At 33.0% G+C, this 230,686-nt stretch carries 189 protein-coding genes, 1 tRNA gene and 2 pseudogenes (1 of these 192 running past the window's edge); 27 read left to right on the top strand and 165 right to left on the bottom strand.

The window, feature by feature from the left end:
* Nucleotides 1–199: 199 nt before the first annotated feature.
* Nucleotides 200–433 (top strand): HPr family phosphocarrier protein, encoded by a 234-nt coding sequence (locus BN4220_RS13955; protein WP_066717536.1) that lies wholly within the window; start codon nucleotides 200–202, stop codon nucleotides 431–433.
* 119 nt (nucleotides 434–552) lie between these two features.
* On the opposite strand, the gene thiI is transcribed toward BN4220_RS13955, so the two are convergent.
* From thiI to BN4220_RS13890, 13 genes are all read right to left on the bottom strand, one after another.
* On the bottom strand, nucleotides 553–1,728 hold the full coding sequence (gene thiI, locus BN4220_RS13950) for a tRNA uracil 4-sulfurtransferase ThiI (RefSeq protein WP_066717535.1): 1,176 nt from the start codon (nucleotides 1,726–1,728) through the stop codon (nucleotides 553–555).
* Between the two features lie 171 nt (nucleotides 1,729–1,899).
* Nucleotides 1,900–3,087, bottom strand: a complete 1,188-nt coding sequence (locus tag BN4220_RS13945) for a cysteine desulfurase family protein (protein WP_066717532.1) — start codon at nucleotides 3,085–3,087, stop codon at nucleotides 1,900–1,902.
* Nucleotides 3,088–3,477: 390 nt separating this feature from the next.
* On the bottom strand, nucleotides 3,478–4,224 hold the full coding sequence (locus BN4220_RS13940; RefSeq protein WP_066717529.1) for a 16S rRNA (uracil(1498)-N(3))-methyltransferase: 747 nt from the start codon (nucleotides 4,222–4,224) through the stop codon (nucleotides 3,478–3,480).
* Between the two features lie 308 nt (nucleotides 4,225–4,532).
* Nucleotides 4,533–5,558, bottom strand: coding sequence for an alpha/beta hydrolase (locus BN4220_RS13935; RefSeq protein WP_066717527.1), 1,026 nt, complete (start codon nucleotides 5,556–5,558; stop codon nucleotides 4,533–4,535).
* A gap of 165 nt (nucleotides 5,559–5,723) precedes the next feature.
* Entirely contained in the window at nucleotides 5,724–6,299 is a 576-nt protein-coding gene (locus BN4220_RS13930; protein ID WP_066717523.1) for a 4Fe-4S binding protein, read from the bottom strand.
* Nucleotides 6,289–6,522, bottom strand: coding sequence for a 4Fe-4S dicluster domain-containing protein (locus BN4220_RS13925; RefSeq protein ID WP_066717521.1), 234 nt, complete (start codon nucleotides 6,520–6,522; stop codon nucleotides 6,289–6,291). Before BN4220_RS13925 ends, BN4220_RS13930 begins: the two co-directional genes overlap by 11 nt.
* 283 nt (nucleotides 6,523–6,805) lie before the next feature.
* Nucleotides 6,806–7,804 carry a 50S ribosomal protein L11 methyltransferase gene (gene prmA / locus BN4220_RS13920; protein WP_066717519.1) on the bottom strand — a complete coding sequence of 333 codons (999 nt, stop codon included), beginning with the start codon at nucleotides 7,802–7,804 and terminating at the stop codon, nucleotides 6,806–6,808.
* Nucleotides 7,805–7,833: 29 nt separating this feature from the next.
* Nucleotides 7,834–8,976 carry a molecular chaperone DnaJ gene (gene dnaJ / locus BN4220_RS13915; protein ID WP_066717516.1) on the bottom strand — a complete coding sequence of 381 codons (1,143 nt, stop codon included), beginning with the start codon at nucleotides 8,974–8,976 and terminating at the stop codon, nucleotides 7,834–7,836.
* A gap of 597 nt (nucleotides 8,977–9,573) precedes the next feature.
* Nucleotides 9,574–11,430 carry a molecular chaperone DnaK gene (gene dnaK, locus BN4220_RS13910; RefSeq protein WP_066717514.1) on the bottom strand — a complete coding sequence of 619 codons (1,857 nt, stop codon included), beginning with the start codon at nucleotides 11,428–11,430 and terminating at the stop codon, nucleotides 9,574–9,576.
* A gap of 76 nt (nucleotides 11,431–11,506) precedes the next feature.
* Nucleotides 11,507–12,154 (bottom strand): nucleotide exchange factor GrpE, encoded by a 648-nt coding sequence (gene grpE / locus BN4220_RS13905; protein ID WP_347477101.1) that lies wholly within the window; start codon nucleotides 12,152–12,154, stop codon nucleotides 11,507–11,509.
* 35 nt (nucleotides 12,155–12,189) lie between these two features.
* Nucleotides 12,190–13,224 (bottom strand): heat-inducible transcriptional repressor HrcA, encoded by a 1,035-nt coding sequence (gene hrcA / locus BN4220_RS13900; protein WP_066717511.1) that lies wholly within the window; start codon nucleotides 13,222–13,224, stop codon nucleotides 12,190–12,192.
* Between the two features lie 493 nt (nucleotides 13,225–13,717).
* The gene (locus BN4220_RS13895; RefSeq protein WP_066717508.1) at nucleotides 13,718–14,413 is read right to left on the bottom strand and encodes a hypothetical protein; all 696 of its coding nucleotides are present in this window, start codon (nucleotides 14,411–14,413) and stop codon (nucleotides 13,718–13,720) included.
* Entirely contained in the window at nucleotides 14,400–15,806 is a 1,407-nt protein-coding gene (locus BN4220_RS13890; RefSeq protein WP_066717505.1) for an AAA family ATPase, read from the bottom strand. The genes BN4220_RS13895 and BN4220_RS13890 overlap by 14 nt, the downstream gene beginning before the upstream one ends.
* Before the next feature lie 300 nt (nucleotides 15,807–16,106).
* Between BN4220_RS13890 and BN4220_RS13885 the strand changes: the two genes are divergently transcribed.
* Nucleotides 16,107–17,288: a MerR family transcriptional regulator gene (locus BN4220_RS13885; RefSeq protein ID WP_066717499.1), complete on the top strand. Its 1,182-nt coding sequence runs from the start codon at nucleotides 16,107–16,109 to the stop codon at nucleotides 17,286–17,288.
* 136 nt (nucleotides 17,289–17,424) lie between these two features.
* Here BN4220_RS13885 and BN4220_RS13880 read toward each other — a convergent pair whose 3' ends face one another.
* The gene (locus tag BN4220_RS13880; RefSeq protein WP_066717496.1) at nucleotides 17,425–18,117 is read right to left on the bottom strand and encodes a hypothetical protein; all 693 of its coding nucleotides are present in this window, start codon (nucleotides 18,115–18,117) and stop codon (nucleotides 17,425–17,427) included.
* Nucleotides 18,107–19,537, bottom strand: a complete 1,431-nt coding sequence (locus tag BN4220_RS13875; RefSeq protein WP_066717493.1) for an AAA family ATPase — start codon at nucleotides 19,535–19,537, stop codon at nucleotides 18,107–18,109. Before BN4220_RS13875 ends, BN4220_RS13880 begins: the two co-directional genes overlap by 11 nt.
* A gap of 629 nt (nucleotides 19,538–20,166) precedes the next feature.
* Between BN4220_RS13875 and rfbA the strand changes: the two genes are divergently transcribed.
* Together rfbA and rfbB are read left to right on the top strand one after the other, a co-directional pair.
* Complete coding sequence (rfbA, locus tag BN4220_RS13870; protein WP_066717491.1) at nucleotides 20,167–21,063, top strand: glucose-1-phosphate thymidylyltransferase RfbA; 897 nt, start codon at nucleotides 20,167–20,169, stop codon at nucleotides 21,061–21,063.
* Nucleotides 21,064–21,226: 163 nt separating this feature from the next.
* Nucleotides 21,227–22,246 carry a dTDP-glucose 4,6-dehydratase gene (rfbB, locus tag BN4220_RS13865; protein WP_066717489.1) on the top strand — a complete coding sequence of 340 codons (1,020 nt, stop codon included), beginning with the start codon at nucleotides 21,227–21,229 and terminating at the stop codon, nucleotides 22,244–22,246.
* A 134-nt stretch (nucleotides 22,247–22,380) separates the two neighbouring features.
* On the opposite strand, the gene BN4220_RS13860 is transcribed toward rfbB, so the two are convergent.
* Nucleotides 22,381–23,775, bottom strand: a complete 1,395-nt coding sequence (locus tag BN4220_RS13860) for an MATE family efflux transporter (protein WP_066720984.1) — start codon at nucleotides 23,773–23,775, stop codon at nucleotides 22,381–22,383.
* Nucleotides 23,776–24,088: 313 nt separating this feature from the next.
* Between BN4220_RS13860 and BN4220_RS13855 the strand changes: the two genes are divergently transcribed.
* On the top strand, nucleotides 24,089–24,652 hold the full coding sequence (locus tag BN4220_RS13855) for an acetate uptake transporter (RefSeq protein WP_066717486.1): 564 nt from the start codon (nucleotides 24,089–24,091) through the stop codon (nucleotides 24,650–24,652).
* A 134-nt stretch (nucleotides 24,653–24,786) separates the two neighbouring features.
* On the opposite strand, the gene BN4220_RS13850 is transcribed toward BN4220_RS13855, so the two are convergent.
* The 24 genes from BN4220_RS13850 to gpr form a co-directional block, all read right to left on the bottom strand.
* Entirely contained in the window at nucleotides 24,787–25,326 is a 540-nt protein-coding gene (locus tag BN4220_RS13850) for a VanZ family protein (RefSeq protein ID WP_066717485.1), read from the bottom strand.
* A gap of 364 nt (nucleotides 25,327–25,690) precedes the next feature.
* Nucleotides 25,691–26,932: a nucleotide sugar dehydrogenase gene (locus tag BN4220_RS13845; protein ID WP_066717481.1), complete on the bottom strand. Its 1,242-nt coding sequence runs from the start codon at nucleotides 26,930–26,932 to the stop codon at nucleotides 25,691–25,693.
* A gap of 1,191 nt (nucleotides 26,933–28,123) precedes the next feature.
* Nucleotides 28,124–29,569 carry a flippase gene (locus tag BN4220_RS13840; RefSeq protein WP_066717478.1) on the bottom strand — a complete coding sequence of 482 codons (1,446 nt, stop codon included), beginning with the start codon at nucleotides 29,567–29,569 and terminating at the stop codon, nucleotides 28,124–28,126.
* A gap of 346 nt (nucleotides 29,570–29,915) precedes the next feature.
* A complete protein-coding gene (locus tag BN4220_RS13835) occupies nucleotides 29,916–31,247 on the bottom strand; it encodes an O-antigen ligase family protein (RefSeq protein WP_066717475.1) in 1,332 nt (443 codons plus the stop codon).
* A gap of 35 nt (nucleotides 31,248–31,282) precedes the next feature.
* A complete protein-coding gene (locus BN4220_RS13830; RefSeq protein WP_066717472.1) occupies nucleotides 31,283–32,191 on the bottom strand; it encodes a hypothetical protein in 909 nt (302 codons plus the stop codon).
* Entirely contained in the window at nucleotides 32,185–33,117 is a 933-nt protein-coding gene (locus BN4220_RS13825) for a DUF6625 family protein (RefSeq protein ID WP_066717468.1), read from the bottom strand. The genes BN4220_RS13830 and BN4220_RS13825 overlap by 7 nt, the downstream gene beginning before the upstream one ends.
* Nucleotides 33,118–33,144: 27 nt before the next feature.
* Nucleotides 33,145–34,287, bottom strand: a complete 1,143-nt coding sequence (locus tag BN4220_RS13820; protein ID WP_066717460.1) for a glycosyltransferase family 4 protein — start codon at nucleotides 34,285–34,287, stop codon at nucleotides 33,145–33,147.
* Between the two features lie 17 nt (nucleotides 34,288–34,304).
* On the bottom strand, nucleotides 34,305–35,534 hold the full coding sequence (locus tag BN4220_RS13815) for a glycosyltransferase family 2 protein (protein WP_066717455.1): 1,230 nt from the start codon (nucleotides 35,532–35,534) through the stop codon (nucleotides 34,305–34,307).
* Between the two features lie 615 nt (nucleotides 35,535–36,149).
* On the bottom strand, nucleotides 36,150–37,328 hold the full coding sequence (locus BN4220_RS13810; protein ID WP_066717452.1) for a radical SAM protein: 1,179 nt from the start codon (nucleotides 37,326–37,328) through the stop codon (nucleotides 36,150–36,152).
* Nucleotides 37,329–37,347: 19 nt separating this feature from the next.
* A complete protein-coding gene (locus BN4220_RS13805; RefSeq protein ID WP_066717451.1) occupies nucleotides 37,348–38,553 on the bottom strand; it encodes a glycosyltransferase in 1,206 nt (401 codons plus the stop codon).
* 18 nt (nucleotides 38,554–38,571) lie between these two features.
* Nucleotides 38,572–39,822 carry a nucleotide sugar dehydrogenase gene (locus tag BN4220_RS13800; RefSeq protein WP_066717450.1) on the bottom strand — a complete coding sequence of 417 codons (1,251 nt, stop codon included), beginning with the start codon at nucleotides 39,820–39,822 and terminating at the stop codon, nucleotides 38,572–38,574.
* Between the two features lie 104 nt (nucleotides 39,823–39,926).
* Complete coding sequence (locus BN4220_RS13795; RefSeq protein WP_066720981.1) at nucleotides 39,927–41,009, bottom strand: glycosyltransferase family 4 protein; 1,083 nt, start codon at nucleotides 41,007–41,009, stop codon at nucleotides 39,927–39,929.
* A 506-nt stretch (nucleotides 41,010–41,515) separates the two neighbouring features.
* A complete protein-coding gene (locus BN4220_RS13790; protein WP_082812314.1) occupies nucleotides 41,516–42,274 on the bottom strand; it encodes a sugar transferase in 759 nt (252 codons plus the stop codon).
* A gap of 46 nt (nucleotides 42,275–42,320) precedes the next feature.
* Nucleotides 42,321–43,031, bottom strand: coding sequence for a polysaccharide biosynthesis tyrosine autokinase (locus tag BN4220_RS13785; protein WP_066717449.1), 711 nt, complete (start codon nucleotides 43,029–43,031; stop codon nucleotides 42,321–42,323).
* Between the two features lie 2 nt (nucleotides 43,032–43,033).
* On the bottom strand, nucleotides 43,034–43,795 hold the full coding sequence (locus BN4220_RS13780; protein WP_066717448.1) for a YveK family protein: 762 nt from the start codon (nucleotides 43,793–43,795) through the stop codon (nucleotides 43,034–43,036).
* 24 nt (nucleotides 43,796–43,819) lie between these two features.
* On the bottom strand, nucleotides 43,820–44,554 hold the full coding sequence (locus tag BN4220_RS13775; protein WP_066717444.1) for a CpsB/CapC family capsule biosynthesis tyrosine phosphatase: 735 nt from the start codon (nucleotides 44,552–44,554) through the stop codon (nucleotides 43,820–43,822).
* A gap of 18 nt (nucleotides 44,555–44,572) precedes the next feature.
* On the bottom strand, nucleotides 44,573–45,433 hold the full coding sequence (locus tag BN4220_RS13770; protein WP_066717442.1) for a hypothetical protein: 861 nt from the start codon (nucleotides 45,431–45,433) through the stop codon (nucleotides 44,573–44,575).
* A 51-nt stretch (nucleotides 45,434–45,484) separates the two neighbouring features.
* Nucleotides 45,485–46,105: a class D sortase gene (locus tag BN4220_RS13765; RefSeq protein WP_066717441.1), complete on the bottom strand. Its 621-nt coding sequence runs from the start codon at nucleotides 46,103–46,105 to the stop codon at nucleotides 45,485–45,487.
* Nucleotides 46,089–46,868 (bottom strand): hypothetical protein, encoded by a 780-nt coding sequence (locus BN4220_RS13760; RefSeq protein ID WP_066717439.1) that lies wholly within the window; start codon nucleotides 46,866–46,868, stop codon nucleotides 46,089–46,091. Before BN4220_RS13760 ends, BN4220_RS13765 begins: the two co-directional genes overlap by 17 nt.
* 86 nt (nucleotides 46,869–46,954) lie before the next feature.
* The gene (locus tag BN4220_RS13755) at nucleotides 46,955–48,511 is read right to left on the bottom strand and encodes an Ig-like domain-containing protein (RefSeq protein WP_066717435.1); all 1,557 of its coding nucleotides are present in this window, start codon (nucleotides 48,509–48,511) and stop codon (nucleotides 46,955–46,957) included.
* A gap of 425 nt (nucleotides 48,512–48,936) precedes the next feature.
* Nucleotides 48,937–50,097, bottom strand: coding sequence for a radical SAM family heme chaperone HemW (gene hemW / locus BN4220_RS13750; protein WP_066717431.1), 1,161 nt, complete (start codon nucleotides 50,095–50,097; stop codon nucleotides 48,937–48,939).
* A gap of 173 nt (nucleotides 50,098–50,270) precedes the next feature.
* Nucleotides 50,271–52,082, bottom strand: coding sequence for a translation elongation factor 4 (lepA, locus tag BN4220_RS13745; RefSeq protein ID WP_066717426.1), 1,812 nt, complete (start codon nucleotides 52,080–52,082; stop codon nucleotides 50,271–50,273).
* A gap of 241 nt (nucleotides 52,083–52,323) precedes the next feature.
* Nucleotides 52,324–53,712, bottom strand: coding sequence for a stage II sporulation protein P (locus BN4220_RS13740; RefSeq protein ID WP_066717421.1), 1,389 nt, complete (start codon nucleotides 53,710–53,712; stop codon nucleotides 52,324–52,326).
* A 210-nt stretch (nucleotides 53,713–53,922) separates the two neighbouring features.
* Entirely contained in the window at nucleotides 53,923–54,843 is a 921-nt protein-coding gene (gpr, locus tag BN4220_RS13730) for a GPR endopeptidase (RefSeq protein ID WP_066717416.1), read from the bottom strand.
* A 297-nt stretch (nucleotides 54,844–55,140) separates the two neighbouring features.
* Between gpr and rpsT the strand changes: the two genes are divergently transcribed.
* The gene (gene rpsT / locus BN4220_RS13725; RefSeq protein ID WP_066717414.1) at nucleotides 55,141–55,404 is read left to right on the top strand and encodes a 30S ribosomal protein S20; all 264 of its coding nucleotides are present in this window, start codon (nucleotides 55,141–55,143) and stop codon (nucleotides 55,402–55,404) included.
* A gap of 232 nt (nucleotides 55,405–55,636) precedes the next feature.
* Here rpsT and BN4220_RS13720 read toward each other — a convergent pair whose 3' ends face one another.
* The 11 genes from BN4220_RS13720 to BN4220_RS13670 all read right to left on the bottom strand — a co-directional run bounded on the left by BN4220_RS13720 (nucleotide 55,637) and on the right by BN4220_RS13670 (nucleotide 73,369).
* A complete protein-coding gene (locus tag BN4220_RS13720; RefSeq protein WP_242867797.1) occupies nucleotides 55,637–57,223 on the bottom strand; it encodes an extracellular solute-binding protein in 1,587 nt (528 codons plus the stop codon).
* A 157-nt stretch (nucleotides 57,224–57,380) separates the two neighbouring features.
* On the bottom strand, nucleotides 57,381–58,292 hold the full coding sequence (locus tag BN4220_RS13715; protein ID WP_066717406.1) for a carbohydrate ABC transporter permease: 912 nt from the start codon (nucleotides 58,290–58,292) through the stop codon (nucleotides 57,381–57,383).
* A gap of 9 nt (nucleotides 58,293–58,301) precedes the next feature.
* On the bottom strand, nucleotides 58,302–59,300 hold the full coding sequence (locus BN4220_RS13710) for an ABC transporter permease (protein WP_082812312.1): 999 nt from the start codon (nucleotides 59,298–59,300) through the stop codon (nucleotides 58,302–58,304).
* 219 nt (nucleotides 59,301–59,519) lie between these two features.
* On the bottom strand, nucleotides 59,520–61,709 hold the full coding sequence (locus tag BN4220_RS13705; RefSeq protein WP_066717404.1) for a helix-turn-helix domain-containing protein: 2,190 nt from the start codon (nucleotides 61,707–61,709) through the stop codon (nucleotides 59,520–59,522).
* A gap of 349 nt (nucleotides 61,710–62,058) precedes the next feature.
* On the bottom strand, nucleotides 62,059–64,341 hold the full coding sequence (locus BN4220_RS13700) for a hypothetical protein (RefSeq protein WP_066717402.1): 2,283 nt from the start codon (nucleotides 64,339–64,341) through the stop codon (nucleotides 62,059–62,061).
* A gap of 301 nt (nucleotides 64,342–64,642) precedes the next feature.
* Nucleotides 64,643–66,460 (bottom strand): ABC transporter ATP-binding protein, encoded by a 1,818-nt coding sequence (locus BN4220_RS13695; RefSeq protein ID WP_197467940.1) that lies wholly within the window; start codon nucleotides 66,458–66,460, stop codon nucleotides 64,643–64,645.
* On the bottom strand, nucleotides 66,453–68,261 hold the full coding sequence (locus BN4220_RS13690; protein ID WP_066717397.1) for an ABC transporter ATP-binding protein: 1,809 nt from the start codon (nucleotides 68,259–68,261) through the stop codon (nucleotides 66,453–66,455). The genes BN4220_RS13695 and BN4220_RS13690 overlap by 8 nt, the downstream gene beginning before the upstream one ends.
* A gap of 197 nt (nucleotides 68,262–68,458) precedes the next feature.
* The gene (locus BN4220_RS13685; RefSeq protein ID WP_066717395.1) at nucleotides 68,459–69,553 is read right to left on the bottom strand and encodes an ArsR/SmtB family transcription factor; all 1,095 of its coding nucleotides are present in this window, start codon (nucleotides 69,551–69,553) and stop codon (nucleotides 68,459–68,461) included.
* A gap of 393 nt (nucleotides 69,554–69,946) precedes the next feature.
* Nucleotides 69,947–71,662 carry a hypothetical protein gene (locus tag BN4220_RS13680; RefSeq protein ID WP_066717393.1) on the bottom strand — a complete coding sequence of 572 codons (1,716 nt, stop codon included), beginning with the start codon at nucleotides 71,660–71,662 and terminating at the stop codon, nucleotides 69,947–69,949.
* A 287-nt stretch (nucleotides 71,663–71,949) separates the two neighbouring features.
* A complete protein-coding gene (locus BN4220_RS13675) occupies nucleotides 71,950–72,606 on the bottom strand; it encodes a TlpA family protein disulfide reductase (protein ID WP_066717389.1) in 657 nt (218 codons plus the stop codon).
* A gap of 94 nt (nucleotides 72,607–72,700) precedes the next feature.
* Nucleotides 72,701–73,369, bottom strand: coding sequence for a cytochrome c biogenesis CcdA family protein (locus BN4220_RS13670; RefSeq protein ID WP_066717387.1), 669 nt, complete (start codon nucleotides 73,367–73,369; stop codon nucleotides 72,701–72,703).
* A gap of 344 nt (nucleotides 73,370–73,713) precedes the next feature.
* On the opposite strand from BN4220_RS13670, the gene BN4220_RS13665 reads away from it, so the two are divergent.
* A complete protein-coding gene (locus tag BN4220_RS13665; RefSeq protein ID WP_066717384.1) occupies nucleotides 73,714–74,235 on the top strand; it encodes a GrpB family protein in 522 nt (173 codons plus the stop codon).
* A gap of 268 nt (nucleotides 74,236–74,503) precedes the next feature.
* Here BN4220_RS13665 and BN4220_RS13660 read toward each other — a convergent pair whose 3' ends face one another.
* The 13 genes from BN4220_RS13660 to BN4220_RS13600 all read right to left on the bottom strand — a co-directional run bounded on the left by BN4220_RS13660 (nucleotide 74,504) and on the right by BN4220_RS13600 (nucleotide 90,820).
* Complete coding sequence (locus BN4220_RS13660) at nucleotides 74,504–76,105, bottom strand: xylulokinase (protein WP_066717381.1); 1,602 nt, start codon at nucleotides 76,103–76,105, stop codon at nucleotides 74,504–74,506.
* Between the two features lie 23 nt (nucleotides 76,106–76,128).
* Nucleotides 76,129–77,148, bottom strand: coding sequence for an ABC transporter permease subunit (locus BN4220_RS13655; RefSeq protein ID WP_066717378.1), 1,020 nt, complete (start codon nucleotides 77,146–77,148; stop codon nucleotides 76,129–76,131).
* Entirely contained in the window at nucleotides 77,149–78,204 is a 1,056-nt protein-coding gene (locus BN4220_RS13650) for an ABC transporter permease (protein ID WP_066717371.1), read from the bottom strand.
* On the bottom strand, nucleotides 78,197–79,717 hold the full coding sequence (locus BN4220_RS13645) for a sugar ABC transporter ATP-binding protein (protein ID WP_066717367.1): 1,521 nt from the start codon (nucleotides 79,715–79,717) through the stop codon (nucleotides 78,197–78,199). The genes BN4220_RS13650 and BN4220_RS13645 overlap by 8 nt, the downstream gene beginning before the upstream one ends.
* Nucleotides 79,718–79,916: 199 nt before the next feature.
* Nucleotides 79,917–80,930 carry an ABC transporter substrate-binding protein gene (locus BN4220_RS13640; RefSeq protein WP_066717364.1) on the bottom strand — a complete coding sequence of 338 codons (1,014 nt, stop codon included), beginning with the start codon at nucleotides 80,928–80,930 and terminating at the stop codon, nucleotides 79,917–79,919.
* 489 nt (nucleotides 80,931–81,419) lie between these two features.
* Nucleotides 81,420–82,856 (bottom strand): sensor histidine kinase, encoded by a 1,437-nt coding sequence (locus BN4220_RS13635; protein ID WP_066717361.1) that lies wholly within the window; start codon nucleotides 82,854–82,856, stop codon nucleotides 81,420–81,422.
* Between the two features lie 45 nt (nucleotides 82,857–82,901).
* Nucleotides 82,902–84,515 carry a response regulator transcription factor gene (locus BN4220_RS13630; RefSeq protein WP_066717359.1) on the bottom strand — a complete coding sequence of 538 codons (1,614 nt, stop codon included), beginning with the start codon at nucleotides 84,513–84,515 and terminating at the stop codon, nucleotides 82,902–82,904.
* A 163-nt stretch (nucleotides 84,516–84,678) separates the two neighbouring features.
* On the bottom strand, nucleotides 84,679–85,464 hold the full coding sequence (locus tag BN4220_RS13625; protein WP_066717357.1) for a PHP-associated domain-containing protein: 786 nt from the start codon (nucleotides 85,462–85,464) through the stop codon (nucleotides 84,679–84,681).
* A 36-nt stretch (nucleotides 85,465–85,500) separates the two neighbouring features.
* Entirely contained in the window at nucleotides 85,501–86,328 is an 828-nt protein-coding gene (locus tag BN4220_RS13620) for an energy-coupling factor transporter transmembrane component T family protein (protein WP_066717354.1), read from the bottom strand.
* Nucleotides 86,318–88,126: an ABC transporter ATP-binding protein gene (locus tag BN4220_RS20520; RefSeq protein ID WP_066717352.1), complete on the bottom strand. Its 1,809-nt coding sequence runs from the start codon at nucleotides 88,124–88,126 to the stop codon at nucleotides 86,318–86,320. The genes BN4220_RS13620 and BN4220_RS20520 overlap by 11 nt, the downstream gene beginning before the upstream one ends.
* Before the next feature lie 118 nt (nucleotides 88,127–88,244).
* On the bottom strand, nucleotides 88,245–89,096 hold the full coding sequence (locus tag BN4220_RS13610; RefSeq protein WP_066717350.1) for a cell division protein FtsQ: 852 nt from the start codon (nucleotides 89,094–89,096) through the stop codon (nucleotides 88,245–88,247).
* A gap of 320 nt (nucleotides 89,097–89,416) precedes the next feature.
* Entirely contained in the window at nucleotides 89,417–90,097 is a 681-nt protein-coding gene (locus tag BN4220_RS13605) for a TIGR00266 family protein (RefSeq protein WP_066717347.1), read from the bottom strand.
* A gap of 201 nt (nucleotides 90,098–90,298) precedes the next feature.
* Nucleotides 90,299–90,820, bottom strand: coding sequence for a nitroreductase (locus tag BN4220_RS13600; protein WP_066717345.1), 522 nt, complete (start codon nucleotides 90,818–90,820; stop codon nucleotides 90,299–90,301).
* A 226-nt stretch (nucleotides 90,821–91,046) separates the two neighbouring features.
* On the opposite strand from BN4220_RS13600, the gene BN4220_RS13595 reads away from it, so the two are divergent.
* On the top strand, nucleotides 91,047–91,535 hold the full coding sequence (locus BN4220_RS13595; RefSeq protein ID WP_066717340.1) for an acyl-CoA thioesterase: 489 nt from the start codon (nucleotides 91,047–91,049) through the stop codon (nucleotides 91,533–91,535).
* 134 nt (nucleotides 91,536–91,669) lie between these two features.
* Here the strand turns inward: BN4220_RS13595 and BN4220_RS13590 are convergent, their stop codons facing one another.
* From BN4220_RS13590 to BN4220_RS13505, 19 genes are all read right to left on the bottom strand, one after another.
* Nucleotides 91,670–92,134: a GNAT family N-acetyltransferase gene (locus tag BN4220_RS13590; protein ID WP_066717335.1), complete on the bottom strand. Its 465-nt coding sequence runs from the start codon at nucleotides 92,132–92,134 to the stop codon at nucleotides 91,670–91,672.
* Between the two features lie 377 nt (nucleotides 92,135–92,511).
* Nucleotides 92,512–93,003: a hypothetical protein gene (locus BN4220_RS13585; protein ID WP_066717332.1), complete on the bottom strand. Its 492-nt coding sequence runs from the start codon at nucleotides 93,001–93,003 to the stop codon at nucleotides 92,512–92,514.
* Between the two features lie 512 nt (nucleotides 93,004–93,515).
* Complete coding sequence (locus BN4220_RS13580; protein ID WP_066717324.1) at nucleotides 93,516–93,728, bottom strand: hypothetical protein; 213 nt, start codon at nucleotides 93,726–93,728, stop codon at nucleotides 93,516–93,518.
* Nucleotides 93,729–94,165: 437 nt separating this feature from the next.
* Complete coding sequence (locus BN4220_RS13575) at nucleotides 94,166–95,002, bottom strand: N-acetylmuramoyl-L-alanine amidase family protein (protein WP_066717321.1); 837 nt, start codon at nucleotides 95,000–95,002, stop codon at nucleotides 94,166–94,168.
* Between the two features lie 199 nt (nucleotides 95,003–95,201).
* The gene (locus BN4220_RS13570) at nucleotides 95,202–97,040 is read right to left on the bottom strand and encodes a trypsin-like peptidase domain-containing protein (RefSeq protein WP_066717318.1); all 1,839 of its coding nucleotides are present in this window, start codon (nucleotides 97,038–97,040) and stop codon (nucleotides 95,202–95,204) included.
* A gap of 241 nt (nucleotides 97,041–97,281) precedes the next feature.
* Nucleotides 97,282–98,640, bottom strand: coding sequence for a DEAD/DEAH box helicase (locus tag BN4220_RS13565; RefSeq protein ID WP_066717315.1), 1,359 nt, complete (start codon nucleotides 98,638–98,640; stop codon nucleotides 97,282–97,284).
* 207 nt (nucleotides 98,641–98,847) lie between these two features.
* The gene (pdaA, locus tag BN4220_RS13560; protein WP_347477099.1) at nucleotides 98,848–99,570 is read right to left on the bottom strand and encodes a delta-lactam-biosynthetic de-N-acetylase; all 723 of its coding nucleotides are present in this window, start codon (nucleotides 99,568–99,570) and stop codon (nucleotides 98,848–98,850) included.
* A 221-nt stretch (nucleotides 99,571–99,791) separates the two neighbouring features.
* A complete protein-coding gene (locus tag BN4220_RS20640) occupies nucleotides 99,792–99,917 on the bottom strand; it encodes a hypothetical protein (RefSeq protein ID WP_278280732.1) in 126 nt (41 codons plus the stop codon).
* 58 nt (nucleotides 99,918–99,975) lie between these two features.
* Nucleotides 99,976–100,302 carry an MmcQ/YjbR family DNA-binding protein gene (locus tag BN4220_RS13555; protein WP_066717311.1) on the bottom strand — a complete coding sequence of 109 codons (327 nt, stop codon included), beginning with the start codon at nucleotides 100,300–100,302 and terminating at the stop codon, nucleotides 99,976–99,978.
* An 8-nt stretch (nucleotides 100,303–100,310) separates the two neighbouring features.
* Entirely contained in the window at nucleotides 100,311–100,514 is a 204-nt protein-coding gene (locus BN4220_RS13550) for a hypothetical protein (protein ID WP_066717308.1), read from the bottom strand.
* 217 nt (nucleotides 100,515–100,731) lie between these two features.
* On the bottom strand, nucleotides 100,732–101,523 hold the full coding sequence (locus BN4220_RS13545) for an ABC transporter permease (RefSeq protein WP_066717305.1): 792 nt from the start codon (nucleotides 101,521–101,523) through the stop codon (nucleotides 100,732–100,734).
* Nucleotides 101,524–101,533: 10 nt separating this feature from the next.
* Nucleotides 101,534–102,346, bottom strand: a complete 813-nt coding sequence (locus BN4220_RS13540) for an ABC transporter permease (RefSeq protein WP_066717303.1) — start codon at nucleotides 102,344–102,346, stop codon at nucleotides 101,534–101,536.
* A gap of 37 nt (nucleotides 102,347–102,383) precedes the next feature.
* Nucleotides 102,384–103,403, bottom strand: coding sequence for an ABC transporter ATP-binding protein (locus BN4220_RS13535; RefSeq protein ID WP_066720971.1), 1,020 nt, complete (start codon nucleotides 103,401–103,403; stop codon nucleotides 102,384–102,386).
* Nucleotides 103,404–103,875: 472 nt separating this feature from the next.
* Nucleotides 103,876–106,065 (bottom strand): hypothetical protein, encoded by a 2,190-nt coding sequence (locus BN4220_RS13530; protein WP_066717301.1) that lies wholly within the window; start codon nucleotides 106,063–106,065, stop codon nucleotides 103,876–103,878.
* A 332-nt stretch (nucleotides 106,066–106,397) separates the two neighbouring features.
* Nucleotides 106,398–106,862, bottom strand: coding sequence for a thioredoxin-dependent thiol peroxidase (gene bcp, locus BN4220_RS13525; protein WP_066717297.1), 465 nt, complete (start codon nucleotides 106,860–106,862; stop codon nucleotides 106,398–106,400).
* A 256-nt stretch (nucleotides 106,863–107,118) separates the two neighbouring features.
* Nucleotides 107,119–108,468 (bottom strand): permease prefix domain 1-containing protein, encoded by a 1,350-nt coding sequence (locus BN4220_RS13520; protein ID WP_066717294.1) that lies wholly within the window; start codon nucleotides 108,466–108,468, stop codon nucleotides 107,119–107,121.
* On the bottom strand, nucleotides 108,455–108,796 hold the full coding sequence (locus BN4220_RS13515) for a PadR family transcriptional regulator (RefSeq protein ID WP_066720969.1): 342 nt from the start codon (nucleotides 108,794–108,796) through the stop codon (nucleotides 108,455–108,457). Before BN4220_RS13515 ends, BN4220_RS13520 begins: the two co-directional genes overlap by 14 nt.
* Before the next feature lie 369 nt (nucleotides 108,797–109,165).
* Entirely contained in the window at nucleotides 109,166–110,308 is a 1,143-nt protein-coding gene (locus BN4220_RS13510) for an alpha/beta hydrolase (protein WP_066717291.1), read from the bottom strand.
* 354 nt (nucleotides 110,309–110,662) lie between these two features.
* Entirely contained in the window at nucleotides 110,663–115,756 is a 5,094-nt protein-coding gene (locus BN4220_RS13505) for a right-handed parallel beta-helix repeat-containing protein (protein ID WP_066717288.1), read from the bottom strand.
* Nucleotides 115,757–116,063: 307 nt separating this feature from the next.
* Here BN4220_RS13505 and BN4220_RS13500 point away from each other — a divergent pair, with 307 nt between their 5' ends.
* Nucleotides 116,064–117,863, top strand: coding sequence for a cellulase family glycosylhydrolase (locus tag BN4220_RS13500; RefSeq protein WP_066717286.1), 1,800 nt, complete (start codon nucleotides 116,064–116,066; stop codon nucleotides 117,861–117,863).
* 237 nt (nucleotides 117,864–118,100) lie between these two features.
* On the opposite strand, the gene BN4220_RS13495 is transcribed toward BN4220_RS13500, so the two are convergent.
* From BN4220_RS13495 to BN4220_RS13480, 4 genes are all read right to left on the bottom strand, one after another.
* Nucleotides 118,101–118,397: a DUF503 domain-containing protein gene (locus tag BN4220_RS13495; protein WP_066717284.1), complete on the bottom strand. Its 297-nt coding sequence runs from the start codon at nucleotides 118,395–118,397 to the stop codon at nucleotides 118,101–118,103.
* Nucleotides 118,398–118,444: 47 nt separating this feature from the next.
* Entirely contained in the window at nucleotides 118,445–118,690 is a 246-nt protein-coding gene (locus BN4220_RS13490) for a hypothetical protein (protein WP_066717282.1), read from the bottom strand.
* 195 nt (nucleotides 118,691–118,885) lie between these two features.
* Nucleotides 118,886–119,536, bottom strand: a complete 651-nt coding sequence (locus BN4220_RS13485) for a hypothetical protein (RefSeq protein WP_148401744.1) — start codon at nucleotides 119,534–119,536, stop codon at nucleotides 118,886–118,888.
* Between the two features lie 419 nt (nucleotides 119,537–119,955).
* The gene (locus BN4220_RS13480; protein WP_066717274.1) at nucleotides 119,956–120,858 is read right to left on the bottom strand and encodes a GGDEF domain-containing protein; all 903 of its coding nucleotides are present in this window, start codon (nucleotides 120,856–120,858) and stop codon (nucleotides 119,956–119,958) included.
* Nucleotides 120,859–121,357: 499 nt separating this feature from the next.
* Between BN4220_RS13480 and BN4220_RS13475 the strand changes: the two genes are divergently transcribed.
* Nucleotides 121,358–122,356, top strand: a complete 999-nt coding sequence (locus tag BN4220_RS13475; protein ID WP_066717271.1) for a C40 family peptidase — start codon at nucleotides 121,358–121,360, stop codon at nucleotides 122,354–122,356.
* 398 nt (nucleotides 122,357–122,754) lie between these two features.
* On the opposite strand, the gene rbr is transcribed toward BN4220_RS13475, so the two are convergent.
* The 29 genes from rbr to BN4220_RS13330 all read right to left on the bottom strand — a co-directional run bounded on the left by rbr (nucleotide 122,755) and on the right by BN4220_RS13330 (nucleotide 158,296).
* Nucleotides 122,755–124,806, bottom strand: a complete 2,052-nt coding sequence (gene rbr, locus BN4220_RS13470; RefSeq protein WP_066717268.1) for a rubrerythrin — start codon at nucleotides 124,804–124,806, stop codon at nucleotides 122,755–122,757.
* A gap of 178 nt (nucleotides 124,807–124,984) precedes the next feature.
* Nucleotides 124,985–126,724, bottom strand: a complete 1,740-nt coding sequence (locus BN4220_RS13465; protein ID WP_082812309.1) for a DEAD/DEAH box helicase — start codon at nucleotides 126,722–126,724, stop codon at nucleotides 124,985–124,987.
* 282 nt (nucleotides 126,725–127,006) lie between these two features.
* On the bottom strand, nucleotides 127,007–129,493 hold the full coding sequence (locus tag BN4220_RS13460) for a leucine-rich repeat protein (RefSeq protein ID WP_066717266.1): 2,487 nt from the start codon (nucleotides 129,491–129,493) through the stop codon (nucleotides 127,007–127,009).
* Between the two features lie 230 nt (nucleotides 129,494–129,723).
* Nucleotides 129,724–131,118 carry a DUF4097 family beta strand repeat-containing protein gene (locus BN4220_RS13455; protein WP_066717262.1) on the bottom strand — a complete coding sequence of 465 codons (1,395 nt, stop codon included), beginning with the start codon at nucleotides 131,116–131,118 and terminating at the stop codon, nucleotides 129,724–129,726.
* Nucleotides 131,119–131,185: 67 nt separating this feature from the next.
* Entirely contained in the window at nucleotides 131,186–132,172 is a 987-nt protein-coding gene (locus BN4220_RS13450) for a hypothetical protein (protein ID WP_066717260.1), read from the bottom strand.
* Between the two features lie 16 nt (nucleotides 132,173–132,188).
* Nucleotides 132,189–132,494, bottom strand: coding sequence for a PadR family transcriptional regulator (locus tag BN4220_RS13445; RefSeq protein WP_066717258.1), 306 nt, complete (start codon nucleotides 132,492–132,494; stop codon nucleotides 132,189–132,191).
* Between the two features lie 577 nt (nucleotides 132,495–133,071).
* A complete protein-coding gene (locus BN4220_RS13440) occupies nucleotides 133,072–133,860 on the bottom strand; it encodes a sugar phosphate isomerase/epimerase family protein (protein WP_066717255.1) in 789 nt (262 codons plus the stop codon).
* Nucleotides 133,861–133,876: 16 nt separating this feature from the next.
* Nucleotides 133,877–135,079 (bottom strand): MerR family transcriptional regulator, encoded by a 1,203-nt coding sequence (locus BN4220_RS13435; protein ID WP_066717252.1) that lies wholly within the window; start codon nucleotides 135,077–135,079, stop codon nucleotides 133,877–133,879.
* A gap of 233 nt (nucleotides 135,080–135,312) precedes the next feature.
* Complete coding sequence (locus BN4220_RS13430; RefSeq protein WP_347477098.1) at nucleotides 135,313–136,644, bottom strand: MATE family efflux transporter; 1,332 nt, start codon at nucleotides 136,642–136,644, stop codon at nucleotides 135,313–135,315.
* Nucleotides 136,645–136,924: 280 nt separating this feature from the next.
* Nucleotides 136,925–137,521 carry a lysine exporter LysO family protein gene (locus BN4220_RS13425; protein WP_066717249.1) on the bottom strand — a complete coding sequence of 199 codons (597 nt, stop codon included), beginning with the start codon at nucleotides 137,519–137,521 and terminating at the stop codon, nucleotides 136,925–136,927.
* A 6-nt stretch (nucleotides 137,522–137,527) separates the two neighbouring features.
* Entirely contained in the window at nucleotides 137,528–137,809 is a 282-nt protein-coding gene (locus BN4220_RS13420) for a LysO family transporter (protein ID WP_066717246.1), read from the bottom strand.
* Between the two features lie 362 nt (nucleotides 137,810–138,171).
* Nucleotides 138,172–138,259 (bottom strand) — tRNA-Ser (locus BN4220_RS13415).
* 33 nt (nucleotides 138,260–138,292) lie between these two features.
* Nucleotides 138,293–139,270, bottom strand: a complete 978-nt coding sequence (holA, locus tag BN4220_RS13410; RefSeq protein WP_066717244.1) for a DNA polymerase III subunit delta — start codon at nucleotides 139,268–139,270, stop codon at nucleotides 138,293–138,295.
* A 133-nt stretch (nucleotides 139,271–139,403) separates the two neighbouring features.
* Nucleotides 139,404–140,270, bottom strand: coding sequence for a phosphatidylserine decarboxylase (locus tag BN4220_RS13405; protein WP_066717242.1), 867 nt, complete (start codon nucleotides 140,268–140,270; stop codon nucleotides 139,404–139,406).
* 363 nt (nucleotides 140,271–140,633) lie between these two features.
* Entirely contained in the window at nucleotides 140,634–141,257 is a 624-nt protein-coding gene (locus BN4220_RS13400; protein ID WP_066717239.1) for a CDP-alcohol phosphatidyltransferase family protein, read from the bottom strand.
* Nucleotides 141,258–141,261: 4 nt separating this feature from the next.
* Nucleotides 141,262–142,305: a lysylphosphatidylglycerol synthase transmembrane domain-containing protein gene (locus BN4220_RS13395; RefSeq protein ID WP_066717236.1), complete on the bottom strand. Its 1,044-nt coding sequence runs from the start codon at nucleotides 142,303–142,305 to the stop codon at nucleotides 141,262–141,264.
* Between the two features lie 412 nt (nucleotides 142,306–142,717).
* A complete protein-coding gene (locus BN4220_RS13390; RefSeq protein WP_242867796.1) occupies nucleotides 142,718–143,656 on the bottom strand; it encodes an aminoglycoside phosphotransferase family protein in 939 nt (312 codons plus the stop codon).
* A gap of 152 nt (nucleotides 143,657–143,808) precedes the next feature.
* Nucleotides 143,809–146,397 carry a DNA internalization-related competence protein ComEC/Rec2 gene (locus tag BN4220_RS13385; protein WP_066717233.1) on the bottom strand — a complete coding sequence of 863 codons (2,589 nt, stop codon included), beginning with the start codon at nucleotides 146,395–146,397 and terminating at the stop codon, nucleotides 143,809–143,811.
* A 183-nt stretch (nucleotides 146,398–146,580) separates the two neighbouring features.
* Nucleotides 146,581–147,495, bottom strand: a complete 915-nt coding sequence (locus tag BN4220_RS13380; protein WP_066717229.1) for a GerMN domain-containing protein — start codon at nucleotides 147,493–147,495, stop codon at nucleotides 146,581–146,583.
* Nucleotides 147,496–147,509: 14 nt separating this feature from the next.
* Nucleotides 147,510–148,907, bottom strand: coding sequence for a sensor histidine kinase (locus BN4220_RS13375; protein ID WP_066717226.1), 1,398 nt, complete (start codon nucleotides 148,905–148,907; stop codon nucleotides 147,510–147,512).
* Nucleotides 148,908–149,032: 125 nt separating this feature from the next.
* Entirely contained in the window at nucleotides 149,033–149,719 is a 687-nt protein-coding gene (locus BN4220_RS13370; RefSeq protein ID WP_066717224.1) for a response regulator transcription factor, read from the bottom strand.
* A 44-nt stretch (nucleotides 149,720–149,763) separates the two neighbouring features.
* Nucleotides 149,764–150,468 carry a helix-hairpin-helix domain-containing protein gene (locus BN4220_RS13365; protein ID WP_066717221.1) on the bottom strand — a complete coding sequence of 235 codons (705 nt, stop codon included), beginning with the start codon at nucleotides 150,466–150,468 and terminating at the stop codon, nucleotides 149,764–149,766.
* A gap of 183 nt (nucleotides 150,469–150,651) precedes the next feature.
* On the bottom strand, nucleotides 150,652–151,086 hold the full coding sequence (locus tag BN4220_RS13360; RefSeq protein WP_066717219.1) for a DMT family transporter: 435 nt from the start codon (nucleotides 151,084–151,086) through the stop codon (nucleotides 150,652–150,654).
* Between the two features lie 645 nt (nucleotides 151,087–151,731).
* Entirely contained in the window at nucleotides 151,732–152,913 is a 1,182-nt protein-coding gene (locus BN4220_RS13355; protein WP_066717216.1) for an aspartate aminotransferase family protein, read from the bottom strand.
* Nucleotides 152,914–153,049: 136 nt separating this feature from the next.
* Nucleotides 153,050–153,970 (bottom strand): acetylglutamate kinase, encoded by a 921-nt coding sequence (gene argB, locus BN4220_RS13350; protein WP_066717213.1) that lies wholly within the window; start codon nucleotides 153,968–153,970, stop codon nucleotides 153,050–153,052.
* 55 nt (nucleotides 153,971–154,025) lie between these two features.
* Nucleotides 154,026–155,246, bottom strand: coding sequence for a bifunctional ornithine acetyltransferase/N-acetylglutamate synthase (gene argJ, locus BN4220_RS13345; RefSeq protein ID WP_066717210.1), 1,221 nt, complete (start codon nucleotides 155,244–155,246; stop codon nucleotides 154,026–154,028).
* Nucleotides 155,247–155,338: 92 nt separating this feature from the next.
* A complete protein-coding gene (gene argC / locus BN4220_RS13340) occupies nucleotides 155,339–156,379 on the bottom strand; it encodes an N-acetyl-gamma-glutamyl-phosphate reductase (protein ID WP_066717207.1) in 1,041 nt (346 codons plus the stop codon).
* A gap of 155 nt (nucleotides 156,380–156,534) precedes the next feature.
* On the bottom strand, nucleotides 156,535–157,134 hold the full coding sequence (locus BN4220_RS13335) for a Maf family protein (RefSeq protein ID WP_066717204.1): 600 nt from the start codon (nucleotides 157,132–157,134) through the stop codon (nucleotides 156,535–156,537).
* 499 nt (nucleotides 157,135–157,633) lie between these two features.
* Nucleotides 157,634–158,296, bottom strand: coding sequence for a phosphatase PAP2 family protein (locus BN4220_RS13330; RefSeq protein WP_066717201.1), 663 nt, complete (start codon nucleotides 158,294–158,296; stop codon nucleotides 157,634–157,636).
* A 597-nt stretch (nucleotides 158,297–158,893) separates the two neighbouring features.
* Between BN4220_RS13330 and BN4220_RS13325 the strand changes: the two genes are divergently transcribed.
* The 6 genes from BN4220_RS13325 (at nucleotide 158,894) to BN4220_RS13300 (ending at nucleotide 163,636) form a co-directional block, all read left to right on the top strand.
* Nucleotides 158,894–160,120 carry an argininosuccinate synthase gene (locus tag BN4220_RS13325; RefSeq protein WP_197467939.1) on the top strand — a complete coding sequence of 409 codons (1,227 nt, stop codon included), beginning with the start codon at nucleotides 158,894–158,896 and terminating at the stop codon, nucleotides 160,118–160,120.
* A gap of 295 nt (nucleotides 160,121–160,415) precedes the next feature.
* Nucleotides 160,416–161,393: an ABC transporter ATP-binding protein gene (locus BN4220_RS13320; RefSeq protein WP_082812308.1), complete on the top strand. Its 978-nt coding sequence runs from the start codon at nucleotides 160,416–160,418 to the stop codon at nucleotides 161,391–161,393.
* The gene (locus BN4220_RS13315) at nucleotides 161,344–162,231 is read left to right on the top strand and encodes an ABC transporter permease (protein ID WP_066717195.1); all 888 of its coding nucleotides are present in this window, start codon (nucleotides 161,344–161,346) and stop codon (nucleotides 162,229–162,231) included. The genes BN4220_RS13320 and BN4220_RS13315 overlap by 50 nt, the downstream gene beginning before the upstream one ends.
* Nucleotides 162,232–162,258: 27 nt before the next feature.
* Complete coding sequence (locus BN4220_RS13310; RefSeq protein ID WP_066717192.1) at nucleotides 162,259–162,696, top strand: LytTR family DNA-binding domain-containing protein; 438 nt, start codon at nucleotides 162,259–162,261, stop codon at nucleotides 162,694–162,696.
* 45 nt (nucleotides 162,697–162,741) lie between these two features.
* On the top strand, nucleotides 162,742–163,185 hold the full coding sequence (locus tag BN4220_RS13305; protein WP_066717190.1) for a DUF3021 family protein: 444 nt from the start codon (nucleotides 162,742–162,744) through the stop codon (nucleotides 163,183–163,185).
* 37 nt (nucleotides 163,186–163,222) lie between these two features.
* Nucleotides 163,223–163,636: an EamA family transporter gene (locus tag BN4220_RS13300; protein ID WP_066720959.1), complete on the top strand. Its 414-nt coding sequence runs from the start codon at nucleotides 163,223–163,225 to the stop codon at nucleotides 163,634–163,636.
* Between the two features lie 167 nt (nucleotides 163,637–163,803).
* Here the strand turns inward: BN4220_RS13300 and BN4220_RS13295 are convergent, their stop codons facing one another.
* Nucleotides 163,804–164,412, bottom strand: a complete 609-nt coding sequence (locus tag BN4220_RS13295; RefSeq protein ID WP_066717189.1) for a hypothetical protein — start codon at nucleotides 164,410–164,412, stop codon at nucleotides 163,804–163,806.
* A 424-nt stretch (nucleotides 164,413–164,836) separates the two neighbouring features.
* On the opposite strand from BN4220_RS13295, the gene BN4220_RS13290 reads away from it, so the two are divergent.
* On the top strand, nucleotides 164,837–167,230 hold the full coding sequence (locus BN4220_RS13290; RefSeq protein WP_066717188.1) for a GH36-type glycosyl hydrolase domain-containing protein: 2,394 nt from the start codon (nucleotides 164,837–164,839) through the stop codon (nucleotides 167,228–167,230).
* Between the two features lie 842 nt (nucleotides 167,231–168,072).
* On the opposite strand, the gene BN4220_RS13285 is transcribed toward BN4220_RS13290, so the two are convergent.
* From BN4220_RS13285 to BN4220_RS13270, 4 genes and pseudogenes are all read right to left on the bottom strand, one after another.
* A complete protein-coding gene (locus tag BN4220_RS13285) occupies nucleotides 168,073–169,146 on the bottom strand; it encodes a sulfate/molybdate ABC transporter ATP-binding protein (protein WP_066717186.1) in 1,074 nt (357 codons plus the stop codon).
* Nucleotides 169,137–169,844 (bottom strand): molybdate ABC transporter permease subunit, encoded by a 708-nt coding sequence (gene modB, locus BN4220_RS13280; RefSeq protein WP_066717183.1) that lies wholly within the window; start codon nucleotides 169,842–169,844, stop codon nucleotides 169,137–169,139. Before modB ends, BN4220_RS13285 begins: the two co-directional genes overlap by 10 nt.
* 42 nt (nucleotides 169,845–169,886) lie before the next feature.
* The gene (gene modA / locus BN4220_RS13275) at nucleotides 169,887–170,759 is read right to left on the bottom strand and encodes a molybdate ABC transporter substrate-binding protein (RefSeq protein ID WP_066717180.1); all 873 of its coding nucleotides are present in this window, start codon (nucleotides 170,757–170,759) and stop codon (nucleotides 169,887–169,889) included.
* 482 nt (nucleotides 170,760–171,241) lie between these two features.
* Nucleotides 171,242–171,750: pseudogene (locus BN4220_RS13270) on the bottom strand (IS30 family transposase); the annotation flags it as partial.
* Between the two features lie 286 nt (nucleotides 171,751–172,036).
* On the opposite strand from BN4220_RS13270, the gene BN4220_RS13265 reads away from it, so the two are divergent.
* Nucleotides 172,037–173,014, top strand: a complete 978-nt coding sequence (locus BN4220_RS13265; protein ID WP_066717177.1) for a substrate-binding domain-containing protein — start codon at nucleotides 172,037–172,039, stop codon at nucleotides 173,012–173,014.
* Nucleotides 173,015–173,104: 90 nt separating this feature from the next.
* On the opposite strand, the gene BN4220_RS13260 is transcribed toward BN4220_RS13265, so the two are convergent.
* The 14 genes from BN4220_RS13260 to BN4220_RS13195 form a co-directional block, all read right to left on the bottom strand.
* The gene (locus BN4220_RS13260; protein ID WP_066717176.1) at nucleotides 173,105–173,419 is read right to left on the bottom strand and encodes a DUF1540 domain-containing protein; all 315 of its coding nucleotides are present in this window, start codon (nucleotides 173,417–173,419) and stop codon (nucleotides 173,105–173,107) included.
* A 70-nt stretch (nucleotides 173,420–173,489) separates the two neighbouring features.
* Nucleotides 173,490–174,326: a MetQ/NlpA family ABC transporter substrate-binding protein gene (locus tag BN4220_RS13255; protein ID WP_066717174.1), complete on the bottom strand. Its 837-nt coding sequence runs from the start codon at nucleotides 174,324–174,326 to the stop codon at nucleotides 173,490–173,492.
* A gap of 50 nt (nucleotides 174,327–174,376) precedes the next feature.
* Complete coding sequence (locus BN4220_RS13250) at nucleotides 174,377–175,042, bottom strand: methionine ABC transporter permease (protein ID WP_066717172.1); 666 nt, start codon at nucleotides 175,040–175,042, stop codon at nucleotides 174,377–174,379.
* The gene (locus BN4220_RS13245) at nucleotides 175,035–176,045 is read right to left on the bottom strand and encodes a methionine ABC transporter ATP-binding protein (protein WP_066717168.1); all 1,011 of its coding nucleotides are present in this window, start codon (nucleotides 176,043–176,045) and stop codon (nucleotides 175,035–175,037) included. The genes BN4220_RS13250 and BN4220_RS13245 overlap by 8 nt, the downstream gene beginning before the upstream one ends.
* Before the next feature lie 442 nt (nucleotides 176,046–176,487).
* Nucleotides 176,488–177,363 (bottom strand): L-serine ammonia-lyase, iron-sulfur-dependent, subunit alpha, encoded by an 876-nt coding sequence (sdaAA, locus tag BN4220_RS13240; RefSeq protein WP_066717165.1) that lies wholly within the window; start codon nucleotides 177,361–177,363, stop codon nucleotides 176,488–176,490.
* Between the two features lie 19 nt (nucleotides 177,364–177,382).
* Nucleotides 177,383–178,042 (bottom strand): L-serine ammonia-lyase, iron-sulfur-dependent subunit beta, encoded by a 660-nt coding sequence (sdaAB, locus tag BN4220_RS13235; RefSeq protein ID WP_066717163.1) that lies wholly within the window; start codon nucleotides 178,040–178,042, stop codon nucleotides 177,383–177,385.
* Nucleotides 178,043–178,054: 12 nt separating this feature from the next.
* A complete protein-coding gene (locus BN4220_RS13230; RefSeq protein ID WP_066717161.1) occupies nucleotides 178,055–179,317 on the bottom strand; it encodes a dicarboxylate/amino acid:cation symporter in 1,263 nt (420 codons plus the stop codon).
* Nucleotides 179,318–179,366: 49 nt separating this feature from the next.
* Nucleotides 179,367–180,221 (bottom strand): dTDP-4-dehydrorhamnose reductase, encoded by an 855-nt coding sequence (gene rfbD / locus BN4220_RS13225; protein ID WP_066717158.1) that lies wholly within the window; start codon nucleotides 180,219–180,221, stop codon nucleotides 179,367–179,369.
* A gap of 226 nt (nucleotides 180,222–180,447) precedes the next feature.
* Nucleotides 180,448–181,563 (bottom strand): Ig-like domain-containing protein, encoded by a 1,116-nt coding sequence (locus BN4220_RS13220; RefSeq protein WP_066717156.1) that lies wholly within the window; start codon nucleotides 181,561–181,563, stop codon nucleotides 180,448–180,450.
* Nucleotides 181,564–181,880: 317 nt separating this feature from the next.
* Nucleotides 181,881–182,714, bottom strand: coding sequence for a tRNA 2-thiocytidine biosynthesis TtcA family protein (locus BN4220_RS13215; RefSeq protein ID WP_066717154.1), 834 nt, complete (start codon nucleotides 182,712–182,714; stop codon nucleotides 181,881–181,883).
* Between the two features lie 54 nt (nucleotides 182,715–182,768).
* Nucleotides 182,769–183,908, bottom strand: coding sequence for a cysteine desulfurase family protein (locus BN4220_RS13210; RefSeq protein WP_066717152.1), 1,140 nt, complete (start codon nucleotides 183,906–183,908; stop codon nucleotides 182,769–182,771).
* 601 nt (nucleotides 183,909–184,509) lie between these two features.
* Nucleotides 184,510–185,781: a glycosyl hydrolase family 18 protein gene (locus tag BN4220_RS13205; RefSeq protein ID WP_066717150.1), complete on the bottom strand. Its 1,272-nt coding sequence runs from the start codon at nucleotides 185,779–185,781 to the stop codon at nucleotides 184,510–184,512.
* 254 nt (nucleotides 185,782–186,035) lie between these two features.
* Nucleotides 186,036–186,374, bottom strand: coding sequence for an arsenate reductase family protein (locus BN4220_RS13200; RefSeq protein ID WP_066717147.1), 339 nt, complete (start codon nucleotides 186,372–186,374; stop codon nucleotides 186,036–186,038).
* A gap of 4 nt (nucleotides 186,375–186,378) precedes the next feature.
* Nucleotides 186,379–187,122, bottom strand: a complete 744-nt coding sequence (locus BN4220_RS13195) for a Crp/Fnr family transcriptional regulator (protein WP_082812306.1) — start codon at nucleotides 187,120–187,122, stop codon at nucleotides 186,379–186,381.
* Between the two features lie 113 nt (nucleotides 187,123–187,235).
* Between BN4220_RS13195 and trxA the strand changes: the two genes are divergently transcribed.
* Nucleotides 187,236–187,550, top strand: coding sequence for a thioredoxin (trxA, locus tag BN4220_RS13190; RefSeq protein WP_066717143.1), 315 nt, complete (start codon nucleotides 187,236–187,238; stop codon nucleotides 187,548–187,550).
* 162 nt (nucleotides 187,551–187,712) lie between these two features.
* Here trxA and BN4220_RS13185 read toward each other — a convergent pair whose 3' ends face one another.
* The 5 genes from BN4220_RS13185 to BN4220_RS13165 all read right to left on the bottom strand — a co-directional run bounded on the left by BN4220_RS13185 (nucleotide 187,713) and on the right by BN4220_RS13165 (nucleotide 193,715).
* Nucleotides 187,713–188,801, bottom strand: a complete 1,089-nt coding sequence (locus BN4220_RS13185) for a competence protein CoiA family protein (RefSeq protein WP_066717139.1) — start codon at nucleotides 188,799–188,801, stop codon at nucleotides 187,713–187,715.
* Between the two features lie 272 nt (nucleotides 188,802–189,073).
* Complete coding sequence (gene secD / locus BN4220_RS13180; protein WP_347477097.1) at nucleotides 189,074–191,251, bottom strand: protein translocase subunit SecD; 2,178 nt, start codon at nucleotides 191,249–191,251, stop codon at nucleotides 189,074–189,076.
* A 39-nt stretch (nucleotides 191,252–191,290) separates the two neighbouring features.
* The gene (locus BN4220_RS13175; RefSeq protein WP_066717130.1) at nucleotides 191,291–191,809 is read right to left on the bottom strand and encodes a hypothetical protein; all 519 of its coding nucleotides are present in this window, start codon (nucleotides 191,807–191,809) and stop codon (nucleotides 191,291–191,293) included.
* Nucleotides 191,810–191,843: 34 nt separating this feature from the next.
* Nucleotides 191,844–192,578 carry a response regulator transcription factor gene (locus tag BN4220_RS13170; protein ID WP_347477096.1) on the bottom strand — a complete coding sequence of 245 codons (735 nt, stop codon included), beginning with the start codon at nucleotides 192,576–192,578 and terminating at the stop codon, nucleotides 191,844–191,846.
* 9 nt (nucleotides 192,579–192,587) lie between these two features.
* Complete coding sequence (locus tag BN4220_RS13165) at nucleotides 192,588–193,715, bottom strand: sensor histidine kinase (RefSeq protein WP_066717126.1); 1,128 nt, start codon at nucleotides 193,713–193,715, stop codon at nucleotides 192,588–192,590.
* A 403-nt stretch (nucleotides 193,716–194,118) separates the two neighbouring features.
* Here BN4220_RS13165 and BN4220_RS19880 point away from each other — a divergent pair, with 403 nt between their 5' ends.
* Together BN4220_RS19880 and BN4220_RS13160 are read left to right on the top strand one after the other, a co-directional pair.
* A complete protein-coding gene (locus BN4220_RS19880) occupies nucleotides 194,119–194,283 on the top strand; it encodes a DUF255 domain-containing protein (protein WP_082812304.1) in 165 nt (54 codons plus the stop codon).
* A 38-nt stretch (nucleotides 194,284–194,321) separates the two neighbouring features.
* Nucleotides 194,322–196,169 carry a thioredoxin domain-containing protein gene (locus BN4220_RS13160; protein ID WP_066717122.1) on the top strand — a complete coding sequence of 616 codons (1,848 nt, stop codon included), beginning with the start codon at nucleotides 194,322–194,324 and terminating at the stop codon, nucleotides 196,167–196,169.
* Nucleotides 196,170–196,357: 188 nt separating this feature from the next.
* On the opposite strand, the gene BN4220_RS13155 is transcribed toward BN4220_RS13160, so the two are convergent.
* The 5 genes from BN4220_RS13155 to BN4220_RS13135 form a co-directional block, all read right to left on the bottom strand.
* Complete coding sequence (locus BN4220_RS13155) at nucleotides 196,358–197,050, bottom strand: GNAT family N-acetyltransferase (protein WP_066717119.1); 693 nt, start codon at nucleotides 197,048–197,050, stop codon at nucleotides 196,358–196,360.
* Between the two features lie 346 nt (nucleotides 197,051–197,396).
* Entirely contained in the window at nucleotides 197,397–197,750 is a 354-nt protein-coding gene (locus BN4220_RS13150) for a hypothetical protein (protein WP_066717116.1), read from the bottom strand.
* 192 nt (nucleotides 197,751–197,942) lie between these two features.
* Complete coding sequence (locus BN4220_RS13145; protein WP_066717113.1) at nucleotides 197,943–198,383, bottom strand: divergent PAP2 family protein; 441 nt, start codon at nucleotides 198,381–198,383, stop codon at nucleotides 197,943–197,945.
* Nucleotides 198,384–199,021: 638 nt separating this feature from the next.
* Entirely contained in the window at nucleotides 199,022–200,194 is a 1,173-nt protein-coding gene (locus BN4220_RS13140) for a YibE/F family protein (RefSeq protein ID WP_082812303.1), read from the bottom strand.
* A 194-nt stretch (nucleotides 200,195–200,388) separates the two neighbouring features.
* Nucleotides 200,389–201,891 (bottom strand): alkaline phosphatase, encoded by a 1,503-nt coding sequence (locus BN4220_RS13135; protein WP_242867795.1) that lies wholly within the window; start codon nucleotides 201,889–201,891, stop codon nucleotides 200,389–200,391.
* Nucleotides 201,892–202,292: 401 nt separating this feature from the next.
* On the opposite strand from BN4220_RS13135, the gene BN4220_RS13130 reads away from it, so the two are divergent.
* The gene (locus BN4220_RS13130) at nucleotides 202,293–203,588 is read left to right on the top strand and encodes an IS110 family transposase (RefSeq protein WP_066717105.1); all 1,296 of its coding nucleotides are present in this window, start codon (nucleotides 202,293–202,295) and stop codon (nucleotides 203,586–203,588) included.
* 882 nt (nucleotides 203,589–204,470) lie between these two features.
* Nucleotides 204,471–204,764, top strand: coding sequence for an IS3 family transposase (locus BN4220_RS13125; protein ID WP_066717102.1), 294 nt, complete (start codon nucleotides 204,471–204,473; stop codon nucleotides 204,762–204,764).
* A gap of 1,185 nt (nucleotides 204,765–205,949) precedes the next feature.
* Here BN4220_RS13125 and BN4220_RS13115 read toward each other — a convergent pair.
* Both BN4220_RS13115 and BN4220_RS19870 read right to left on the bottom strand, forming a co-directional pair.
* Nucleotides 205,950–206,255: a hypothetical protein gene (locus BN4220_RS13115; protein WP_066717098.1), complete on the bottom strand. Its 306-nt coding sequence runs from the start codon at nucleotides 206,253–206,255 to the stop codon at nucleotides 205,950–205,952.
* Between the two features lie 471 nt (nucleotides 206,256–206,726).
* On the bottom strand, nucleotides 206,727–206,948 hold the full coding sequence (locus BN4220_RS19870) for a transposase (protein WP_082812301.1): 222 nt from the start codon (nucleotides 206,946–206,948) through the stop codon (nucleotides 206,727–206,729).
* A gap of 88 nt (nucleotides 206,949–207,036) precedes the next feature.
* Between BN4220_RS19870 and BN4220_RS19865 the strand changes: the two genes are divergently transcribed.
* A protein-coding gene (locus tag BN4220_RS19865) for an IS3 family transposase (RefSeq protein ID WP_148401704.1) occupies nucleotides 207,037–208,178 on the top strand; the annotation gives its coding sequence in 2 pieces (ribosomal slippage) (nucleotides 207,037–207,301 and nucleotides 207,301–208,178; 1,143 coding nt in all).
* Between the two features lie 3 nt (nucleotides 208,179–208,181).
* On the opposite strand, the gene BN4220_RS13095 is transcribed toward BN4220_RS19865, so the two are convergent.
* The 6 genes from BN4220_RS13095 to BN4220_RS13070 form a co-directional block, all read right to left on the bottom strand.
* Nucleotides 208,182–209,180: an IS256 family transposase gene (locus BN4220_RS13095; RefSeq protein WP_066717092.1), complete on the bottom strand. Its 999-nt coding sequence runs from the start codon at nucleotides 209,178–209,180 to the stop codon at nucleotides 208,182–208,184.
* A 100-nt stretch (nucleotides 209,181–209,280) separates the two neighbouring features.
* Nucleotides 209,281–210,042 carry a hypothetical protein gene (locus BN4220_RS13090; RefSeq protein ID WP_066717088.1) on the bottom strand — a complete coding sequence of 254 codons (762 nt, stop codon included), beginning with the start codon at nucleotides 210,040–210,042 and terminating at the stop codon, nucleotides 209,281–209,283.
* Nucleotides 210,027–210,701, bottom strand: a complete 675-nt coding sequence (locus tag BN4220_RS13085) for an ABC transporter ATP-binding protein (RefSeq protein ID WP_066717079.1) — start codon at nucleotides 210,699–210,701, stop codon at nucleotides 210,027–210,029. Before BN4220_RS13085 ends, BN4220_RS13090 begins: the two co-directional genes overlap by 16 nt.
* Nucleotides 210,702–210,708: 7 nt before the next feature.
* Nucleotides 210,709–211,872, bottom strand: coding sequence for an FtsX-like permease family protein (locus BN4220_RS13080; protein WP_066717076.1), 1,164 nt, complete (start codon nucleotides 211,870–211,872; stop codon nucleotides 210,709–210,711).
* A 19-nt stretch (nucleotides 211,873–211,891) separates the two neighbouring features.
* Nucleotides 211,892–213,034, bottom strand: a complete 1,143-nt coding sequence (locus BN4220_RS13075) for an ABC transporter permease (RefSeq protein ID WP_066717073.1) — start codon at nucleotides 213,032–213,034, stop codon at nucleotides 211,892–211,894.
* Nucleotides 213,035–213,038: 4 nt separating this feature from the next.
* Nucleotides 213,039–213,989, bottom strand: a complete 951-nt coding sequence (locus BN4220_RS13070; protein WP_066717065.1) for a 6-bladed beta-propeller — start codon at nucleotides 213,987–213,989, stop codon at nucleotides 213,039–213,041.
* 233 nt (nucleotides 213,990–214,222) lie between these two features.
* Here BN4220_RS13070 and BN4220_RS13065 point away from each other — a divergent pair, with 233 nt between their 5' ends.
* On the top strand, nucleotides 214,223–215,551 hold the full coding sequence (locus BN4220_RS13065) for an IS1380 family transposase (protein WP_066712939.1): 1,329 nt from the start codon (nucleotides 214,223–214,225) through the stop codon (nucleotides 215,549–215,551).
* 210 nt (nucleotides 215,552–215,761) lie between these two features.
* On the opposite strand, the gene BN4220_RS13060 is transcribed toward BN4220_RS13065, so the two are convergent.
* The 6 genes from BN4220_RS13060 to BN4220_RS20120 all read right to left on the bottom strand — a co-directional run bounded on the left by BN4220_RS13060 (nucleotide 215,762) and on the right by BN4220_RS20120 (nucleotide 219,905).
* Nucleotides 215,762–216,049 (bottom strand): hypothetical protein, encoded by a 288-nt coding sequence (locus BN4220_RS13060; protein ID WP_066717062.1) that lies wholly within the window; start codon nucleotides 216,047–216,049, stop codon nucleotides 215,762–215,764.
* A 26-nt stretch (nucleotides 216,050–216,075) separates the two neighbouring features.
* Nucleotides 216,076–216,840, bottom strand: coding sequence for a hypothetical protein (locus BN4220_RS13055; protein ID WP_066717059.1), 765 nt, complete (start codon nucleotides 216,838–216,840; stop codon nucleotides 216,076–216,078).
* 354 nt (nucleotides 216,841–217,194) lie between these two features.
* Entirely contained in the window at nucleotides 217,195–217,740 is a 546-nt protein-coding gene (locus BN4220_RS13050) for a group II intron maturase-specific domain-containing protein (RefSeq protein ID WP_082812418.1), read from the bottom strand.
* A gap of 118 nt (nucleotides 217,741–217,858) precedes the next feature.
* Entirely contained in the window at nucleotides 217,859–219,103 is a 1,245-nt protein-coding gene (gene ltrA / locus BN4220_RS13045) for a group II intron reverse transcriptase/maturase (RefSeq protein WP_066717050.1), read from the bottom strand.
* 513 nt (nucleotides 219,104–219,616) lie between these two features.
* Nucleotides 219,617–219,751 (bottom strand): hypothetical protein, encoded by a 135-nt coding sequence (locus BN4220_RS20295; RefSeq protein ID WP_347477094.1) that lies wholly within the window; start codon nucleotides 219,749–219,751, stop codon nucleotides 219,617–219,619.
* Entirely contained in the window at nucleotides 219,720–219,905 is a 186-nt protein-coding gene (locus BN4220_RS20120) for a hypothetical protein (RefSeq protein ID WP_066717048.1), read from the bottom strand. The genes BN4220_RS20295 and BN4220_RS20120 overlap by 32 nt, the downstream gene beginning before the upstream one ends.
* A 528-nt stretch (nucleotides 219,906–220,433) precedes the next feature.
* Here BN4220_RS20120 and BN4220_RS19860 point away from each other — a divergent pair.
* A pseudogene (locus BN4220_RS19860) lies at nucleotides 220,434–221,890 on the top strand (IS1182 family transposase).
* A 285-nt stretch (nucleotides 221,891–222,175) separates the two neighbouring features.
* On the opposite strand, the gene BN4220_RS13025 reads toward BN4220_RS19860, so the two are convergent.
* Entirely contained in the window at nucleotides 222,176–223,939 is a 1,764-nt protein-coding gene (locus BN4220_RS13025; protein ID WP_066720947.1) for an oleate hydratase, read from the bottom strand.
* 407 nt (nucleotides 223,940–224,346) lie between these two features.
* Here BN4220_RS13025 and BN4220_RS13020 point away from each other — a divergent pair, with 407 nt between their 5' ends.
* A complete protein-coding gene (locus tag BN4220_RS13020; protein WP_066717044.1) occupies nucleotides 224,347–224,607 on the top strand; it encodes a hypothetical protein in 261 nt (86 codons plus the stop codon).
* Between the two features lie 22 nt (nucleotides 224,608–224,629).
* On the opposite strand, the gene dhaS is transcribed toward BN4220_RS13020, so the two are convergent.
* The 5 genes from dhaS to BN4220_RS12995 form a co-directional block, all read right to left on the bottom strand.
* Nucleotides 224,630–225,187 (bottom strand): dihydroxyacetone kinase transcriptional activator DhaS, encoded by a 558-nt coding sequence (gene dhaS, locus BN4220_RS13015; RefSeq protein WP_066717041.1) that lies wholly within the window; start codon nucleotides 225,185–225,187, stop codon nucleotides 224,630–224,632.
* A 335-nt stretch (nucleotides 225,188–225,522) separates the two neighbouring features.
* Nucleotides 225,523–227,073 (bottom strand): glycoside hydrolase family 43 protein, encoded by a 1,551-nt coding sequence (locus BN4220_RS13010; RefSeq protein WP_066717038.1) that lies wholly within the window; start codon nucleotides 227,071–227,073, stop codon nucleotides 225,523–225,525.
* 107 nt (nucleotides 227,074–227,180) lie between these two features.
* Nucleotides 227,181–228,290 (bottom strand): alpha/beta hydrolase, encoded by a 1,110-nt coding sequence (locus tag BN4220_RS13005; protein WP_197467937.1) that lies wholly within the window; start codon nucleotides 228,288–228,290, stop codon nucleotides 227,181–227,183.
* 312 nt (nucleotides 228,291–228,602) lie between these two features.
* Complete coding sequence (locus BN4220_RS13000) at nucleotides 228,603–229,559, bottom strand: endo-1,4-beta-xylanase (protein ID WP_066717029.1); 957 nt, start codon at nucleotides 229,557–229,559, stop codon at nucleotides 228,603–228,605.
* Nucleotides 229,560–229,653: 94 nt separating this feature from the next.
* A protein-coding gene (locus BN4220_RS12995) for a glycosyl hydrolase family 8 (protein WP_197467936.1) crosses the window boundary here: on the bottom strand, nucleotides 229,654–230,686 show its 3' portion. The gene runs 92 nt beyond the window's last position; the window shows 1,033 of its 1,125 coding nt (coding positions 93–1,125); its start codon lies off the right edge, out of view; the stop codon is at nucleotides 229,654–229,656.

Below are 230,686 nucleotides of genomic sequence, written 5' to 3'. Positions count from 1 at the left end.
TTCTCTTAAAATTCAACAAAAAGTGCTGAATTTTCGTGAATCATGTAAATTTGTGTTAACATAATTTATATACTTTGTATATTGACTTTTAATTCACTAAATTGTAGTATATACATGTAAGTGGGTGTCCTATATCTTGTCATTTAAGAAGTATAAAAAGGTACCCCATCTAGAAAAGCAAAATAAGGAGGAATTCCATATGAAAACAGTCAAAATATCATTAAATTCCATTGATAAGGTTAAATCTTTCGTTAACGATGTAACTAGATTTGATGCTGACTTTGATTTAGTGTCTGGCAGATACGTAATTGATGCAAAATCCATTATGGGTATATTCAGTTTAGATTTATCCAAATCTATTGACTTAAATATACATAGTGAAGATGATATCGATAGTATTCTTAACACATTAAAACCTTACATTGTAGAATAGTATTTGTTACTTTGGGGGATACATTTTGTATCCTCTATCTTTTACTTTTCTATAAGTAAAAGCGCTTGTTCTGTCGCTGTTTGTGACATAACAAACGCTTTTTTATTGTCTTAACTCTCTTATTTAACTAAGATAGTTTCTTTTGTTTCTAATGCTTCTTTTAATAAAGCGTCGATGTTTTCACTTAAATTTTCTTCCGATTTTTCAATTACACTAAGAATTGGTCTTGTTGTTGGATGTTTCGCAACAAAGATAGTGCAACAATCTTCGTAAGGTAAAATGGACGTCTCATAAGTTTTAATCTTTTCAGATACATCGATGATTTCTTGCTTATCAAAGCCGATTAATGGACGATATACTGGCATTGTACATACAGCATTTGTAGCCGCTAGGGAATGCATTGTTTGGCTTGCTACTTGTCCGATGCTCTCTCCTGTAATTAAACCAAGACAATTGTTCTTTTCAGCGATTTTTTCAGCAATTTTCATCATGTAACGACGCATAATAATTGTTAATTCCTCATGTGGGCATTTTTCATAGATATAAAGCTGAATATCTGTAAAATTAACAATATGAAGCTTAATTGGTCCTGTATATGCAGAAATAATTCTTGCTAAATCTACAACCTTTTGTTTTGCACGTTCAGAAGTATATGGTGGCGCATGGAAGTATGTTGCTTCTAAGCTAACTCCACGTTTGGAAATCATATATCCAGCAACTGGGCTATCGATACCACCGGATAAGAGTAACATAGCCTTACCATTTGTACCAACTGGCATTCCTCCTGGTCCTGGAATGATATGTGAGTATACATATGCTTTATTTCTAACCTCTACTGTGATTCTTGCCTGTGGGTTATGAACGTCTACTTTCATAGTAGGGAATTTATTTAATAAATAAGAACCCATTTCCACACAGATTTCAGGGGAAGTCATTGGATATTGCTTGTTGGAACGTTTTGCTTCCACCTTAAATGTAATGTTTTTATCTTCATAAAATTGGTCTACATATTCACCAACTTTAGTAGTTATTGTTTCCCAATCTGTTTCATCAATTACTACAACTGGACAGATTCCCCATACACCAAATACTTTTTTAAGTGCTTCTACGGTCTCTTCATAATCATAATCGTCTGGGCATTCAACAAAGATTCGACCAGATTCTTTGCTTACGTGATATTCTCCAAGTTTATCTAGATTGAACTTAATTTGATCACGTAATGCATTTTCAAATACATAGCGATTCTTTCCCTTAATACCAATTTCAGCATATTTTATTAAAAACGCCTTATACATGTTTTCCTCCTAATATGACGCAATCTTTTTTAATCTCTTGCGTAACTGTTTCATTTTATTTTCTTTTGTTGCTTGTGTACAAAGTACACGCAATGAATCCTGCAATCTATCATGGATTTTCCTGTTATTCTTATAGCTATAAATATTTAATGTAATTAAATATTCGAATTATTACTTTCTTGTGTAACGTCTTAATTTTGGCACTACATCCTTTAATACCGTAATGGCATAATCGATTTCTTCCATCGTTGTATTGATAGAAAAGCTAAAACGTAACGTTGATTCTAATAAAGTGCCTTCTAATCCAATTGCTTGTAAGCTTCCGCTAAGGCTTGGATGGTTTGACGCACATGCAGAACCAGCAGATACATAAACGCCTTTATCTTCCAGTGCATGAAGCAATACTTCGCTTCGAATTCCTGCAAAACTTACACTTACAACATGAGGTGCTGTCTTACGGATTCGCTCTTCTAAACTTAGGTCACTTTGATCTGCAAAGATTGCATTTACCGTTGTATCTTCAATACTACTTACTTCTTCTATAAAATGTTGCTTTAACTCATATAGTTTTGCAACTTTTTCATCATGATTTTCATAGATTTCTTTTACTGCTTGTGCTAAGCCAGCGATGGCAGGTACATTTTCAGTTCCTGAACGATAGCCTTTTTGTTGTCCACCACCATGAATAATTGGCTTGATTTTTAATTTGTCTTTGATATATAAAAATCCACTTCCCTTAGGTCCATGAATTTTATGGCCACTTACTGACATCATATCAATGTTTTCACGTTTTGGATATATTTTAAATTTACCAAATCCCTGAATTGCATCTACATGGAATATGATATCCGATTTTTTATTTTTAATTTGCTTTGCAATTGAAGCAATGTCTTGGATTGCACCCACTTCATTATTTACATACATAATAGAGACAATAATTGTCTCATCACAAATTTCATTTAATAAGTATTCCATATCGATTAAACCATTGTGATCAACAGGAATAAAACTAATGCGAAATCCCATATCCTCTAGTGCTAATAAAGGATTATGAACCGATGGATGTTCAAATCTTGTGGTAATAATATGCTTCCCGGCTCTTGCATTTGCTAGTGCAGCTCCAATTAAAGCAAAGTTATTGGACTCTGTTCCACCAGATGTAAATATAATTTCTTTTGGGTCAACTTTAATTGTTTTTGCAATTATATCTTTTGCTTCTTTTATATAGTTTTCAGCTTCTATGCCTTTACGATGCATAGAAGATGGATTTCCATAATTTATTTCTAATGCTTCTACCATAATGTCTTTTACAGAACTAGATACTTTTGTAGTAGCCGCATTATCTAAATAAGCTTCCATTCTATTACCGTACCTTTCATTTCAACCAATGTTTCTGGTTATTTGTGATGCTTGTGTTCTTCGTAGTATTCGTTATGAATACTTGATAAATTCAGAATTTAGATTTTCAATATTACCATGATTAAATTTTTTCATCTCTGTTCCGATTCCTTATTTGGAAGCTACTAATGGTTTATAACTCTGACAAAAGCAGATATAAAAAGTTCAAACTCCTCACTTTGTTTGTCAAACAGTGAACTTTTTATATCTAAATCAAAGTTTTAAACCATAACTAGCTTCACAAATTCGTCATAGTCACGTCGATGTAAAAGTTTTAATCTTGGTAATTAATATACTTTATCGACTGAATTTATCAAGTATCGTTTAGGCTTTGAAACTGCGAGGTTTAAGTTAATTATCTTCCTCAAGTTCATACATAAGGATAGACAATATCGCAAGTCCTGCTGTTTCCGTGCGAAGAATACGCTTTCCAAGCGTAATAGGTGCGATTCCTTCTGAAATAGCATTTTCTATCTCTTCATCTTCAAATCCACCTTCAGGACCAATGAAAATACCAACCGATTGTTTGCCTTTCATTTGCTTTATGAGACTTTTTGTCGCCTCCATCCCCTCTGCATGTTCAAATGGAATGACGGAAGCGTCTAAGCTCTTTGCATATTTTAAGGCTTCTTTATAGCTCATTGGCTCTTTTATCGTTGGGATTAATCCACGCATCGACTGTTTTGCCGCACTTAAAGAGATGGATTGCCAACGTTCCATCTTCTTTTGCTCTTTTTTCTTATCTTCTATTTTAACGATGGTTCTCTTCGTTATCACCGGGATAATTTCATATACGCCAAGTTCTACTGCTTTTTGGATGATTAATTCCATCTTGTCCTTTTTTGGTAGTCCTTGAAATAAATACAATTTTGTCTTAAGTTCCGATGCAGTCTCTTCTTCACCTTGTATCTCAACACGTATACAATCAGAAGACATATCAGCTATTATACAATAAAAATCTTTTCCTTGTCCATTACAAATTACTAGCTTCTCTCCGATACGCATACGTAGTACATTTTTTATATGATTCACATCACTACCTGTGATAAGAATTTCTTTTTCTTTTATATTCTCATTTTCTACATAAAATCGATACATAGACGGAATCCTTTCTCTCATAGCATTATTTTATTCCGACGAATCATTTTTAATCTCAATCATTGATTATAACACCTTAAATGTATTTTGACTATAGCTTTTTATCGAGTAATTGTATCGTTAAAGCAATTTCATGTAATGAACCGAAAAAAGTTTATGTCATATAGAATACCATCAAGCTGGTATATAAATGCATATTTAGATATAACACAATAAAAAGCAGTCAATCATATAGACTAACTGCTTATCATAAATGAATATTAAGTTTTTTAAATGGCTATATGTAATTATTATAATTCATACATAAATCAATCGTTAACTCTCCCATCCTCACTTTTCTCATAGAAGGCGGCATGAAGAGCTTGAGAACGTTTCTCAATCATCTTCTTTGTTATATCAGTATTCAAGAATACATCATAACCATGGAAAACACCTTTTACATCTTCTAGCTGAACTTTTACTCCTGCTCCCATTAAAGATTTTGCATAAGCCACACCCTCATCATGAAGAGAATCAAATTGAGAAGTCTCTATGTAGGCAGGTGGTAACCTCGAAAAATCTTCTGCAAGCATTGGACTTGCATACTCTTTCTTCTTAGTAACACCGTTTCTTAAGTATAAATCCCACATTTTTTTTGATAAAGAAGCGTTCCATAGCGGACTATCTACATACCTTTTCATCGTTTCAGTTTCCATACGTGAGTCAGTTACTGGATAAATAAGCATTTGATAGCATATCTGTATGTCAGTTTCGTCTCTACACCATAAGGTACATGCCCCTGTTAAGGCACCACCTGCACTATCTCCACCTAATGCAATTTTTTTGTTATTCACCCCAAGCTGTTTCGCGTGTTTCCATACATACTGAATGGCACTACAACAATCATCAAAAGGAATTGGAAATGGGTATTCATCAGAGGTTCTATAATGGACAAATACCACCATACATTTTGCTTTTCTAGCATATTCACAAACATGCCTATAAATATATCCCGCATCTTTGAGAAGAAAGCCACCGCCATGAAAATAAATAAGGCAAGGCATGTTCTCATTCATATCTTTTGGTTTATAAATGCATAAAGGTATCTTTTCTTCGCCTTCGGTACTAATATAGTGTATCTCTCTATGAATATCCTTCGGTGTTTTTGGTAACCCACCTTTCGATAATATTTTATTAGCCAATTTGGTGTTGGATAGTGTTAATAATTTTCCTGGTATACTGAACTTATTTAAAAGATAATAACCTTTTGCCAAGGGATATTTCTTATCACGATGATGAAACCACATTCCTAGTGCTCCAGCAATTCCTGCTACTATGATAGCTTTCCGTTTCACTGCGTTTGCTCCTTTCTAGTAATACCTCTGAAATCCCTGTTGTAACACATGAATTTCATACGAAGCGCAATTCTGTTTGAATTATAACATTTTCAAGTAGCTATCACAATAAAAACAACTAACTGCAAGTTTTCATAAAACTATCCTGCTTTCCCAAGCCGAAACTTATCTGTTCTTTAGTTTACAAATCCCCTGTGTCATCGTTCCCATCGGGCAATAAACACACCAGGAACGAGGTTTATATAAGAACATAGTAATCAGACCTAATACGGTAGAGGTTAACATAACACTATAAAATCCAAACGCAAATTGCGCCACCCAAGGAGCAAAGACTGTTCCATGATAAGCAAAATGCCATGGCATTTTAAAGGTCCACAATAATTTTACGACTTCGCTCACCCCGTTTTGCCCTGCGAAAACCAAATAGGTAGTAAACAGCATATTGATAAACATAGTAAGGAAGAAAATCAAGAATCCATAACGAAACCAGTGACTCTTTAAAAAGCCTGGAATATCTTTTTTTCTTGATAGCTTTAATTTGTTCCCAAGTAGATCAAATAACTGCCCTCTTCCGCAGTATTTGTTGCAATAGGATTTGTTACCTTTTACAATTGAAATACCTAGTGGTACAAAAAAGCAAATGAGTCCAATCCACGCAAAAAGGATATTTACAAAGCCTAAAATCAAATAAATCGTAGACAAAATCCATAAATAGTCATACCATTTCTTCTTAGTTTTCATGCGCTTCCTCGCTTTCCACCGATGTTGTAATAATACTGATTACCGAAGCTGGACATGCCTTAGCACATAACCCACAACCAATGCACTTACTCGTATCAATGTCCGCATAAATTCCTTTTGGAACCGTGATTGCGTTTCTTGGACAAACTTTAATACAACTTCCACATGCTACGCATTGTTTTATATTTACAGTTGCGTATCTTTTCCTTTTTTGTACTGTCATAAGTACCTCCACATTGTTTTTCTTTATAGTAACAAATATGAAGTTGGTTATCTGTGACAAAATCACAGAATAGATTAATGTGAAGCATTCTTCAAGTGTAACAAAATCAAATCCAGAGCAATATAGTTCATTCGTTAATTGTAACAGCATGAAATATAAAATCAATTTGGTGCATTTATTTACTAAATACAATCATATATAAACAAAAAAGAGGCTGCCTCAAAATAGTATTTTACACGCATAAAATAGATCTATTTTGAGACAGTCTCTTATATAATTAATTCTATTTTCTAACCTTTGCTACAATAGATACCCAGTCACCCATTTTAGTAACTTCTACTATATCAAAGCCATTTTTATCAAGGGCTTGCTTAACTTCTTCTTCCTTCATATCAATGATACCAGAGCTAATCCATACCCCATCTGGCTTCATGAATTCAGCTACAACATCGGAAAGAGGAATGATTACATCTGCAAGAATGTTAGATACTACAACATCATAACAGTTTTGCCCGATGTTCTTTCTTAAGTTCGCATCATCAATGACATTACCATCTAAAAGTTCGAGTAAACCTTCATTTCTTAGAACCGTATCTGATTCTTCTAATCTCTTAACGTTTAAGTGATTTACTTCTGCATTCTCTACCGAAGCATTGACTGCATTTTCATCGATATCTGTTGCCACTGCAAGTTTAGCTCCAAGTTTCATACCAATGATTGATAAAATACCAGAGCCACAGCCAAGGTCTAATAGGTTATCTCCTGGCTTCATATATTTCTTCATATTTAAAATACAAAGTTTCGTTGTTTCATGTGAACCAGTACCAAATGCAGTTCCTGGATCTATTTCAATCACTAAATCAGTATCTTTTACTTCAGAAAGTGTCTCCCATGTAGGTTTGATCACAATTGTATCATCTACACGGAAAGGCTTGAAGAATTCTTTCCAGTTATTCATCCAGTCTTTATCTTCTGTTTCTGAAGCTTTAATTTCACCAGAACCAATGTTAACAAAGGCAGATAATTCTTCTAAACCTTCTTTTACCTTTAAAATGATTTCGTTCTCATCTTCTTCTACATCAAGATAAAAGTTTACATTGGCAACACCATCATCTGGTCCAAGCTCTGGTAGAATATCAATAAACATACGTTGCTTTTCTTCCTCAGTAATCGGTACCTTGTCTTCTATCTCTATTCCTTGAATACCGATTTCATCTAGCATACTGCTGACAAGATCGACTGCCTCGGTGGTTGTTTCAAGCGTAAGTTTTTTCCACTTCATGTTTTACCCGTACCTTTCAAATTTTTTGCTCATTTTCCGAAGAATTTTTTCTTCTTTCCTTCTTCGTTCTCATCATGCTTTTTATCGGAATCTTTCTTTCCTGTAAAGGATTCATCCAATTTCTTAATTAAGTCTTTTTGTTCACTTGTTAACTTAGTAGGTACCTGTACCACTAATGTTACATAATGGTCACCACGTACATTTTTATTACGTAGCGTTGGAACACCTTTACCACGTAAGCGAACCTTAGTATCTGTTTGAGTTCCTGGTTTTACTTCATATAAAACGTCACCGTCTACTGTACTAATTTTAACATCGCCACCTAATGCAGCCTGAGCAAATGACATTGGAGCAGTTGAATAAATATCATATTCTTGTCTTTGGAAGATTGGGTGTCTTGATACACTTACTTCTACTAATAAGTCACCACGTTCGCCTCCGTTAGTACCAGGTTCTCCTTTACCACGAATACGAATGCTTTGACCATTATCAATACCTGCTGGAATGGATACTTGAATTTTCTTTCGATTGCTTACATATCCAGTACCATAACAGTCGGAACACTTCTCTTTTATGATCTTACCAGTACCTTGACAGTCTGGACAAGTTTGTACGTTTCTAACCATACCAAATAAAGATTGTTGTGTAAATACAACTTGACCTTTACCACCACACTTGCTACAAGTTTCTGGATGGCTTCCTGGTTTTGCACCTGTTCCATGACATGTATTACACTCATCTTTTAATGTTAAATCTAGTTCTTTTTCGCAGCCAAATACTGCTTCTTCAAAAGTAATACGAACTCCTGTACGAAGGTTAGCACCTTTCATAGGACCATTATTCGCACGTCTTGTTCTTCCACCGCCGAATAAATCGCCAAAGATATCTCCAAAGATATCTCCCATATCTCCTGAGAAATCAAATCCGCCTGCGCCGCCGCCTTGTTCAAATGCTGCGTGACCGAATTGATCGTATTGTCTCTTCTTATCCGCATCACTTAACACTGCATATGCTTCGGAAGCTTCTTTAAATTTTGCTTCTGCTTCTTTATCTCCTGGATTTGCATCTGGGTGATATTTTTTAGCGAGCTTACGGTATGCTTTTTTAATATCATCATCTGAGGCACTTTTTGGAACTCCAAGGACCTCATAGTAATCTCTTTTATCTGCCATACTTTCCTCCTACTCTCCATATTAAACTTTTGGGAGTACTATTTTACATGTTTTGAGTGTCAAAGTTTACGCTTTGGAATGAATCATGCTGTACAAATATTCGCCGCTACTCGATTCCGAATTTAAGTATATCTAAGTCGAATGGAGAGTTTTTCTTAGTGTTCGTGACCGATACCAATTCGCCATCCTGGCTCAGTGGCATCTTGATTCGCCGTCCATGGCGAATCATCACTAGTTTTTTCACATTTGACTAAGATATACTAAAATTCTCCATAGATTCGCTCTGAATATTTGTACATCATTATTCATTGGTAAGTTTTTTGATATTCGATTCAATTTTTTAATTTGAATAATTTATTTATTTCTAATCCACAAATAGGCAGTCTATGAAAGACCGCCTATTCATTGCTGCTATGGTACGGACCCATAAGCACTATATTACTGAATATTATAAACTTCGTCAAGATTTTTGTTCTTGGTGAAGTATTACTTCATCAAAAAGTTTTGATCCTTCTTGAAGTTTTACTTCCGTAAGAAGTTTTGATTTTTCTAGACGTTCTTTTTAAGATTAATCATACTTCTTTGAAGTTTTTAATATTACACTTCTTTATAGTCACCATCAACTACATCATCGCCAGCATAGCTTGTATCCTGTGCTCCAGACATATCTGGGCCAGCGCCTGCTGCACCTTGAGCTTGCTCATAAAGCTTGCTAAATAATGCTTGAGAACTGTTCATTAATTTCTCTTTTGCTGCCTTTAAGTCTTCTACTTCTCCATCAGACATTACTTCTGGATTTGCTTTTTCTACTAATTCTTTTAAGTGAGCTAAGTCAGCTTCTACTGCAGATTTTTCAGAAGCATCAAGTTTGTCACCAACTTCTGATAAAGCTTTTTCAGTTTGGAATACGATTGAATCAGCGTCGTTTCTTGTATCTACTGCTTCTTTACGTTTCTTATCCTGAGCTTCGTATTCAGCTGCTTCTTTAACTGCCTTTTCGATATCAGAATCGGACATGTTAGATCCAGCTGTAATTGTGATGTGTTGTTCTTTTCCTGTTCCAAGATCTTTTGCGGATACATTTACGATACCATTTGCATCGATATCAAATGTAACTTCGATTTGTGGAACACCTCTTCTTGCTGGTGGAATTCCATCTAAACGGAATTGTCCAAGAGACTTGTTGTCTTTCGCAAACTGTCTTTCACCTTGAACTACGTTAATATCAACTGCTGTTTGGTTATCAGCTGCTGTAGAGAAGATCTGGCTCTTTCTTGTAGGAATTGTAGTATTTCTTTCAATTAATCTTGTAGCTACACCACCCATTGTTTCGATGGATAAGGATAATGGAGTAACGTCAAGTAATAAGATATCGCCTGCGCCTGCATCACCAGCTAATTTACCACCTTGAACGGATGCACCGATAGCAACACATTCATCTGGGTTTAAGGATTTGCTTGGTTCATGTCCAGTTAATTGTTTAACTTTTTCTTGAACTGCTGGTACACGAGTAGATCCACCAACTAATAATACTTTGCTAAGTTCAGAAGCTGTTAAACCAGCATCTTTTAATGCATTTTGAACTGGAATTGCAGTTCTTTCAACTAAGTCATGAGTTAATTCATCGAATTTAGCACGAGTTAAGTTAAGGTCAAAGTGTTTTGGACCTTCAGCTGTAGCTGTGATAAATGGAAGGTTAACGTTAGTTGTTGTAGAAGCAGATAATTCTTTCTTAGCTTTTTCTGCTGCTTCTTTTAATCTTTGAAGAGCCATCTTATCTGTAGATAAGTCAACACCTTCTGTTTTCTTAAATTCATCAATAAAGTAACGAGTGATTCTTTCATCGAAATCATCACCACCAAGTCTATTATCACCAGATGTAGCTAATACTTCGATAACACCATCACCGATTTCGATAATGGAAACGTCGAATGTACCACCACCTAAGTCATAAACCATGATTTTTTGTTCATGTTCATTATCAAGACCATAAGCTAAAGCTGCTGCTGTTGGCTCGTTGATAATTCTCTTAACATCAAGACCAGCGATCTTACCAGCATCTTTTGTTGCCTGTCTTTGAGCATCGTTAAAGTAAGCAGGTACTGTAATAACAGCTTCTGTTACCTTTTCTCCAAGATAGCTTTCTGCGTCAGCTTTTAATTTTTGAAGAATCATTGCAGAAATTTCTTGTGGAGAGTATTTCTTATCATCAATGCTTACTTTATAATCTGTACCCATATGTCTTTTAATGGATGAGATTGTCTTGTCAGCGTTTGTTACTGCCTGACGTTTTGCTGGTTCACCAACGATTCTTTCTCCTGTTTTAGTAAAAGCAACTACGGATGGAGTTGTTCTAGCGCCTTCTGTGTTTGCGATTACGACTGGTTTTCCACCTTCCATAACGGCAACACATGAGTTAGTTGTACCTAAATCAATACCAATTATTTTTCCCATGTTTTTGTCCTCCTATTTATATTATAACAATTAATCAAAAAATTAATTAAAACCTAATCTTTTGGTATAAACTTATTTAATTCACTACTTTTACCATGCTATGTCTTACAACAGAGTCACGGTACATATAGCCTTTTAAGAATTCTTCAGCTATAATATTTTCACCTAATTCTTCATCTTCTGTATGCATTACTGCATTATGGAAATTAGGATCAAATTCTTTTCCTACTGCTTCAATGGTTTTTACACCCGCAGCTTCTAGGACGTCAAGTAATTGTTTGTATATTTTCTCAATTCCTTGAACAAAAGCGCTTGATTTTTCTTCTTCAGTAACAACGCTTAGTCCTCTTTCAAAATTATCAACAACTGGCAAAATCTTTTCGATAATGTCTTTTGCTCCAACTTCAAACATCTGAGATTTTTCTTTTTCAGAACGTTTTCTAAAGTTATCAAACTCAGCCATAGTACGGATCAAACGGTCGTTTAATTCTTCGATTTTTTCATCCTTTTTATCTTTCTTATCTTTTTTCTTGAAAAAGGATTTTTTATCTTTACCGTTTTCTTCATCTGTGCTTTCTTCTACTTCTTCTGTAGCTTCTTCAGTAACTTCTTCAGTTGTTTCAGAAGTATCATCGCTATTATTTGTACTGTCAGCGATATCTTTTTCTATCATATCTTCCAGTTCATCTTTTTCTAACTCGTTAAAATCTATTGTATCTGACAACTATCTTCACCATTCCTTCCCATCGTAACTACATCTTATTTTTTATCACCTTTAAAAATGTCATCCAATTGGCTCATAAGACTTTGTAAGGTGCTAACAACTTTTTCATAATCCATTCGTTTTGGACCAATAATACCAATTTTTCCATAAACGCCTTCTTCGATTTGGTAAGTAGCTGTAACTACTGCGCAATCTTTCATGGATTCTACTGGTGTTTCATTCCCAATATATACTTGGATGCCTCGGTTTTCACCGTTTTCTGCTTCGCTACTCATGAGATTCGTAAGTTGCTTTTTCTCTTCTATTGTATAAAGCAGCTCGCTGGCTTTTTCTGTATCACTTAATTCAGGATACTTAAGAATATTGGTTGCTCCACTTGTGAAGATTTGTACATCTTCTTCTTCACTAATTGCTTGTGCAACCGCATCGAGTATGTCACTAACAACATTAGTATACCCAGCAGTCTGTGCTTTCATTTTCTGAATTAAGGATAAATTAATCTCCGATAAATCTAAGCCTTGTAAAAATGTGTTCAGCACAATATTAAGTTTTAAAACAATTTCTTTTTCAAGTGGTTCATCCACTGAAATTATTTTATTCTTAACAATATTACCTTCTAAAACAATTACTGCTAGAATCTGTGTACTATCTACATCAGTGATTTGTATGAACTTAACTTTACGGCTACGATACTGTGGTGCAGTAATCATTGTCGTATAATTTGTATTAACTGCTAAAAGCTTTGCTACTTGTTTTAAAAGTGTTTCCATCTTATCTGCTTTTTCAAGTAACATGCCTCGCATCTCTTCTACCTCTGTTGTCTTTTCCGCCATCAGCATATCGACATAGAATCGATATCCCTTATCCGATGGAATTCTTCCAGCAGATGTATGAGGTTGCACTATATATCCAAATTCCTCTAAATCAGCCATTTCATTTCGAATTGTTGCAGAACTTAAATTTAAGTCCGTATCCTTCGAAATAGTTCTTGAACCAACTGGTTCCCCTGTTTCTAGGTAATTGCGAATAATAGCTTGTAAAATTTTTATCTTCCTATCATCTAATTCCATCATACCCTCTTTCTCAGATGATTCATCTGTACTATGAAATGTTTGAGCTAACATATGATGTTGATGTTGTTAGCACTCATTCGATTAGAGTGCTAATATCTTTAAACATAAGATATCACTATCAAATTATTTTGTCAATATGTATTATGGATTTTTTTTAATTTTTTTATTAAAACATATAATTAACACACTTAACCATTTAACCCAAATTATAAACATAGAATTAATAGAATGATATTCATATATTTAACAACTAAAAAAAGTGACTGATGTGATAACTGACACACCAGCCATTATTCATGCAATAATAAAAATGATAATTGGAATAACAAAAAATCTTCTTAATATTAGCTCCTGCAAAATCTGTCTTTAATTTAGCTGTTGCTAATTTTACGAATCAAAACAATAATTTACATTATTTTACCAATCCCATAAACAAATGTCAATAATTGCGATTTCTAATACATAATAATATAAGTAATAGCAATTATGGCTACTCCAAGTCCTGCCCAAAGATCTGATGCATATTGCTATGGCGTTGCAGCGAATTCATCCCTTCCTCAATAAAGTCCCATGTATCTTGATATGAACCCACAACTGCAAGGTTTTCACTGGATATAAAATCAATAAACTCTTCACAACACCCTTCGTATCGATCCGCAAAGGCATCTGACATCTCTTCTTTTTCCTCATCGCTAAAATCTTTAAGCTCATCAAAAAGCACATGCTCTAAATTACAAGAATTAAAATAAATACGATACGGTATCTTTTTTACCTTTCCTGTATTTCTTAATTTAAATAAAATATCTGCTTTTCTATGGTTTCGTTCTAGGGTCGAAGAAACCGAAGGGGCCACCACACGGTCTTCATAATAGGTAATCTCAGGAACTTTCGCCTTTGTCACCTTATCATCGGAGATAAATACACCATCGGTATCTGTAATATGAATGATTTTAAGAAAATCCGAAGTTTTATAACGATATCGTTCCTTCACAGTGTCCAGAACTTTATTAATCTTTAGTAATATCTTGTCCACGCTTACGTAATCATGAAGAGTAATATCACCATGAACGATGAAAAACTGCACTTCCTCATTTACAAAAAACTCTTTCATAATGGTCCCAAGCGCTGCTTCTTCACTCATCCCCTCTACAATAAAGACAATAACCTTCTTCTCATTTTTTATCATATCTCATGCTCCTACCTGCCTTACGGAATGCTCTGGCAATCTTTAAGCTATCTGTTTGCGCATAAATTTCCTCATTATGACCACCAAGGGTAATGCCTCTCAGATAAACGTCACGAAGGTTATTGGAACTTTTAATGTTCTTCATATGAATATAACGATTCACTGGATTCACCGTTGAAAACATGATGCTCTCCTTATCAAGCATTTCAAGGGCTCTTAAATTATGGGAAGTAAAAATCAACTGTCCCCTAGCACTTTTCTTAAAAATATCAAGAAGCTCACCAAGCATGTACTCAAACACTCCAGCATCCAACTCATCAATGACAAGGCAGATGGAGGCATCTGAAAAGGCTTGTATTAATGCATTTAAAATAGAAATAATTTTTATAATTCCCTCGGATTCCATACGAATTGGAATCTTAACGCCTCCCCTGACGGATAGTAGTTCGATTTTTACTCCTTCTCTACCGTTATCAAGCATCTGCATACCATACTCTTTTACTTCCATCTGCAATCCTGGAATGATCGTGCAAAGAACGGTATTGATTTCATTTACAATCACATGAAGCATATCTTTTTGTTCATATGATAGCACCGTGGGCTTATTTAACGAAACTGCAAAATCCCCTTTAAAACCTCCACCTGGCTGATCCGTATCTTCTATTTTAAATGCCATGGGTAGAACAAAATTCGCTGAGATTACGCCGGAATGGGTGTTACGTATGACAAAAAGGTCGGTTAGGGCAAAACGATGTAAGGAGGTAATTAACATAGCGTACTCTTTGAAGGAATGTTCAAAGGGCTTTTTATAGATTTCTAAACTGTTCTCACCAAAGATAAACGAACAATTGCTTTTTTCTGCTATTTTCTTCGCAACAAGCAAGTCCATCTTATATTCCTTGTTCTCTAAGATAAGTTCATCAAAACGCTTCTTCGGTGAAAATACAGTTTTGCTATCACCGTGGTTATAATCCATAAAAACCGTCTTGCTACTTCTACCCTCTGGAGTGATTTTCGTACTTGTTAGCGTTTCACGGGATATCATAGCGCCATGCTTTCCTACCTTTTGTAAACAAATCTTATAGCCAACCTCATACACACTCTCTTCTATATAAATAGAAAACTCTGCGCTAATTTCTGCTTCGTCTTCACTGGCATCCATATAATCAGCAAGTTCTATCGGTAAGTTCTCCCCAATCATAATGCGCTGTATAAAATAAAGTGTATCCACGACTGCTGTCTTACCCGAACCATTCTGCCCGTAAATTCCTAGTACTTCTGCATTCTTATAACTTGGGTGTTTCTTATATGTGTTTGGCATCACGATTTTGCCGTATTTCACGTTCTTTATATTATGAAGACTTAGAGCCTGTAGACGTACAATGGTTTCCATGAGATTCCCTCCTTTTATACATTTATTGTAATTTAAAATGATGTTAATCGCAATAGTTTTTCCTAAAATGGAATTTTTTATACCGATTTTAAATATATCGTTTATTCAACCCAAGTACTTGAGATTGCGGATTTATATTTCAATTATACAGATCAAATTATTTAAGCCATTTGATTTAGATAAACATTTATATAAATCAAATCAATTTAATTTTGGGTTTCTATATTCTATCTATCTTACATTTGCCCAAAATGGAACTTTCCATTATAATGGAACTATCTTAAGAAAGGAAACGATACCATGAAACTACCTGGCTATTATTCTTCTGGTGAATTTGCCCGTATGGCACATATTACGAAGAAGACCATTCGATATTATGATGAGCACAATGTATTAAAACCATCCTATGTCAATCCAAATGGTGCTCGTTTTTATACAGATTCTGACTTTGCACGACTTCAGCAAATATTGCTGTTAAAATATCTTGGCTTTTCACTGGACGATATCAAGGAGATGACCATACACGATACCGACTATCATTTTATGGCAGATTCCTTGAATCTACAGTTAAAACTTGTGGAGGACCGCATTGAACAAATGCAGTTGGTGGCACAGACGATTAAAGATACCACGAAGGCAATTGAAAATGAGCATAGCATCGATTGGAGTCAGATGTTAAACCTAATCCATTTAACTGCGATGGAAAAAAGTCTGAAAAACCAGTACCAGAATGCCTCCAACATATCTGCTCGTATCCAGTTGCATCGACTTTATTCAAAAAATCAACAAGGATGGTTTCCGTGGATCTATGAACAATGCAAGATAAATGATGGAATGAAGGTACTTGAACTCGGATGTGGTGACGGAACACTGTGGAGAGACCACCGAAGCCTGCTTCCAAAAAACGTACACATTACGCTATCGGATGTATCCGAAGGTATGCTTCGTGATACTCGTCGTGCCATTGGAGCTACGGATTCTCGATTTACCTTTAAATCCTTTGATTGCCATCAGATTCCTTATGAGGATCAAAGCTTTGACTTAGTTATCGCCAATCACCTCCTCTTTTATTGTGACGATATCTCTAAGGTGTGCAGCGAAGTAAAGCGTGTTCTAAAACCTGGCGGGACTTTTCTTTGCAGTACCTATGGAAGCCATCATATGAAAGAAGTCAGTCAACTGGTCTCTGATTTTGATGAACGAATTGTATTATCGGCTGGGAAACTTTACGAACGATTCGGAAGAGAAAATGGCAACGAGCTGTTGAAACCATACTTTACGCAGACACAGTGGATACAATATGAAGATTCGCTTTTCGTAACCGAACCTGAGGCACTGATTTCTTACGTTCTCTCCTGTCACGGAAATCAGAATCAGTTTCTCTTAGATCGTTATAAGGAGTTTCGTACCTATGTAAAGAAAAAGACAGCCCAGGGATTTTATATTACGAAGGATGCTGGGATATTTGTTTGTAAGAATTAATTAAGTCAATGAATGAATCTATAGTGCTATAGTATAAATTTAAGAGAATTAAGAAAAAGAACAATCAACAGGAAACCCTTAATTTTCCTACTGATTGTTCTTTTTAATTCACTTATTAAGACTCTTGTATTCATTACTACTTCACACTAATTTCTTTAAAACAGATACCAAAATTCGTATGTCTCTCTAAAGAATGAAGTCCTTCTTTAATATATTTCCAAGATTCCTTAAAATCCTCCGAAACTGAAAAATCCGAATTTGTAATATATTCTATGAACCCAGGTATGTTATTTTTATATCGTTTCGCAAATGCAAAAGCATCATCTTCTTTCTCATCATCAGTGCTATTAAGCTTTCCATAAAGCACATGGTCCAAATTTGATGACATGTAATAAGCGCTATATGGAATCGTCCAAATTTTAGGGCAACAACATATTTTTTCTATATTTTCACGTTTACGAGCATTTCGTAGCATTATCCCTCTAGGATTGGCAGTTCGAATATCTGTCAAACTATAAACTGGCTTTTCCGCACTACTGTCTTCTAAAATATTTTCATCTGGTATATATGCTCCATCCATGTCAATTAAATGAATAATTTCTTTAAAATGAATTTGCTCATAATGGTTCGCCTCTGCATATGCCTTAACAACGTCCCCAATATATGCAACAATATTCGAAGAATTTACCGATAAATCACTTGTGATATCTCCGTGCATAATTTCAATATGAACCATATTACTATCATAAATTCTATTAAGGAGAACGCCAATTGCTGTGTCATCCGATGGACCTTCCACAATAACAAAGACAATCTTCTTACGAGCCAATCAACTCACCTGCCTCTCTAAATACAAGGGCTATTTCTGAGTTGTTGGTTGTATCATATACTTCTTCACTTTGCTCCCCAAGAACAATATCTCTATAATAAAAATCCCTCAGATTATTATTATCTTTAACTTTACTCATCCTAATATATCTGTTAAGAGGATTTGTTGTAGTAAATGCGATAAATCCCCTGTCTATAGTCTCTAAAGGCCTTAAATTATGTGATGTGAAAATGAGTTGACCCTTTCCTTTTTCAGAAATAATACGAAGAATCTCACCCAACAAGTACTCAAAAACACCTGCATCCAACTCATCAATTGCAACTGTAATTGAAGGTTGATTGTATACTACAATTAATAATTGAAGAATAGATACAATCTTTTTAATACCTTCTGATTCATATTGCAAAGGAATCTCTTTCTTGTTTTTGAGAGACATTAGCTGAATTCTGCTGCCAACTTTACCGTTTTCTAGCACCTGCGTTCCTAAATCTCGTATACTGATTGTTAGTCCAGGAATGAGTTGTTCTAAAACAATATTCATATTTGAAATAACTTTTTGTACGACCTCAAAAGCTTCCTGTGGAATAGTAGCTGCTTCATTTAATGGAAGCATAAAATTCCCTACTGCTCCAATACTTTTCTCTTGGTACTTAAAAGAAATTGGCAGAGCATTCATACTAATAAGACCAGAGTTCGTTGTATTAATAACAAATAGTTCATAGTTTCCAAATCTAACAAGAGCCTCTAACAAAGCTTTGTAACGCTGAAATTCAAGTAAATCCTCATCTTTATTTTTATCATTTTGGCTCATAGCCATCATTAGCTTCTTTGAAAACACAAAAGATCTGCTAGTCACAGCTGTCATCTTTTTATCAACCAAAAGGTCAGTAAAAGTATTCTTGTCATTCCCTATAATAATATTGTATTTCGTTTTTGGTAAAAACACTTCATCTGTTTGAGTATTAATTAATGTACTCATACGACACTTAGCTTCCGGTGCCACATAGGAACAACTTAATACCTCATTAAAAATTGTTGTTATATATTTGGAGTTTTCTGAATCTTGAAAAACTAGATTTTGCGTAGACATATCTAATTCTTTTTTTATACTGAATTCATAAATTGCCTCATAAATTGTCTGCAATATTTCAACCTTGAATTCATAACGAACCGTTGCAAATTCAGCATCTACATTGATATAATCTGCAAACTGAACTGGAACCGGTTGACCTGTAAGCGTGAGCTTCAGTAATTGCATTGCATCGATTAATGCTGTCTTTCCAGAACCATTTTGCCCATATAAACCAACAATACTTGCTTTATATGGCTTTCTGCTATTTTCAAAACTTAATTCCCCATGAGTTACATTTTTGAAATTTGTAATTGATATACTTTTTATTCTCACAACTGAGCGATTCATACTTAATACCTCCAATATGATATAATAATATCACAAAACTCAGAAATAAGCAAATCGAATTTAGTTTTTCTCACAAAATGTTCTATTTTTAAATTTCGATATTATTTTCTGATTACATTCATTTTGTCTCATTTTATGATAATCCTACAATCACAAACATCTTCTTTTTTACTTTATTATTTACCACACACATACTTTTATTTATAGAATTTTATATCCACTCATTTATTCAATAAATCTTCAAAAAACTTAATCAAAGAATTTAATGAGTTTAAAATAAGATTGGTTAAACCAATTGCTAGTATTAGATCAAGTCCTTTATTTAAATAATATTTGAATGTTTTTAACATATCTTCACCTCATATGCCAATAGGAAACTATAGAGTTGCCTACCCTATATTTATTTCAATATATTTTGAGTTCAGCTAGGTTATGTAGAAATCAAAAAACGGTGATAAAGATTGGTAAAAATAACAGCTTTTTAAAAAATCTTAACTTTTTTTCAAAAAAGACTTGCATGTGCCCTAAGGGCACCTTTTATAATGTAAGTAACATAATAACTAAAAGATAAAATAACAAATGAAACATAACAAAAAAGAATTTACATAATGAAAAAAGGAGATTTAACAATGAAAGGAATCATTTTAGCTGGAGGCTCAGGTACACGCTTATATCCTCTTACGATGGTAACCTCCAAACAGTTGTTACCAATTTATGATAAGCCGATGATCTATTACCCAATGTCGGTTCTCATGAATGCAGGAATCCGTGATATCTTAATTATTTCTACCCCACAGGATACCCCTCGTTTTAAAGAATTGTTAGGAGACGGGCATCAATTTGGAGTAAATCTAACGTATGCCGTACAACCAAGCCCAGACGGACTTGCCCAAGCATTTATCATTGGAGAAGAATTCATCGGCGATGATACCGTAGCAATGGTACTAGGTGATAATATCTTTGCAGGACATGGACTAAAAGAACGCTTAAAACAAGCAGTAGAAAATGCAGAAACTGGTAAGGGTGCAACGGTATTTGGATATTACGTAGATGATCCAGAACGATTTGGTATTGTAGAATTTAATGAAGAAGGTCGTGCAGTATCCATCGAAGAAAAGCCTGCAAAACCTAAGAGCAATTACTGTGTAACTGGCCTCTATTTTTATGATAATAAGGTTGTAGAATATGCAAAACAGTTAAAACCAAGTGCCAGAGGTGAACTTGAAATCACCGATTTAAACCGTATCTATCTTGAACAAGGAAACTTAAATGTAGAACTTCTTGGTCAGGGATTTACCTGGTTAGATACTGGAACTCACGAGAGCTTAGTCGAAGCAACTAATTTTGTGTGTACAATTGAGACACACCAACATCGTAAAATCGCATGTCTTGAGGAAATTGCATATCTTAATGGTTGGATTACCAAGGAAGACGTCCTTAAGGTATATGAAATACTAAAAAAGAACCAATATGGGCAATATTTAAAAGACGTATTGGAAGGCAAATATATCGATGCACTTCGATAATGAAATGTATAAGAATGAATGAGAATACATGAAGATTAATAAGAATGTAGAATTATGTAGAATTTTGAGTGAAAGATTTTAAATCTTTACTCTACAAGTTTGTGTCGGCGCTGCACCCACAAACTTGATTCGTTTAAAAAGCAGCGCAGAAATGAGGATAATTATGAATATTATTGTAACTGGCGGTGCCGGCTTTATCGGAAGCAACTTTATCTTCCATATGTTAAACAAATACCCAGACTATCGTATCGTATGTCTTGACTGCCTCACTTATGCAGGCAATTTATCCACACTTGAACCAGTGATGGATAATCCAAACTTTCGCTTTGTGAAAATAAGCATTACCGATCGTGATGCAGTTTATAAATTATTTGAAGAAGAACATCCAGATGTAATCGTTAACTTTGCAGCGGAAAGCCATGTAGATCGCTCCATTGACAATCCACAGGTATTCTTAGATACAAACATCATTGGAACTTCTGTACTTATGGATGCTTGTCGCAAATATGGCATTAAACGTTATCACCAAGTATCTACAGACGAAGTCTATGGTGACCTACCACTAGATCGCCCTGACTTATTCTTTACCGAAGAAACACCGATACACACAAGCAGCCCATATAGTTCTTCAAAAGCTGCTGCTGACCTTTTGGTACTGTCCTATCACCGTACTTACGGCTTACCAGTGACTATCAGCCGTTGTTCTAACAACTACGGACCATATCATTTTCCAGAAAAGCTAATTCCACTCATGATTGCCAATGCACTTCATGACAAGCCACTTCCAGTGTATGGTAAGGGTGAAAATGTACGTGACTGGCTTTATGTGGAAGATCACTGTAAAGCCATTGATTTAATTATTCATAATGGTAAGGTTGGCGAAGTGTATAACGTAGGTGGACATAATGAAATGACAAACATCGACATCGTTAAGATCATCTGTAAGGCACTTGGTAAACCAGAAAGTCTTATTACTTATGTTGCTGATCGTAAAGGCCATGATATGCGCTATGCTATTGATCCAACGAAGATTCATAATGAACTTGGTTGGTTACCTGAAACGAAGTTTGAAGATGGAATACAAAAGACAATTCAGTGGTATTTGGATAATAAGGAATGGTGGGAAACAATTATCTCTGGAGAATATCAGAATTATTATGAGAAGATGTATGGAGATAGATAGGCTCCTCATTTTATAGAAGAAAAGCGGCGACTTTGATCTCTAATTTCAAAGTCGCCGCCAATTAAATGCACAAATCCATACAAACCAAGCAATATTAAAATAGGCGAGGTTAACAGTACTTCCCCCTTTTATTCTTAAACCCTCTTCGTTTCTACTATATTCTGTATCCATATACCTTTCTTCACTAAAGTAAATCCTATGAAACATTTAATTAACTCTAAAGACTGGCAAATAAAATAAACCATAACAATATGTAAGTCCGTATATCTTGTTAACAGAAAGGCAGTAGGTATACTCACCACCCATGTAAATACACTGTCAAATAAAAATGTAACGATTGTTTTACCTCCAGATCGAAGAGTAAAATAGGAGGCATGATTAAAGGCATGTAAAGGCATACATAACGCAACAATTTTAATAAAATCCGTTGCAAGACTTCTAACTTCTTCTGTTGTATTATAAATCAATGGGAATACTGGTGCTATTAACATCAAAAGAATTCCAATAAAAATACAGCTTACTACTGAAAAGAATATTAGCTTCGTATCGGTATCCTTCGCTTCTTCCTTTTTATCAGCGCCTAATAACTGTCCAACGATGATAGCTACCGAGCTTCCAAGGGCTATAAATACTATATTAAACACATTAGATATGGTGGATGATATGTTAATACCAGCAACTACTGCTAAGCCTCTGACAGAATAACATTGAGTCATAATTGCCATACCTGCTGACCAAAAGGCTTCGTTTAACATAAGTGGAAATCCTTTTAATACGATTTGATTTATTAAATGCCTTGGAATTCGAAAATGTCGATATACTTCTACAATAAATTTATTCTTTTCCTTATGTCGGTGGGTCCAAATAACTACAATCAAGCATTCAATAATTCTAGAAATTACAGTTGCAATCGCAGCACCCTTTACTCCAAGAGTAGGCGCTCCAAATTTACCGAAGATCAAAATATAATTAAATATAAGGTTAACAAAGACTGCTGTGATACCTGCCTTCATTGGTAGAAGCGTTTCCCCTGTTTCTCTTAAGGTACTTGCATACGCCTGCATGATTGCAAATGGAATCATGCCCAAGAGCATGACTTTTAGATACTCCCTACCATAATAAAGAGTTTGCCCTATATCTCCCACCTCACCGCCATCATGAAGAAACTGGGATATAAGTTGTGGTCCAAAGTTTAAAAAAGCACTGATTCCAATGAGTGCCATTACTCCGCATACAATAAGTTTAAAACGAAAGGCATTTCTAACTCCTTCATGATTTCCATTTCCATAAAACTGCGCTCCAAAAATACCTGCTCCTGAAATAGCACCAAAAATGCATATGTTGAAAACAAACATCAATTGATTTACAATCGCAACACCTGACATCTGTTCTGTTCCAATTTGCCCAACCATTATATTGTCAAGCATACTAACAAAATTGGTTATACCATTCTGTATCATAATCGGTATCGCCACTATAAGTACCATTCTATAAAATTTTTTGTCCCCAATAAATTTGTTTGCCTTCATGTTTTCCTCAGTTCGTTTATTTTTTCTATACATCTTTAAATGTTGATGCAATCCAAGCACATAACAGCTCTTAAATGCAATAAAACCCAATAACAAAAAAAGCATTCGATTTCTATCTGTGAAATAAAAAATCGAACCCATTTAAAAAAGTTTAGTTGTAGATATTATATATCACTAGTGAAGTAAATTACAAGAAAATATTTCCTTTAATTTCATTTGTAGTTTTGGTTGTATTCCTGTCGAAAAGATGGTACTATAGGCGATGTTGTTTCGATTTAAAAAAGAATGAAAGTGAAAGGAAGTTTATTACAAAATGTCGACACAAGGAAATCAATCAAATATTGCAAATCCAGCACCTCTTGGTCTTTTGGGATTTGGAATGACAACATGTTTATTAAATTTACACAATGCAGGAATTATCCCTCTTTCTATTGTTATAGTAGCAATGGGATTTGCACTCGGCGGAGCTGCTCAAATAATCGCTGGTATCATGGAATTCAAGAAAAATAATACCTTCGGTGCAACCGCTTTTACTGCCTATGGATTCTTCTGGTGGTCATTAATTTTAATCTGGATCAATCCTTTCAAAGGAATCGAGTCCGCAGATTCTAAGAGCATGGGATATTATCTAGGATTTTGGTGTATCTTCACTGCATTTATGTTCATTGGAACATTAAAACATAACCGTGCCTCTCAAATTGTATTTGGTTCCCTAACACTATTATTCTTATTACTTGCTGTATCTGATTTTACAGGTTCTGAACAGATACACACTATGGCAGGATATATTGGTATCTTTTGTGGTCTCTCTGCTATTTACAACGCAATGGCACAAATTATCAACCATGAGTTTGGAAAAAACATTATGCCTTTATAATTTTACTTTTCAATCGAGTGTTAACAGTGCATATAATTATATTACTGGTTCTATGTGAAGTCAGTTGCTAAAAGAAAAGAGGCCATCCCAATTATAATCACCAATGGGATGGCCTCTTTTACAAAACATTTTAATTAATCTCTTTCTAATAAGGGAAATCGTTTATAATTATATTCCATTAGCCTCCATAAAAGAAAACCAATCATACACCCTAAAGTATTCATAATAACATCGTCTAATTGACAAAATCCTCGTTTGGTAAGTAACTGAGTCACTTCAATACAGATGCTCAGTAAAAATCCTATGGGAATACAACGCCAAAACGTCCTTATCTTATTAAATACCAATGGTACTAAAAAGCCTAACGGTATAAATAGGAATATATTTTCTATAACATATGAATTTCCTCTTGCATCGCCTGTAATGGTTCCAAAAATCTGCAAATCAATACCATCTCTTGACCCTGGTTCTCTTGAGAGAAATACTATTTGAAAAAGACTGACGAGGTAAACAACTAAAATAAACATTGGGACAATCGTTTTTATCCCAATTGGCTTATTCTTTATAAATTTATTAAACACAATATATAAAACGACTAAAAATGATGCTATAACAATTGAAAGTTTTAAATATTTTAAACTTTCTAATATATCTTCTGCAATTAAATTCCACATAAATGATCTTCTTTCATATTTTAGTGTAGTATCGACGAATTAAATTAATATATTTCCTTGTAGAAATGTCTAGTTTATCTTTCCACAATTTACTTTCAATATATTAATATTCAGATTCTCGGTTACAGTCACGCTTAAATCATGTTTTTATATTTCATGATTTGAAAAACATCGCTAGTCTACACATTTCTCCTATGCCTTTTCAATAATCTCATAGTCCTATTAAAGTTTATCCAAATCTCACTTCTTAATACACAGGGGTACCCTCCAATGTAGATAACAAGTGCTTTACGGTACATATATAATTTACAGGATTTTTACTTAAAATGCAATAATTGTCATAAATAAAATTTTTAGCGTATATTTAATCTCTTCGAAACAAATCTCTTGTATAAACTTTTTCTTCTACATCATCTAATAGTGTATCATATCTATTAGCCACAATAACGTCACATAAAGTCTTAAACTTATCTATATCATTCACCACAATGCTACCAAAGAATGTTTCACCATCGTTTAGTGTAGGCTCATATATAACCACAGTGGCTCCTTTCGCTTTTACTCGTTTCATAATACCTTGTATGGATGACTGACGAAAGTTATCGCTATTCGCCTTCATAGTTAGTCGATAGACTCCAACCGTCACCGGCTTTTCGGCAGCACTGCTGTAGGCGTTATTTTCACCATAAGAGTAATAACAAGCTTTTTGAAGTACGCGATCTGCCATAAAATCTTTTCTTGTTCTGTTTGCTTCAACGATGGCTGTCATGATATTTTGTGGTACATCATTATAATTTGCTAATAATTGACGAGTATCTTTTGGAAGACAATAACCACCGTATCCAAACGAAGGATTATTGTAATGTGTTCCTATTCTTGGATCTAAGCCAATACCTTCGATAATCTGCCTAGTATTTAAACCACGCATTTCTGCATACGTGTCTAGCTCATTTAAATAAGAAACACGCATAGCAAGATATGTATTCGCAAATAACTTCACGGCTTCTGCTTCTGTTAAATCTGTAAATAGCACTGGGATTTCTTTTTTAATCGCACCTTCTTGTAATAATAACGCAAGCTCCTTGGCCTTTTGTTTCAAGCCTTCATCATCCTGGGGTACTCCCACAATGATTCTACTTGGATATAAGTTGTCATATAAAGCGTATCCTTCTCTTAAGAATTCGGGACTGAATAAAATATTTTTTAAACCAAGTTTCTCTCGAATCTCCTTTGTATATCCAACTGGTACGGTTGATTTGATGACCATAATCGCATTAGGGTTTACTTGCATTACTTGATTTATTACGCTTTCAACGGAAGAAGTGTCAAAGTAGTTCTTAATAGGATCATAATTTGTTGGAGTGCAAATAATAACATAGTCTGCATCTTTATATGTGTTATCCCCATCTGTGGTAGCTTTTAAATTCAATTTACGATTTACAAGGAAATCTTCGATTTCTTTATCGGTAATTGGAGATACTTTGTTGTTGATTTTTTCAACCTTCTTTTCTGATATATCAACAGCAATTACTTCATTATTTACTGCTAATAAACATGAAAGGGATAAACCTACATAACCCGTTCCAGCGACGGCAATTCTTGGCATATGAGTTCCTCACAATTATCTTATAATACAACATTCATATTAACAGGTAATACTGTTTTTCCTTTAATCTGTCTATTAAACTGTTATATTCATAATTTTATTTATATTTTATTCGGGAAACTCTATTCTATGATTTTAAAATTAGTGAAGGGAAAGGATATTATTTTCTATTATATTGGATATTTATATTCTAACTACCATAAGGTATTTTTATAATATTGCCATTACCAGGCGAAAGTATGGAATTTTTAAAGTTTAACTAGAAAAAGTCCAATAACCATAATAGCCCATATAAAAACCTGTGCTAACACCAAAAGATGCAAAGAGGAATTCCGCACAGAGAAGTACTTCTTTGAAAAATTATTTAAAAAAATCAATGATGACAAAATCAATTATGGAATAATTTATTAAAAATATTAAACAAAAATAATGATAATACTTTCATCCTATGGTAGTTAAATAGATTACTCTGGTGTTATTTTCCGCAATAAAAAAAACAGCATAAATAACACTACAGCTCCTGAAAGAAACTGTCCAAAAAAGATACTCATATTTTTGCATCTTCAATAGAAACAGTATGTTATTAATTATTCTTAAATAAACAATTCATCTATAAATGGACATGACAGCAGAACGTTCAAGGATTTACATAACAAGATAAATGATATTGGTATAGAAACAATAGTTGCAAACGCAGGATACAAGATACCAGCAATCGCAAAATTATTGATAGATGATGTAATCAACGCTTTGTTTCCAGTATCTTAAAAACATTTTACCATTATAAAAAACCCAATTCTTGTATCAAGATACGAAGCGGAGTTTACTCATCCGCTTGTAAAATGACACCTGACCATATGAAGATAGCCTTTAGGTATCTAGTATCAAAATAGTGATTTTATTCGGCCCATTCAATAATATTGCAATTTCCTTTCCCAACTAACATAATATCCAATATTTTTTGAGTAGTTATCCTAATAGCATACCTATTGCTTATGATTATCAAGACATTTTAAACGATAATACTGTTTCCATAAAATTAACACTTCTATGGCGTATTACTCCCAAAAGCAACTTTATAATTGCGTTGTACATTGAAGTAAATCTATCCCATAGAAGATATATCTAAGTTCCTTTGTTTTAAACAGTCTATATATTTGCTACAAGCTCCACTTTTCTCAATAAGTAGCATTAATTTAATTTATTTCTTAACTTTTTTTGCATATTTATTATTAATGGATCTTTTTCTAATACCAGATAAACTAAACTTAAACCTGAAAAAATTATTGCTCCACCCAAAACTTGAACGATTACAGTAAGAATGTGGCTACCAAAGAGTTTTCCTATTATTCGACAATAAATAAACATAATTTCCCCAAAAAAGATAAATGGAATTAATGTTCTTATATAGCTTATAATTGGTAGTTCCTTTCTAACGCTAATGCTCTGATAAAATGCGGCCGAAAATTGTGCTCCAGCTGTACCTATTACTGCGCCAAGGGCACCTAATTTAGGAATAAATATACTATTCAAAATCAAATTTGTTATTGCTGCATAAATTGTTCCTTTTACAAATATATTATCTCTACACCCTGGCAATAAATATTGGGTTCGCAAAATGTTCTCCCAAGAATAAAACATAATTGCAACTGAAATAACTATTAATGAAGTTCCACATGCTGCAAATTCTTTACCAAAAAATACAATTGCAAATTCTTTACCGATTCCGGCAATTCCAAAAGACATTGCAATAGAGATAAGCATTATGTATTTCATAGACTTCGCCAAGTACATATAAATATTAGTATCATCTTTTTTTCCCATTAAATAAGATATTCTTGGAAGCATGACCGCACCTATAGCTCCGGTAATACTATTACACATGTTTAATATTTTTTCAGTATTTTCATAATAGCCTACTTCAGACCGTGTACTCAAAAGTTCTATCATAATTTTGTCCATTAATGTGTAAATACTTACTGCCACTACAGAAACAAAAAGAATACAATTAGGTTTAAAATGACCTTTTATAATTTCCCAATTTGGTTTTACAAAATTAGTATTTTTTAATAGAAATGGCCAAATTAGCACTTGTCCCGCAAGCGTACTTATAGCATTTATCAAAGTGTATATCCACACATCATTTTGTGTTCGAACCAAAGCAAAAATTAAAATTGTTGTTACCACTTTAATTATTGCATTTCTAATAACCATAAAACGAAATTGTTCCGTTCCGTAAAAAAACCAACTAATTTCAAAAAACGCTGACAACACGTAGGGTATCTGACAGATGGAAATTATGTTGTATGCTTTATATCCAATTTTGACAACATATATTAAATATGCAATAAATATAATAGTTGATATTATAGCTTGAAAATAAAATAAATTCCAGAATGTTTTTGATACATCATCCTTATTTTTTCGTGAAATAGAAATTGTTCTGTTTCCATAATTTGCCATCCCTAGTAATGCAAACAGCCAAAAATACTTTGCTATTGCACTTGTAACTGAATATGTTCCTAGTCCATCAGCTAAAAAGACTCTTGATACATATGGAGTTGTTATAAATGGTACTATTAAAATTAAAATCTGATAAATAACATTATAAAACAGATTCTTTTTTAATCTATTCAAAATTCAAGTCACCTCCATTCGGAAAATTAATATAAATTTATATTAATTTTTCTATTTTATATATTTAGCTAGTCCCCCTACCATACTATATGTAACAACTGCCCATCTCCAAAACACCCTTTATATAGTAGTATCTCTCCCATAATCTATGAATCATAATCAATACAAAGGTTATTATCAACTATAACATCTTTTTCAAGCTCTCTCTGCTTAATTATGAGAAAGCAAACCCATCCTCCATACTCGTATGCAGGGCTCTGCCCTAGTGGATGAAATACAATTTAATTGTCCTTCATTTTCAGCATCTAGTTAGATGTTACCACTTTTATTCAGAGATGCTTTTATATCAGTTTTCTTGTATTGAATCTATTTTCATACTATTGCTTAAAGGAAAATTCCTCACATCAAATATTCTTGATAGCGCTAATATAATCCATAAGATGTAATTCAATGAGCCTGGATCTGCAAAAGAATTTGACATTCCACCAATCACTAGATAACTTATTAACATCCCATTTATAATGCGTCTAATATCTAGATTCTGATATTTTTTTATCATACTTTTTTTATAAAAAGATAACATAGAAACAACCCAGAGGGTAAACCCTAGTAACCCATTTTCCAAAAGAATTGAAAAATACGATATTTCAAAATTTCCAATCCCAAATTTTGAGGTTACTTTTGTAACATTATTGTATCCTACACCAAGTAACAAATTCTTTAGTGAAATCTTTAAGAAACTACTTAAAGCAATTAAGCGGACTGAAATTGAGCTTCCAGTAATATCTCGTGCGAACAATTGTGAATATACTGATTGAAAATCAACAAAAAAGAATCCTATTATTGCAGCACTAATAAAAATAACAGTATCTTTTATTTTTTTCTGTATTAATAAATGTATTGCTGTATAGACTATAAATACTAGCAATGCACTTCTGGCATTCGTGGTTATAATTGCGCACGTCAATAATAACCACTGTAAAGTACGTCCCTTCTTCGTCTTTCTTCGCTCATCATGATACAAATATACAACTGCTAAGTTATAATACAATCCATTAGTCAATGGATGCCCTAAACATGCTGTACATCTAAATGGAACTCCCCACTTCACCGAATTATAAATATTAGGATACCAGCCTACAGTTGACAAATAATATGAATGAAAGAACAAACTTCTTCCAACAACATATTCTGCACACGCAATTCCAGCATTCACCAATATGCACAAATATATTACCTTCAAAAGCTTTGCCACATATTCTTTACGCAAATAAGATGCAACAAATAATGCTGCCATAAATGGTAATAAAAAGTTATCTAACATTTTATTGCTAAAAGCACCTATTCCATCTACCATCATACGCAAAATAATCATTCCACTAAAACATCCAATACAAACAATCAAATCATTTTTGCTTATATTCTTAATACTAAAACGCTTTTTGCTCGCTGTCACTAACCACATAATCACTATGTCATATCCTACAAGACTTAAATTTAATGCTCCTGAGGTACTATAGGGTTTACCACTTAGAATCCCCATTGCATCAGTGGGCACGAAAAATAAAAGGATTACCATTAATACAGTACTTTGATAATATTTATGTTTATAAATAAAATATATATTGATAAAAAGTAGCAGTATTAAGACATAGATTAGCTGCAATGATATTGCCAATTTATCCACCTCCCGGCCAAATATATTCAAGCTAATTAGCTAAATTTTTTAAAATCTAATCCATAATATTCAAAGAATTTTTTTAATGCCTCATCATTTGCATTAGTTGTATCTACATTGTAAGATTTCAAACTTATGCGCTGAGTTCCTTTAATAGTAAACCACTCTTTTGAGTTCTTATCAACTTTCACAACAGAATAATTATTAATTATACCAATAACCTTTAACCAAATATCATCAGTTGTCGGAGCAAGCTTCATAATCATTGTATCGTTAAATTCAACATTTGAAAAATAATATGGTGGATATAACACTCCCCCAACTCCTACTGGCATTAAATTCAGCGATGGTCCTTTTACATTTTTTGCCATCCCATTCCATTTTCTATATGGCAAAATTGTTCCTTTATCAAACAGCATTTCATGCGCTCTAAAGCAAACAACACATTCTGGATATTCTCTATACGTATTATATAATTTTTCTATCCAGTATTCTGGATACAATACATCATCATCAGCAGTTATTATTATGGAATCTTTATAATCTTGCGCCGTATAAAAAATTTTTTTATACGATCTCAAATCTTTACAGAATCTAATATCCAATCCATATTGTTTTAAATTTTTTATTTCATTAGGCACATCTCTTTCTCTATTTGGAAACTGTTCCTCAGCTAGCCATAAAATAATAATATCTGCTCTTTTTGTCTGTCGAATAAGCGAGTTTAAACAATAATAAACCTCTTTTAAGCGTAACGGATATGTTGTTAATGACACTACAATCTTAATTTTCTTTTTTTCAGTTACAGTCTTCTGTATTCGATTATATTTGCAATATACCGGATATGTATAATTAGCCAATCTTCCAATGATGCGGTTTTTCAATATTTGTTTTTTATTAGAAATAGCCCATGGCGTCACTAATCCATATAGTTTATCTAGCATATCGGTCTCCTGCCTAAATTCATTTTTGTTTTACTTTTTTTCCAATAATAGTTAAATAGAAATTTCATTTTATTTAGTATGCAAAATACCTTTTTTATTTCTCCAATGTTATCAACTACATATCCAGGTGCTACAAAGAAAAAGTGTTTTTTGTTTTTTGAAAGCATTATCAATGGTCTCTTTTGAAAATGTACATAAATTGTTTCCTTCTTTACTCCATTACTGCAAGCGAATAACTGCCCACTATCAAATTCAAAAATTAAGTCTTTACTCAATCTTTCCCATCTATTTACTTTAAAATAATTTTTTGAAATATCCAAATCAGCCATATCTGGTTCGTCATATTGCTCAATATTATTTGCAGAAATAATCTGAGACAAGCCTCCTCCACAATGTCCAGCCCATTCATCAAAGCAACAGCCTGTTTCTTGCATGAACACATCTTTATAAAATTGAAATTCACAACGAGGTAAATTACGATACCACCCATTAACTTCTGCCTCATTTTTATATAAACAACAATGACCACGTGTATATATACGATTATATTTTTGCAAAATTTCTTCCGTTATAAAATTCCTAATATTCCCAAAAAATAAATCAATATCACAATGTCCCCAAAAATCATAACCTTTTAAATATTCAGAAAATATTTCACCATATGCAGGTTTAAAATCACAAAATTTGTAAGGTTTTTCTAAGTTGATTTCAAAATCAAAGTTCTTTTGAAATAACTCTTTTAGAAACTCAAATGTCACATAATGTATCTTAGTATTCTTCGGATAATCATATACTGTTTTATCATCTGTGAATATTAAAAAATCGATTGTTGGATTATAACGGCATGTTTCCAACCACAACTGAAAATAATTCGGTAACTGTTTTCCCTTGCAAATATATGGCACAATAAAAGCTATCGTTTTCAAATTCTCTCCTCCAAAATCCATACATATTTACATCTGTTTTAAAACTTCGATAATATGTTTTGTCATCACTTCCCATGTAAAATTTTTCTCGATTGTTCTATGTGCTTCCATTGAGATATTTCTTCGTTTCTCTGCATTATTGATAATTAAATTAATTTTCTTTGCCCATATTAGTGCATCTTCATTCTTCAATATAATACCATTACTGTCTGTTATCATCGTGCTAGAACCACCGTTGTATGTGGTAAAAACTGGTAATCCAAAATACATCGCCTCTAACAAGACCATCCCATAAATTTCATATTGTGTTGGAAATAAGAAAAAATCAGCGCGGTTATAAACACATTTTAAATATGCTTGTTCTACTTTTTTTATAAGTAACACATTTTTTTCTAGCCCTTTGTTAACAATATATTCCTGGCATTTTCTTTCATATTCATCTGAACCCTTCCCGATAATCAACAACTTGTAATAAGGGGCGATCCTTTTCAATTCTTTCATGCAATCAAGCATAAATAATATATTCCTTCGTTCTTCGAGAACTCCTATATATAATCCCAAAATACCATTATTCTTGAATTTTTCTATCACAGAGATAATTTCATCCATTTTTTTTCTATCAATATTACCATTTGTCAAACTATCAGTATTCAGCCCTACTCCAACAACATCTATGTTTGTAAAACCTTTTTGAGTCAAAAAATCTTTAGCTAACCCACTTTTCGTCATAATATGTATGCTATTCTTATCAATAAAACTATAAAACAACTTGTCTATTATTTTGGTCTTTCTCACATAATTTTTAGTGTATTTTGAAGGGTACGGGCCTTGATAAATAATGCATTTTGCAGGTATCTTCTTTATCGCCCACAAAGATGTAATTGCATTATAACTATCAAAAATAATCTTATCATATTGAGAAACCAACTTCTTCAATGATGGCATAATTCCATCACGAAAAATTGAATATCCCCTAAGCCAAAATACCTTAACACAAACGTTATCTTCAAATGTTAGAACCTGTTCTTTGTCTTTATTTTTACCATTGTAATATACAATATCACATATATGTCCCTGTTTGACCAATCCCTTTGCCATTCCAATTTCTTGTAAATTGTATGTCTTCAAATTTACTATCTGGGCAAACGAACGAACAATTAATATCTTCATTTACAATTCTCCTTTAATTAGAGTCTTCTGTAGCTATAGTTTTTATTTATAATCACATGACTGCTTTTATAAACCATGCTACACTTTTTCCATAATTCAAAATTTACCTTCAAAAAACTTTCATCAAGTCTTCTTAACACAATATCTTGAAAATAAATATCTTTATCTTCAAGATTCTCCCTATATTGTTTAATATTATCACACGCTATGATAAAACTTGATTTCTGTATGTATTCCGGAAAAGTTTGAATTCTGTAATAAAGGTGAGTGCTACATTGTAACAGTAAATATGCATAATAATCTATCGTATTTTCAAGTCCCAATCTTTTTGATACATCTAAAGAATAAAGAATGCTCCAAACAGCATCCAATAGTCTAATATCACCCTTCAATTTATCTATCGTATTATTACCGTGAATTCGATAGTGATATATAGTATCGTTAGAGATTGCCATTACTTTGCATTTCCGAAATATTATATTAGATATAATTGTATCTTCAAACATCATTCCCTCAGGGAACTGTACATAATCCCACAATTCTCTTTTGTAGATTTTCCCCCAAGGTGTACCATCAATCTCAACATATTCAAAAAAATCACGTCGAATATTTGTTTTGTACTTATATCTAAATAATTTTTCTGAATTACTATTGCATTTTTCATAACTACTTTGAACTATATCTGCATTGGTTATATTTGCTACATTAAGTAGTTCCTCAATATAATTATTTGAAACAAAGTCATCTGAATCAACAAATGTAATATATTTACCTCGTACCAATGGCAACGCAGTATTTCTTGCTCCTGAGTGTCCTTTATTCTTTTGAGTTATAATAACAAATTTTGTATCTGATTTATATTTCTCCAATATTTTTCTTGAATTATCAGTTGATCCATCGTCTACACATATTATTTCAAATGTATAGTTTGTTTTTTGATTCGCTAATGATTGCAAACATATATCTAAATATTTTTCAACATTATATATTGGAACAATCACAGACAAATCAATATACTCTTGGCACTGTGCTAAATCTCTTAGCATTACTGGCCATGATGCTTTTCTGATGCTACTAATATTATTTTGAGCTTCAATAACTCCTACTTCAGAACTAATAGTGGTATGCTTACAATCATACGATAAGAGCTTTATTTTTTTTGCAAAAATAGATATATCTACATATACCGCATACACTTTATAAAACAATCTATACTTTTTAGCAGTTTTCTTTATTTTTTCAATCATTTTTATATTTCCACTTATCTATTCTATAATTTATTTATGTTCCTACTATTATAAATTTCAATTTCTTTCCATGTTCTAATCTATATGTGATTTAGTAATGTTGCTGAACACTTTTTTTGACTGCTTGTCCCAAACGAAGAATGTACAATCAATATATAGCACTCCACCTAGTAAAAGTTCCATAGTGATAACAGGTACATTCTTAGCAGATATATAATTTAAAACTTTACCACATACATCCAAAATTCCAATATAATTTAACCATATATAGACATAGACTTTTTACCCGAGAGTTTACCTATATTCGATTTCGTATAAAACGATAGCTATAACACGCAAAATACGGCATTATAAAGCCAATATTTTCAGACGTAATAGGAATGTAAAAAAGTCATATTTAAAACATTACTAATTATGTATAATATCCGTGAACAAATCAAAATGTTTTTCTTCGACTTTGCAATTCTATAAAATATAGCATACACACATACTCACAAGAATACTATTCCAAATAACAACAACCAACATAAATCTAATTCACAGTAAAAATTAACGACTCTATATACTTTGAGAAGCAGTCTAGTACTCAACTTTGCATCTTAATAATTCTATAAATTACTTATTTTTCAACTGTAATGTTATATCTGCGTCAACAATTTCTTCACCAGTCTTATACTTAAGTTGCTCTTTTGACGCTTCACTTAGACCATTATTAACTATACAATTCATATCACATGTACTGCACTTATCTAATTGTTCTTTCGTTACCTTTCCGTCTCGATAATCACGAACAATCGGGAGTTCATACATGCTGTACTTTTTCTTTTTCCAGAAGAACAGGAACTTATGCTTAAAAACCCACCACGCTGGTTTCCAAATGTACTTATGCATCGCTGGAGAAACAGAGCCAATCATCCAACAATCACGATCACAGCGACGTACTTTTGCTCGAACATTTTCTGCCTCAGGACTAGTCCAAAGCTCGTTCCAAGACTGAGTCTTCAGGTTACCCATAACTTCCTTGTCTTTGGTTCCGTTACAAGGCATAACATCACCATAAGGATCAATGAAGAAAGTATCAAAGCTCATGTCGCAAGGAAGTAAACGTTTCTGACCGTAGATATAGTTGATAAGACCATGATTGAAATACGCACGAAACCATTTTTTCGGACTGTTGGATCTCAGTAATTCATTGACCAAGTTTTCAAAGTTCTGTGCAACCATAGGGCGGTCATGAATGATGTTCTTAGCCTCTACAAAATAGAAACTGTTGTGTAAGGATGCCGTAGCAAATTCCATTTCCATTTCAGCAGAAAGTTTGTATAACGGAACAAGGTCAGATGCATTCGTGTCCTGAACAGTCATGCCGAAGCCGACATCATTCATACCCATTTCGCGGAGCTTTTTCAATGTGCCATAGCCACGCTGGAAACCATTATCTAGCCCACGTATTTCATTGTTTGTCTTTTCCAGACCTTCAATAGAAATACGGATACCAATCTGGGGAAATTCTTTACAGAGATCCACAATACGATCCGTAAAGAAGCCATTTGTGGAAATAACAATACGTTCACTCTTCTTGTAGAGTTCACGAACAATTTCCTTCAAATCAGTACGGATGAACGGCTCACCACCGGTTATATTGGTAAAATACATCGGTGGCAATTTTTTAATCGTTTCGATAGAGATCTCTTCTTCCGGCCTAGACGGAGCTTTATATCTGTTACACATAGAGCAACGTGCGTTGCAACGATAAGTCACAATAACAGTACCATTTAATTTTTTTTCAGCCATTTTTCTTTACCTCTTCCCTTTATTTGCCTTGATAAATCTTTATTAGTTTTACGCAATAATCCGAAATCGTATCAAGGTTTATTCCAGAACAATTCATACTATATTCGTTCAGCTTTTCTTTATCGGACCACAGACTATCTACTTTATTCTTTAAGTCAACCTTGTCTCCACTTATAAACAATTCTCCAGTTTTACCAACAGAAATAAGCTCTGGGATACCTCCAATATTGGCTCCTAACACAGGTGTTCCGTACATCTGACTTTCCATCACTGAAAATGGACAATTTTCATACCATTCAGAAGGATAAATAGACAACCTAGCTTCCCGAATCAAATTTTCCAATGCCTCACCCTTCTGAAATCCAACATTTTTAATGTTTTTCACACCATTAATACTCTCCTCTAGCGGGCCAGTACCAGCAAATACAAACTGTATCTCTGGCAACTCTTTACAGACATCTATTAATGTGCCGATTCCTTTTTCCTCTGAAAAACGTCCAAAGTAAAGAACATAATCTTTCTTCTCTGTCTTTTCTCGTTCAACACGATCCACAAAGTTATGCATAGCTACTGTTTTAGTTTTAAACAACGGATTACTATCCATTTTGCTTTTCATAAACTCAGAGCAGCAAATCATGGTATCAATATATTTATAGACACCATTAAATTTCCAAAAATATGCTTCCATAGTTCCAATCGCACTTTTAGCCGTGGAGCCGTGTATACATTTACCCTTTATGCAGTTCAGAAAATGTCCACCCAAGCATTTTTCACAATTCTGGTGTCTGTTTGGATTGTTAAGCATATGATTCGGGCATACCAAATTGTAGTCATGTGCAGTGAATACAATTCTACAAGCATGGTCTGACTGATCCTTCCATTTCTGGATTTCTAAAATTATGGAAGGCGTAAGCTGATAAGTAAAATTGTTCAGATGAACAACATCAGGTTGAAAATCATCAAGAACCTTACGAATTTTTTTCCGTGCTTCCAAAGAATATATTGTCTTCAATGGATATGTCATCTTTACCAGCTTACTTCTAGTGTGAAAGTCCATATCTGACGTATATGCATTCACATGATTTCCTACGCAACGGCCTTCATGCTCCATTCCAAAATATTGTACTTCATGACCTTGCGAAATCAAATATTCCCCTAATTTGAATATGTACGTTTCCGAACCTCCATTTGGATACAGAAACTTGTTTACCATTAAAATTTTCATACTTTCTGCTCCCCACTGTTAATCTCTACGGAAAATATCTCTAGTATATACCTTATCTCTAACATCATCTAGACAATTATCATAACGATTAGCAATAATTGCATCACAACGTTTTTTAAATATTTCAAGACTGTTTATAACTTCACTTTCAAAAAAGGTTGTTCTATTTTCAAGTGTAGGTTCATAAATGACTACCGTTACCCCTTTTGCCTTGATTCGCTTCATGACACCCTGAATAGAGCTATGGCGGAAGTTATCACTATCACTCTTCATAGTCAAGCGATATACACCAACAACTGTAGGCTTTTCCATACTCTTGCTATACTGATTATCATCTTCGTAGCTATAGTAACCAGCTAGCTTCAATACACGCTCAGCAATAAAATCTTTTCTTGTTCTGTTACTTTCCACAATAGCTTCGATAAGATTCTCTGGAACATCCTGATAGTTGGCCAAAAGCTGCTTAGTGTCTTTTGGTAGGCAATATCCACCATATCCAAAGCTAGGATTGTTATAATGCATACCAATTCGTGGATCAAGGCAAACTCCCTGAATAATTTGTTGTGTATTTAAACCTTTCATTTCTGCATAAGTATCAAGTTCATTAAAGTAAGACACTCTTAAAGCCAAATAGGTATTTGCAAATAACTTAACTGCTTCCGCCTCTGTAAAACCCATAAAAAGTGTATCTACATTTTCCTTAATAGCTCCTTCTTGGAGCAAATCAGCAAATATATGAGCTGCTTTAACTAAATATTCATCTTCCATATCAGTACCAACAATAATACGGCTAGGATACAGGTTATCATACAACGCTTTGGATTCTCTTAAAAACTCGGGACTGAACAAAATGTTTTTACTTCCAGTCTTTTCACGAATAGAAGCTGTGTAGCCTACAGGAATAGTGGACTTAATAACCATGATAGCATTAGGATTGTACTGCATAACCAATTTGATAACATACTCCACAGACGATGTATCAAAATAATTTTTCTGGATATCGTGATTGGTTGGTACCGCTATCACGACATAATCAGCATTAGTATATGCTTCTTTAGCATCCAGTGTTGCGATAAGATTCAATTCTTTCTCATTTAAATATTTTTCAATATAATCATCCTGAATTGGTGATTTTTTGTTATTAATCATCTCAACTTTCTCAGGAATAATGTCTACCGCATACACTTGATGATGCTGAGCCAACAGACACCCCAGACTCAGCCCAACATATCCAGTACCCGCAACGGCAATTTTAAACTTTCTTTCCATAATCAATTTTCAACCTCCGATTTAAACATTTTCCTTTTGCTGACTCTTACATGCTTAGAGTGAATAGCCAATATCCTGAATAATTCTGTTTTCCATCAAAATATTCATTTCCTGTATAACTTCAGTGTCTGTTTCACGACATCATCCCAATTATACTTTTCGCAAATGGAATCTGCCGCCTTTTCTTTATACTTCTGTACAGTTTGCTCGTTATTGCACAGTTCCTGCAGTTTATCTTTTAAATCAGACACATCGCTTTTTTTGAAGACTACAGCCTTGTCCTCAACTACTTCTGTACACTCTGCAATATCAGACACCAGACAGCAATTTCCATAACTCATCGCTTCCAAAAGGCTTAACGGCATTCCTTCTAAATCAGATGGAAGAATATATACATAGGCGTTACTGTAAAGTTCTTCAAGGAGTTTTCCTCGAACAAATCCGGTAAAAAGTATCCTATGGTCATCTTTAGCCATCGCTTTCAATTCATTAACAAAAATATCTGTGTCAGAAGACCCCCCAGCTATTACCAACTTTTTATTCGTATTTACTTGTTTAAAGGCTTCAATGAGATATTTCAATCCCTTTTCTGGTACCAATCTTCCTAAAAAAAGAAAATAACCATCCTTTTCAAGACCAAAGTTCTGTCGTATTATATTTGCTTCTCTAATAGTCGGACGGTTTACTCCATTTGGAACAAACTTCGTCTCACGTCCATAAGTATTTATAAAATAATCCTGAACACCTTGACTGAGCACAATAATTTCATCCGCATACTTCACGGCACATTTTTCGCTCATCATTATATATGTACTTGCAAGTCGTCCCCACTTCGCACGTTGATGATCCAATCCATGGATTGTACAAATGCATTTTTTTCCAAATAATTTCGGAAGCCACAACATTGCACAAGATCCTTCTGCATGGAAGTGAACTACATCATAATTTCCAAACGCAGCTTTAATCGTTGCAAGCACTGATGAACTCATCGCTGCAAATCCACGGCGATTTATAGTCGGAACTGTTTTAAGTGTTATGCCGTTATACTCCTTTAAGTTTTTAGCTGCACCCTGCCGTCCACCTCGGTTAAAACATGTCACGCTGCACCCAAGTTGAACCATACGGGTACTTAGTTCTTCTACAACTACTTCAATACCACCCTGCCCTATAGCAGGGCAGAATTTCATTCCTAAAACTGCAACCCGGAGACAATCGGTATTTGTTGTTTTTTGTTTTCTCTTTTCATTTATAGAACTTTCATCCACAATTTTCTGCCTCCCCCTGTTAATCTATTTGACAGAAGTCACCATTTACTCTTCTTTCCAAAACACTAGTATTCCGCCCTAGGTGTGACATAAGCCCGTGTAGATTACAATTTTCGTAATCCAACACAGGCTAAGTCGATACTCCTAATTCAGTTTCCATGCTCTTTTTATGGTTTAAATTGAGCAATTAGAATACTTTCAGCCTATTCCTTTTCATGTCAACCACATCTTTTCATGAAAACTAGCGAAGAGGCTTAACTCAAGCAATGAAAACTGACAAATCATTGGTCTTTCATGGTTGATCCTATTATACTTCTAGCCCCAGTTCCAGCTACTAAAGTTTTATATTAAAATTACTCCCCTGTAATTTAAATTCCTTATTAATTATTCAGTTTTGCATATATGACTGAATTCCTTAACTTACAGATTTACTCTGCTCCATCCATCCTAAGAACAGCTTTCACCGTTTTAAGTATAATCTTAACATCTGTCTTAAAACTCATCTGATTTATATACTTAATATCCATATCGACCCATTCATCAAACCCTACATTACTTCTACCACCACACTGCCAGAAGCATGTAAGTCCCCCTTTGACCATAAGTCTTTGTCTTTGATATTCCGTATATTCCACCACTTCTCTAGGTAGTGGTGGTCTTGGACCAACTATACTCATATCTCCCTTGATGATATTCACCAACTGTGGTAATTCATCAAGGGATGTTTTTCTTAAAAACTTCCCGATTTTTGTAATTCTCGGATCATTCTTCATCTTAAAGGCAGGCCCATCCATCTCATTTTGCGCTTTTAGCTGTTCTAGTATAGCCTCTGCATCCACACACATCGAACGAAACTTATAGAATCTAAATTCTCTACCATCTTTACCCACGCGTGTTTGTGAGAAGATAGGGCTGCCCTTTGGATCATCTATAAAGATTGCGATTGCTATTATCAACATAACTGGTGATAACACAACAAGTGCTAAAGTTGATAATACGACATCAAAGCCTCGTTTTACCACAAGAAACCTCTTCTTACTCGCAATCATATTTTCTGTTATAATAGATGATTTTATCGGGAACTGTATTACCTTTGCATCTCTTTGTACGATTTCATTTGCTTCACATATGTATTCTGATGAATTTAAACGATAAGTATCGTCTTTAAACGCTTGTGTTACATCCATTCCCGCACTCCCTCTCATTATGGAGGTATCTTGCCAATGTTGCTAATTAATCCAGTCCATACTCACCATAATGTCCATAATATTTTCCATAATAATTACCATAGTATTTACCGTATTTTCCTCTCGTATCGGTTGAGACTTTATTAAGTACAGCGCCAAGTATTCTACAATTACTCTTCTCCAATTGTTTTTTTACATCTAAAACAAACTTACGACTGATTGCATTATTTTCAATTACAATAATGGCTCCATCCGCAACCCTTGCAACGACTGCACTGTCAATAATGACACCTAACGGTGGGGTATCAATAAATACATAGTCATACTCTTCTTTAGCCCATTTTACAAGGTCTGTAAAATATTGATTTCCTAATAACTCTGCTGGATTTGGTGGTACATGTCCAGAGAAGATAACGTTTAGATTTTCGTGATTTGTTTCACATAATACTTCATCTAAACTTTTTTGACCTGATAGATATTCAGATAATCCAAAGACTTCTTGATTTACTCGGTAACGTCCAATTAATACAGATTTTCTAAGGTCTGCATCAATTAACAATACCTTTTTGCCCATTTGTGCAAAACTATCTGCCAAGTTAAAAGTTACTCGGCTCTTTCCTTCATTTTGCGTACAACTTGTAGAAAGTATTACCTTAATATCATTGCCACAAAATTGTATATTCGTACGTAATGATTTATATGACTCATTGGAGCGATAATCCAATTCTTCAAACTTAGTTAACTCAATTTTTTGCATAATTATCTCTCCTCCTTAGTCATTTTCTTACTCTTACGTTGTCTTCTTTTCTTTTCTTGTTCTAATTCTTTTTTAGTCATTTCTAATGGAATGATACCAATTGTATTAAGTCCAATGTACTTTTCAATATCCTCTGGAGATTTAATTGTATCATCAAGTAAGTGTCTAACAGTGATGATTGCACAACATATAAATGCTGCTACTAATCCTCCAATTGCTATATTACGTTTTACATGAGGTCCCGTTTTTTGCGTAGCTACGACACCTTCTTCAACGACTCTTGGTTCTTTGATATCCATAATCTCAGAGATACGCTTTGATGAAACACTGGCAATTTCATCTACAATTTGTTTTGCCATGTAAGCATCTTCATACTCTATGGATATTTCAAGGATACGTGTATCACTTGGATTGTTTATTGTCATGATACCAAGTAGATCCTGGTATTCCATAGGTAAATTTAAGTTATCGATTACCTGTTCCATTACTGGTCTACTTTTAATTAAAACCATATAATCTTTTGTTAACTGAGAACCTAATTGCAAATCACTTAATGATAACGAGGTTAGTGATGTTTCTTTATTAACTATGTACAAGCTGCTTGTAGACGTATATGTTGGTTTCAGAAAATAAAGATTAACGACTCCTGTAAGTACTGCTACTAATAATGTTGTAACAATAATTACACCAATCTTATTCATTAGAACATAAAATAGTTCTAGTAAGTCAATTTCAATTTCGTCTTGTTGTTGATTTGTTTCCATTTGTCCTCCTAATTGCCTATTTTATTATAATACTTGGTTGTTTATAATATAGCTTGGATGATTTATCGTTAACCGGCAAAGTTCGTAGTCATCCTTTCTTTTTTCAAATCGATTTATGCAATCTCCTAGCATTGGCGGTCTTTCCGTTTCATTATGACAATCACTTGCTATAAAGTGCACATATCCATTTTTTACAAGATGTTTACACCAAGAAGAGAACTTATTGAATGGTCCACCCATTAGGCTTTTCCCATTCATTTGTATGTAGCAACCTAACTCAATTAAATCGTTAATATAATTTTCTTTTTTACGAAGTGCACTATAACGTTCTACATGTGCAATTATTGGTAAATATCCCGCTTGAATAAATTGTTGCATTCCTCGGTATATTGTTTTATAGCTGACCTCATAGCCAAACTCTATTAAGACATAACGACTTCCTGCTAATGTAAGAGCACTCCCATCTTTTACTGCTTCCAGGCAGCCCTCTTGATACATAATCTCATTTCCTAGGTAAAGGTTTATATCAAGACCTAAAGCTTCAATTTCTTGCTGCACTTTTTTATATGCAACGGTAAGGTCTTCTTTTGTCACCTTTTTTCCTAATTGAAAATGAGGTGTTGCAATGATACTTCTTACTCCCTGTTCATACGCAATTTGTAGCATTTTAGACGTCATATCAATATCTTTTGCTCCATCGTCAACTCCGGGAAGAATATGCGTATGTATATCGATATACCCTGATTTTAATTCGTTCATATTTACCCCTTGTACTCATTAATTATTATTGTTTTTCGCAATCAATTGGTTTCTCATTTGTCGAATCATTAGAGATATGAACACTGCTAAGAGTATTCCAGCACTAAAAATTAAAAAAAATGGTACTACGCTATCTCTATAATATAATTCTAGAAACGCTTGATACCTAACATTGTCTGAATGAATCAATTGATCTTTTAACTTAAGTAAATAAACACCGAATACCAATGTTACAATATCTGAACCAATTACCGCATATAATATATAGCGCAATGCTCTATGTTTATATTTGGTCGTTACAAATAGTGTGAACGCAATGACAGCGACACATAGTAATTCGATTGGCAATGCAATTTTAAGAAAGCTTATGTATTTTTCTTTATATACCGCAATATCTTTTATAAATGGAAAATCAATACTATCTTTATATAGTGTTGCTATTTCTGTTGCACATAAATCAATATTTTGGCTTTCTTCTAAGGTTACATTTCCATGTTTTTCTTTAATTTCTTCATTCCACAGTCTTACAACGTTATCTAGTTCCATATCAATGGCAATATCAATTGCCTTTGTATCCGCATTCTTGGATGCATAAGTTAAGTAATTATTGGATTTGATATGATAGTTTGCTAACGTAATATTCTCGGAAATGACATTCTCTGATAGGCCAAAGCTACTAGCGATTGCTTTTGCCTGTTGTATAAAATCTTCATATCCACTATGATAATAATTCATTTTTTTCAGATCATTGTTAATTACATTATTGTTTAATCCTCCTAGTAGCAATGCTACAGAAAGAAAGATTAATGTGATTAAAAATGACAAGAAAAATGACACAAAAATACTTAATTTAGAACGTATTTCTTTATATGTTTTCATATTCTATATACCCTTCTTTTAGAGAATAACTCTTATTTCACCCTTTATTAACTAAAATAAGCGCTTACAGTAAACAAGATATCGCTCTGTTCTATCCTTTGATATCTCACCAAAAGGATAACAAGTATATAGAATAAGCCTATCTTCACTTGTTAATATTTCGTCGGTTATAGAATCTGCATCTACAATTTCAATGCCCTCAACTTGAAATTGATATTCTTTTTGATTCGTTCTTATTAAAACAATATCTTCTTCTTTGATATCTTCTAGTGATGCAAAATACGTGGTATCATGCCCCCCAAGTAATATAGCACCTTGATTCCATGGAAATACTCCATTTGCATACTGTCCGATACCATTTTTAAATTCCGCTCCAGAATCCCCGTAGTATACTTCTGCTTTTAACCCAATTCTCTCACAAAGTAACATAGCGTAACTAGTTCCTAAATCAGGATTAATCTCCTCTTTTACAGTTCCATCCCCCTGATTCGGTTGATTCATAACGTAGGTAGTTATGTCATTTGGTGTATTTTGTTTTATCATAGCAAAAGCTGTTTCTTTGTACGTTTTTATTAATGGTGCTCCTAATACAAAAATACATAATAAGGACAGGATGCTATACAACAAAGGAATTATTATATAACTTACTATTCTTTTATTTTTTCGTTTCATTAGACACCTCAATATAATTAATTACATACATGCTTAGTATTCCAAACAACATTAATATCAGAAATCCAGCTGCAAGATATGGTATTGTTTTAATCGAATATCCAGTGTTTTTTAATGGAGTTGTAACTTTCTCATTCTTATCTTCTTGATTTAATTCTCCATCTAAGTTGCCACCATTTGAATCATTCGATGAATTATTTTCATTTGGAACTGAATTTCCTTGGTTACTTGTCTCTGTTTCCTTACCGCTTGTTTCTGTTTCTTGTTTTACTTCTGTCTCACTACTATTGGTACCTGTCTCCGTAGTATTTGCATCTGTTTCTGTACCATTCGTTTCTGTTTCGGTGGTATTGGTTTCTGTTTCAGTTCCTTTTGAAGGCTCTACAGTCTCCTGCGTGGATTCGTCTGTAGTTGGAATTTCAGTTGCGATTGGAGCTTTTGTTGGCTCATTTATTAAAACAAGATAACCACTCTCTACTCCCGTTGCCACATTATTGTTAATCTCACCAATTATCATTTCAACATCGCCAGCTGTTAGATCGATGTCATCTTGCATAAGTTTATCTCTTAACTTTGCTTTATAGGATGAATTAACTTTGTAAGATAATCCATCTTGCTCAAATGTTCGATTCACATATTCTAATAATCTTGATTCTTCTGAATTTAAGTTGCCTGCATGAACTTCATTGATTTGACCAAATGAAATACAGGTGAATAGAAGGATAATTCCAGATAAAATCTTGAGCAAACGACTAAGATACATAGATAATTCCTTTCTGATAAGCTCCACTTCGTTATAATGGGACTGCTACAGTTTGTAACAGTCCCAGTTACAATGTTTAATTAATATTAATATCCTACATAGAAGGAAACTTTACTTAAGTTTGCAGGTGCATCTGTAGATTGAATCTTCAATACATTTGTACCTTCTTTACTTAAAGTATAAGTATTCTTTCCATCTTTTTTCTGTAATGTAACACTTGAATCTTCTTTGTTAAGAGTTACTACATAAGTAACGCCATCAAATGTCACATCTTTAGTTAATCCTTTACCTTCTACTTTAATAGTAGATCCGTTAACTGTATAACCTGTAGTTTCAAAGGATTCAAGACCTTCCCATAAATCAATATAATGGGATTCTTTGTCTAGTAAGGATGCTACATAGTTAATCACTTTTCCACTAACTGTGTAGTCTTTAACGCCTTCAACCTTAACTACTGCAGATACTAATTTGTCAAAAGATACCGGTAAAGTATATGTAGCTGTTGAGCCACTTACAGAAGCAGTAACTGTTTTATAAGCAGTTGTTGAACCACTGTTACCGCCTGAAGAAGAACCGCTGCCAGTACCTGGTGTAGTTGTAGGTGCTGGTGTTGGTGTTACATCTGTAGCTACAGAAGTAGTTTCTCCAGCTTTAACTTCTGTCTTAACTCCATTCGCATTAGTAACTGTAACTACTCCAGCTGTATTATTAGTAACTTTAAGAGTTGCATCCTCATTAAGGTTATTAGTAATAGTAGAGCCTTCAGCACCAGCTGCTAAAGTAACTTCAACAGAACCAGTTTTACCAAGAATGCTAAGATCTGTCTTTGCATTTAAGTTTACTGTACCAAGTGTGCTATTTGCTACAAGGTTAAGTGCATTATTAGCACCGCTTACTGTTAATGCTTGAACTGGTCCATTAGCGATTAATTTTAATGTACCGTTATCAGCTTTTACGTTAAGTGCTTTTACGGAAGCCTTATCAGTAACAACAAGTCTTGTATTCTTATCGAATAAATGGATTGTGTTACCTTTTGCGTTTTCATAGTATGTATTATCTTTAACATCGTAAACGCTTACACTTTTGAAAACACCATTGTTTACAAGGTCTCCATAAGGTAAATTTGCAACAAGGTATTTGTTGTCGAAATTACCTGCTGGTGTAGTAATCTTAACTGCCTTTTTCGTGCTAATTTTTACTGTACCACTGCTTGGGGAAGTAATTAAAGTCTTTGCCCAAGAATTTGTAGTTGCATAGTTACTAACTACCTTAACTACTACAGAATCTTTTACGTTTGCTTTGTCACTGTTCTTAGTTGCTTTTGTTGCTTTTGAAATTACTGTTACTGTAGCTGTTCCGGATTTGATAGCTTTCATTTTACCAGTGTAAAGATTAACCTGTACTACAGATGGATCACTAGATACATATCTTAAGTAATCTGTAGAGTTTGCTGGTGTAATCTTTGGTGCAAATGTATAGTATCCACCTTTTAAAACAGTAATTTGAGAGCCGTCATAAATACTAATTGTTTTTGTTCTAGTAGTAGCGGCCTCAGCTTTTGTGCTCCACCCAAAAGCGATGGATGTAACGAATACAGCCACTGCTAAAAGTAGAGACAGTTTCTTCATGAAACCTTTCTTCATTTCTTTTCCTCCTATTCTTTAACTTTTTGATAATTTTGTCTTTTAGTTAATTGATTAACAATATCATTCTAACATTTTTGACAAAATTATTATTAAGACCACTTTTTTACTTTCCATAAATGTATAAATTCCAAGTTTTTAATACATAAAATGTATTTTTTCTAAGAATTTTATCCATAAAAAGTAAAATAAGCACCCTTAAGCATCATCTACTTTAATATAAATTTTGGATAATGTCAATATAATCCATGGAACATTTTATGCAAAATTCCTTATTTTTCATGGATTTTATTTTCTATGGAATTTAATATTGTTTTTTGATACCATTTTTTACATATTGTGAAATACAAAAAAACCATAAATTCTACAAAGGAATTTATGGTTGTATATTCATTATTTTGTATGTTATTATCTTTATTTTCCTATTATTCGTCCTCATCCAATAAAAACTCAGTAAATACTTGGTTGCTTAAGTCAAATCCTAACTCTGTTAAGTATATTTTTTCCTTATCAACTTCAATTAAATTTTCATCCGATAATTTACTGATTTCATTTTGATATATGTCCTCTATTTTTTCATGGAATATATTGTTGAATTCTGACTTTTTTATTCCCTCCACAAGTCTTAATCCAAGAAACATAAATTCTTCAATTTCTTCCTTTTTTGTCAATCGCTGTATATCCTTGCGTAAGCCCAGTGGATTCCTACATCCTTCCAAATAGTTCGTTAATTCATTATCAATATGATAGCGTTCACCATTTATTAAGGAAGAAGCACCCAATCCAATTCCTAGATATTCTCTTCTCTTCCAATATCCAACATTATGCCTACAAGCATATCCCTCTTTCGCATAATTTGAAATCTCATATCTTTCATAGCCAGCAGCCTTTAATAATCGTTTCGTTTCATGATACATAAGGCGATCCACTTCTTCGCTTGGAATTAAATCTTTATATTTTCCATCTTCTCCATACATTTTATAAAAAGGGGTATCCTCTTCTAGGATTAAACTATAGGCTGAAATATGTTCTGGATTTATTTGTATGATTTCATTTAGAGTTTTACAGTAACTTTCTAATGTCTGACCTGGTAAAGCTGACATGATATCAACATTTATATTGTTAAATCCAAGTTCTCTCGCTAGATGAAAGTTATTTAAAAACTCCTCATAGGTATGAATTCTTCCTAGCTTCTTTAACTCTTCATTATCCGTTGACTGTAATCCGAAACTCAATCGATTGATTCCTAAGCTTTTATAGGTAGATAATTTTTGTTTTGTTACTGTGCCTGGATTGCATTCAATGGTTATTTCAGCCTCTTGTTTTATCTCAAATACGTTACGTATCGAAGTTATAATTTGAGTTATTTGTGTTTCTTCTAATATAGAAGGAGTACCACCACCAAAGAAGATGCTATCTACAAGGTATTCCTTTGACATTTCCTGATATGATTCGATTTCCATACATAATGCATTTACGTATTCTATGATTTCTTCGTCCTTTGCTGGACCTGATAAAAAATCACAATAGGCACATTTTTTTACACAGAATGGTATGTGTATATATAACATTAGTTCTTTCTTCAACTTATCTTCACCTTTCCCTTATTATCTAGCACTGTCTGCTTGCTCATCTAGCATAGTTGTAATTGCATTATCCCTTGATGCAATTATAGGCGCACCGTTTATAAACAATAGCAACAGGGTTGCCGCAAAATAGTGTTTCATGAACAAATGCTATTTTGTGACAACCCCATTTTTTAATTCTCGTCTAATTTTAATACACTCATGAATGCCTTTTGTGGAATTTCTACATTTCCAATCTGGCGCATTCTCTTCTTACCTTCTTTTTGTTTCTCTAAAAGTTTTCTCTTACGAGAGATATCGCCACCGTAACATTTTGCAAGTACGTCTTTACGCATTGCTTTTACAGTTTCTCTAGCAATAACTTTACTTCCAATTGCTGCTTGAATTGGAACTTCAAACATATGTCTTGGAATTTCATCTTTTAATTTTTCACACATTCTTCTTCCACGTTCATAAGCGGATTCGCCATGTACGATGAAGGAAAGTGCATCGACTTCTTCCTTATTAATGAGAATGTCTAATTTAACTAGCTCTGAAGGCACATAACCTTTCATTTCATAGTCAAAGGAAGCATATCCTCTGGATCTTGATTTAAGTGCATCAAAGAAATCATAGATAATTTCATTCAGTGGAAGGTCATATTTTAAAAGAGCTCTTGTCTCTTCCATATATTCCATTCCAAGATAGATACCTCTTCTTTCTTGGCAAAGGTTCATGATAGCTCCAACAAATTCTGTTGTTACCATAATTTCTGCGCTTACCATCGGTTCTTCCATATGTTCGATCTCGGATGGATCTGGAAGGTTAGATGGATTTGTTATTTCAAGCATTTCACCATTTGTTTTAAATACTTTATAGATAACGCCTGGTGCAGTGGTTACGATATCAAGATTATATTCACGTTCTAGACGTTCTTGGATAATTTCAAGATGCAATAATCCTAAGAAGCCACAACGGAAACCAAATCCTAATGCAACGGAAGTCTCTGCTTCAAACTGCAAAGCAGCATCGTTTAATTGAAGCTTTTCTAATGCATCACGTAAGTCTGGATACTTTGCTCCATCCGCTGGATACATTCCGCAGTAAACCATAGGATTTACTTTTTTATATCCTGGTAAGGCTTGCTTACATGGATTCTGAGCATCGGTTACGGTATCACCTACTCTTGTATCCTTTACATTCTTTAAAGATGCAGTAATGTAACCAACCATACCTGCAGTAAGCTCTTCACATGGAATGAATTGGCCTGGTCCAAAGATACCAAGTTCAACAACATCTGCTGTTGCTCCTGTCGCCATCATTTTAATTTCAGTTCCTTTACGAACGGTTCCTTCCATGATTCTACAAAAGATAATAACACCCTTATAGGAATCATAAATAGAGTCAAAGATTAATGCTTGTAGTGGTGCGTTCTTATCACCCTTTGGAGCAGGAATTTTGGCTACGATTTGTTCTAATACGTCTTCAATATTAAGTCCGTTTTTCGCAGAAATTAAAGGTGCATCTTGTGCTTCTAAACCAATTACATCTTCGATTTCATTAATTACACGTTCTGGATCTGCACTTGGTAAGTCGATTTTATTGATAACTGGTACAATATCCAAGTTATGATCAAGTGCTAAATATACATTTGCTAATGTCTGTGCTTCAATTCCCTGTGCAGCATCTACAACTAAGATAGCTCCTTCACAGGCTGCTAAACTTCTTGATACTTCGTAGTTAAAATCCACATGTCCTGGTGTATCGATTAAGTTAAAGATATATTCTTCGCCATCTTTTGCTTTATATACGGTACGAACGGTTTGTGCTTTGATTGTGATTCCACGTTCTCTTTCTAATTCCATGTTATCAAGAACTTGTGACTGCATCTCTCTACTAGTTAGTAAGCCAGTCTTTTCAATGATACGGTCTGCAAGTGTTGATTTCCCGTGATCTATATGCGCAATGATACAAAAATTTCTAATTTTGCTTTGGTCAATTGACATTGTATTCCTCCCAAGTACTTCCTAAATTCAATGGATGTATTATATCATACCAAATGTTTCATGGCAAGGTACTTCTATTCTAGTGTTTTAAAGGTAGATTGATATGTTAAGTATATGGATCTCTATGGAATAATTTTGGTTTATTATTTGATTTATTATTCCGTTTATTATTTGGTTTCTTATTTGCTTAATTATTTGATTTATTATACTATTTATTATAAGGAATGTTTCTATAATATTATTAACGATTGGTAAGTACTTGATTTAATACCGCTGCAAATGGTTCCATAGCATTGTAAGCTTCTTGCACCGTATTTTGATCGGTTCCTAGTTCTACTAATAAAGTTCGTTCTGCTAGATGCTGATTATAGCGATAATTTTTTAAGAATATACGATGCATTAAGCCAGGAAACAACGAACGTCCTACTAGATTCATTTGCAAACTGAAGGCTAAGTTTGATTCAAGGTTGACATTTTGTAAACGTTCAATTGGTCCATTTTGATTTCTGCATAACCCATTAAATAACATGATCTTTGCGGTAGGTTTATCATTTATGGTAGTAACTCTTTTTGGAGCACTATCCCTATGTAAGTCAATAATTACTTGAATACTTGGATTTTCCTCAAGAATTTTCTCTATGTTAGGAAGTGCCGTACTATAAGCATAATTCCGATTACCAACTCCATCCTTCATATCATATGCTGTTTTATCATGATATACAACATAACCATATTTTTCTTCTAAAAGTTTTGCTAAGTAATTTCCTGGTCCCACTACGGTATCCTCTTGCACACCTTCTCGACTGTCAATATATGTTTCTGACGCATGGGTGTGATAAATTAAAATCTGAGGAGCTGCATTATTTTTCTTAATTGTTAAGTTCATACCCAATAGTTTGTCGGTATCAAATAGGCTACTAGTAGGTTTGGTAGATTCATCCACAATATAATAATTTTGTATGAGATAATCTAATTGTTTTAACTTATCTAATGAATATTGACTCTTTATTAAATTACTTACGGAAACTGCAAAATCATTCGTATTATCAATTACAAAATTATTTACATAAGAAGAAGTATCATAATTCTCGATATGACTAACCTTTCCTTCTTTAAATACGATTTCTAATCGTTTCCCATTGGATTTTTCATCAGTTGTATATTCATTTTCTTCCATCACTTTATTTGCTAAATCATTTCCAACACTTACATAATGTTCAGTATCTTCATCGAAATTCTCTAAAACACTTGGATCATCACTTAAATCTTCTGAGTACCAAATTCCATCTGGTGAAAGTATCTCCATGTTGTTTTCTTTTATATACGTACTATTTGAGTTCTGATGTGCTGCATAGTAATTAATCGCAAAGCGGTCTGCAAAATTCGTAATCACATTACTGTCGTTTGTTTCATTCGTTACTACATATTTGTAATACGAATTTTTATCTGCCATTGAATTCACGTAGATGGACTGCATTGCATAAACTCCTGCCTTCTTAAAGGCATAAGTGATTTCATCTGATGCAAAAACAACCAATCCTTTAATCAAAATACAGATTGTAACAAAGAGCATAATACAAAATGTAATTCGATAAAGGAGAAGTTCTCTTCTACGATAAAATCGTCTCATAATTCCCCTCATTCCGCCGCTCATGACGGCACATATTTTAATGAAAGAAACCGCAATCGGTTTCTTTTAGAATGTAAGTGAATGTATATTCACTTGTGATTTTCTTTTCGTGAAAAGATTTTCCTTTCAGTGAAATTGTTTCCTTATTGCGAAAAGCCTTCCTTTCAGTGAAAATGTTTTCTTTCAATGAAAGGTTTTCACTTTCACTTTTTATCCTTTTCCACAAAAACATGAATTGAGTGCTTCTGAAATCGTATAGCTAATACATTTCATAGACTCATCAATATCTTTAGGTGTTACAAACATATTATGAACCGTTTGTTGATCGGTTACTTCTAAGATAAATTTTTGGATTTCATCTGGTGTAAAATCTTGCTTACTTAATGCTTGCTCTAAAGAATCCCTTACAATTGTAAATGCATCCACTACGGTTGGTACCCCTAATGCCACTACTTTTGTTCCAAGGCTTTCTTCGTTTAGAGCCTGTCTGTTATTACCTATGCCTGCACCAGGGCTTATTCCAGTATCAGTAATCTGCACCGTTGTATTCAAACGTTCCACACTTCTTGCTGCAAGTGCATCGATTGCAATAACTACACCTGGTTTTGTCTCTTTGATAAGCCCCTTTAAAATCTCTACAACCTCCATTCCTGTTTGTGCCATAACTCCTGGTGCTAGTGCACTAACCGATTGTAGGTGATTTTTCTCACCAAATTCTTTTCCGTATTCACGGATTAAATGTCTTGTTACAAATAAATTATCTACAACCCAAGGGCCCAAGGCATCTGGTGTTACCTCTCGATTGCCAAGGCCTACTATAAGCACTCCTTGTTGATAGGAGTCCCCTACCAATTGCATAATATAGGAACTAATTTCTTCACTGATGGAAGAATGATATTCATCATCTTTTTCTTGTAGTTTCCTTGCTTCTATTGTAATATACGTACCAATTGGTTTTTGCATTGCTTTGGCACCTTGTTCATCTTTGATTTCAACGGTTGTGATTTTAACTTCCTTTTCCTCAATATATTTCTCATCTAAAATGACGCCTTTGATTTCCACATCGTCATCTTCAAAGCTTTCTCTTACCTCTAATGCTAAGTCCGTTCTTACTTGATTTGTATTTTTCATAAGTTACTCCTTCTTTCTATTTTATGCAGACCTTTATGACTTCATTCCAACCGATTCTTTACTCTATTTTTTTCCAAATAAAAACATAAATATTAGTTTATCCATATAATTATAAAACTTTATAAAAATTTACTTTTATGAGTATATCTTTCGCAAATAAATTTAAAATATGTATTGACAAGTTGTAATGATTATAATAAAATATGGTAGTATGTTTTCTACAGAACGTCCGTGTCCGGATCTGTTTAAAACAATCATGCGATTATAATAATAGAATGCATTTTGGAGGTGTACAGATTGGCTAATATTAAATCTGCAAAAAAAAGAATCAAAGTTATCGAAACTAAAACATTAAGAAATAAAGCAATCAAATCTAAGGTAAAAACTTTAGTAAAGAAAGTGGAATCTGCTGTGGCTGCCAGCGATAAAGCTCTTGCTACTACAAGTTTAAAAGATGCTGTTGTTGCTATCGATAAGGCTTGTGCTAAAGGAATTTACCACAAGAACACAGCTGCTAGAAAAATTTCTAGATTAACAAAAGCTGTTAACAACATTGCTTAATAAATAGATCCATTTTAAAGACTGTTTTAAGTTTTTCTTCGAATTTTCGAGTCAAAACTTGAAACAGTCTTTTTTATGTGCTCATATGTCAAGATTTAGAGTATGATTATACTCAATCATACTCCATTGCTGGATATATACCTTAAAAGAGTAGTTAGAAAATGTCAGTTCTCATCTTCTAACTACTCTTTATTTCTCTAGCGTAAATTTATATTATTCTTCTCGTAAACCCTTATTTAGAAGCTTCTAAAAAACGATCATATTGTGCTTGTCTAATTTTTAATATTTCACCTAAGTTCATAGAATCGAGTGTTGAAAGATAATTATCAAAATTATCTAAACTCTCAGTACCTGTTATAAATTCAACATTCTTCTCTGCTGCATATGTAGTAATATCAACAAGATATTGAGAAATTACTTCTGCTTCTTCTGGTGTAGCATAGATAAATGGCCATGGTGCTTTCACGTATTGCATTAATTCTTTATCAACTTTTACATGCCATTCAGGTAATAACACATCGGTTCCTTCAACGGATTGTTGAGATGGGTAACAAACAGGGTTTACACCATATGCTTGGAACCACATATTATCTTTCGCTTGCTCTGTATATTCTCTAGTACCATCTGCTGCTACTGTATATGTTTCTCCTTCAATACCCCAAACATATAAATCTTGACATTCTTCTCCCATTGAGTAGTCTAAAAACTTCACTGCTAAAATAATATTATCACTATCTGCTGTTACACCAAAAATATTACTAATTGCATTTCTACCAACATAGTAGCCCTCATATTCTCCAGATAAAGGAGCTACACCACAAAAGATAGGTGTTGTACCATCATATTCTGGATACTGTGCACTATAAAGATTTGACATCTGCCAGCTAAAATCAAATGTTACACCTGTAAGATCTTGTGCACAACGTTCTGTAATTTGATCTCTTGTTAAAGATGTAAATTCAACTTCAAGTAAACCTTCTTCATATAAACTGTTTAAGAATTCAAGGTACGCTTTGTAGTTTTCTGACTCAGCATATGCATAATGAACGGTACCATCTTCATCTGCATAGAAACCACTTACTAAATCAAGGCCAAATGCTGGACCAAACATATATGGTAAGTATTCACTTGTAACACTCATAGGGATTTCATCGTTTGGATCACCATTTCCATTCATATCATTATCACGGAATAGGCGAAGCATTTCTACGAAATCATCCAAAGTAGTTGGTTGCTCAATTCCTAATTTTTCAATCCAAGGTAAATTATACATCATACAAGGTTGATAATTATCAGTTACTACGGTAAGAGGTACATAATAAATATGTCCGTCTTGCGCAGTTAAACTTGATTTGATAATTGGATTCTCATTTAAAAACTTTTCAAAGTTAGGCATATACTCCATATACTCATCCAATTTTACAAATAAACCAGAATTGATGTATGTCATATTCGGATCGAGATCTGGAAGAAGTACAATATCTGCTAAATCTTTTCCAGCTGCTAACATTGGACTTACTGTATCTACATAGTTCGTTGGTGAAATTAAAGTCCAGTCTACATTGACGCCAGCACGTTTTTGCACCTCTTTTACAATGGTTGCTTCTTTTAAATCTACTGTTGTGTACCAAGAGTTCGTGGCCAAGATACTTACCGTTGCATTTTCTGTATCAGTAATCGGTGCTGATCCAGTGTAATTAAACTCTTTTTCTGCTTCATTAGCATTTGTACTATTATCTGACTTTTTACAGCCACTAAACATACTTCCTATTAATGTAACCATTAGTAACATTGTAGCTAATTTTTTTATTTTTCTCATAATACTTCTCCTTTTTATGTATAATCTAGGTCCAGTCATATAACTTCCTAAACTTTAATTTTAAGTGACCCCTCTTTTGTAGAATTCTGCTTAAGAAGATATATGACATGGGACCCGCCATAATAAAATGAAATAGCGCTAGCTCTATCTCATATTATTAACCCTTCACTGCACCAAGCATCGTTCCCTTTACTAAATACTTCTGAATGAACGGACAAAGTAAGATGATTGGTATTGTAGCTATTACGATGCACACATAACGTATTTGAATGGTTGATTGTGCAATCGCATCCTGTGCTACTCCTCCACCGGCATTTTGCATAATTTCCGTGGAAGCCATTAATAAGATACGTCTTAAAAATAATTGTAGGGGTTGTAACTTTTCTTTTCCTAAGTATAGTAAACCACTAAAGAAATCATTATAACGTGCAACCGCGTAATAAAGTGTTAACACTGCAAGGGTTGGTTTTATTAGCGGAATCGCAATTTTGGTTAACATCGTAAAATCATTCGCCCCTTCTAAGGAAGCATTTTCAAATAACTCTTCTGATATACTCTCAAAGGCTGAACGACAAATCATGACATTATATGCGCTAACCAAAACTGGTAATATCATTGCAAGTCTTGAGTTGTATAAACCAATCCCTGTTACAACCATATAGGTTGGTATTAATCCGCCTGAAAAATACATTGTAAATGCTAACATAAAATTCAGTTTTCTTCTTAAGAAAAACCTTTTTCTTGAAAGCGGATATGCTGCAAGACAGGTGAATATAATGTTGGCAAAGGTTCCAGTAACTGTGTAAATGATTGTATTATAGTAAGAGGTCCATAGCTCTTTATACTGCATTACCATTTTATAGGCAGAAATATCAAAATCCACTGGGAATAATTTTACCAACCCTTTATTCACTGCTGTTCCTGAACTTAAAGATACACTTGTTACATATACAAATGGATACAAGGTTACTATAACTGCTATAAACACTAGCAGATACACACAGATGTCAAAAAACTTATCCCCTATCGTTTCATTGCGAAACTCTTTTAAAAACTTTTTACTAGTCATATCTGCCTCCTACCAAACTGATGTATCAGAAATTTTTCTACTTAGACGATTTGCAGCAAATACGATAATAAAGCCAATGAGGGAGTTAAACAATCCTACTGCAGTTGCATAACTGTAATTCTGGCTCTCAATACCTTGACGGTATACATAAGTAGAAATAACGTCTGCGGTTTCATAAATTCCAGAGTTATACAATAAGTATACTTTTTCAAAACCTACATTAAGTAAATTTCCTAAAGACATAATCAGTAATAAGATTATCGTAGGTTTAATACTTGGTAAGACAAGATGCCATATGATTTGAAGTTTATTTCCTCCATCTACTTTCATTGCCTCATATAATTCAGGTGAAATACCCATAATTGCTGCAACGAATATAATAGAATTGAATCCAAAGGTCTGCCAAGATCCAGAAATTACATAGATGGCTCTAAAGTATTGCTTCTCTCCCATAAAATTAATTGGATCTTTTCCAAGGGCTTGAATGAATTGATTAATGATACCGTTAGATGGCGATAAAAAGTTTGTTATCATACCACATACAACAACCGTTGATATAAAATATGGTAAGTATGTAATTACCTGTGACCCTCTTTGTATCCATTTCTTCTTAATTTGAGTAATACATAATGCAAATATAATCGGAATTGGAAATCCAAAGATCAAAGAATAAAATGATAGTAAAAATGTATTTCTAATTAAACGAAAAAAATACGGTGATTCAAAAAATTGCTTAAACCATTTCAATCCAACAAAATCTCCGGTATACAACCCTAAAAAGCCTTTTCCGGGAGTAAATTTCTGAAATGCCATTACGATTCCAGTCATTGGCACATAACAAAATATAATATAGTAGATAATAACCGGCAAAAACATAAGCAACAAATATTTGTCTCTTTTTATATTTTTCTTAAATATTGCACTTTTTTCTTGCCTCGTTAATTTTCTAGATACATGTTTATTTTTACTCCCCCTCTCTTTTTCTGCATGTTTGTTATTGAACTTCATCCACAACACCGCCTTCTCACTCCCCAATTTTGTTTGTACATTTTGGATATCTTTTTGTTATTTATTACACTTTTATTGTACTATTTATACATTTTATTGTATAGATTCATTTTTTTCCTTCATTATTTTTGATTTATTCGGGAAAATTTTGAGACTATTTTACAAAAGCATCAAAAAAGGAACGAAGGTAAATTACAACCTCCATTCCATTTTTGATGCTTACTCATTCCTATAATCACTTGGATTCATGCCTGTAATTGATTTAAAGTTACGTCTAAACGTTAATAGATTCGAATAGCCACATAATTCTGCTATTTGTTCTAATGACAATTTTCCTTCATCCAAAAGTCTTTTTGAGTATGCAATTCGTTTCTCTTGGATGTATTGTAAATAGGTTACTCCTAGATTCTGTTTGCAACATTGTGTAATATATTTATTACTCACACCAAATTTTTCTGTTATTGTAGCAAGTGAAATATCAGGATTTCTATAATTCTCATCAATATATTCGATAATTTCTTTTCCTAATTTTTCAACATCTTTTTTATCATTGGTAATTAACTGCAGCTGATTACATATTGTTTCATATACCGCATAATAATACTGAAAACTTTCTTCTAAGGTAGAAGCAAATTTTATTTTATCTATATTAATATGGGTAATATTATGAGAATTGATTCCCTTTAATACTTTTAACGTGGATATATGCAATTCATCGATTAGGCATTGAATTGCTGTGACTGAGCAATCATATTCCGCCATATTTTTTTCGTATATTTCATCCAATAGTTGCTTCGCTTCCACTAGATTTTGTTCTCTTAATATTTTATCTAAACGTTTTACAAAATCTTTTGGGAAATAGTATTCTTGCTTACCTTTCGTATTTTCTTCCTCATAAAAGTATACACTGCCTCTACCACCAACTAGCATTCCATCCAAAGCCTTGATTGCGTTATTGCAGGCTTCCTGTAAAAGACTGATATCATCTCTTACTTGATCTACTCCCATAGTTATTACATAATCTTTATTATCTATAATACTTACTACTTTTTCATGAATTTGATAAAATAATTCATCTTTTAGATCTGCAGTATCACTGTTTACAACCATATAGATATGATTCATATCTTTTATATAACAATATACTTGCATCTCTTCTGTATAGAATATTTTACACGTTGATTGTATTAGATTTGCTATATTGGCTAAGTCATTTGATTTTATATAATCCGTTCCAACGTAAGCAATGTTAAACACAGAAATACTAAAATATGGGCGTTTTAGGTCAATGTATTCTTCTTGCCAAAGTACACTTAACTTCTCATCTTGAACATTTCCAGTTAGGATTCCATGTAACATCCCTTGTTCTGCATAAGGTGCAATGGTTATCATTTTCTCCCGGTATCCATTGCGTTCACCAATTAAGCCTTCAATCCCTTTAATAATATTATCAAGTTCATCCTTTTCATCATTTTCCATTTCGTTATTCATTATTTTTTCGATGCTTCCAATTGGTAGATAATATTTATTTGCAAAATAGTACGCTAAAATAGCAAATAGGATACATCCACTAAATCCTAATAATATCATAAGAGTTAGTCCAAGATTTCCTGTAAAATCAAATTCATTTTCATCGATAATGAGTTCATATGTCACTCCATAATTTACCTTGGAGTTTTGTTGAATTGTAATTCCTGTTACGTCTGATGTTTCAAAAATGGTTTTATCATTTAATATTAATCGAAAGCTTGTACTTTCATTCATTATTGATTCTAAATTATCCATTAATCCTTCATAGTCAAATAGTACACAAATAAGTCCTTTGCTTCGGCTTAATAGATTTGTTTGATATGTATAATCTTCACAAAATATTAGATACTCCTTGGTAAATGTGAGTATCTCAATATCATTAATATGTAGTAAATTCTTAACTGAGTCTTTTTTGATTATGCTTCCTTGCTCTAATGTATTTTCAAATGGTTCTTTCATCCAAACAATTCCAGAGCTTGCATTCACTCTCTTGCTATCGTTAAGAAATAACATAACTTCAGTTACATTTAAATTTCTTGATGAAGTTTTTGCAGTAGTAATTGCATTTTTTACTTGATAAGCAGTATAAGAATCCGTATATTCATTCTCGCTACCCACGTCCATACACATTTTCTTGATATATGTATTACTATTCAATCTAGATGTAATTGTTTTTGCCGTGGACAATTGGTCATCCCAAAATCTAGAGATTTCGTTTGCCATAACTTCATAATATGCATTCTTTCTTTCCTTATTCAATACCGCCGTTTCATAAATAGCCATTACAGAATATATACAAAAACATAAAGAGATAATTATAAGATAAGAAAAAAAGAGTCTTTTAAAAACCTTGCTTTTAAAATAATTGTTTTGAAACATGACTTTCTCCCAACTGTCTTATTCATATGTATTTTTTATTATTATAACAATATTTTCATTATTATAACAAATTTTTTATTTTCTCACAACAACTTAAATTTTTCAGAAATGTGCAACATTTTATAAGCAGGTTAAAATATGCACTTAAAAGCTTAGGAAAATAACTCTCATAAAGGAACTGTAGAGAAAGTCCCATACTTTCATCTGGAACTTTCTCTACAGCTATTATCTATACTCTACGCTCTTTTTCTTTTATAATTAATCTTTCCTGTTTTACGTTAAAATTATTTTTTTTATTTTTCATATTATTTGCTTTAAAATTATTCTTTCGTATTTTTACTTTATAAAATTACTCTTTGTGCTTTTTACTTTCAATAAATAGTTTTAGAAACTCTTCTACAATATTATCATTACTTCCCTCTCCTGTTAATGTAGCTCCCATGGTACTACTACGAACCTTAGCTAATAATTCATTAAACTTTGGAATTAAAGTTTCTGGAACTTTTGCAGTTGCTACAGCTGCGGTGTCAAGTGCTTTATTAAATGCTGCTGCCCCCAATGTTTTTGTAACATTAGAACTACCAATTGATTTAGCTATATCGAATAGACTTGTTTTATCAGTCTTTGTCTCCTTCTCCATATTTTTTTCCTCCATTTTTGGATTCTCCTCGACTTTTGCCTCATGCTCTACTGTTAAATCTTTCTCATTATTTATATCTTCCTCTATTTTTACATCTTCTTCTGCTTTTATATCTTCCTCTGCTTTTATATCTTCTTCTGCTTTTATATCTTCCTCTATTTCTTTATATTCATCTGTTTTTGTGTCTTTCTCTACTTTTGTATCTTTCCGTCCTTCTGCTGCTTCTGATTGTGCTGGTTTTACCGTTGCTCTTTTAGCTTTTTCTTTTTCTAATAACTCCGATAGATTTAAACTTTCTACTATCTTTGACAAATTTGTTGACTCCATTATTTTACTTAAACCTGATTTCTCCAAAATTGTTTGCATTCCTTCCTCTTTAAATATATTTGACATCTCATCACCTTTAAATAGCTTTGACATCTCATCATTTTCAAATAGCTTCGATACATCATTACCTTCAAATAACTTCGATATCTCATCACTTTCAAATATTTTCGGCATTTCATTACCTTCAAATATCTTTGACATCTCATCATTTTTAAATAACTTTGACATCTCATTACCTTCAAATAACTTCGATACATCATTATCTTCAAATAACTTCGATACGTCATTATCTTCAAATAGCTTCGATACATCATTCTCTTCAAATAACTTCGACACATCATTTTCTTCAAATAGCTTCGACATATCATTTTTCTCAAATAACTTTGACACATCATTTTCTTCAAATAACTTCGATACGTCATTATCTTCAAATAGCTTCGATACATCATTTTCTTTAAATATCTTCGACATTTCATCACTTCCAAATGGATTTGACATCTCATCACTTCCAAAAAGATTCGATATCTCGTCGGACTCAAATGCTTTTGATATCTCATCAATATCAAATTCTTGTTCTATATCGTCCGTGTTAAACATACTTGAAAAATCATCCGTATCTAAACTAGTTGCTGAAACACCCGATTCACACTCGTTTGTTTTTACTTTGTCATCACAAGGTAAATTTATGTTTGCAAATACAAGTGCTATAGTTGGTGCATAAGTCGGTGCAATTGTTGGAGCTAGCGTTGGGGCTAATGTTGATTCAAGAGTAGGTGCATAGGTCTTTTCACATGTTTTTTCTAAAGTTGGCGCATAAGTCTTTTCACATGTCTCCTCTAAGGTTGGTGCGTAGGTCTTTTCATGTGTCTTCTCTAAGGTTGGCGCATAGGTTTTTTCAAGTGTCTTCTCTGTAGTTGGTGCATAAGTCTTTTCACATGTTTTCTCTAAAGTTGGTGCGTAGGTCTTTTCTAATGTCTTCTCTAAAGTTGGCGCGTAAGTCTTTTCTAATGTCTTCTCTAAGGTTGGTGCGTAGGTCTTATCTAAGGTTGGTGAATAGGTCTTTGCTAGAGTTGGTGCAAATGTCCTTTCAAGAGTTGGTGCGAATGTTGGTGCATAGGTTTCTTCTTCGGTTGGCGCTAACGTAGGTGCGTAGGTTTCTTCTTCCGTTGGCGCTAATGTTGGCGCAAATGTCAATTCAAGAGTCGGTGCTAACGTTGGTGCTAGGGTTGCTTCAAAGGTTGGTGCTAGTGTTGGGGCAAATGTTCCTTCTAAAGTTGGCGCTAGGGTTGGCGCAAATGTTCCTTCTAGGGTTGGCGCTAGCGTTGGTGCCAAGGATGCTTCAAAGGTTGGTGCTAACGTTGGCGCGAATGTTGGGGCAAATGTTGGATCGGTCGGTGGATCCGATGGGGGATCGGAAGGCTTTTCACAATGATGATCATGATCATGGTCTTTGCAGTCATTATGATCTGGTTTACAGTCATTATGATCTGGCTCACAATCATTATGATCTGGCTTACAGTCATTATGATCTTCCTCACAATCGCATTCATCTTTATGACAATCCCATGGATGCTCTCTATCTGAGTGGCATTTGCATCTACATGGACGGCATCTGCAAAAGCAAAAACATGGAAAACAACAACATCTGTTAAATCGGCATCTCATATTACTACCTCCCATATACTATCAATTAATTACTATGAATAATTTTACTCTTATTTTTTATTCGTAAAACTTCTTTACAATGCTAATATATGTCGATTTTTGTATATGTGTGACGGATGTTGTTAAAATATTAAAGATACAACCTATCCTGCAATCCTTATATAAAATAAATAATTCATATATATATTTTTAATTTTTTGCAAAGAAAAAGGATCATCTTAATGACAATCCTTTTCCAAAACCCTATTTTATTTAATTTTATGTGTACAAGTTATTCAAGATATTCAAGTTAAATTACTTATTATCCAATCTGATAATTTACTGCTTGTGACTGGAATAATTGATAGTATAAACTATCTTTTTTCTGCATTAGATTCTTATGAGTATCAAAGTCCGAAATACTTCCTTTATCAATAATTAGAATCTTATCGCAAAATACACTACTAGACATGCGGTGAGAGATATAAATTGCTGTCTTATCTCCTACTAATTGATTAAAATGCTCATAAATTTCTGCTTCCGCTAACGGGTCAAGGGCACTCGTTGGCTCATCTAATATAATAAGTCCAGCGTCTTTATAAAGTGCTCTAGCAATCGCTATTTTTTGTCCTTCACCACCAGACATCTCAATACCAGACTCATCATATGCTTTACCGAACATAGATTCAATACCATTTGGAAGTTTCTCAACTTTCCCCCTCATATCAATGGAATCTAGTAATTCAAGCACCCTTTGACTCTCTGTAGTTGTCTCACTACAATTAGCAATTTTAGAATCTGCATTCTTGTTACAGCTGACATTCTCACGGATTGAGAAAGCAAATAATTTATAGTCTTGAAAAATTGCAGCAATTCCTTTCATATATGATTCATGCTCATAATCAAAGATATCATGACCATTGATATAAATCTTACCTTCATCTGGATGATACAAACGACAAATCAATTTAATCAACGTAGTTTTTCCAGCGCCATTTAAACCAACAATTGAAATTTTTTCGCCTTTTTTAATTTCAAAGCTAATATCATTTAAAACTTTATGCTCACTATTTGGATAGGAAAAAGATACATGCTCAAAACGTATTGTTTCAATTTCACCAGAAAACACCTCAGTTCCTGTGATACTTTCTTCATCCGGAAGTGACATGAATTCCATAAAAGGATCCAGATAACTAAGCAATTGCATCACTGTTATCACATTCTTACCAATATCCATAATTGCCTTTGAAAAATTAACTGCAGATGAAACGTACATCGTAAAAGATCCAATACCGATTCGTTTACCAAACACATTGGTAATTACGCGAAGTCCAACATATCCATATATAATTGCAGCCTGTAAATCATTGACGATTCCAAATAACCCAAGTATCCTTCCTTGCTTTATATGAAACTCATTAAACCATGAATTGATTTCTTCATTGTATTCTATAACACGATCCGTTAGCATGTTATTCATTCCATATAAACGAATATCTTTTTGTATTTTATCGTCGTACGCTAAGCCAACATAATAACCATACTTACGATTTACTGGAATGATACTATTGAAAAATTTCACTTGATAATTATTAAAATTTTTCTGTATTAATAAAATAATTACAATTGTCAATAGTAACAGCAAGATTAAAATAGGACTTAATGTAAAAATAATAGCAGTCAAACCTATGATTGTAATAGCATTTTGCAATGTGGTTGCTATACTTTTAATCAGTTCTCCCATCGCGCCCTGATTCACACAAGCAAATACCGCACGTTCTTTTAAATCCAAGTAATATGGGTTTTCCAAATATGAAAATTCAACTTTCATAATTTTTTCTGCCATTGCCTGACTTAATTTCTCTTGCATATAGATTTGCTTGATATCCATAACTCTTTTTAATACCATGTTGAATAAAGTAATAATAGCATTGACTGCTACTACGAGAATCGTTAACTTGAATAATTCTACCTTATCACCTCTACCTAATAATTCATCGATTAGAAGTTTTGGTATTATTACATTGACAAAAATTTGTCCACTAGAAGCAATTGTACTTAAAAATAATAATATGATATACGATGGAGATATTTGAAATGAAAGCTTTATAAACATTTTAAGACTTTTCCATTTATTCATTTGCATAGGCTCCTTCCGTATAATATTTTCCTTGTACACTAAACATATGATAATAATCTCCCTCTAATTTCATAAGCTCATCATGGTTTCCATATTCTTTTAATCCAGTACCATCAAATAAAGCAATTTTATCACAAAACTTAGTACTAGCTAATCGATGCGATATATAAACAGAGGTTTTTCCTTTTACAAGTTCGCTAAAATTCTCATAGATTTCAGCCTCTGCAAGTGCATCTAGAGCTGCTGTCGGCTCATCCATAATTACCATATTGCCACCTTTATATAAAGCTCTTGCAATTGATAGCTTTTGACTTTCTCCTCCAGATAACTCAGCACCATCTTCTTCGATGATTTTTAACATCATCTGTTCCATTCCTTTTGGAAGCTTTTCTATCTTTTCCTTTAATCCCACACGTTGTAGTGCATCGTTTACACGTTCTTCATCAATATCAACCGATGAACATGCTACGTTTTCTTTCACCGTAAATGCTAGTATATTTACATCTTGGAAAACAACCGAAAACATGGAGAACAATTGTTTTTTATCAAACTCTTTAATTGGAATTCCGTTGATTCGTATTTCACCTTCCGTAACATCAAACAGTCCCACCATTAATTTTACAAGTGTACTTTTTCCTGCACCATTGATTCCAACGATTGCTAGACGTTCCCCTTTATGTATTGTAAAATTTAGATTTTTAAATATATATTTGTCGGTTCCAGGATAACAAAAGCTTACATTATCAAATACCACCTCTAAGGTATCATCTTTTATCGCCTCACGTGTTCCGCCTTTTTCACCTAAATCTTTTTCTATAAAATTAAAATAATCGTATACATATTGTCCTTCATTAATAATAAAGGCAATATCCCCTGCAACGGTTTTTAACATTAAAGATAATCCCGCTACAGCTGCTAAATACATTGAAAAGTCTGCAATTGACATGCCATTTAATGTTTTTATAATTAAAACGCCATATGTGATTGCATCACTAAGGATTAACGTGATCAGAGATAAGATTCCTAAAAGAAACTCTCTGTTTTTTATTAACTTATGAATATTTAAATACTTTTCTATCTCCTTATTATAATTTGATAGAATTCTCTCTTTTAACTGGTACAATCTGATATCTTTTCCATAAGTAAAATCATGAGTCGTTTTATAATAGTAACCTTTTCTTCTCTCAGCATGCGCTAACTCTTCTTTTTTCTTATATTGAAAATTATGTACACTTCTTTGTATAAATATAGTAACACCTATATTCATAATCAATCCCAATAATACAAATAGATTCAAGCGACCTATAAAAAATGTTAGTACGGTAATCGTAAGAAGTGTAGCTGGAATTCCAAAAAGTTTATGGTAGATACCTTCAATTCCATTATTATTTGAACTCGTAGCTGAAAATGCACGTTCATTCTTATCAAAAAATGTAGAATCCTCCATATGCTTATAATCTACACTTATAATCTTATCAAATACATCTTTGATGTAGATTAAACGAAGTTTCGTTAGTCTTGGATATGTGCATCCATTTATATAGGTGCGGATAAATCCAAAGATTGAAGTCAGTATAAAATAACCTCCGATGATTCCAACCACATAAACAAGGTCCGCACGCTCCCCAAGGGATAATTCAGTTATTAAGAGCTTTGGCAATACAATTGCAAAAAATGGATAGATGGCAGCTGCTATCGTATAAATAGCGAAGTACAGATAAATCTTCTTGTCTTGATTCGTAATGTTATCAAGCAAGCGTTTGAGTGTAGGTAGTATTGGATAACTTTGTTTTTCTGTCATAATTTAATTGACCCATTCCCTTCTTATTTATTCGTAATGTAATAAATGATAACCCTATTCCTTTGTGTCCCTAACCTATTCTTTTGTGTCCTTAACTTATTCTTTTGTGTCCTTAACCGCTTCTTTTGTCTTGTTAACTGATTCCAATATATCCATGATTCTTTTGTCTCCTTAACCTATTTTATTTCATTTGTACCTTAGATTGTCTTTGTATCGTTAACGATGTTTTTTACCCCCTCCGCTAATTCCTCAAAACGAACCTTATTTACCTCATATGTAATTTTTTTCGATTTTTCTGTACCTATAGAAATACTTACAAGCCTTGACTGCAGTAAAATATTAATATGGTGAGAAACCGTTGCTGGTGTAAGGTTTAAAGCATCTGCAAGTTCTTGTATATACATCTTTTGTTCGCATAATAATCGAATGATTCTTAGTCTTGTATCATCCCCTACTGCTTTTAAATCTGTTATTAAATGCTTATCATTCATTCGATTGTTCTTTTTTCTTTCAATGAATTGCAAGGTATAAATTCCAATGTAGCATTCATACTCATCGTCTGAAATGTCATCTATTGTTAGCATATTGTAGCAAAAAATTAATGGAGTTATTTTTGTGAACTTATCAATTTGAAAGGATAGAATCTCACTTTTACTAATTAAATCCTCTAAGAATTTGGATTGCTCTAATTGCTCTATCGCTTCTTCAAATTCTTTTTGAATGATATAAAAATATTTTTCACAAATTCCTTCGCTTTCCCTGAAAAATTTTGCTAATTCAATCCATACCTCATAACGCTCACTATACAGTTCAATCATTTGCATTTTAAAATCTGCATCTAGCCTCATGCTTGAAAAGTAACCAATAAGGTCTATGACATTAGACACGGTTCTTACAGACGAATTCTCCTCTGATGAATATTCATTGACAACTGTTGTAAAATGTTTATTAAAAATATCATCTATTCTCTCTTTTGTTTGCTCTTCTAGAGATTTATTACTATTTCTAGTTACCAATGTTAAAAGTTCTGATAACGTTTCTTTCTCAATTTCTGTTTTTTTAGAATACTTAAGTATTCTTTCATATTTTGAGGCGATTGGTATAATCTCTTCTAATACATGTTTTTTATAGTTAATCAGCGGTGATAAGAAGCTTTCCATTTCAGCGTTATCCATGCCAAGCTTTTCACTGTTCGTTATAAATTTTTGTTCTTGATTGGAAGAGGCTTGAATTAAACAAGAAATTGTTTCAATAATCCAATTTGGTTGTTTCATTAGTTCATATTTGACCATATCTATACTCCATTTTTTTCCTGGTGAATTTTATAAATATTACCATTATATTAGATATCTGTCAATGATTAAATATAATCATCTAATATGAATTACACCCTTCTAATATCATCTCCTTTTCGTAACTATATTTTTAGCAATTATTTGTAACTATTTTTTAAGCATTTTTTTGTAATATTTTTCGTTACAATTTTTTATAACATTTTTACGTAACAATGTTTTATCAGAGTTTAGCATAACATTATTACATTGGTCAATTAGAGAATGATTAAAAATTTCTAATAGATTGGTACTGATTTATTTTATACGCAAAAATGAAGAGACAAAATCCAATCATTTATGGAATCTTGACTCTTCATTTATATTCACGATATTTAATTATTAAAAAACTTCCTATTGTCTTTTATACTCAATATCCAGATTAGCAATAACTTTATTCGCTACTTTCTCATCCTTTTGAAACGAGATAGTAACGCTACATGGAATTGTATATCCCCCAACGGTTATATCCTTTGTCAATTTCATCTTATCATTCGCTAGACTATTCATAAACTCGTCCTTATTATAAGTAGCTATTGTCATAATTTGATTTAAATAGTTTGTATAGTATTCTGCTGCTTTAAGATACACATCATTATAATCATTATTCATCATTGATAAAGAATTATTTTCTGTTGCCTGTACATCCTCAATGGATTCTGTACTCTCACCGAATCGTTCACCATCATCATCATTTGATAATGTACTACTATCATTGGACTTCGTAGTATCAATGGTTAAGGTTGTATAATAACGAAAATCAGAAATAGAATAATCTCCTACATTATTATCCATTGTCACTAAAATTATAGTAGACTCTCCATTCATGTCATATCCATCGAACTCAGCAGTATAAATTGTGTTCTTTTTTTCTTTTTCACTTGTTTGCTTTGTAAATTTAACACCTGTAAACTTGTGATAAGGATCTAATGGCAAAAAGAAATTAGTAAAATCCAAAGGAAATTCTTTGAATTTCTCATCCTGAAGAACTAATCCATCACGATAAGCCGAATATAGTAATCCAGAACGGCCCGTTGTGGCAGACAGCTGTATACTTGGCTTAATGTCGCTACCAGCTTGATTGCTAGGTGTCACTTCCTTACGATAAAAATCAATATAAAATGGTGTGTTTTTATAAACTGCCTTTTTTGTCATTTCATTCGTTATATTATTACCACTGCTTATATTAAGCTTAGTATAGTCTGATTGCAGTAAGAGTTTTATATAACTATCAGGAATTGTATTTGAAAGTAATTGCTGTAAAATCTTTTTACCTTCTTCTATGGTTTGAAAACCATCTCTTAATGTTATTTTTATTGCCCCAGGCTCATTACTAATTTCAGAATTATTACTGTAACTTACCTCATATATATTCTCATCTCTCGCATTTTTACCTTCGCTACTTATATAACTAGATATATTCACCACCGGTATATTATCGGTTGTATTGTAATAATTCCATTCATAACTTTCGTAATCGACTCTCGTATACACTCCTAAACCTGGAACTAACTTTAGAAGGTTTTGAGTTAATTCTACTTGATTCTTCTGCAAATTCAAAGGGTTCTTTATTAATTGCGATTTTATTGATGAACCTATATTACTTCCTGTTATCTCTAAAAGTGTTGCATCTCCTAATTCTAAGGATTCTGGAATTGTAGTTGGTTTCGGCGCTGTAGTGATTGCAGCCCCCTTAGTTGGAATTGGTGTTGTGGGACTTATAACCACGGTAGGCTCTGGCATTTTTGTAGGCTCTGGTTCTTCTGTAATGCCCGGTGTAACCTTCGGTATGTCCGGTGTTACCACTGGTGTAATCTCTGGTTCAATACTTGGTATTGGTGTTATATCAACAATAGGAGTTGGACTAATTTCTACCACCTGTGTTGGATATACCCCTTCGGTTGGAATTGGCTCTATTCCATTTGTTGGTACTGGAATAGACGTAGGCACTACGGTTGGCGTCACTATAGGTGATACTATGACTTCTTTTGGATCATCTTTATGTTTACATGCGCTACCAAATAGCATGACCATTATCATCAAACCAATAAAACATGTCGACTTTCTCATACATACCTCCTTGACAAATAAATCACTACACATCCAAAACTTTACTTTTTTCCCAAATATTTTTCTAAGTAGTTCTATTATATCTGTTTTATGTAATGGATACAAGCACTACAAATCTTAAGATAATCTTACAAAAAAACTCCTCCTTTTATAAGCAAAGGAGAAGTTTTATTGAAACGATTTTAATTTAATTATTTGTTGCTAATTTTTATATGTATTCCATTATTTTATCCATTGTAAATTTTAAAGCATATTTATTATTTTTACTTAAGTAAGCAATCAATCCGCTATTCTTCCAATAAATTATTTATCTTACTACGCAATGTATCTTCCTCATCGATAAATCCTTCTACATACTCGACAATTTCACCATCACGATTTATAAAATAAGTAACTGGTATGGAATATATCGTATAGTTATATGCAGCTTCAAGACTCGTATCATAATATACTGGGAATGTATAGTTGTTTTTCTCCACGTATTCACTTCCACTTTCTACTGTTTCTTGATATCCATCTGCAAGATTAACCATTAAAAATTGAACATCTTCACCAAGTTCTTCGTATAATGTTTGAAAATGAGGCATTTCATATTTACAAGGGCTACACCAACTAGCCCAGAAATTTAAAACAATTGGTCTTCCAATGAAATCTGATAATTTCACTTCATTACCATCTATATCAGTAACTGTGAAATCCTTTGCTTTTTCTAACTGTTCTGCATTGTTGCCATTATTAGCACCATTGTTTAAATCGTTGCCTGTTTCATTGTTTGATCCATCAGCGAGTTGATTTTCTTGATTACTTCCGTTATTCTCTTCTTTTGTTATTTTTTCCTTTTCTTGTTGCTTATATATTTCACTAAGCTTGTTATATGAAAAATAAGCAACTACCATAAGTAAAATTAATCCTACAGCTAATACAATCGGTTTTGTTTTCTTCATTCAAATCCCCATTCTTGCGCATGATTTTTGTACATGTCTTTGCGCATATACTTTGCACATTATCCTCGTATCATTTTAAAGGAATACTCTGTTCCTATCTACTTAACATAGATATTAAGATACCCAAGCGTCCCGTCATCATTAAAATACCAATAACAATTAATAATCCACCGGAAATCGTCTGTACCGTTTTATAATTTCGTTTTATAAATCCAAATATACCTTTAAAATATTCAATTAATACAGCAGATAGAACAAAAGGTATCCCAAGTCCAATGGAATACAGCAATAACATTATAATCCCTTTTGTTGCTCCACCACTTTGTGTTGCAAGCATAAGCGCTGAACCTAAAAATGCTCCTACACATGGTGTCCATCCAATGGAAAATATAATCCCAAAAAGAACAGAGGATAAAAATCCTTGCCCCAATTTGTTCATACTGATTTGTTTCCCATGAAAATTAGGAATTCGAATCACGTTCATGAAATTAAGCCCAAATAGTATCATAATAATACCAAGGACCACATTGACTATGGATTGATATTCCCATAATACTTTTCCTGCAAAACCTGCAAATGCACCTAAACATATAAAAACTATTGTAAAGCCAAGTACAAATCCAAATGCGTTACGAAGCGTTTTCTTCTTTGTTTCTGATTCTTTTTGACCAGCAAAGTAAGAAATGTAAATTGGTAGCATTGGTAATAAGCAAGGGGAGATAAATGTTATGATTCCCTCTAAAAATACAATAATGTATTCCATTCTCTTCTCCTTCTCTAAAATATTCGTTTTACCATTATAACCTTTCTATTACAAGCTGACTGTAACTTAGTCACAAAAGGTTTATTGTAGTCTAACATCTAGTTTTTAAAAAATCAATGATTCGGGTATAAAATCCCTGCTTACTTTGTGAAAACGGTAATTTACACAAAGTTAAAAGACTCCTGCTTCGATTTTAATGCGTAAGATATTCTAAAATTAATCTATTAAAATCTTGTAGTATAATGTATTATTTGTATTGTAAGTATTTCATATTTGTTTTCGATACCAAAGTAAGATGTTCAATACGTAACATCGATAAAATAAAAATTATAGGAGGCATACCAGTGGAAGGAGTAGAAAGATATAAAGTAAAGTTACTTCCTCATAATAAGGAGTGGAGAAATGAGTTTCTTCAAGTCAAAAATGAAATTGAAGCAATTTGGAGCAACAATATCTTAGATATTCAGCATGTGGGAAGTACTGCGATTCATAATATTTGTGCGAAACCTATATTAGATATAGCGGTGCGTTTGAAATCAATAAAAGAGATGGATATTGATTCTATGAAAGGATTAGGATACGATTACTGTGGTCCACAGCACGGAAGTGATACCTATCATTTATATGTATTACGAGGCGTAAATCAAGTGTCTTTAAGGCACATCCACTGTTATGATTCCCTTGATAATGAGTATTTTCAGTTGGTTGGATTTCGTGACTATCTGAATTCACATTCTGATGTAGCACAGAAATACGCTGAACTAAAGGAAATTCTTGCAGCTGAGTATCCTGATAACAGGGTTGCCTACACAAAAGGTAAGCATGACTTTATTCAAAATATTTATTCCTTATTGGATGAAACATAAATTGTGATAGAGCCATAATTTTAAAGAGCCATCGTAGATTAAGTTAAATTTACAACTCTACTTACGATGGCTCTTTGCTTATATTTTGATTTATCTAAATCAGTATCTTAATTCAATATTTTAATTCAATATTTAGAACTTATCTCAATGTGTCAATTCAATATCTTATTTCAAAATCTTAATTCAAATCTTATTTCATTATATCAATTCAGTATTTGAATACAAATCGAAATTAATATACTAACTCAATATCTCGTTTCAATATTTCTTATCTAAAATTCTCAACTGCTGCGCGTTCGATATTCAAACCTTTTTTATATCTTTGCATAAACACAGAAACACCTGCTACATCTTTTTCATCTGGTGCGATTGTAGTTCCTGTCATACCGGCAAATATCTTATCAGAAAGAAATTCATCCAACGTTTCTCCATCTTCCTTATTCACAAGATATGCTGCCAATAACGCCATTCCCCATGCGCCACCTTCACCTGCGGTATCCATAACTGTAACAGGAGATTCCATCACTGCTGCCATAATCTTTTGTCCAACGACAGGAGTTTTAAATAACCCACCATGACCAAGAATCTGATCAAGACCAACTCCCTCTTCTTTAAGCAAAATATCTAAGCCAACTTTCATTGCCCCTAATGCAGTAAGTAAATGTACACGCATGAAATTTGCTAAATTAAATTTGCTATCTGGCATACGAACAAATAGAGGTCTTCCTTCTTCAAAACCAGTGATATGCTCACCAGATAAGTAACCGTAGGATAATAAACCTCCACAGTCAGCGTCACCTTCTAATGCTTTGTTATACAAAGTTGCAAATAACTGATTCATATCAACTTGCATTCCCATTGCTTCACTGAATTCTTTTAATAAATTCACCCAAGCATTTAAATCCGAAGTACAATTGTTGCTATGCACCATTGCTACAGGGTCGCCAGCTGGTGTAGTAACGATATCAATTTCTTTATGTAATTTAGTTAGTGCTTTTTCTAAAACAATCATTGCAAATACTGAGGTACCTGCAGAAACGTTTCCTGTTCTTACTTTAACACTGTTGGTTGCAACCATGCCTGTTCCAGCATCCCCTTCTGGTGGACACATTGGAATACCAGCTGTTAATGTCCCAGTAGGATCTAAAAGCTTCGCACCCTCTTGGGTTAGACTTCCTGCATTCTCACCTGCAACTAGTGCTTTAGGTAAAATCTCTTCTAACTTCCATGTATAATTTCTATCTTTAATTCTTTCATTGAATAACTGAATCTTTTCTAAATCGTAATCTCTCTTCGCAGCATCTACTGGAAACATACCAGCAACATCACCGATACCTAACACCTTTTCACCAGTTAATTTCCAATGTACATACCCTTCTAAGGTTGTCATGTAATCAATGTTTGCAACATGTTCCTCACCATTTAAAATGGCTTGATACAAGTGCGCAATACTCCATCTTTGAGGAATATTATATTGAAATAGTTCGGTTAGCTCTTCTGCTGCCTGTTCCGTAATTGTATTTCTCCAGGTACGGAATGGAACCAAGAGCTCTCCATCCTTATCAAATGGCATATACCCATGCATCATTGCACTTATTCCAATGGCACCAACGCATGTTAACTCAATGTCATACTTATTCTTAACATCAAGTGCTAAATTTTTGTAACTATCCTGTATTCCTGACCAGATTGCCTCTAGCGAATAGGTCCAAATTCCATTCACAAGTTGGTTTTCCCAATCGTGTCCGCCTAAAGCAATTGGTTCATAATCCTCACCAATTAAAACTGCCTTAATACGTGTAGAACCAAGCTCAATACCTAACGCTGTTTTCCCATTTTTAATACTACTTACTATTCTTTCCTTATTCATGGACGCCCTCCTAAAGTCTTCCTTTATTTTTTCTTTTCTTTTGCCTTTGCAAATAAGCTCTGTAAAATAATAAAGAATGCGAGTAGAGTAGCAATCGTAATCCTAGTCCACCACGAGGATAAGGTGCCTTGGAAGGTAATAAAGGTTTCTATCGTACCTTTAATTAATACCCCAAACAAACTTCCAAAGACATTTCCAACACCACCCGTTAGCAAGGTACCTCCAATGACTGAAGATGCGATAGCTTCCATTTCAAGTCCTTTTGCTTGTTCAACAAAACCAGCACAGGTATTTAAACTAAATAAGAAGCCACCTAATGTGCACAAAAATCCATTCATCCCATAGACAAATAGTTTCGTTCTTTTCACATTTAATCCCATCATTAAGGCAGATTGCTCATTACCTCCTACAGCATAAATAGTACGTCCAATTTTAGTAAATTTCAATAGCAAAAACACAAATAGTAATATTAAAATTGCAATTATAACACTTGGATAGATAAATGGGTAAATTGTAACACCCTTTTTGTTAACTGTTCCACCTAAAAAAGGTAGGTTAACTTTATATTTTGCCCAGCTTAAAAATGTTTCATTTTTTATACTAATCATTTCCTGACTTATCATCGCAGTCATGCCTCTAGCAAAAAACATTCCCGCTAACGTTACTATAAATGGCTGTATTTTTAGATATGAGATGAAAAATCCTTGCACGAAACCAAAGCTTACGCCAACAATCAATACGACAATTAAGGCAGGTACTGCACCAATTCCTTTTTGCTCCATCATCCAAGCTAATAGCATACAGGTAAGGGCTACGACGGAGCCTACGGAAATGTCAATTCCACCAGTAATCATAACCATTGTCATGCCCGCAGCGATTACAATTAAGCCAGCGTTTGATATAAATAAATTTAAAAACACCTGTGGTTTTGTAAATCCATCCTCTTTAAATAGGATCATTCCTGCAATATACATTGTTACAAAGAGGCCTACAGTGATGAATAGTAAGAATGTATTACCACTTATTTTACGTTGTTTCTTCATCTATGCCACCTCACTTTTTGTGTTCCACTTAGCAGAAATTTTTCTCATGAACTTGTGAAATTCGTGAGATTGTAATGTTACAATGATAACAACAACGATTGCCTTATACACTGGTATCTGATCTGGTGAAACGCTCATTGCATATAAGGTTGTACTTAGTGCCTGAATCGTATAGGCACCGATGACACTTCCTATAAGTGAAAACTTTCCACCACTAAGACTATTTCCACCAAGGGCAACTGCTAGAATAGCATCCAGTTCTAAATTTAAACCTATGTTATTTGCATCTGCAGAATAAATTCTTGAAGAGGCTACAAGACCTGCAACTCCCGCGCATAAACCACAGAATACATATGCAAAAAAGATTATTTTATTTGAATTAATACCTACAAGTCTGGAAGCTTTTGGATTAATTCCTACGGATTGTATGTATAAACCTAGCGTTGTTTTCTTTAAAAGTACAGTGGTGATAATTACTACAAAAATAGCTACAAATATAGGTGTTGGGATTGGAATTTTCGGGATACTTGAACCTAACATTTTATAGGAATCTACACGGATATATGTAATTTGACCTTTGGTTATTAACTGTGCAATTCCTCTCCCTGCCGTAAATAAAATTAAAGTTGCCACCATTGGTTGTATCTTCATTTTAGCTACTAAAAATCCATTGAAACTACCACACAATATTCCTGCAAGTACCGCAGCTAATATCCCTAGCAAATATGGATTCTGGAATGCATTCACGGTTTGTTGTCCACCCGCTAAAATATAACAACAAACGGCTCCTGCTACAGACATAACTGCTCCAACTGAAATATCCGTCCCTCCAGATGCTGCTGCTACTAATGTCATACCCACAGAAAGAATGACCAAATCGCTTGAACGATTAATTACATCAATAATATAACCATAAAGAACGCCATTTTTAATACTCACTTCAAAAAATCCAGGTGTTTTAAGAAGATTCGATAACAGTACCAACACGAGGCAAAATATCGGTAAAAATAGTCGATATGAGGTTGTTTTTTTAATAAATACTCCTACCTTATTCATCCTTTTCCCCTCCTGCAATAGCCTTCATTATATTGTTCTGGTTTAAGTCCTCTTCTTTTAATTCTCCAACTTTTTGCCCATCACGAAGTACAGCCATTCGATTACAAGTACGTAACATTTCTTCTATCTCTGAAGAAATAAATAAAATCGACATTCCCTCATTTGCTAATTTAACAACTAATTTTTGAATCTCTGTTTTGGTTCCAACATCGATCCCCCTTGTGGGTTCATCAAGAATCAAAAAATCTGGATTTGTTAAAAGCCACCTACCAAGTACTACTTTTTGTTGATTTCCTCCACTCAACTGTTTTACTGGAGTATCTCGATCCGCGGTTTTTATCTGTAAAAGTGCAATGTATTCATCTGCAAATTTTTCTTGTTCCCTCTTACTTAGCGGATGCATCATTCCTTTCTTTGCTTGCAATGCTAGAATTATATTTTCACGAACCGATAAGTCAGCAATAATTCCTTCTTCCTTCCGATTTTCTGGAAGATATGCCATTCCTACCTTCATGGCCTCTAACGGTGTATCTATTGTTACTTTTTGCTGCTTTACAATCAATTCTCCTGAATCCGATTTATCTGCACCATATAAGCTTCTTGCCAACTCAGAGCGTCCTGAGCCTAGTAGGCCAGTAAGTCCAATCACTTCTCCCTTTTGAATGTGCAAATCATAAGGTTTGATTTTCCCACTATGACCAATTCCCTTTGCATCTATAATTGTCTCTTTCTCTTGCTTTATTTCCCCCGAAGTCTTTTTTATTTCAGCTAAATCATCAAAATCCTTCCCCATCATCTTTGCTACCAGTTGTACTCTAGAAAGACTTGTAACTTCGTACTCGCCTACCAAAGCACCATTTCTAAGTACTGTAATTCTGTCACATATCTCATAAACCTGTTCTAAAAAATGTGTTACGAATATGATACCGACTCCTTCTGCCTTTAAAAATTTCATCAGCGAAAACAGTTTTTCGACTTCATTTTCATCCAGAGATGAAGTCGGTTCATCTAGTATTAAAACCTTTGCTGACATGTCGACTGCTCTTGCAATTGCTAACATTTGTTGAATTGCAATGGAATAATTTTCGACTGGCTTTGTAACATCAATCTCTATTTTTAAGCTTTTTAAAAGTTCTTTTGCCCTTTGGTTCATAACTTTCCAATCAATTAGCCCTGCTTTTTTTGGTTCTCTTCCAATATATAAATTTTCTGCTACCGATAAATTTGGACACAAATTAACTTCTTGATATACTGTACTAATCCCATTTTTTTGTGCTTCTTGTGGGGAGCGATTCACAATACTACTTTCATTCCCTGCTATTTTTATTTCTCCTAATTCAAATTCTTCTACCCCAGTTAGTACTTTAATTAAGGTTGATTTACCCGCACCATTTTCACCCATTAGGGCGTGAATCTCTCCTTTTCTTAAAGTAAAGTTTACATCCTCCAAAGCCTTTACACCGGGAAATGTCTTGGAGATATGACGCATGCTTAATACGATTTCTTCTGACATATTCATCCCTCTCTTTATGATTCATTTACTTTTAATTTTCTTCTAATTATGGTTTTAATACGAAAGGGGTGTTGCAGTCGGACATTTCAATCCTTCTGTTCTCAACACCCCTTTCTCCGGTCTTATTAAATATCTATATGTAATTTTTAATCCTAAATCTGTACGCTAACATTTTCTTTATTCAGATGTACAAGAATTATTAATATGCACGGGATGGTTTAATTTCTGCTGCAGTTTCCGCTGGATAAACGCCTTCTTCTACATATGCAATCTTATCAACAGTTTCACCCTTTTCAAGTTTTTGAATAATCTCTGATACACGAGGTCCATGAAGTGGGTTACATTCTACCGATACGTTCATATCTCCTGCGATCATTGAATCAAATGCAGCTGCTACCGCATCAAAAGATATAATTGTAATATCACCATTCGGTCCACATGTTTTTCCTGCAGCTTTAATCGCATCAATTGCACCAAATGCCATATTGTCATTTTCTGCAATCACTACATCAATATCATCATAAGTCTTTAGGAAAGATTCCATAACTTCTTGCCCCTTTGCTTGCGTAAATTCACCAGTCTGTCTTGCAAGCATCGTCCAATTTGTATGTGCTGCCATTTTTTCAGTAACACCATCGGTACGTCCTATCTGTGCAGATGATCCAATGGTACCTTGTAATGTAACGATATTAATAGCCTCACTCTCACGTCCTTTTTCTTTTAAATAACCTTCTAGCCAAGCAACTGCGTCATAACCTTCTTTCAGGAAGTTTGATCCTACCCATGCTGTGTATAAGGAATCATCGGATACATCCAGCATACGATCAACAATAATAACTGGTATTTCAGCATCTTTTGCTTCCTGTAATACGGTATCCCATCCTGTTTCTGTGATAGGTGCGATTACTATATAATCTACATCCTGTTGTATAAAGTTACGTACTGCCTTTAACTGATTTTCCTGCTTTTGTTGCGCATCATCAAATATAAGTGAATAGCCATTTGCCTCAGTAAACGTATTCTTCATAGATTCCGTATTTGCTGTTCTCCAATCCGATTCCGCACCAACCTGTGAAAAACCTACAACAATCTTCCCCCCATCGCCAGAACCACCTGTCTTTGATGCTCCTTTTGAGTCATTGCCACAACCAGTTAGTAGCATTGATACCACCATCGTTGTAACCATTAGCATAGCAACTAATTTCTTTTTCATTGTTTACCCTCCAATATGATATAGTTTGTGTAACGATTTCTACACATTGCCTCCTCACGATTACCATATTTCTTTGATAAACATCATGTGTAATACCTTCACGTCCATATCCCCACTAATTAACTGCTACACACGATAACTTTGGTAATCTTGCACCCTTTGGTGCTTGTTGTAACTTTATCATACATTTTTTTCCATGCTCGCTCAATTCACTATTTTCTTTAAAATGTGGATTTTATTCCGTATCTTAAATATAAGCTTATAAAACGTTTGATATTTTATGAAAATGGTTGGTTTATTTATGAATTTAATTTTTGTACTTTAATCTTTAAAAATTTTTTATTGTAAATGGATTTTTTTAACAAATCTTTTTAGCTTATAACTACTACATATTTAATTTTATGTAAAATATTTAATCCTCGTAAAAGGTTCTACATAGGCTCTACATAGAATAATAGAATAGGTTCTACATAGCTTATACATACACTTTTATACTATCTTTTGATAAGCAGGAATTCTAACAGTTACCACTGTACCAATTCCATATTCACTCTCAATCGTCACCCCATATTCCTTACCATAGTTTAAGCGAATTCTTTCTGCCACATTGGCAATTCCAAAACCTTCTCTTGAATCGATATCATCTCCGCCCATATGAACCAATTTTTTCATCCTTCTTAATTCCTCTGGCTTCATACCGATTCCGTTATCCTCTACTTGCATAAATATTGTATGATCTGCCATCCAACCTTTTATTTTAAGAAATCCTTTTTCACGCTTATTTTTAATGCCATGGTATAAAGCATTTTCAACAATAGGTTGCAAGGTTAATTTCAAAGTTGTATATTCCTTAATTTCCTCTTCAAACTCAATCTCATAATCCATAATATCTTCATAACGAAAGTGCTGAATCTGTAAATAACTCCTTACATGATCTGCTTCTTCCTTGATGCTAATAAAATCATTTCCTTTATTTAAACCAATCCTTAAGAAAGAGGATAGTGCAGTAATCATATCAACTACTTCCCTATGTCTCTTTCCTTCTGCCAACCAAACAATCGTATCTAAGGTATTGTAAAGAAAATGTGGATTAATCTGTGATTGTAATAATTTTAATTCTGTCTTTCGTTGCCTTTCTTGTTCATCACGAATATGAGAGATCAATTCTTCGATGCGAATGACCATTTGATCGTATTGCTCACTAAGCATTCTTATTTCTTCTATGTTACTTTTAGGTGCATGTACCTTAAGTCCACCCTTTGCAATCTCCATCGTATATTGATATAGTTCCTCGATTGGATTTGCTATTTTATTAGCGAAGGAGGAAAATGATACTATTAAAAATGTTATAATGAACATTGATACTATAATACTTATAATAATAAGGTTTCTTATTTGATCGTCCAATTTTAAACGTACCGATTCTAATATTTTAGTCTCACTATAGATATAATTAGACATCGCCTCTTCAATTAAATCCGTAATGATATAAATATCATTGTCCAATCGTTCCATGTTCACATCATAGTCGCCAAATATATTACTTTTTTCAATATCCTTAATTCTTTCCTCTAAAATATCAATTAGAATCAGTATCCCATCCAGACCTTTTTTACTGCTTTCATGCTGTGTCGAATTTCTTAGCTGCGAAAACAACTCCTTGGAATCCGTAATGTCCGTATAGGGATCAAGAGTTTTAAATTTCGCTGCACCAATTACAATCCGGTACATTTTATAATCAATATTGGATTTAAAATCAAAATTAAACTCCGTTGCCATCGTTAAGTTATGTATGCTTTGACGATACTGAGAACTTTGCCAGCCCATCATATATAGTAATATCCCAATCATAAGTATGACTGGGATAAATACCATAGCCTGCATATAATGAATATTTGTCTTAATTGATGTGTTTTTACGCCCCATGAAACTATCTCCTTTAATCTAACCCTGTTACCTTAAGAATTTTCTCTAACACTTATCTCCGCTACGAAACATCTTAGGCGTAATTCCCTGTGTTTTCTTAAACAAATAGCTAAAATAATGTGGATCCTTATATCCCACAAGATATGCGATTTCAAAGGTTCTCTTCTCTGAGCCTAATAAAAATTCCTTTGCCGCATCCATCCTTACCATTGTTAGATATTCGATAAAGGTTATCCCTAATTCCTGGCTAAAAATTGTACTAAAATGATTTGGACTGATATTTACACTTGCTGCTACAGCATTTAACGAGATATCTTCATCTTGATAATGCTTTTCTATGTATTCTTTCGCTTTATCTAAAACCAAACGGTATTTTTTCTGTGAAAATGTATTTCTAAGTTCGATTGCTTTTATTAATAAATTTTCTGTATATTGAATGGCCATTTGCTCCGATGTGGTACTGGACTGAATCTCTTGAGCATCTCCAAACAATGCAATCGCTTGCTCTGATTCCATTCCAAGCTGAGTTACAAAATTCATGACAATTAGATAAAAATCCATAAGTATATATTGGCGAAACATAAAAGATTCAAAATTCTCTCCACACCAACTTAAATATTTTTCAATAAAATAATTAGCATCCACAATTGATCCATTCTTTAAAAAATTGTTCACCATATCTTTGTTCCATTTTGATACATCCATGCTCCTTAAGCTTAACTTTTCTTTTTTATGTAATTGTATCGATGTATCCCCGGTAATAATTTGGTTGTATTCCATCATATACCGATAAGCATAGGATTTACTAGCAGCAGTAAAACATTCCTTTAGCTCGCTTGGTCTATAAACAGGTATTCCTACACCAGCAAAGTACTCTAATCCTGTGCAATTATTTACTATATCAATTAAAAGTTTGGTACATTCTTTCACATTCTTTTCTAGGTCTTTTTCGCATGTCCCAGTAATTAAAAATCCATATCCTTCTGAAAGTCGATGAAATCCAATCATTTCTTTATGCTCTTTTAGCTTATCTTTCACTTTGATATCAAAAGCATTCATTTCCCCCATATACTGCTCGTGATGTTTCAAAACTCTTACATGAAATAGAATAATATTATATGCTGGTGCACTTAGTGCTATATTAAATTCCTTACCTTTTGTGATTAGATCCGTTAAGCTCATTGTTCCTGAGACAATGACATCAAACAACCGCTCTCTTTCAATCATTTTTCTTTCATCTTGCTGTTTATGAAACTCTTCTTTATATAAATTTTCTCTACGCTCTTTTTGAATACTATCACTCATTCGCTCTAATGCTTCTAATAATTGCGTACTACTTACTGGCTTTAATAAATAATCCGAAGCTCCTAACGTAATAGCCCGTTTTGCATATTCAAAATCATCATAACCACTAAAAAACATGATTCGAATGTCTGGTATTACATGCTTTACCATCTCTGCTAATTCCAGCCCATCCATGAAAGGCATTCGAATATCTGTAATCAAAATGTCCGGCCTCGCTTGTATAATTAAGGGATATGCAAGTTCTCCATCGGATGCTTCTCCCACAAATTCAAATCCATGCTTTTCCCAAGCAATTCCATTTTTAATACCTTCTCGAACTATCTTTTCATCTTCCACTAAAAAAATCTTTAGCATGATTTCACCCCCACAAAGCAACGATTTAAAATCAGTCAATAGTTAGCCTTTATGTCAATTATAGTAAACTTTATATGGAAATGAAATACAATATTTTCAGTATGTAAAAGAATGTGCGTAAAAAAATGAACTTTCAATAGATAAATCCATTGAAAGTCCTATTTTACTCATTAATAAGAACTGAAACATAATCCCCGCCATTTTGATGAATTGATTTTAATGCTCGCTTCAACACAGATGCCGTTTTCACCTGAAATGCAATATGATCAGAAACTTTCATCTCATAATTGCCCAACTCAATCTCTTCCTTTAATTTCTCAATTGTATTAACCGAATTATCGAACTCATTATAAATACAACCATATTGAAATGACTGATGCGTATCACTTCCCGCAACAAAAGGCTTCTCAAGTTGTTTACTAAACTCTTTTATTTTATCTAAATTCATCTCCCCATCTATAGCCATATCCTTCCCATTACAATCAATAAAATCAAATTTTTCTAACTGCTCTATGGATAACGTAGGAATATTACTTCCTTCCCTAAATGGATGTGCCGCTCCAATCAACACCTCTTTCGTTCTAAGAAGAGCAATCAATTCTTTAAACTCCATAAAGCTCTCCTTTTCCTTAAAAGGCTCTAGGGCTGTATTTAATTCCAAGATATCTTCCATTTTACCAAGGACAAGAATATGTCCTCTTTCTTTGATATCAACTTCCATCCCTGGAAATATCCGAACACCATTTGCTATAAATGTGTCCCCATCCCTTTCATAGTTACTTGCAATATATTCATATACATCATGAAAACCCAATGTATTAAAATGCTCTGTTAGGCATAAGGCATCTAGCCCAGAAACCTTCGCCTCACCAAATAACCAATCCGTATATTCTTTAGAAAATGGCAGTTTCTTCGCCAACTTGCCATGGGTATGAAAATCAATCTTCATATTTACCTCACATTCCACCGCTTGTTGCGGCATTCTTTATATAATATTTGTCATAAGTATGCTTCCAATCACCCAAACAATAGAGATACTAGCAAAAATAATATCACCTTTTTTAATGACTAAACTCTGAAGCTTGATTCTTCTAACTGCTGGGTTATTTGTAGCATAGCGATATCCCTTTAATTCCAAAGCTTCCACTGTAGTTCTTGAACGCTTTGCTGTATTTAACATAAGCGGATAAAATGAAAGAATAATTACTTTAACCTGATAAATCAGGTACTTTATCTTTCCTAAAAATGTATCATGGGCAGGTGTTTTACCTCTTAATTTATAAGAAAGAAGTATATTTTGAAATTCCTCCATCAAGATAGGAAGAATTCGATATCCAAAAGAAATACTAAAAGATAACTGTTCAGGACAACCAAACCATAAAAGACCATTTGCCAATCGGTCTGGATCAAGTCCTGAAAATACCGTAATTGATGCCAATGAAATGATTGCTACTTTTAACGTCATAATTAATACGGGGATTAGCGTTGATAAGTTCCCTCCAAAAAATAATGCTACGATAAACAAGTATCCCGTTTGTGAAAATACCCCGATACAAAATAAGAATAACACTAACGGTGCAATTTTTGCTAGTTTCGTTGTTACAACAACAAATAAAAATAATGCTAGTAACATAGGAACATCATTTAAAAACCATGGAACTATACCAAAGAAACAATACCAGATTATTAAAACCCTAGGGTCTAACTTTGCAATTGGCGTATCATCATTTCCGTATGCATTTTTTAACACCTGATTTCTAAGATAACCAATGGATACCTTATCTAAGATATTCTCTGAAAGTTTACTTATCATTGTCTCCTCCTATAAAATGATTACAAAATTCTTCAACGGTATAGCACTGCGCCTCTTTATGAAGCTTTTGTCCCATACAATATATTTCTGGTGGACGAATTCCTACTCTTTGTGATACGACAGGATTTTTAAAGACTTGATTTCTTGTTCCGTCATCAATTACATTTCCTTGGCACAAGACGATAATACGGTCTGCCCAGTCACAAACAAGCTGCATATCATGGGTTGCAATCATTACCGTTTCTGTAATATCACGCATATCATTTAAGGTTTTAATAATCTCTTTTCTCGTTGCAATATCTAGATTCGCCGTTGGCTCATCCAATAAAAGAATCGATGGATTTAGTGCAATTCCAATTGCTAAGGATGCACGCCTCATTTGTCCTCCAGATAAAAGACGTCCATCTCTGTCTTTAATATTCGTTAAATGGAACCTCTCTAATAGTTCTTTGGTCTTTTGCTCATAATCTGCTACATCACGAACCTTCATAGCATACTCTATGTCTGCACGAATTGAGTCCTTAATAAACATTTCTTCTGGGTTCTGGTATACTAGTGACACGATACGGGATAGCTCCTCTGCTGGAATCGCTCTTGTTTCTCTACCTTCTACTGTAATTTTACCACTGCTTGGTTTTAAGAGCCCAATGATTAATTTCATCAGTGTTGATTTACCTGCTCCATTGGAACCGATTAAGGCGATTTTCTCTCCTCGATGTATTTTAAGTGAAAGATCCTTCATAACTGAAACTGCAGCTCCTTTTACTGCTTGGTATTCTACAGAGACATTTTGGAAGGATATGGATGTATTTTTATCAATTAATTCATTGATACCTATATTATTATATGTTTCATCAATACCTGCATGATTATATAATCCATTGATACCTACATAATCATGTAAATTAATGATACATTCATTCGTTACCTCTTCTTTTGTAACCACTATTTCATCATATGGATAAAATTTAAGATTTCCAAAGAACTCTACTCCCTCATCTATTGTCGTAGGTAGTTCCTTATCTTCTGCAATCCCCTTCTTTTTAAGTAAATCCGCTGCCACTGTAATCTGTGGTGGAAAGATATTGCTCTCTTGCAATTCCTCTACTCTTTGGAGTGCTTCTTTGGCTCTTTGTTTCCAGACTACTCTGCCCTCCTTCATAAGAACGACATTTTTACAATAATCCGCAATAAACTCTGTATGATGTTCAATGACTATAATGGTTTTTCCATGCTTCTCGTTTAAGTCCTTTAAAACATCATAGATTTGCCTTGCATGTGCAGGGTCAAGTTGCGCTATTGGTTCATCTAAAATTAGTACCTCTGGGCTTAATGCTGTAACGCCCGCTAAAGCAAGCAAATGCTTTTGTCCACCAGACAACTGCCAGATATAATCATTTACTTTATGTTCCAAACCACATAGATTTAAAGCTCTTTTCCCTCTTTCTTTATAGTCTTCAAACGCATAGTTTAGACAGGCAAAAGATGCATCATCAAGCACTGTAGGTCTTACAATTTGATTTTCAAAATCCTGATAAACATAGCCAACCTTTTGCGCTATATGACCTACATCTACTGTTTTTGTATCCACACCATCGATGACTACACTTCCTAACATATCTCCTGCTATAAAATGTGGTATCAATCCATTCAATGTTTTACATAAGGTGGACTTCCCACATCCATTGTTTCCAATGATAGCAAGGAAGTCTCCACGTTCAATTGAAAGATTGATATTATTAAGATTTGCTTTATCTGCACCTGGATAAGTAAATGTTAAATCCTTAATCTCTATCATCTTTTCACCATTCCATTTCGTAACTTTTAATAACCATATATGACTTTACCTTATTTTCTATAATATTGTGAAACCTTTGTATCATAGATGTTTTTCTATCAAACTCAATGATAGTTTTCTATTTCCATCCTTCTACAGTACTGCTCTTTCGATTTCGTATCATACCTACAATAATTAATGCTATAATTCCTGCTACCACCATTGCAATAATAAGTGCTGGCATACTTTCTGCCCATTCTGCTTCCCACTCAATCAAAGAAATGCCTTGTTCTGATAGAAATTCTCCCGAAATTGCAATTAAAAATGCCAGAATACTAAGTGCTACAACTTTAAAAGATAATATCCCCTCACCTCTTAAAATAGTATCTTCAGTTCTTGGTTTTGCCCCAAGTAAAGGCTCGATTTTACCATAAAGCCTTGGTACTAAAAAAATGGTTGGTATCATACAAAATAAGATACCTGAGAACACGATATCATTTAAACAAGCAAAACCTTCTGTAATGAATACACTCTGTGGAAGACCTGCAACTGCTTCAAAATCTTCGACTGCAAACTGTACCTTTAAGATATCTACAATACATCCAAGGATTTGCTGAATTGCAACACCTGAAATCGATGCAATGGCCACCATCTTCTTATTAAGCGGATTTTTAACCATCCTACCAGCAATATAAATTCCAATAACTAAAGTAATGAATTTTTCTAATTCTCCAAGACCACCAAACTGTCCAAGCATGATCTCACTAAATACGATTTCTCCAGTTGCCGCTCCAAGTGCCGCTGCCATGGGTTGAAATAACATTGCTAACGTTAGTGGAATAAACAAGAAGTATTCCACCGAAAATTCTACAATACCTACTTGAAATTTTGGAATTAACTCTGTAAATAAAGTAGCTAATCCGTAAAGTGACATTGAAAGTACAAATACCATTAATTTTTGAGACTGAGACACACTCGTCTTGCTATTCATAACTTACCTCCATATTTGCTTCGTTAGTGATGTTTGCATTATAATAATAATTTGTAAATTCTACCAACAGGACGAAGTAAAATGGATATAAAATTTCATAATGATATTAATAAACTCTAATCAATCTCGATTCTCCTCATAAATAATGCTTATGAATGTGGAAATGTAACTAATTTAAAACAAAAATATGAAAAATAAAAAAGTGCAACTCCTATACTAGAAATTGCACTTTTTTCATCTTTTAACTGTTACACTTTATTACTTCTTTTAACTGTTTCAATTTTTAGTTCTTTTAAATTTTAATTTGTTATTTCATTTAATTATTTTCCAGGGATCATTCGATTGATACGTCCTGCAAACTCATTGAAATTCTGAGTCTGAAGAATTACTTTTCCAGGTCCAACTAACCTAGTTAGGAATAATCCTTCTCCACCAAGAAATATATTTTTAATTCCTTTTACAGTTTCTATCTCATAAGAAACTGATTTTTCAAAAGCGACAACATTTCCTGTGTCAACCTTTAAAACTTCACCAGGTGCTAAGTGTTTTATTACCTTATCACCGTCAATTTCAATAAATGCCATACCTCTACCTGATATTTCTTGCAGGATAAATCCTTCTCCTCCAAATAATCCAGCAGTGAACTTTTTACTAAAGGTTACCGATAAATTAACACTCTCTTCTGCACACAAGAATGCGCCTTTTTGGCATATTAGTCCTCTAGTTTCTTCAATTCGGATAGGAAAAATCTCTCCTGCAACCGTAGATGCAAAAGCGATGACTGCTCCTTCTTTTTCAGCTTTGTAGGTAGCCATGAACATGGATTCGCCAGCAAACATTCTACCTATGCTTTTACCAAATCCACCTCTCATATTGGTATCCATCAAGATTCCCTCTGTCATCCAAGCCATACCGCCAGATTGTGTATAGATTGACTCACCTCGTCTATCAAACGTAATCTCAACTGCTGGCATTGTATCTCCTAAAATCTTATATTGCATTTTAATATCCTCCACGAACCCTGTTTTTTCTATACTATGTATTTGATTAAAAACCTAGTCCAATTTCTTAAGCATTTTACATAACTTAAATTAAGGATTGAACTTAGCGATACATCAAGTTTGATACTCTGAAATTCTGGTACTTAAATACGATGGAGCATGTGATATTTAAATGTTCTGAGGTATAAAAACAGATATGAACTATTTTACATAGATGACATAATCGTCTTTTCTTGGTGCAGCTTTTGGTTGTTCCATTGCTTTATATCCTAGTAAACAATTAGCAATACCAACGTATTTTTCATCCACTCCCCATTCTTTTAATAGGGCTTTACCTTCTTCGCTTTCAAATACTTCTTTTGCACGATGTACCCAACAAGATCCTAAACCAATTGCATGTGCTGCATTCATTAGATTTCCCATAACAAGACTGCCATCTTCAATATATGTACCAATTGTACTATCTGCAAAAACGATGATTACTGTAGGTGCTCCATAGAAAGGATTTGCTTCTCTCCCCATAACTTTTGCATTCAATTTCGCCACTTTTTCAATGGTCTCTTTATTTTGTAGTACAACCATAATAGGTGATTGTCGGTTCATAGCAGTTGGAGCATACATACCTGCTTTAAGTACTGTATTTAACTCATCTTCTGTGATTTGCTCTGGTTTAAATTTACGTATACTTCTACGTTCTAAAATATCTTTTACTGTTGAATTCATATGATGACCTCCTACTTTACAATGAAATACATGTATGTATTACACGAATTCACTGTATTCTTATATGTTATATAGGATATCTCAAATATTATGTCATTGTCAATAGACTTATTAGGATATCTTTATTGCTATAATATCTGTACAATGAGGGAATAATAAACTATAATATTAAGATAAATATATTTTATTAGAATCAATAATTGATAGAAAAAGGTGAGTTTTACAAATGAATAATGAAGAAAATTTAATATCAAAAACAGTAAATGATTCCTTAACGGAACAAACATACATTGTAATGCAAGGACATATCAACGGTTCTGGCCGCTTGTTTGGTGGACAGTTACTTGCATGGATTGATGAACTTGCAGGAATCGTTGCAATGCGCCACTCGGGTAGCACTGTAATCACTGCTTCCATTGATAACCTACAATTCAAACGTGGTGCACATATTAATGATATTGTTGTATTGATTGGTAAAATTACTTATGTAGGGAATTCTTCTATGGAAGTACGTATCGACACATATGTAGAAGAACGAGATGGTTCTAGACATCCAATCAACCGTGCTTACTTTGTGATGGTTGCTTTAGATGAAAATGAACGACCAAAAAAGGTTCCAAGACTTGTGGTTCAAACAATTGAACAACAAGCAGAATGGGAAGCTGCTGTTAAAAGAAATACCCTAAGAAAGCAACGAAAGCTAGAAGGGTTTTAATATTGTAAACGAAGAATGTTCTACAAAAAAGAATAAATATCTGCTCAAAGCTTTGATAGAGCCATTTAAAAAAGGCGTTTTGAATTTAATCCAAAGCGCCCTTTCATTATACTACATACAAGTTTCTAAATAACTTATGCCAACAATGATCTTTGTTCCTCTTTTACAATTGCTTTACTCATATAAAGTACTTGTTCTGCATTACTAAATCCATTTTTAATGTAAAATTCAGGTGCTAGTGATGTACGGTATGTTATTAATGTCATTCCTGCTAAATTTTTCTTTCTAATATGTTTCTCAACTGCTTTTATAAGCTCTGTTCCATGACCTTTTCTTTGATACTCTGGTAGAATGAACATTTCATCAATAAATATTTCATCATTATTCCACCAAGTTTTTTCATGTGTAAATATTGCACCTATTAATTTTTCTTTTTCCCATAGCGTAAATCCAACGAATCTCTTCTGCTCCACGATTTCCTGTAAATATTTTTGAGCAGTCTGTGCTGTCCAATGGCATTTACATAATTCATTATTGTAGACAGTCATTAAAATATAAGAACATAATAACAAATCATTATCTTGATACTTTCTTATCATACCAATCTCCTTCTACCATACACATAAGATAAAAAAACTGTATCATCACACATCGATTGTACTATATTTCCCTAAATAACTCAACCAATTTTCGTAAATATATGGTAATTTGTTATAGTAGTTCAAATTATTTGAAACGCTAAGTGTTCAAACTCCATAAGATTCCTTACTTTATAAGCTTCTCTCACATCCAATCATAAAACTTTTCTTCTTTAAATTGAGGATAATGAGCAGACGTAGGTCTTAATATTTCACATATAAGGTATTTCCGAACAGCCTGGTCCTCCATGAACAAAGGTTATAACAGGATTGTTTTTATCCTAGCCACGAATCATAATTTCATGATCCGTACCATTGATATTAACCTACCCCCTTTTTTAGTGTCTTTTTAACTTTTTAATAAGGGTTAAAGCGTCGTCATATTTTTTTGCTGGTGCGACAATAAACGTGTTGTCATCTTCATTCATTGATTGGGAATCTTGATTCTTAGAGTCATATTTAATAATTACTACTTCTTTAAAACCTTTTCCAAAGTGTAACGCCCCAAAGTGAACCAAGCTTGCACCATCAGCTATCTTTAGGTAGGTCAATCGTGCATAATTATCTAAAAAAGTCAAACTCACCATACCTTCACTCTCATCATATCCATCTATCTTGATATAACCTACAAAACTATCCTTTTTAAAGAGATAATTTGTATACTTTCCTTTAATATGAATCAACTTGTTTTCAACATTCTCAGGATCCCCAATTTTACCTTCGATTCCATTTAATGTAACATCGATATTTTGACGCAACGGTATAAAATATAGCCCTCCACAGATAATTACTATTACAACAAATATAAATAAAAAATCTATCTTTTTCATTCCTAACCTCTTTCATTTGTATTCTAATTCAAATAGTTCTTATTCAAATAATATGTAAGCTTTAAAATTATTCCAATAAACAGAAATATTATCCTTTATGATAACTTGTTTTTCCAATTTCTTCAATCTTTATCTCATTAATTTTACTCTATCTAAAACTATATTCCTTTATTTTCTCTTCTCCATATAATATTTAAAAAGACTGTGATGTACATTTATGCTTGGTGGTTGGACATATTCAAAAGATATTTCCCCATATGACGCTCATGTATTTTATAGTTCTATTTGTACTCATGATGACTATTTTTATATTCCTGTTGCAGTAGCCAAACAGTTGGTAAATGGAACAAATATAAGAAAATTAACTACTTCTCAATGCTCTTTCTTTTAATTATTCCATTTTTTATTATTTGTCTTCTTATCTTTTTTAAATCGCTTTTCGTCAAGTTGTTTAATTCAGAAAGTTTCATTTCTCAGCTTCATTTCACATTTAACCTGTTTAGATGTCAGTTTCACCGTTTTTTTAAGTGTGAATTAAGCTTACTATAAACTTTTTGGCTAATTGCTACACTTATAATCAAACTAAAAATAATTAAAAATATACCCAAAACTGCATTAATGAAATCTGATTTCCCCCACAAAGCACTACTTATAAATTTACTAACTTTAAACAAGATAAATAATGATATCAAACCATAAATAGCTGCTATTAATTTTTCTTTCAATTTTATAATTCCTCCTTTGTGATATGTTCTCGTTCATCTTTTAGTTCTCTTTCATGATATAAATAATATATTTTATTATAAAAATGGAAAAATACTCTCCTGCATCAATTGCTACAATATCTGTCCAATCGGAGACCTCCAAGGCTCCATACGAATTCTTACCCGTAGCAATAACGGTACCATCTCTTTTTAATCCTAATGTATATGTTCTAGATCAGTTTACTCTTTAAACCTATAGTATAGTAATTTTTCCCATATTACAATACTCAATATAAATTACAAAATAACTTAATTTTGATTAAAAATAAGGACCACTGAATTTATCAGTGATCCTTTAAACATTGTCATTTGTATTTCTATGTATATATTGAATGTTTCTCTATTTGTTTCTCTATCTGTATATTTCTTTATAAAACTACATCTTATCTGTCGAAATTCTACTTCTTACTCAACCCAAAATAGTTCGCAATTCCAATCGCATCTGCCTTAGCTAATGCACGTAAATCCTCATCGCTATCAATAAATTGCTGATCATTTGAATGATCCATAAAACAATGCTCAACGATAATTCCTGGAATATTTATCGCCGCGCAATGACGATTGATGGCATAATAATCCAGTGGTTTTCCATTCTCATCAACCATATCATTACTATTTCTTTTCTGCGTTCCACGATTGGTTAGTCCAAGAGCTTCTAGTTCAACTAGAATCTTCTCTCCTAAATTCTTAGAAGCTTCAGTTACATGATCTTGATTCGATATAAAAACCATAGCACCGCTTTGGTCGTGTGCATCGGATGCGTTAAAATGTAAGCTTACTAATGCATCTGCATTTACATCACTAGCAAACTTTGCACGTAATTCTAAATCCTCTTTTACATCTCCAGATAATGCAGCGTCTTTTTCTCTCACCAAATAGATTTCTGCACCTGTGTAGTTTTCTTCAATGTATTCCTTCACATAAAAAGCAATCTGTAGTGCTAGATCTTTTTCATTTCTACCATCATATGAAGCACCACCAAATCCACCACCGTGTCCTGCATCTAAAGCGATAATTACTGAGTCCGCTAAATCACCTTCTGGTCCTGTTAACGATGAGTTATCATTCTCATCGGTGTTTGTATCTTCGTTTTTTCCCTCAGAATTTTGTTCTTCACTCACACTGTTTGTTGGAGCTACTTCATTTGGTCCATTATTTACTTGTCCCCTAGAACAACCGGTCAATGCTAGTATTATGAAACTGATTATACCGATTTTAAACATTTCTCTTAACATGTCTTCTCTCCCAATTTTTTCTCTTTTGTCATCAAAACAGATGATAAAGGTATTATATTGCTACGACGTCAACGTATAGCAGTATCTATTATAATTGAGAGAATTCTAATGTACAAGATGAAAATTACAATCTTAAACAGTTTTAAACAAACTTAAGGAAACCTTAATAATAAGAAAATTGTTCTTCAACGTTCTTATTTTACTCTTGAACGACTTGCAAATAATATGGAACGCTCCTTAATGCACCTGTTGCACTATAATAAGGAATAACATAATAGGTACCAGCCTCAAACTCTTTCTCTGTATAATACCAATAATAATCACCCATTTGACCGTAATCATTGACACAAATTAATTTGTCATCCGTTTTACTATATACTCCGAAGGAGAATTTCATAAAATCAGTAATTTGTGATTTGTCGATTAAACAAATAATCCCTACAGTCCCCTTCTTTGTTACCGTGAATTGATAATAATCCACAGCATCTGGTTCGATATGTCCATACATTAAAATATTATTTTCTATGTCCTGGCATCCTTCTTTGGACTTACTAAGCAAAGTATCCTCATAAACAATGGTAGGCTCTGTATCTTCTGATGGATTTTTTTCTACATTTCCTTCTTCACTCACATCTTCTTCCACAGTATTGCCATTCATGTCATCGATACTAAAACCATGGAATATGGTCATATAGTAAAGTTCCTCTATAGAAATAGCAAAGTTAATATTCTGCCCATTAACATACTGCCATGTATTAATTCCAATAACTTCACCATATTCATTTAATAAAGGTCCACCACTATTTCCATTGGTTATAGCTGCATTCGTTTGTATATAATGAATATCATCTACATAACGATTCGCATTTGTTACAATACCATTTGTAAAGGTATCTGTTAATACACCCAAGGAACTACCGATTGCATATACAGTATCACCTGAACTAACTTCTTTTTGATTCAGTTTTAATGGTGTTACTGAAACCGGTACACTAAGCACAGCTAAATCAACATACTCATTCAAAGATAGAATATTTTTCACCTCATAAGAAGTCCCGTCTGTAAAATTAACCGTAATCTTTTTTGCTCCTTTTATAACATGATAATTCGTAACCACTTTTCCTGTATCATAGAAGAATCCCGTACCTACGCCAACATCTGTTACAATTTGAACCGTAGCCTTAGAACAACTTTTATATACCTCTTTTGCAGTTAAAACTTTCGCCTTCTTTTTAGCATCAACAACAGTAACCGTAATCTCAAGCTTACTGTTATCTGTAGAAGTGGTGAACGTAATTACTGAGGTTCCAACCTTCTTTGGAACGATACGCAAGAAAAAGTAATCTCCACTTCCTGTTTCCGTATCGTAAACCTCGATGTTATCATTATTGGTAGTGTAATTGATTAGCTCATCATCACCCCAATTTTCTAGCAATACTGCTGTTATAATTTCATCATAGCAAGTAATTTTATTCATAGATGTATAAAAACGGCTTCCACCAACCGTTACTTTACAAGAATACTTTTTCCCATCTACTGTTCCAGTAATTGTTGCTGAACCTAATCCTTTTGCTTCCACCAAGCCGTCTTTATTTACACTAACCACAGTGTTCTTAGAACTTTTCCATGTTACTTTTTTGCTATTACCAATAATTTTTAATATTTGAGATTCACCGATTTTTAATTCAGCTTTTGTCTGATTCAATTTAGGATCTTTGACCGTTACCGTACAGGTATATTTTTTATTTCCTACTGTAGCTGTAACTTTCGCTGTACCTTTTTTAACCGCCTTCACTACACCCGTGGACGAAACAGTAGCAACACCCTTGTTGTTCGATACCCACGTTATCTTAGACTTGACTCCAGAAAGTTTAAGTGTATAAGATTCTCCAACATAAAGAGAAACTTTACTACTATTTAGTTTTACTGTAGTAGCTGCAATCGCTACCTCTGCATTCATACCAGTTAGAATCATTGGTGTTAGCATAAATGCAAAAACCATAATCTGGCGTAATACCCACTTCTTAATTGATTTCATTTGTAATACCATCCTCAACTTAATTTATATGCCAATAAAAGGCAATCTTACACATTCTACCTTATTGTTCCGTAAAAATCAACAAATTTTTCACAAAATATGGACTAAAGAATAACCTTTAAACAGCTTCATATCAGCTTTTCTTTCGTATAATATAAAAAACGAGCAAAGAAAATGTGCACACTTTACTTTGCTCGTTTTATTCATATCAGTATAGTTCTAAGCCATTACTGAATTATAATTATTTCGTAAATTTCTTATTCTTCTGTCTACCAAAGGATGGCTTGTCCTTTTGATATCCAAACTTTTCTTTATGAAATCTTCCTTTACTTTTAGGATTGACTGGCTTACCACTTAGGGAAACGTCTTTTACTTTTGTTAATTCAAAAACTTCCTCAGTGATCTTTGCTTTTTTAGGTGGTTTCACTGTTTTTTGAAAAATTTTCATTGGCCATTCAGATTTAAGTTCTGTCATTTTTTTACCTATATGATTTTCAATAAAGGTAAGATTTTCTTTCTCATCAATACAACAAAGATTTATAGCAATTCCATCTAATCCAGCTCTTCCTGTTCGTCCAATACGATGGATATAACTCTCCGGATTTTCTGGAATGTCATAGTTAATAACATGCGAAAGCTTTGTTATATCAATACCACGAGCAGCTACATCCGTTGCCACAAGGGCTTTGATTTTTCCCTTTTGAAATTGTATCAATGCATCCTGTCTTGCATTTTGGCTCTTATCTCCATGGATTGCAAGAGTTCGCACTGCATTTTTAAGTAAATGTTTCATTACTAGATCCGCGGTCTGCCTTGTATTCGTAAAAACAATCGCATTTTTAACATCATTGCCTCGAAGTAGTGAAGTTAATAATGCTAGTTTATTTTCAGCATCCACAAAATAAACAAACTCTTCCACGGAATCCACCGTACTACTTACTTCATCCACCATAACTGTTTTTGGATTACTTAAGATTGTATCTGCTAATCGCTCAATTGGTTTTGGCATCGTCGCACTAAACATTAGTATTTGTTTTTCTGGGATTTGTCTCTCTATCATTTTAATTTCTTTTATAAATCCCATATCAAGCATACGATCTGCTTCATCTAATACAAGCATTTTCACTTGATTAAGTTTTATATATTCTTGGTGAATCAAATCAAGTAAGCGTCCTGGTGTTGCTACCAAGATATCAATTCCTTGTTCTAGCATTTCAATTTGGGTACTTTGGTCAACACCACCATAGATTGCCCCTATTTCAAGATCGGTATTCTTTGCAATTTTCTTTGTTTGCTCACAAATCTGAAGTGCTAATTCTCGCGTTGGTGTTAATATCAGCGCTCCTATGCAAGCATATTGTTTTGAATCTTTTTGTTGTTTGGCTTCGTTATATTGTTCTTTGTGTTTTAACAACGATTGTAAGACTGGGATAACATATGCTGCGGTTTTTCCACTTCCAGTTTGTGCACATCCTAATATATCATTTCCTTCAAGTGCAAGGGGTATCGTCTTTTCTTGAATTGGTGAAGGTGTTACATAATTTAAGCCATCCAGTGCAATTAAAATAGGTTCTATTACATTTAGTTCTTTAAAATTCATCTAATATCCATTCCAAAATTCACGCAGTATTGCAAATGAACTTTTATTTTTATTCGGATACAAGTATACCATAGATTTTGGACATTGGTAAAATAGATTTTTTTATCAAAATATTTTTCTGAATTATACCACCCCAAGGATATATGAAATAAATAAAATTCAAAAAGGAGCTATGTACCAATTCCTTAGTACGTAGCTCCTTGAATTTTATTTTACTAAATCATCTAAACGACCAAATGTATATCCCATCTCTTCCCACTTGGTTAGCAATTCATCCAGTATCTCCGAATTTGTTTTTGAAGTACTATGTAATAAAACCACTGCCCCTGGGTGAATACGACCAAGTAATTTTTTAAAAGCCTCTTCTTTGGTTGGTTGTTTATCAACATACCAATCAACATAAGCAAGACTCCAAAAGAAGGTATGATATCCTAATTCCTGAGCCATTTTTAAATTACTTTCGCTATACTTTCCTTGTGGTGGTCGATAGAATTTTGTTAAAGTTTTCCCTGTAATCTCTTTAAAAAGAACTTCCAAATCCTGAATTTCCTTTTTAAAAGAATCTAAGGATGATATTTTAGACATGTCTGGATGATGATATGTATGATTCGCTACATTGTGACCCTCATCGACCATTCTTTTTACAAGCTCTGGACTTGTTTCCATATAATTTCCTACAATAAAAAATGTAGCTGGTACATTATGTTTCTTTAATGCATCAAGAATCGCAGGCGTATAGCCATTTTCATAACCTGCATCAAAGGTTAAATATATCACCTTCTCATTCGTATCACCGATGTAATAAGCTCCAAATTTTTTAAGCTCATCAGGGGTTGCATTTGCAGTAGGTGGCTGCCCTTCTTGTGAAAATCCAAGTCCCCAATTATCACCCGCATTTTGTAAGGACTTATCTTTTGTATTCGCTTGCACCAATAGCGATATACCTCCACCTATAAAATATGAGCACACAAATATAAGAAGGACGACAAAAAACCTACTATATTTTAGTTTATGCATAACTTCACCACAAAATAATCTTTATTGCATTATATTTCATAGTGCCGTTAGTCATTCCTATTTTAGAAATATATCTTATGAAATCCTTTAAAAATCTAATATAAGTATATTATAAATTCAGAAAACAAAGGCATTTATTCCACTTTTTCCTTCGTGATTTGCTTTCTTTGTGTTTCTGAAATCCATCCTTTTTCCACTGCAATCGTTAAAACATCTGTATTCCCAGTGTTTTTATAAATCCTTGTAATTATTTTAAGCATCTTAACACCTCCAAACCAAAACTTATTCATTCTACTTTGAAAATGCTTCAATTACTTTTTATTTAGTTAAATAATAACTTTCCTCTATCATCTTATGAATATCTTTTTCAGGGACTTCACCATTTAAAATGATTGAATTCCAATGCGTCTTATTCAAATGATATGCTGGAACTACAGACGAGTAGGCATTGCGCCAAAAGTCTCTCCATTCAGGATCACATTTTACATTTACCCAAATATGAGTATTTTTTTCAAAAATCCATGCAAATATTTTTTGATTCTTTTTATGTCTCATAACAGTCCAATTTAAATCATGAAAAGGATAATCTTCATAAACCTCATCAAATTTATTGCAATATGCGATTACTTCAGCTCGTTTTTGCACCTTTTCACCTACTTTTTTGTTAATCCATATATATCATAAATCCCTAACATTTGTGTATACATAAGTTTTCTTGCCATCAATTGTTTATAAGTCACAGACTTTACTTTATCTTGTGCCTTTAGTTGTTCCATCTTTAAAATAATATCCGCATATTCATTTTGAATTGCCCTTAGCATCTTTTCAAAGGCTTCTAGCCGACTTTCTTCTTCCAATCAACCAACCCCTTTCATTTATTAAAAAAAGCGTTGTATGTTTTATATAGAGGAAGTACAACACTTTTTGTTTACCAATTAATATATGAATCAATATACTGCAATTACAGTCCTATTTGGCATTGCATATATCTTATCACTTACCTTGATTATATCTTACTTTATTATTTTGTCAAATTATCCTTATAGAAGAAGGTCTGCCCCCTATAAATTTCATTTAATTCCCTGCACTCTCATACTTTTTGCATCCAAAACAAAAATACTTATATGCGATTAAAAAGGCTAATATTGCAATAACAATTTCTGCTCCTATGGTTGCATATACCGAACTTGCTTTTAAAAAGTAGCTCGCTGGTATAAATGCTGTAAACCCAAATGGTATAATGTAATTTAAAATGACTCTAGCAGGTTTCGCATAAATTTCTAGAGGATACTTCACAAAATCAGAGGTATTATACGCTAGATACAATAAACTATATGCATCTTTCATAAAAAAAGCATTGGTTGCAAAAAATAGCTTAATTGAAGTAAAAATAACTGCTCCTACAACTACTGATATAATAAATAATAAAATATTAATTATTGAAAACTGTAGGCTCAAATTCTTTGCGGAGTATATGACAAGCAATATCCCCACTAATATTTCACCGATACCATCTGGCTGACACCGTTCAATTATGATTTGATACACTGGATTAATTGGTCGTAATAAATAGCGGTCAAAACTTCCATCACGCACTGTCTTTCTTGTAAAAACCCATAAATAATCTGCGATAAAATGATCGATTCCACGTGGGATTTGAGCATAACCGTAAATAAAAATCATTTGGTCAAAGCTCCATCCCCGCAAATTCGGGATTTTTTCAAATACTAAATAAATGAACACAATTCCTAAAATCTGATTTAAGAAGAATGAAAAGAATCCCATTATAAAATCAAGTTTTGACTGCATTTGTGCTTTCATATATTGTTTTAAAAATATAATATATAATTTAAGATATCGCTTCATTTTCCCCTCTCTAACCTCCAAGAATTGTTAGCCTTTTAATCGCATGCTTCCATAACAATTTATTTATGAAATAAAATAAGATTAACCAAATAAGCTGTAAGACAATTGCTTCTATTAATGCACTCCCTGTTATTTTACCCAGATAAATCATCGTTGGAGTGTAGTTCATTGTTGCAAATGGTAGAAACGTAAAAATACGTTCTAGCATTGGTGAAAAAAATGTTAACGGAATGATACTGCCAGAAAAAAATCTCGTTACCACCGTTTTTGCCATATCTAATCCAAAATAATACGTTGTATGAAATGCTACCACCGCAAAGCAACTTCCAAATAAAAAATTATTAAGGAAGCTAACGAAAAGACTAATGATATAAAGAATACTGTTTGAGACCGTTGGTGCATCAATCCACCCTGTAGCACAAAAGATAATTGCAAATGGTAATACTAGTGTTAAAAAATTAAGAAGCAATCTTCCAATCCCTATCGCAAGTATCGTCAATTGATAATTGATTGGTTTTATTAAATTTGCAGCGATACTTCCATCCATTACATCATAAGCAATGGAATTGCTCGACTCACTATTTACAATGACTGAAGTGAAGAAACTAATTATAATATAGGTAATCATCTCATAAAATGAAAACCCTCCTAAGACCGTATCGGTGCTTGAGGAATAGATTGCTTTCCATAAATAATATGTAACGATAATCGTAAAAAACCTACTTAGTATTGTTATAAAGAATGATAACCGATAAGCTAAATTTATTTTTATTGAATTCTCTATAAATGGAATGTAAACCTTTAATTTCGTTAAATATTTCATAGTACCCCCATTACGCCTATTTTAAACTAGCGCATTATCACATACTTCGATGTATAGAGCTATTTTTTTCATATATTTTCTTAATAATACTAGCTAAATCTACATCCGCTGTTGTCAGATCTGAGATATTTGTAAACTTCATGATATATGCCATAATGTCAGTTACGGATATATCATTTTTATAAAATATAACTTCAATTTTATTTCCGTTGATATCTAACTTCATACGTTCTTTTCCCAGCTTAAAATTGGATAATAAATCTGTTGCCGATATCATTTCAGGGGAATCGACTTTTAAAGTTAACTTAGTGGCGGCCTCATACGCCTCTTTTAAATCCTCTTGGGTCCCATCATAAATCTTTCTTCCATCGTCAATGATAATAATATGCTGGCAAAGTGTTTCAATATCCTGCATATCATGAGTTGTTAATAAAACTGTCGTTTTATATTCTTTATTCATTTCTAAAATAGCTCTTCTAATTTTATCTTTAACAACAACATCCAAACCAATTGTTGGTTCATCAAGGTATAACACCTTGGGATTATGTATTAATGCTGCTCCAAGATCAGCACGCATACGCTGACCAAGTGACAAAGTCCTAACCGTATTGTTTTCAAACTCTTTGATTCCTAGCACATCATTAATAAAACTCATACGCATTTTAAAATCAGCGTCATTTACTTGATAGATTTCTTTTAAAACAGAAAAGGTTTCGGTAAGCGGTAAATCCCACCACAATTGTGTTCGCTGACCAAATACTGCACCTATGTGCTTTGCATTTTCCGTTCTATTTTTATAAGGTTCGATTCCACCTACTAGACATTTACCAGAGGTTGGTACCAAAATACCAGTCATCATCTTTATCGTGGTTGATTTTCCTGCCCCGTTACTTCCAATATAACCAACAATTTCACCCTCGTTGATATGAAAGCTTACATCTTGAACCGCCTTTTTTATAACAGTTTCTGTCGTGAATAATGATTTCACGGCACCTCTTAATCCAGGATATTTCTTTGAGGATTTAAATTCTTTGCATAAATTTTGAACGTCAATCATTATATTTTCGCTTCCCATGCTTGTACCCTATGCTTCCTCTCTTATGATTTTTGTATATACAAGAGTTCTGTTTCTATTTCGTAACTTTGTGCCTAAGTAATTGCTTGTACGTCACGATTTTTACTTCTCCTATAAGCTTTAGAGAATCTTAAATATTTTGTATTTACATACTTCTGGTTAAATATGGATAAATATGTCTTTTTATCATATCTTAATTTTACATTTTTGTCCATATCAATTTAGGATATTACCTATTTCAACTCCTTTATGCTTGTGCGGTATCTTAAGGCAATACAACTTTCATAATAACAATCGTTAAAATCATATTTAATAAAACCCAGAGGAATTTGTTACAGAAGTTTGTTATCCTGTAAAGAAAAAATAGACGTATAATCAGAATAAAGAGGCTATTGCATAATAGGTTTGTTTAAAACTCTATTTTGCAATAGCCTCTTATTTTATACATTATCAATTATTGATGACCATATTGTATCTTTTTTAATTCATCTACAGTAACGTTATGAGTCTCTTTTATTTCTCCACCATAAATATTCGTATCATCTAACATAGATTCTTTTGATACTCCATTTGGTGTTTCATATTGAAAGGAGACATACTTGCCCTTCTCTTTATCATAAACACTACTATAATCGGTAATGAACTGATCCATTAACACTTTTCCACCATACATTGTAATATCTGTGCCAATTCCACTACCTAATAAATGCGTATTAATGATTCCACCAGTGATAAAAAACTTAGTAAATATCATACGATTACTTACATTTACTTGACCATTTGTAATCGTGAAATTTTGATTGCTTAAATCAGTCACTTCTTCCAGACAACCAATTGTATCCGCGTTTAGAGTTCCACCATGTACAATCACATTTGTATAATTTGAACCAGCAAGTACGCTATTTTCACTATTACCATTACAAATACCATTATACAACGTAAACACGCCACGATTTCCAAGGTAAATACCAAAACTATTCTGTTCTGCTTTTATAGAAATCGTACCTCCATATTGATTAATACGGCCATTACTAGTATAAATACTATTGGAATTTTCCTTACTTTCTAACATAAGACTATCTTCTATCGAAGATGCTGTAAAGGATAGTTCTGCATTTTGGCCTACATAAAACGCGATGGAATCATTCCCTGTTTTAATCATGTTTTTATTTTTCAAATGAACAAGCACTTTTGCCCTTGGACTTATGACAAAGAAATCTTTATCACTTTGCTTTGTATAATCAACGTTAAGATTATTAAATTCTATACGATGATTTCCACTATGTACAATAATCTGATGATTTGAAGTTGTTCCTGTGACTTCGATCGTTGTATTTTTATCCATAATATCATAAATTTTATTTTTGTATATGCATAAATTACTATATAGATCTATATCACTAACACTTAAATCAAAGTTCATATTTTTTGGCAACTCGGTATATTTGTTATAATCCGCTTTGCTTATTTTCGTTTTACTACCAGAAACAAACTCTACGTCTAAAAAGGTATTCGTTTTTACAGTTGGTAACCATAAACTTAAAATGCCTTCGGACTCCATGTCTTTTATTCCATATGTCGTTTCGTTTACTAATATTCTTTTAATCTTACCTGATTTGCTTTGATATATTTTATGACGAAGGCTTTCACCAGAGGCATTCTTTGGCTCTGAAGAACATGAATCAAAAAAGGTCATACCTCCAGTAATTATTATGTTATCTGCTGCAACATCATAACTATCATTAAGACTTGGATAGTAATTGCTATCATACAATACCTTGCCACGATCAGAAATTGCAGTTATCGTTCCACCACTAATTTTAACTGTGGTATTTTTAGCACTTATTGTATTTCCAATCCCAGCACTATATGCATTACCAATCGCAGTCACATTACCACCACTAATAATAATATCATTGCCCGCATCCAAAGCATAACCTCCGATTCCGGCACTTCCTGAGGTTGCATAAACAGTACCCCCGGTGATTGTTATTTTACCCTTCGTTTTCGTACTTGAGTATCCAATCCCTGCCGAGGCATTTTTACCACCAATTGCAGTAACATCACCACCGCTAATCGTTATTGAACCAGCTTTCTTATCACTATTTTCCCACAATGATTTTGATGAAATTCCAAAACCAATGCCGTTTCCATACAAACCGCCTATGGCTTTTATTGTTCCGCCTTTAATATTGATGCTGCCGCTTCCACCAATACCTGCTCCTTCAATACCACCGGTAGCTGTTAAGGTGCCTGTACTTGAACTAGCTATCGTTAATTTACCACCACTTAATACATTGATAGCATGGTTATTATTATTTTTTAATTTATTATCACCTTTTAAAATAATATTAGCGTTTGCACCATCTTCTATTTTTAGCGGATATATATTATCTTCTGAAGTCGTTATCTCAACACTCTGAAAAGTAATATTTGCCGTTACGCCTTTTTTCACTAAAATCGTGTATTTATTTGTGACTCCACTAATAACATAATTTCCAGATTTACTTATCACGATATTGCCTTTGCTGACATCCTTTGAAATACTTGTCGCAGCGTTTGCAATGTTCATTGGCATTAACACGCATAATAAAAGCATAACAACAAAATAAGAAATTATTTTTAAACCTTTTTTAAGTTTCATGACAATCCCTTCCTCTTTCTCTTAACTCTTTACCTTTTCTTTTTGTTCTTTACTTTTCTTTTGTTCTGTACATGTCTTTTGCACTTTACACTTCTTTTGTTCTTTACCTTTCTTTTGTTCTTCAACTATTACTTGTTTCTCTTTTTATAAAAAAAAGATATCAGAACTTTCTTTCAGTCTAGTTTTTTCACTTGTCAATTTTATGGCATTTTTTAACACAATTTATTAAGAATTTTAGTCAGAAATGAAGTTTTTAAAACTTTATAATAAAAGGGATATCGAAAACCAACATTCGATATCCCTTCTTGTATTAACTTATTTTATAAATCTTCCTATTTCTCTCCATCTAATAGCTTTAACATATCCATAGGATTCTCTTTCGCCTTGACTTTTGTTGCGGCATTTATAATAATTCCTTCTTCATCAATCAGATAAGTAGTACGTACAACCCCCATGGTCTTCTTTCCATACATGTTTTTCTCTTTCCAAACATCATATGCTTGAATTGCTTCTAGCTCTGGGTCTGAAAGTAAAATAAATGGTAAATTATATTTATCAGCAAATTTTCTGTGAGATTCCACAGAGTCCTTACTAATTCCGATGACAACTGCTCCTTGCTCCATAAAATCAGGATAATGCTCTGCAAAACCACAAGCCTGCGCTGTACAGCCTGGTGTATTATCCTTCGGATAAAAATATAATACTACCTTTTTCCCTCTATAATCTACTAATGATATATCGCTACCTTCTTGATTTTTTAATGTAAAATCCGGTGCTTTCATTCCAACTTCTAACATATGTGCTCCTTTCTATGATTGTAGAATTCGTATAAGTAGTTCCTTGAATCACAATCCTCACTATATTTTTTTATATAAATATCATTTTTTCATAACCATTATATTAACTACATACTACATTAATATACTTATAGTTTAGCACAAATTGCTTAGATATTCTAGTCATGGTGTTATTTGTTTTGTTGTAAAATAAATGTAACAGTTAAGTAAATTGACAAAATTGCCGACCTTTTAGGGCGGCAATCTTTATTTTAATCTATGACCTTAACCTAATTTTACCTAGTAAGGAAGTTTTATTTAAAACTATTCTATCTGAGACAACATCTGAGTTTCGATAAACCGATAATAACAATCCTGCTACCGCGTATGAATAAACGATATTACTCCCCCCACTTGATAGGAAAGGAAGTACTTGTTGACTTACCACATCATTGATTTGAAAGAATCCTAAATTTGATATAAAATAAAACATTGTTTGCACAAGGAAAGATAACGCACAAAACATTCCAACCATATAGCCTAAAACACTTCTTTGCTTTCTTGCAATCCCAAAAGCTTTATACAATAAAAATAATACTAATCCAACCGTAATTAATCCCATAATCAGACCAAACATATTAAAAATAAATACCAGAATATAATCGCTACCAATCCAAGAATTGTTCTTTAAAAGTTCTGTATTGCTACCAATGATTTTTGTATTAGTCATTGCTTGTCTTGCAAAATTTGATCTATAAAAAATATTATTATTGCTTAATGTTAGAAAAATTTCTTGCCAGCGTATTTTTTGATATTCATTTATTAAAGGCATTCCCGATACATAACATGCAACGAAGAATACAAGAGGTATTCCAATCATTCCAGTCCATACAATTAAATATCCAAGTCTTTTTTTAATACCAAACCAACGCTTTCCTACTGCAATATTCATAATAATAAATAAAATAATGCAATAATGAACCATTGCTGAAAAGCTACTTCCTTTCATTGCGAGCAATATAGGCATTCCGCCAATAATCCCAGATATAATTAATCCTTTAATTTTCATATTACGTAAACGAAACAATACACCTGCAAATAAGGGGATAAATAAATACAGCAAAGTAAATATCCCGCCCACTTTACCAAAATAACGATGTCCATATAACACTCTATAAATACCAAATAGATAAAAAATACTCCAAATCAGAAATGGATATTTTCCAATAATGGTATAGTCAAAAAAATAAATCAGAACCATAATTATAATTCCTATAATAGTAAATCCTAGTTGGTCAATAAAATAATTCGGATTGTTTAACCCTACACATATACGCCCTACAAAATACTGTAGGATAAGACTAAAAACACTAAAAATTATAACCATCATAAGTAGCTTTTTTTCGAGCTTCGGACGATGGATACGATTTAACTCTGTTCCCACTTCAATTGGGTCACCCATATCAAGTACTGCCATTTTCTCAGCTTCTTCATAACTAACTCCATCCTCTTGATATGCCTTTATCTGCTCTTCAATATGATCTTTTAGTTCATCTTCAATCAGTAATTTTGCCTTTTTATTACGTATCTGTTCTTTCACCGTTGTAATGTAGTCAGACCATGCCATAGCAATTACCTCCTAGTACACTACTCACAGCATCTGAATATTCTTTCCACTCCTCTTTCTTTTGCTTTAAGTATTTCTTACCTTCTTTTGAAATCTGATAATACTTACGTACCTTACCGTTCACCTCTTCTTCATAGGAAGATAAGAGATTCTTCTCTTCTAAAGAATGAAGCAAGGGGTATAGGGTTCCAGCTTTTAGTTCAAATACATTATTGGAACGCTTTCGTAAGATATCAATCATCTCGTATCCGTACATATTCTTTTCTTCCAATAACCTAAGAAGTAACATAGTAGTACTTCCGGAAAGTAAACTTTTTTCAATCATTATAAACACCTCCATTGCATAATCGATGCTACGTACAAAGCATAATTAATTTATTGATTAATTCCCCTTAGATATTATCCTCGTGAAAAATTTCTAATATGATTTAATATTTAATTATATATAGATTATCTATACATCATATTATATCGACTATCTATATATGTCAAGAAATTTTTGGAAATTATTCTCATTATTACATACACTTTAACATTTGTATCCTTTTTGCTTTCCTATTGAATTCTACAGATATTTAAATATATTTAAATATCAAAATACAAAACAATAAAAAATAACAGCATGAAACATTTTAATACTGCTCCATACTGCTTAATTTTACACTCTTATCTTTAATTTTTGTTTGATCACCACGATTTATCTCATCGAAACTAAACCATCCTCATTGTTGTAGTTGAATTCCTTAAGATAATAATTAAAGAAATCCAGATAGTTTTGATTGAGTATTTGCATGCATTTCTCTACATCAAGAAACATATTTTGCCCAAACATTAGACAAAGAGGTGGCATTGAAAATGCAAGATCGGTAAGTGTCATGTGTCCAGCATTTTTAACATATAAATCATAAGTTGTACTTTTGTTATCATTCAGTATCTGATAGTTTTTTTCATATTGTGTAGAATTTTTAAGGTTATTCCAAGATGAGTCTGTATACACGTTTAACAATGGAATTGGGTACTCCGTATTATCCCATATAAAATTTCCATCTTTAATTCCTTTTACATCAAACATAAATGGCGCCTCAAGCGCAATGATTGCTTTAACATCACTTCGTATACGCCCGATTCCAAGCGCTGCTGATCCGCCAAGAGAATGCCCCATGACACCAATCTTAGTGGTATCTGTTAGCATATATACGCCATTGGTGCTATTGTCATTAGAATTAGCATAAGAAATAATTGTATCAAGAACAAAGTTTATATCCCCCATACGTATTTCCATCCATTCGCTGAAAAATTGATAAAGCTCCTCCCGCTTATTAGCATCAGAATCACTTGCCATAATTACCTGTTTTCTATATACCGAGCTCATTCTAACTTCCTTGCCATCAGTATTCTTAGTACTTAGGCATTGATAAGTGTGATCAATTGCACACACAACATAACCATTGCTCGCCAGCTCTCGGTACAGCGTTTCATTACTTTCTTTTATGCCAAAGGCTCCATGAGAAAAAAGAATAAGTGGACATGTGTGATTCTCACCAGTATAATTTTCAGGGTACCAAAACTTAACATTAAGCCATCGATTAGAACCATTCTCCTCATATGTCTCAATACGGTTATTATCCATATATGTACTAGATACGGAAGCTACATTAAACTTCCCTGAGGTTTTTGGATATTCCCAAGATGGATGAAACCATGTATATATTACTATTACAAGTAAAATAACAGAACTAATTACAAAAGCAGCTTTCGCTTTTTTCTTAACTTTAAAGATGCTATATATAAGGAATAATAATATTAGAATTATAATAATTATAGCAAATAAATTTTTCATGCATCACTCCTTTATTTATGAATATGATTATTTCTTTAATACAAGACGATATCTAAACTTTGGGTTATTATAAACTGAAATCTAATATGCTAAATGTAATAACTAAATGTATTATTTTAGATGTGTTATTCTAAATGTATAATTTGTATTACTCTTCTATATTAATACTATTGGATATTTATGTAAATATATAAATAAGAAAGAATAATTTATCCATAAAGTACACATAAATTAAAATCTTATAGTTAAAAATGAGAATTTAAATAATATTTCGCACTTTATTCATTGAAAGTTGAAAAAGGAGACCACCAGATAGTGATCTCCTTTTATTTATATTATTGTTTTTGCTTTGAATTATTTAACAGTAATTTCAGTCTTTACAGTAACATCACCGTATTTTGCTGTTACTACTGCGCTGCCAGCCTTCACTGCTTTAATCTTACCATCAACTAACTCTAATACCCCATTATTTTGAACAGAAACCTCAACCTTATCTGTTGGGTAACCTAAACCTTTTACACTATAATCAATCGTTTCATTTGTTTTCAATGTAGTTTTTGCTATATTGAAACGAACGCTTGGTTCTTTTACAACGATTGTACGTTTCATTGTCTTTACTTTTCCTGAAGCAAAGGTTACTTTAGTAACAATTACAGCTTTTCCATTTGATTTTGCTGTAATTACTCCATCTTTTGATACCGTAGCTACTGCTGTATTGGATGAAAAATAATCTACTTTTGCAACAGTCATTGCTTTTGAGGATGGTTTTGCATTTAAAGAATTAACAATCTCTACTGTTTCTGGAAGATGTAATTTTAATTCTCTAGTAGCACCAATTTCACCATCTAAATATAATACACTATAATCCATGCTTGACCAAACTTGTGCAGGTATACTTCGAATTACTGAATTGCTTGGAGCATTTTCAAGGATTACATATTCACCTTCTGTTGCTAGTGTTAAGTCTACCTTACCATTCGCAGAAACCTTATATCCATATCCACCTGGGATGCTTAAAAGTTTACCAGTCTTACTGTCAACACGGAATACATAAACACGTTCTCCGCTCTTTAATTCTTTATTAGAGCTTACATCAACAGAAACGGATATTTTACCTTTTTCTCCACCAGTTACTACTGCAATGATAGCTGTAGAATTATTTTTATCCTTCTTTAAAATAGATTGTACTGTTTCATTCTTATCAACAGAAACTATTTCAACCTTTTCTGGTTGTGGTGTAGGAGAAACTGTAGATTCATTATCTGAATCGGATCCTGTACTTGGTGTACTTGTTGGTCTTGGTGTACTTGTTGGTTCTGGTGTAGTTGATGGTTCTGTAGGTTCTCCATTTTGTACAAAGTTAACTTCTGGATATACAGATTTTGCATCATCACTAGTTACATCAAGTCTACCACCAGATGTTTGTGGTGCAGATTCATTAAGTTCTAATAAACCATGCATGTTAATTGTACCATCTTCATTTCTCGTTGGTTTAACTGTAACGTCAGTGCTTACAAACCAATCTTCTACTGCCATTTCACCAAGGCTATTATAAGATGCTGTTCCATTATAAATATAGTTTGTTGGGCTTGATAATGAGAATGGAATTAAATCTGCTGTACTTGTTGTAGTACTATAAGAAATTAAACCATCTACTTTCCATTCCATTAAATTGGATGGTTTCTTATTTAATCCAACATTGTAGCCAATTCCTTCCGCAATGTTATTATTAAAAGATGTAGAATTTATAATAACATTATCAGGGCAGCTATTACTTGTGATACCTTTTGCAGCATTATTAAATGAAATAGAATTAATTAAAGTGTGACCGCCTTTTAAGTCATTTCCACCTAATTTAAATCCGTTACCTTCACCATAGCTATATCCAGGTGCACTTGTATCTTCTGTTGTTAACCAACCATTGTCATATGCAACACAGTTAATGATTGTTACTTTACCAATGTTTCCTGAAATTGCTTTCGCAAATAAATCCCAACCATCATCAATATTGTTATGTCCGATACATCCGTAGAATACGTTTCCTTCACCACTTGTTAATTTAGCAGCGAAACCATCGGCGTCATTTCTACCTGGATCACAGTTGTCAAAAGATTCTACGTTCTTAACTAAGTTGTAAGATGGCCATAATAAATATTTTAAACCATTCTCACGTTCAGCACCACCATCACGGCTAATCTGAACACCTGTATTTTGTGAACCTTCTACGGTACACATTTCAATTGTATTGTAATTACCACTGATTTGAATACCTACTGCAGATGGGTAATGCACATAGATACCATAAATATGCCAGTAGCTACCTACTAATCGAATTCCTTGTCCTTCAAAAATTACTTTTCCTGGAGTTTCGGCAACCATAGTAATAGGATTTTCTTTTGTACCAGATACACTACGTGCAATTGTTACTCCATTACCTGTATATGTACCATTTAATAAGTAAATATACTGTCCTGGTTGAGCATATTTTACTGCTGTATTAATATCAAGTGGACTTTCTTTTGTTCCTAAATTTTCAGAACTTCCATTTGGAGATACGTAAATTACTTCTCCTTCTTCAAAATATCTCTTAACTTCAACAGTTGTTTTAGATGAAATTACATCGTAATTTGTATAAGTCTTAGATTTATCTGGTGTAAGTGTAGTTTTAATTTCATTTTTTCCAACTGAAACAGGAATCATGATTTTAACTACTTCATTTTCTTCTACATATTTATTGTATGCTTCGCTACCATCTGCTCCAAGAATGATTAAATCACCAGCAGCTGATGTTTCTACGATATATTCATATTCTTTTGCACCTGTAGTACCTGTTGAATATACTCTTAATGAAGGTTTAATTGTTTCATCCTTATCTGCACCACTGCCAACACCTTGGCTTTCGGATGTAGTGAACTTAACATCTGATATCTCACAAGTTACTTTTCTAGATACCATTAAACCTACACAGATAGAACCGTCTTCTTGTACAGAAAGAACGGATAAATCATCATATTTGATCTCTTCTCCATTTAAAAGTGCATAAAATCCATCATCTGTTTTTCTTAATGTGAATGTATATGTAGTTCCAAGGTCAAAGTTTCCTGTTGTCTCCTTGAATCTTACTTCATGAGTTGTTCTTGTTACATCTTCATTACTTGAAGTATCAAAGGAATTATACCCTGTAATCACGCGAAGGCCTAACATTTTACCTTTTGCACTATATAACTGATTTGATATAGAGTTGAAATATTTGTGACCGTAGTCAGGACTTCCATAATAGTTAATACCTAACATGTCAGTTGCAATTAGACCAAAACCAGTTTGGTTGTCTGGAGTTAAACTAGTATCTGTAATTTTATAAGTTGCAGTAAGTTCAAAGTTTGTTGTGTTAGGGTCAATCATTGTATAATAATATGAAAAACCTTCTTCACCATCTGAAATCTTACCACTTGTAGATCCATTCATTACAATTGTCATGTCTGTATTCGTTACATCAGTTGCATCAACTACATTTTTCTTTTCAGCAGCAGTATCCTTTGAAGATAATTCCACTGTCTCTAATACAGTATCGCCATCTTTGATTTCCGCATTTGTTTCTTGTGCAGAACCAATCGTTGCAAAATGCCATTGATACTCTTTTGATACTTCATAAGTATTCTCATAAACTGCTACAAAATTGTCTGCTTCTCTTATTGCAGAAACCTTAATATCATAGGAACCTGATTCATGATTTCCTGCAATTGTTGCATGTCCATCTGTTGTTTCTTCTACAGCTACTGTATAATCAGCATCTGTAGTTTTCTTATATTCTACTTTATACTTATTAGCATCAGGAATGTTCATCCAATCAACATAGATTGATCCATCTTCATTTCCTTGTACTAATTCGATTACTGGTTTACGAACTGCTAGTACGTAACCTGGATAATTAAAACTTTCACTCTTCTTGTCTGGGTAACCTGCTCTTTGCGCTGTTGCATAGAATGTATAGTCACCATTACTTAATGGAGTCATAACAACTTCGTCATTTTGGAAAGTTAAATCAACTGTTGTTACTTCAAGTCCATTACAAAGCATTGTGATCTTAAGATTTTCAGCACCTTTTGCACTATCAATTACAGCTGTAAAATCTACCACAAAGTTTCCTTCATCATTTACAGTAACGTCATTGATTACTGGTGTAGCTACTTCATCCCAAGGAGTTACTGGTTGCACATCTTTAAAAATTGCTTTCCAAAATTGCGCTGTAGACTCTGCTTGATAGAAATAATATGTCACTCCTGCTGTAACAGGAATCTCAACGATTTCATATGCACTTGCACCTGTATTATTTGGAATATCTTTACTAGAACCATCGTTTCCAACAGCCCAAAATGTTTTATCTTTGTTTATTTTAGTATATACAGCAAATGTACCATCTTTGCTTGCAGTATATTCTAAATAGCATCCTCCATTTGGAATGCTTCCTTTTGCATTTGAACCATCTGTTTGAGCCTTTTTACTACCAGCTTTTGCATTAGGTCCTGCTACAGGAAATCCATCCGCAAAACTTAAAGCGTCTGAAGCATCGTTTTGTGACCAGCCTTCTCCACGGATAATTAATCCATTATCATCCTGACCACCATTGTTGATTAAATCTTGTGCTGACCATTCTGTTTTTTGAGCTTTTTCAAATATTACTTGCCAAACTTGAGCTGTTCCAGCCCCAAGATAAGCATAATAGGTCACACCTGCTTTTACATCAACAGTCACTATATCATATGTACTTACTTTTGTTTCGTTTTTTAATACTTCTACTGTACCATCGCTACCAACGATATAAAAAGTTTTACCACTACCAGTTTTTTCATAAAATGATAACTTTCCATCTTCTGTAGCTTCATAGGAAATATAGCAACCTGAATCTGGAATAGTTTTATCTGCATTTATTCCATCAGTTTTTGCTTTATCACTACCTGCCTTAGCATTTGGTCCTTTTACTGGATAATTATCCGTAAAAAATAGATCATCCTTAGCTTCATTTACAGTCCAACCTGAACCATGAAGTGTTAATCCATTGTCTTTTTCACTTGCAGCTACAATAGCGCTAGCATCCCAAGTAGTAAGGTTTCCATTAATGATAGCACCCCCAGATGCAACCTTTACTTCCACTTCTTCCACTTCAACGCTTTGAATATCTCCTGTATTCTCAGTTGTTGTTTCTTCTGTTGCAACATCTTCTTCCGTTACAACCTCTTCTACATCTTCGTTCGTTACAACATCTTCTTCTGTTGCATCTTCATTTGTAGATTGTGTTTCATTTTCACTCTCTAGTAAATCATCTACCATAATTAATGATTCGTCGGATGCTGCCTGCACAAACCGTACATTGCTGACAGAAACTGAACTAAATAATAGAAATACAATCATTAATATGGAAATGATTCGCTTTTTTGAAATCGCTTTCATATTAGTCTCCTCCTTGTTGTCTTCTTTTGTTCATTTTCAATGTAACTACATTAAAAATTATAACATTGACGAAAATCTAATACAATAATTCTTTATCAAAAACATATTTTTTGTTAAAAATGTATATTTGTATATATTCTGAACTAATTAAAAGACTATCTATTTTGTGCATTTTGATTTTCCTTTCAATTTATCCCAGGGTATATATGTTAATACTTTGTAAGCATTTACAATTTTAGTTAGTATTGCATTTTTACAGTCATTGTTTATACTAAAAGTGTAAATCAATTTTAATGTGAGGTTATCAATGAAAGGAAAATGGAATTTAACTAAATACTTTATCATACTATCTTTATTTATTTTAACGGGATGCCAATCTAAAATGACTGATTCTAAAATAGAGCCTACTATAGTTACCGAAGAGAAGAGTTCATTACAAACACCCGAATCAAATGAATTAACTGAGCCGAGTAATGATAAAAATTCGAACAATAATTTGAATTCTAATACTGATTCAAATTCTAGTGCCAATCAGAATGAAGAAAATGAAATAAGCTCTGATATCATTACAAGCACGGACGAAAATACTACTTCTAATGTACATAATAATACTGATAATAAAAACAACACGAGTTCAAATACTACTGAAACTTCAAAGGATAGTGGAACTTCAATGAATAATACAGAATCTAAAAATAATTCAGCTTCAAAAAATAAAACTAAGACTTCCACTCTAGATTATTACGGACAATTGCATGTAAACGGAACTAATCTATGTGACGAAAATAATAATCCGATACAATTAAAAGGTCTAAGCTCTCACGGACTTGGTTGGTTTCCAGAATACATCAACATGGATGCATTTAAATCCTTTAAAAATGACTGGAATATGAATGTTCTTCGTCTAGCCATGTATACAGAAGAATATAATGGATACTGTTCAAGCAATGAAGCACAGAAAAAGAATCTAAAATCAATTGTTAATAAAGGGATTGAAATCGCACAAGATTTAGACCTTTATGTAATAGTTGACTGGCATATTTTAAGTGATGGAAATCCATTAACCCACGTAAAGGATGCGATTGAGTTTTTTGATGAAATCTCATCGAAATATAAAAATGATCCGCATATTTTATATGAAATATGTAATGAACCAAATGGTAGCACTACTTGGGCGGACATTAAATCTTATGCAAAACAAGTCATTCCTGCCATCCGTAAAAATGCTCCTGATGCCATTATAATAGTTGGTACCCCAACATGGTCACAAGATGTTGACATAGCTGCACAATCACCAATAACGGAGTATGATAATATAATGTATGCCTTACATTTTTACGCAGATACACATCGTGATAATTTGAGAAACAAAATGGTTTCGGCAATTGAAAGTGGTCTTCCTGTCTTTGTTAGCGAGTACGGTATATGCGATGCCTCGGGAAACGGATTAATTAATACAGAGGAAGCAAATAAATGGGTCGCTTTGATGGATCAACATAAGGTAAGTTACATTGCGTGGAACCTTTCGAACAAAAGTGAAAGCTCTGCAATTATAAAAAGTTCTTGTAAAAAAACATCAGGCTTTTTGGATGAAGATCTTTCTGATAGTGGAAAATGGTTAAAATCTATGCTTAGCGGAACGGATAATCTTGGTTCTAATGCAAATCAAGATAATAATTCTTCTGATAATACAACCGCAAATAAAAATACATCTTCCATTAAAGTAACGCCAACTCCTACCGATATTCCTAAAAATAATTCATCTACTTCTACAACTGAATCAGCGGATATAGATGATTTCATTAAAAAAATAACTGTTAGTGATTCTATTCAACCTTCGATCTTACTTGATACATCCTGGGAAGAATCAGGAAGCAAGTGTTATTTGTACCGAATTACGCTTAAAAATATTACCTCAATACCGATTGAGAATTGGACCCTTAAATTAGAATTTCAAAGTAATGCTGAGATTAAGGATAACTGGAATTGCACAGCAAAAATGAAACAAAACAAAATCACTATTACACCAGTGGATTATAATCAAACAATTCAAGCTAACAGCAGTATTTCCGATTTAGGCATTATCGTTAAAGTAAAGTCAAATTAATGTTATATAAATAATATAATCACATGCAGCTGTATTGTCATAAAGTGACTCACTTCCTTAGTGTATCATGGGAATCCTTAGCGGAACATCTTTCACTTTACATCTTTCACTTTACATCTTGTACTTTGCATCTTGTACTTTGACTATAACTGAAAAACGGAACAGTATACTTGATATGAAAATTATCAATTATACTGTTCCATTTCATTTTATCGTCCTAATATAACTATCATTTCTTTATAACTCACCACTTCGATACCAATCATGGCTAATATCCGTTATTTCTGCATCTGATGCGGTTTCTAAAAATGATATTATATTTTCGTATATACTATCTGCTTGTGCATTATCTGCTGCAATGTATGCAATTCCAAGCACTATTATCTTATGGTTATCCTGATGTTTGACTTCGGCAATTGAAATATTAAATTTATTCTTTGCTTTACTCATCAAACTTTTTAAAATCATTCTCTTCTCTTTTAAAGATTGCACCCACGGGGCATAAAATGTAATAATAATTGTATTTACTAACATAGCACCTTTTAACATACAAGGTTGAATTTTATTTAAGAAAAGAGTAACTACCAACTACATTTTTGATCCTTATGTGTATAATTTTTAAGTGTCGATGCGTACTGATTCTTTAGATTGCAGTAATACATATAATCTTTTTCTTTCAATGAACCTTGGCTTTTAAGCTCTTCTAGACGTTTTGAAAACTTTTGAAAATCTTCCTGAGCCGCATCTTTATAATTATTTTCTTGGTTCATTTTCAATTGCTGTAATAATGCATCCAATTCTTTCAAATATTTCGACTTAAAAAACATAGTTTCCCTTCTCTCTAATAATACTTGTAATGGTTATATTATACAATTTCACTTAGAAATTATCAAATAGTTACTAAATCTAATATGGGGATTCACAAGAATTTCTATTCATTATACCATTTCTGATTGAAAACTTTATTTAACCCCACAGTTAATGACTCTGAAATTAACGAAACAACTAAAATACTCTCGATCTTAAGGAGTATACACTTCGTAAATTAGATAAACCAAATTATCTTTAACAAATATTGATACCAATAATTTTTCATCTATTTTAGGAAACTTAGAATATTCTGTGTAATCCGTTCTACTATGTCGTAGTATTATTCTAACATCATCAGCTAACTTGTAAGTTGTTGTATCTTCAGATTCCGTGTAAATATAGTATTCATAATCCCATATACCTTCAGGTACCTTATTTAAATCAAGAAGTTCTCGTATTCGTGACTCATCCTCCTTAGACCAGGGTGTAAGCCATTCTAAACTTTGAGTTTTAATTGTATTATCTTCTTCACTATAATCTATGAGATAAACATCTCTTTCTTCATCCATTTCACCGTAAGTTTGATATAGTTTTTCAATCACATCCATTTTTATAATAGCAACTTCCTGCGTGGGAATGATTGTTGGCGAGATAATTTCTGTTGGTAATGTGGCAGTAGTTGGTGTTATCTCTTCTTTAGGAATTACTGGAATCATAGTCACTTCAGTATTTATGGTTGGTGTTATATTATGGTTTATGACCGTTTTTTCTTCCGTTTGTTTCATACTGCAGGCAGTAAGACTAACACTCTGTATAATTAAGTAAGTCAAAAATTTCATTCTCAACATTAATTTCTTTCTCACAATTAATTTTCCTCTCATAATGAAAGCCTTTTTCATAACAAAACCTTTCTCTCTAAAAACTCATGATATCCTATACTTATCTACGTTCTAGCAACAAAAACTTATTAAAAATCTACTATCATCTAAAAAGCGGTATGAAAAATAAAACTAAAGTTTCGATGAAATGTGAATTTTAAACTTTTACTTTTTTCCATTATATTACATTCCATTATTTCTTTCAATCATCTACATATCGTATAAATTTAAAAAGCAGAAACACTTCTTAAAAGTATCTCTGCTAATTATTTAAACCCATATATACGAAAAGAACTTTAAATCTAAGCTGTTTATCAATAGTAACTATCTAAATAAAACTTGCTTCCTTCGTCCGCTCTTTCTTATCTTTTTCCTTAAACACCCCAATAGCATCTTCTTTAGTTTTAACGTTCTTTGTAATTTAATCTTCTATCATATTTTCGTTTCTTATCTATATACATCTTTTCATCTGCTAATTGAATGAGTTCATCAGCCGTAAATAAAGTATCTTTCATCATTTGTATACCATATGAAATTGAAAAATGTAAGTTTTCTATACCAAGTAAACTAGGAATTTTATCTATCTCGCTTCTTATATGTTCCATAATATTAGTTGCCTCTTCCTCACTTGCATTATTAAAACACAGAACAAATTCATCTCCTCCAAACCTGGATGCCCAGTCAAGTTCGGGACGTATACATTTTCTAAAAACAGCGCTAACAGCTTTTATAAACTTATCACCAACTTCATGACCATATGTATCATTTAATCTTTTAAAATTATCTAAGTCAATAAAACATAAAGATAAAGGTTGTCGATTGATTGTAGCATGAATTATATCTACTGGTAGACGATCTTTAAGAAATCGCCTGTTATAAAGATTGGATAAACTATCCTTAATCACCATATCGTTTAAGTTATTTACGAAACTGTGAAGTGACTCTCCAGTTTTATAATCTCCAGATCCCATAAATATACTGCTAGTACCATCGCGCATCAATTCCAACGTAACTGGACTAGTTGTATTTTCTAGTGGAATAGCTGTGATCATTAAAATTTCTTTTTCAGTTCTTTCTAATTTAACAAATACCTTATTTTCCATATAAGCACGTACAGAGATACAATTATCGCAAATCACACCATTGGACCAATAGTTATAACAAATCTCGTTCGTTGATTTTATCGCGCTTCCTCTATAATCAATTACCCTTTTATGTATCGGATCAACCAACCGAACTACATCGTACATTCTATGAAAAAAATCTAACTGTTCCCCAAGTTGGTTCAGCGTGATGTGTTCCTTCATTTCTTCACCATACCTTTCCGTTAATGGCGACCTATTAAAATAAATAAGTCAAAAATGTGAGGCTATCTTCTAGGGATAACTTTATTATGATATTCCATTAACTCAAAAATATTATACATTATTTTACTAATAATACAATCATTTCCTATCTTTAGGGCTCGTTGTATTATACTTATTTCATTAAAACAGATATAACTTTTATAACTTTTTCCTGTTTTGATAAAAAAAGGATTGATAAAACTGGATTTTTATATTATATTTTGGATTGCAATCGTATTCCTTCTTTTTATGTTCAAACAAATTAAGCTCAGTCCTATTGCAATAAAATGTGCTACATAGTTATTCCACTTATTTACTATTGCTTGAATATTACACATTTATTACAATATTGTTACACGGTACATCAAAGGGGTTCCCCCTTTACAAAGCGATGACCGTGACTACAGAAAGCTACTCTGTAGTTGTAACATGAACAAAGTTAGTATGAAAAGAGGTATTTATGACAAAAGAAAAGAAGCAACTGATGAAACGAATGATTATAATGTTTGGTCTTGCATTTTTACTTGTTTGTCTTAAATCAGAAATATTTACAATGGCAGCAAGTAAGTCAAAACCAAACGTAGGAGTCAGTACTACGAAAGAGACAGCACTAAATATCCGTGCGTCAGCAAGCACATCATCTAAAGTAGTGTCCTCTTTAAAGCCAAATGCTCCAATACAGGTAATTGGAAGTTCTGGCGACTTTTATCAAGTAATCTACAATACGAGTGGAAGTGTTGGCTATGCACACAAATCTTACATTAAGATTTCATCTACAAAATATGGTACTGTAACTACCAATGGAGGAAATCTAAATTTCCGTTCCTCCGCATCCACTTCATCTAAGGTTATTGGTTCAATTCCAAATAAAACAGTTCTACCAATTATCAGCGCACAAGATGGTTGGTACAAAGTTGTATGGGGTAAAACCGTTGGTTATGTAAGTGGTTCCTATTTTAAATCTACTTCTTCTGGAAGTTCAAGTTCAGGAAACTCTAATTCGGGAAGTTTAGGTAGTTCTAGTGTAACTTCTGCTACAAGAAGTCAGATTGTAGATTATGCCAAAACATTCCTTGGTGTTTACTATCAATGGGGAGGTAATTATCCAGAAGGTAGCAGTTACGGTTTAGACTGTTCTCATTTTACCTACCAAGTATTCAAGAAATTTGGATTGATGAATTCTTATATGGTCTCTGCTGACCAAGCGAATTATGTTACAAGAATTTCACGAAGCGAGTTACAACCAGGAGATCTTGTATTTTATAAATCCAAATCTAGTGGTAAAGTTGTACACGTTGCAATCTATATTGGTAATGACCAAGTTATTGGAGCGAACGGTGGAGATTCTAGTGTAACTACAATCGATATTGCAAAGAAAAAGGATGCAAAGGTAAAAATTCAATCCCTCGATTACGATTCAAGAGAAAAATTTTATGGACGTGTTCCTGGGTTGAACTAAATTGATGAAAGAAGGATAAAACGTTGTCGATAGTCGGATTTGTTTTCAATAGGAAGAAAATTACGAATGACCAAGCAATTCAATTAATACGCTAATCAATTATAGGATTTCTACTAAAACAGCATTTGGAGACTGTATATGTTTTTAAATGCTGTTTTTATTTAATAAACTATATATTTTTTTATTTAACAAACCATATATTTCAATATTTTCTTGTAAATACTAAAAAAGAATGTGTGGCGGTATCCAAGCAAAGTTTATTGATTTATAGTCAAAGCATATATGCTTTGACTTTCTGCAAAATATAAAAGACTCAAGTCCTAAGACTTGAGTCTGATTTTATAAAGTCGATGGCGAATTGAACACCAACTATTAATACAAAATGCAAAAACTATGGATTAATAGTTCTCTTTTCTTACTTCGAAGTAGCTTTGAGAATATTTACATACTGGACATACTTCAGGTGCTTTTTTACCCATTACAAGATGTCCACAAACGCGGCATTCCCACATAGTCTCTTCACCTTTTTCGAATACTTTTTGCATTTCAACGTTATTTAATAACTTACGATATCTTTCTTCATGAGATTTTTCAATTGCAGCTACTCTACGGAAACGTTCTGCTAATTCAGTGAATCCTTCTTCTTCTGCGTCTTTTGCAAATCTATCATACATATCTGTCCATTCATAGTTTTCACCTTCAGCTGCATGTAATAGATTTTCTGCAGTACTTCCAAGATTTCCAAGTTCTTGATACCAAACTCTTGCATGTTCTTGCTCATTTCTTGCTGTCTTTAAGAAAATTTCAGATAATTGGTCATATCCTTCTTGTGCTGCAATCTTTGCAAAGTATGTATATTTATTTCTTGCCTGGCTTTCTCCAGCAAATGCTTCCATTAAGTTCTTCTCAGTTTTTGTTCCAGCATAGATATTGCCATTGGATTGCTTTTCTTCTACTTTCTCAAACATAGAAGCTGGTTGCTTACATATAGGACATGTAAAACCTTCTGGTAACTCTCCTTCATGAATATATCCACAAATTGTACAACGGTATTTTACTGCTTCACTCATTTTATTTTTTCCTCCTAATAATTCACTTTTATCTTGATAATATGTATGTAACATTTGCTCCGCTAATTCTGATAGCGGTTTTTTATAAAACTCTTTATATAATTGTTTTATTTCTTCATTTTTATGACTAGAACGAACTTGCATTGATTGATCTTTTTGGTACAATCCTTTCACACGTTCCTCTCTAGCACTTTGTTCCTCGCCAAATGCTGGCTTTGGTTGACCACCACCACCGATACAACCACCTGGACAGGTCATTACTTCGATGAAATGATATTGTTTTTCACTATTTTTTAATTTTTCAATTAATTTTGATGCATTCGCTGTTCCAAATACAACTGCTACATTAAGGTGTAAGTCTCCAATATCTACAGTTGCTTCACGAATATCTTCCATACCTCTGACTGGCTTTAGTTCAAACAAACTAGCTGGTGCTTCTTTTCCAAGAATAAATTCATAGGCAGTTCGTAATGCAGCTTCCATTACACCACCTGTGTTTCCAAAGATAACTCCTGCACCAGATGCAGCTCCCATAAGTGGATCATATTCGGATTCTGCTAGCCCAAGGAAATCGATATTTTCTTCTTTTGCCCATTTTGCTAATTCTCTTGTGGTAATGACATAATCCATATCCTTAAGATCTTCAATACCAAGATAATCAGCTGCCCCATGCATCTCTTCTCTTCGAATTTCATACTTCTTAGCTGTACAAGGGGTTACTGCCACATTGACGATTTTTTCTGGATTAAGATTCATTTTTTTAGCAAAATAAGTTTTAACCGTTGGGCCTTGCATTCCAATTGGACTTTTTGCTGTTGATATGTGGTCTAACATATCTGGGTGATACATTTCAGCGTATTTTACCCAGGATGGACAACAACTTGTAAATTGTGGCAATGGTTTTGTCCCTTTGGTTACTCTCTCAATTAATTCACTTGCTTCTTCCATAATGGTAAGGTCAGCGGAAAAATTCGTATCTAGTACATAATCTGCACCTAATTTACGAAGTAATGCTACCATCTTTCCTTGAACAAAACTTCCTTTTTCTAATCCGAATTCTTCACCTAATGCTACACGTACCGATGGAGATGTGTTAAAGATGACAATCTTTTCTGGATCATGGATGGCAGCTTTTACTTGCTGATATTCCATTTTCTCAGTTATACTAGCAACCGGACAGACATTAGCACATTGTCCACAATGGATGCAAACTGCAATATCATTGGTTTGTTCTAATGTATAAGTATTATGTACACCAATGTAATCTGTACAGACTTGCTTACATTGTCCACATTTAATGCATAGAGCTTCATTACGCTCTATTGATGGATTATCTAGTTCTATTGGAACTCGAATTTCTTTTGATAAGTGTTTACTCATAATCCCTCCTATATTCCAACATTGATTATCATTACTAATATATTATCTTTTCATAGTTTAGTCAATACATTGACTAGCTAAAAATGCCCTTCATTGGTCACTACTGAACCAATTTAGGGCATTTCTATATATGTCCTTACTTTCTTTTTTCAAAGGTTATTTGCTTCTTATCCTGTAATTACTGCTTCTTACCCAATACCGATTGTTTTCTAGCTTGGTCAGATTTTATCTTTTTAATAGATGAGAATTTTTTATTTTTCTCTTCTCTTTTCTTCTCTATAAATGAGTTATTTTTACTCTTCTCTTCTTTTTTCTTCTCTATAGATGAGTACTTTTTACTTTTCTCATCTTTTTTCTTCTCTATCGTTAAGTTCTTTTTACTTTTCTCATCTTTTTTCTTCTCTATAGATGAGTACTTTTTACTTTTCTCATCTTTTTTCTTCTCTATCGTTAAGTTCTTTTTACTTTTCTCATCTTTTTTCTTCTCTATAGATGAGTACTTTTTACTATTCTCTTCTTTTTTCGTATCTATATATGGGCTTTTTATACTTTTCACTTCATTTTTCTTCTCTATAGATAAGCCCTTTTCACTTTTCTCTTCCTTTTTAGATATCGTCTTCTTATGAGCATCTGATTTTTTTGTTCCTCTACCTGTCCAATCTTTTGCATCACACTTAATTTCTTTGCTATCAGCCTTAGACGAATCGTTAACATCAGCCTTAACCGAATCTTTAGTTATATTCTTAGTAGAATTACCTGTTTTTTGACCTCTGACTGGTTTTTCCGTCTTTTCAAGTATTAACATTGGCCACTTGGAAGTAACTTCTGGAATAATCTTACCAATATGTTTTTCTATTTCTCTTAAATAATCCAAATCATCAATATTACATAAATTAATTGCATTTCCACCTAATCCGGCACGGCCAGTTCTTCCGATACGATGTATATAAGTTTCCGCTTGATTTGGAATATCATAATTTACCACAAAAGATAATTCCGAAATATCGATTCCCCTTGCTGCAATATCAGTTGCTACTAAAACTCTTATTCTTCCTTCTTTAAAATCACTAAGAGCACTCTGCCTTGCATTCTGACCCTTATCGCCATGTATTGCTAGTGCCTTTACTTTTGCTTTATTAAGCTTGTCTGCCACACGATCTGCTCCATGTTTTGTTTTAGTAAATACAAGAACGCTTGACATCTTTTGCTCTTTGATTAAGGAGGTCAATAATGGAAGTTTATTTAAACGGTCAACAAAATAAACACTTTGTTCAATGGAATCAACAGTACTTGTTACTGCACTTATTTTAACGATTTCAGGATTGTGTAATAACCCAGTTGCTAGTGCTTCAATTTCCTTTGGCATTGTCGCACTAAACAATAAGGTCTGACGTTTCTTCGGTAATAATTTGATTACTTTTTTTATATCATTTAAAAATCCCATATCAAGCATTTGATCCGCTTCATCCAGTACAAACATCTCAATTGAATCTAACGTAATATAGCCTTGTCCAATCAAATCATTAAGGCGTCCAGGCGTTGCGATTAATATATCCACTCCCGATTTTAAGGAATTAACTTGCGCACTTTGCCCTACTCCACCGTAAATTACACTTTGCTTTAGCTTCGTATACTTGCCAAAACATTCAAAACTTTCATATACTTGAATTGCCAATTCCCTCGTTGGTGTAATAATAAGTGCTCTTACTCCACTCTCCTTAACTGTTGATAATCTCTGTAAAATAGGTAAGGCAAAGGCTGCCGTCTTTCCTGTTCCTGTCTGGGCACATCCAAGGATATCTTTACCTTCAAGTACTAGTGGAATCGTCTTTTCTTGAATGGGAGACGGCTCCACAAAACCTTCCTCCTTAATGGCTTGCAACAATGGCATTATTAAATTCATTTCTTTAAATTTCATTCTACTTCCAATTCTAAATATAACACTTTTTTCATCCGCTGGCAGATTCTATTTTTTATTATATTTTCTCTTTTATTTTTTTGTCAGGCTCTAGTATAACACACAGTTTTATAATTTAGCTATTTATTTATAAAATTAATTATATATTGGCGTATTCCAAAATTCTTTCATAAATTAAGTACAATAAAAAAACTGAGGTTAAAGTGAAGAATCTCTAATCTCAGTTTTTTATAAATTATCTTTTCAATTATTTCTTTACAGCTTTTTTATTTTTTCTACTGATTAAAACGCTTCTTCACGCCCAAATTTACTATACACCTCTCTCCCCTTCGCCTTCAGATATCTACTGCCTTCTTCTATTATAACAGTCTTCAAGTACGCATTCACTGGAACCTTAGGAGTGTATCTTCCTCCTGAAACGGCAAATAAATATTTCACCGTCTTTGGAATAGTGATTGTTTCCTTCATCGAATTTCCAGGATAAAAAATCATCGTAGTAAGTTCCTTATCATACAAGATTCCATCTAATGTTGTATATTTTGCATTCGATGCATCCACTACCACTTCTTGTAAGGATGGCAACAACAAAGAACTTTGGGTATAATCATCATTCCATTGTAAACTGATATCTTTAACAGCCTTTCCAAGTACTAGCTTTTTCATATGAGTATTCACCACGAGGCCAGAAAGTTCTGTCACAGTATCCGGCACAATATATTCCTCCAAATCTGCTCCCGCTGGATAACAGATAAGCTCTGTTTTATCCTTATTATATAAAATCCCTTGGATAGACGTATAATATTGGCTGTTTTCACCTACTAAAATCTCTTTTAGAGCATATTCTTTTTTAACATCTGAATAATACGAACGATACTGTGCATAATTAAACTCTTTAAAACCATCCGATAAGGTTATACTTCTTACATATGGATTACGCAATAAGGATGACACATTTCCTTCAACAACATCCTTTGGCATCATAAATGTCTCATCTGTCTTTTTGCTCGGATAATGAAGTAACTTTTTTAGCTCCTTTGTATATAGCACACCCTCTTTGCTCTCATACATGGAATTTCCCGCATTTACTACGATTTCTTTAAGATTTGGCAAATCCATATTCCAGTTAATCTCAGACTCTTTCTGGATAAATGATGATGGCAACACAATTCGTTCTATTTTTTTATTATTAAGTACAAGATTCGTGTTGATTGTCTGAATTCCCTCAGGAAGATTTAAATCTTTCAAAGTTCGGTCAGCATCATATACATAAGTACGTTCCTTATTCATAAGTAGTCCATTTTCAAAGCAATACTTTTGATTTCCATCTTCCACTATAAGCTTTTCTAACGTAGGGATATCAAATAGTCCATTAAGATATCCTAATTCAATCTCACTTACATTGCTTGAAATATGTATTTCTTTTATTTTCCCAGAATAAATTCCATATAAGCTAAGCTTCTTTAATTCCTTTGGAAATGTGGCAATCTCTCCACCCCCATAGATGATAAGTTCTGTTTTTGACTTATTATAAAGTGAACCCTCATACATGCTAAAATATGTATTTTTCGAGGAAAGAGTGATTTTCTCAAACACATTTCCCAAATTATAATCTTTATAACCAGTGATTTGTTTTATATTATTAGAAAGAACTAGCTGGTTTATATTTGCATTACGAAGAGTTAAATCAATGCTTTGAACAGAATCCGGATATCGTAATACTTTGTTCTTACAAGCCAAAGGATAATGTAAAATCATAGTAAGTTTCTTATCGTATAAAATACCATCATAAGAGGCATAATTTTTATTCTTTGCTGCAACTGTAATTTCCTGTAAGTAATATAACTCCGAAAGCGAATCTTCTAAACTAGTTAAAGTACTTGGAATACTGATTTTAACAATCGATGCCTCTCCAAATACTGCGCTGCCCAACTTTATTACGCCTTCTAAAATAATTAAATTCTTTACTTTGGATTGATAAAAAGCAAAATCTCCAATTGTTTTAGTACCTTTGGGAATCACATATTTCCCACCCTTTCCTAATGGAAACACTAAAAGGCTATCTCCTGTTTTATTAAATATGACTCCCTGTTTTACACAGATATAAGGATTTTTCACTGCAACACTATATTTGGTAACATTTCGTAAATTTAAGCAAATTCTCCCTAAATTATTCGTAGTAATCTTTTCACCAAAGCTAACTTTTTTTAGCTTCAATGCATTACTAAAAGCATTCTCATTGATTGTTTTTACGGAATTAGGTACCGTATATATGGTGTTAGTTGCAGATGGTGGATAAGCATACAATATCGTTTTTTCTTTGTTATATAAGACCCCATTTTCTGATGTAAAATATGAATTGCTTTTTGCTACTTCAAATTTAATGATTGTAGGATTGATAATCCAAGGCGAAACTGTTTGATCCAAATTCTTTACCGTTTCAGAAAAATAAATTTCCTCAAGGTTTGGAAAACAATTTGCAATAAAATTCGTATCTACCTTTGTAACTCCCTTCGCTAATATCAGTTTCTTAGCTTGATCAAATTTTATCAGCCCTTCCGATAGCAAGGGGTCTGAATATGTATAGTCTTCTTCTGTAATATTCTCACTTATTACTACTACTTCTTCTCCGCAATAGATTACTTTATTTGCTTTTCTTGTTAAATAATACGTGCTTTCTTCCGCTGCATGAATACTTACCACTGGTTGTAGTAATAAAATTAATAAAATAAAACCTACTGCAAAATAGATTCTTTGATTCAGTACTTTCATAAACACCTCCAAACGGATATATGGAACAAATCTTATCGTTTATAATGTTAATGCAATTATATTACCTATTGTAAATTATTTCAATTTAAAAGTAAGTTCCTTCCATTTTATCACTCACGTATAATCCACTCCAGCTTTATGTATAAATTTAAAAAATATATTAAAAATGCACTCTAGCACGTATATTAGTTAAAATCAACCACGTACTAAAGTGCATTTATTTAATTCCTTTATCCACGAATTTTAATATCACCAGAAGTTGTGCTAGCTTCAATCTTACATCCACCATTTCCAAAAACATAACTTCCATTGCGATATAGTTTGCTACTACTTCCTTCAAAAGTAAGGCTACGCATACCACTTACGGTTCGAATATTAGCCTCATACCCATTCCCTTGATTTTGTAACTGCAAACTTACATCACCACTAACAGAATTAACTTTTATTGTTGCGTCGTTTTCCGCTGTTATAGATACTCCTCCACTAATAGAGGATGCTTTCCACTCCTTTGATTCAGCCGTTGCACGTACATCTCCACTTTTACTGGAGAGATTTATAACATCACTCTTAATCCTTGACGTCATCACATCTCCACTGGTACTTTGGAGCAAGATTTGAGATATCGTTGATCCTTCCGCTTTTACATCACCGCTGGTACTTTGCATATAAGAATAATCTGCTAATACATTTAAAATAGTAACATCACCGCTTGAAGTCTTTAAATCCATACGATTCATTTTACAATCTCGAAATGAAATCCCACCCGATTTACTTCTACTGGTAATATTATCTCCTTCTGCTCTATGAACTTGAATCTCTCCGCTACTGGACTCTAAATTAAAGTTTTTAAAGTTTACTTCCATGAATCGTAAGTCACCACTTGTACTATTGCAACTTAGTGAATCACCATTGCTGTTTTGCATATTTACATCACCACTTTGGGATTGTAACTGCATTGTTTTCGTATGGAAGTTTAGTACTTCTATATCACCACTCATTGTATTCACAGCTACCTCATTACTTTTTGCTCCATTCAACCTCATATCACCACTTGTTGAAGTTAAATGTAAATTAGGAAAATAATCTGGTATTTTAATTTCTATTTTCATTTGTGGTGTCTTAAAATAAGTGAAGAATCCAGAAATTGATTCTTTACTTATAATCTTTGCATAAATTTTATCTCCCTCTTGCCAAGACTTCAATTCATACATCATCTTTTGTTTTAAATTCCCATAATTCTCAAAATTGATAGTTATCTTATTATTTCCTGAAGGCAAAACAATAACATCTGCAGATAATGCATCTACAATTATATCCTTTAATTTAACTTCTTCTGTCCTCTCTTGCTTCCATTCCGTATCTGGAGATGTGATTAATTCTGTATTTTGAGCTGTTTTTATTTCATGAGTGGCATTTGATGATTTGATTTGTTTCTCTAATCCCTCTAATTCCTTAGCAATTTCATTAATATCCCCCAGTTCTTCACAGACTTGCTCTTCTGTTTTTCCCTTTTTTAGCCCCATTTCAAAATGTTCTTCATAATCTTCTACTATTTCTCTTGCAAGATCAGTTTCAATACCAGTTAAGATTTCTTTTAACTTTTCCAAATATTCATTCTTTGTCATGTTAAAATCTCCTCTTCAAATTTTTAATTTTATAGATTGCAAATCCCCGTACAATTTTATATACGATCTAATGGTCCACGAAACGTTTATCTACCTCATACACTGAATTTGGATGTTCCCTTAATAACTCTTTTGCTACATCTCGTATTTCATTTTCATATGGAATCCATACGGACTCATTTTCCTCATATTCCTTTTTTAATATCTTTTTCGATAGTTTATTTATGATAAGATAAGAAGCATAACTATGTGAATTCATTGGATTTTCTTTATTTGCCTCTAATAAAAAATCAAAAAACTTGCTGATATCTGGATAGTAAATAAGTTCCACTAATTTTGCTCTATATTCCAATACTACCGAATCTAAGGTTACGTAGTTCATCTTATCTACCGCATGTTGTGCCTCGTGCTTTAGATAAGAAATCTGAAAGGAAGGTGTATCTATCTCATCTATGTAACATTTTTTAACACAATATAATTGTCCCTCTTCTTTTGCCCAGCCACCAGTGCCAACCTTACCAAAGGATAAATAATCAAGCCAACTTCTTGATACAAACCCCTCCATCATGTTTACAGTCATTTCATAGGTTTGATCTGGTAATTCAACATGATAAAGGGTTGGAATAGTTTCTTTCCATATATATGGACCATACCAAGCTCCAGTTGTATCACCTAAATATTGATAGCCTTCTCTTTCTACGATGTTTTTTATTTTACACTCGATTTGATTTATAGCTTGAATCATTTCTTCTCTGGTTTTTAACGTTTGTATCGGATCGCCAAGCATATTAGAGAAAGTTTCATATAAATATCGTAGAGTAAAATCTTCAGACTTCTCTTTCCAAAATACGAATCGATAATACTCTTGATAAATAGCATCAATTTTTTGTAGTACTTCATTGTCAGATCGTATGATATCCTTCTTTTGCTGGAAAACCTCTTGATACTTTTCAACTAAAGCCTTGTTTTCTTCAAATTCTGATAAATACTTAACCGCTTCTCTTAATTTTCCTTGAATTAATAAAGAATTAAAATATTGTTTTTTATATTCCATAAGACACCTCCAAGTATCAATTTACTAATTCACTAACAGCTATTACAAATTCGTCCCATTCTGACTTGAGTTTATGAAAGTACTCAATTCCCTTTTCTGTTATGTGGTAGTATTTTCTTGCTGGACCTTCCGCTGATTCTACCAAATATGTCTCTACGTAATCTTCAACTTTAAATCGTTTTAAAATCAAATATAATGTCCCAGATGCGATAGACATCTTTGTAGAGATAGCTTCTATCAGCTCATATCCGTATTGGTCTTTCGACATTAGTTGAGCCAATACACATAATTCTAAAGCTCCTTTTTTTAATTGTGTATTCAAACTTATCCTTCCCCCCTTTGCTTTATTGTTATTGTTAAACTTCATGTGTCAATTGATTACTGCTACGTATATCGCCAAGAGAACTTATTCCATATGGTTAGGCGACTGTATATAACTATAATTACTCTAAAATTATCATTGCTATCTTGCTTTGTTTCCTATATATTAACACTTGCTATTCTACAATACAATATAGTAAGTTAAGAAATATATTAAAAAATTATTAGAATAACCTTTGCTATAACTTTTTACATACAACTTCCATATCATTTGTATCAAGCAGCTGAATCATATATTCATGAACAAAGACGGTTCATAATCTTGTTAACTTCAATCGGCTGCATACAAGTTATCAGGTGCCTCATTCCCTTTTATTATTCATAATCATGACATAAAAAACTCTTTGTCCTATTTTTTAAAAATGATTCAAAGGAATCCTATCTAATATAACAAAGAGTTTTATATATACAATTAAGTATTTAATTGTATTGAATATCTCACATTTTCCATTCTACTCAATTACTAGTTTCATATGCTCTACTTTTTTAATTATCTTTAAAACTAATTCTCTACACTTCTATTTTATTATATTTAAAACAAATTCTCTACTTTTCTGTAGCCTATTCACAGCATCTTCATCATCTACAATTTTGTTTCTAAGCTTATTTTCAAAATCAAACTCTAAGGTTAATAACCCCTTATATTGAATTTGAGTTAAATATTTCAAAAACTCAATTATATTAATATCGCCCTCCTCTAAAAGTTTATGTTCATTTCCATCGCTATAATTACTCAAATGAATATTTTTAACTAAGTGCTTAACTTTATCAAAGGCCTCTATGATACTACCAGTACCCGTGGCATAATGTGTAATATCAAATGTGATCGGTATATTTTCTTTCAAACAAAAGTCACTAAATTCTTCATACCTTCCAAGAAAAGTTTCTTTACAGTACGCAGGCATATTTTCTGTAGTCAAAATAATGCCACTGCCTAATGATCGTGATAAAAGATTCTTTTTATGAATTTCATCCATCGTTAAATCTGTTGATTCAAAATTTTTTCCTAATACCATATGCGTATTTATCAATTCTGAATTTAATCTTATAGCAAGTTTACAACTTTTATTAATCCAATATTCTTCATTTTGCTTTCTCTCAAATACAATAAATTCTAGTGGTGTATGAATACTCACTGCATTTAAACTATGATTTAAAATAGAATCCACAATGATATTCTCTTCTAAATCTACAAATGATTGATTCATAAACAACTCAATATTTTCAAATCCCGATTTTTTAATTATTTCTAATATTTCATTATGATCTTTCCTATAGTACATTCCTGTAGAGATTGATAATTTCATAATTTTCCTCCAATCATTACTGCATTTTTGCAATAAATATTCCTTGTGATTTATGTATATAAAAGTATCCTTTTTCATTAATTATTTTATCGATTGCCTTTTTAAATACCTTTTCTTTTTTACTTAATAACTCCTCTGCATTACCAGGGTATGAAATTACATACTCATAGATATCGTCTACATTATCAACCATTAAATCATTTTCTTGAACTTCCATTTGTACATTCACAAAATGTTTTAATAATTGTTCTCTGCCGTTTTCTAATTGAAAACCCTTGAGAGCATTTTCAGATGGAATATAAATATTAGGATCAAATTTTGTAACAAAATCATTTAATTCTTTCATATGTTTACAGCCAATGGTGGAACAATAAAATGTACCTTTTTCTTTTAATCCATTTCTTATTTTTTCAAACAAACGATCTCTATTATTTACATGAAAAAGCATGTGATTTGCAATTACTACATCATAAGTCTTTTCTTTAATATCGATTTGATCTGCATCTATTTGCAAAAACTCATATTTGATATTTCTTCTTTCAAGACTTTCTTTATTCTGCGAAAAAACTTGTTTTACTTTCTCCAGCATTCCTTCTGAGTTGTCGGTTAGCATAATCGTTATATTTTCTGGAAGATATTCAATATTTTCTTTCCACAAGAGTCCATTCCCACATCCAATTTCTAATATCTTCATGTTAGATTTAAAATTTAATTTCTTGTAAATCCATCTCATCCAATGCTCAGATGCGGTGCTATAATTATGAATGTTAATTCGTTTTTGCAAGTTCTCGTCATTTTGATATTGTCTATCCATAATCTCTTTTTCAGTTGTTAGGTTAATAACTTTAATCAACATTTCCCATACCGCATCATTTTCTGCTTTTTCAGTATTTTCTATTGCTTCTATCATACGTTCCATATGCTTTATTTTCTTTACCAGAAGTTCTTTCTGAATAGCTAAAGAATCTTTTAAGTTAGAGTCATTATTGGCGAATTCACTCTTCATTAGTTGTTCAATCTGTTCTAATGAAAATCCTACATACTTTAACATTAATATCTTTTGTAAGTTTTCTACAGATTTATTATCATAAAGTCTATACTTAGCTTCTGAATACTCAACTGGCTTTAGAATCCCCTTACTATCATAATAGCGGATTGTCCTAACAGATACTCCTGCTAACTGCGCTAATTCTCCCGTTTTATATAGTTTTTTTTCCATGAATGTATAACCCCTTTCATATATATTGTTTATAACCTTTTTTTGTTATCTTCATTTTAAACCATTCCCTTACGTAATGGTCAATATATATTTTAAGCATAATAAAAGGAATGCTAATTAGCATTCCTTTCTAAATATTTTTATTAGATTTAAACTTTTAATTTCATCCATCTCTTTTTCGTCATTGCGCCAATCACCCTGTCATAGCGATATGCCGAAATAATCAGACAAAATTAAACCAACTTTTCCTTATACCCACACATCCAATCTGCTTTTTTATAATAAATAATAAAAATAACAGAACTTAAAAACCAAGTAAGTGGATATGCCCAGAATATCACTCTAATATCTGGTATTAAATTTACCATAGTAACGATGTAAGTAATACGTATTCCACACCAACAAATAAGCATTACAAACATCGGTATTGTTGATTTTCCAGCACCTCGTAAAATACCAGATAAGCAGTGGGATAATGCCAATAAACAGTAAAATAGACCTTCTGTTCTTGATTGCATTACTCCAATTTCAATAACTTCTGGTTGATTATTAAATAATCGAATCAATACCGGTGCAAATATCCATAATAGTGCACCAACCGATTCCGCTAACAATACACCTGTCCAAATTCCAAAGCGAGCACCTTTTTTTGCACGTTCATAATTTTTAGCTCCAAGATTTTGCCCAATAAAAGTAGTTAAGGCAACACTAAAGCTTGTAATCGGTAAAAATGCAAAACCTTCTAGTTTTGAGTAGCTTCCACTTCCTGCCATAGCAATTGAACCAAAGGCATTAATATTGGATTGAACGATAACATTGGCAAAACCAATCACGGAGTTTTGAACTCCCGTTGGAATCCCCATTTTCAATATTTTAACAAGCATTTTTTTATGAATACGAATTTTATCTATTTCTACTTTATGTACTCCATCTACCTTCATAAGTTTAATAAATGATAGAATAGCACTAACAAACTGTGAAATTACAGTAGCCACCGCTGCACCAGCGATTCCAAAATCAAAAACAGCTACAAATAATAAATCTAATACAACATTGGTAATAGCCGATATAATAAGATAATATAGTGGATGTTTACTATCTCCGATTGCTTGAAAGATTCCCATACACGTATTGTACATTACAATACCGATACCGCCAGCAAAATATAATCGAAAATACATAATGGAATCTGGCAATACGTCCGCTGGCGTCCCCATCATTTTAAGCATATATGGCGTTAAACCCATTCCAGCGACGGTTACGACTATACCCGCCAATAGTCCAAAAGCAATCGTAGTATGTACTGCTATTTTTAAGTCTTTAATATTTTTCTCACCAAAATAACGGGCAATAACTACACCTGCTCCAACAAAAATACCATTAATAAAGCCTACTATTAAAAATATTAAACTTCCTGATGAACTAACCGCAGCAAGTGCATTTTTACCAAGAACATTCCCTACAACCAAGGAATCGACTACATTATAAAGTTGTTGAAATAAATTGCCTAAAAATATTGGCATTGCAAATAAAACTATTTTTTTAGATATTCTTCCTTCTGTCAAAACTATTACCTTCCTGTCTGTGATTTTATAAATTTATCTTTCGGTAAATTTTTTCTTTCATGCTTGTTTGAACCTAGAATTTTCTTTAGAAGCTACTCCATTCCCCTCCTATTGTTTAAACTTTTTTCTATATTCAACACCTCTCTTTGATTTATTCACTTTTCACATGCAAAAAGCTCACACATTCTGTGTGAACTTTTGCTACTTAATATTCCTTTTCTAATTTACCATAAAAAAGTGCTTACGCCTACCCCTTTTATAATCTTTAATGTATTTTCAATTAAAACAATCTAAAACATAATGAAATTAATATTGGTACTGCACTTGAACATATTATTCCATTTAACACTGATAAGACAACCGTTTCTTCATTGGTATACTTTATCATCATCGGCAAAGTAGTATCTTCACTTGTAGCCCCTGCAGGCGCAATACAACTAAAGTAATTTAGTTTTTTCGAGATAATTGGAATGCTAAAAAATGAAAATATTTCTCTCATTAAGCTACTCAAAAATGCGATACTCCCTAATTGAGCACTAACCAAATTACCGATCGTAACTCCTGCAAGACTATACCAACCTAGGCCACTTGCCACAGCCGTACTTTCATTCATTGAATACTCTGTGATAAAACTGCAAATAACTCCTCCTACAAGAGAACCTACTATAATACCCGCTGGAATAATGAATATCTTAAAATGATATTCTTTTATTTTCTTTAAGATTCCCTCATGTAGTCCGATGCTTATTCCTACTAAAAACATCAATATGTATAACACAACATCTGTATTACTAGTAATAAACGTTATAAAAGTATTATCTATTATTAAACCACATAAGATACCGGAAATTAATGCAACTAATGCTAAAATTACCATAATAAATTAAACCCCTTTTTTCCCTTTATTCTCCATAAAAATTTTAGTCAATATATACACAAATATCGTTGAAAATACAGTAGGGAAAAGGAAGAAAATAAAACTCTGAAAACCTAATGTCGATAATTCATGCAAAAAATTATCTCGTTTTCCCAGCACAACTCCCATAGAGAAAATTAGAACCACAGTACAAACTACTTGTAATTGTTCATTCCTCTTTTTTAACTTTTTAGGAAAAAATTTGTGACCTACAAATATCCCTAGACACATAACTAATATAATGTCCATCTTTTATCCTCCTTGTTCTCACAAAAAAACATTTGAACACAATCCATATGGACATTGTTCAAATGTTTAATCTTTCTGCCTATTTGAGAAATATTAGTATTTAAATTATTAATATATTACTACAATATCGTCATAAAAGTCAATGAAATGTCCTTAATATAAATAAAGACTATATTTCCCTTTTTTATACGAAACGTGTGCATATTTATATGGTAATATGATTTATTGTCAGCACTCTCAATTGTGTGCATATTTATATAATAATATGTTTTATTGTCAACACTCTCAATTCTATGTCTCTTAGCAACCATCCCCTAGACAAAAAAGGCCCAAGTCATAAGACTTGAGCCATATATTCAAAACGGAGATGAAGGGATTTGAACCCCTGCGCCGGAAAACCGACCTATCGGATTTCGAATCCGAACCCTTCAGCCTCTTGGGTACATCTCCAAACGTGTGACTGCCACACGAGAATATATTATACTACAAAGTGGAAGATTTGACAATAACTAATTCGACACCAATTTGATCATTTAGTCTTCCGCTTTTGACTGCTTCTTCTATTTCAATGCCATAAGCAATATTACTTTTAATCACATCTGATTTAAAATTCTTTGCCTGCCCTACATATTTCGTTACTGCAAATGGAGGTACCCCCACTTTACTTGCTATTACTTGATTCGTAACAGAACGACTATTTAAATCTTTCACCTGAAGCATTATATTAAAATGTCTTATGATCAGATACAAAATTGACATTGGCTTTTCTTTTAAACTAAGCAAATCATAATATAATTCCAGCGCCTTTTTTTGATTTCCAGCTGCTATTGCATCAATCATTACGAAGATTTTACCAGTTAATTGCTCGGTGCACACAGCATCTACATCTTCAATCGTAATTACATCTCGGTCATAGGCATAACAGATCAGTTTCTCTAGCTCAGTTCTAAGATTCTCCATATCAAAACCAACTTTACCAACCAAATAAGTCATTGTTGCGTCGGTAATCTTTTTCTTATCCTTGTTAAGAATACCAGCTGCCCAAAGTTTAATCTGCCCTTCATCTAGTCCGTTCATTTCACTGATGTGCCCAATATCTTTTACCGCTTTAAATAAACGATTTCGTTTGTCTACTTCTTGTTCCACAAATATAACGTGAGTAGTATCTGGCATTTCTTTAATATAATCAGCGAAATCACTTTGAGACTTAAACCAACCACAATTTTCAATTAAGATAAGTCTTCGATCACTAAAAAATGGCATTGTTTCAGCGATACGAATAATTTCATTTACATCCGCCGTTTTTCCTTCAAAATAAGAAAAATTCATGGAATCACCATCTCCCATGATTCCTTCTTTCAGCTTATCTTTATATAATTTTTTCAAATAATCTTCACTACCATAAAGTAGATAAACAGGTTTATAAGTGTTATTCTTTATGTGTTCTTTTATTGCTTTCATGAAATCTCGTGCCCTTCCTTAACTTATTCATTCTACAGAGTTCAAAGAATGTGAAAAGCACACTCTCACCACACATTACGCCTGGCCTCGTTATCACATTTGCGAATTAAATATTGGAATATAATTTAATATACTAATAGATTGCCTCGCCGATACTCTCTCCCATTTTAACGATTGTTTCATAACCGTCTCTTGTATTCTTTAAAATATCTTGATGAACTGCAACCTCATCTCTTTGAAGGAGTAAGACAATGGTAGAACCGCCAAACTCAAACTTTCCTTTTTCTTGTCCTCGTTTTACAATAGCTGCACGATGATAATTATTTATCTTACCAACCATTAAAGCTCCCACTTCCATTTGAACAACTTTCCCAAAGTTTTTCGTATTTAAAACGCAGTAAGAACGGCTATTCTCTTTGTATATATTTATGTGGTCAAGAGCCACAGGATTTACAGTATAAAGTTTTCCCTTTATGAAATGATTTCTTTCCTTACTTGCATCATCCACATAACAGTATCTATGATAATTATCAACCGTTAAACGTATGACTACAATCGTACCACCTACAAATTCTTTTGCAAGTTCTTTATTCCTTAATAAAGATTCTACTGTATAATAGGAATTTTTAATGCGAAACTTTGAATTTAAACCTATTTTATAAGCACTTACTTTTCCATCCGATGGAGAAATTAAATTAGCATCGACATGGTCAATTGGCCTTTTTCCATTCCTTATCTTTCTTGTAAAAAATTCATTATAAGAACGATATCTCCGAGGGACGTACTCATTCATTTTAATATTATTTTTCTTAACAAAAGGATCTATTAAAAAAGTAGATGGCCAAGTATTAAGAATAGAACCAGCCATTCTTGAAATACTTGGAGCTGATAATATTTTTAACCCTAATCTACCAATTACATTTGAATACAACATCTTTAATAAGTCATCCTGCTTAGTTGACTTATTAAATTCGTTTCCCTCTCTATCCCTATATTTCATATGACACCTATACCTTTCAATCCTATCCTATTGCATTATTATCGCAAAGTATTTTTACTTTAGCAGCCAAAGCATATGCGCTTGTATTTATATAAAGTAAAAAAGATTGAAAGAATCAATTTAAAAAACATTCTAAACCTTTTCTTTCAACCTTATACTATATGTTTTATTATTTTTGATTCTTATTAATCTTAACAAGAATTCTACATTCTATCAAGAACCTTTTTATTTTTATGTGATTCTAATTCTTATATGAATTTGCAATTTATCATATCAATCCTATAAATTTCATCCAGTCTCTAATGAGTCACTAAATCTTCTTATGTATAAGATTGATTTAATCCAACATCTTATCTCTCAATATTACATAGTAACCGATAACAATGCCACTACAACCAAAATTCCAAACGCTGTCATAAGACAGACTCCTAGATTCCCTGGCTTTTTCACTTTAAAGTCAAGTACAAATAAAAATGAAACAATAATCATAATGATTGAAAATGCAGTTGGAAAATTTGGTCTATTTAGTAAACTTCCTACAATATAAACAGCAGGTAAAATAATTGCAACCGTCGTAACAGGAAGTCCTTGATAGTACTCTCTATGTTCTGTTGTTATCTGTTGACGTTCCTGCTCCATAACATTAAAGTAACCTAATCGTATCACGGCACCTAGTACAAATAAGACAGATGCTACTCCACCAAGTTTTTTATTCTCGCTCATCGCATACCCAATCATTGCAGGTAACATACCAAAACAAATCAAATCACATAAGGAATCAATTTGTATACCAAATACTTTTTCTTGGTCTGTACGATTTTTCATAGCCCTTGCTATTTTACCATCAAACATATCACATGTTCCAGAAATCATTAAACAGAAAAACGCCCAAGTAAAATTCCCTGCAAACACTTGCGTCATCCCAAAAATTGACGCACCTAATCCAATATACGTTAAAATTACTGAGTAATTATAAAAACCTATCATATTACTACCTACCACTCCCTATAATTTTCTTACGGCCACTCATTAATTGGCTCACTAACATCACGGCTGCACTCATAATTATTAGTGCATAATATGTAATTCCTCTACTTAATAGCATTCCTGGAAGTACAAACTCTTCCGTAAACACACCTGCAAATAAAATCAAAAAGCTACTCTCAGTTGCACCAATTCCACCTGGCAATGGTAATGAATCTGCTGCTAATGCAATAAATGCTTGTAATGAGATAATCTGAAATACGCTATAACCTCTCAAAGAAAATGCCTTATATACTAAAAATGTTACAGCGAATAATAAAATTCTCTGTATCAAAGTAATAAAAAAGCAATTCACTAATACTCTTTTGTTCTCTTTAATATAGCCTGCACTAAGTTCATACCTTTTTAATGCATGAAATGCTTTTTTAAGTATTTTATTATGATTCTTTATCATCCGTTTTTTTCCAAGCCATAAGATTGTTTTCCCAATCAATTTTCGTGCAAAGGATTGCTTATAAATAGCAACAAATAAAAATCCAATAAATACGCCATTTGCTACCACTCCAAATAAAACTAAAAACCAAATACTATCAATACGAGCGCTAACAAAGGTCCAATTTGCAATTCCTAGAATTAGGCATAGGAAAATAAGTACGAGCTTATACATTGCAGTTACTATAATCAGAACTACAGATGATATAGCAACTTCAATGTTATCTTTATTCATATAGTAAATTTGCATTGGCTGCCCACCCGATGCTGATGGTGTTATCGCACTAAAAAAGAACCCGATAAATGAGTATTTTATGCAATAAATCATTGGGATTCTTCTTTTTACAGCCTTCATCAAATAGTAAATAATATACGATTCACTACATACAAATCCAATGACAAACACAATGCCTAGAATTAAATAGCTATTCTTCGCTAGGATAAGAGAATCTAATATTTCAGAAAACTCTTGCCCCCTAAAAAGTAAATAATACGTTATTCCTATTAATGCAAATAAAATAAATATATTTGCAATATATTTCCCATATTTTTTTGACAAAGTTCATTCCTCCATGCAATACTTTAACGGCTCTTGATCTGCTTCCATTCATAATGTATTGCATCTTATCCCTATATACACATTACTTAACATATCTAAAAGTATACTCTTTCCATATTGTCCTTGTCAATGATTTCGGTATTTTCTAAGCTATTTCTAATAATTCTTTTTATATTTCTTAAATTATTCTTTAATATACTTCAAATTGTTCGTTTATATTTTTTAGAATTTATTTCTAATGTTTAATTTTATTTTATTCTGTTGAACTATTTTAGATACCTTTATAAAAAAATTATAAAAATCCACCGCTATAACATGTGCTATAAGCGGCGGAGATATGGTTATATATATGTATCTTGTATTCTTATTTTGTGTTAATCTTATTTTATATTTATCTTATTTTGTGTTTATCTTAATCAGAAATTCTAGCATCTTCCCACTCTTTCCAGAGTTGTTCAAAGTACCATTTAGGAATTACACACGTCATATTTTCATACCAATTAAGCACATCCTTTGCTTGATTAAGCATCGTATTAACTTCCTCTTGCCCAAATGGAATCGCCCAACAGACAGACGAAAGGGTATTACATGCGATATAAAGGGCAAGCAGTTGCCAAAATTCTATTGGTGGCTTACCCTCAAAATATCCGTTAACCATTCCACTAGCAAAAATCGGACTTTTCTGCGCACACCAAACAATACGATTAAATTCTTCCCACGGATCACCAAAGTCATATCGATTAAAATCTATGATTTGCAGTTTCCCTTGGTTATCAATCATCATATTTCCAATATGGTAATCTCCATGTTGGAAACATTGGGGTCTGCCAATAAGTAAGTGACGATTTTCATTTATGTAACGAATCATTCTCTCCCCACCGTCAAACTTTATTTCACAGTCCTGATAAGCGGCAAGCTTTCGGTCAATCTTTCTACCAAATCGTTCTTCCCATTTCGGATAGGTGTCTGGAGCAGGGATTGAGTGTATTTTACGCAGATATTCTCCTGCACGAAGGCCATACACGTATTGCTCTGAATCTGAAAGTAATGGTACTATCTCTTCTGCATCTTTGCCATCAATCCAGCTTTGAAATGAAAACACATATTCTCCATACCTACCAAATTCGATAGGGATACACATAGGTATTTTAATCGCTGCAAGCTCTTTCATTAACTCGAATTCGTTTTTTTTCATTTCGTACTTATCTACTGATGAAATACGTAGCAATACCTTGGTTTCATCAGCCTTTGTTGCACTATACTTTTTATCATTTGACCAGCCTTTATTTATAGGATCAATTTTACTTAAGTGAAATTGATCCATAAAGTAACTTATAAGTGTATCTTTCATTTTACTCCACCACCTTAATTAATATCATCAAGTTTTGTATTGATTTTATTGATAATTTAACACTTACGTTCCATTCATTAAGTTTTATATCTATTCCTTTACAAGTCTACCTATTATATCATTATTTTTTATTTAATTCTATTTAACTAAACTCATTCCTCTCTTTTAAAATAGTGTCTAATTCTCATATAAGCTCCATCACTATAAATTGTGATTGCCCCATCTAAACTCGTTTGATGAATACTAGTTGAAACCTCATTCAAGGAATCAATCGCTTCCTTGTGTGGATGTCCATATGTATTATACTTACCACTAGAAATAATTGAATGCACTGGTACAAGATAAGATAAAAACTCTATATTAGAAGAATATTTTGACCCATGATGGCTAATTTTTAATAACTCAAAACCCCCTTTATCAAGCAAATAATCTTCTAGCAACTCTTCTGCCTTTTCTAAGGTTTCTGCCTTCTTTAACCCTTCTGTCTTACCTAATTCTTCTATATTTCCTACCTCTTCTGTCTTCTCTAACTCTTCTATCACCACTAACTTTTCTCTCTTCCCTACTCCTCCAACCATCTCTAACTCCTGAAGGTTCTTCATAACTCGCAGCTCCCCTGCTGCATCGATATCACCAGTAAACAATGCATCAAACTCGCCATACCTAAGCCAAAATACTAGGGAATGTGAATTCGTATCAGAAAGGTCTAACTCCTCTTCTGGTGCTAAGCATAAAAGTTTCAATCGTCCATCAACCATTCCTTCTCTATTCTTATAAAATCGTACCTCAACACCTTTACTATTGGATAACTCAACGATTTCCTTATATTTGTCATTATAATCAGATAACTCCGGCAAACAAATGGATTCTATAAAGATATCTCCACTATAACTAGATTTGTTACCTTTTATATCACCTTTTATATCACCTTTTATATCACCTTTCATATCACTTTCTAAATCATCTTCCATTGCAGTTAAAATTTCCATTACCCCATTGATATGATCTGCGTCTGAATGGGTTAAAAAGGCACATTTGATGCGATTTACTCCAAGAGATTTTAAATACGGTATGATACGTTTTTCACCAACACCTTTGATATCTGTACTTCCACCATCAATCATATAGACATTTCCATTTTCATTTTGAATTACGATGCACTCCCCTTGCCCAACATCTAACATTGTAATCTGGAACTCTGATTTTCTTATAAAAAACAACAATGGGCATAACAAAAACAATAATGCTATCCTCTTTTTTTGAAATTTAATACTCAAAATGCCAATAACAAGAACAAGAAAATAAAAGAATAACATTTGAAACATACTTGGCTGCCCAAATAAATACAGATGATACGGCAATTGCTGCGCAAACGTACACAGTTTTTCATAAAAAATTAAAATATAATAAGAAGAACCAATACATATATTTGCAATTGGTAAACTAATTAAAGAAATTATCCCTCCAAGAACAGCCATCGGGAATAAAATAGATAATAAGGGAACAACAAACAAATTGATGACTATAGAATAACTAGAGAATTCATAAAAGAAATAAGTTATGATAGGAAATGTTATAATCTGAGCGCTTATACTTAAAAATAAACCTTCTGTTATACCTTTTAAGATTGGCTTCTTGCTAATTAGCCCACTGGAGCGAAACACCTGATAAATCACTGCAATACCAATCATTGCTCCATAGGATAATAAAAAACTGACGTGAAAAACTTGCATGGGTGATTGTAACAACGTAATTAGTGCACTAAATGAAAGGGCTGATAAAACATCATAAGTTTTACCTAAAATCGTAGCTAAGAGTAATAAAATCAACATCCATATGGCTCGATTTGCTGATACGCTATTATTCGTTAATACTCCATATAGAATTAATAAAACAAAGACTACCATGGTCGCAGTTACCAGTCTGCATTTTAACTTGCGAAGTAAATGATAGATAGTTAATCCAAAGAAGGACATATGTAATCCTGAAATAGAAATGATGTGAGAAATTCCATTCTCCTGATATGTTTCTTGAATATCTTCGCCAAGAAGTGCTTTATCACCTAGTAACATAGCCGTTAATACACCTGCTTCTTTTTTCGGTAACATAGTCTCATAAGAGGTTTTAAATCTTTCTTTGACCTCATAAAGTGTCTGCTTAATGTTATCTTTTTTATCATCTAACACTTTGATTTCTGTTGCATAAGCTCTGATACTTATATCTTTTGCTTTATAAAACAAATATTGATCGAATTGTCCTTGATTGCTTGCTCGCGTAAGTGGGTAGATACTTCCCTGAATTGATAGAATATTACCATATTGAATGGAGGTTTCATTAGATACATATACAATTGCCTTCTTACAGTTGTATATGTCATTTGACGTTTCTAATAGAATTTTGACATTTTTTAACACAATTGCATTGCTGGTTTCATAACATTGAATTTGATCAACGGATCCAATCATCGTTGCTTTCATTTTTTTATCTACTACAGTCTCGATTTGCGATGGTTGCAGCTGATTGTTCATGCGAAGGTTGCCTAATAGAAAAAGAAAGGGGAGTAATAATAGAATGAAAGAAAGATATTTTTCCTTTTTTAATTTCCAAAATTCACAGCGAAAGAAAAGAAATAGCAATGTATAACTAAGGGCTATTAGTGGAATGAATGCAACTATTTTATATTTATAGCTGATAATTCCTAGTACATACGCGGCCATAATCCATACCAATGGTCGTTTCATAATTCCTCCTTATTTGTTATTTTATTATATCTAGAATTTTATATAAAAATATAGAACTGATACTAAAAGAATAGATTACAGAAAATAGAATATAGAAAATAGAATGTTAATTATCAAATACCATAACATGCACCTTTAATAAAAAAGCACCTGCTATGGTATTCCATGATATTAACAACTGAATTATTTCTCACCTTCGATAATATCTAAGTTACGATCAAATAATTCATCAAGTTCTTCCGTTTTATACAACTTAACTATTTTGTTATTAATTAATATTTGCACTTTATTCACATTGGTTAATTCAACAAGAGAATTTACAACAGAATAAATTGTTACTTTCTCAGAAACTCCATTTAAATTTTCTAGAAACTTTTCATTAAAATCAACATAACAAATTCCATCTTTCGTAGTGACTGAATTTAATTTCGTTTCAGGATTTAGCGTTGGGATCATACCATACTCTCGCTCCACAGGCCCAGCAATTAACTGATTTATGATTAACTGCTCTACAGAAATCACACTGTCATAATCAACCTCTCTTCGGGATTCAATCAATGCATTTCCTTCCTTATTTGAGAAATATAAGGTGACATAAGCATTTTGAGTGACTCCAGTTGTTTCAACAAAGTCGGATGCTTTCATCATACTAATCGTCATTTCACCTAAAGTTAAAGATTTGCCCATTACATTAAATTCTACAAACTCGATACCTTCAATTTGGCATAAGGTCTTAACAATCGCAGCTCTAGCTAGTATTTCCCTTATTCCAGTTAATGATGTTGGATAGGTAGCTGAAAAATCAAGAATTAGCTGATCTGCTTCCCCATAACTATATCCTAAAATTTCGACATCTGCTGGTAATGCTCTCTCATAATTGTCGTTCTTAGGTTCCAAAGTTAACGCTGATATAAATTCTTTGACCATATCATCCTTATTACCTTTGGTTTCGGGTTCAAAGCTTTCACTAACAACTTTGTTTGCTGCTTTATTTACATAATATATTTTATATTCACTGATATCTTCTTTAGCCTTTTTGGAGCAGGCAGTCAACACTATTAAAAGAAAACAAAATAAAATACCATATTTTTTCTTCATAACTCCACCATCTCCTACGCTATATAACTTAAAGGAACTCGAATCGTAAATGTTGTTCCCTCATTTTCTTTACTGTAAACTTTTACAGCACCATTATGCATTAAAATAACATTCTTAGTAATCGATAATCCCAATCCAGTGCCTCCAGTTTGTCTTGTTCTTGCCTTATCTACACGATAAAAGCGATCAAAAATATTGTTTATCGCACTTTCAGGAATACCAATTCCAGAATCGGAAACTTTAATGTAGAAATACTTGTGGTCTGCATTTAAAGAAACACGAACCCATCCATCATCTACATTATATTTAATCGCATTTTCAATTAGATTAGAAATTGCTAAGGACAATTTCACTTCATCCACTTCTGCTAATACGGGACGAAAACTTTCAAATATTAATTCAACATTTCGCTTCATCGCAATTGGTTTTAAGCGTTTTAAAATAATCTCTAGCAATTCATTAATGTTGACTTCTGCAATATGCATCTCGCCTGTTTTTTTATCAAGCTTTACTAAAGAAAGTAAATCGTTGATAATTTTATTCTCACGCTCAATCTCATCGTTGATGTCAGTCATAAATTCTCGATAAATCTCAACTGGTGCATCTTCTTGCATTAACAAAGAGTCTGCAAGTACTTTAATTGAGGTGATTGGTGTTTTTAATTCATGGGATACGTTAGAAACAAATTCTTGTCTTGACTCTTCTAACGTCTTTATTCTACCAAGCATGGCATTAAACGAATCGGATATTTGTTCAATTTCATAAAACCCTTTGATTGATACTTCATCATCCATATAACCTTCAGTAACATGATTGATGGAAGCAATAATAGCCTTTAGTGGTTTTACCAAGCTTTTAGAATACATAAATGCTGCAATAACTAAAACTATTAATATAAATGTTATTATAATAGATAGCTTTTGGTCAAGAGCGGAAAGAATTTGAAATTCTCTCTCCAATGAAATATTAAATATAATAACTCCGACTATTTTTTCATTATCTCCTTGAATAGGAATCGTCATTTCTGCAAACCTACCACGCTCATTCCTATTTACTCGATTATTTCCACGAAGACACTCTATAACATCATCAGAAATCAGTACTTTGCCAACCTCACGTTCAAAGGTGTCCGATAAAACTTTAAGATTGGAATCAACAATGATTACTCTTCCATTGTATATGTTTGCAATTAATTTAGTTTCTGTATTAATATTGGTACCACTTGAATTTGTTAAGTAGCCACTATAAATAATCTGATTTGCAAGTCTAGATGCGTAGTTTTGTGCATCTGAAATCTTTAATGAAATGCTCTCTTCAATATAAGAGCTCTTTACAATCCACCCAGCGCCTATTGCAGGAATCATCCCAATACATATTAGCGCTATAAAAACGTGAAATCGCATACTTGTCATAAATTTTAACTTTTGTTTTACCTTAACGAGAATCTCCCACACCTCCAAGCTTATCTTTAATCAGAAAAATTGCTCCAAAATTATAAACATACGCTTATGATTCCGAAGCAATCTGATAAGTGATTCTAATTTTTAAAATAATATCCAACGCCCCATTTTGTATGTACATATTTTGGTTCACTTGGATTATCCTCAATTTTCTCACGTAAGCGACGAATGTGCACATCCACGGTTCGAACATCCCCTGGATAGTCATATCCCCAAACTATATTGAGCAAATTCTCTCTACTATAAACCTTATTTGGATTAAGAATAAGAAGCTCTAGTACATCAAACTCCTTCGCAGTAAGATTAACTTCCTTACCTGCTATAAATGCTCTACGTCCTTCGCTATCGATCTGCATATCTCCATAGGTTATCGTCTTGGATTCATTCTCATTCGCTTTTCGACCATTTCTTCGCATAATAGCTTTAATTCTTGCTTTTACCTCTAAAATATTAAATGGCTTCGTAATATAATCATCTGCCCCATATTCTAGACCAAGAATTTTATCCATATCATCGCCTTTGGCCGTTAACATGATGATTGGCATGTTCGAAAACTCTCTTATTTGTTGGCACACTTCAAACCCAGTTAGTTTTGGTAACATGACGTCTAATAATACAACATCATATTCTTTCGACTTAGCTGCTGCCACCGCTTCTTCCCCATCATAAGCACAATCAACTTCCATTCCATCCTGTTCCAATGAAAAACGGATTCCTTTTACTATCAATTTTTCATCATCAACAACAAATACTTTCTTGCTCAATGAATCCACCTCTTTCTAATCGGTTGTATAAGTACATACAGATTCTACTCTGTCACAGTGATATAATCCTTGATTTTATTAAATACAGCTTCTTTAATCCCGCTTATCTTTTGTATATCGCTAATGGTCTTAAATGCACCATTCTTCTCTCGATAAGTTATGATACTTTGTGCTTTTGATTCACCAATCCCTGGTAAGTTCATTAATGTATTTTTGTCCGCTGTATTAATGTTAACTTTCCCATCTAAAGTTTTATCTCCACTAGAGGATACGTTATCTGGATTTCCTGTAACTACTGGATATTCATCCTGTATTATATTAGTATTCTCTATGTCTTCTAACGTGGGAATATATAATCTTACACCATCCGTTAGTTTTTGTGCTTGATTTATCGCATCCATTGCTGCGTTTTCCTTAAATCCACCAGCAAACGTAACTGCATCAATTACTCGGCTACCAACTGTTAGTTCATATACACCTGGATCGATAACTGCACCACAAACATGGATATACATGATTTCATCTTTTGTTTCGACCTCTGAATCAACATCGGTTTGTTGCGATTTTTCTTCATTGCCTAAACCCATGGCTTGTTCAGCTAAAACAGTATTAACATCTGCTGTTTTTTCAAAAAAGAGCGCAGATGCTTCTTCCGTCGTGTCTTTAACATTATTTTTATAATAAAATATACCTATAATAACGACAAATACACCAAGTACAAAATATTTCCATATTTTCTTATCTTTCATAAAATCACCTTTAATTTGTATAAGATGACCCTAATGCATGTACCCTCAATACACGTCTATTAATATTGTACCTAATTCATACGTTGATTACAAGAGTTAAAAGTCAAATATTCCTTACAATCCTATTAAATTTTTTAAGTATTTGTGAACTGCAGAATTGCATTTTATCTATCCGTTATTTCTTTACTCCCACTTAAAAATAATTATTCCAACAATTGTTATAACCAGACCGATCGCTTTTCTCCATTCAAAGGAAGCCTTTTCCATTCCAAATAACCCAAAGAGTTCTATTACATAGGCAATTACTAATTGTGACGTAACTATTAACATCGCTGCTTTTGCAGGTCCTAAACTAGTAACACTTTGTATCACTGTAAACGTAATAAATGCTCCGATTGCTCCTCCAAGCAACATATATTTCCCATCGATTCGAAACAATGACCCAAAGGTTCCTTCTTTTCCTGTAACAAACCATGCGATCAAACATACGATTAATGCCGTAAACTGTACAAATGAGGATGCCACCCATACACTTGTCTGCTTCGTTACCCCTGTATTAAATACTCCTTGTATACTCATCAAAGCACCAGATATCAGTGCTATAATCCATCCCATCATGTTTAATCCACCTTTCAATTCTTCAACTTATGTTTATTTTATAGTTTTGCCGAAGAACTGGGTTCTATACCAAATTTGTGCTGTGGAGGCAAATTGGAGAAAACAGAAAGACTCATGCTTCGATTCCAATGCATAAGAAGTCCTAATTCTCTGAGCTTTTTGTGTTAAGCATAGCATCAAACAGATAACTCGCTCATCGCTCAAACAAATCTGTTTGATGCTATAACACAAAAAGCTCAGAGAAAAGGACTTCTAATGCATTTCCATAGGCGCATTCGTTCTTTCTGTTTTCTCCAATTTGCCAGCGACGGTTTCACATAACTTATTAGATATGGCACTTCTTTTAACACATAAATAGTTTGTTAGTTGTTGACATTTATATGGCGTCTCAAAATGGAAGTTTTTTACTCGAGGACTTAAATGGAAAGATAAAAGATAATGCGTTGCCTTGAGGATTATGAAGTTATATGATTGATTTTCCTTTTTAGCTTAATATTTTTTAGCCATTAATAAAAACATTTTCCGAATTACTCTTAAATGATATGCGCAAATTACATGACAAGGGTATAGTAAACTTTTTGTATTATAGAAATACTCCCCTCCAAACTTATGAGCTTGGAGGGGAGGGAGGTTAACAGCAGTGGATTAAATGCACTCTTTTAAGATTGTTATCATTTCATCTACATGTTGTTTTGTAATAATAAGAGGTGGTACAAATCGTATTACATTGGTACCTGCTGAGAATACAATGAGATTATGTTTCATGGCATTTTCTATGATATCTTTTACAGGTTTTGTGAATTCAAGTCCTTGCATTAGGCCAAGTCCACGTCGTTCTTTGATACAATCGTATTTTTGTACGAGTTTATCTAGCTCAGTTACTAAATAGGTTCCTACTTCGTTTACGTTTGCAAGAACTTGTTCTTTTTCATATATTTCAAAGACTTTATTTATTGCTGCACATACAAATGGATTTCCACCATAGGTTGTTCCATGATCTCCTGGTTCAAATGCTTCTGCTACCGTATTGGTTGCTGCAAAAGCTCCTACTGGGACTCCACAGCCAAGGGCTTTGGCACTTGTCATAATATCTGGCTTTATTCCGTATTGTTCATAGGCAAACATGGTTCCGCATCTTCCCATGCCACATTGTATTTCGTCTAGGATTAGGAGAATTCCTTTTTCATCACATAATTTTCTTATATCGGTTATAAAGGATGCATTGGCAGGATAAAGTCCTCCTTCACCTTGTACTGTTTCCATGATTATGGCTGCTGTTTTATTTGATATCTTTGATTTTACGTCCTCTAGATTATTGTATTCTGCAAACACGGTTCCACCGATTAAGGGTTCGAATGCTTCTCTGTATTTTTTAGTTCCTGTTACTGATAAGGCACCCATGCTTCTTCCATGAAAAGAATGATTCATAGAGATGATTTCGCTATCTGCTACTCCATGTTTCTTATAGTAGTATTTTCTTGCAAGTTTTAGTGCACCCTCAATCGCTTCTGTACCACTACTTGTGAAAAATACTCGGTCCATTTTAGATGCTGCTAAAAATTTTGTTGCTGCATTTATTGCTGGTTCGTTATAAAAGTAGTTCGATGTATGTAATAATTTATCGATTTGTCCTTTTAATGCATCGTTATATTCTTTATTTCCATATCCGAGGGCAAACACTGCTATTCCAGCACCAAAATCTAAGTATTTATTTCCATTTATATCATAAAGATAAACGCCTTCTCCATGGTCAAGTACAATCTGATAACGATTATATGTATGCATCAAATGTTCTTCTGCTGCTTTGATCAGTTCCAATTGTTCCATCTTAGCCTTGTATGATGTATCTACTTGAAATACATCAATACACTCCTTTCTAGATTAATTTCATTCTACACAATAACTGCTGTTTAACTGCTTCTTAACTTTCGCTAGAATCCGTACTTTGAAACAGAATAATACATTAATTAATTGGTTCATTTTCGTGCTCAAATAAAATCGATTCATCATTGATGATTGCAGTTCCAATTCCTTTGTTGGTAAAGAACTCAAGTAGCAAACAATGCTCCATTCTTCCATCTAAAATATGTACTCTTGATACTCCATTTAATACTGCATCTATGCAATTTTTTAATTTAGGTAGCATTCCACCGCCAATAAAACCGTCACCTATTAACTCTTCTGCTTTTTCAAGAGTTAAAACAGAGATTAAAGATTCTTTATCGCTGGGATCTTTGTATACCCCTTCGATATCCGTTAGAAATGCCAATTTTTCTGCTCCTACTGCTCTTGCAATTGCGCAGGCTGCATCGTCTGCGTTTATGTTATAAGCCTGGAAATCCTTATCTAAACCGATTGGTGCTATTACAGGGATAAAATCGTTTTCGATTAATGTATCGATTAAGTCTGTATTTACATCAATAATATTTCCAACGAATCCGATGTCTTGACCATTGGCTAATTTTTTCTCAACTCGTAGTGTAGCCCCGTCTTTTCCGCTAATACCAGCCGCCTTTACACCTAGTTGCTCTACCATTTGTACAAGATGCTTATTCACCTTGCCAAGCACCATTTCTGCTACTTCCATTGTTGTTTCATCGGTTACTCGTAAGCCTTCAACAAATTTGGATTCATGACCAAGAAGTTCTACCCACTTGCTGATTTCTTTTCCGCCACCGTGTACAATGATTGGTTGCATTCCTACTAGTTTTAAGAGTGCTACATCTTTAATAACATTCATTTGTAATTCTGGATCAAGCATCGCACTTCCACCATATTTTACTACTACTTTTTTATGATTAAATTTTTGTATGTACGGCAATGCTTCAATTAATATCTGGGCCTTTAGTAAACTTTGTTCCATATGCTCCATGTTATCCTCCATGCTGTCTTACTACAGCTATACTCCTATCTTACAATCATGTTAAATACGATATTTTCTAAGAACGATAGTCTGCATTAATTTTTACATAATCATAGGTAAAGTCACATCCCCATGCAGTTGCACTTTCATTTCCCATCTTGATGTCTGCAATTGCAGTTACTTCTTTTGCAGATAATATTTTAGTAGCTATTTCTTCGGAATAATCGGTAGCCATTCCATTTTCAACGAGTTTTAACTTGCCTTCTTCACTTTCAATATATAAATCAACTGCTTCTGGATCAAATTCTACTCCCGCATATCCCATGGCACATAGGATTCGTCCCCAGTTTGCGTCATTTCCAAACACCGCAGTTTTTACTAGATTTGATGTTATAATGGATTTGCTTAAAATTGTCGCTTGCTCTTTTGTACTTGCACCTTTTACGGTAACTTCTAATAATTTTGTTGCTCCTTCACCATCACCAGCCATCATCTTAGCTAATGTTTTCGTTACGTAGTTTAGAGCTTTCACAAAGTTATCGTAATCAGCGCCTTTTTCCGTTATTAAAGTATTTCCTGCAAGACCATTTGCTAATACCATTAAGGAATCGTTGGTTGAAGTATCACGGTCAATGGAAATCATATTAAAGGTTTCTTTTACATCTTCACTTATAGCTTCTTGTAAAAGTTCTTTGCTAATAGCAATATCCGTAGTAACAACGCCAAGCATCGTTGCCATGTTTGGATGAATCATACCAGAACCCTTACTCATTCCACCAACAGTTACTTTTTTATCTCCTATCATAAAGCTTACCGCTGCTTCTTTTGAAATGGTATCAGTCGTCATAATTGCTTCTGCTGCTAACAAACCTGCTTCTCTTGTATCGGAAAGTTCCGCCTGTAGCAATTTTGCACCTTCACAGATTACATCGATTGGTAGTTGTTTCCCGATGACACCCGTGGACGCGGTTAAAACAGTATCCGCTGGTATGTTTAGAGCTTCTGCTACAGCCTTTGCCATTTTTTCATTGTTTTCATCACCTACACTGCCAGTACAGGCATTGGCTACTCCACTATTTAATACGACAGCTTGGATTTTCTTATTTTCCTTTAAAAGTTTCATATCCCATTTTACAGGTGCTGCTTTTACAACGTTGGTTGTAAATGTTCCAGCCGCCACTGCTGGAACAGTAGAATAAACCAGTGCCATATCTTTTCTTTTCTTCTTAATTCCTGCATATACACCAGCTGCTAAAAAACCACTTGCTGCTGTTACTCCACCATTTATTATCTCCATAATACCTCACATTCTGCCGCTTAAATTCGGCTTACACATTATGATAAAGGTCCGTAATGAACTCTTACATTGCATTTTTATATTTTTTATCTCTAAGGAAACATTGGAACAAGTTTTAATCCCTCATCCTCTGACAAACCAAACATAAGATTCATGTTCTGAATTGCCTGACCTGCTGCTCCTTTTACTAGATTATCCATCGCACCCATCATAATAATGCGATTTGTTCTAGCATCAATTTGAAAGTTAACATCTACGAAATTGCTACCTTCCACCCATCTTGTTTCTGGTGAAATGCCTTTTTCAAGAACTCTTACGAAATATTCATTTTTATAGTACTTATCATAAACTGCTTTTACTTCCTCATAAGAAACTTTTTCTTTCAGATTTGCGTAAGCTGTTACTAGAATTCCTCGGTTCATTGGTACTAAATGAGGAGTAAAATTTAATGCTATTTTTTCACCAGCTGCGATAGCTAGCTGTTCTTCTATTTCAGGTGTATGTCGATGTGTCGTAACACCATATGCTTTGATATTTTCGTTTACTTCACAATATAAGTTATCAACTTTTGCGCCTCTTCCTGCACCCGATGTCCCTGATTTTGCATCAATTATAATACTTTGTGGATCAATCAAGCCTTCTTTTATCAATGGATAAATAGAAAGGATTGAGCAGGTTGGATAACATCCTGGATTAGCTATGAGTCTAGCTTTTTTTATCTCTTCACGATTTATTTCACAAAGACCATAAACGGCCTCACTTATGTAATTAGGGCTTGCATGCTTAATTCCATACCATGACTCATATGTATTAACATCTTTAATTCGGTAATCCGCACTTAAATCAATCACTTTTACTTTTGATAAAATAGTTTCATTCATTAGGGATGCACATAAACCCTGTGGCGTCGCAGTAAAAATAACATCTACTTGATTACTTAATTCGTCCATATTGTCATCCATGCATGTTGCATCAACAATCTGAAACATATTGTGAAATACGTCCGAATACTTTTTATCGATATAACTCTTTGAGCCAAACCATACAATTTCGGCTTCTTTGTGTTGTACCAGTAATCGAACGAGTTCTTGGCCTGCATAACCAGTCGAACCTATAATTCCAACTTTAATCATATACACCTCTTTCTAGTAATCCATTCTTCATTCTGTTAATGATTACTGTCTTTTTTCTTTACCAAGTAAACATACAAACATTTACTTGGTAAATTTATGGGTTATTGAAATTTTCATAATTATACATCCTAATGTAATTTTATTCAAGTACTTTTTTAAATATTTTTTCTAGTAAATAAATCGATACCGTTTTTATAAAGGTTTTGATAAATTGCAGAGATTGGCAAACCAACGATATTATAGTAATCTCCCTCGATTCCTAAAATATAAGGAGCAAACTTGCCCTGAATTGCATAAGCTCCTGCTTTATCCATAGGTTCGTTCGTATCTATATAAGCTTCAATCTGTGATTCATTTAATGGTGCAACCATAACTTTAGAGGCTTGGGCAAATGATATTTCACGGGTAGTTCCATCCTCTTCTTTAATTAAAATACATACACCGGTATACACTTTATGTGTATTATTTTGCATTTTTTTCAGCATTTCTTTTGCATGTTCTTTATTCTTTGGCTTACCAAATATTACTCCATCTAAAGCCACTACAGTATCTGCTCCAATAATAATCGCTGGTGCCAAAATGCTAGCTGCAACGTCTTTGGCTTTCATCATGGATAATTCTTTTACAAGTAATTCTGGATTTGTTTGATCCATTGGTTCTTCTTTATCACTTACCTTTATCGTAAAGCTAACTCCTACCTGTTCTAAAATTTCTTTTCTTCTTGGTGATCCTGATGCTAATATAATTTGATACATAATTATCCTCCTGTTTTTAAAAGAATGAATATTTATCTTTTTTATTCATTCTTTTCTTAATTTAAATTTTCATTTATTTAAGCTTTTATTTTAAGTTTTATTTTAAACCTTTATTCTAAGCTTTTATTCTTCACATTTTTTCCAAATGTGCTGTTTGGTATTCTAGCACAATGCTTTTTTCTTGTAAATATAGAAAAAAGGTGGCTCCAAATTATCTGGAGACCACCATCTTACACTCATTCATACTAGATGCCTATTTTATTTTTAATATCTATTTCATTATTAGATACCCATTTCATTATTGAATAGCTATCTCATTATTGAATACCTATCTCATTATTGAATACCTATCTCATTATTGAATACCTATCTCATAATTAGATACCTATTTCATTATCAGATCCATATTACATTATTCGATACCTATTTTATTATGCGATACCTATTTCATTATGCGATACCTATTTATTAAAAGTATTATTTATCTATTGTTTTTGGCTCACTTAGAAAATACTTGCTTTACTTTCAACCACACTTTTTTATAATCAGGTACATAAACAATAACATACATAACAGCCGCTAAAAGAATCGCCATATATACATCAAATATGGAATGTTGTTTTACAAAAACAGTCGATAAGCAAATGGATACCGATAAAAGAAATGCTCCTATTCTTATCCATTTATGGGCTTTCATTTTTTCGCTTTTATGTAATGCAATGTAGACACCAATGGAATTGAAACTATGTATACTTGGGCACACATTTGTACCTGGATCAACATTATATATAAGTCGAGTCATTTTAATAAAAATATTATCTCTGCCAAGGCTATCTAAATCCGGTCTAAAATAAACTCCATTGGGATAAACTGAATAAATAATAAGACAAATTGTCATACCAATAAATAAAAATGCGGTGCATTGATAAAATTCCTTCTTTGAATTTAAAAAGAAATAAAGTATGACAATAGGTATGTAGGCAAACCAAATATAATACGGTATGATAAAGGCTTCAATAAATGGGATACTCGCATCAAGGGGAACTTCGATGGGATGAAAACTATCTGCACTTATTTGATTTAGATAAAAAAACCAAATTAAATAAATAAAAAAATAGAGTAATACCCATGCATGCTTGTATTTTTTAATAATTTCTCTCATGTATTTTTCCTCTCTTTATTTACGTTTCTTCATTTTACTATTCTTTCGCTTTAAATTTCTTGTACTTTAACTTTCATTCACTTTTCTTTCAATCTACATTTCTTGCACTTTAACTTTCATTCACTTTTCTTTCAATTTACTTTTCTTTCAATTCACTTTTCATTCAATTTACTTTTCATTCAATTTACTTCTCTACAACTTTTCTTTTCTATTACTTTTCTTCCTATCATCTATAATATAACATAAATAAATAAAAGTTAACATAATTTACCATATTTTTATATTAATTTATTTTATTTTTACTTTTTGGCTATTACTGAATGTTTGCAAAATAGATACCATATATTCAATCACTATAAAGATTAAGCTTCAATCTCTATAATTCTTATATTTATTTAATTATTCCGACATATAATACTTATACATATAAATCCTACTCTTAATAAAATATAAATCTTAATCATAATAAAATAAAAATAAAAACGAAAAAGGGCTTGCATAAATTTTAATAATGATGTATATTTATTTAAAACTTCTGTATTTATATACATATTAATTAAAAATAAATGAAAAATTTTATCTAGGAGGCTTATTATAATGAAAGAAAAAGTAATTCTCGCTTACTCCGGTGGTCTTGATACTACTGCAATTATTCCATGGTTAAAAGAAAATTATGATTATGAAGTTATTTGCTGCTGCATCGATGTTGGTCAAGGAAATGAATTAGATGGTTTGGAAGAACGCGCTAAATTATCTGGCGCATCAAAATTGTACATAGAACATATTACTGATGAATTCGTGGATGAATATGTAATGCCATGTGTGAAAGCTGGCGCTGTTTATGAAAATAAATACTTATTAGGTACATCTATGGCTCGTCCTGTTATCGCTAAGAAATTAGTTGAAGTTGCTAAAAAAGAAGGCGCTGTTGCGATTTGTCATGGTGCTACTGGTAAAGGTAATGATCAGGTACGCTTTGAGTTAGGTATTAAAGCCCTTGCTCCTGAATTAAAGATTATTGCTCCATGGAGATGCAACGAAACTTGGAAAATGCAATCTCGTGAAGATGAAATCGAATATTGCAAGGCTCATGGAATTGATTTACCATTCGATGCAAGCCACAGCTACAGCCGTGATCGCAACTTATGGCATATCAGTCATGAAGGTTTAGAACTTGAAGATCCAGCCAATGCACCTAATTATGATCATTTATTAGTACTTGGGGTTTCTCCTGAAAAGGCACCTGATGAAGCAGAAACACTATCCTTAACATTTGAAAAAGGAATCCCTGTTGCATTAAATGGTAAGAAAATGAAAGCTTCTGATATCATCACAGAGCTTAATACACTTGGTGGTAAGCATGGTGTTGGTATTGTTGATATCGTTGAAAACCGTGTGGTTGGTATGAAATCTCGTGGTGTTTATGAAACCCCTGGCGGAACTATTTTAATGGAAGCTCATACTGCATTAGAGGAATTAATTCTTGACCGTGCAACCCTTACTTGCAAAAAGGAAATTGGCAATAAATTTGCAGACGTTGTTTATGAAGGAAAATGGTTTACACCACTTCGTGAAGCATTTCAAGCATTTGTTGATGTTACACAAGAATATGTAACTGGCGAAGTAAAATTAAAGCTTTATAAAGGTAACATTATAAAACAAGGCACTACTTCTCCTTACTCTTTATACAATGAAAGTATTGCATCCTTTACTACAGGTGATTTATACGATCACCATGATGCAGAAGGCTTCATCAATCTTTTTGGTTTATCCTTAAAGGTTCGTGCTATGAAAATGGCTGAGGCTGAGAAAAACAACAAGTAATTTAAGATAGAAAACCTAATAAAACATTAATAATATTATTTAAAACTGTCGCACATGCACATACCATTTGATATTTAACCTGTCTACTTAGCAGGTATCATATCTTTCGTATGCTCCATGTGTGACAGTTTTTTTTGCTTTGTCACCTACCCTCATGCAACTTATCATAGTTATATTGTAACTTACCACGTATCTTCTTCCACTTATAACTCGTGTTCTTGCATAATTTAAAATGATTATGTATATTTTCAACATAATATTTTATCAAAATGCTAGTTTTAGAAAGAGGTGTTATATGGACGCAATACAAGTTCATCATATGGTTAAGCAATTTAAAGAAAATTATGCTGTAAATGATATTAGCTTTCATGTAAAAAAAGGAGAACTCTTTGGATTCTTAGGCGTAAATGGTGCGGGTAAGTCAACTACAATTAATATTCTGTGCACACTTTATCCGATGACCTTAGGTTCCGCAAGTATCTGTGGTCTTGATTTAAATGCACAAAAAGATAAAATTCGCAAACACATCGGTGTTGTGTTTCAAGAAAACTCCCTAGATGATAGGTTAAGCGTGAAAGAAAATTTATTATATCGATCTTATCTTTATAGTAGTGATTCAAATCTTATAAAAAAGCGGCTTTCAAACGTATGCGAACTTCTCGAGTTATCAGACCTTTTAAAGAAAAGATATAAAAAATTATCTGGTGGTCAAAAAAGACGTTGTGAAATTGCTAGAGCTTTACTACATCAACCAGAAATCTTATTTCTAGACGAACCAACAACAGGGCTTGACCCTAGAACAAGAAGTCTTGTTTGGGATCAAATCTCATACCTAAAAAATGAGCTTGGTATGACAATTTTTTTAACCACTCATAATATGGAAGAAGCTGCAAAAGCTGAACATATCGTTGTAATTGATCATGGAAAAATCGTTGCAGATGCCTCTCCTTTTACCTTAAAGGAAAAATATTCTTTTGATAAATTACGCCTTCATACAAATGAGACTGCTACTGTTTTAGAAATTGTAAATACATTTGGTTTTCGTGCAAACATAGATACGAATTGTATTACTGTTCAACTGCCAAATACTTTAGTATCCATTCCTTTATTACAAGCTTTAGAAAATCACATTCAAGCATATGAAGTCCTGCAAGGGACTATGGAGGATGCATTTTTAACATTGACTTATAATACAAATTATGAGTATAAAAATGGAGGTTACAATGAAAACAGTTCAAATGTTAACGAAACGAAATATGAAACTTTATTTTAGAGATCGCACTACTGTCTTTTTTTCTATGCTTACAATCCTCATCATTATTCTTTTAAACGTCATTTTTTTAGGTAAAATGAATGTGGATACTATCGTCTCTCAATACCCGAATTTAGAGGAAGAAGCTAGATACTTCGTAAACACATGGGTCCTTGCTGGAATCATATATACTTCCACGCTTACAGTTCCTTTAGCTGTTATTGGGGTAATGATTGAGGATGAAGAGCAAAAGCGTATGAAAGCTTTCTCTACATCTCCTGTAAAAAGAATAAATCTAACACTTGGTTATATCTTTTCTGCTTTTTTTACAGGTGTTTTTATGAGTATTTTTACGCTATTCTTATCGCAGCTATATATCTTTTTTACTGGAAATGAAATATTAAATATTCAAGCCTTAATAAAAGTAATTTTAATCATCATTTTAAATGTATTTTGCAATGCTAGTATCATGTTCTTTTTTGTTAGCTTTATAAAAACAGCCAGCAGTTTTTCTGCACTTAATATTATTTTAGGTACGTTAATTGGTTTTTTAGCTGCAATTTATCTTCCGTTTGGAGCTTTGGCTACTTCCATACAAAAACTTTTAGCCTTTCTACCTTTTTTACACGGTGCTTCTTTAATACGAAGTTTCTATACAAGTACTTCTTTATTTCATCTCTTTCAAGGTGCTCCGGACACACTTAGGGATGAATATTCTGATACTATGGGAATTACTATAAACCTAGGGCATGGACAGATAAGTTTTATTCACCAGTGTTCTTTTCTTATAATTTGTGCTATACTATGCATAGTTTTATCGGCATTTGTTCTGAGTAAAAAAAATGGCAGTGATCGATAGTATAAACCATTCATCGAGGTATTCATTATGAAAATTATAATAGAGGAACCATCCTCTAACGAGGAAGATCAAATCATTATTCGGTGTAAAGAATTAGATGAACGCTTGTTAAATCTTATCTATGGATTAAAGATGTATGACAAAAAGCTAATTGGTATCTTAAACGGAAATACACATTTTATTGATCCTAGTCAAATATTTTATTTTGAAGCTGTTGAAAATAAGGTTTTTATTTATTGTAAGGATGCGGTATTTGAATCAAAACAAAAGCTGTATGAAATTGAAAAATTGTATACGAATACTAATTTTTTTCGAGCTTCAAAATCTATAATCCTAAATATATCAAAAATTGCTCATGTTTCTACTGCGTTTAATGGTCGTTTGGAAACCACACTAAAAAACGGTGAAAAAGTTATTATTTCAAGACAATATGTCCCTGAGTTAAAGAAAAAATTAGGATTATAAATTCGCCTATATAAATCTTTTTAAGGCAGATTGGAGCAACTTAATATGAAAGAAATTATAAAATTAGTTACAAGAACATTTTTTTTAGTTTGCACTTGTATTTTATTTGCTGCTGCGATATACATATCAATCTTTTATAAAGATGCAACACTTACGGTATCAATATTATGGCAAATTATTATCATCTCTTTTATAGCTTCTATTTTAAGTATAGTATTTTATTCAAAAACACCATTTTCCAAGCATGGAATGCTAATACGTCAATGTGTTCATTTTATTTTACTATTAGCATCTCAATTAATTTGTGCATGGAAATTTGACTGGGTTCATATAGATAGCATAATGGAGGTCACCGTTTTTATTCTCATGGTCGTTGTTGTTTACATTGGCGTTTGTGTTATTCTTTATCGTTATGATATTAAAACAGCAGATCAAATTAATCAACGAATTCAAGAGCTACAAAAAAACGATATTAATGAACTAGATTAGGAGGTGCACAATGTTATTTAAGAAAGGAGCGACACATATGTGGATATTATTCGCATTGGGATCTGCATTTTTTGCGGCACTAACCTCGATTTTAGCAAAATTAGGTATGAAGGGGATTAATTCAAATTTAGCAACAGCAATTCGTACTATCGTTGTGCTAGTTATGGCTTGGGGCATTGTTTACATTACAGGTGCTCAACATGGTATCTCTGATATCAAAGCAAGGGGTTGGATTTTTCTAATCCTCTCTGGTATATCCACTGGTCTTTCGTGGTTATTCTACTTTAAAGCCTTACAAATTGGTGATGCCTCTAAAGTTGTACCAATTGACAAATTTAGTGTTGTTATTACTATGGTTTTAGCCTTTTTCATTCTAAAGGAAGCGTTTACAGTACAAACATTAGTTGGTGGACTTTTTATCACGATTGGTACTTTTATTTTAATATTATAAGTAAGTAATGTAAGTACAGCCGCACTTTTTATTTTGTGGACTGAAGTATTTATGAAATAAAAGAGATAACTTAGATTCACAAGGATTTTAGTGATGAATTCTAAGTTATCTCTTTTTTATTATTAATTTTATTTCTTATTTTATAACCTGTGACTAGCACACAAATTCTATCGAAGGACAATGACTACATTTGGATGTGTAATTGCCGGTATACTTCTTGTTGATCTATCATATAAAACAATCATAAATTTATTTGATATATTCCCACAATAAGGCGTTCCTTGCATTTCACTTATGATATACGTGTTATTTGTAATTTCGAGACGAAGTTGATTATCATAACTAACTAAAAAACAATTAAAAAAGTCAGCCTTCACCAATCTGTTTGGTAAATCCAATGCAATAACTCTAATTTGATATTGTGGTGGGTAAATAAGAAGCATTGGCAGTGATGTATCATAAAAACCAACAATTTTCATACCAACTTCATAATAAAAACAGTCAACAAAGTACGTATATCCACTTAAAATAAAATGAGCCTCACTATTGGTATTCGTAAGTACGCTAAGATCGTAATAATCAATACACGCTGGATCTGTTTCAGAATATACTACATTTACATTAGTTACGGTTCCATAGATTGCTTGAAATCCAAATACCTGACTTTTAATAGCACTTTGACTTTCCTCTGCTGTTTGAGTATAGTCACATTCTTCAAACTCTTTTGTATTATTATAAACATCATCCCTACTACAAAACTCTTCTCGATTTTCCATACAAAAAACAATCCTATTTTATTCCTTCATTTAACATATGCTTTATGGTTCATATTGTTTCTAGGTATTGTTAAAATGCTCTTGCATAAACACTTGAAACACTTGAATTACGTACTTTTATACAAGTTCCTGAAACTAAAGTAATGGTAACTTTATAATTTAATCTAAAATTTAATCTGAAATATAAACTGAATATTTTAAGTTAAAATAAGGTAATTTTTAGCTAATTTAGTCTTTTTTAAGCTATGTTTTTCATTGTTTAGTTAAGCTCAATATGGTATAATATTCCATATGCAAAATTTGTAATTTGTGAAGTTTTATCTGTTTTAATTATTTACCACTTTATGAAATTTGTGCGTATATGTATGCGGACCGGTATTTTTATCAATTGTTAGGTAAATTTATATTGAAAAGGAGAAAAGCTATGAATTATGGTTACTTTGATGAAGCAAACAGAGAATATGTAATTACAAAACCCAATACTCCAGCACCTTGGGCTAACTATTTAGGATCGCCAGAATATGGTGCTATCATATCAAACAATGCTGGAGGTTATAGTTTTGTTAAGAGCGGTGCAAATGGTAGAATCTCTCGATATGTTTTTAACGGAGAAGATAAGCCTGGTAGATACATTTATTTACGTGATGATGAAACGGGCGATTATTGGTCAAACTCTTGGCAACCAGTTAGTAAAGATCTTAGTACATATCATAGTGAATGTCGCCATGGTACAGCTTATACAGTGATCAAATCAGACTACAGCAACATTAGTACCGAAGCCCTTTATTATGTTCCCCTTAACAAAACTCATGAGGTATGGCGTGTCAAAGTAACAAATAACGATATCAAACAACGCACAATTTCTGCGTTTGGTTTTATCGAATTTACAAATGAAAGCTTTTATGAAAACGATCAAGTAAATTTACAATATACTTTATTTATTACAAAAACTTATTTTAAACGTAATAAAATCCTTCAAACCATTAATGAAAACAGCGGAAAAGATGCAGAAGGAAGCAACCATCAAGAACGATTTTTTGGTTTAGTAGGCCAAGAAATAGTATCTTATAATGGAGATAAGACTGCATTCCTCGGTCGCTATCATGGTTATCACAATCCAATCGCTGTTGAAAAAGGAATGTGTGACAATGTACTTAACTACAATTCAAATGCATGTGGAGCTTTACATACAATTCTAGAATTACAGCCGGGAGAAACCAAGGAATTTGTATTGGTTCTTGGTCGCAAAACAAATAAAGAAGCCGATCTTTTATTAAAACAGTACGAAGATACTTCTATTGTAGAAAATGAATTAGAAGAATTAAAGACGTATTGGCATTCAAAATTAAGTAATTTTGTTGTTAATACACCAGATATTAACTTCAATAATATGGTAAATACTTGGAATGCGTACCAATGCTTCATCACATTTATTTGGTCAAGAGCGGCTTCCTTTATTTATTGCGGATTGCGAAACGGTTATGGATACCGTGATACTGTTCAAGATATTCAAGGCATTATTCACCTTGATCCTGAATTGGCAGCGGAAAAGATACGTTTTATGTTATCGGCACAGGTGAATAATGGTGGTGGTTTGCCATTGGTTAAATTTACTCACAATGCAGGTCATGAGGATACCCCTGATGATATGTCTTATGTACAAGCAACTGGCCATCCTGCCTATCGTGCCGACGACGCTTTATGGCTGTTCCCTACTATTCTAAAATACATCGGCGAAACAGGAAATAAAGCATTTCTTGATGAAGTGATACCATACGCGAATAAAGAAGAAGGAACTGTATATGATCACTTAAAGAGAGCGATTCAATTCTCTATGGAACGCAGTGGTAACCATGGTATGCCTGCTGGCCTTCATGCGGACTGGAATGATTGTTTGCGACTTGGTAAAAAAGGAGAATCTACCTTTGTAGCCTTACAACTTTATTATGCTATGAGCATTTTACGTGATTTTGCAGTAGACAAAAATGATACAGCATATATTGAATTTTTAAATAAAGCCCAAAAAGAGTTGGGGGATAAAATTCAAACCCTTTGCTGGGAAGATGATCGCTTTATTCGTGGTTATAAAGAAGATGGCCAAGTGATTGGTTCAAAACATGATCTAGAAGCTAGCATGTGGGTAAATCCTCAGTCATGGGCTGTAATTAGTGGTTTTGCTAGTGAAGAACAAGCAGAAAAAGCGCTAGAATCCGTACATAGAGAATTAAATACCAAATACGGTGTTAGAATCATGGCTCCATCTTACCGTGACCATGCATTTGAAGGAGCTATGGCTATCCTATTTAACCCATCAACCAAAGAAAATGGTGGTATATTTTCACAACCACAGGGTTGGATTATTTTAGCGGAAGCCTTGATGGGTCACGGAAATCGTGCTTATGAGTATTTTACCGAAAGCTCACCAGCCACTCAAAATGATAATGCAGATGTACGTGTTTTAGAGCCTTATGTTCACGGACAATTTACAGAATCCGTAGAAAGTCCATTTGAAGGCCGATCACATGTTCATTGGCTTACTGGTACAGCTTCAACAGTTATGGTGGGTTGTATAGAAGGAATTCTTGGTATGCGCCCAGACCCAGATGGTTTGCTAATTGCTCCTGCTATACCAAGTGAATGGCCAGAAGTTACAATTACCAAACAATTCCGTGGAAAAGAATTAAACATAACAATCAAGAATCCAGACGGATTGCAAAGTTCCTATAAAGAATGTTTTCTCAACGGAGAAAAACTTGATAAGAACTATGTAAGAGCTGATCAATTAAAGGATAAAAACGATATTTTATTAGTTTTGTAATAGGAATTTATAGGATTATAGTTATTAATTGAAAACAAACGCATAAAATATAATAAACTTGTACAGGAGTTTATCAATGAATTTAGATGCGATTTCTTTAGACGATTGTCTACTTAATTATGAAGTAAACAGTCAGGTAGCTATAATCAATGATGGCCACATCATCAAATTTGAAGACGAAGAAAGTATCCCATTATACATGATTTATTATTTAAACAATAATTAGCTTATTTAGAATAGTTAATGTAGCCCTACCCTATCAATAAGTGATTTCATGAATGGATGAAAAAATTATTTTAAACTTATCTCTAAAAACATAATCATCAGTTATTCCCCATAATAAGGCACTTATTTACGAAATCCATACATAAGACCTCGTCTGGACATGTAAAATCGTAAAGTGCCTTATTATAATATCTTAAACAACTCTTTATACAATCCCGTCTCAATCTTACCAAACAAAAAGCACATCCACACTTGTATCTTACTCACTAAAAACATCAATTATATCGCCTTTTAATAATATAATCCAAAGATTCATGGTTTCTCCAATTAAAAACGACAGCAACAACCTAACGAAAGAAGAAAGCTACCTAAATATTCTCGAGATATTATCTGGAGAAAGTTAGCATATCTTAGTCGAATATAGAAAACCTGAGTGATGATTCGCCATGGACGGCGAATCAAGATGGCACTGAGCCATGGATGGCGAATTGCCATCGGTCACGGACACTCTAGATAACAATATATTCGACTTAGATATACTTACTTTCGTAATCTAATACTCGAGAGAATATTTAGGTAGCTTTCTTCATCAATAGCCTTCTTCAATATTCCAACAATCATTCCAACAACAGCAACTCTTCTTTTGGCAATGAAATATACCTCGGCAATTCTTCCTTCAATTGAGACTTTAAAACTGCTTTTGGTAAATACCATCGCAAGCTTGCTTCTTCATTGTCTTCTTTATCGGCATCATTCATATTCTTATTGGATATCTTATACTGCATTTCAAAAGGTGTTTCAAAAATTGCATCCATCTGTATTTCCATGCTATTTTCTTGTTCCATGGATGTGCATGGAACAAAACTGTGAGCACGAATACCAACGTATCGTATTGCATCACTAATTTCTTGTTCTGTAACTAACTCTACACCCCATGACTCTGCATAAAGGCGATTGGATGCTAGTTTTTTAATTCTTGAAATATTTTTACATCCCGTTAGCTTTGCTGCTTCTGCATATTTAGGATACTTAAAAATCTGTTTCGTACTGCCATAATGAATGGACCTTCCAGATGAAACTACTACTAATTTTTCACAGAATTTATATATTTCATCACGGTTGTGAGATACTACGATAATATCGCCAGCATAACCTTCAAGCATTTCTAGTAATTGATCTTGAAGAGCATCTTTTAAAAAGCTATCCAAAGCAGAAAACGGTTCATCTAACATGATGACCTCTGGTTGGTATGCAAGAATTCTTGCTAACGCTACTCTTTGCTGCTGCCCGCCAGAAAGTTGTCTTGGATAGCGTTTCTCCAAACCTTTCAGTTTAAAACGTTTCATACAGTCTGCAACGATATCTGCTTTTTCTTCTCTTTTTAGTTTTAAACCAACTGCCACGTTCTCTTCCACTGTCATATTCGGAAACAATGCATAATTTTGAAACAAATAACCTACATTTCTATCTTGAGGTTTTAAATTTATCTTTTTATTTGAATCAAATAAAACACGATTATTTAAGACGATAGTTCCAGAATCGGGTGTTTCAATACCTGCAATGCACTTTAAAGTCATGCTTTTTCCACCACCAGAGGCTCCTAGAATTCCTAATCTTTCATCGCCCTTTTGGAAATTAACATCTAAGGAAAATCCTTTTAATTTCTTTTTGATATCAACGTTTATCGCCATGAACTTTCCCCTCCAATGCCTTTCATACCCTTACCTGAAATCACATTCATTAGAAAGATAACCAAGAAGGATAGAATCATAATTACTGCTACCCAAAATCCTGCCCTATCATAGTTTCCAGCAGCTACTTCTGAGGCGATAGCCACAGCAATTGTACGAGTTTTTCCTAATATATTTCCCGCTAACATGCTTGTTGCTCCATATTCTCCAAGAGCTCTTGCAAAAGCTAGAATTGTTCCTGATGCAATTCCTGGGCCAGCAAGTGGTATAATTATTTTCCAAAATATTTTTGTTTCAGACATTCCAAGGGTTCTACCAGCATAAATTAATTGAATATCCACCTGTTCAAATGCTGCCCTAGTGTTACGATACATTAGCGGAAATGCAATAACACATGCCGCAACAACACAGCCTGGCCAAGTTTGTACCAATTTTATATCAAAATTCTCATATAAGTACATACCAAAAGGTCTTTTTAAACTAAAAAGTAGCAATAAGAAAAAACCAGCAACGGTTGGTGGTAATACTAGCGGCAGTGTAAAAATACCATCTAATATCCATTTTATACGCTGATTCACTCGCATGACTTTTGATGCCGCAAAAATACCCATGAAAAAGGCAATGATGGTGGCAACAAATCCAGTCTTAAGTGATATGAACAACGGACTCCAATTTATCTCAGCCAAAAACTCTCCCATGGGTAATCTCCTTATGTTGTTCTGTGTAAGAATTTATCGAACTTATTCATTATATCCTACAAAACCATATTCTTCAAATACTTTTATAGCTTCATCTGTTTTAAGGAATTCTAAGAAGTCCTTTGCTGCATTTTTTTGATTAGCATCTGCTTCTTTATTTGTAACCATTCCTACTGGATAAATAACAGGTGTCTTTAAGTATTCTGAAGGTGCACTTGTCATAATTTCTACAGAATCTAATGCAGAATACGCATCTGTTTTATAAACGATACCAACTTCATTGCTTGCTTCACTAACAGCAGCTAAAACAGCAGACACGTTAGCACATTCGTTAATTTCCATCGCCATAACAGAATCAAGAATTCCCATGTTTGTGAAAATCTCTCTTGCATAAGCTCCTACTGGAACATCTTCTCCAGCCAAAGCTAAGTTTTTAGCGTTTGTAATATTATCAAAACCAGTTACTGTTGTTTCACTTCCCTTTGGTTTGATTAATACAACCTGATTTTCAAGTAATTTTATTATAGAATCATTTTCTATGTATCCAGCTTCATTTAACTCATTCATCTGTTTCATTGCTGCGGAAAAGAAGATATCACATTCTGCACCTTCTTCAATTTGTGTCTTTAGAGTTCCTGAACTATCCGCGTTAAAAATAAGTTCAACATTTGGCTGAATTTCATTATATTTTTTTTGAATAGTTTCCATTGCATTGCTTAAACTAGCTGCTATAAATACATAAACCTTCGCACTTTCTAACGTACCATCATTGGAAGTATTATCTCCTTCCGTTGTTATATTGTTCTCCTCGCTTGTTGCATTATCTCCCTGGTTTGCTCCTTTGGTACTACAAGCGGTTAACATAACTACACTCATAAAAAATACCAAAAACTTTGTTAATATACTTTTTTTCATAAAATGCTCCTTTCACGCTAAGTTAACTTTAATTAGACCTAGCTTTTACCTTGACCATTTTAGCAACGAAAATAAGAAATGTCAACCTATTATGTTCATTATTATTCATTTTCGTTTATTATTGTTCGTTTTGTTTTGTTTAGTTTTGTGTTTCATTATTTTAAATCAGTATTATTACTCAATATGAAATTGGAACTCACATGTAGCATGAGATGCCACTTTGTAAACTGAGATGCCATTTTTGTAACTGACAATTAAATATTTGTAAACGAAACGCCACTTTTGTAACCTAAATGCAGGTTTTGTAAACGAGATGCAGTTTTTGTAATCCAAATGCAGTTTGATTTTTAGCTTTTATTGAAGTATTATAATAATTACAAGCATGCTAAAAGGAGGTCGACTCCCTCTCGATTAAATTTGTAATCGGAGAATCCACCCCTACATTCCATAGACAGATGAGTGGTTGGCGGCATGCATAATAATTATTTTTTGAGAAGAGCAGGTTTTAGCATGATGTCACTGGCTGCAACCGGTATACATCCAAGTTTATGTAAAACTTCTTCTCCGTGATAAAAGCTGAATGTTTCGTAGGGACTACGATTGTTTAGCTTTTTTCTTTTGTAAGAATTGATATGGTCCATCATTAAGTTTATATCTTCTTGTGTAAGATGATTGAAACTTGTGCCCTTGGGTAGAATTCTTCGGATCAGCTCATGGTTTACTTCAATTGCTCCTTTTGATAAGGACTCCCCGCATCACAGTAAAATACATTAGTTCGCAAAGATAGTATTGTTTCACGGTATTCAATCGCTCTTGGATTAGAAAACTCACTTCCATTATCGGTAAGAATTACGGGAAACAGTTTGCTAAACAGACTATTCCCAAGAGTTTGATCGAGATGGTTGAATACATCAATAACTGATTTTGAAGTGTTTGCATCTCTTAAAAATGCAAGCATAAGACTAGACTCCACTGCCAACATTTATAGGATATATGAATTTTTTACTTATGGAAACAAAAAAGACTGGTATCAACCAATCTTTTTGTAAGCCAAGGTGCAAACACTTGGTATAGATATTTTATTTAAGTATTATTACTCAATATGAAATTGGAAGGATTGCATTTCGATTTACAATTGAGTCATTATTTTAAATTCGTAATAACGTTTTGTAATGTTTTGTAATGATATCAAATTAGTTAAGTATTGATGGAAGAATTGACGGATATTCCAATAACGTTTATAATCGAACATAAGAAACAAAGATTGGAGAATTGCAATGGAACAAGACGTATTCACCCCACAAGAGGTAGCTGATTTACTAAAAATAAAGAAAACAACTGTTTATGAAATGATAAAACGTGGGGATATCCCTGCCACAAAACTTGGAAAGCAATTACGTATTCAAAAACGTGATATAACTCATTTACTACAAAATAATCAGACTCCTGCTCCTGCACAAAAATTAAACGATGAATCCAATCCATCCTTTCAGCAAACTTTTATGGAACTTCCCCAAAATAAGCATAATACTTCTTATATAAAAGAAAGTGACTCATCTTCCATTATTTTATGTGGACAAGATATGTTGCTTGATATCCTTGCTAATAAAATTAATACAAATACATTCCGGCCAAATATTTTACGTTCTTATCTTGGCAGTTATAATGGTTTATACGCTATGTATCAAGGTCAAGTGCATATTGCTACCGCCCATCTTTGGGATGCAGAAACGGATTCCTATAACGTTACATATGCCTCAAAACTCTTACCTGGGATTAAAGTACGAATTTATCATCTTGTTAAAAGAATGCAGGGTTTTTATGTGTTGAAAGGAAATCCAAAGAAAATCTCAGGATTTGAGGATTTATCAAGAAGAGATATTCGATATGTTAATCGTGAAAAAGGAAGTGGTACCCGAATCTTACTAGACAGTATGCTTAATAAACTAGGTATTTTACCAACCAACCTTCCAGGATATAATAAAGAGGTAAACTCTCATCTTGCTGTAGCATCGCTTATTGCAAGAAATGAAGGCGATTTTGGTCTAGGAACCGCTAAGGCATGCAAAGACCTAGATTCCATTGAATTTTTGCCACTGAAAGAAGAAAGCTATGATTTAATAATCCGAGAAACTGATGCTGAGCATCCGATAATTAAACTTATTATTTCCACGATTCAAAGCGAAGAATTTCGTAGAGAAATCGATTTACTTGGAAACTTTAATACAAAAGAGATGGGAAAGCAAATATTATAATAAAACTAAAAAAGGGCTGTTACAAAATAGATTTGATTCATATGTAAATTACATATAAAACTCTATTTTGTAACAACCCTTTCTATCTACCTAAGCTACAGTGAACGTTGCACACTCTGTCCTTTCAGAATTACTAGCACCGGCTCCACTTATTGTTATTTGCTCTGCATAACATTTTAAATTTTTATTGTACTTACATGCTTCTGCACTACATTCAATATTTGTTTCAGGAGCTGCGTCACCTATACTATTTCTTGTTGTGTTACCATTGTCATCATGGAAAGTTGAACAACAAGTTGACTCTGAGTTATTTGCGCTACGCCCTTTTACTTCAATTGTATTCATCTCGCATAAATGATCACAGTTGTGAACACAATTCACTACACTACATTTTAGATCAGTCATAACAAATCTCCTATCTTTCTATAGTCTACAAAGATAGTGTTCTCAGTTATGAAAAAAATATTACATTAAATTATTTCATTGGTACTACTGCACCATTATAAGTTTCTTCAATAAAAGTTCTAATTTCATCACTCTTTAATACTTCTACTAAAGCTTTAATAGATTCTTTGTCTTGATTTCCATCTTTTACTGCTAAGATATTACCATAAGTTTTAGCACTGATAGAATCTTCATCTTCAATTGCGATAGCATCTGTTTTTACATCTAAGCCAGCATCAATTGCATAATTACCATTGATAACAGCCATATCAACATCTTGTAAAGAACGTGGAAGTTGTTCTGCTGCAATTTCTAGAATTTCTAAATTCTTAGGATTTTCTGCAATATCTTTCACTGTAGCTTCAAAACCAACGCCCTCTTTTAACTTGATTAAACCTTGTGCCTCTAATAAAATCAAAGCTCTTGCTTCATTGGAGGAATCATTCGGAACTGCGATTTGTGCTTTATCTGCTAATTGATCAATCGTAGCTGTTTTTCCTGGATAAAGACCAAAAGGCTCATAATGAATTACACCAGCTGCTACTAAGTCTGCAGATTGCTCTTTGTTAAACTTATCTAAGTATGGTTGATGTTGAAAATAGTTTGCATCAATATCACCGTTATTTAAAGCGATGTTTGGTTGAACATAATCCGTAAATTCAATTATTTCAAGTTCATAACCTTTATCTTTTAATAGTTCTGCTGCTTTCTTCAAGATTTCTGCGTGTGGTGCAGGACTTGCTCCAACAACAATTTTCTTTGAATCTTCTGTACTTTTACCAGCATCATTGGACTTTAAACCACATCCTGTTAATAATGAAATACTAAGTACAACTGCTAATCCTTTTACAAATAAACTCTTTTTCATAAAAATCCTCCCTGATTACCTCTTTTATTTTAATTTTTATAACTTACTAATTACTTATTAATTCTTTTATCCCCTGTTTTCGCTAAACGAATACCAAACTCTTGGAATATTTGAACTAAGATTACTAAAATCACAACAGTAACCATCATAATGTCAGTTTGATAACGTTGATATCCATAACGAATTGCGATATCACCTAAACCGCCACCGCCTACGAAACCGGCCATCGCTGTATATCCAAGAATTGTTGTAATTGCAATTGCTGCCCCAACAATTAAAGATGGTTTCGCTTCTGGTACTAAAACCTTACACACAATCTGAAATGGTGTTGAACCCATAGACTGTGCCGCTTCTATCACACCAGCATCTACTTCCTTAATGGAAGACTCTACAAGTCGTGCGATATATGGTGAAGCAGAAACTACCAAGGCTACTATTGTTGCATTGGTGCCTAATGTTGTTCCAACAATCATACGTGTAAATGGAGAGATTGCTAGTAATAGAATAATAAATGGTACCGAACGTAGTATATTAACAATAAAACCAAGAACTTTGTTTATTATTGGCATTGGTCTGATTCCTTGTTTATCAGTAACAACTAAAATTACACCAAGTGGTAATCCGATTACATAAGATAGGAATGTGGAAAAGAAAATCATATATAATGATTCGCCTAATCCTTTCACTAACATTTGAATTGTTGCACTATCAAACATCTTCTTCCACCTCCTCAAATTTTACATTGTGTTCATTTAAATAATTAAGTACTCGATTTGTAATTACCTCTTCATCTGGTACTTGTATTATCATCTGACCAACGGCGTTTCCTTCGATATTTCTAGTTTCTGCAAACAATATATTTACTGCTGTTTTACATTCAAGTACCAAGTTTGATAGGACAGGTTCAAAAGAAGAACGTCCATCAAAAATGATACGATATTTATTTCCATGTACAATTTCTGCCTTTTTCGAAGCATTGGAAAATACTAGTTTCTTTGCAATCTCAGACTTAGGTCTTGTAAAGATTTCAAGTACACTTCCAACTTCTGCAATATGACTTTGATCAATAATTGCAACGCGGTCACAAATTTCTTCAATAACAGCCATTTCATGTGTAATTACAATAACGGTAATTCCTAATTTCTTATTGATGTCTTTTAGCAATTGTAAGATTGATCTAGTTGTTGTTGGATCTAATGCACTGGTTGCTTCATCACAAAGAAGTACTTTTGGATTATTAGCAAGTGCTCTAGCAATCGCTATTCTTTGTTTTTGTCCACCAGATAATTGGGATGGATAAGCTTTTGCTTTATCTGCCAAACCAACCATTTCAAGAAGTTCATGAGCTCTTTTTCTGGCTTCTGATTTTTTCACTCCTGAAATTTCAAGTGGATAACAAATATTATCAAGAGCGGTTCTTTGCATTAAAAGGTTAAACTGTTGAAAGATCATTCCAATGCTTTTTCTTTCCTTAAGCAATGCTCTTGCAGATAACTTTGTTAAATCTTTTTCTTCAAAAAATACAGAACCTGCCGTTGGTTTTTCAAGTAAATTAATACATCGTACTAATGTACTTTTACCAGCTCCGCTAAGACCTATAATTCCAAAGATTTCTCCTTCATAAATTTCAAGATTTATATTCTCTAGAGCTTTGACTGAATTGGTTTTTGTTCGATATATTTTCTCTAAATTTTCGAGTCGAATTATCGGACTTCTCATACTTTTCTTTTCCTCCAATACTTTTTTGTATTATCGGCCACTTTCATTTACTAAATATCGAAAAAAAAGCAGGTAATCTAAAAGCAGCTAGCTAAAAATAGCTATGCTTTTCATCTCCTGCATCCGGCTTAAATCTAGTATGTACCAAATAGTTAGAATCTGTCTATAAAGCGACTACTTGGCTTTCTAAAGCATGCATTCGACATTTCACACAGCTAAGCTTATTCATCATTTTCATACAGCAACACATGACTAATCGATACATACTTATTCTCCTTAATTCCTACTATTTAGATATGATTAAGATATTTATTGATGAAAGTATAGCCTACCCTGTTCTTGTTGTCAAGAATTATTTTATATAAATTTAATATTTTATCCAAATGTGTTCATCCAATCACATAAAATAGAGAAACACATTCTAGTAATGAATGATATGCAATTATCGTTTTTGCTTCATCTGGCGAACAATTTCTCTTGCTTTTGGTGTTGCAGCAAGCCCCCCAAATCCAGTTTCTCGTAAGGACGCATCCATACTTTCCCCAACGGAGCGCATGGCATCAATAACTTGATCTACTGGTATTGCACTTTTGATTCCTGCAAGCGCCATATCTGCTGCGGCTAAAGCATTTACTGCCCCTATTACATTACGTTTTACACATGGAACTTCAACCAAGCCTCCAACGGGATCACAAACAAGACCAAGTAGATTTTTTAAAGCCATGGCACTTGCATTCGCGATTTGTTCATTGTCACCGCCTTTTAAAGAGACCAAAGCTGCTGCTGCCATAGCAGATGCACTTCCAATCTCAGCTTGGCATCCACCAGCCGCGCCTGAAATAAACGCTCGTGATGCAATCACTTGTCCCATTCCAGCACTAACATATAATGCATCCAACATTTGTTCTATCTCTAAGTTTTTATCCTCATATAGACTAGTTAAAACTGCTGGAAGCACTCCGCATGCACCTGCTGTAGGAGCTGCAACAATACGTTTCATACATGCATTGGAGCCACCCATTTGCAAGGCTCTTGATATAACTTTGGAAACAAAATCACCGCAAAGGCTCTCTTCACGAGTTCGATATTCCTCCATTAATCCGCCTTCTTTACCTACTAGACCACTTGCTGACAAAGATTCTTTATCATAAGAAGCCGTAGCCTCTAACATTGCTTGCCATAGAAGTTTCATCTTTTCTTTTGAATCTTTTTCATCTACTCCTCTTTCTTCACAATCATCCTTTCGAATTGCTTGTGCAAAATGGATATTTTCTTTTTTACATACTTTTAAGATGGATTCTACTGAATTAAAAGACACGCTAGTTCTCCTTTTTCACCTAGTCGGTAAGTAAATACGTTACTTTCTTAACTCCTTGTAAGCCCTCTAAGTAACTAAGGGATTCCTCTGCTATTTGCTGATCCATTTCTATTACCATAATGACATCTCCACCTCGTTTTTCCCGATAAAGCTGCATGGTTGCAATATTTATTTCATTATCTGAAATCGTTTTTGTTACTCCTGCTAAACATCCTTTTTGGTCAATCGATTGAATAATTAGTGTTGGTTTTTCTCCAGTAAAATTAACCAGCAAACGATCGATTCTCGTTACTGCAATTCTTCCACCACCTAAAGAAGAAGCTTGAAGTGATAGTTTCTCTTTTTCTTCATTTTCAACTTCCAAAATAGTTGTATTGGGATGTGCATCTTTTATGGTTTTTTGCTCAAAAACATATTGCATTCCTTGCTTTTTTGCAATCTCAAAACTATTTGGTATATTCATATCATCTGGTAACATCCCTAACAATCCTGCAATCAAAGCTTTATCGGTCCCGTGACCAACACCTGTTGCTGCAAATGATCCATGTAGATAAATATACGCTTTTTTCGGTTGTGTACCAAGCAATTTTCTTGTTATTAAGCCAATTTTAACCGCACCTGCAGTGTGTGAACTTGAAGGCCCTACCATAACAGGACCTAAGATTTCAAATATGTTCATAACACTTAGCTCCTATTCTTTTTGGTTATATACCTCTTTATTCACAAGATTTTCACGATGGGCCACAATGGTCGTACATATTGCATCACCTGTTACATTGACTGCGGTCCTTGTCATATCTAGTATACGATCAATTCCCATAATTAAAGCGATTGCTTCAATTGGAAGTCCAACGGAATTAAATACCATTGAAAGAGTTATTAGACCAACACCAGGGACACCTGCAGTTCCAATGGATGCTAAAGTCGCTGTTGAAATAACGGTCAAATAATCTGTCGGCGTTAACGTAATATTAAAGGCCTGAGAAGCAAATATTACCGCTACCCCTTGCATGATTGCTGTACCGTCCATATTAATGGTTGCACCAAGTGGAACAGTAAAGGAAGATATCTTTTTCGATACACCTAGTTTTTTTGATAGGGTATCAATGGATAATGGAATGGTAGCGTTTGATGTAGCAGTCGAAAAGGCAAACCCCATAACTGGCAAGAATTTTTTTATAAATATAAACGGATTAAGCCCTGTAAATCCTTTCAAGAACAACAAATACACGCCAAAACATTGTACACCTAATGCAACGATTACTGCAATTGCATATTTTAATAATGGTAAAATTGCTTCAAAACCAATCGTACTAAATGTTCTTGCAATTAAACAAAATACACCATATGGAGCAACCTTCATAACCATTGTTGTCATTTGCATCATGATATCATTAAATTGACTGAAGAAATTGCCTACCGTAGCTACGCTCTCTCCTAGTTTTGCTAGAATAATTCCTATAATAATTGCAAATAAAATAATTTGCAACATATTCCCCTCAGCAAGTGCCTGTATTGGGTTTTGAGGAATAAAATTTAAGATAGTATCTGGTAAACTTTGTTTACTTGAAGTATCCACACTTGTCGTTTCTGTTATTTGCATATTAAGCCCTACTCCGGGATTAATGATTTTACCTATCAATAAAGCAATCGTTATTGCAAATGCTGTTGTTACAATAAAAAACAGCACTGTTTTTACACCGATCGTGCCTATCTTTTTTGAGTCACCCATAGACATGCTTCCGCAGATTAATGAGGTAAATACTAATGGAACCACTAGCATTTGCATTAATCTAAGAAAGCCATTACCAATTACATAAAATACTCCATTTAATAAAATCCTGTTCTTTATTATAGAATCTGGAATGTAATAATGCAACACAATTCCAACAATTCCACCTAATATTAAACTAATAAATATTTTTGAAGTTAATCCTAATCTCTTTTTTTTCATTTTTATACCCTTAGCATACTAATCTTAGGCCTTTCTATATTTATAGTTACTATTTTTTTATAGCTTGAATATATTCTTTTAGCGCTTCTTGCCAAGGCGGAAGTAATGGTATACCTAATAAACGAAGCATTAAATTATCAAGCACAGAATAAGTCGGTCGATAATTTGTTAACTTATCCTTTTCCGTTGTAACGGGATGTAGTCTAGCCTTAGTTTCTGATAAACGTAATACTTCATTGGCAAATTCATACCTACTGCAAACTCCTTGACACGTAACATGAAATAACCCATATTCACCAAAATCCATTAAATAAAGTATCATGTGTGCTAAGAGCTTTGCACTGGTTGGAGAGGCAAATTGATCTTTTGCAACACTAATATTGTAATTTTGATTTGCTTCCTCTAATAAATTCTTTACATAATTTTCACCACTACCAAAAATCCAGGAGCTACGTATTATAATGTGCTTTGTAGTTAATTCTCTTACATAGTTTTCTCCTGCAAGTTTTGATTTTCCATAAACAGTCCTTGGATTTGGGGTATCAAATTCTGTATATGGCTGATCTGTTTGTCCATCAAATACATCATCTGTTGAAAGCTGAATCATACGTGCTCCCACTTTTCTCGCTGCAATGCTTAGGTTCCTGGCACCAATTGCATTTACTTTATATGCAGCATCCATATTATTTTCACAAGCGGTTACATCTGTCATACCTGCGCAATTGATAATATCATGTGGACGGTTCATATCGGCATAGTTAATGACATCCTCCATCTTTACTATATCTATTTCATCCTCATCGGTATAAAATACCTCAATTTCTTTTTCCATGAATAATTTTAATAATTCATGCCCAACTCTACCATTGGCTCCAACAATCCATACTTTCTGTAAACTATTCACAAAGAATCCTCCAATTTCAAACTTACTCTTTTATGTAGTGTTCCAAAAAGTACAAAATTCATAACATCAGATTGATAATTAAATTTTTTCATTTATTGAACAATATATTTATGCTTATATTACCTATAAATAAAAAAACTACACTATTTGAACTAGATTAGAAAGAATTCTTCTTCCTCTAATTCAAATAGTGCTGTTCGAATAAAAAATAAATTTACAAACTACATTATTTCATCATGCTTTTCCTTATTTCAGGCATTTCATAAAATTCGTAGTCTCCTTTCGCCTCCAACTGTTCAACAAGAGTTAATATCTCTTTTAAATCTTGCTTTCCATCGGTATTACCTTTGAATTTTCCTTTAAAATAATAATTCATTACATATCCAAACTCTTTATTATACAAATAATCATAAACTAGAAAAACAGGAGCTTTATCATGAGTAACATATGCTTGCAACGGAGTACTTTCACCGTTCGAATTAACCGTACTATAATCAAGATAAATAGTATTAGCATTATAATAAATATTGTTTATAGTTAATGAATCTGGATTTTCTAACTCTTTCTTAATCAACATTATTCCATATGCTGCAAAATATTTTAGGTACTCTGCTTTGGAATACTGTGGTTGTAGTACAGTAACCTTACCCTGTGCATCTACTGTTACACCGTAAGTGTTATTATCATAAGCTACGCCCATAATTAATTTTGAATCATTATCGACATAGTAATCAAAAACATAATCGTAATAGCCGTCACCAAGTGACAAAGTAATAGTTTCGCCAGATTTTATTAATTCATCATCAATATTATGATCGTAATTATAATTATCAAATGATTGTTCTCTATATATTAGAGCTGTACATTTGTTTTTTTCAACATTTAGTAAACTAACAAAATAACCAATTCCAATTGTTTTTTTAGTATTATTCGTTATCGTTAGCTTTATATGTTCAGGATCATCTGGTGTAATAATGAAAGATGCACTTATTCCATCATCAGGAAATCTTGGTGAAATAGTACTTTTCACAGTTACTACTCTAGTGTATTTCTTTTTTCCAACCGTTGCTGTAATCGTTGCTTTCCCTTCTGCAACTCCTGTTACTGTTCCCCATTTGCTTACTGTTGCAATTTTTTTATTATTACTTGACCATTTTACTTCTGATCCCTTAGCTAATCCTTTCATTGATAGCTTTTGTGTTGCTCCTACATTAATAGAAACCGTCCAAGGTGATATATAAGGATTTTTTGCATTCGCTTTTGCACTTGTTTCATATAATAATGGTGATAATGCTATTAGTACAACCATAAGTAAAATTAAAACCTTATTTAATTTCTTCATCTCCGTTCTCCTATTATTTATATTTTTTGTCTGTATTTTAATTCAAGCTTTATATTTAATACTTTGTCTATTGCCTTGATAATACAGAACAAGAATATTATATCATAACCTATAATTTATTTCTATATTTTTCCATTTAATATAAAGCCATATTTAACTCTTTTTTTATTGATATTGTCATTCAAAAGTGAAGTATAAATATAGAAAAAAGGTTTCTTCTTTGCTTTAATGTAGTAATCATAACGAATACCGCAAAGTAGAAACCTTTTCTTTTATATTAACCTTTAATGTAATTGCATTTTAAAACAATATAAATTTTATTCTTCATCATACGTATCTAAGAAATGATGACGTTCTCCATCCTTTTGATACGCAATAACTGTATTTAAATTAACATTATACACGCTCTTAAAGATATTCATTTCAATTGCTTCATTGGTCTGTCTAAATTTCTTAATAAGGCTCTTCATCTCCTGTCTCTTAGAACCGCCGCCACCATTATCACATAATGTGCAGTTTTCAGTGAAACGACAAGCACATTGAATGAATTGTAAATCATGGTAATCTTTCCAAGCAATGATATCTGCTTCTTTGATTAAATACATTGGACGGATTAACTCCATTCCTTCATGATTTGTGCTCTTTAATTTTGGCATCATTGTCTGGATTTGAGCTCCATATAACATACTCATTAAGATTGTTTCAATAACATCATCAAAGTGATGTCCAAGTGCAATTTTATTACAGCCAAGGGATTGTGCATGCTTATATAGATATCCTCTACGCATTCTTGCACATAAATAACATGGACTCTCATCGATATCTGCAACGATATCAAATATTTCTGTGTTAAATATATGAATTGGTATATTTAATAATTTTGCATTGTTAATGATTGTTTGACGGTTAATATCATTATAACCTGGGTCCATTACAACGAATTCAAGGTCAAAGTGAATACGACCATGACGCTGTAATTCTTGCATACACTTAGCAAGTAACATTGAATCCTTACCGCCAGAGATACATACTGCAATCTTATCCCCTTCTTTGATCAAATCATATTCTTTCACACCTTGTGTGAATTTTCTCCAAATTGGTTTTCTATATTTCTTTATAATACTTCTTTCAATTTCTTCATAACGTTCCATACTGTTACCTCTATTTTAAAATCTCGCGAAACCATATTCGTTTATGTTTCGCATCTATTGTTTCGTAAGTTGTTCATAACAAACATTAAAAATTTGCAGGAATTCTTTCATTTCTTCCATTGTGGTTACATGGCTTAAACTAATTCGAAAAGATGATAAGGCTCTTTTTCTATCTTTCGTAATCGCATAGACTGGTCTTGATGGTGTATTAACTACCGAACAAGCTGACTTTATTGAAACACATACACCATGCTTTTCTAATTCTTCTTTAAACAAAGTAGCTTTCACACCTTTTACACCAAGGTTTAAGATATAAGGTGAACTACCTTTTGGACTATTGATTTGAACCAATGGTAATTTCTTTAACTCTTCCATCAAATAGTTTTTACAATCCGTAACATAGGAAAATCTCTGTTCGTATTGTTCATTTGCAAGAGATAATGCTTTTAATAGTGCCATGGCCTGTGATAATACTGGTGTTCCACTTCGATAAATTGTTGTACTTGCACCACCATGAATCAGTGGCTCTAATACAATACCTTCTTTTTTAATCAATACTCCAGTACCATTTAGTCCAAAGAATTTATGTGGTGTAAAGGTTAATAAATCAACACCTTCTAAATTTACAGGTATTTTACCCACTGCTTGGGTGGCATCGGTATGAAAAAAACAGTTTGGATATTCTGAAACGATTTTAGCAATCTCTTCAATTGGTTGAATTACTCCTAATTCACTATCCACGTAACCAATACTAACTAATACGGTATCTTTTCTCATTAACTCTTTTAAATGCTCTAAATCAACCGTTCCATCCGGTAAAATATTAACTAAATCTATTTCATAAGAGTGACTTTGTAAATAGGTTAAACTACCGCTCACCGATGAATGCTCTAAACATGTTGAAATGATATGCTTTCCATTTTCACGATAACTTCTAGCAATTCCTTTGATTGCTAAGTTATTAGCTTCACTTGCTCCTGATGTATATATGATCTGATCATTTAGTGGACTATCCGTTTTTAGTCCCATTACAGTAGCAATCTCTTTTGTTACTTCATTCATTTTCTCATGTGCTTCTTTCCCTAACGGATGCGTTGAATTAGGATTTGCGATATACGTAGTTGTTGCTGAGACAAACTCATCAAGAACGAGCGCATCCACCGGAGTATTTGCTGCATAATCAAGATAAATCATTGTAACCTCCTTCTTGCGCAGGCTTTATAAGAACTTTAACTTTTAAGTCTTAATAAGAACTTAAAGGCTTTATAAGAACTTAAAGTTTTTTAAGGCTTTATAGACATAAATTTTATGGATGAAAATATTTTGGTATCATCCTATTAACTCCATTGTGTACATTATAAGAACGCACCTTAAATACCCATGTATGAAAGATACGTTCTAGATAAGAAGAGGGGCAACCCCTCGTATTATTATGTTTAATCCCTATCATTTTAGTATGTTATATACTATCACTTCTTTAATAAAATGTCAATGAACTCTATTGTTAGTTTGTTTTTTTACGATTTACGATTTAAGTGACTTATAGGCTTTTTAATTAACTAAATTTATACGCATATGAAATTTTAAAAAAGTTCGATTCTTGTGGATAATTTAATGGAAATCTGAAATGACTTGTCCATTGAAAAAATCTGAAGTTTTTGAATTGTTTTATATATAAAAATATTGCTATCAATTCTGCCTACCTTTTTGAGTACAAAAAGAATTAAGAAACAGTTGCAAACAAAATACTTATCTATATGTATTTTGTTTGCAACTGTCTAAATAATTTACTTATCTATACAATATTAAATAAAGCATTTACTAGCAACCAATTCTGTCTAAAAAATCGCATAAGTTGCCAATATCCCACACCACGGAAACCATATTCAGGTATTAATTTTAGTTTTGCTAAAATACTTCTTACATCCTCAAACCATACAATATGTTCTACTCCTTCTCTATTGTATGTGAAAAACGGAGATTGCGCTACCTCATCATATTGAATTACCGCATTGTTAGCCGCTGCTATTTGTATTGCTTCTACATTACCTATACTTCTAGCGGCTGTTACTCCCTTTTCAAATGGTAATGGCCAATCATAACCATAGTTTGGAATTCCCATATCTATTTTTTCAGGAGGTATTGCTGTTACGGCATAATCAAGTACTTCTCTAACTTTATTAATTGGTGCTACTGCCATGGGTGGTCCATATGTATACCCCCACTCATACGTCATTAAAAGCACGCTATTTGCAATTTCACCAAGTAGCGCATAATCCACACCTTCATATAATAATCCTGGTTGATCTGCAGAAACTTTAGGTGCAAGGGCAACAGAAACCGTATATCCTTCTGCATTCATGCGTGTCGTTAAATTACGAATAAATCCAGCGTAAGGCTCACGGTCTTCTGCACGTATAAATTCAAAATCAACATCAACACCAGTATAGCCTTTTTCACGAACTGTAACGAGTAAATTATTAATGAGGTTTTCTTGGACCACTGGGTCCGTTGAAACAACATGAACTAATTCATTATTAAATGAACCATAAACAGAAAAAGGAGTTAATACTAAAATTGGATTCACTCTCATTTCTAATGTTTGTGCAATTAGTGCTTCATCATCAATTGGGATTAGTTCTCCCTCCATAGTAAACCCGTATGAAAAAATGGATAAAGAAGTTAAATAAGGCAAAGTTTCAGTAAGTACGTAATTTTCAACAAAAGGATATACATAACCATTCGTCTCCATCGTACCGATAACCTCATCCTCGTATCTAATAATAATGTTTTGCCCTGGTAATAATGTACTCTCCCCTACTAGATAAGGATTATTACGTATTAAATCAAGGGTTGTTACCCCATACTCATTTGCAATAGTATAAAGCGTATCCCCTGCTTCTACTTGATGTGTTATCTCTGGATAAAGGATTAAGAGTGCTTGACCAACCACTAGCTTAGTTATATCCACTATTTGATTATCAAATATCAGTCGTTCAATACCAACCCCATACTGTTGTGCTATAGTAGCTACCGTTTCATTTGGTTGTACTACATGAATATCCATACTTATATACCGTTTTTATTTATCATATGGCAACTATGGATAAAAGATTCTATCATTTCCTAAATTTTATATAATAATTCGCCCACAAAAGACCTTTTCTTGTTTAATGCTTTTATTTCCTCTCATTTTAAAAAACAGAAAGAATCATGCATCTAGTCAAAGCATGACTCTTTCTGTTCCCTATAACCCACTACGCTATCAACAATTCCTATGATTTGTTAATACCTAACTTATCACTGGATTACTATTTGAGATTATTCCCACTGTTTCCATACATCTGGCTGATAACCAATTGTTGCTTTTTTCCCATTTCTAACAATAGGCGTTTTAAATAATTTTGGATGTTCTAATAATTTTTCTTCTTTATCCTCATCTGAAATAAATTTCATAAAACAATTCTCATATTCTTTTGACTTTTCATCAATGAGAGGTAAAAACCCACCTACCGCTTGTTTTACATTTGTATATTCGCCTTTGCTCATACCATAGGTAGCTACATCAATAAATTGGTATTTCACTCCTCTTTCTTTAAAATAACGTTCTGCTTTTTTTGTATCAAAACATTTTGACTTTCCAAATATCTGTATATTCAAACTGTTATCTCCCTTCAATTAATGTCTCTAGTTTTTTATAATCTTCAATTTTTATCCCACCGCGAAATAAAGATATCATATTTTCTGACTGAAAGTATTTAAGCATTCTAGAAACTACTTCTCTCGCACTGCCTAAATGTTTTGCTATTTCCTCATGTGTTATACGAATTGTATCACTTTCTTCTATTCTGCTTTGTTCTATTATAAATAATGCTAACCTGTTATCAAAATTTCTAAATAATATTTGTTCCATTAACCACATGACATCTGAAAACCTTGAAGTTATTAATTGGTTTGTAAAATTAGATATTGTTACAGATTCATTCAAAAGCTTTTTATAAACTGCTGTTGGGATAACATATGTTTTAGTATCCTTTTCCGCTTCAATATGAACTTCAAACTGAATATTATTAAAGATACAGGATGCGGAAAGTAGGCAGATATCTCGTTCAAACAAACGGTAAAGTGTAATCTCTTTTCCCTGTTCTGAAATCATATAAATACGTAACTGTCCTTCTTTTATAATATATAGCCCTGTACAGTCCATAAAACCACGGTGGAGCATTTTCCCCTTTTCAAAGGTTTCTTCTTTTAGCTCATGACTAAGTGTCTCTTGCTCTTTATCAGAAAGCTGATTCCAAATTGGTAAAATATCATTTAAATAACCTTCTATATCGATATGAATCTCCTCACTTTCAAACTGATAATAGGCGTGTATGATACGCCATCCCCCTAAGTTCCTTTCCATATGTTGGTTACTGTCATATTAGGCAGAATGATTCCGTAACTTTATCACAGAAACATTTGCCTTAAATGCATATAATGTATCATAAATGAACGTTCCCTTAGGAGGTATGATTAATGTCAATATTAACATTAACAAAGCATAATTTTAAGAGTGAAGTTTTATCTTCAAAAGTTCCAGTTTTAATAGATTTTTGGGCACCATGGTGCGGCCCTTGCCGTATGATTGCTCCACTGGTTGAAGAAATCTCAAAAGAAAAAGGAGAAGAAATAAAAGTAGGCAAAATAAACATTGATGAGCATCCAGATCTTGCTCAAATGTTTAAAGTAATGAGCATTCCAACACTTATTGTAGTGAATGAAGGAAAAGTAACTGCAAGCTCCGTTGGACTTAAGCCAAAGGAATCTATCTTAGAATTATTAAATGCTTAAAAACATAACCATAACAATTATACATCTAATGGGGTGTTGGGATTTTCAATCAGCACCCCTTTTGAGTGTTATATCATTGTTACGTATGCATCAAACTGAGTAAGGCGGCTTATACCAAGCCTTGTTACCTACTCAGAGTTATATGTGATTAATAACTGAATCCTACCTAGTATTATAAAGACCTAGCTCTATAATCAGTTGACGATATTTATCTGATACAAGATGTCCTTCGCCGTTATTCATGTATTGAATGGCTGTCTTTAAAATATCTGGTCTAACCCAATCTGGAAGTTGTTTCTTTGACTCAAGACTCATAGCTCTTTGTTGCAACTCACTACCTTGCTTTTCTAATTCCTTTAGCCTTATTGACTCACGATATTTTTGATACCGAATGGCTTCCCTTTCTTTCGCCTCTCTTAATTCTCTTTCTTGCCTTATTCTGGCCTCTCTTAACTCTCTTTGTTCTTTTAACTGTCGCTCTCTTACTTCTCTTAGTTCTCTCTCTAACTTTTTAATACGATCCTCTAATTGTTTCTGAAATTCATTACATTCTTCTTCAAAATCACAATTAAAATTGCCCTCTTGATCCATCTTTAGTTCTTGTATTTTATATTCCTTACTAAATATCTCAATTCTTCTACTTCCATTGATAGCATATTCAAAGCTCTTTTTAAAAAGAAGTGTTTCCTTAAAAACATTAAGAAACAATGCATAATTCATTGATTTATGTATCAAATCTTGATACCAGGATAATTGTTTTTCATCCTTGTCTAATTCATTTGCAAGTACGAAGATGGAGATTATATTTTGCTCTTTATAATAGGACTCTCTTATTTTATATTGTTCTACCGAAAGAGTTTGTCGACGATACTCAAAAGCAATATCCCTTCCATTTGGTTGAATCACATAAAGAGTTGAATATAAACCATTTCGTAATTTATATCTTGCATGTATCTCATGATTTGGAAAACTCTCTTTTAAAAGTAGATAAAGTAAGCGTTTTGCTTTCCTAGATTCTTCTGATTCTATTGTATTCCCGTAAGAACATTCCTTTTTATCATAATGCGCAAAGTATGGCTCAACAATTTGTCCAGCCGCAAGTCTTACTTTAGCGCCGCATTCTGGACATAGTAGTTTTTTATCATGTGCAAGTTCTTTCCATGAAATCACAAGGTCATTATCATAATAACCTAGATTATCTTTTAGCTCAAATACACACAATTCCTTACCATCAAACAAACAGTCTTCCATATGAAAATATCACTGCTCCTTATTCATCCAATCGTCTTAAATAGCACTACTTACTAGCTAATATCATAACATATTTTTAATAAGGCGCATACTATATTTTGAACAAACATTGAATCTCCTATAAGACAAAGCACTTATGATTTTATTTCTTATAATGAAAAAAAGATGCCATCTCACAGACAACTTTCATACAGTGTTTTTCATGGATGAAACATGAACACCTATAAAATATTGTATGTAAGACAGCACCTCATAAACTCAAACAACTAACTTTATGCAGCTATGCCTTGTTTCGTTTCTTTGCGTTTTGTAATAAACTTTCTCCAAGATACCCATAAGGTACCAGCGATACAGATGGTTGAATAGCATCCCGTAATCAAACCAAATAACATTGGTAATGAGAATACTACAATTGACTGTATTCCATAGAGATAAGAGAAAATAAATACTAATAATATACACACAACCGTTGCTAAGGAAGTATTAATTGAACGTCCTATTGTCTGCGTAACACTATTATTTAATAATTCTACCAAAGATAATTTCTCATTCTTTTGATTTTCTCTGATACGGTCATAAATAACAATGGTATCATTAATGGAATAACCTATAATGGTTAAGGTTACCGCGACGAAAGCATCATTTAGCGGAATACCAAACACCGCAAATACAAATAGTACAATTGCGTTATCATGAATAAGGGCGATTAACGCCATAATACCTGCGGAAATTCCTGATATGGTTGAGAAACGAATTGCTACGTATACCACAATAAATACAGATGCAAGTATAATCGCCTTTGCTGAATTCATTAAAGCTTGTCTACCAATATAAGGCTCTACAATGTAAGATTCCGATAATTCCATACTTACATCTGGATTAACTTTTGCTAATTCATCTGCTAATATGGTTTGATCCTCTGGAGACAAGCCTTCATTTCCTGCAAGTGTAACTACCATCTTTTGTTCTTTGGTAATCAAATCCGTTGTTACTTGGATGGATGCAGGGCGGTTTAATGCCTCAGTTGCCGCTTGTTCACTCTTTGTAATATCTACTTCACCAGTGTAGCTATATTTTAACATTGCTCCACCGACAAAACTTGTATCAAGATTAACTCCCTTAAAGATACAAATTAAAATACCACCAATAATTAGAACACAAGAAATTATATATGGTATATATCTCTTTTCATAAAAGTGAATTGTCTTCTTCTCTTTTTTAATTCTGAAATATTTCTCATCATATAACTTTCGAAAGCCTAAAATACTATTTAAAAGCTTCTTTGTAATAGCAACTACTAAAAAGTTAAGTATAACACCTGTTAATAAGGAATATCCAAAACTTAGCATTGTACCAGAACCAAATATCATTAATATAATAGCAACAATACCAGTTGTCATATTACCATCAAAAACGGAACTGAATGCATTTTGATATCCTTCTTTTATTGCCGAACGTATACTCTTTCCTTTATTTAATTCTTCACCGATACGTTCAGAAATAATGATGTTCGCATCCACTGCCATTCCAAGAGAAAGGATTAAACCAGCAATACCTGGCAATGTAAGTGTAAATTGAGGTACAGATAACAACAGCAATTGACAAGCCGTCTGAAATACCAAGGCAATACAAGTAATAGCACCTGGTAATTTATAATAAAACATCATGAATAAGCATATGAAAATAAAAGCAATTACTCCTGCTTTTATCATGACATTCAAAGCCCCGCTTCCCAAGCTTGGACTGATTGTACTATGATTGGTGGTTTTCATGGAAAATGGTAGAGCACCTGCATTAATTTTCGTTGACAAATCTTTTGCTTCATCCATGGTACCAATTCCTTCTATTACGGATTGACCATTTTTGATTACTGCAGATACTTGAGCAGTAAATATTTTTTCTTCATCCATATAGATACTCATTGGTTTGTTTAGTAATTCTTTTGTTACGTTTGCAAATATCTTACTACCTTCGCTATCAAACTCTAAAGTAACCATTGGTGCATTGGTCTGAGGATTTCTTCTGACCTCACTATTTTTAACGTAAGAACCATCAATCATTACATTACCGTTTGAATCACGGAACGTAAGTTTTGCCGTCTCACCAAGTTCAGCGATTGCTTTTTCTGGATTAAAATCTGTTTCATCCGACTTCCAAGGAAATCGAACGATGATAGTTCCATCTTCATTATCGCTTGTTACTTCACGATCTAATATGTTATTTGCATCAAGACGTGTTTCTATAATACTTTTTGCTGATTCTAATTCTGCTTCTGTTGGTTTTCTATCTAAATCTACTGGCTCATAAACAGCCTCTACACCACCACGGATATCGATACCAAAACGCATGTTATTGGCACCTTTTATACTGCCCAATCCAAATATTGAAACAAAGGCAAGCATTATTACAAGTATAGTTCCTATAAAAAATGGTCTAACTTCTTTATTCACAATGAAATCCCCCGTTTATTTTATTATATTATTTTGTTTTTAATTAAATATAATAAGGGGACCACGTTTCTTACCATCCCGTTTATGTATATAAGTAATTACTAATTCAATAAGAAATGATAAGCAAAAAACATTACTCGTAAACCATTTTCGTACCATATGAAATATATAGTAAAAACTTGTTGTGAAAACAGCCGGCATAAAGACTACTCTTACGAAACCATCATCATCGTTATTGGAAGAATGTAATCGATTCTCCGTAATCCGATCGGTTATTACAAAGCTATGGGAGGCATTCCGTACATTTAATTCATATACTATGATATTTTTCGTGAACTTTTGTGTGCTTGCAAACAGATATCCATCGATACTGGATGCATTCTCATCTATATTGGATGTGTTCCCATATTCATTGATATATTGCTGCATGACTAATATATTTTCTTCATTCTCATTAAAAGATATATCATTCATACAAAAGGTCACAAAGGTCATGACAAAAAGAATGATAATAAAGGATGTTATAACTTTTACTTTTAAAGATTTGTATCGATTCATTATCTTCTTCCTGCCCTTTCATTCAGTTTAATTACTACGCTTCCGATTCTGGCATACGATATCCAATTCCTACTTCTGTAAAAATATACATAGGCTCAGCTGGATTTTTTTCAAATTTTCTTCGGATATTTGCCATATTTACTCTTAAAATCTTATTATCCTCACCATTTTGAAATCCCCATATATGATGAATAATATGAGAATGTGTTAAAACTTTCCCTGCATTTTCAGCAAGTAAAGTTACAATTTTATATTCATTTTGCGTTAGATGTATGTAATTACCATCTAACTGAATGCTATGCTTTTCAAAATCTATAACTAGCCCGCGATGGCGATATGGTCTTTGATTTACCTTGATGTGATTTTTACGTATACTGTGTCTAACCTCTGTTCGCATCCTAGCAAGCAGTTCATTCGTACCAAAGGGTTTGCTTAAATAATCATCCGCGCCTAAATCAAGAGCTTTTACTTTCTCTTCTTCTTTTCCTCTCGCTGATATCACGATAATTGGTAGGTCAGAGGTTTTACGGACCATTTCTAAAATCTTAGTTCCATCCATATCTGGAAGACCTAAATCCAGTAAAATCATATCTGGTACCTGTTTTTTTATTTGCTGAATTGCCTCTGTACCAGTCATTGCCGTTCTCGTTATGTACCCATTATTCGTTAAAATCGTTGATAGGAAATTACAAATCGATTTTTCGTCCTCAATAATTAAAACACTCCACTCTTTCATACGAATCACTCCATTCAAAATGATTTTTTTCATTCATGTCATCTATTCTTCTATTGGCAAATAAAATGTAAATACAGCTCCTCCATCTTTAGCATTCTGCGCTGTTATCTCACCTTTATGAGCCTTTATAATAGAATGACAAATCGTTAATCCAATCCCCATTCCTCGCTTGTTATCTGTATCATCATTAAAATCCATGGTGCTATGGAACATGCTTTTCAGTAATTTATCACTAAGTCCAATCCCATGATCTCTTACTTCAAAGGATACTTGGTTATCTAATTTACTCACAGTAATCATAACATTACCATTATCCTTTGAATATTTAATTGAATTTTCTATTAAATTAAATAAAACTTGTTCTATTAACGTAAACTCCATTGGCAGCAAAATAATTTCATCCGGAACTAAAATCTTTAATTTCGCTTCTGGATAGCTGCTCTTGATACGCGAACAAGCCTCAGACACCACTTCTTCTACTAATTCTTCTGTCTTAGTTAAAATCTGATTTGTATCACTAATTTTAGTTATTGCTAGTAGATTCTCTACCATATGAATCAGCCAATTGCAATCCTCTTTAATACTTGTAGCCATACGATTAATCACCGCTTTATCCATTGTATTCATACCTAAAATTGCTGAAGCAGAACCTGAAATTGTAGTTAATGGTGTTCTCAAATCATGAGAAATAGCACGAAGTAGGTTGCTTCTAATTAGTTCTCGTTCGGTAGCAAGTATTATATGATGTTGATTTTGTGCCATTTCTTTTGCTATTTTCTCATTTTCATATGCTACAAAAGCCTTTTCCCTTAGTTTCTTCACATAATTGCTTAAAATAATTGAAATTAGTAACATAATAATAATTGTGAATGGCTCACATTTTATTTTTAAATATAACGCCTGCATTATAAAACTTATGCTTGCAATAATTCCATAAGTATATCCCTTTGTTTTTAAACAAATAATTACGATTGCAAATATGTAAAGAGCTATAACATTATTATCACTTACCTCTAAATAATTAGAGATTACTGCAATTAAGGTGCTTATAAGGTAAATGCTAATAGCAAAAAAGGTATCTTTGAAAGAAATCTCTAGTTTTTTGATATTCCCACCACACCTTTCCAAACAATAAAATAAAGTATTGCACACAAGCGTGCGATACCACATTTTGCTTTCATTATACCACATAATATACAGAAAAATAGAAAATTCGTAAAATTAGGCATATATATCTATTTTCGTTTCTCTTAATGTCTTAATAAGATTTTATCAAAATGTTTACTTAAATACAATATATTAATGGTTTCCTTAATTTTAATTATGATGTGTCAAAATTCGACATTACGAATATATTATATTAGAGAGCAATATTTACTCTCTAGCATCTGTAGAAAGGAGCAACATTTGTCATACAGTAACCTGAATTCCAGGTAAAACAACATCTCTCACATTACTCTCATATTATAAAGGGGATTATTCACCATATCTTACGTGAAAATCCCCTTTTGTCGTGCATGTTTTCTTGTTAATAAGTGGATACTAAGGTATGATTAAAAAAGGAGGTGATGTTATGACTAATTCAAGTAAAATACCCAATAGATTAATTGATGAAAAATCTCCGTATTTATTGCAACATGCATATAATCCAGTAAAATGGTATCCATGGGGCAACGAAGCTTTTCAGAAAGCAAAGGCTGAAAATAAGCCTATTTTTTTATCTATTGGGTATAGCTGAATTGGTATTATCTAAGTACTTGCCACTGGTGCCACGTTATGGAACGTGAATCCTTTGAAGATGAAGAAGTCGCTGCTCTTTTAAATAATACTTTTGTTTCCATTAAAGTAGACCGTGAAGAAAGACCCGACATCGATGCTGTTTACATGGCTGTATGTCAGGCAATGCATGGACATGGTGGTTGGCCTCTTACAATTCTTATGACTGCAGATCAATTACCTTTTTATTCGGGCACTTATCTACCTAAGAATACGAGAAATGGATTATTAGGATTAATGGAACTTATCCAAAGAGTTTCTGAAGTATGGAGGACTGATAAAACGCAGTTATTGAGTTTTGGAAACGATATGTTACGTTATTTACAGCAAAAGGAGGTCATTAATAACGAAGCTCCAACAGAGGATTTACTTCATGAAGCCGTAACAATGTTTAAACATTCCTATGACCCTATTTACGGTGGATTTTCATCAGCTCCAAAATTTCCAACTCCCCATAATCTCTTATTTCTTTTACGTTATTCACAAATGCACGAAAACAATCAAGTCCTTCCGATGGTTGAAAACACATTGAAGAAAATGTATCAAGGGGGTATTTTTGACCATATTGGAGGTGGATTTTCAAGATATTCCACTGATAATGCATGGCTTGTACCTCATTTTGAAAAAATGCTGTATGATAATGCCCTTTTACTATACACCTATGTTGAATGCTATCAAAAAACCAATGAACCTTTGTACCAGTATATTGGTGAACGTATTATAAAATACATCCTTGCAGAATTAACAGATAAGCAAGGTGGTTTTTATTGTGGTCAAGATGCGGACAGCGAAGGAATTGAGGGTAAATACTATGTGTTTACACCAGAAGAAATTATGAAGGTGTTAGGAAAACAAGATGCGAACTATTTTAATGAACAATTCGATATTACAGAGGAAGGTAATTTTGAAGGAAAAAGTATTCCGAACTTGTTAAAAAACTCAAATCCTTTTCTATATACCTTTGATGACATTTTTCAAATCCTTTATGATTATCGATTGAAACGAACTAAGTTGCACAAAGATGATAAAATATTAACATCATGGAACGGTCTTATGATTGCTGCCCTTGCTAAAGCTGCTCGCATTTGGCATGATGAAAGATGCCTTTTAGCAGCAAAAAAAGCGGATTCTTTTATTAAAACAAAACTTACAACTAGGAAGGGTACTCTTTATGTGCGATATCGTGATAACGAGTCTGCTGGCGAAGGTAAAATAGATGATTATGCCTTTTATGCTTGGGCTTTATTAGAACTTTATGAAAGTACATTTGATATTTCCTATTTAGAGGATTGTATTAAAATTGTAAATAACATTATTACTAATTTTTTTGATGAAAAAGATGGAGGATGTTATTTATATTCAAAGGAAGGTGAAGTATTAATACAACGTCCAAAGGAAGTATATGACGGTGCAATTCCTTCTGGAAACTCAGTATTTGCATTAGTTTTAACACAGCTTTATCGAATCAGTGGTGAGCCAAAATGGAATGATATTAATACAAAACAACTTGCTTTCTTAACTGGGCATATCAAAGATTATCCAGCCGCATATAGTTTCTCCTTAATTGCAATACAACATGTTTTAGCACCTTCTAAGGAATTGATTTGTGTAACGAAAGATATAAAAGATGCAGAGCCTCTCATTTGTTTCCTGTCTGAAATCTACCAACCAAATTTAACGGTTATTATTAAAACACAGGAGAATGCTGATAAATTAAAAACAATTGCCCCTTATACAAACGACTATCCCATTCCAGATGAAGGGATTGTTTATTATCTTTGTCAAAATAATGCCTGCTCTGCTCCAATGAATAGTATGAAAGAATTACGTGCAATATTATTATCTTAGGTTGATAATTAAACAATTAATACATCTGCGTTTCAAAAAGAACTTGACAACGATTACTTTCTTTACTATATTATTTTTGTAGTATTATGCTAATTTTGAAATTATTTTTAGCTAATATCAAATATAATATGTAAAAACTACTAACTAACATGCAAAAAAACTTCGCTGATGCGAAGTTTTTTTATCGGTCAACCATTTACTATTTTATCTTCCTTTTCCTCAGACATTTCAAGCGCTTCTATCCTACTGCGTGTTTCTCTTATCATACAATATTGAACCAAATCAAAGTGCTTTTCAATTCTTCCAAATGTTCGAAAACCAAAATGTTCGTAAAAAGAGACATTATGCTTATTATGTGTCTCTAGCGATACCATCAAGTCATTTTCATCTGCATAATCAAGAACCGTCTGAATTAATTTTCTTGATATACCATGATGTTGCATTGTTGGCGAAACCGCTAAATATATAATATGCAACCTATCATCTTCGTTCAGTTTATCTGTCCATTTAGAATTCAAATAATTTCTGCCAACGGAGAAATTCCATAATGTCTTTAAGGATGGATCTTCTTTTATAAGATAATGATCTGTCTTTAACTCTGCAACAATCTCATCCCAAAAATACTTAATTACATTATAAGGTTCTGATTCATCGGATACTACAATAATGCCATTCAATTCTTTACTATCTGCATAAATTTCACAACTGTTAAAAAGTTCTTCTAAATCACATTTAAATAATTCAGGTAACAACTTTTTTCTTGTTTCTTCATTGGGTATAAACTTACAATACAATGGATCATTGAGAAAACATCTAGTTAATAATTCTTCTAATTTTTTAATATCCTTTTTCTCTACTTGGTACAACCTATCGGTTTCCAAAAAACCACTCTCTTTTCTTAGTTTGTTATTAGCATTAAAGTTATAACCATCCGCTTGAATCTACCATGAACAAAAGCAGTTCATGGTCTTGTTGCTCCAATCGCCATTCTCAAGCAAGCTTGGAATGGCTCATTCCGCTTTCATTATATCATTATTTTTTTTAGTTGCAACTATTATTTTGACGATTTGGGATGGGATTTTTTCGATATTTTGTGCACATTGTTAGGGATTAAAAAAAGTCATTTCCTTTGATTTTTATATATTTAAATCATATTGTTTATATTCTTTTTTTACTATTAGATGTAACGATACTTGTCCACTTGCTAAGACAGGTCCTAAGACCTGCTTACTCACTTTGTGGGAAATAGGATGCATTTATTGATTCACTGGTGATAAACATGTATGGATAGTTTAAATTTTCTCTTACTTTAAACATTATTCTACCTAATGCGTTATAATAGTCCTCTCCAGAAGGAGATTGTGCTGAATTACGAATTGCCTGAACGATAAAACATGTTTCAGTTTCTTTACAATCCACACATGCTAAAGAGCGCTCGTCAATAATTGCATTAACATATGTGCCCGACATTTGAAATTCTTCACGTATTGCGAAACTCCATACCAAAGTTACATACTCCTTATTTGGCGGTACTTTCCCAACAAAAGCAATAATGATTTCATATTTTTCTGTAGCTTCCATGAAAAACCTCTTTTTACTTTATCATATGACATTTCAAACAATGTGTTATTGATTATAAATACAAAAGATAGTTTCGCAAAATAAAAAGAAGAGATGATTTCAACTTACATCCCTTCCAAACAAAAGTACATATTTTAATTATTTATAGATACAACACAATTCAATCTAAAATAGGCTTAACACCATAATATTCTACATAAGCAATGCTACTATAACTCCTAAAATGCCACCAACTAGTACTTGTAATGGCGTATGTCCAACAAGTTCTTTTAATTTTACAACTGGTTCAACCTTTTGATCTGTAAGAAGTTCAAATAGTTGATTAATCGCCTCTGCTTGTTTTCCAGTTTCCAATCGCACTCCTCTAGCATCATACATCACTATGATTGCGAAAACTCCTGCAATGGCAAACTCAAAAGAAGAAGTGCCATATTGTAAAATAGTTGCGGTAACTAATGCACAAACAGTCGCAGAATGAGAACTAGGCATACCACCTGATCCTACAAACCGCTCCAGCTTAAATTCACGGTTTATAATGGCATAAATGATTACCTTTAATACTTGTGCAGTTAACCAGCCCATTACAGCACTCATAAAAATTTTATTATTTATTAAACCCTCCAATAGTTCCAAGTCAAATACCTCCTGTCTGTCTCGCTTACTTAGATATTAAGTACTCACATTAATAAATATTAATGCTTATGTAAGATAAGCATGTAGAATTAATAACCTCTTGCGGACCCACACTCATAAATCTTTGTATCCACATGGGATGCTTCTATTGTTTAAACTGCTTTAAAATCCAATAAAGTTTATAATTTTTCTTCTTTCCTTTTGCCCAGTTCATTTGATAAAGTTCAAATGCATTAAAAAATGGAATCGTTTCGACATAACCTCTATTTTATGATTTAATACGACATTTTTCATAGCGATAATAGATATCATATTCTCCATTAATCTTTTTGTGCTATCAAAGACATATCTATAGATATTAATCTATGGTAATCACAAAATAAAACTTATGTTTCTTCTAATGCAATTACCATTACAAGTATTTTATCTATTTTAGCGCAAGAAAAAACAAAAACAACAGAATTACTTTTCCAAGTATATTATAACAAACACATAAAAGCAAGCCATGATTATATAAAACGAAAGGGAATTGAATAATAAAATTTAATCTAAAGAAGGCCATGATAAACAATGAAAAATTGCTACCATGGCAAGTTATTACGACATCTACAAAATGAGATATTTTAAATTTATAAATGCTATGATTCTTTTTTCGTAAGTAATATTCCGGCTACAATGGCTGTAAAAGGTGCTACCGTAACAAGACCAAAACTTCCGACAATCGTATGTAGAATTTCAGCAGCAACATATTTATAATTAAGAATATGTAAGGTAGGAGTACCTTGAGCCATAAACACCATTAGAAGTGCAATATAGCCACCAGAATAAGCAAAAAGTAACGTTGTCGTCATTGTTCCCATAGCAGCTCTTCCAACATTCATCCCTGATTTTATTGCTTCTTTTTTGCTTATCTCTGGACAATTTGCGACTACTTCATAAATTGCACTTGTAATATCTACTGCCAAATCCATCATAGCTCCTGATGATCCTATAAATATACTTGCCATAAATATTTGTGTTAAATTAAGATGTGCAAAGCCACTATATAAAAGACTCTCAGAATATGACATCACTGCTCCATGAATTTTAAAAACATCTGTAAATAATATCCCCAAGATGCAAGTTACTAATACCCCTAGAATCGACCCTAGCGTTGCCGCTGCTGTTCTTTTATCAAATCCATATACCAAAGATATGATAACAATAATTAAAAATACTGTCAGCATCAAGCCAATATAAATTGGATTATTTCCATTTAAGCACCACGGAACCAGAACTTTCCAAATACAAAGTACTGTTAAAACAAAGGATAAAACCGCACGAAGCCCAGTTCTTCCTGCAAATAAAACTAAAAACAACACAAAAATTCCAGCCAATATAAGCTCAACATTAATTCGATAATGATCCACCATATTTACATATAAAATATCTTCTCCCTGATAATCCACGGTGGCTAACGCAATATCGCCAACTTGAAATAATTTATCCGACTCTAAAGACCCCTGTAACTGATTCGTCCCCCATACTGTTTTCCCTTTAAATTTTCCATTCAGCAACTTTACCTTGCACTCTTGTTCTCCAGAACGTACTAGCCCCGTATCAATAATTGAATCATTATCTACCCGCAATACTTCTACTCTACAATGGTCACTTGTTCTGTAATTTTGTGCTTCTTCATATCCCGTTGGTAAGAAAAGTAATATAAAAATCAGCACAAGACAAACAAATAAGGGGCTCTCTTTTTTTAATTCTTCTCTCCATTGGATCGGAGTGGCTTTTATTTTAAATATTCGTTGAATAAATTTCTTCATATTCTACATGCTCCATTTACTTAAAATGAAGAGGTTATTGCTTAGGTTCACAACAACCTCTTCTTTCTTCTTAATATTTTCTTGACATCTTCTTTAATATCTTCCAAATATCTTATTGATATCTACTTTGATATCTTACTTTAACATCTTATATTGATATCTTATTTTGACATCCCACTTTAAACTAGTGCTTACTATTTAACCCCAGTAAGTGTAGCAAGTTTTTTAAATATTTCAGTATTATCATAATATCCATTGAATAATTCTGCACCTGCTCCATTCGCCAAAACTGCTACAGGAAGGCCCGTATGAGCATATGAACTAAAGTTCACACCAGACTTATTGTTTAAAATATGTGTAATTGTCACTGTCAGTGGCTCATAAGTACCATAAAGAACATACTCTTCTTGGTCACTTACATTACTTGTAGTTTTGCCCATTGTCTTATTATAGGCAGCTTCTAGCCGTTTTAATTCATAATCCGTAAGCACAAGTTTTGGACTTTTTTCTGCATCTGCATCCTCTTTTGTTATTAATCCAAATAGTTTTTTAACATCCTTTAATACATCTGCAAATGAAGTCTTTTCCTCTTTATACTTACTTACATAATCACTGTCATATTTCGCATATGAAATTTTTTGATTATCAAGGTTTGTAAGGAATGTATCATAATTTGTTCCTGCAAATCCAATGGTAAGCCCACCTGTTTCATGGTCACCAGTTACAATAATTAATGTTTCATCCTTATGTTCTTCATAAAAGGCAATCGCCTCATCCACCGCATCTGCAAGGGCAACTGTATCCTGTATTGTTGAACCAGCATCATTTGCATGACATGCCCAGTCGATTTTACCACCTTCAACCATCATGAAAAATCCAGTTTCATTGTCAAGCATTTCAATTCCCTTTTTAACATAATCGGATAATGCCAATTCATTGTTCTTACGATCAATCTCGTAAGATAGAGACCCGCTATCTGCAATCTTTTCTCCAATTACAATTGCTTTTCCATCAGAAGCCTTAAGATTCTTAACACCAGTATTGGTTGTTACTACTTTATATCCAGCTTTATAGGCAAGATCATAAATATTACCCTTCTCACCATCTGGCTTTAGAAATTCTCCACCAGCAAAATAATCAAAATTACTATTTACTAGTTCAAGTGCCAATTCATAGTAGTTTCCACGACTTGCTTGATGACCATAAAAAGCGGCAGGTGTTGCATGATTTAGATTTACACTTGTAATAATTCCGATTTTATATCCTAACTGTTTCTTTAATTTTTCAGTAATCGTCTCGTAAGCAATGGTCTTTTCTTCATTCATATTTATAACACCACTGTAAGTTTTATGGCCCGTTGAAAGTGATGTCGCTGTGGATGCTGAGTCTGGACAAAATGAACTGGAATCATAAGTTACTGCAGAACCTGCTGCCTCAAAATTCATAAAATTAAGTGCTTCATTCCCGGTAAGCACTTTGCTATTTTTACTTTGTTTCATAGCTCCCAAATAATCAGATGTTATCTGTATTTGCGGATAGCTCATACCATCGCCTATAAATAAAAATATGTATTTTGGTGTTTTTGTGTTTCCTACGATTGCCGTTGTATTAGTTGTATTGGCTGCATTTACTGGAACTGCATTGTTTTTATTTTGGAACCCAAATGCTCCTATGATAACTGTTACAATTAATAACACTCCTGGTATAATAAAGTCATAGCAAAAAGCTATGCTAATTCTATTAAAATCTATATCTTAAGTTGGAGAAGGAGTTCTTCCTTTATATCATTCATTCCAACTATTGATACGTGTATAAAGTTTCTTTTTTCTTGTATAGGTATACAGTTCCTCGACTTTTCTTAAAGCATAAGGTATCATATTTTCTTGGATAGGTAGATAGACGTTCACCTCCTAGGGAGCTGCCTTTCTTGCAGTGATACCCGTAACTTTAGACAGTCATTCCATTCAATGAAGATTTATGTTTTAGCTGGTTGGGAGCTCTATAAGCCATACCCGTATCACCTCGCCAGGTTGTGTACTCATTGTTATTTATGGAAACCTATAAGGATTTTAGTCCGCTATGAAAGGAACTTTACATCATGAACAAACATAATTATCTTTCCGTAGGCATTGATGTTGGCTCTGCTTTTAGCTTTATGTCCATCGTTGATCCTCAGGAACGTGTGATTTTAAAACCTTTTAAAATCATTCATAACAACCCAGATTCCCTTGCTCGTGCTGTTTTAGCAATAAAAAAAGCAGAAGAGTCGAACTCCATGAAATCTCGCACATTTCTGGAATCCACCGGAATCTATCATTTTCCGCTCTTCTGCCACCTGAAAGAATCAGGATTTGAGGTTTTTGTAATTAACCCTCTTATCACACATTCTATCAAAAATATGGGCATTCGAAAAGTAAAAAATGATAAACTTGATTCCATTAGCATCGCAAAGCTTGGTTTGAAGCCTGATTTAAAGACTTCTCTTATGCCAACAGAGCTTGTTTTGGAACTTCGTTCGCTTACACGTCATTACTACCATTTGATGGACGAACGTGCTTCTCACGTAACTGCAATCAAAACTGCATTACACACTGTTTTTCCACAATATCTGGATATTTTCAGCGATATTATCGGAACTACCTCTAAGATGATTCTTAGACAGTATCCAACACCTGATAAAATCCTACGTGGTCACAGAAAAACAATGATTGAGAAGATATCGAATGCGTCTAGAAAAGGACTTGCCAAAGCTACTGAACGTTATGAAAAACTCGTTCACGCTGCAATCTGTGCCCAATCTTTTGGGTGTAGATTAGATAGCGAATACTTTAACATTCAACTAAAACTTGACCTAATTGAATGCCTAGATGCAAGTATTTCAAAAACAATGGAACGAATCCAACTTCTGTTAGAAGAGAATGCAACTCATACCTTTGTAAATCAGATACGATTGCTTGATACCATTCCTGGTGTTGGTTTATTAACTGCTGTCACAATCATGTGCGAACTAGGTGATTTTTCAGCATTTAGCTCTCCGAAGCAACTATTTGCGTATTTTGGCATGGATCCAAATGTCAATGAGTCTGGTAAATTCAAAGCGATCGAAGTTCATATGTCCAAGCGTGGATCACGTATTGCACGACGTGCAATCTTTGCTGTTGCTTTAGCTTGCATTCGTACGAAACGTAATGGTGAGGCATTAAATCCTTATCTTTATGAGTACTACAATAAAAAGAAAGAATCCAAGCCAAAGATGGTGGCACTTGGTGCAATCATGCACAAAGTTACTAATATCATCTTTGCTGTCTTGCGAAATAGCTCAGCATTCGAATTACGTTCGCCTGAAGAGCATCGGCTTTCTTATAGACAACAGCCTATTCATATGGCTGCATAAACATTCAACAACTCTTGAAATAAGTGTACTACAGCAAAATCGATTCACGATTTTGTTTATTAAATGCACCCTTTTTTAGAAAAACAACTACCAAACGACAAAGTAACTATTTTTCCATAAAACCATTGACTTTAACTAGCTGGTCTATGATACGTTTTACTGTTTTCGTCATTTTTTACTTCCCAACCTTTCTAGATTTCATTAAACTTATCCCCTTCATAGTTCATTTCCATGTAACTTGGACATATTTCTTTAAAAATTCTACCCTATTACACCTCCTGTTTTTTTATACAACTTTACAATAGCAAAGACTTGTAAAATCAAAAATCAGTCCATGGTAAAATATTAGTAAAAATGAAATAACACAATAAAAAAGGCATGTCAGAAAACTTTAATTTACAGAGTTTTCTTAATATACCTTTTCTATTTTAGGTTCTATAATATTTCTCAGGGTATGTGAAAAAATTGATATGATTCCCTTATTGTAGACATATATAGTTGGATACGTAATTATAAAGGATTAGGCAAGGACGGGCTAATTAATAAATCTATTAACTCTATATATCCTATTTCTTTAAAGCTCCATGCGGTAACAGATTATCTTGAGAGAATTTTCTCACAAGCAGATATATGCATAAAATATAGCATACGAGGAAAATATCAGAATAAAGTTCTTAAAGCGAAAAACCGTAGAAAACAGATGGAGATAGATTTATTAAAAAACTCAACGAAATAGAAAGGAGGCGTTCTTAAGCCAGGTTAGATATGAAACCATATATCTTTCAATACAGGCATTAAATAATACAAAAGCATATCCTATATCAGAAATGTGTGATCTCATGGGAATACAACGTTCTTCTTATTATAAATGGATTTACCCATGTGACTGAAATAAAGTATGGTTTAGGTCGCAAAGTTTATCTCAGTGCAATTCTTGATTTCAGTGATAAAAGTATTGTATCCTTTGTTCCTGGAAACTCAAACAATAATGCATTAGCATTTAAAACATTTAACATTGCTTACCAAGAATATCCTGGTACAACCCCCCTTTTCCATAGTGACAGAGGTTATCAGTATACATCAAAGAGTTGTAAGAAGAAACTGAATGATGCAAGAATTGTTCAAATCATGTCACTAGTATCCCGCTGCATTATCAGAAGAGGCTTAACTGTATGACGCCAGTGGGATACAGGGAACATCTGACAAAACAGGTGGCATGAAAATACTGCCAACCGTTATAAATGATTGATAGTATTAAACTTTTATATTTCACCTGTCTACTTGACAGGGTGCACTTCAAATTAATTCACTACTACAATAATTAATTAATTAATAATAAAAAATCCTCCAGTGCCATAAATCGTAGTGAACAACACTGAGTAAAGTATTTCGTATGTGATATGTTTACGACCTTATGTTGAATTGGGCTCGTCGCTTTTTTCCTAACGCTCAAGTAATTATCGATAGATATCACTTCGTTCGCCAAGTTACATGGTCATCTAAAATGTACGTAAAAGTCTATAAAAAAGTATGACAGCCACAATGAGGAAATACTATGAACGCAGTCATTGTCTAATATTAGCAAGGTATAATCAATTAAAGGATAAGGATAAAAAGGCATGTGACATTATGCTTCTTTACAATGATGCTTTAAGAAAAGCGTATATGCTTAAAGAATGGCTTTATGATATTTGTCAAAATATAACTCAATCCAAAGAACTGAGTTTTATGAATAGATTCGCAATGCTGAAGGACCAGGTATTTAAGAGTTTGAAAAGTGCGCTGTTACATATCGGCATTGGTCACAAGAAATATTAAATACTTTTAAATACGGACTTTCAATCGAACCTACAGGGGGCTTTAATAACAAAATCAAAGTTCTCAAACGTACCTCATATGGTATTCGTAACTTTGAACGTTTACGTACCCGTATTTTACCTTCTTCTAACTAAATAAGGTTTATTTATCACGCCCAGAAACAGATGTATAAGAACTAATACATAAAATTAGCTATGAATCTAGTAAAGCAGCTCTAGCAGAACCCGCCCAAAACTTTGTACAGTATAAGAGTAAGATTATAGTCATTGGCTACAATTCCTACTCTTATTTTTGTTATAATAAGTAGACCTTAATGGTTGGCGTCCCCAACAGTGGATTTTTACATCCGTGTGTAAAAGTGTCAGCAATCTACTTATTTTAAATATTCGATTTAGCTGGTTGAAAACATTCATTGTCTTTCGTGTTACGAGCAAAGATGAATAGTAATAAGATTAGTACAATTTTGTAGTTCTAATAGAAGAATTTCTAAAAGAGGCTCAAAGTCTTTAAGAAAAGTTGGCTATGAGATAATGGCATACTATATTATATAGAGACTTCCAAAAACATCGCATTATCAGGAAATTCAATTGCATAAAAAACATTATAAGGCAATTCTCTAATTTCAATCTTATCCCTTTTACTTTTAGATATATCACGAAAATAATCATCTAGCATAATATGTGTTGAATTAATCACAAGAGTCCTATATATTATACAAGGCTCATTAGTTGAATATCTTAAAATGCATTGTTCTATAATATATTCCTCGTTAACTTTAAATTCCTTTATGTATTTTTTTTCAATAAATTCTAATTGATCATTATAAAATAATATTTTAAGAATCTTCATGTAATCTCCCTAAGAAACACATAACGCCTTATTTCATATAATATTTAGAAAAAATCAATAATATAATTATAGGATGTTATAAATAATTATTATTATAAAAAATATTACATTTATAAGTTTTATATATTTCATTTTATTTACTAAAAAATTTGATACTTCAAAAGTATCTCTAAGCTTAAATATAGCAAAAACACTTATCATCAATGGTAATATAAATGCTAAATTATAAATAATAAAGTAAAAAATAGCTTTCTGTTTATAAATATTATTATTAATCATAGTTAATATTGTTGATAAGTATATTTGTCCAGTACAAAGAAACTCCCCACAACTTATTAAAAGTCCTAATATCAAATAGAACACTACTAACAACTTGTTTTTATTCTTTTTCTCTATATATTTTATTAGATTATGATTTAACGATATAATCTTATTTGGAAGTGGTAGTGTCAATAATTTTGTGTAAATAGTTTATGCGTACCTTTCGGTAAACATATCCTGAAGTTTATCTGATGAACAAGCAAAGCCTCTAAGCTTTCTTGTAGACCATGATTCATTATAAGAAATCACTTTATAATAAACGAGTTTACTACATGCGTCTTCTGTGGGTAGTGCATCCTTAGTTTTTACAAGACGACGTACTTCTTTATTAAAGCGCTCGATCCAATTCGTTGTATAGATGGATTTTCGCATAGAAACAGGGTGTCCTGGTATAATTAAGTTGTAACACCTTAGTATAAAATTTTGATATAATAATACAAAACTAAGGAGAGATTACAGCATGGCTACTTATAATAAATATGAACCTGAACTAAAAGAAAAAATATTGCGTCTTTATCTGGAAGAAGGACGTACAAAAAAGAGTTTAACTGAAGAGTACAACTTAGGAAGTGGTACGATCACATACTGGCTACAACAACGACGTAAAGAATGCAAAACAAATCCTATCATCAAACAAGAGACCGATTCCTACGAGGAGAACAAACGTCTTCGACGTCAACTTGAAGAATTGAAAAAGGAGAATGAGTTCTTAAAAAAGGCGGCAGCATTCTTTGCGAAGGAAATCGATTAGTTGTTTACCAGTTTATCCAGAAAAATTGCAACACGTTTGGCCTACGTTGGCTTTTACGGAAATTCAACCTATCACCAAATGCTTACTATAATTACTTAAAGAATCGTAAGTCTACTTATCATGCTCAAAAAGCTGAAACGCAACGTAAAATCGTTGAAATTTACCATGAAGCAAACGGTGCTCCAGGCTACAGAATGATGCGTGATTTGTTAGAACAACGTAAATATAAGTATAGTGATTCAACCATCCATAAATATATGAAAGAGCTCGGTCTACGTTCTATTACAAGACGTAAAAAGCCTGATTATAAGAAAGGAAAAGCTCATAAAGTTTATCCTAATCTCTTAAATCAAAACTTTGTCGTTGGAGCCAAAAATAAGGTTTGGTGTACAGATTTCACCTATCTTTTTTTAGAAAATGGTACAGTTCGTTATAATTGTACGATTCTTGACTTATTTGATCGTTCAGTGATTGCTAGTTTAAATGGGGATCATATAACATCTGAATTAGCGATTGCAACACTTAAAATTGCTATTCAGCGTCATAAGCCAAAGAGAGGATTAATCCTTCATAGCGACCAAGGAACCCAATTCACTTCACAAGAATTCAATGTATTCTGTGAAAAGGCTCATATACAACAAAGTATGAGCCGAGCAGGATGTCCTTATGATAATGCTCCTATGGAGCGTTATTATAATACGTTAAAATCAGAACGTATGAATCATTTTTCATATAAAACGAAAGAGGACTTAGATGCTGCAGTAAATGAATTTGCTTATATTTGGTATAATCATGTAAGACCACACAAGTATAATAAAGGGAAAACACCAGCTCAGGCTAGAGCTGCTTAAATTTTATACACTAGTGTTACAATTTTGCTTGACTAGAACAGGGTATTTATAGTATGTGAATAAGTCCTCGTCATTTAACCAGGATTCCACTACACGTTTATAAGATTTACTCCATTTAACAGCAAATTCGTCTAAAGCTGCTCTACACTGCTCTAGGTTTGGAGATTCGTATACAACTTTTAAATCAGCTGTAAAATCGTTGATATCTTTCTTACGAACACTACGAATTGCATTACGAACTTTATGGACAATACATCGTTGAATATCCGCTTTTGGATATACTCTATGAACAGCATCGTCAAGTCCAGAGAGACCGTCCATGACGAAGAGGAGAACTTCATCTACGCCTCGTTCTTTTATCTGGCGAAGATTATCCTCCCAAACATAAGCGCTTTCATTTACACCGATAAAGAAGTCTAATACTTCACGGTATCCATCTTCATCGACACCTAAAATGAAGTAAACGGCGTCACTTGATACTGTATCTCTTCTTAATTTAAGATGTAAAGCATCAATATAAATGACACTGTACCTCTTCTTTAGAGGACGCTTATGCCACTGTTCAATTTCTTCAAGAGCAACATCAGTGATATTACTTACTGTAGCCGCACTATAAGAATTTCCATAAAGTTTTTCAATGATGTTAGCAATTTCACGTGTAGATACTCCACTTGCATACATGCGGATGATCATGGTTTCTAGCCAATCATCTCTTCTTGCATATGGTGGAATGAGTTGTTGTTCAAACTCATTATTACGGTCACGAGGAATTTTAAGATTCTCAATCAGACCGTATTTGGTTTCATAATTACGGGTATAGTATCCGTTGCGTGAATTGCCAGTACCATGTCCTTCGTAGCTATATTTACTGTACTGGAGAATGTTAGTGAGTTCTTCCTTCATCAAGGTTTCCATGGTTTGTTTTAATAGACCAAGAATATACTCTTCAAAAAAAGAGTTTAAGTCTAGATTTTCTTTTTGATTTTTGTTATTATTAGTCATAGGGAAGTCCTTCTTTCTTGGTTATGTTTTTCTTCGTCGTTAAACATTTTACCATGTCAGATGGAACTTCTCTATTTTTATTTACACAAAATATTTTACACTATCTTGGAAGTTTTAATTTAATTTTTTCGTATTTATTTTTTTTAATTACAATATAATCATATATATTTAAAATTATAAATAATAAACAAAATATAACAATAATATATTTAGTAATAACACTTATTAACATAAAATTAATACTATTTAGCATATTAAAGAATACAACACCAAGTAACAAAAATCCGATAAATTTACCTAAAATAAACGATATTCCTACTTTTACAATCTTTTCTTTTTTACTCGATGATAACGATAATAAAAATATTAACATTGATAAAGAGCAGGGATTAAGTCCATTAACTATTCCAGCTATAACTATAGTTACTGCATTTATACTTTCAAACGTTTTAATATCATGATTATAATTACCTTCTTTTAACAATGGCGTATTTATAGAGTATTTATTTTCTAAAATATCAATTAATTTTTCTTCAATTTCCTCTCTACCAAATAAATATCCTTCGCTCACAAACACTATGGGTACAACGCCAAATTTTCCTTCAGCAACCTTATAATATTCACAATAGGAATTTAATAGTGCCTTATTATTATTTTCAGTAATATCGTAAGATATAATATTGATATCATCATTTAAACCCTTAAAGTAATTTTTAACATCAATACAAGAACTACATGTAGGTGAATAAAAGTATATTATTGTTTTTTCAATCCCATTACTTGCAGCTTCAGAGACATTGCTATTGCAAATTATTAATATGAATGACAAAAGTATGATTACATTACTTAGACGCTTTTGCAAACTGTTTTCCCCCCTCGTAATTCTACTATATAATCCGCATATTCAGCAATTAATATATCATGTGTTACCATAATAATTGTAACTTTTTCCTCTTTATTTAATTTTTTTAAGTATTCCATTATTTGAAATCCGCTTTTTTCATCTAAATTTCCTGTTGGTTCATCAGCTAGTAAGACTTTAGGACGATTCGCTAATGCCCTAGCAATGGCCACTCTTTGTTGCTGACCCCCTGATAGCTCTGCCGGCTTATGATGAGCTTTTTCCTTTAAACCAACTTCTTTAAGTAGCTCTAATGCTCTTTCCCTTCTTTCATTTTTTTCAATTTTTGCCAGCCCCAATGGTAACTCAACATTATCAATTGAATTTAGATCTTGAATTAAATTAAAAGATTGAAAAATGAAACCTATATTTTGGTTACGAAACTTAGCTAATTGATTGCTATTTAATTCTAGTAGATTTTTACCATTAAAATAATATTCTCCGCTATCAAAACTATCCATACAACCAATAATATTTAAAAGAGTAGTTTTGCCTGTTCCTGAACGTCCCATAACAGCAACAAAATCACCATCATTTACTTTGAAACTAAGTTTACTTATTGCTTCCGTATAAATATTTTTTCCTCTGTAAGTTTTAGAAATTTCTCTCAATTTTATCATTTTTACCTCACTCAACTCTTAATATTTCCATAGGTGTTAACATAGTTACTGTTTTAATTACTGGAATCATTGAAATCATAACTATCCCACATATAATTATCAGTTGAACTATTATTACATATGGATTTGGTCGTAATGATACATTAATGTAGTTTAAATCCTTAATCCCAAATATTATATTAGAGGATAGTCCTAAGGTACATCCTGTTAGAGCTAGCATCATTAACTCAATATAACACTCAATACAGACTCTTTTTTTGCTAGAGCCTAATGCTAAATTAATGGCAACCTCTTTTTTTCTTTCATTTATAATCAAAATAAATACACCAGTTAAACCAATCGTTGTGATGATAAGTAAAATATAGGATATAAATCTTATAACTGTATTCTCCTCCGCTACACTATGAAGACTTCTTAACATGTCATAAAATTCATTGTTTAAATAATATATAAAATTACTATTAGAGGAAAGTAGAGTCTGTGCTTTAATTAAGATATCTCCGTTATCAAAACTAAAGTCCTTTAATACAATCGTTAAGCGAGTATCAAATAGATGACTTGGATTATAAAGTTTATAATATAACTCGTAAGGAAGGTAAATATTTGAGTCATTGCTATTCTGAATATTTACTTGATACTCTTTACCATCTAAGGCAACCAATTTATCTTCTTTTATTTCATATGGGAAATCATTAATATTTATTGTCTTAATTACATTACATAATATATTATATGTATTCTCATTCATAAAGACTTCCTTAGTACCTGTAGTATAAACTGCACCAATTGATTCTATTGTATTATCTTTTAATAAAAAGTTTATATTTAAAACAACCTCTATTTTCCAATCTATATTAGATAGAACTTTAGATAACTCATCTAAATCCTCAGTAGAAAATGGAATCGCCTCGTAATTACTTTCAGTGAAATTATCATCAATTGAGTTTTCACTATAATCATATAACGAAGCATTCATGTCTTTTACTAATATATGAAATTCTTCATTTTTATTTTCTTCCAATAAACGTTCTAATTTTTTATCTGAATTTACCGAAAGTATTAAACTTACATTCAAAATTAAAATGGCAATAGCAATCTGCAATACAATTAAACTGTATATTCTAAAATTACTTCTTAACTTTTGAAATATCCTTTTAAACATGAACTCCATATAATTTAATCCTTTCAAACTAAAATATAGTTCTAATTGATTGTTTTTGTAAAGACCTTGTGTTTATCCACGAGTAAATCAATGAATAAATTTGCCCAGCTAAAAATATAGTTGCAAAAACATATAAATCAACTCTCATTGAAACTCTATAATTTATTCTGGATATACTTAAAAGATAGACCCCTATAAAGAGTATGACGGATGATAATAACGTTATAATACCACTCTCGAAATAAATAGCTGTAAATAGTTGTTTTTTTGTAGCGCCATGAGCAAGTAAAATACCATATGTTTTTTTTCTTTTAATATAATAAAATTTTTCAATATTATGTATATTAATAACACCATAGAAGATGGATACAATAGATAAGATAATAGACATCCCCCAACCACTGTACAACTGATTTTTCTCATCAATCATTAGGTTACGACCCTTAATAAAATTACCTGACTTATATTTTTTTATTATATAATTCTGTATAGTATGCATATTATCATCTGTCACTTTCTCATTCAAATAAACATAATAATATTGAGGTTTTTGCATATTATTAAAACCTGCTTTATAGGTTGAACTATCAAATATACTCGTACTATCATATCTAATTGAGCCCGCTGTATCATCAATGAATATTATTTCACTATATTTCATAATATTATTAATACCAACTACCTTATAACTATAATTATTTATAATTATAGTATCTCCAATACTAATCTTAGATCGATTTGCTATTTTTTCACCAATAACACATTCTTTATCAGAATTAAACCATCTTCCTACAATGTATTCATAATCATTAAACATGTTATAAAATGCAGTATTTGTACCTATTACAGATACACCTATCATAATTTCTTGATTAAATGTAATTAAATCTGTGACATAATATCTATACGGAGCAACATTATTAATAAACTTTATACTTTCATATATGTCAGCATCTTCACTTAGTTTAATTAAATTGTCCTCTGTTTGTACAATGATTATCTGATCATAAGCTATGCTTTCTTCGTAATCAAAATAACTATACCATGCCTCATATGCTTGACACACAAACATAGTACCTATTAGCATTCCAAGTGCTAGACAAAGGCTTAACGATATAAATTTCAATTTGTCATGTCTCAGAAAACGCACCATAATTGTAAGAATATACATTCTGTTAATCTCCTTGTGGTTTAAACATATATATTACATTCTTTTTGCTATCTGTCATATAAAAACAGTCTTTATACATATCCATATGTGTCATCCCATCATTCTCATCGGAAGGGTTTTCCCTAAATAATGTACTAACATAACTTCCATCGAATAAAAATTCGTCAATTTGCTTCATATAATTAGAAAATAAATAGATTCTATCTTCTGTAAGATGTATTGATGTAGGTGTATACTTGGTTGTTAAATCAAACTTTTTTTCTACAGAATTATTTATTATACTAACAAAACTTTTTCCACTCCGATATCCTAGCTGTTCTTTCGTCTCAAACACTTCATAAGTTGGTGTGAAAAAAATTTCATCATCTGTTGATCTGTCCATAACACCAATAAGTTCTTTCCCTATTTTTTTAATATCACCATCGGAATTAATTTTGTATATCTTTAATAATTTCGGTATTACCCCCTCTACCGTTAGATATATATTCCCCTGATTATCTACTTCTAAATCTAATGCATGAACATCATTCGAGTTTTTCAATGAATCTATTATTATCTCTTTAATAAAGTTATATTTCTTATCAAAAACTTGTATTCTACAACTATCTCTATCTACTACAAATATATTTTCATCATTTATTGATATTGCTTGTGGGTTAGTGAATTCTGAGTTACCTTGTCCATATTTCCCAAAACTATCAATTAACTCACCCTTGAGATCAAAAGTTAAGATATTACTATTACCTTGATTCACTACATATATTAACTGTTCTGTACAAACAATATCCGTCGGATAATTTAATTCATCATTATCAATAAACACCGTTTTCTCCAAATATTCTGAGTTAATGTAATTAATTTTAAGACTAGAACTTACTTCACCATCACTGTTAATTTTACATCCAGTACATACTAGAACTATAACAATCAATTCCAATATTATCCTTCTCTTCATAATCTCCTCCATTATAGTTTCTACACTAATATAATAGTTTTTTTATTTTTTTATTGATTAATTATCCTGAATTATTCATGCTGACCTTGTTAGCATGATACAATACCTTTTTAATACTGAGTTTCATACATTTATTACTTTCACCTAAAAAGTGAAATCTAGATATAGAAAAAAGGCCTCTTCTTTGTTAAAATTTAAGTGCGACCCAAAATCAAACAAAGGAGAAACCTTATATGTCTAGTTTACAGGATTTACACTTAGAATGCAATAACCGTATTAAAATAAATTTTAATGGAGGAGAACTTTCCTCCGATTCTGGATTACTTTTACTCTATGAATATATAAATAAACTAAAGATCCCCTCTATCATTGCTGAGAATTTTAGTACTGATACAAAACAGCGTATTCATTCTGATTCATCCATACTCATGCAACGTATCTTTCAAAACATCGCTGGGTACTTTCAAGATGATGATGCGGATGAATTGGCTTTTGATCCTATATTTACTCAAATTCTTTCGAAAGAAAGATTGGCATCTCAACCTACAATAAGCCGTTTTATGAATCGTCTTGATGACATCTGTATTGTGCAGATGGATGTTCTTCATCAACTATTACGTGAGAAGATTTATTCTTATGAACAACCACAACAGATCATTCTTGATGTCGACTCTACTTCATTTACTACGTATGGTTCGCAAGAAGGTAGTAGCTATAATACTCATTATCAAAACGTTGGATATCATCCATTATTAGTATTTGATGGGTTAACTAAGGATTTATTAAAGGCTGAGTTAAGACCAGGAAATACTTACACTTCAAAGGACGCACATAATTTTTTGTATCCTCTCCTATTGGAATATATGGATAATTATCCAGATACTCAACTATTCTTAAGAGGTGATAGTGGTTTCGCAGACGTTATGCTTTATGAAAAGTTAGAGACCAATGGTGTGAGTTTTGCTATTCGTATGAAGGAATCAGCACGCTTACGTAAGATGGTTGAAGGTGATGTTTATGATTTTATGGAATCATTAAACAATAATCTTGTTGATTACGCTTGCACTTATACTGAATTCATGTATGCTGCTGATAGCTGGGCATATCCTCGTAGAATTGTTTGCAAGATTGAAAAACCATATGGAGTAATGGTAGCTAATTATACATTCATCGTTACAAATATGGAGATTCCTGCCCAGGATATTTTACGTTTTTATTGTAATCGAGGGACTATGGAAAACATGATTAAAGAAGCAAAACTAGGCTTTCATATGAATGCTATGCCAAATCATGATTTCATAACTAATCAAAATCGACTCCAAATCAATATGTTAACATATAACATATTCAATTGGTTTCGTCGAATGGTTTTACCAAAGAAGATGAGACATCTTCAAGTTGATACAATTCGTTTAAAACTTATAAAAATAGCAGCAAGGCTAACGAAGAAATCACGCTATCTAATCTTTAAGTTATGCAGTAGTTGCCCTTATAAAAATGAATTTAATGAGGTTTTATCAAAAATACATTCACTAAGACCACTACAAAGGTTATTAGAGTAGATAGTGAGTTGCACATTGGCAGTTAAAAAAAGAGAGTAATAATACCTTAGTTAAATTCCTTTCTTTTTGACTGTTAAAAAAAGTAAAATCATAAAATCAAAGTAAAAAACAACGGGCTGATATAAAGATCAGTAAATTAACTTTGTTATTTACTTACATGAATAATTCAGGTTATTATGTTCTTTTATTAATTTGAACCAATACTCTAAATTAGCAACATCCATTTTTACTTACAACGGTCTGGTATTCTTTAGTAATAGTTACAGTACCATTATCCGAACTAGTTTCTGAACAAATTCTGCTTTGATATTTAGTTGTCTTACTAGTATCCTGAAGCCAAAATGCTCCGCATCCATCACTCGTATCACAATATGTACTTGAACTATAAGTATCCCAATTACCACAAGATTTTGCAGCTTGTGCGACAGTTCCTGCTTGCATAAAAGTCATCAACCCAACCAAAGATAAAACAATACCTGCTTTTTTAAAATTTATCATAAAATATAACCTCCTTAAAAATTATATTAGTGTAGACTATTCCAATCAATTTCTGTAACAGTACTATCTTTAAGTGCATAAATACTCGGATAGAGCTTAACTTCAAATATCTGATTATATACATTAAAACTATCATTAATAAATTTATCTTCTTCATAATTATCATAATTAGTAATAAATATAAAATTCATATATTTATCTTTAATAGTCTCTATATAAGAATTAATATCTAAACATGATTCGCAGTTTTCTGTCAAAAAAATTAAAGCGGTTTCATTTGGTATACAATTATATTTATTGCTAATATCTTTAAATGTTAAAGCCTTAATATTAGGAGAAACGGCATTGTTTAATATTAGTTTAATAATATCTTCTGCTTTGCTTGTCTCAAATATAACTATGTTATCTTTTATCACATAAATATATGGAGTATAACCTACAAATTGTGTTTTTCCTTTTAAAGTATAGTTGGTAACATTTTTAAAATTATAATTATTAATTTTTTTAGTAGGTATCTCATCTATCCACACTAAACTTATGGAATATTCAGATAATGACTCCATAGTATCAATACTCGAAATAAATCTCAGGAGTTCCATACAAGGTTGGCAACTATCAGACAAATAAAATACTAGATTAGTTTTGTCATTATTTAATCCTTTTATTTTTTCACCCTCTTCGGTATATAGTTTAACATCGGAAAAATCATCTCCATATTCAAGATATATGTTTTTACCACGTCTAAATTGGCTATACATAATACCCGAAGCTATTATTAATAATACAAGCATAAACACTATATATTTTATATGTATTTTTTTCCCACTACTTAACCCTCCACTTTATAAACAGTTTTTATCAGATATTTTCCAGCTCTTCTCTATCAACCTTAACAGTTCAATGTAAATATACATGAACTCTATTGATTTATATCTTAATTGTACATTGTTTTTATATCAAGATAGCAAAAATTCGATATTCATATATATTTATAGCGAAATTCACAATTAACACCTGTTAATCTATAAATAATATGTATCATACTCTCATTTATAGATACAATCGAGTAGGAGGAAATTCATTAATTGAATTTCCGTCCTCTCACACCACCGTACGTACCGCTCGGTATACGCGGTTCAATAAGATTACCTTACTTGCGAATATCTTTCACTAAGTGTTATAAAACCTTGTTCTCTAAGATAATTATTGGTAAGAGTTGAATTTAAGATTGGGCTATTGGAGATTCTCCAGTAGCCTTTCCTAGTATTCGCATGTTCCCATGCTTTCCAATTCTTTCCCCCTAGTTTAACTAAGTTATCATGTTTCGTTTTAATCTTTTTCCACTGTTTCCAGTAACAAAGACGTAAACGTCTTCTTAGCCACTCATCAAGTTCTCGTAAAGTACCTTTCATATCTGCTAGTTTGAAGTAGCTTATCCAGCCAACAATTAATTGTTTAAGTTTAATGGCTCTGAGTTCCATACTCATTGCGTTACTTCTTCCAGTGATACTCTTAAGTTTTCCTTTTAACTTCTTAACAGAAACTTGATGTACTCTTATTCCCATTTCACCTTTCTTATTGTAAAAGGTATATCCTAGATATTTTAGTTTCCATGATCGGTCTACCTTACTTTTCTCTTTGTTAACTTTAAGCTTCAAGTCCTTTTCTATAAACTTCGTGATACTTTTCATAACTCGCTCTGCTGATTTCTTTGATTTCACGTATACATTGCAGTAAGTAGACCTAGGGAACCTCCCCCTAAGTCTCTCTCAGAACCGTACGTGAACCTCTCAGCTCATACGGCTCCCATTATCCAACCGATGGTAGTATACCAAATTTCCAGTGTGCAAACAAAGTTCTATCACGTTTCGCTATCTCTCCAAGCCAGTATTCTGCTCTTCGTCTTGCATTACGTTTCTTATATTTCCTACGTACCCAATACACCAACCGTTGATTGATGTATCGCAAGACATCATATATTTCCGACTTATAGAAATGGGTGTAGTAGTTAATCCAACCCTGTATTTGGCTATTAAACATATTTGCTAAATCCCGTAGCTCCTTATCTGGCTTATGTTGCAACTTCCACTTTCTAACCGTTTTCCGTATGGATTTCTTCGCTTTCTCACTCATTGCTGGTAGAAAGTTTGTAAAGAACTTTCCATACTTATTCATTGCGTGCCTTGGCCGAAAGGTATATCCTAGAAAATCAAAGGACGTATATTCATGATTTCCTTTACGGTCATCATCCTTACAGTATACTATCCTTGTCTTATCTAGGTTTAACTCCAATCCAAAGCGCATGAAACGTTCTTCTAGTCTACGTTGCAAATATTTTGCCTGTTTGAGCGATGCACAGTGTGCTATTCCATCATCTGCATACCTCGCCCAAGGAATTGAAGGAAACTCTTTTGCCATAAAATCATCAAATACATAATGAAGAAATAGATTCGCTAGTACTGGACTAATCACTCCACCTTGAGGTGTTCCCGAAGTTCTTGGAACTAGTGTTCCGTCCTCCATCTGGAATGGTGCAACTAGCCATCGTTCAATATAGAGAGGAATCCACTCCTCTTTTGTATGTCGCTTCACCATTTCCATAAGATAATCATGTCTGATATGGTCAAAGAGACCTTTTATATCAAACTCCAGTACCCAATCTTTTCTCCAACATCTCGTTCTTGTTACATCAAGTGCTTGTATTGCAGATTTGTTTGGTCTATAACCATAGGAATCTTCGTAAAATATGGACTCAACATTTGGTTCAAAATACAACTTTACAACCATTTGTGCAATTCTGTCCTCTACTGTCGGAATTCCTAGTAGTCTAGTTCCTCCATTTTTCTTTGGAATTGCTACTGCCTTTACAGGTTTTGGAAAGTAACTTCCCGATGACATTCTGTTCCAAATCTTATAAAGATTATTGTTAAGTTTTCTCTCAAAGTCTTGGATAGATTGGTCATCTACTCCGTACGTTCCTTTGTTTGCTTTTACTCTTTCATAAGCAGCAATTACTGCTCGTTTTGAAATACTATATGGTTTTGTTTCTTGCATAAGTTCCTCCTCCTTTCAAAGTTGACTTATTCTTGAAACGGAATAATTCGGGTTCTTCGCTCCATTCCCATTACAGAAACTTCCTCACTACTACAACCCAATCTGCCCCCATGACTGCATTGGTACTCTTATCTTACGGTTCTTCCGCTTGATATACTCCCTTAACATCAGCCCGTGGGTTCCCACGTTCCGTACAGACGCCTGTATTAAGTTCATGCCACCTTTATGCCGTCCACCATCTAGACAGTAAACAGGTTTCCTCTAGACTTATCCCAGGTTAACGACTACCCCCTGGTTTTGATGGAATCTGTACGCTTACGACATTTTCGTAAGTGGTTCACTTTTCCTTCATCTCCTTAATACACACTTGACAGTTTATTACTGCCTTTTCCTTAACGCTCAATACCATAGCTTTTGACTACAGCACCTTAAGGTAGTTTGAAACCTCCACCTGTATGGCGATTTCGGTGGGCCTACCACCATCATCTGCACAGCATAGCTGTCTTCAAGTAGCTACGCTACTTTGACACGCCTTCGTGGCGCACAATCATCTGCATAACGGCAGAACTTAAGTCCTCTTCGTTCTAATTCCATATCTAGTTCATGCAACATGATATTACTTAATAGTGGAGATAAGTTCCCATCCATAGTGATATTCACTTTGGGCGTTTTGTCCATCTTCTGACGTCATAGAAATGCTCGGCGCCTTTGCATAGCTTTCGAGTTCCACTCTATCCTTTTGCAAATGACCTGTTTGTTTATTCAGTTGTCTGCTTTCATTACATTTCTTTGTTTCTTTCAAACTTTCAAAACCTCCTATTGTTCAGTCCTTCCCAAAGGTCGTCGGCTACCTCCGGTACTATAACCTCTGCTGACTTCTTAACGCTCAGCCATACATCGCTGTATGGGTTGTTGTTTCAAAGTTCATTTCCACAACTTACCGCTAAGACCTCCCCAGGTAAGAACACAATCTTCCTTTCCATCTATCCGCCACATTTACATGGAATGATTTCGAGTAGTTATTGGACTTTAACTTGTTCGGCAGTCTTATCCTCACTCCATGCCTTATATGTGATTTCTATTCATCGGACCAGAGATTTGCCCACGAACTTCCTTCAGATTCGTCCTCACGGACGACACCCTTGTCTTAGGCTATACACTTCCCACTACTAGGACGTGTTAGGGACTTTAACCCATTAGATTGCGCCCGAGGGCACTGAAAAAGTCCTCTAAATAAAGAAAACAATTTTAGTATTGAAAATGTTGAAAAATCCAGCATTTTCAATACTTTTTTGATATAATAGGAATATTAAATACAGGTGGTGATTTTATGTTAGAGCAGCAACAAAAATTAATCTTAAGCCCTTTTATGGCTATATACGATTTAGTGGTTCCAAAAGATAATCTATTAAGAAAAATAAACGAACTTATAGACTTTGATTTCGTATATCAGGAACTTACAGCTAAATATTGTATTGATAATAGCAGAAATGCTATAAATCCGATAAGAATGTTTAAGTATCTTCTACTTAAGTCTATTTTTGATTTGTCAGATGTTGATATAGTAGAACGCTCTAAGTATGATATGTCATTTAAATACTTTCTAGATATGGCTCCTGAAGAAGGTGTTATCAATCCAAGTTCTCTTACAAAATTCAGAAAACTGCGTTTAAAAGATATTAACTTATTGGATATGTTGATTAATAAAACAGTTTCAATCGCATTAGAAAAAGGAATTATAAATTCAAAATCTATTATAGTAGATTCAACGCATACGAAATCAAAATACAATCAAAAATCACCTCGTGAGATATTACAAGAACGCTCTAAACAATTAAGGAAAGCTGTTTATGAAATAGATGAATCTATAAAAAAATCCTTTCCAGCAAAGAATACCGAGGATTCTTTAGAACAAGAATTAGTTTATTGTGAAGAATTAATAAATGTAATAAAGGAAAATGAAGTTATTAGTAACTATCCTAAAGTTACCGAAAAAATAAATTTATTAGTGGAAACAGTTAATGATGATATTGAACATATACAATGTCCAAAAGATGAGGATGCTCGAATGGTCACAAAACAGCAGATACCGCTTTTTTTGGTTATAAGACTCATATCGCAATGACAGAAGAAAGAATAATTACAGCTGCTATAATAACAAGTGGAGAAAAAACAGATAGAAAACAACTAGAAGAACTAATTAATAAAAGTAAAAATACAGGTATGGAAATAAAAAATATTATTGGTGATAAAGCCTATTCAGAAAAGAAAAACATTGAGTATACTACAACAAATGATTTAAATTTAATTGCACAATTAAATTCGTCTATAACATAAGGACGTAGGACCAAAGAAGATGAATTTGAATTTAATAAAGATGCAGGAATGTACGTATGCAAAGCTGGTCATATGGCTTTTAGAAAAAGTTATCAAAATAGAGAGAAAAAACTTAAAAATCCAAGAGTATTATACGATTTTGATATAAATAAGTGTAAGATATGTCCATACCGTGAGGGATGTTATAAAGAAGGAGCCAAAAGAAAAACATATTCTGAAACTATGATATCAAACGTTCACAGTAAACAGGAAGAATTTCAAAATAGTGATTTTTTCAAAGAAAAAGCAAAGGAAATATATAATATTGAAGCTAAAAATAGTGAGTTAAAATATAGACTTGGATATGATACCGCATCTTATTCAGGTCTTTTTGGTATGGAAATACAAGGTGCGTTATCCATATTTGCAGTAAATATGAAGCGAATTATAAAATTAATGAATGAAAACTAAAATATATATGAAGTTATATGGACACTAAAAAACGATTCTTTCAAAAATAAATCCAAAATTGAAAGAGTCGTTTTTTTATTTCTAAAGTAGCGGTAATAAGTTATTAAAAAGCAGACTTTTTCAGTGCCCTCATTGCGCCCATGCTGGGCGCACCAAAAAAACTGCTAGACCTTTATATCATATCTAGCAGGCTTTAAATCTATATTATTCTTTCGGTTTGTTTTCTTTCATAACAACTCTACTTATACAAAATATCCTTAATAAGAAAAAAATTTGTTTACTGCTCTAACGATACGCTGTTTTTAGAGCAGTCAAAAGAACCTTTGGATCCTTTTTATATGGTGTTACTGGACATATTTTTTTATTTTTTACGCCCATTAAGGTATAGACTGCAATTCTTGCAGCCCTAACCGAATATTCTTCTGTAAATACCATATCTTCCGGTATTTCAACGAACTGGCTAATCATCGCAAAGTTTGTAGACCCTTCTGGTACCACTTTCGGGCGGTCTGTCATTTTACGTGGTTGGAACTGTGCGTCAACATATGGCATCATACATGGAATCACATTCACTACACTCTCCATAATTTCATCCATATGTTCTTCCATATGAAGATGGTGGAGTAATTCGGTCAAAATTTCTTCACCGGTACAATCACGCATTGATTTCTTTACATAATTACCGAGACGATCGGTATATAAACCATAGCCCCAAAAGATTGTAGTGTCCATTGGCTGATTTTTAAAATGAGGTTGCGCTGCAACTACAATGCTCATTAACCAATTGGAATCTTTAAATGTCATAAGTGCTCCACTACCTGGGATATTTCCAGAGAATTCTTCGATTAATTTTAATAATTTATTTCCTTTCATTGTTACTGTAAAGCTCTCCCAATTCGTTTCATCAGGATGTCCAAAAAACGGCTCAGGATTTCCAAGCCCCTCTTTCTTCTTTGCAACTTTACTCCAAAGTTCACCTGAAATTGGTCGATTTGCTTCATAGGTTGCTGGTGTGTACAAATCACCTAAAGATGCGCTATCTGTCATACAAGCATTGGTCATAAAACAAAGATCACCTTCATTTAGTACAAGGACTTCTTCATTTCCATCCCTTTCAAGATGAATGGCTGTTGCTGTTATCGTATCGTCATCAGCAAAATCAATATCTGTGACCGTTGCATTTATACTAAAATCAACTCCATGAGAATCTAAATAGCTCTTTAATGGTAGAATTACTGACTCATATTGGTTATATGGAGTACGTGTTACACCTTCCAGTGTTTCAATCCGTGAAAATTCAAATATCATACGTTCCATATAACGTTTGAATTCAAATAAACTAGACCATTTTTGAAAAGCAAATGTTGTTTGCCACATATACCAGAAATTTGTTTCAAAAAAGTGTGGTGTTTTCGCAAACCAATCTTCAATCGTCATATCATCTAGTTTTTCTTCTGGCGTAATCATTAATTTTCCAAGGGCCAAACGATCTGCGGTATTAAATCCCATGCTCTTTACATCTAAAATTTTACCATTTTTATCAACCAAACGAGCTTGTGCATGGGTTGGATGTAGATGATCAAAATTCAAAATTTCTTCTGTTACGCTCTTTCCTTTAACATCTAAAGATGGTATGGAAGAGAAAAGTTCCCAAAAGTTTTCATAAGTTTCTTCATTTAACATTCTACCACCGCGGCATATAAATCCTTGATCAACGTTACCTGCACCGTCGTTGCTACCGCCAAGAATTTTCATCCCTTCAAGAATATGAATGTTCTTACCCTCTACACCACAATCTCTTACTAGATATGCTGCACCTGCCAAAGAAGCTAATCCGCCTCCAACAAAATAAAATTGACGATTACTTTTATCCTTTGAACTACCATTTCCTAAATTCGTATAAGTTCTCTTATTTGATATTTTTGAGTTCTTACATTTTTGAGTCTTACACTTATTCATCTTCTTATTCGCATAAACGGTTGCTGCGGTAACTGCTCCTACCATTGCACCTAGTATTAAAACATTTCTCTTTTTATAACTTCTACACATTTTTTTATACTTCTTTTTTAAATACTTTTTATTCATAGTGATTTACCTCCAGATACATCCATCTCTTATTTTAAAATCTATTATTTCTTTTATTTTACCAGGTGAATCAATTACTTGATGCTTGTAGTATACCCAAATTTATATACTTTGTAATTAAACAAACTTTTTTCTCTGTCATAAAATTTGACATTCTTTAAAATATATTAAAAAAATAGACAAATCGCCAAGTTTGTCTATTTCGATATCCGAAAGATATTGTTAATATAATAATATTATTATAATGTTAATTTAAAATTACTGAAGCAATACCTGCGATTCCAAGACTTTAAATTGCATAGATAAAGAATTCGGTTAAAAAAATGTTCAACCTTAATTTAATTACCTACAGGAAACATGGGAGGGTTACTATGTCATTAGATAAAAAATTAAAACAAGCGGCGTTTGATACTGTCTTTTCCTTTTTCTTAAAGAATAAAGACCGTTCTACAAAATATGCAGCAAAAGGTATTATTGACGCAGCAAATACAATTAGCAAAGATAAAATATCAGAGCAAAGCATTACTACAATTAATAAAGAGTTCTTAACTCTTATGGAAGAATTAAAAGAAGATAAAATCAATGAATCCGATTTAAAAAATTGGGTAATTCATCGATTTCATCTATTCTAAAAATCCTGTCCATTTATCCTTTTTATAATAAAAATCGTTCATAAGCTAACTTTTCACAACTAGTCGCCAAATATTTCAAACGTTTGGCTAATTGTTCGGGTTGCTCTTTCATTCCTTTTTCAACCCATGAAATAACGGTACCGCAAATTCCATATGCAAAATAAGAAGCAAAAAATTTCTGATCTTCTGGTTTTAATACACGCTCTACATCCACTGCCTCAATTGCCTCTTCAAACAAAGTGACAGTAATATTAAATAGATAGTCTTTAAAACAAGTCTCATCCGCCTTTATCGTATTACTAAAAAAGGTTTGTTCTTCTTTCATATGTGTAAATAAAATTGATAATTTTTCATGCCAGTTTTCAAGAGTTATCCCTTCAATAACAGGCAAAAATCCTTCATTATAATAAATCCAATTTAGTAATTCATATTTATCTTGAAAATGATAATAAAAAGTTTGACGATTTAAACCACAGCTGTTCGTTATATCGGAAACTGTTATTTTACTAAATGACTTTGACTTTGTTAATTCTTTTAATCCTTGGGCTATCGCCTTTTTAGTAATCAGTGCTTCTGACATTAATTATCATACTCCCCTAACTTTTATCAATTCTATACGTTGAAGTCATCGAACAAAAATCTACCAATCAAAACTTCATAATTTATAGAAATAGTATAACCTATGATATTTTCTGTCGCAAGTAATTACTTCTTTTTTTATACTTTTTATCAATTGATTACAAAAGATTTACAATTTCATAAGCAGTTGATATAATAGCATTCTCTTTACTATTTTTCAAATTATTACTTTCTCAACTGGTATCTTTCTTGTTTTTAATATTAGCGTTTGGAATTGAAGATACTGCAATGTTAATGCTACATAATGACTCTGCTAACGGATGATAAGAACTAAAACTATTCTTTTACTGAATAGAAAAAATCCGTAAAACCTACTGACCCACCAACTGTTTTCGTTGAGTACAAGAAAAGGCCCACACGACAACCTGTAAAATGATCCAACTTAAAGTATAACTTAACTGTTGGTCCAAGTTTCACGAAGGATTCCCCTTCTTTATAATAAAACTCAACTTCATCAATATTATCATAAAAATTAGCCTTTAGTTGAAATGTAACTTTGCTTTGGGGGAATGGTATCCTTTCATATTCTTTTCCTGACTGTTTATCACTCCCCTTAATACCCCAGATGCTCTCACTTTCCTTTGGTTCTTTCCCAATCATTGCAAGATAAAATTTTTCATCTTCTTTGGTTAGAGCGATTAGTCCATAACAGCCCTGCAATGCACAGAGTCCAGCAAAATCTCCATTTTTCAACTGTCTTCCATCCACTGTGACAGTGGCTGTTGTGACTGGTCCTACCATTCTTTGTGTAAGAGTATTGGTTGCTAATGTTACATCGCCACTGATTTTACCCGAAATAATTCTCAATGCTTGAGGCTGTTTCGTTATGCACCATAAGTTATGTTCCGGAGTATGGTTCCATTGCCATACTTTTTTTAATTGAATTCGACCTTTTTCATCTGGTATGTAATTAAAATTATCACTATCATATAAGGGTGGATACACATGCTCTGGATAAGTGCTTGGAATTGTGATATAATGTGGCACCTTATTCTCTATGCCAAACACTGGGAAGTCATTGATAAATTGAACGGGAATTAGGACCGGAATCCGTCCAATTGCACCATGGTCTTGAAAACACATAGCGAACCAATCCCCCCAAGGAGTATCCACAATACCACCTTGAGCAACTCCTTGATTGAGATATCCCATATCATCATCTAATACATCTTTTCCAACAAATTCACTTTCAATTGAATTAGCTACGTAACAAGCCTCTGTTCTTCTACCAAAACCATCCTTTGGCCAATGTATTAAGAACAAATAATATTTACCATTGATTTTATAAAAATGAGCTCCCTCATAGCCAAGTGTTACATTTCCTTTTTCTTCAACAATTACTCGTGAAATACCGCCAACTTTTGGTTCAGTTAATTCTTTATTTAGTTCAACTAAATGAATCTTACTATTTCCATATACGATAAATACTCGACCATCATCATCGAACAATAGCGAGCAATCATGATAAAATCCCTCAATTATCTGTTTTTCCCAAGGTCCCATGATATTATTTGAGTGGTATAAATACGTTTTACCGGTATCATTACAAACAAAGCAAACATAAAATTTACTATTATGGTATCGAATTGACGCTGCCCACATGCCTTTTCCATAAATAGTTTCATCTCCGACAAGGCACTGAGCTGGAGTGCGATCCAATTCTTCATAAACATAAGTTATAATTTCCCAATGAATCAAGTCATAAGAACGTAAAATCACTCCCCCAGGCATAAAATGCATAGTCGTGCTTATCATATAATAAGTATCTTCAACTCTTATAACATCTGGGTCCGGATAATCAGACCAAATGATTGGATTATTCTTCATATATATGTCCATGCCTCTTATTGCACAAATCTCCATGAAATTGCTGGCATGGACTCGGTCCCCCCCCCTTTATTCATTCATGTTATAACTTTAAACCTTTTCACCTTTTACTTATTAAATATTAATTGTACATAATTATAAAAACCTAGGTACCACACCTTAAAATCATGCACACCACCTTCGATTTCTTGCCATTTAAAATTCTCATCTTCACGTAATCTTTCTGATAAAGATGTGATGTTTAGTACAGCATTTGTTGCATGTGGCCAAGCAATTCCATCTGCAGTTCCACAGATGTTATAAAAATAATTAATATCATAATCTTTAAAATTATCCAGCGCACTTACAATCTTTGCAGATGTATTTGTCGTCGGGCAAGCTGAAAATGCACCAAAATAACTAATAATATCAAGTGATTCACACAAGCCAATATTAATTGTTTGCATCGCTCCCATAGAAAGGCCACCCATCGCACGATGTTCTCTCGCCAATGTTAAGTCATAACCTTGTTCGTTATATTCTGCAAACGTTGCAAAATTTGCATCGATATATGGAATTAAGTCATTGCGTAACTCATTTCCAAACTTATAAAATGAGTTATGGTCTGAATTTGTATTGGCATAGTTGACACTGGATCTTCCATTTGGTACCACTACAATAAATGGTTCGATGTCTCCGTAATAAACTAAATTATCCATAATTGCTTTTAGGGTAGATGCATTGTGATACATTCCCCATTCCTTCTCATTTCCACCAATGCCATGCATTAAATATAAAACGTTATACTGCTTTTCCTCATCGTAGCCATAAGGAAGATACACATAAGCCGGTTTCTTTAACGGAGCATTATCTCCAAAATAGTCAAATGTATCATAATAGATTAGTTGAATGCTTCCACTATATTCCGAACGTATTGCGGAATATTTCTCTGGGATTTCATAGCTAATTTCTGCAGTAGGATCAAAATTCTCAGGTGATAAGGTTGGAACTAGGGCCGCTTGACCTAATGATTTCGATGGTTCCACTTTAAAAACAGTATCCTCTTTTTTTGTTGACTGCTCTGTTTTAGTTTCTTCCCCTGTAATCTTTTGTTCCTCAGCTTTCGTTGGTACTACTGTAGATAATAATTCCTCATTTGTTGATGTATCAGTGCTATTTTGTATTGTATTTGTTTCATCCATTCCAGCAACCTCCGTATTCATCGATGTTTCTATCAACTTTGATGGTACCTCTTGGTTCGAACAGGAAACCATCAATAGATTTAGTACACAAATAACCACAACTAAAAAGAACTTCATGCAACAAATTTGTATGATTTCATTTGTTCATCATACTCTCCTTCCAATCACATACGAATCAAGCGTTTAAATTGTTATACATGTATAATACAGTAAGTACTTCTAACTATTTGTTATTCATTTATATTTCAGTAAGTACTTCTAACTATTTGTTATTCATATATAATACAGTAAGTACTTTTAACTATTTGTTATTCATATATATTTCAGTAAATACTTCTATCTATTTGCTTAAAAATCCATGATACGATAGTATGCTTCTTTAGGTCTATGCTCCTCATCAAATAACAATGGCCAATTTTTACGATCCCTTACAGGGAAATTATCCAACCAAGTGACATCGTCTGCAACTCCCCACAAGGTAACACAGTCAATATAATCTTTATATTCTCGGAATATACGAAATGCAGTTTCATATGTCTTTGCCTGCTTTTTAAGTAATTCAACGGAAGGTTTTAATAATCTAGTATGATCATTGTACTCAAAAAGGGAGACATCCATTTCTGTAATATGTATTTTCATATTCAAATCAGCATAGGCTTCAATTGTACGTTTTAGATCTTCCTCTGATGGAAAATAAATGTTGTGATGACATTGTAAACCTACACCATCAATAGGAACACCTCTTTCCTTCATCCCTTTTATCACCTGAATTGTTTTTGCTTGTTTTTCAATATTGCACTCATTATAATCGTTATAAAACAATTCCGTATTCGGCAGTTGTTCCTTCACCATGTGAAATATGGTATCCATAAAATTTTCACCAAGTATCTCTACCCATTTGGATTGACGCATAACTAATCCAGTTTTATCCTCAATCGCTTCATTTACTACATCCCAGCAATAGACCTGTTCCTTATATCTCTCCCCTAGAATAGCAAAGTGGCTTTTGATACGATTTAATAGTTGCTCTTTACTACCTTCAAATACCCAATCTGGTGTCTGATTATGCCAAGCAAACGTATGTCCACGAACAGGAATGTTGTTTTCTGCTGCAAATTCAACAATTTTATCTGCTTTATGAAAGTCATAAATTCCTTCCTGCTTCGTAACACTGGAATACTTCATCTCATTTTCACATGTAATACTGTTAAAATGTTCTTTTATTATTTCAGCATGACTTTCTATTGTTTTATCACTAACTGCTACCCCAACCTTAAAAAAATTCTTATACTTCTCTTTCAGCATAATACTCCTCCATGCACCAAACCTTTGATTATAAAATACGTAGTTTATTTTCATTCATATTGATTTATTCGTTACTTTCATATGACTTTTTATATTAATAAATGCGATACCTTCCAGCTAACATTAAAAGGCAAAAGAAATATAGACAATTATCATAATACCTGCGATCACCTTTTCTAAGAGGCGTATTTAAAAATAAATTCACCCATTCTAGACGATATTTACCTGTAGCAGCTAATGATCCCGCTGCATTGGTAGCGATTATGGCGATAGGATGTAATGCAAATTGATCCAATGCTGTTCCATCGATTAAGTAATTGTTAAAATCTATTAAATTCGTTTTTTCCGAGAAAAATGTTTGTAATTTATCAACAATTACTCCAAGAGTCGCATCTTTATGAAACCAAGCTGCATCTAAACCAATGTTCATTGCCACACGGTATGCATCAGAATAAAATTGTCCATCATGGAACAAACGCTTAGGTAAACCACTATATTCCGCATATTCTGGAGCCATACCCGTAACGTCATCACAGGTAATATGTAAGAATTCTCGACTTGCTATAGCTGCCGTTTTCCAGAAACTTCGGTCTTCCTCTTTTGCCCAAAGTGAAAATAATTCATAAAAATGAGGCAAATGATAGGATGGATCGGTATAATCCACCTCGGGAACGAACCTGATATAGTGATTGCTCTGATCCCACATAGCACGGCCATCCACTACCAATTCATTCTGATGTAGGCAGTGCCATAGAATGTCTTTTGCTTGTTCACTATAATTAAACGGTGGTATGCCATCGCCCCAGCGGTGACTTGCAAACATTAACGCCATAGCAAAATATTCTTCACCATCTGGTGCAGGCCCTTGTGAATTCTTTGTTCCATCTGGAGATACCGACCATGCAAAATATCCCTCGTATTTACCACTAGATTGGTACATGTATGTTTTAGAAAATAGCCACAGACGATCAAATATATCTTTACGATCCATTTGAACCGCCATCATCATACCATAACTCATTCCTTCTGATCTTACATCAAGGTTACCTGTATCCAGTAGGTACCCCATATTCTCTCCAGATTCAAAGTAAAACTTTTCTTCATTATCAAAAAATATCGTTTGAAAA

Source organism: Clostridium sp. Marseille-P299, from assembly GCF_900078195.1.
In the GTDB taxonomy this organism is placed as follows: Bacteria; Bacillota; Clostridia; order Lachnospirales; family Lachnospiraceae; genus Lachnoclostridium.
The sequence above is the reverse complement of the archived record's forward strand: the minus strand, read 5'-3'. Positions and strand labels throughout refer to the sequence as shown.

Coding starts and splice junctions, on each gene's coding strand:
- BN4220_RS13955 (WP_066717536.1), top strand. CDS start 200: ATGAAAACAGTCAAAATATCATTAAATTCCATTGATAAGGTTAAATCT.
- thiI (WP_066717535.1), bottom strand. CDS start 1,728: ATGTATAAGGCGTTTTTAATAAAATATGCTGAAATTGGTATTAAGGGA.
- BN4220_RS13945 (WP_066717532.1), bottom strand. CDS start 3,087: ATGGAAGCTTATTTAGATAATGCGGCTACTACAAAAGTATCTAGTTCT.
- BN4220_RS13940 (WP_066717529.1), bottom strand. CDS start 4,224: ATGTATCGATTTTATGTAGAAAATGAGAATATAAAAGAAAAAGAAATT.
- BN4220_RS13930 (WP_066717523.1), bottom strand. CDS start 6,299: ATGAAAACTAAGAAGAAATGGTATGACTATTTATGGATTTTGTCTACG.
- BN4220_RS13925 (WP_066717521.1), bottom strand. CDS start 6,522: ATGACAGTACAAAAAAGGAAAAGATACGCAACTGTAAATATAAAACAA.
- prmA (WP_066717519.1), bottom strand. CDS start 7,804: ATGAAGTGGAAAAAACTTACGCTTGAAACAACCACCGAGGCAGTCGAT.
- dnaJ (WP_066717516.1), bottom strand. CDS start 8,976: ATGGCAGATAAAAGAGATTACTATGAGGTCCTTGGAGTTCCAAAAAGT.
- dnaK (WP_066717514.1), bottom strand. CDS start 11,430: ATGGGAAAAATAATTGGTATTGATTTAGGTACAACTAACTCATGTGTT.
- hrcA (WP_066717511.1), bottom strand. CDS start 13,224: ATGGAATTAGATGATAGGAAGATAAAAATTTTACAAGCTATTATTCGC.
- BN4220_RS13895 (WP_066717508.1), bottom strand. CDS start 14,413: ATGATAAAAAATGAGAAGAAGGTTATTGTCTTTATTGTAGAGGGGATG.
- BN4220_RS13890 (WP_066717505.1), bottom strand. CDS start 15,806: ATGGAAACCATTGTACGTCTACAGGCTCTAAGTCTTCATAATATAAAG.
- BN4220_RS13885 (WP_066717499.1), top strand. CDS start 16,107: ATGAAACTACCTGGCTATTATTCTTCTGGTGAATTTGCCCGTATGGCA.
- BN4220_RS13875 (WP_066717493.1), bottom strand. CDS start 19,537: ATGAATCGCTCAGTTGTGAGAATAAAAAGTATATCAATTACAAATTTC.
- rfbA (WP_066717491.1), top strand. CDS start 20,167: ATGAAAGGAATCATTTTAGCTGGAGGCTCAGGTACACGCTTATATCCT.
- rfbB (WP_066717489.1), top strand. CDS start 21,227: ATGAATATTATTGTAACTGGCGGTGCCGGCTTTATCGGAAGCAACTTT.
- BN4220_RS13860 (WP_066720984.1), bottom strand. CDS start 23,775: ATGAAGGCAAACAAATTTATTGGGGACAAAAAATTTTATAGAATGGTA.
- BN4220_RS13855 (WP_066717486.1), top strand. CDS start 24,089: ATGTCGACACAAGGAAATCAATCAAATATTGCAAATCCAGCACCTCTT.
- BN4220_RS13850 (WP_066717485.1), bottom strand. CDS start 25,326: ATGTGGAATTTAATTGCAGAAGATATATTAGAAAGTTTAAAATATTTA.
- BN4220_RS13845 (WP_066717481.1), bottom strand. CDS start 26,932: ATGCCAAGAATTGCCGTCGCTGGAACGGGTTATGTAGGTTTATCCCTT.
- BN4220_RS13830 (WP_066717472.1), bottom strand. CDS start 32,191: ATGCTAGATAAACTATATGGATTAGTGACGCCATGGGCTATTTCTAAT.
- BN4220_RS13820 (WP_066717460.1), bottom strand. CDS start 34,287: ATGAAGATATTAATTGTTCGTTCGTTTGCCCAGATAGTAAATTTGAAG.
- BN4220_RS13815 (WP_066717455.1), bottom strand. CDS start 35,534: ATGATTGAAAAAATAAAGAAAACTGCTAAAAAGTATAGATTGTTTTAT.
- BN4220_RS13810 (WP_066717452.1), bottom strand. CDS start 37,328: ATGGCTGAAAAAAAATTAAATGGTACTGTTATTGTGACTTATCGTTGC.
- BN4220_RS13805 (WP_066717451.1), bottom strand. CDS start 38,553: ATGAAAATTTTAATGGTAAACAAGTTTCTGTATCCAAATGGAGGTTCG.
- BN4220_RS13800 (WP_066717450.1), bottom strand. CDS start 39,822: ATGGAAAGAAAGTTTAAAATTGCCGTTGCGGGTACTGGATATGTTGGG.
- BN4220_RS13795 (WP_066720981.1), bottom strand. CDS start 41,009: ATGAAATTCTGCCCTGCTATAGGGCAGGGTGGTATTGAAGTAGTTGTA.
- BN4220_RS13790 (WP_082812314.1), bottom strand. CDS start 42,274: ATGGATGTAACACAAGCGTTTAAAGACGATACTTATCGTTTAAATTCA.
- BN4220_RS13785 (WP_066717449.1), bottom strand. CDS start 43,031: ATGCAAAAAATTGAGTTAACTAAGTTTGAAGAATTGGATTATCGCTCC.
- BN4220_RS13780 (WP_066717448.1), bottom strand. CDS start 43,795: ATGGAAACAAATCAACAACAAGACGAAATTGAAATTGACTTACTAGAA.
- BN4220_RS13775 (WP_066717444.1), bottom strand. CDS start 44,554: ATGAACGAATTAAAATCAGGGTATATCGATATACATACGCATATTCTT.
- BN4220_RS13770 (WP_066717442.1), bottom strand. CDS start 45,433: ATGAAAACATATAAAGAAATACGTTCTAAATTAAGTATTTTTGTGTCA.
- BN4220_RS13765 (WP_066717441.1), bottom strand. CDS start 46,105: ATGAAACGAAAAAATAAAAGAATAGTAAGTTATATAATAATTCCTTTG.
- BN4220_RS13760 (WP_066717439.1), bottom strand. CDS start 46,868: ATGTATCTTAGTCGTTTGCTCAAGATTTTATCTGGAATTATCCTTCTA.
- BN4220_RS13755 (WP_066717435.1), bottom strand. CDS start 48,511: ATGAAGAAAGGTTTCATGAAGAAACTGTCTCTACTTTTAGCAGTGGCT.
- lepA (WP_066717426.1), bottom strand. CDS start 52,082: ATGTCAATTGACCAAAGCAAAATTAGAAATTTTTGTATCATTGCGCAT.
- BN4220_RS13740 (WP_066717421.1), bottom strand. CDS start 53,712: ATGAGACGATTTTATCGTAGAAGAGAACTTCTCCTTTATCGAATTACA.
- gpr (WP_066717416.1), bottom strand. CDS start 54,843: ATGAAAAATACAAATCAAGTAAGAACGGACTTAGCATTAGAGGTAAGA.
- BN4220_RS13720 (WP_242867797.1), bottom strand. CDS start 57,223: ATGAGAAAAATAAAAAAATTAGCTACAATGTTACTAATGGTTACATTA.
- BN4220_RS13715 (WP_066717406.1), bottom strand. CDS start 58,292: ATGACTAGTAAAAAGTTTTTAAAAGAGTTTCGCAATGAAACGATAGGG.
- BN4220_RS13710 (WP_082812312.1), bottom strand. CDS start 59,300: ATGAAGTTCAATAACAAACATGCAGAAAAAGAGAGGGGGAGTAAAAAT.
- BN4220_RS13705 (WP_066717404.1), bottom strand. CDS start 61,709: ATGTTTCAAAACAATTATTTTAAAAGCAAGGTTTTTAAAAGACTCTTT.
- BN4220_RS13700 (WP_066717402.1), bottom strand. CDS start 64,341: ATGAGATGCCGATTTAACAGATGTTGTTGTTTTCCATGTTTTTGCTTT.
- BN4220_RS13695 (WP_197467940.1), bottom strand. CDS start 66,460: ATGAATAAATGGAAAAGTCTTAAAATGTTTATAAAGCTTTCATTTCAA.
- BN4220_RS13690 (WP_066717397.1), bottom strand. CDS start 68,261: ATGACAGAAAAACAAAGTTATCCAATACTACCTACACTCAAACGCTTG.
- BN4220_RS13685 (WP_066717395.1), bottom strand. CDS start 69,553: ATGGTCAAATATGAACTAATGAAACAACCAAATTGGATTATTGAAACA.
- BN4220_RS13680 (WP_066717393.1), bottom strand. CDS start 71,662: ATGAGAAAGTCGACATGTTTTATTGGTTTGATGATAATGGTCATGCTA.
- BN4220_RS13675 (WP_066717389.1), bottom strand. CDS start 72,606: ATGAAGAAAACAAAACCGATTGTATTAGCTGTAGGATTAATTTTACTT.
- BN4220_RS13670 (WP_066717387.1), bottom strand. CDS start 73,369: ATGGAATACATTATTGTATTTTTAGAGGGAATCATAACATTTATCTCC.
- BN4220_RS13660 (WP_066717381.1), bottom strand. CDS start 76,105: ATGAATAAGGAAAGAATAGTAAGTAGTATTAAAAATGGGAAAACAGCG.
- BN4220_RS13655 (WP_066717378.1), bottom strand. CDS start 77,148: ATGAAGAAACAACGTAAAATAAGTGGTAATACATTCTTACTATTCATC.
- BN4220_RS13650 (WP_066717371.1), bottom strand. CDS start 78,204: ATGAATAAGGTAGGAGTATTTATTAAAAAAACAACCTCATATCGACTA.
- BN4220_RS13645 (WP_066717367.1), bottom strand. CDS start 79,717: ATGTCAGAAGAAATCGTATTAAGCATGCGTCATATCTCCAAGACATTT.
- BN4220_RS13640 (WP_066717364.1), bottom strand. CDS start 80,930: ATGAAAAAGAAATTAGTTGCTATGCTAATGGTTACAACGATGGTGGTA.
- BN4220_RS13635 (WP_066717361.1), bottom strand. CDS start 82,856: ATGGGGCGTAAAAACACATCAATTAAGACAAATATTCATTATATGCAG.
- BN4220_RS13630 (WP_066717359.1), bottom strand. CDS start 84,515: ATGCTAAAGATTTTTTTAGTGGAAGATGAAAAGATAGTTCGAGAAGGT.
- BN4220_RS13625 (WP_066717357.1), bottom strand. CDS start 85,464: ATGAAGATTGATTTTCATACCCATGGCAAGTTGGCGAAGAAACTGCCA.
- BN4220_RS13620 (WP_066717354.1), bottom strand. CDS start 86,328: ATGATAAGTAAACTTTCAGAGAATATCTTAGATAAGGTATCCATTGGT.
- BN4220_RS20520 (WP_066717352.1), bottom strand. CDS start 88,126: ATGATAGAGATTAAGGATTTAACATTTACTTATCCAGGTGCAGATAAA.
- BN4220_RS13610 (WP_066717350.1), bottom strand. CDS start 89,096: ATGAATAGCAAGACGAGTGTGTCTCAGTCTCAAAAATTAATGGTATTT.
- BN4220_RS13605 (WP_066717347.1), bottom strand. CDS start 90,097: ATGCAATATAAGATTTTAGGAGATACAATGCCAGCAGTTGAGATTACG.
- BN4220_RS13600 (WP_066717345.1), bottom strand. CDS start 90,820: ATGAATTCAACAGTAAAAGATATTTTAGAACGTAGAAGTATACGTAAA.
- BN4220_RS13595 (WP_066717340.1), top strand. CDS start 91,047: ATGAATAATGAAGAAAATTTAATATCAAAAACAGTAAATGATTCCTTA.
- BN4220_RS13590 (WP_066717335.1), bottom strand. CDS start 92,134: ATGATAAGAAAGTATCAAGATAATGATTTGTTATTATGTTCTTATATT.
- BN4220_RS13585 (WP_066717332.1), bottom strand. CDS start 93,003: ATGAAAAAGATAGATTTTTTATTTATATTTGTTGTAATAGTAATTATC.
- BN4220_RS13575 (WP_066717321.1), bottom strand. CDS start 95,002: ATGTTAAGAGAAATGTTTAAAATCGGTATAATCAGTTTCATAATACTA.
- BN4220_RS13570 (WP_066717318.1), bottom strand. CDS start 97,040: ATGAAATCAATTAAGAAGTGGGTATTACGCCAGATTATGGTTTTTGCA.
- BN4220_RS13565 (WP_066717315.1), bottom strand. CDS start 98,640: ATGAATTTTAAAGAACTAAATGTAATAGAACCTATTTTAATTGCACTG.
- BN4220_RS20640 (WP_278280732.1), bottom strand. CDS start 99,917: ATGCTTAAAATAATTACAAGGATTTATAAAAACACTGGGAATACAGAT.
- BN4220_RS13545 (WP_066717305.1), bottom strand. CDS start 101,523: ATGAAGCGATATCTTAAATTATATATTATATTTTTAAAACAATATATG.
- BN4220_RS13540 (WP_066717303.1), bottom strand. CDS start 102,346: ATGAAATATTTAACGAAATTAAAGGTTTACATTCCATTTATAGAGAAT.
- BN4220_RS13535 (WP_066720971.1), bottom strand. CDS start 103,403: ATGATTGACGTTCAAAATTTATGCAAAGAATTTAAATCCTCAAAGAAA.
- BN4220_RS13530 (WP_066717301.1), bottom strand. CDS start 106,065: ATGAAACTTAAAAAAGGTTTAAAAATAATTTCTTATTTTGTTGTTATG.
- bcp (WP_066717297.1), bottom strand. CDS start 106,862: ATGTTAGAAGTTGGAATGAAAGCACCGGATTTTACATTAAAAAATCAA.
- BN4220_RS13520 (WP_066717294.1), bottom strand. CDS start 108,468: ATGGCATGGTCTGACTACATTACAACGGTGAAAGAACAGATACGTAAT.
- BN4220_RS13510 (WP_066717291.1), bottom strand. CDS start 110,308: ATGAAAAATTTATTTGCTATAATTATTATAATTCTAATATTATTATTC.
- BN4220_RS13505 (WP_066717288.1), bottom strand. CDS start 115,756: ATGAAAGCGATTTCAAAAAAGCGAATCATTTCCATATTAATGATTGTA.
- BN4220_RS13500 (WP_066717286.1), top strand. CDS start 116,064: ATGAAAGGAAAATGGAATTTAACTAAATACTTTATCATACTATCTTTA.
- BN4220_RS13495 (WP_066717284.1), bottom strand. CDS start 118,397: ATGTTAGTAAATACAATTATTATTACATTTTATGCCCCGTGGGTGCAA.
- BN4220_RS13490 (WP_066717282.1), bottom strand. CDS start 118,690: ATGTTTTTTAAGTCGAAATATTTGAAAGAATTGGATGCATTATTACAG.
- BN4220_RS13480 (WP_066717274.1), bottom strand. CDS start 120,858: ATGAAGGAACACATCACGCTGAACCAACTTGGGGAACAGTTAGATTTT.
- BN4220_RS13475 (WP_066717271.1), top strand. CDS start 121,358: ATGACAAAAGAAAAGAAGCAACTGATGAAACGAATGATTATAATGTTT.
- rbr (WP_066717268.1), bottom strand. CDS start 124,806: ATGAGTAAACACTTATCAAAAGAAATTCGAGTTCCAATAGAACTAGAT.
- BN4220_RS13465 (WP_082812309.1), bottom strand. CDS start 126,724: ATGAAATTTAAAGAAATGAATTTAATAATGCCATTGTTGCAAGCCATT.
- BN4220_RS13460 (WP_066717266.1), bottom strand. CDS start 129,493: ATGAAAGTACTGAATCAAAGAATCTATTTTGCAGTAGGTTTTATTTTA.
- BN4220_RS13455 (WP_066717262.1), bottom strand. CDS start 131,118: ATGACAAAGAATGAATATTTGGAAAAGTTAAAAGAAATCTTAACTGGT.
- BN4220_RS13450 (WP_066717260.1), bottom strand. CDS start 132,172: ATGGAATATAAAAAACAATATTTTAATTCTTTATTAATTCAAGGAAAA.
- BN4220_RS13440 (WP_066717255.1), bottom strand. CDS start 133,860: ATGAAATTATCAATCTCTACAGGAATGTACTATAGGAAAGATCATAAT.
- BN4220_RS13435 (WP_066717252.1), bottom strand. CDS start 135,079: ATGGAAAAAAAACTATATAAAACGGGAGAATTAGCGCAGTTAGCAGGA.
- BN4220_RS13425 (WP_066717249.1), bottom strand. CDS start 137,521: ATGGTAATTTTAGCATTAGTTGCATTAATTTCCGGTATCTTATGTGGT.
- BN4220_RS13420 (WP_066717246.1), bottom strand. CDS start 137,809: ATGGACATTATATTAGTTATGTGTCTAGGGATATTTGTAGGTCACAAA.
- holA (WP_066717244.1), bottom strand. CDS start 139,270: ATGAAAGCAATAAAAGAACACATAAAGAATAACACTTATAAACCTGTT.
- BN4220_RS13405 (WP_066717242.1), bottom strand. CDS start 140,270: ATGAAATATAGGGATAGAGAGGGAAACGAATTTAATAAGTCAACTAAG.
- BN4220_RS13400 (WP_066717239.1), bottom strand. CDS start 141,257: ATGATAGGTTTTTATAATTACTCAGTAATTTTAACGTATATTGGATTA.
- BN4220_RS13390 (WP_242867796.1), bottom strand. CDS start 143,656: ATGAAAGATACACTTATAAGTTACTTTATGGATCAATTTCACTTAAGT.
- BN4220_RS13385 (WP_066717233.1), bottom strand. CDS start 146,397: ATGAAACGACCATTGGTATGGATTATGGCCGCGTATGTACTAGGAATT.
- BN4220_RS13380 (WP_066717229.1), bottom strand. CDS start 147,495: ATGAAGAAAAAATATGGTATTTTATTTTGTTTTCTTTTAATAGTGTTG.
- BN4220_RS13375 (WP_066717226.1), bottom strand. CDS start 148,907: ATGACAAGTATGCGATTTCACGTTTTTATAGCGCTAATATGTATTGGG.
- BN4220_RS13365 (WP_066717221.1), bottom strand. CDS start 150,468: ATGAAAGATAAGAAAATATGGAAATATTTTGTACTTGGTGTATTTGTC.
- BN4220_RS13360 (WP_066717219.1), bottom strand. CDS start 151,086: ATGATGGGATGGATTATAGCACTGATATCTGGTGCTTTGATGAGTATA.
- BN4220_RS13355 (WP_066717216.1), bottom strand. CDS start 152,913: ATGGAACAATTGGAACTGATCAAAGCAGCAGAAGAACATTTGATGCAT.
- argB (WP_066717213.1), bottom strand. CDS start 153,970: ATGGAGGATAACATGGAGCATATGGAACAAAGTTTACTAAAGGCCCAG.
- argJ (WP_066717210.1), bottom strand. CDS start 155,246: ATGGAGATAATAAATGGTGGAGTAACAGCAGCAAGTGGTTTTTTAGCA.
- argC (WP_066717207.1), bottom strand. CDS start 156,379: ATGATTAAAGTTGGAATTATAGGTTCGACTGGTTATGCAGGCCAAGAA.
- BN4220_RS13335 (WP_066717204.1), bottom strand. CDS start 157,134: ATGTATCAAATTATATTAGCATCAGGATCACCAAGAAGAAAAGAAATT.
- BN4220_RS13330 (WP_066717201.1), bottom strand. CDS start 158,296: ATGAGAGAAATTATTAAAAAATACAAGCATGCATGGGTATTACTCTAT.
- BN4220_RS13325 (WP_197467939.1), top strand. CDS start 158,894: ATGAAAGAAAAAGTAATTCTCGCTTACTCCGGTGGTCTTGATACTACT.
- BN4220_RS13320 (WP_082812308.1), top strand. CDS start 160,416: ATGGACGCAATACAAGTTCATCATATGGTTAAGCAATTTAAAGAAAAT.
- BN4220_RS13315 (WP_066717195.1), top strand. CDS start 161,344: ATGAAAACAGTTCAAATGTTAACGAAACGAAATATGAAACTTTATTTT.
- BN4220_RS13310 (WP_066717192.1), top strand. CDS start 162,259: ATGAAAATTATAATAGAGGAACCATCCTCTAACGAGGAAGATCAAATC.
- BN4220_RS13305 (WP_066717190.1), top strand. CDS start 162,742: ATGAAAGAAATTATAAAATTAGTTACAAGAACATTTTTTTTAGTTTGC.
- BN4220_RS13300 (WP_066720959.1), top strand. CDS start 163,223: ATGTGGATATTATTCGCATTGGGATCTGCATTTTTTGCGGCACTAACC.
- BN4220_RS13295 (WP_066717189.1), bottom strand. CDS start 164,412: ATGGAAAATCGAGAAGAGTTTTGTAGTAGGGATGATGTTTATAATAAT.
- BN4220_RS13290 (WP_066717188.1), top strand. CDS start 164,837: ATGAATTATGGTTACTTTGATGAAGCAAACAGAGAATATGTAATTACA.
- BN4220_RS13285 (WP_066717186.1), bottom strand. CDS start 169,146: ATGGCGATAAACGTTGATATCAAAAAGAAATTAAAAGGATTTTCCTTA.
- modB (WP_066717183.1), bottom strand. CDS start 169,844: ATGGGAGAGTTTTTGGCTGAGATAAATTGGAGTCCGTTGTTCATATCA.
- modA (WP_066717180.1), bottom strand. CDS start 170,759: ATGAAAAAAAGTATATTAACAAAGTTTTTGGTATTTTTTATGAGTGTA.
- BN4220_RS13265 (WP_066717177.1), top strand. CDS start 172,037: ATGGAACAAGACGTATTCACCCCACAAGAGGTAGCTGATTTACTAAAA.
- BN4220_RS13260 (WP_066717176.1), bottom strand. CDS start 173,419: ATGACTGATCTAAAATGTAGTGTAGTGAATTGTGTTCACAACTGTGAT.
- BN4220_RS13255 (WP_066717174.1), bottom strand. CDS start 174,326: ATGAAAAAGAGTTTATTTGTAAAAGGATTAGCAGTTGTACTTAGTATT.
- BN4220_RS13250 (WP_066717172.1), bottom strand. CDS start 175,042: ATGTTTGATAGTGCAACAATTCAAATGTTAGTGAAAGGATTAGGCGAA.
- BN4220_RS13245 (WP_066717168.1), bottom strand. CDS start 176,045: ATGAGAAGTCCGATAATTCGACTCGAAAATTTAGAGAAAATATATCGA.
- sdaAB (WP_066717163.1), bottom strand. CDS start 178,042: ATGAACATATTTGAAATCTTAGGTCCTGTTATGGTAGGGCCTTCAAGT.
- BN4220_RS13230 (WP_066717161.1), bottom strand. CDS start 179,317: ATGAAAAAAAAGAGATTAGGATTAACTTCAAAAATATTTATTAGTTTA.
- BN4220_RS13220 (WP_066717156.1), bottom strand. CDS start 181,563: ATGAAGAAATTAAATAAGGTTTTAATTTTACTTATGGTTGTACTAATA.
- BN4220_RS13215 (WP_066717154.1), bottom strand. CDS start 182,714: ATGGAACGTTATGAAGAAATTGAAAGAAGTATTATAAAGAAATATAGA.
- BN4220_RS13210 (WP_066717152.1), bottom strand. CDS start 183,908: ATGATTTATCTTGATTATGCAGCAAATACTCCGGTGGATGCGCTCGTT.
- BN4220_RS13205 (WP_066717150.1), bottom strand. CDS start 185,781: ATGGATATTCATGTAGTACAACCAAATGAAACGGTAGCTACTATAGCA.
- BN4220_RS13195 (WP_082812306.1), bottom strand. CDS start 187,122: ATGGAAAGGAACTTAGGGGGATGGCGTATCATACACGCCTATTATCAG.
- trxA (WP_066717143.1), top strand. CDS start 187,236: ATGTCAATATTAACATTAACAAAGCATAATTTTAAGAGTGAAGTTTTA.
- BN4220_RS13185 (WP_066717139.1), bottom strand. CDS start 188,801: ATGGAAGACTGTTTGTTTGATGGTAAGGAATTGTGTGTATTTGAGCTA.
- BN4220_RS13175 (WP_066717130.1), bottom strand. CDS start 191,809: ATGAATCGATACAAATCTTTAAAAGTAAAAGTTATAACATCCTTTATT.
- BN4220_RS13170 (WP_347477096.1), bottom strand. CDS start 192,578: ATGAAAAAAATCATTTTGAATGGAGTGATTCGTATGAAAGAGTGGAGT.
- BN4220_RS13165 (WP_066717126.1), bottom strand. CDS start 193,715: ATGTGGTATCGCACGCTTGTGTGCAATACTTTATTTTATTGTTTGGAA.
- BN4220_RS19880 (WP_082812304.1), top strand. CDS start 194,119: ATGACTAATTCAAGTAAAATACCCAATAGATTAATTGATGAAAAATCT.
- BN4220_RS13160 (WP_066717122.1), top strand. CDS start 194,322: ATGGAACGTGAATCCTTTGAAGATGAAGAAGTCGCTGCTCTTTTAAAT.
- BN4220_RS13150 (WP_066717116.1), bottom strand. CDS start 197,750: ATGGAAGCTACAGAAAAATATGAAATCATTATTGCTTTTGTTGGGAAA.
- BN4220_RS13140 (WP_082812303.1), bottom strand. CDS start 200,194: ATGAAGAAATTTATTCAACGAATATTTAAAATAAAAGCCACTCCGATC.
- BN4220_RS13130 (WP_066717105.1), top strand. CDS start 202,293: ATGAACAAACATAATTATCTTTCCGTAGGCATTGATGTTGGCTCTGCT.
- BN4220_RS13115 (WP_066717098.1), bottom strand. CDS start 206,255: ATGAAGATTCTTAAAATATTATTTTATAATGATCAATTAGAATTTATT.
- BN4220_RS19870 (WP_082812301.1), bottom strand. CDS start 206,948: ATGCGAAAATCCATCTATACAACGAATTGGATCGAGCGCTTTAATAAA.
- BN4220_RS13095 (WP_066717092.1), bottom strand. CDS start 209,180: ATGACTAATAATAACAAAAATCAAAAAGAAAATCTAGACTTAAACTCT.
- BN4220_RS13085 (WP_066717079.1), bottom strand. CDS start 210,701: ATGATAAAATTGAGAGAAATTTCTAAAACTTACAGAGGAAAAAATATT.
- BN4220_RS13080 (WP_066717076.1), bottom strand. CDS start 211,872: ATGGAGTTCATGTTTAAAAGGATATTTCAAAAGTTAAGAAGTAATTTT.
- BN4220_RS13075 (WP_066717073.1), bottom strand. CDS start 213,034: ATGTATATTCTTACAATTATGGTGCGTTTTCTGAGACATGACAAATTG.
- BN4220_RS13070 (WP_066717065.1), bottom strand. CDS start 213,989: ATGAAGAGAAGGATAATATTGGAATTGATTGTTATAGTTCTAGTATGT.
- BN4220_RS13065 (WP_066712939.1), top strand. CDS start 214,223: ATGTCTAGTTTACAGGATTTACACTTAGAATGCAATAACCGTATTAAA.
- BN4220_RS13060 (WP_066717062.1), bottom strand. CDS start 216,049: ATGATAAATTTTAAAAAAGCAGGTATTGTTTTATCTTTGGTTGGGTTG.
- BN4220_RS13055 (WP_066717059.1), bottom strand. CDS start 216,840: ATGCTTGTATTATTAATAATAGCTTCGGGTATTATGTATAGCCAATTT.
- BN4220_RS13050 (WP_082812418.1), bottom strand. CDS start 217,740: ATGAAAAGTATCACGAAGTTTATAGAAAAGGACTTGAAGCTTAAAGTT.
- ltrA (WP_066717050.1), bottom strand. CDS start 219,103: ATGCAAGAAACAAAACCATATAGTATTTCAAAACGAGCAGTAATTGCT.
- BN4220_RS20295 (WP_347477094.1), bottom strand. CDS start 219,751: ATGGATGGGAACTTATCTCCACTATTAAGTAATATCATGTTGCATGAA.
- BN4220_RS13025 (WP_066720947.1), bottom strand. CDS start 223,939: ATGTGTAGAAGTTATAAAAAGAGAAATGTTTTAATACTAGGTGCAATG.
- BN4220_RS13020 (WP_066717044.1), top strand. CDS start 224,347: ATGTCATTAGATAAAAAATTAAAACAAGCGGCGTTTGATACTGTCTTT.
- dhaS (WP_066717041.1), bottom strand. CDS start 225,187: ATGTCAGAAGCACTGATTACTAAAAAGGCGATAGCCCAAGGATTAAAA.
- BN4220_RS13010 (WP_066717038.1), bottom strand. CDS start 227,073: ATGAAGAATAATCCAATCATTTGGTCTGATTATCCGGACCCAGATGTT.
- BN4220_RS13000 (WP_066717029.1), bottom strand. CDS start 229,559: ATGCTGAAAGAGAAGTATAAGAATTTTTTTAAGGTTGGGGTAGCAGTT.